This is a genomic window from Bacillus sp. CPT56D-587-MTF (assembly GCF_058792335.1).
In genome coordinates this window covers 1-230,686 of record NZ_JBYTEF010000002.1, presented here as the reverse complement: position 1 = coordinate 230,686, position 230,686 = coordinate 1, and the positions used below count along the sequence as shown (strand labels likewise).

Here is a 230,686-nt window from a genome sequence, read left to right as displayed (position 1 = left end):
ATAACTTTATGACATAGCTAAAAAGCTAGATTTTTTCATTTCAAAAATACAACTTAATCGTATTCTAAACACGTCAGCATAGTTGTATATGTTTTGAAACACATACTCTATGAGTAACGAAAAATCCTTATAAATAAGGGTTTTTCGCAATAATTTTTCTTATTCCCCCTTTTCGAGGGGATGGGCAAAGATACCCGACATGCATTCCTGCTTAAACTCTTCATCTTATTACTAGGTTGGACACACGGATATACAATTATGCAAAGTTTGGTGCTTGTTTGCATTGTGTTTACAATACTCACGATTTTTAGTTTTATTTGGTTACAAAAATTTCAACAAGGGCCTTTTGAAAAATTTGGCGTGTTTTAACATATGGAAAACTCAAATAAGGACGAGAGACACTCCCTTTATTACAAAGTCGTAACAAATTATTTGTCTGCTAGACCTAAAGTCAGCATCCATGAGTGGAAAAATAATTTGCAACGTTTTTCATAAGTTTTATGCCACTTTTTGAACTGTTAATACATGTTTTGAAAGGATAGGACATGGTCAAGTGTATGAGTTACATGATGTATATGTAGGGAGTAAAGACAAACTGCCTACTCGTATTGTGGTTTACAGATGTACGGAGGAACAAAAACAAAAATGCTTACGTGATCGAGCTATTCGTGAAAAGAAAAAAGGGATTACATATACAGAAGAGCGTAGGAAGCTTTTACAAGGAATTACGGTATAATATTCACTTCGTTGGCAAATTGAGCTGTTATTTAAAATATGGAAATCTTTATTTCGAATTCATCGTTGTTACTGGGCGTACATAAGAAATAATGTTCTTAAGAAAATGTAATGTATATGTAATTAGGTACAAAGGAGATAATGAAATATGAAAGTTATACATATTAGCTTTGGAGATTCTGCACATGAAAATTTAAAAAGCATTTTTCATAAAAGTAATGAATACCAAAACGAACAAATCATTTGTATTAATGAGGATTTTTTAGCAGGACCTATTTATAAATTAGAGTCTAATGAAGGAGTACAAGAAAGAAAACAATGGCTAAAAGAAGTACTAACAAAAACAGGATCAACCTTAGATAAAGATTGTTTAGATTGGATTGAAACAATCTTAAAAAAAACTCACAAATTGCACTAGAAGTTCCAACTGGTAGTAAAGTAATTTTATGGCATGGTAATAATACATCTGATGAAATTGGTTTGAGATTTGTAGCATTTTTACTTCAAAATAAAAATATTCAATTTGAAGAAGTGAATGTAACAGAGTACAGTCGCCATATCAAATACAAAGTGCGCGATTTACGGGATAAAGAAATTCCTAATGTGGTAAGAAGTTTAGGTGGAATACCTCAAGAAACAATTCTAGATGCTCTTCAAATGAAAAAAACATATCTCATTTAACAATTAACAGTCTAATAAATGATTGGGAAAAATGGTCTCAAACGAAAGATATATTAAGAATATTATTAAATGGAAAAATAGTAGCAGTATCTGAAGATTATTATGATACATTTATTTTAGAAAATACATCAAAGGAATATCAAAAGGCATCCCGGATTGTTGGGATAGTAATGGGAGAAAGTAATCATTGTATAGGGGATACTTATTTAGGTTTCGAGTAGCCCAATTAATTCGACAAGGAAAACTAATTTATCAAGGAGAATTGGGTTTTTTAGGGGATTTTGAGATTCGATTACCTTAAATAACGTATCAGGGGTAAAACCTCACATCCATTAACTTAAAGTATATATTTAGACAAAATACGGTCTTTCCACGTAGTTTTTTATTATTTATTATAGATTTTATAACAGTAGGCATATCAAATAAACCCTGACGGATTTCAATTTTTTTACTATGCTACCTGATGAGTAGAAGTGGTATACTCATAAACAACACCCAAAATATCAAAGTCTGTCTTTTTCTCATATCGATGAGATTTTCGTCCGTTGTGCTGTAGGAGGTTAAACAGTTGATAACTTTTGGGTGTTCTTCTGTAATGCTTGGTGAAAAAGTAAAAATAATCCTGAATTATGTACATCGCTTTATATTCACTTAGCTCTTTCTGTTTCTTACGTAATAGGAGTTCTCTCATTTTAAATATAGTAGAAGAACATAAATAGGATACTAATGAGTTGTCCATAAAGGCTTAATCACAGTGTTCTTGCTGTAGACCGGTTCTGTTGCAAAGTTTGAAAAAAACTAAGCCTATTTATAAACTACGGTTATCGTTTAAGAAATTCTGAATAATTGCTGTAATTCTTTGTACGTCGAAAAAGAGAAGTCTGGAATCTGACTTCTTTTTTGTTTGTATATAGCATGAATCGTTTCGATTCCTTTCAAGGTACGTGACGCATGACGAAGAGTTTGAAATCCTGCGGATTTAACAAAACGTCGTTTTACATGTCGGTGATCTTGTTCGAAAAGATTATTGAAATGCTTAACAGTACAATGTTTCGTATGCACATAAAACCCACTATGTTTCAGTTTTTTGAGTGCACAAAGTAGAGCAGGAGCCTTGTCTGTTGTGAGAGCCGTTGGTTCTCCAAAAGCTTTCACTAACCTTTTCATAAACATATAAGCGGCTTGATGGTCTCTTGTTTTACGAAGTTGGGTATCCAAGGTGTATCCTTCTTGATCAATCGCACGATAAAGATAACGCCACTCCCCCTTGACTTTAATATAAGTTTCATCCAAATGCCAAGCATGGTGTGCTGATTTGTTTTTCTTCTTTCAAATTTGATAGATTAGATTTCCATATTCATGTACCCAACGCATGATAGTTGTGGGATGAACGGATATGCCACGTTCTTTCAACAGTTCAGATACATCGCGATAACTTAAAGAAAAACGACAATAGTAGCCGACGGCTACCAAGATAATATCTTTCTTGAATTGTTTCCCTTTAAAATATCTCATTTTAGATGCTCCTCAATCTGTTTTGCAAAAGTTTAGCTTACTTTCAAAAGTTTTGCAACAGAACCCTTTTATACATCATTATGGCGGTCTGTCTTGGAAAGAAAATATACAAGAATATGCGCGGAATTTAACTGAAAATGCCCAAAAATTTTAAAAAAAGTGGGGTTTCTCAGCAACAGATTTAACTATATGTATGAGCTTAATCGATCAATTACAACATAATCTCCCTCTTAAAAATGAGTTAAAGATTTTGCATGTCGGATCAGGATGTGGTGCAACATTGTTAGAACTACAAAACCGATATCCACATATCAAAATTTTTGGTGTAGAAAATAACTATCAAGCATATTTATTTTCAAAACAAATCGCAACAACGTTATGTATGCCTTATGAAAATATATCTCAAGCATTCGGCGATACTAAATTTCATGCCATTTTCTTAACGATCCTTACTTCGAAAACACAATTTGAAATGGCATGTAACTCGCTCTCATCACTTTTAACAACAAAGGGCTTAATATATATACCAAATGAACAAACATAATATACATTTTGTTACGATTTCAAAATTTGAAAACATATCGATAAGATTTTATCATAAAATGTAAGAAATGCCCATTTTATGATAATTGACAAATGGATAACATCATACATGCACACGGTTTAATAAAATAAGTTCGTTATATTTTATTGTCCCATGGAAATAAAAGTAAGTCTATACCCTATTCTTACACGTATCTCGGCTGTACCCCTAATACATTTTATAGAAGAGTCAAAGAATACGAATATACTTTACAAGAAAGCAATCCTTCTTAAAAAAAGAGGTTGCTTCTTTGCAGTGACCCCTATCAAGTAGACAGTATTAAAAAAGCGCAACTAAGCAACCTGAGTTCTATATTTATATGGACTCAGGTTATTTAATTTCTTTTGAAATCTTTAATGATTATAAAAGTACATATATTTACGCACGGCAAGTTTGACCTCATTCTTTAGAATTATTTTTCATCTTATTCTCCCTTTAGTGAGGGACCTTGCATGAACCGGCTTACACATGTCTTTACGAACGAAAAAGAACAGATTATTGAAATAATCTGTTCTGAGAGAGATGATACAATTTGAGTTTTTTTGCACAAGAACCAATTGTTTAACCATAGTGCGAGTCCTTTTTTTATTTCCAGTTTTTTTGTCCTCCTTCAAAATAATCAATACATGAGGGCTGATTATTTTGACACTTCATATAAATCATATTTACATTACTTTTCTTTCGGAAGTACAATTCTTTTATATAATTGAACTGTAATGAGGTAGTAAATCAAGTAAATCACTACGAAAATCACAAGTGGTAACCAAATGCGGGCATACGGATTACTTAAAAGACCGCTGAACATATTCATACCAACTAATATGTGAACAATACCCACAATTGCTGGGAATAAGAATACAAAGAATAGCTCTTTATAAATCGATTTTGTTAATAATTCTCGGCGAACACCAATTTTACGAAGCATTTGATAACGTGTAATATCTTTTGATGCACCAGACAGAACTTTAAACATCAGGCAGCTTGCCATCATTGCTAAGAACGCAATTCCGACAAATATGCCCATAAACATCAATCCACTGAAAGCACTATAAAAAGAATTGTACGTTTGATACTTACTACCCCATAGTGCTTCAGATTTCACATTTGTATATTTAACTACTTGTAATTCGTCAAGTTTTTTCCATTCTTTTAAGTATGCTTCAAAATTATTTGTTTTCCCCATAAATACAGTATTTTCTCTATTCTCCATACTATTGTACATGTGTTGATCTACAATTTTTATGCCATGATTAGGATATATATAATCTGGCTGAATAGTGTTGAAAGCGTCGCTCCATTGTGTTGGTAATTTTTTCGTATTCGCATCTTTTTTACCCCATTTTGTTGAAAATGCACCCATGGGTAAGTCTTCTGAAACCCTTTTTTGTCCCGGTAACATGTTTGTCCAATCTTTTGCTAAGGGACGATTTTTTTCTAACTCTTCTTTTATATAGTAAACATACTTATCATCTACTTTGTAGTGATATTCAACTTTCTCTTTAAATGGGATACCACTCAAAACTTTATTTTCTTCCGCTGTTGGATTATGAACGACTGAATCGTAAATTCCCACTGTATCAACCATCGGCATAATGTTATTTTTAAATGCTAGACCCGACGAGATTCCACCAGCTCCAAGAGCCACTAACATCGCTACCGTAGCAAGCACATTTGTTAGACTGTTAATGCGGAAGTTTAATTGAGCAAACGTAAAAGCATTAAGCCTTTTTTCACTACGTTTTTTATTACTCTTTAACTTTTTGATCATAACGGGGAGAAGTGATCCAAATAACATGTAAGTACTAATTGTTGCTGTAATTAATCCAAGAGCCATGAATCCGAGAATCTCCGGCCCCTTTCCCTGTCTCATATAAATCAGTGATGCATAACTAATACCTAGCAAAATCAGACCAAGTAATGCAACGACAGATGTCAGTTTCCCTTTTACTGTGACAGGCTCTGTTTGTGTATCTGCATGTACAAGTTGTAATACAGAAATCCGTGCTAATTTAATACTATTCATACCTGCTGATAGTACAAATAATGCAAGGAAGAAGATACCAGTAACAGTCATAGATGGTATGTAAAATGCTTGATACCCATCGCCAGAGAATTCTAACTGTTTCATTAGTAACTGTCCGATACCAGATGCAAGTCCTACACCAATTGTAATTCCAATCACAAGAGACGCTGCGCCTAATAGGATTGTTTCAATAAACATAAGTAGTGTAACCGTATGCTTTTTTGCTCCTAACATCATATACATACCAAACTCTTTTTGGCGAAGAGAGATTAAAAAAGAGTTTGCATATAAAATGAAGAAAAATGTGATAATCGCTAGCAACGTGGAACCAATGTAGAATACAAATGCAATATCCTTAATAGAGGAGCTAGAGTTAAGAAACGCCTTATTGAGTGCTAACGTTTGAAACATATAAAAAGTTGAGATAGATATAATAAGACCAATGAGTAAGACAATATAATCTTGTAACTTACTTTTTAGCCCTGACATAGAAAGTTTAAATAACATGTCCTTAGGCCTCCTCTTATGCTTTTTGTGTGCCTAAGTCTGCCAGCACGTCTAAAATTTCTTTATAAAAACCTTCGCGTGTACCACCGCGATGAATTTCTTTATATAACTCACCATCTTGAATGAATAAAATACGCTGACAATAACTTGCACTATATGGATCATGTGTAACCATCATAATTGAAACGCCTTGTTCTGTATTTAAGTTTGTCATGGCATCCAGTAAACTCGTTGCGTTTTTAGAATCCAAGGCTCCCGTAGGTTCATCCCCTAAAATAATGGCCGGTTCATGAACTAATGCACGTGCGGCTGCTGAGCGTTGTTTCTGTCCACCAGATACTTCAGATGGATATTTTTGTAGAATTGCTGAAATTCCTAACATATCGGCTACTTTTTCTACCTTCGGTCCAATCCTATGTGATGAAACACCTTGAAGCGAAAGTGGAAGTGCAATATTTTTATAAATAGATAAGTTTTCTAATAAATTGAAGTCTTGGAAGATGAATCCTAACTTTTGTGAACGGAAATCTGAAAGCTCACCTTGCTTCATTTTTGTAATATCCGTACCTGCAATTTCAACAACGCCGCCTGTTGCTTTATCGAGGGTTGAAATAACATTTAATAGTGTTGTTTTTCCCGAACCAGATGGTCCCATAATGCCAACAAACTCACTTTCTTGAATGGAGAATGAGACACCTTTTAATGCATGTGATTCGTTATCCCCTTTTTTACCGTATACTTTTTGAACGTTTTTTACATCTACAACTGGCTTTATCATATATATCCTCCTATTTTCGTTTTTCATGCAAATCAAATTCTGAGAACGCCTCCTAGTTTATGATTCAAACTAAGAGAAGAACTTTAATAGCTTGTTTTTATAAGTCAGCTTTTTTACTATAAATAAAATAGCAAACATTTATAATATACGGAATAACAAGAATACCAACAATAATCGGATATGAGATTATGTTGTGCTCTAATATATATAAAAGACTGATAATCGTTATGAATGGGGCTAATATCCATAATATTGTATTTACATAAGATTTTTTTTTCATAAGTTTCACCTCTGTACTAATTATTTTGTAAGATAATTTGAATTATAAATGGAATTTCTTAATAAACCCTGCATATATTTCTTAAGTTTTCTTAACAAAAATAGAAAATTTAAGATCTATAGGTAAAACTTTAAATTTTTAGCTACGTTACAAGAACGGTAATTTTTCCCGTCTGAATGAAACTTATCTCATTTTTTGAGAGTCTGGAAAAGAACATCCCAGTATCGGTATAGAGTACGAATATCCTGTATGTCTAATAGGTCTTTCCTTTATAGAATAGGGTGAGGAGCGTCCTAAATGAGATATTTTTAAGGAGAGATATCTCCACTTTTTTCTAAACAGAGACCCTATTTTACACCAGACTTAAATTTTTAAATGTACAGTGAATTACGACATAAAAAGAGCATAGAATTCTAAATTCCATGCCCCTTTATATATTTCTAGGTTGCTCAATAACAAAGGTTATCCGTCCGTCTTTATATTTTGCATAAATGCTACCATTATGAAGATCAACAATTCTTTTCGAGATAGCCAGTCCAATACCAGTTCCTCGTTCATTTATTCTAGCTTGATCTCCCATAAAGAATCGCTCAAATAATTGATTTACATCATTTACGAGAGGCCTTTCGGCGGTGTTTGATATTTTTAAAATTGCTTTGTTGCCAACACATTCGAGATATATTGATAATTCAGATGGTTTTACACTGTATTTTATCGCATTTATAAACAGGTTTTCATAAACGCGGACCATTTTTTCTATATCCATGACAATAGGTATGTTTTCGTTCGTTATCGATTTTTTAACACTTAAACCTTCTTTCTCAAATATAGGAGTGTATTCTCCAACTAATTGCTCCAATAACACTGATAAATCAACTTTATTAAGGTGTAACTTAGTATCAGGACTTGATAAACGGGTATACTCAAACAGCTCATCAATTGAATATTTCAATCTCTGTGACTTTGAATAAATGGTTTCAATATATTCTTGAAGTTGCGTTTCAGTGTTATATTTTCCCTTTTTCAATAAATCTAAATAGCCTATAATAGATGTCAAAGGTGTACGTAAATCATGGGATATATTTGTAATCAATTCATTTTTTATCGTTTCTAATTTTCTTTCGTACTCAAATTTATTCGTTAGTTCTTTGGACATATAATTGATATTTTTTGCAAGGTGAGCCAATTCATCCCTACTCTCTATTCTAATTGTTAAACCCAGTTTTCCATTAGCAATATCATGAACACTTTTTGTAATGGATTTCAAATATAATAATTTTCTTCTTACTATTAACCATAATATACTAATAAAGGTGACTATCACCACTGAAAAAAGGGAGGTAATATTCAAAAAGAAACTTGGACTGTTAATAGATAATAAACTCAAGAAGCTTAGTATTGTCACACCAAATGTGATAACAATACTAATTGCTACCGCAATAATAAGTTTTACCATTAACTTAGTTTGAAAATCAAACATTCTCATATCTTATACCCTATCCCCCAGATGGTTTTAATATAGAGAGGGTTCTTGGCATCTTCGTCTAGTTTACCTCTAATCTTTGTAATGTGTACCATTACAGTATTATCCGATTTATAAAAATCCTCTTTCCAAACAGTTTCATATATTCTTTCTATGCTCAAGACAACCCCTTTGTTGCGAGCAAGAAGTTCCAGTATATCGAATTCTTTAGGAGTGAGTCTCACTTCTTTACCTTTTACCCATACTTGGCGTGTATCTGTGTGTAAAGTTAAATCATCTATTTCAATCCTATGTGTATGCTTGTTCGTTGTAATGTTGTATTTTGAATGCCTTCTTAATTGAGATTTTACTCTAGCAATTAATTCTAATGGGTTAAACGGTTTGGATAAATAGTCATCCGCACCAGAAGTAAGCCCCTGAATTTTATCCATGTCTTCTGATTTTGCAGAAAGCATGATAATTGGAATCGTTCGTTCTTCTCTAATTTTCATACATACTTCAATTCCATCCATGTTAGGCATCATAACATCTAAAATAATGAGATCAAATTCTTTTTCTTCCAATAATCTAAAAGCTTCAATAGCATCTTCAGCTTTTTGAATTTGCAAACCTTCATTTTTCAAATAAACAGAAATAAGGTTTCTGATTTCTTTATCATCATCAACAACAAGAATATTAGTTTCCATAATACACCTCCTTGTTTTTTTGTGTTGAGCAGCTAAAGACATAAGCTGGAGGTACATTTCTAAGCTCCCGTTTCACATCTATTTTAGAAAAAAACTGCTTAAGGAACTTCGTTTTAAATTTTGTATATTGAAAAGTAATAAATACCTCCTCTGTCTTTAACACTTTGGTGGTAGTGAATAAGATTTCATCTGAAATATGTTGAGGTAGACTAGCAAAAGGAATGCTTGAAACAATATAGGTAACTACTCAGCTTCTTCAAATAAAAAAACAGGCCAAATACATGTTTCCGATTCGAAAACATGAAAAGAAAATACTCCAATCAGAGAAAGAATCTATGCCAAATAGAGAAATTCTCTTATGAAGTCGTGTTATTCCAAGGAACCGTTCTAGTTTCTATGACTTGGTTTATCGCTTGTAAGACCGATTGTTTTTGTTTTTTCATGGTACTCATAAAGCTTCGTATCTGACAAAAAGATTCTGCGCCTTTCTTACTTCGGAAAGTCCCAGACACTTTCTGTTTTACTTTCGTCATCCGAATATCCCGTTCTGCTTGATTGTTATCAAATGGAATGGCTGGATGTTCTAAAAACCCTAGAATTCTGTCAGAATACTTGACGAAGCGATTCCATAAATTTTGAGAAGGCGTCTGCTTTCCTTTCTTCTTTTGTTTCGTGGAAAGAATCTGTTGTTCTTTCAATATGGATTGATACATAATAAACAGATTCTTTTGCGTCGCTTTTGGCATGGTACCTTCGGATTGCTTTTTCATCGTCAACGCTTGCGTTAGAAATTTCTGCATCTGTTGTGCCCATTGTTCTCCAGTACTATCTATAATTCCTTGTAAATCTCGTAAGAGATGGGCATTACATAAAACGTGACGACAATCTGTATACGCATCATACGATTTCCAACCATCATGCATCGCAATTCCAGAAAAAGATGGCAAGATTTCTCCAGCATCCATTGCTTCTTTTCCACGTTTTTGATGAATATGTTGCAATGTCACCTCCGGTGTACTGGCAGTATGTAACCATTGTGTTTTGTTTTCTACACGCATACCAGTTTCATCAAAATGGACAACAGGAGACTGCAGAATCTTTTCCTTTACTTCTTTTATGAATGGCTGCAATTGAGAAGCGAAAGCCTGTGTATGATTTACCAGGGTTCCTTCGCTTATAGAATGTCCAAAACAATCCTGAAAGAATTCTTTTGTTCGCTTCAAAGAAATGCATTGATAATGCGTTAAATAGGGAATCAGTCTTTTTATATTTGGACCATATTGAACAGGACGAGATACTGTCGAAGGAAATTGGGCTTCTTGGATAGAATGGCAATGTGGGCATTCTTTCTGTTCTACTTTATGTTCTGTCACTTCGATCTGAATAGGTGGTAAGTCATACACTTGGCGAATGCGATACCCTTTTACAGGCTCGTGGTTCAAGGAAGTATGACAACAAGTACAATATGTAGGAGAATGTGTAATCGTATGATCTGGAGTCGCTGTCAAACCAAGAGTATGTCCCTTGTGGCCCAACTGGCCACCCGTTTGACGATGAGACGGTTTGCGCAAACTTTTTGTAACGGGCTTACCCAAACCATCTGTAGAAGGTGGCTTATGACTATTTTTGGAGTTTTTTTTTGAAGCATTTTCTAGTTCTTGTATACGTTTTTCTAACTTAGAAAATGTTTCTTCAAATAAAGAAATAACAGCTTCAGGTCCTTTTTTATATGTATCTAAAATAATTTTTCGATCGACCATAAGATTCACCTCCCCTGTTTGATATACTCAGTATTTACAAATGGGAGGCATATGAAACTAGTAAAATTTAAAAAAGACACCGAAAGGTGGCTGAGTAGTTACCAATATAGTCTGCATAAGGAATAGTAAAGTCTTTTAAATACTCATCGGTATTTTTCGCAGACCCCCATACAATGAATACATTCTTCTTTGTTGCAAACTTTTCTTTCAATATTAAATAAAACTCTCTATTATTTTCCACTAATAAGAGAGTGATATTCAAATTTCGTTTTTCAAGTAATTTTTCAGTGAATACACCCGTACCTGGTCCATATTCAACAATAGACCTCTTCGAAAATTAATTATTCAGTATCAAAATTCAAAGTTATACATTCCATAAGTAAGATGTACTTGATAGCTAGTGCCTGATTTTGCTTGTTTTCTTCTCTGGTCAGCTCGCATTTTTCCAAGTGTTTTTTAGGATTTTTTTGCAATAAATTCCTATCCGGTTTTAATTTTCGAAGAGGTCTAATATATTTAGCTTTCTCAAATTTGATACTTTCCATCATTTTTTCTGCAAGAAACTTTGGACCGGGAAGTACAGCACCTACATTTCTTGGATTAGTTATATATTGAGATACAAAAGATATATACTTCATACTACATCATTCCAATAAATCATCTTTTTATCCATACCTTTACAAACAAAATAAGCATCCAGATGGACGCTTATTTTGTTTACTACTTTAAATACAATAGGACTATTACATTGATTTTAAAAATACAAAAACTGCATATTACGTTAATTGATACTATTTTGCTAGCGATGGTAAACTGTCTTCATATATAATGTCGGTAGAACGTTTATTTCGATAATTAGATTCGATATCTAAAATCTCAACATCGAGCATTACATATTCTTTATCTTTTTCGACTATGGGTGATATATTGATAACTTTATATGTTCTATTTCTCGGTAAAAGTAGTTCCATTTCTTCAGGGACCTGACTTACAGGGGCTACATAAATAGCTGGGACCCCTTTAGGAACATGAATTTTCAGTAAAATAGGTAATTCATCAAATCCTGCCGCTGCATCTTTCACAATACTAGTACTCATATACGCTGGATCTTTTTTATATTTTCCTTGAAATATATTTTTAAAAAAATTAAATCTTTCCATATCTATCTTTGAAGTACTGTTAACTGAATCGTCTTCTTTTACATCACGTTTCACTAATGAACTTTCCGGTAATCCAAATGCCCTCTCACCTACTCGACGATAGACTATGATATCATCATGTAGTCTATCCCTAGAAAACGCACGATCTATCTGTTTAATACTCTGCTCTACTTTTTCTTGATCTAGGATATCATAATAATCCGAACGAAGATATCCGTTAATCCTACCATAATCCAGCGCAGTATATCCTCGTATCGCATCTTTCTCTACTTGTGGAGTAAGTTTATTCCACAAGTTAAATCTTTCATTTCCCCATGCTATTGCTTCTGATTTACATGTTGAATGAAAATCCAATGGATTTGTAGAATGACACTGTTGATTAGAAGTCACCGTCTCTGCTGAAGTATGTATAGGTATTGTTAGTAATGACATCATACCTATACATACACTACATATATTTAGTATGTGTTTATTTTTCAAAATCATTGCTCCCCTCTTGTAGTTGTTACATTTCTTTCCTACAGTACTATGAATGAGGGCAGACTACTATTCATTTTCCTTACGTAAACCTTACAAATACGTAAGGTTATTTTTTATAAAAGTTCTATTGATATATGGTAACTACTCAACTTAATCGTATTTAAAACATATACAACTATGCTGACGTGTTTAGAATACGATTAAGTTGTATTTTTGAAATGAAAAAATCTAGCTTTTTAGCTATGTCATAAAGTGTACTTTTTGACATGATGTATAAATTTTTAATGAGTTAAGCTAATTCCCCAATTTCGAGGCGATGGGTAAAGAAACCCAAATTCGGAATGCTTATACCATATACAACTAAACTTACAGGAATAGTAATACATATATAAATTTCAATTATAAAAACAATTGTTACAAGAAATTGATTGGGAAATGAGCAGAATTGAATCGATTCTTCAGCAGGTTTCTATAGATGGTTTGATAGAAGAAGCATATGAGATTCACGAGATGCGTCTAAAAGTGTCCCAGTTATTGCTCATCTTACAACAAGACCGCAAGGTGACACCACTGGCAAAAGGACTACATTTACAACTCCAAAGTATACAGGAACAGTACAATCGATTGTTTAGTAAGGGAGAAATGAATCGTAAATATCCTGAATAATCAGACAATAACAGAGAGACATCCCACCGCTTGAGATGTCTCTCTGTTATTGTTCCAAAATATGGCGTACATCCGACAGGTCCATATTCGTAAATTTTGCAATATCTTCGATATCCATGCCGTTTTTATGCATGCCACGGATAAGTTGCTCTCTTTCGGCTAATTTACCTTCTTGAATGCCTACTTCTTTTCCTTTTTCAATTCCCTCTTGAAGCCCTTTTTCCATACCTTCTTCTATACCAACCTCACGAGCATGTGCTAATTTCGCTTGTTCATCAAATAATACTTTTTCCCGAGCTTCATATGCGAGGCGGAACGAACTGCTCTGACTCATATTTTCCCATTTGTGGATGGCCTTTTGTAACACCGGATCTTGTTTCATAGCGATGTCCTCCAATGTGTGGGTCAAATGTTCATCTGCATGCGCTGGTAATAAAAGTAACCAACGAGTAAATTCATTTTCCCACGGGTTAATTTTTTCTTCTCGCCATTGTTTTAGTAATTTTGGAATCTCAATAAAATGGATTTCTAAATCGTCGAGAAGTACATCATTCTGTTGCTTGCTCCAAAACTGTCCGACTGTATGCATATCATCATAATGAGGAAAGAGTTTAAAATCTAATAGATTGATGGTAATGGTTTTTCGCAAAGAACGGTAAGGCATACCTTGGTCTTATCTTGAAGGGTAGCTAATATATCTAGTATGGATAATTTATCTTCTTCATATTCTTTATGAATATGGGGATCTTCAAGTGTTAACGATATAATCGGTGTAGATAATGACTCATGCAAGATCGCATTTAAGAAAGAAATCAATAAGTCCTCTTGTCCTTGTACCCCAAATAATTGCTTGAAAGCATAATCGACTCGCAAATTCACTAAAGGTTGCGTCATAAAGTGAGTCACCTTTCTTATTTCATCTTCTATATGTTTTTTGTTATTCCCCTTTTTAGAGGGAATGGGCAAAGAAGGTATATATCTATTGTAGCTGAAAAAGGAGAGAAGAAGCAACCTTTGTTGTTTTTTTTGATGTGTGTTTTATTGGTTCTGTTGCAAAGTTTGAAAAAACATCAACCTGCTTACAAAATACGGTTGTAGTTTAAGCAGTTCTGAATAACTGCTGTAATTCCTTGTGCGTTGAAAAAGAGAAGTCTGGAATGTGACTTCTCTTTTGTTTGTATATGGCATGAACCGTTTCGATTCCTTTCAATGTACGTGAAGCATGGCGCAGATTTTGAAATCCTGCGGATTTAACAAAACGTCGTTTGATATGTCTATGGTCTTGTTCGATGAGATTATTGAAATGCTTAACAGTACAATGTTTCGTATGCACATAAAAGCCATTATGTTTTAGTTTTTTGAACGCACAAAGTAAAGCATGATCCTTGTCTGTTGTGAGAACCGTTGGTTCTCCAAAAGCTTTCACTAACCTTTTCATAAACATATAGGCTGCTTGATGATCTCGCTTTTTGCGAAGTTGAATATCCAATGTGTGACCTTCCTTATCAATCGTACGATAAAGATAACGCCACTTTCCCTTGACTTTGATATAGGTTTCATCTAAATGCCATACGGAATGTGCTGATTTATTTTTCTTCTTCCAAATTTGATAAATGATATTTCCATATTCATGGACCCAACGCATAATAGTTGTAGGATGAACTGAAACACCACGCTCTCCCAAAAGTTCAGATACGTCGCGATAGCTTAAAGAAAAACGACAATAGTAGCCGACAGCTACCAAGATAATGTCTCTCTCGAATTGTTTTCCTTTAAAATATCCCATATGTTATGCTCCTCATCTCATTTTTCTACGGTCTAGCTCAGCTCCAAAAACTTTGCAACGGAACCCTAACAGAGGAGAAACGATGAAGCTTTCCCAAACATTTGAATTTTCATCCTAAAGAAATACGCGTGAAAATTACATGTAGAATATATAAAAACATCTTTGTTATTTAATTGTCAAGGGATGAGATACTTCATATGATTTCCCATTATATTTCGCTGTAATCACAATTGTATAGGTGCCCTTCGGTACCTTCTTTTTATTTTTATCTTTTCCATCCCATTTAAATTGTTGATACCCTTTAGATGGATGTCGTGTGTCCATTAAAGTCGCAGAAAATGGTTGCTGCTCCACTGTATGTCCTGTAATAGAAATTGTTAACTGTTTTGGTGGGAATGGTGTATCATATTCTAACAAATAAGGGAATTGGTTACGCGAAACTGTCTCTTCGCCATGAACAATTGATAAAAATGGATAATCTTTTGGATCTACTGACACGATATACGGGATATGCATTTGTTCCTCACCTTGTCCAAGTGAAATCAACCCTATATGTTTATCTATTGTAAGAGAGGTATCTACCTGTAACTTGACAGGAATTTCAATCGTCTGATAGGCAGGAATGGTAATATACTCTGGTATATTTAGGTCTACTTTCCCATCTAATAATTGATTTTGAGTAGATAAAGTACAATTCTTATTTGATACATTCTCAATTCTTAATGTTTGAGTCACGGTTTGAACTCCTGTATTTGCATGTAAGAAACCGAAATTTAGATTATTCGTTAAGGGTAATATTTCTGCGCGTAAAGCTTTTTCAATATTAATTTGTCCTGATCCCTGTGCCAAAGGGGTTGTGACTTGACCAGATCGTTCTGTAAGTAATGTGGTCGTACTCGTAAGAGCTGCACGGATTTCATAAGGTGTCCAGTCAGGATGCTCTTGCTTGAGTAACGCCGCGGCGCCTGTCACATAAGGGGCTGCCATACTCGTCCCAGACATAATAGCGTACCCCGTCTTTTGTGAGGAGGGCATTTCCTCTAAATTCAGTGGGAATGTACTTTCTATATCCACTCCTGGTGCAGCTAAATCAGGTTTTATTCCCCAAGAACCTACCGTAGGTCCATGCGAGCTGCTAGAATCAACTCGTGCCTCTGTGTCATTTAAAATGGTTACTATTTTTTGTTCTTGAGCTGCCTTTATTACCATTCCCTTTTCCTCTTTCGAAATCCCTATCAGTACAGGAATTTTTTCTTGGATATTCAACATTGTCCTATATAAAGATGCATACTGTTTGACCGATTGGTTTTCATCATTCAGACTGTCCAAAATGGCTACTGCACCCCGTTTTTGAAGTTCTTGTAAAGTATTCATAGCTTGTTCACCATTGAAATCCGCATTTTCAATCACCACAATTTTATTTTTGAAGTCAGTTTCCTTTTGTATGTTATCAAGATTGAAATCATGTAAATACACAATACCATACTCTCCCGTATGCAATGTTTGATTTTTGTCCAGTAGATGAAGCCCAATTTCTTTTTGTATACCTGGAATTTGTAATATCGTTTCTTTTATCCCCTGCGCCTTTGCATTCCCTACCGTGATAGCCTCTGGTGTACTAGCTAAACTATGTATAGACCACTGTGTAGGTCCTGCATTTCCTGCGGCTACTACCACCGTAATATTACGATTGATCGCTTTTCGAATTGCTTGATTTAATGGTGTATCAGTACCATCAATGTTTTCTCCTAATGATAAATTAATAATTTGTGCTCCATCTTTAATCGCTTGCTCAATGGCTTTTATAATCGCTTGAGGACCTCCTCTGGAACCACCCCAAACACGGTATGCTAGAATGGATGCATCTGGCGCTATTCCTTTCATCGCTCCGTTTGCAGCAATAATGCCCGCTACATGTGTACCATGTCCATCCCTATCTTCAGGGACCGTATCATTATCGAGAAAATCATATCCTTTTACATAATTTTGTTTGAGATCTGGGTGTGTAACATCTATACCAGAATCTATTACAGCAACTTTTACACCCTTGCCTGTAAGGGATTTATTTGTAGGTATTGTGTCAGCGTAACAATAGGAATGCATACTGGATGCGATAATAATGGAACTCAAAGTTACTTGAATACTTTTTTTCATGTGGTGTCTCCTCCTTAGCAAGTATGTTTCTATCAAACAAAGCTGGTTATCTAACATACTTTATATAAAAAAAGAAGGAAGAGACATCGATTAAGCTTACAAATAGATGACAAGTTTGTAAGAAAGCAACGTATTTTTAGTACAAATACATGATAAATTTAACAAAAAAAGAGGATTTCTATTGGGTGTTTTTGTAAGAGGTTACTCTTTCTTATTTCTCCTTTTTGAGAGATAGTTAAAGATAAAAAATCTCGAATTATTTTTCATCTTATTCTTTCTCTAGTGAAAGATCTTGCTAAAGCTGTGTACGTATTTCTTTACAAACAAAGAACAGGTTATTGAAATAATCTGTTCTTAAATAAATAATACAATTGTGAACAATACCCCAAAAACAGAGTCAAAGGTTTCGTTGCAAAGTTTTTGGAGCTGAGCTAGACCGTAGAAAAATGAGATGAGGAGCATAACATATGGGATATTTTAAAGGGAAACAATTCGAGAGAGACATTATCTTGGTAGCTGTCGGCTACTATTGTCGTTTTTCTTTAAGCTATCGCGACGTATCTGAACTTTTGAGAGAGCGTGGTGTTTCAGTTCATCCTACAACTATTATGCGTTGGGTCCATGAATATGGAAATATCATTTATCAAATTTGGAAGAAGAAAAATAAATCAGCACATTCCGTATGGCATTTAGATGAAACCTATATCAAAGTCAAGGGAAAGTGGCGTTATCTTTATCGTACGATTGATAAGGAAGGTCACACATTGGATATTCAACTTCGCAAAAAGCGAGATCATCAAGCAGCCTATATGTTTATGAAAAGGTTAGTGAAAGCTTTTGGAGAACCAACGGTTCTCACAACAGACAAGGATCATGCTTTACTTTGTGCGTTCAAAAAACTAAAACATAATGGCTTTTATGTGCATACGAAACATTGTACTGTTAAGCATTTCAATAATCTCATCGAACAAGACCATAGACATATCAAACGACGTTTTGTTAAATCCGCAGGATTTCAAAATCTGCGCCATGCTTCACGTACATTGAAAGGAATCGAAACGGTTCATGCCATATACAAACAAAAGAGAAGTCACATTCCAGACTTCTCTTTTTCAACGCACAAGGAATTACAGCAGTTATTCAGAACTGCTTAAACTACAACCGTATTTTGTAAGCAGGTTGATGTTTTTTCAAACTTTGCAACAGAACCTTGAAAAACAAGGAACCCTTTTGATTTCAGGTATCCAGCATCAACCGAAAGACATATTCCATCAAACAGGGTTATACGATTGGAGAGCAACACTTTTTCACGCGTACAGGATTAGCGTTAAACTTTGCACTACAAGAATTAGAACTATCCACATGTAAGGGCTGTAAACAATTTGCGTTTCAAGAATGTACAACACTTTCTGAACAATCTGGAGAAACAGAATCAGATAAGAAACGTTCTCCAATGGAAATTAATATGTAAATCATGAAGTAACTCTATAAGTATATAGAGTTCTGTTGCCAAGTTTGAGAAAACATAGACCTGCATACAAAATCCTATTGTAGTTTAAGCAGATTTGAATAATTCCTGTAATGCGTTGTATGCCGAAAAGACGGAGTCTGATGAAAGACTTCGTCTCTGTTTATATAGGCTTATTGACAGGGTAGCTGCTATGGTCCGCAAGATAATTTCCAAATTATAGTTAAAAATAGCGGTTCATCATTAACATAAATGTTTGTTTTTTATAAAAAAGGTTCACAACTCTTAAGTTGATGGGCATGTATCGTGAGGCCTATTAGCAAATTGTTATCATGAAACGATGGATTATTTAGTGGATTCAATCTATCAATTTATAGAATCTATTGATAAAATCCTGATGCAATCCTCAGTCGTATTCAACGTGCAGATATGTCGATTTTTTAAAGAGGACTTATATAGTTTTGTAGGTTCTTGGAGAGCCGTATGCCGTGAAAGTGGCATGTGTACGGTTCGGGAAGGGGGAGTTGATGCGACCTGAGGGCGCTTGGCTTCCTACTTCACCTGTCACTAAGTCAACTTAATAGTACTGTGGCGACACCTCAATATTACCTTTATAAAAACCCATTATGAGGGAGGCAATATACAGTTTTCCCTTTATACTTAAGTAAGTAGGTTACTAGTATCCTACTTTATCCATACATAGAAACGGAGGAGTTTATATTGCGAAAACGTTATAAAAAGTTAGCTACTATTATACCGCTTACAAGTATGTTAAGTATGTCAGCGATTGCGGTTGCACCGGCTACATCTTTTGCAGCGGAAACACAAAAAAACGAAGTTTCACTACAAGAAGGAACGGCCCAGGGTTACCTAATGGAAAATGGTAAGATGACCCCTGTGTACAAAAATAAACTTACTAAGTTTGATACAGACGGCGATATCGATCCTGGCCTTCCACTACTCCCAGAGAATCCATATAATCCAATTCCTGATCATGGAACTGCATATGTTGAATCAACCGATATAGGAGATACTGTATATTTCAAACCATTTGACACCCCTCAAAATAATGTATTAGCGTTAGGTGACTCTGATGATAATACTTCTCAGTGGGCCGTAGTTGTAGATTCAAAGAAATATAAAAGTGTAGGATACTTTGTTCAAAAACAAGCCGATGGTCAAATTAGAGTTGGATATTATAATCCAGAAGATTTATCTCTGATTACAGATTCAAACTATGCTTTCGCAGGAGTACCAGGTTTCGGACTGTCAGCAGAAGCGAAAGCTAAGATGCAACAAGATTTAAATCGAGCATATGGCGATATATGGGATGGCACAAGTAAACTAAAACGAGAAACAAACTATAAACTTCTGCCAAATGCCTCAGGTCTACAGGATGACGCATCGGCATTTGGTTATAATCAAACGTTAACTTCGGGTGTATCAACTACAAATATGTTTGGAATAGCGACAACAGTTGGGTGGAAAATGGGGATAAAAGTATCGGTTGTTCCTCTTGTTGCAGACGTTACGTCAGAGATTAGTGCAAGTTTAACAGCTAGTTATCAGCATACTGTAAACGTTTCAAACCAAACGAGTTCGCAAGTAAAATTTGACATATCAAGAGTAGATAACCCTGACTATAAGTATAATGACTATGCGGCAGCTGTATACAAAATACAAACAGACTATACATTAGAACCGGGTAAAGGATTATCTCGTGTTGTAGCAAAGCAAGATCTTAAAGATCCTGTGCGTACAGCTGCATTAGCAAATACGAATTATGCATATGAAGGTTCAAAATACTACTTTACAGTAACACCTGGATCACACAAGAAAAGTGTGTAATTAAAAAGTGCAGCTACATAACCTGAGTTCTATATTTATATGGACTCAGGTTATTTAATTTCTTTTGAAATCTTTGATGATTATAAAAATGTATGTATTTGCATACGGCAAATTTAACCTCATCCGCTTTGCGAAAGGAATATAAATAAAAGCATTCTGCTTAAAGGGGGCACACGACCGAAAAAAGAAAATTGTACGCTAAGGAATATTTTTACATATTATTAAGGGGTAAAAACACAGAGAAAATAATTTTCCCTGTGTTTTTATTTTTGTTTTATTCTATTTTTCCGTAGTGGCCGTAAGTTTTCAAAATTCAATTCTTGATTTAAATTCCAAATATAATCTCCTGTAAGTGCGATATGTTCCCAACCTAATGGAGAGATGTGCTGAATATATTCCTCTGGAATATGAATACCATTATTCCGTAACGTTTCAATTGCACGAGAGATATAGATAGAATTCCAAGTTACAATCGCAGAAATAATGAGTTGAAGGGTCAACATGGCAATGGTGGCTGCTCACGGAGATACAGGGCATCATATTAACGAACCTGGTGTAGGTTGGAAATATGCAGATGGGTGTATGGGGCACCATTGTGAACCAGGAGGTAGCTGACGGACTAGAGCACGAATCGTCTTAACTACCCCTTTGAGAAGTATTTACACAACACACTCTATACGTATAGGCTTTTCTTTTGTATGGTAGAAGCTATTTTGATATGATATATATGTACGAATGCTTGCAAAATCACAAACACAACAAAGACAGTCTGGCATAACTGTCTTTGTTGTGTTTTTTCGTAAAAAAAGCGGTCCAAAGTCCGCCTCTTTTATGCTTGCTCTATGATTTTCTTTACTTCTTCAATCGTTAGTTCGCTTGCTTGTGCAATGGTTTCTATTGGGATTTGTAATCGATGCATACCCAGAATCATTTGACGTTTTCCCTGTTGAACCCCTTTATTTAATGCATGTGCAATACCGGCCGCTTCATCCATCAAAGTTTTTTCCCTTGCTTCATACTCTTTACGAAAAGAAGCATCTTGACTCATATGTTCCCATTTATCCATCGCTTTTTGTAAAATTGGATCCTGATTCATCGCAATCTCCTCCAGTGTATGTGTTAAATGTTCATCTTCATTGGCTGGTAACAATAATAACCAACGAACAAACGAATCCTCCCATGGGTTTACTTTTTCCTCACGCCACTGCTGTAGCAATTTTGGAATTTCAACGATATGAATTTCTATATCGTCACTTAGGAGTTGCTGCTGTTGTATATTCCACAGTTTCCCCGTCGTATGAAAATCTTCATATTCTTTAAACATGGCGAAGTTCAATAAATTAATGGTAATGGTTTTATGAAGGGAACTATATGGCTTCCCTTTTTTAATTGAGATGCATACAATCTACTCCAATAATAAAGGGAGCGTTTTAGTATGTCGTGGTGATTATTCAGCTGAATTTCTATGTTAATCCTAGTTCCTGTGTCTAACGTTGCGCATACATCTAGAATCGATAATTTATCTTCTTCATGTTCCCGATGTAGATGCGGATCTTCAAATTGAAGCGATTGAATCGGTGATTCTAGCGAATCTCTTAACATCGCGTTCAGAAATGTAATGAGAATTTCTTCGCTTCCCGATGTACCAAATAATTGTTTAAATGCAAAATCAATGCGTAAATTGACCAATTTTTGATTGGACATGGGCTTCCTCTCCCTGTCTGATAAGATCTCTTTTTTCTTATTGTACATAAAAACAAATTGAACATGCAAATAGGCTCTTATGATGAACATAAGAGCCCGACTGCAGATACATACAATAGATTAGATAACGACCATAAATTGACTTGAAAAACACCTAAAAAATTTACAAAAGAAACCATATGTAGTATACATCTAATTAGAAATATATATAAGGAATGGTGAAATATATCGCTTTTTCATCATTGATTTATGATATAATAAACTTGCGGATTCTGTTTGTGCAACAAGCTATGTAGGGATAATATACGTTTCTCAATTAGCACATTTTCTGAAAGTGGCATGTCTTACTACTCATAAGACATGCTATATGTATAATGTTCAAATAAAAAAACGTCTTTTACGTGCTGATAAAAGACGTTTTTTTATGCCTAAAACCGCATAATATAGTTCTTGCTTGAGCTTCTTTAGTATACAACAAATGAGCTATGAGAAGTTGTCGCGACCTTTTGACTCATCCATACATATAAAGCCACTAAATCTTGTGCTTGATATTTACTACTCCGCTTTACAAAACCAACATTTTTTGCAATAGACCGTAAGGTATTTTGAGATAGAACACTTTGAATCTCTCGAGCAAATAATTGTAATTCATCAGATACAGAAATAGACATATAAAAACGCCATCCTTTCCTATGATTCTACAGAAAGAATAGCGTATTTTTCATTTTAGGGGGAATTTTATTTTGTTAGCTTGATGGCGATGTGGGGTTCTACCCCTATAAGAGGTACAGCCGAGATACGTGTGAAAAACACCATTTGTCAATATATAAAATTACATTTAACAAATCTATTTTTCGTGAATCTAAAAATCTAAATTTAATGTTATTATACAAATTGTCAGAAATACAATTCATATGTGAATATTTCTGAAATTATATTTGGAGGAATTATACTATGGTAAAATCTAAAACAAAATTAAAGAAAATCATTCCAGCAACAATGCTATTAGCGGCTACACTAACATCTGCACCACTGTCTTCTTTTGCGGCTGAAAAAAACGATGTGCAAAACAATTATGTTTCTTCTCAAAAAGCTAATAAAGCATTTCAACCTACAGAAGAATCAATTACTTTTATGTCTAAAGTAGTAAGCAGTGGGGCAATTAAAGAATTTGATTTTAGTCCAGATTTAAAAACAATGACATACAAACATGATATGGCCACAATGAAAAATACTTACAACTTTAATGATGAAGAGATTGCTAAATTAGAGCAAATCGTAACCTTCTATAATGAAAGTGTGAAGAATAATTCTAGTTCAGGTTTAACTAATCCAAATATGAACGCAGTTAAAAAAGGTGGTCCACAATATGTAGTAACTGATTACGGTTGGACATGGATTAAAATGACGTTCACGAATGCAGAAACAAAATTACTTTTAGCAGGCGCTGCAGCTGAAGGAGCATATGCTATGTATGCTGCATTTGTTGGGTTATCAGCAATTACCGCTACACCAGTAGGAGGAGCGATTATTTCTGCTTTAGCTTTGATGGGTCTTCCTAAATTTGCTTCAATTTGCCAAACTGTTCTAAGAGCTCTTGCTGCAGGAAAAGGAGTTTTCATTGAAATTGGAATGGATGGTGTAATTCCATATATCTCTGCCAGTGTGGCGAGACATTAAAATGAATCAAGGATGTGGTACTATGACAAAGAAAAAGAGGGATACGTTTAAAATGGCGTGTGGTTTCGGAGTCTGGGGTTACACCTTTTTTTTAGGCGCTATGCTTACACATGTATATTATGCTGGTGATCTCCTCCTGGCAACATGTATCTATGGATTTATCGGCAGTGTAATGCTAACTGTACAATATCATATGTTACGGGATTTACCATTTAAGGAACGTTTACTTGAAGTAGTGATAGTATTATCAATACAAGCATACAGTATTTTTTCAGAACATCAAAATATGACTGTTGTAATGCTAATATTTGTTGCTGCTGTTGTAAGTTGTGTATTAATTAATCAAAAAAAGGTACGAAAAGTGTATAGGTAAATAACAATGTCATTATAAATTTCTTAAAAAAGAGAAGGGAGCATAACCGAAATGGTATGCTCCTTTTTTATTTAAAACTTTATCTTGGATGTTTTTGCCTAAATCCCCGAAATAGAGGAATTACTCATTGTCAGGCTTAGTGACAGGGTAGCTTCTCTAGTCCGCAGGACTTTTTCCATTAAAAGTAAATAGCGAGATAAATGCTATGATGTAACTGTAATTTCTGTAGCATTCTCTTTTTTTAATTGCCTCTTCGCTCTGATTAATGTACTTTTGGAAATACCCATTTTTTCTTCCACTTCTTTGTAAGAATGATTATGTAAAAGAAATAAAGCATGTTGGGTGTTTTTGCCCAAATTCCCGAAATGGGTGACTTAGCTTAACTCATTAGAAATTTATACATCATGTCAAAAAGTACAACTTTATGACATAGCTAAAAATCTTGTATTTTCCATTTCAAAAATACAACTTAATAATATTTGAAACATGTCAATTAAACTGTATATATTTTGACATATTTTATTTTAAAAAGAAATTAAAATCCTTTATTTATAAGCGTTTTGTCACTAAATTTCTTGCTATTCCCCCATTTCGAGGCGATGGGCAAAGACACCCTATTCAGAATATTCAAAAATGTATATTTCACTCGAAGATGCTGGTTCTACCCCATGCCCATCAACTTAAGAGAACAAATAAACTGAAATTCCCTTCAAAAGGGTTATAAACTGTTCAACAGATTGATTGTTCTTAAAAATCCGCATGCGAAATAAACTCTAACGAGTTTTGTTTTTTAAATTATGCAGCTTTCTTTTGTGCTCTAGCTATACTATACTCATAATGGACACCCATGATATCAAAGACAGTTTTCTTCTCATATCTGTGAGATTTCCGCCCGTTTTTCTCTAGAAGGTGGAACAGGTGAACCAGAAGCTTTGTTATCTCTTGGGTGTTTTGTATGGCTTGATAGAGGAGAAATAGGTGATCTTGAATCATTCCAATCGCTTTATATTCACTTAATTCTTTTTGCTTCTTCTGTAACAAAAGTTGGCGCATTTTAAACATGGTAGAAGAAAATAAGAAAATAGCAATCAGTTTCCCGTATAAATGGCACTCTATTCGTTCTTGTTTAACAGTGCGACAATGATCTATATGAAACAATGATTTCCACGTTTTAAAAACTATTTCTATCTGCCAACGTAAAGAGTATAGTTCATGGACTTGCTTCATCGAAACCCACTCCCACGGAGTGTTAGTTACATATACATTCAACCCAGATAATATTTTACTTTTTTTCGAATATGGTTTTCCTTTTTTCTTTTCACTTTCCATTTGTTTTTTTCGTCGTTCTCGTAATTGTTTTTCTGTTAGACGATACAGAACGAGTCGGGCAAACAAAACTTTTTGATCTCCTACATAAACATTACCTACTTCATAAGTTTCACCAGGTAACAAGCGCTCCATCATCATTTGCAAGTTGATTTTTACATATTCTGTCTGTTTTTTGAGTGCACCATTATGAAAAAATGTAGGATTAGGATTTTTGATATATACATTTGAATTTAACTTTAAGCGTGAAATAAAATATGTTCCCCGTTGATCCATTTGATCTAAATCCTCTAATGAAAAATACCCTAAATCACGAATACATAAATCGCCTGGTCGTAACGTATCTAAACATTCTGTGCCGAATGTTTTATCATTATTTTTTCCAGGCCCCACTTGAAAATTAAGAAATTGTCCACTATGTAAATCATATTCTAATTGAATTTTGATTCCAGCTGTTTGCGCACATCCACCTGAACCAGGGTATATATGCTCCAACGTATTAGGTACCTGAAACATGGTGGCATCCATGATGCGAATGCGTTGAAAATGAGCAAGAAGTTGATTAGAAATGTGAGTCTGTTCACAGATTTTTTGTTGTAATAACAAAGAAAAGATATGTTTTAAAAATAACACTGATTTTTCATTAAATCGTTTATTTAAGCCCTCCGGGCTAAGTACAGTACCTGTAACTGCATGAAGCCTACTACATAATCGGACTAAAGAATCACTGGCCACCCTTTGGCTAATCCAAATACAAATGGTAGCTAAATCTGCCCCTGAAAATTTGCGTTTTCTTTTTACAAATTTCATCTCTCTTGCTAGTTCTTCCAAAAAATCAGGTGTGATATAGCGCTGTAATTCTTCTGCAAATGGTTGTAACTCCTCTTGAAGCAAGAGATTCATAAAAAACGTCACCCCTTCTCATAGATTATTAAGAAAGAATAACGTTTTTTTGTACTTTTGGGTAGTAAAAAGCCTTAAGTTGATGGGCATGTGGTTCTACCCCACATCCATCAACTTAACGTATATTTTTATACAAAATGCGGTCTTTCCACGTAGTTTTTCATTATCTTTTATAGATATTATAAAAGTAGGCACATCAAATAAACCCTGACGGATTTCAAATTTTTCGCTATGCTACCTGATGGGCAGAAGTGGTATACTCATACACAACACCTAAAATATCAAAGACTGTTTTTTTCTCATATCTGTGAGATTTTCGTCCGTTTCGCTGTAGGAGGTTAAACAGACGAAGGAGAATCTTTGATAATTCTTGGGTGTTTTTATGTAGTGCTTGATGAAAAAGTAAGAAATAATCTTTAATTATGTACATCGCTTTATATTCACTTAGTTCTTTCTGTTTCTTACGTAACAGGAGTTCTCTCATTTTAAACATAGTAGAAGAACATAATAGGATACTAATGAGTTGTCCATAAAGGTGGCATTCTAATCGCTCTTGTTTAATAGATTTACAACGATGAATTCGAAACCAAGATTTCCATATTTTAAATAACAGCTCAATTTGCCAACGCAGTGAATATAAATCATAGATTTTCTCTTTCGGTACCCATTCCGTAGGAATGTTTGTCATATATACCGTAATTCCTTGTAAAAGTTTCGTACGCTCTGTATATGTAATCCCTTTTTTCTTTTCACGAATAGCTCGATCATGTAGACGTTTCTGTTTTTGCTCCTCTGTACATCTATAAACCACAATGCGAGTGGGTAGTTTGTCTTTGCTCCCTACATATACATCATGTAATTCATACACTTGGCCAGGTTGTAATTGGTTCATGATGTCTTCCAAATGAATTTGTATATATACCGGTCTCAATTGAGCAGGTTTTGTTTTAAATACCACTGTTTCGAATTCTTTTCTATATATTTTAGTTGGTAATTTAAGACGCGATAAATAATACCCTTCTTTATCTTGGATTGATTTAAAGTCTTGTAAACGAAAATACCCTAAGTCACGAATATATAGTTCATTCTTTTGTGTCATGTCCATTCGAGTCGCCCCATATGCCTGATCACTTCGTTTTCCTGGTTCAATTTTCACACCAGCTGTATGACTACAGCCTCCGGCACCAGGATAAGTAGCTGCGAATCGATCTGGAACTTGAAAGGTTGTAGAATCAAGGATGCGAATCCGCTCAAAGCAAGCAGAAAGAGAATGAGAAATTGTAGATGACCCTCCAATTTTAGCTTGTAGAAGTGTAGTAAATACATTTCGAAAGAAGGCTACAGAAGCTGAGTTAAATCGTCGATTCAGTCCCTCAGGACTTAATAAAATTCCTGTTGAAGTTTCTAATTGACTACAAAGTTGAGTAAGAGAGGTTGTAGCGCTTTGTTGATTTAACCATACACACAAAGATAAAAAATGGTGCCCATGGCACTTACGTTTTCGTTTCATTCCACCTGCTTCTATAGCTAATTGATTAAGTGTAGCGGGAGACATATATCGATATAACTCTTCGGCAAATAAAGACAGCTCTTGTTTTTGATGCATATTCATAAAAAGCACGTCACCCTTTCTCATTAACATAAGAGAATAGTAACGTGCTTTTAAGTTTAAGAATAGTCTAAATCCTTAAGTTGATGGATGTGTTGTCATACCCCATCGCCATCAAGCTAAGGAAAAGAGATACCCCCAAACCGAAAAAAATAGGGGTATCTCTTTTCATATATTTAATTCTATTTCTTTGTTCATGCAACAGAACTTATATTTCTTTCCACTGTTACAAGCGCATATATCATATATATCCATTGGACGTGTACGTCCTTTAATCGCTTTTTTCAAATCCGTTAGATCTTCATTTAATTCTAAACTAATGATGTAATAAAAATCATATTCATTACAAATTATTGCTATATTTTCTGCTTGTGCTCTTGTTCTTACTTTTATCATAATCGGATCCTTTTCTGGACACGCTTCTTTTTGATTTAAAAGAAGCGTTTTTTATTGTCTTATATGTAATAAAACTCTGTTCATTATTCTATGTTCAATAACCAATGTATTTATATCTTATGTTACAATGGTAATAGAGTAAAAATTAGAAAGAGTGATAATTGGTGTTAATTGGATATGCACGTGTATCTACAGGATTACAAAATTTAGATTTACAAACAGATGCACTAACTCAATATGGTTGTAAGAAAATTTTTCACGATAAAATGAGTGGAACAAAAAAACAACATCCTGGTTTAGAGGAAGCAATTCATTATGCACGTGAAGGCGATACAATTGTAGTTTGGCGATTGGATCGTCTAGGACGTAACATGCAAGATTTGATCCAAATTGTGAATAACTTAAATAAACGTGGTATTGGTTTTCATAGTCTTCAAGAAAACCTAACAATGGACAAAAGTAATGCAACAGGACAATTGATGTTTCACTTATTCGCAGCTTTTACTGAATTTGAACGTAATTTAATAGAAGAAAGATCGGCTGCCGGTCGAGCAGCAGCTAGAGCAAGAGGAAGGCTCGGTGGCAGACCAGAAAAGTTTGGATTGAAAGACATAGAAATGATGAAATCCCTAATTGAAAGTGGTACACCTATCAAAGATGTCGCAGAAAAATAGGGTGTATCTCGCACTACAATTTATCGCTATTTAGAAAAACAATAAATCGGAAAGGTGGGTATTAATGCAAAATGAACATCCTCCATTAACGGCTTATTCAGAAGAACAACGTCGAGAAGCAATGGTAAAGTATAAAACCATTGCGCCTTATCTTACTGATGAGAAAACATTAACTGTTATTATAGAAGAAACCGGTATTGCCAAAAGAACGCTGCAATACTGGATTCAGGACTATAAACAAAATGGATTAAAAGGTTTAATTCGAAAAACACGAAGTGATGCCGGCAAAACACATTTAGAGCCGGAAGTTGTCATATCGATCGAACAATTGATATTGAAGTACAAAAGGAATTCATTAATGTCTATTCATCGGATGATTTGTGAGCAATGTCAGAAAAAAGGCTGGGAAAAACCAAGTTATTATCAAGTGCATAAGGTATCACAGTCCCTTTCGCCAAGCTTGAAGAAGTTAGCGCATGATGGTCAAAAAGCATACAACAATCAATATGATTTAATTCATCGAAGAGAGGCAAGCTACCCTAATGAAATTTGGCAAGCAGACCATACCCCATTAGACATTATAGTTTTAAATGAAAAAGGAAAACCAGAAAGACCTTGGCTAACAATCATTTTAGATGATTATAGCCGAGCAGTCGCTGGATATTTCTTAACTTTCGAAAATCCCTCTGCTATACATACTTCTTTTGTCTTACACCAAGCAATATGGAAAAAAAGTAATCCCGATTGGCAAATATGTGGTATTCCTGAAATATTTTATACAGACCATGGGAGTGACTTTACATCCAACCATTTAGAGCAAGTAGCAGTTGATTTAAAAATTAATCTAGTTTTTTCTACAGTTGGTGTTCCAAGAGGGCGTGGGAAAATAGAGAGATTCTTTTTAACCATTAATCAATTGTTTCTGCAAGATTTACCCGGTTATTTGGGAAATCAGACTAGCACCTCACTTCTTACCATTAAAGAATTAGATGAAAAATTATCAAATTTCATTATAAGTAACTATCACCATAGGGTTCACAGTACAACAAAAAAAGAACCGATACAGGCGTGGAATAATTCTGGATTTCTTCCCAATATGCCTGAGAGTTTGGAAAGTCTTGATTTATTATTGCTAAATGTAGCGAAACCAAGGAAGGTTCATTCTGACGGGATTCACTTCCAAGGACTTAGATATATAAACACAAATCTAGCTGCATACGTTGGAGAAACAGTCATTATTCGTTATAATCCAAGAGACATTGCAGAGATTCGAGTGTTTTATCAAGATAAATACTTATGTACGGCTATTTCCCCTGAAATCTTATACAGTAGATTTAAAAGAGATTGTTTCAGCACGAATACGGAGAAGCCTAAAAAAGCAACTCGATTCTAGAAAAACTGTTGTAGAAGAAATTACCTTGTCAAAGCAAAAGGATCTAGAGAACAAAATAAATGAACCTACCAAAAAGTCAAAGTTAAAGAGGTATTTCAATGAATAAAGGTCAAAAATTTATTGAAACAAAAGAATATAAGCGATTTGCCGAGTTTTGTGATGCATGTATTAAATATATAGGCATTTGTTATGGATTACCGGGTGTAGGAAAAACATTGTCCTCAAGGTATTATGCAAATTGGGATTCCATTGAAAAACAAATAGCTTATAAAACAGCAAATGAAATTGGCCAAGATGCAGATGAAAAGATACTTGAAGCTAGGACAACTTTTTATACAGCTCCAGCTGCACGAGCCACTAAAATGCCTGACGAGATTCATACTATTGGAATTAGAATGAACATGGTAAGAACTATGTATAAAGTACTTACTAAAGGAGAAGAAGAAAAATACTCCACTGACGCTTATGAAGATATCGACTTGATTATTGTTGATGAAATAGATCGCCTAAAAGTACAAAATTTAGAACAGCTTAGGGATATCTACGATCGAAATGATATAGCGATGATATTAATTGGAATGCCTGGCATTGAAAAGCGATTAGCTCGATACCCTCAACTCTACTCTAGAATTGGATTTGCCCATGAATTTGATAAACTTAGTAAAGATGAAACCCATCATATTTTGGAATATAAATGGGGAGAGTTAGAACTTTCTATAAAGCTTGAGGCATTTTCCGATTATGAGGCAATAACCAGCATAATAAAGATTACTGGAGGGAACTTTAGGCTCATACAGAGACTGTTCACTCAAATTGAAAGAATACTCGAAATTAATAAGCTTGAAACAATAACGACAGAAGTTGTTGAAGCCGCACGAGATAGTTTAGTAATCGGAATCAAGTAAATATAAAACGCTATCGTTTTATATGATGATAGCGTTTTAATATTTACTTATAATGCAAAATATTACTTAAAACAATCGCAAAATAACTCCAAAAGTGACACTTTACTTGTCTAGAATATGGCGTATTTCCGACAGTTCCATATTCGTAAACTTCGCAATATCTTCGATATCCATGCCATTTTTATGCATGCCCTGAATCAGTTGGATTTTCCCTTCTTGAATGCCAACTTCTTTCCCTTTTTCCATACCCTCTTGAATCCCTTCTTCTTTTCCTTCTTTACGTCCCTTTTCTATGCCTTTCTTCTCTGCATACTTGAACTTAGAAGTCTCATCAATCAGAGCCTTTTGTCTTGCTTCATATAACATACGGAATCCAGGATCTTGACTCATCTGTTCCCACTTTTGCATCGCATCTTTTAAAATCGGGTCTCGGTTCATGGCGATCTCCTCCAGCGTATGCGTTAATTGTGTATCTTCATTGGCAGATAACAAAAGTAACCATCGTGCCACATCGTCTTCCCACAGATTTACTTGTTCTTGTTTCCATTGTGCCATTAATTTAGGGATTTCAATGACATGAAGTTCCAAATCGTCTACAAGTAATTTTTGTAACTCAATATCCCATAGTTTCCCCATCGTATGGAACGTTTCGTACTCTGGAAAGACAGGAGAGTTCAAAATATTAATCGTAATTGTCTTTCGTAATGTATCATAAGAATCACCTTTTTGCATTTGAGAAGCATATAAGCGACTCCAATAATACAAACTACGCTTGAGGAAATCATTTTGGTCAGAGAGTTGAATTTCAATGGAAATTTGGGTCTCATCGTCTAACGTTGCTAATACATCTAGAATGGACAATTTGTCTTTTTCATATTCGCGGTGCATATGTGGGTCTTCTATTTTCAGCGTTTGAATCGGTGAAGAGAGCGAAGAGGCCAACGTCACGTTCAAAGATTCATCATATGAGTTACCTTTCTTATTTCAATTTCTATCTTTTTTGTTAGGTCCCTTTTTCGGGGGAATGGGCAAAGAAAGTATATGTATCTATTGTATCGGAAAAAGGAGAGAAGAAGCAACCCTTGTGGAGTTTTTGGGAGGATTTTATTTTTAATACACGATACAGTACGTGAAATTTTATATTATCCTCTAAAATTCCCCTACTACTCTTTATACATACTCATTGTGTTGTATCTGCCGTTTTTATTAAATGCATTCACTATTCCTTTTTGTGTTGTTAGAAAGGAATCTGAGCGTTCATTTTTCACACTCTCCGCAAGCCAAATGGATATTATACCTATATTTTAACAGGAATAACCATCAGATGAAATATATGGACTAGAGGTGTATCGTCAAATGGACCGAACAGTAAGACACCGCTCGTTGCTTCAACTCTTCGTACGTGCATAATCTTTGTTTCTCAAATAATTTCGGATGTTTCTGTCTATAGTATTGGAACAATTCTTCTCCATTATTTCGTATACGATACCGACGCGTTTCTCTAATTGTACCTGGGATTTCTTCCGGATCAAATTGTCCTAGAATTTGTAATGCTTGTGAAGAGGGAATTTCTTTCCCTGTCACATAGGCATGGATAAAAATGATTTCTTTTATTGTGATATACGTGTCATATAAATTCCCACCCATAGAAGCCCCCTCTTCTCGTTTTATTTTTATATCCGTACATAACTAGGCAGATACACGAAACTAGCTGTTTAGCCCATCAGTACGTAAAGCGCTTGTTTCACTTGTTTATCGTCCACTCGATAAAATACTTCTGTTCCTTTGCGTTCATGTGATAACACTTTATGATTTCTCATTTTATGAAGATGTTGTGAAACCGTAGATTGCGGCAATTTCAAAATCTGTTGTAATTCGGTCACATTTAAAGTCTGTTTCCTGACTAATTGATGTACAATTTGTAGACGGACAGGATGTGCCAATACCCTCAGTATTTCCGCACTTCGTTCGAGTTCATGATCAAGATCATTGAGCTCCATGTAAAAAACATTTGTCATTTTCTTTCGCCTCATTCTCTTTTTAGGGTACTTTCTCATGTACACGTTTTCTCGTTCGCAAAGAATCTGATCTGTTACACTTACAAACTACCTTGCACCGTTTTCATTCTCCCCTTATACTAAGATAATAATCATGACAATAAGAGGTGTTTTATGAATAAAACAGAATTAATTCAAAAGGTAGCGATGGAAACAGGATTAAAAAGACCACCAGCAAGCCTAGCAGTAGATACCGTATTAGAATCCATTCAGCAAGCACTGCAAAAGGGGGACAATGTTCAGCTAATTGGATTCGGTACATTCGAAGTCCGAGAACGGGCTGCACGAGAAGGGCGAAATCCAATTACGGGAGAGTCTCTTATCATTCCTGCGAAAAAAGCACCTGCCTTTAAAGCCGGTAAACAATTAAAAGAAGCAGTCAACAACTAAATATGTATCTGTCTATCAGACTACAGAAGCATGAAATCATTAGGATTCATGCTTTTTTATAATCGAATCGTTGAAATCGCATGTTTATAAATCAGATGATTTTTATCATCGAATTCTACCAAAATAGAAAATGCATCATATTCTTTTACGATTCCTTTCATATGAAATCCGTTGATTAAAATCAGCGAAGTGATCTTCTTCTTTTGTATGACTTCTTGTAATAACCGTTCCTGCATCGATACGGTATTTCTAGCTCTTTCTTTTAAAACAGGTTGTGATTTTTTCTCCATCCTTCATTCCCCCTCGTATTCTCAAACTCTTTCCAGATACTGTTCTAATTCCTCCAGAAGCTGTTTCGCTCCTTCTGGACTCAACGTCAGCTGTCCGTCCGCTAGTTTGATGTTCTGGGAAGAAATTTCTCCTGTTACGAGACACGTACCATCCGATTTATATTTCTGTAAAATGACACTTTCCTCTTCTACAAATATTTCTATGGCATCTTTTTCGTGGATATCAAGCGTACGCCTTGTTTCCCTTGGTATCACAATCCGTCCTAACTGGTCTATTCTTCGTACAATCCCTGTTGATTTCATCCTTCTGTTTTTCTCCTTTTCAAATAGAATATTTTCTCTCTTGTTACCGTTTTTATTCGGGTGAAATGTATGTATACTTTATAACATATTGTTTACAACACGGGAGGCTTTTCATGTCTACATCCTATATTTCCTATTTACAAAAGAAAATTAAGAAGAAACAAAAAACACTTCGGAAATTAACAAAACTATATGGATTCACACATCCGTTAGTTGTCGCCTATAATCAAGAATTAGATCCATTAGTCGTTCTTGCCATGCGCTATCTTTCCTCTTGATGAAGAAGAGATTCGAATTCGGCAAAAGAACCGAATTCGAATTCTTTATACACACATCTCCTCTATTTTACCATACTTTTTCATAGAATGGTTTTTATAACCATTTTCGCATAAAATTTTTCTTTTTGCACATCCTAACATGACAATCCCATCCTACTACTGTTATTTGCACCAAAACTACATCTGTTTCGTTGGGTTGTCATTGCTTATTTTTCCTTAACTCCATTCAAAATGAGGACAAGACATGTCAAAATACATCGTCTTGTCCTCATTTTATGATTTCACTCAAAAATAAAATGAATCACCTAAAAAACGTATAAAAAAACGGCCTTCACATATAGTAAGAACAGCATTCCCACCATACAATTCATTCATTGCACATGAAGTCCCTACACCATACTACAAAGTGACATTTCGTTTTCTCCTGAAAGGCATAAGGGTACAGAAAGGCGTATTGTTCTTCCGTACGTCTTTTCGTAATGTATACATTGATACCTTGTAATTTTTTTGTTCTATCACTAAACGACATGTTTTTCTTTTTTCTTTGTATGCTCGATCTTTTCTACGTTGTGCCTCCTGATCTGGAGTAAGCCTATAAATCACAGCTCTTACAGGCAATAAATAATCCCGTCCAACATAGACTATAGGAATTTCATACAATTCACCTGGTTGTAGCTGTTCCATAATCGCTTCTAAATCAATCATCGTATATTGATATTTTTTCTTACTTGCTCCATTTTTAAAAGTAAGGGCCCCTTCATTTTTTTGAAACAGTTTGGTATTCATTTTGAGTCGAGATAGATAGTAAGCCCCGTTTTGCTGAATTGCATCTAAATCTCTCAAACTAAAATACCCTAAATCCCTTATACAGAGGTCTTGTAAATCCACGATAGGTTTCACTGTTTTTCCATAATTCACATCATTTTCTTTTGCAGGCCCTAATGCAACATGTAAAAACTGACCACTTAACAAATCATATTCTAATTGTATTTTCACTCCAGAAGCTTTTCCACTTCCGCCTGAACCAGGATAAACTGTTGCAAGTTGATCTGAAATTTGAAATGTAGTGGCATCTAAAATTCGAATGCGCCGAAAGTATTCTGAAAAAGAAGAAGGTAGCGATATAATGGCTAATAATTGTTTTTGCAAGAGTTGCGAGAAAAGCGAACGCAAAAATTCTACCGCTTTTTCGTTTAACCTTACATTTAGTCCTTCCGGACTCATAAGTACACCTGTTTCTGATTCTAAAACCCCACATAGCCGTGTCAGAGAATAACTGGCAATATCTTAGCCCATTCCTATGCATAAAACAGCTAAATCTTGTGCCCTAAATTTACTGGTACGTTGTACAAATTGTGTTTCTTTCGCTAGATGTGTTAAAAAATTAGCTGAAAATACACATTGTAATTCTTTTGCAAGTAAACGAAATTCTTTAAAATTTGATAATTTCTTCATAAATTCTCCTCCATTTTTCTTTACATTTTATACAATAGAGATAAAAAGAAAAGAGGAAAATAACTATGTATTCATTAGGTTCGAAAGAACGTCCAATCATTGTAAAGGTTTCATCTAAAGAAAAAGCAAATAAAGTAGCTGCCATTTGTGATGCACATAATTTCTACTATATCGTAGGATTAGAATTCAATGAAGATGTATCAGATTTAAAAAAAGCACTCAAAGATTGTAAACAGCCAGAAAATATATATGAGAATTGCTCTTGTAATAGCGGAAAAAAGTATAAATTTTGTTGCATGAACAAAGAAATAGAATTAAATATATGAAAAAAGATACCCCTATTATACCATATTCTACTTTCTTTTCGTTGTACTCCCCCAACCTATCCCAAAACGGAAAAACACGTCCCCACAGCGATGGGAACGTGTTTTAGGAAATGACCTGGTCAAGAAAAACTGGAACGCGAAATAGATTATGCAATTGATTTTGAATACTGATACGGAGTCATTCCATTTAATGATGAGTGCGGACGAATGGAATGATAATACATAAATAAATTCAGGCACTAACTGATTGATTTGAGTAAGAGAAATCAGTATTTCTCCATGTAAACATTCACGTTTAAAGATGCTAAAAAATGATTCGATCACAGCGTTATCCCAACAGTTTCCCTTACGGGACATACTTTGTTGAATCTTTTGTTGCTTACAAAAATCAGTAACTGTATGGCTGGTAAACTGCGATCCTTGATCACTATGAAATAAAATCTTTTTGTGATTTCCATAAACATTTTTGACTTGCTGAATTGTATCTTTTACTAGTCCAAAAATACATTACATATATTAATTCCTCTTCAAATTTACGAAAACATTTTGGATGAAAGGATAGCCCACCTATGTATGTTCCAAATAATACTGTTTTTTAAACGTCTTACACCTAATGACATGTATCACCTATCTGTTGTTAGATTAACGTGTTTCACGTGCTTTAAAGAATGTGAATGCTTTCCGTCAATGATACGATACTAAATAAAAAATGTAATAGATTAGAAAAAGTTACACATACGGTAAACAATACATTTTCTTATGCTAACATGTCTGTTTCAGTCTTAAATCTTGACGTTTGCTAAATTACTATTTAATTTTGACATGCTCTTTCTAAAGGTACTACTTACAACGATACAATAAAGATTTATTTACTCTTTTGCTGGTCAATCTGATTAACCTGCAGCTATCACATTAATAAATCCACCCTTTTCGATTATCATCATTCTTTCAAAAAAGGTGGATTTTTCATAAATTAATTTAGATATGTACAAATCGAGCAGCTTTCTCTATTTTTATCTTTGATTTATTTTAGAGGTAGCACGCGTTTTGCTGTTACACTTTATTGTATGGCTAATTTTGCTGGTTTTACTACAGGAGATCCTACTGGTTTATTAAAGTTAATATCTCCATTTGCATCTAATTCATAAGTTTGAACCTTAGATTCATATACAGAACCTGGTTCTTTTTTGTCTTTCATATCAATTACACCTTTAAAAATAACTTCTTTTGTTTGATCATCTAAATCAAAGCCTAACTCTTTTAATTTGTTCCAAATAGTTGGATTGTGTTGAGAGATGACTTTAAATTTATTATAAATACCTAATTGTACCCATGTTGGATACGTATTAACTTGATCTGTATAGTAACCTTTAATTTTAGAAGTTCCTAATAGTTTCGACGTATATACTGGTGTACTCAACTTAGCTGTTTTGACAACAGCTGTGCGAGGAGCTATTTCGAATTCCTCTGAAGGAACATTCACAACGTGTGAAACCGTATCAACTGATGTAGATGCGTTTGTGTACCCATAGTTTGCGGAAAACTCAAATGTAATTTCATTTTTCGCATCTAGAAGGCCAAGGAAATTCGTTCCTAATGTTAAATGCATCGATTCCTTCATTCCTATATTCATGCTATGTGTGACTGTTAATTGTTTGCTTGACGTCAATGTTTTTGTTATATTCTGAGTTTTACCAATAATTTTATTAGTATAATTTTGATTACTCGCTGATGAAATAATATTTTCATATTGGTCCGAATTAGGATCTGGTTTCGGTGCTTCTACATACTTATCTACATTTGGATTAGAAATTTGTAATGTGTCAATACCCGTAATTGTATTTGTTCCATTATGATAGCCATTTAAAGCTTTCAGAACTTCTTGAAGTTGTACGTTGTCTTTTGGAATCGTATTCAACCTATCTAGCACACCTTGCTCTTGACTCGGCAAAATAAGATAATTCAATCTGATAAAATTATAACTATCCTTTTTCCAATTGGTCTGTTCATTTAAATCATCAATTTCTACAAGGTGATTTATTGTTTCATACATAGCATGAATACGACTAGGATCACTAGAATCATTTTGTTCTACGCATGTTTGTTCATATCCTTTTCCTTGCTTTAAGCACATATCCAAATTAGTTGCTGCAAGTGAATTATTTGGGGCTATTAGTAATGACGTACTTAATACTCCAGCAAGTGGGATAACTTTTAATATTTTTTTATACTGGTTCATATTTTTCTCCTCTTCTCATACATATTTTTTATACAATTTAGATTCTATCAGAAATATATAAAGGGGTTCTCCTAGAAAAGGACATTTATTAAAAGTAAAAAATATAATTTATCTCCTTGTGATTTTCATAAGAAAAACTGAAAAAAACCGGTCCTTATAGGGGTCACACGACCAAAAAAAGAAAATTGTACGTTAAGGAATATTTTTACATAAAAAGACGATTCTTTTCTATATTAAAGAGTCGTCTTTTCATCTTTTTTCAATTCTCTTAATTTCCGATATAACGCAGCTTGACTTACACCTGTGATAGCACAAATTTCTTTAATCGTTTTCTTCGTTTGTTGGCGTAATTCCATCGCATGGTTCATTCCTGCATGTTGTTTTGTATATTTTTTTATTCTCCCCCGGTAAACTCCTTTTTGTTTTGCAAGTTTGATTCCAGCAATTTGTTTTTCCTTAATCATTTCTCGGTCTAACTCACTAAAGGCTGACATAACTGTTAAAAAGAATGTTCCTGTTGGAGTTCTTGTATCAATTCCTAAATTTAAAACAGCAAAGTGTACGCCTTTTTCCGAAGATGTTCAACAAATTGTAGTAATTGAATTGTATTCCGTCCTAGGGGTAAACCCACATGCCCATCAACTTAAGAATAGTTACCTAAATAATAAGGTTCTGAAAATACAGTTCGATCTGTGGGGGTTACATTTACCAATCCTTGTGCGGATCCTGTGTTAGCCATCATAAAAAAAGATATTGAAAACAGGGAAATCCATTTTATTATTTTTTTCATCGATAGTACTCCTCGTATATTCAGAATTGATGTGGAAAATTAGGTGCAATGGGATGTTCCTTTGCATAAGATTCAAACTCTATTTTAGTATCGAATCCCACTATGGTAGTTTTTCATTTCCATCCTCTGGTGTCACAACTTGATACGGCCATGAAGAAGTATTAGCATACGCTGATGTATGAGATACACTGAATATCATTGTTCCAGTTAATAAACCGTTAGAAACTACACCCATTATACGTTTTAAATTCATCACTCTTAGTAAAATAGAATATGTATTCACTTAGTGTATAATAATTTTTTTCCTATGGTAAGTTTTTCATTTATTTCTCAATAGGATTTTGATAAAAATATAATGGGTATACAATTCATTCGTATAATACTATAATCGTATGTGTTGCTATAAAAATGATATTGTTACAGTAAATAGAGGGGGTTTTTATCACTTTGCATGGAGCAGTCACAAAATTCATAATAATGAAGCGTGTGGATCGAAAATTAGGGAAGTATGACATTAAATTAGTTCATTTTATTCCAGGACGTATCCGCCTTCAATCTGCTGAATGGAAAGTAAATGATATTTTGTTGGAAAACATTATAAAACAATCACAAGCGCAACCGTTTTTATTTCCTGTTCAGTCAACCAAAGAAACAAGAAGTCTAATTATTACATATGATACAATTTTCTGTACACAAAAAGAAGCTAATTTTTTGAATATCCAAAAATTAACTTCTTTTTAAAATCTATATAAAGGAAACGACCATTTACTTATAATTCAATCACAATAGGCTAAACCTTTATTCACTTCTTGTATATCGAAGAAAGAAGGATCAAAATCTAATAGGTCCCATTCCGCATACATCGTATGTTGCGGATGTGAAGAATCTTTTATCGCTTCTAAAAATTCAAGATAACCTGGAATACCTCCAATATCCTCTAATGGAGCTGCATTTTCTCCTCCGATACATGTTATTTCATCAGAATTTCGATCAAGTATATCTTCAACTTGAATCTGTAGCAACCAATGATCTCCAAAATCGTATACATATTGAAAAGTTTGACCTTTCTTTTTAATTTGTTCAAGTAGCATGGTTCTATAAGTACGTAGCATGCGAGATGGTGTTGTGTATTCCAACATAGCAAAAGAAATGCTCGAATCAGGTGGATCCGATATAGTATATTTTCCTACAGTAAATTCAAATAGATGTTGGTGCTCCCACTGAAATAAGCATTGGATTACGTCATGTAAATCATCGAAAGTTAATTTCGCGGGTAAAATAACTTTTCTCCAAATGGGGAAAGGACATCCCACTAGTTCCAAATGTAATTGATAACATTTCATTTTTGTTTCCTCCCTCATTTAGATATCCCATGCTTCGTATGAAATATAAGGTACATATCTAATTTCTTAATTTTTAAATAAAAACAAAAAAATTAATGATACAGCATTCAGTACAGATTATTTAAATGAATCCACGTAGTGCCTATCATATCTTTTGGAAATAAACATCAAAATTACGTCCAAACTTCTCAAGCACCCCTAGTATAAATGTATCTCCTTTTTAACATAATACTTTTTGATTGTGACACTTTCATATTTTAATGTTAAATGGGTAATCATCACCACAATTTTAACAACAGCTAAATTAGTGTCTGATTGAGCCAAAATGTTTGTTATGTTTACAAAATCATTATTCCAAACGTTCTTGTAATCGTTTTGCTATTTCCGAAGAATACATTCTTAATGCTAGTTCATTATTTTTTTGTCTTGATTGATTCGGCACGAGCCAGACCAAGTTGCCATCAATGACTACAAAGGTTTGATGAATATTACACTTAAAAATAATTCGATACCCAATACTCATCAGTTGGTCTACATATTGTCGAGATTTTGAATCTACCATCATTGCTTCGGGTAAAAATAAAGTCCGCTCAATACCTCTTACAAAATGAACTGCGTTCAAAAATTCGATTATAGACTTACTAAGATACGGCATAATCAATAAAATTTTTTGCTGTGCATTTGCTAAATCTTTTTGTAAAATCGGTTCATATCCCTCACTAAATAAATTACTCTTACAAAGTTCTGTATATTCATCTTCAAACAAGTGATATCCTAGTTTTTTATATGTTCGAAGTCGCTTTTGATACATACGATACATCATCGGAATCGCATAGTCTATATAATCATAGACACGGAGGTCCTCTTTTTCATCTAGATTACGTAATAACCTACCTAAATACTGCTGCAAGTTTCCCTTACTTGAAATAGGCATTACCAATAATAATGTATCTAATGCTGGCAAATCAAATCCTTCTCCTGCATAACTTCCTGTAGTTAATAGTACAAATGGCTTTCCTTCTTGTTTCAGATTTGCTAATTCTTCACGTAGTTGTCTGTTTTTCATTTTGCTATTCAGAATATATATTGGAGCTGTTACATTTATTCGTTCCAATTCATCTTTTAACAAATCAATATGTTTGATACATCTTGAAAGTACGATTATATGTCTATTATCTTTTAAGTTGCTCAAAATATCAGAAATAATTTGCTGATTTCTATCTTTTGACTCTATCATCATCTCGTAATTTTCATGAATGGTTTGATTAATGATAGTTGCCATTTGCTCACCTAAAAAAGTAAAGCGAATAAACAATTTTTGTTTAATGTGCTTTGGGATTTCTTTTTCCGCAGTATAACTTATTTCTCCTACACGCATAAATATAATGTTTTCTAGACCATCCTCTCGCTGTGGTGTGGCAGTCAATCCGTAAACATATTTGCTCGCTACTTGTTTCATAACATCTTCAAAAGTTTTTGCTGCTACATGATGCGCTTCATCCACAATAATCATTCCATAATCCCGTAACAAATCTTGTGAATTTTCATATCTTGTTACTGTTTGAAATAAGCCAATATCTATTAAGCCTCTACGACTCTCTTTTCCACCATAAATTCTGCCTACTTTAGATTTCCTTTTTTTTTTCACCTTTCTCTGTTAGTTCTACAAAGGGCTCGTCATTAATCTTTAAAAAATGTTCTAATTGAGATTTCCACTGCCCAGCTAAATTTGTATTATGGGCTAAGATCAAAGTGCTTACCTTTTTATCAGTAATTAATTTGGCCGCTATAATTGTTTTTCCAAAACCTGTTCCTGCACATAAAATCCCCATATCTTTTTCTTCTACAGCATGAAGTGCTTGCTGTTGTTTGGGATAAAGATCACCCACAAATTGGACGTCAATGATTTTTCCTTCCACGCATTCATATGAAAATTCAACATTTGGAAATACCTGTTTCACTTTATCTTTCAATCCTCTCGGTAAACGGATTGTTTCTTTATCTATTTCTACCAAGCTGATAACTCGAGGAATATCTTTTGTCGACAGTCGTTTTCTTTGCGCTGTATAGAATGCTTTATTATGAAAAGTAGCTAAAAATTTCAATTGAACAATCTCTTCCCTCGTTAAAGCTGCTTTTTGAATGTTTAAATGACTAGTAATGACTATTCGAAGAGGCCTTTCAAAAATAATATTTTCTTGCTCGGAAAGTTTAAATAAACAAAGTTCTTCCTCTACATCTGAGGTGCTGGATTCATAATATTTTACAGGTAGTTTTTTTTCGATTATATCAGTCACCTTTTTCAAAATCCTCATTGATAATTTAGGAGTGGTTTCTAGAGCCCCCACACATCTTCAATTAAGTTGAATTGTTTATCAATAAAGCGACTACATCCCTTCTTAACTCGACTTCCTTGTAAAGGCAAAGCAATTAAATTTCCAAACCCACCAACAGAGAGTTCATTTTGATTCGGAAACATACGATCATAAGATTCAAAAGATAATTCAGGATTCTCTAACATCGAATACTTCAGTAAAGCATTCCCAAAATTTCGTGCTATCTTTGCCTCAATCGCTTCTTCAAAAAAGAACCATATATGACATCCATTTCCTGACTGAGAAATTTCTAAGAGTGGACTTACTTCAAAATATTCCGCAGAATGTACCATTGCTTTAACGGATTGCCGCCAATCCTTTTTGTCAAAATCGATAACCAAAACATACACTCGATTATCCTCCATCAGTGGATACATACCATAAAATGCTTCTCGTCCCTCCTGGTCTACGCCACGTAAATGATTCCAAATAATTTTATCTGTAATCGACTGGAATTTTTGAACTGTACAGTTCACACAAGGGAAAGTTGATTTTTTCACTTTAGGACAAGGATATTTTTTACGTGATAAGCACCACGGATAATAAACCCTTTTTCCTTCTGAATTTGTAAAACTTGTAGCAACCATCGCATCACGTCCGCGGAAGTAAGAACGATATAAATGAATTTTTTCTTGATTACTTCTTTTTACACGTTTACTTTCATCCGTAATATGTGATTCAAATTCAAATCTTCTTGCAATAAAGACTTGTTCTGCCTGCTTAATTACAACAAACTCTTCTTCAGAAAAGAAATCTTGATACATGCGTAACAAATAAACTTCGTTTCCATTTTTCATTGTGTAGTTTTTTCCTATTCGAAGCACCATATAAATAAAACTCCTTTATACATACATTCTCAAAGTAACTACTTTTTAAGAAAAAGTTAATTTAAGCTATAGTTCTTATTATAGATGAATGATGCGAACCCAAAACATAGAATTGTCCAATTTCTACTACACATTTAAAATGTATTTACACTGAATATTTTAGTAAACGTTGGCGATATGCAATACCTTGTCCTTGGGCTATAAGGGTTTAGTTGTTTAGAAACTTATAATTTAAAAGGTTATATGTCGTTTCGGATAGAGTTTATGTTACGGGGATACTACATCTTTTATCGCTAGCAAATGTAAGATGTAACGAAGAAATTTAAAATCTGGTGACTTTACGAGGAATGCGTTAATATGTGTCCAAATTGTGCCTAAACGTACAATTTTCCCGCAATGATACGGTGAGGCCAAATAGTATAATTAAGAGAGAGCATAACCTTCAAGAACACCCTGTTTTACTATTATTGGAAAAAGTCCTGCGGACTAGAGCAGCTACCCTGTCACTAAGCCTTTATGGGATGGCTACAAAATCCATATGGGAACAATAAAGTAGTATCTATTTCCATTTCGCCCCTACCAAGAAAGCCAAGAACAATTAATCCTGTTTTATATTAATACTTTAATCATCCAACAACTACTCAGCGAAAATGAATGGAAAAATCGTTTGGACGAAGAAGATTATCGGGCACTTACACCTATGATTTACTCTCACATTAACCCATATGGTGAATTTCATTTAGATATGGATAAAAGAATGGCTATTTAAAAGGAGAACCAGCATCATTAATTTTGTAGTTATTTCCATAAAATTACAAAATGCCGATTTACTCGGAGATGCTAGTTTTATCCCTATAATTGTATCAATATGTTACATTATAAAGAATACTTATAATAATTTTGAAGCATTTCCGGCCTTATCCTATTGTGGAATTAAAGAAACATCAACCTTCAGCGATTGTATACCATTATCGTTGATAATAGTGAATTTGTCGTATTTATACGTATACCCTTTCTGTACCAGCAATTCTATTTGCTCTGAATATTTACTTAAATCACCTATATAAGCGGCAGCTGTACCTTTTGGAAGTTTAATATGCAATAAAATAGCATAGCGCTGGGGGCCAAATGATTTATCTGGATCCTTCGATAGTGACGTACTCATAAACTTCAAAGGCTCAAATGTTTTCCCCTGAAAATCATTCTGTATTTGTTGCACTTTTGCTAAATCAAGACCACCATTTGGACCATTCGGACGTAAATCACCAGCATCCATATCAAATTGTTGTTCACTCACGCGTTTATAAACCGAAAGTGTTTCAGGTGTGCTAGCTTTTTCCAAAGCCCCTTCTAGTTTTGTTATTTTTTCATTTAATTTTTTTGCATCAGACAGTGTGTATCCTTCTGGTAAATCTTCTTGTTTCTCAACCAACTTACCCTCGGTGGCTTTTAAATACTCATTAATAGCATCCGCCCCACTACCCGTATAATATTGTACTACTTCTTTTTCTTCCTTCGTTATTTTTTTCTCTTCCCAGTCTTTATATTTTTCTTCTCCCCATTTTCTAGCTGCTTCTTTATCCGTATTAAAATCTCTATCTTCTGTATTTGCAGCATATGCTGTATTCACTGGTACATGATACGGTGCATGAGAAATAGGGATACTCCATGCGAAACTTGTTAACAAACTTACAATCATTAATTTTCTTATGTTCATTTGTAACATTTCCTTTCTATATTACGTATTTGTACTAAAATTCCAATACAAGAAAGCCTAGATTAAATTTCCCTAGCAGACACATATAAATATATAGGATGCCTATTGACCCATTCACTCCCATAATCAGTAAAGTGATACGTACTCTATAGACCATATGTATGTGCTATTATCTATATGTAACCACTCTCTTTTAGCGGAGCTAAAAGAGAGTGGTACAAACTTACTACCAGTTTTACTTTGGAATAATATTTGCATCTATCACTAATTTTGTAACCCCTTTATCTATAATAGAAGTAATCTTATTGATTTTATAGCTATATCCAGGATTCAATAAGACTTCGAGTTCATTTTGATAACCTTCTAATCCCGATACATAAGCACCTTGCGTTCCCTTTAATACATGTAAACGTAATATGAATTTTCTTGTTGCAAAAGCTCCTACTTTTTCACTGGATAAAGACGTACTCAGAAACCCTAAATTTTCTTTTATTTGTCCTTCCCATTTTTTTTGGAATGCTTTCACATTTTCAGGATTATTAAAATTATAAGCTGGGTCTGTTAAAGACATATCAAATTCAGCCGCACCCATTCTACGATACACTGTGATATCCTCCGGAATCGGTTCCGTTTTTAGCGCCCCTTCTATACTTGTAATTTTTTTATCTAAATCTGGATTAGGGTTTTTTTCCGGCCCTTGCTCCCACAGATATTTATTAATCTCTTTATACTCTTGCCCCAGCATATACCCATTCAAGTTGGTTTTTTGGTCTTCTGTTAAATTCTCTCCCCATGCTTTATACTGCTTCTCTCCCCATTCTTTCGCTTTTGATGCATCATCTTTAAAATCTAAAGGTTCTATTACTGTAGCATCCACTTTTACATATTGTTTCCCCTGTTTCGTTATCACTTTTACATTTTCAGGTTTTATACCATAACCATCTTTCAATAACATATTCATATCAGCAAGTTCTTCGGGTTTATACAACATCGCATGCGTACCGGCTGGTAAATGTAAACAAAGGATAATCGGATTCTTTGCATTTTTCCCACTAGTAAGATCTGTCTTAGTATACCCATCTAATCTATATGTTTGATTTACAATTTGCTCTTTAAATTTGTTTATATTTTCTAACGAAATTTCAGATGGGCTGTCATTTTTGTACAAATTTTCTGAAAAACCAAATGTTTCAGGTGTTTCCTCCTTATATACAGCCATCGGACGAGACAAAGAAGACTTTGTGAATATTTTCTCTACATCCTCAATGGACTTATTTAACGTCGTATCTTGGTCATACTCATACGTATAAATATGATCTTTTACATAGCGGTTCATTTCCTCTATGTTTTTCATATAGTCACGGAGTTTCGTTTTTTCTGTTGATGAGAGTGAACTTTCTACTTTTTTGTATTCGGTGTCTTCCCAACTTTTTACATCTTTTTCTGGTTTTTGATCTAAATCTATTTCATCCGCCGTTACACGCACCGTATTCCCGCCTGCGGATTCAAGGTTCATAGGAAGCGACTGTTGTTGCACTGTGGTTGGCTTCGTTTCAGGTAACACCTGTTCGGCATAGGCTGAAAGCGGCGCCAACAGTACTTGTCCAGCTATCGCGGTTGTTGCTAAAACCTTATATATCGTTCCTTGTTTCATTATTTATATAACTCCTTTCGTCTTACTACCTTCCTACATCGGATTGCTATGACTATCTATAAAGCATGGTTCCCGAATACAGGTCATCCGGCAGATCTTTAGGGAGCGATAGTATTATTATAAACAATTGCTACCTCATAATTTTCATCTGGCAGATCTTTAGGGAGCCAGTCAGCTAGTGATACTTCACCTAGGGCATTCTCACCAGGAGAATCATATACATGTTGTAATACCCCGCTTGAACGACTTGCCACCTGGATTAGAATCTGATGAGCAGATTCATCAGCTGGTAGGAGTGTAATTTTTTTATTTCTTAATTCACTCAATGGCATCTGTAGGCCTACATATTTTAATAGACCACTTAATAGACCAGTGGATTGAAATTGACAAATCATCCCATCAATGGATTGTACTCCTTTAGCTAATGTACCATCTTCAAGAAAATAATAATTATGATTAAATTGAACTGATGGATAGGTATTTTGATCTTTAGCTCTAAACCAGCCACTCGCTGCCGCACCACCATTTTTTTCATCAAAGTAATATTGTTTCCCCTTACTATCTGTAAACCAGCCAGTTTTTTTGGACCCATCATTATTGAAATAATAAGTTTTTCCATCTATATCTTTTTGAATACCCAGTAGTTGATAGAATAAAATATTCATACCTTGCTTTAATTTGGCATGATAGATATTTTCATCCCCTGTCTGGCTCATTTGATTGTGTATCTCATCATATGTTTGACGATCCATCCCAATCCTCATAACTTCTGGATTGACGTTTTGATATATAATCTTATCCCCATCGATTTTTGCTCCTGGAAACGCAGTTTCTACGGCTTCTCCTAAAGTTATTTCTGGTTGGCTTTGCTGGTCATAGTTTGCTGCCTTTCGAGCTGAAATGTACCTTTCTTTCGTATCATTGATCGTACTTATCGTAATAGCTGCTGTTTTATTTTCAATATCGTTCATAACATTTTCCCATTTTTGCGAATCATCCACAATTGCATCTCCATCTGAATTGTATGTTTTGTAGTTTCCAGATGTTTGTGTCGTTTGAATTTGTAAAGGATCACCCTGTTCTATTTGTTGTACCTGGTTATAACTCAACTTAATAGGCTGTGCATTGAAATCATCCATCGTATTCCAAGCAATTGGACCTTGTGTTGTGGACGGATAAAATGTACCAGGGTTTAACACGTTTGCTACTGTATTGGATTTTGCCATAACGGTTGCGATAGTCGGTGCAGAAGAGCCTTCTCCTACAACAAAATTAAGCGTAGGTTTTACATTGTAAATGGGCGCAGTTCCAATATTTACATATCGCACATTTCCATTTAAAAAGGCGGCTTCAGCTGTATTAATTCCTAATGTTTCGCTCCATGATTTTCCATCACTATGCCCACTTGTATTAGAATTCGACTGATCTACAGATACACTCGTCGTATAATCATGAGAATAAGTTGCTGATACAGAAACAGACCACGGATAGCCAGCAGATACAGAGGCCCCTATTGTATTTGACTCCGACGTACTATTTGTAGTGGAGATTCCAACGGTATGACTTGATTCATTTGTTTCCGTCCCCCCTTGATCATGAGACACGTTTTGATTCTTTGTTAGTATCATTTTTTCCATATTGACCCCTACTTTTGGAAAAGCAGCCACAATAGGATTTTTTGCTTCTGATAAAATACCACCATCCACATGATCTAACACTTTATCAGTATCTGTATAAGGGTCTCCCGTAGTATGTTTATTCAGTGGATCCGATTTGTATTTGGTATACCCTTGTGCTTTCAGCGCGTCATCCCATTTTACAATGAGACCGTTTTTCACCGTATATCCATTTATTTCCCAATCATCTGGAATGTTATCATCATCAGAATCGATTGTAACGTCCCCATCATCATCTGCCATGACATTGTTTTTGGATGATATTGTAAATTGTTTAACTTTATCCTTAGAAAAATTAGGTAAGACTAAATTATTTTCTGGCACAACTTCTTTTTCTTTTCCATTCACAGACCACAACATCTCAAATTGTGAAGCTACATTTTTATCTGTGTGATATTCTACCGTAATGGCATATGTTTTCCCTTTCTCTAGGGTCATCTTTTCTTTCATGGGAGCATCTTGTACAATTACCTTCCCATCGATTTGAATGGTTGCATGTGAATCATCTGATGTAGAAAATTCATATTCGCCACTTTCACTCGGTTGAATGTAGCCCATCCAACGTACAGATTGGAACTGTTGCTTATCTTTCGATAAGGCCTCCTGTAGCGTTTCTGTATTGAGTTGCGTTTTCCCTGTAGATTGAACTGTAAACATAGTCAAATTGTGAAATGCATCATCTGTATAATAATTTGCTAACAAACCATGTTTCACTTCTTTTGGGTCTTTGGTTTGTTCACTAGGATCCTGTGTAGCTGCATATGAAATCGCGGGACCCATGAGTTGGCTTACTAGCATGGTGGTCGCCAACACTTTGTATATATTTTTTATCTTCATCTTTTACTCTCCCTTCTGTTCGACATGTAAATGAAGAGAACATGTAGATAACATCCGTCTTCATTTTCAGTCCAATTATAACAAGAACAGGGAAGAACGAAATAAAAGAAAATAACCTTTATTAAACGTAGTTTACTGTAAAATAATACTTTTATATACAAATAAATCATATGGATTCCACTTATCCACGAGGCAAAACGATATGTTTATACAAAATGAATCTAATCTGGGGTTTCTTGCCCATCCTCCGAAAAGGAGGGGATACAAAATATTCCAAATTAATAGCAGTTAACGTTTTGGATTACCTGGACCATTTGATGCTGGTAAAACAACTATATGTATGACAACCATGAGTTTTCTTAATCCAACTGAAGGATTAACCTTACTAATCGATTTTGTCACATAAACGTCCATTTTTGTGACAAGTGAAATTTTAAATATTTGCTGTAAAAAAATAAAAATGAATCCCAAACATGTTTGGATTCATTTTTTAATAGTACATAACTAAATTAACTTATACAATACACCGGTTAATACACAATTGGTATATTTTGTCTTATTCCCCTTTTTCGGGGGATGGGCAAAGAAACCCAATTTCAAGATCCAAAAACATGAAAAATACCTGTAAATTACAAAAATATTGATTCGCTCGAAGATGCTGAGTTTACGCCATGCCCATCAACTTAAGAGAACAAATAAAATGAAATTACCTTGAAAAGAGCTACAAACTGTTCAACAGATTGATTATTCTTAAAAGTACGCATGCTAAATAAACTCTAACGAGTTTTATTTTTAAAACTATGCAGCTTTCTGTTGTTCCCTAGCTATACTATACTCATAATGAACACCCATGATATCAAAGACCGTTTTCTTCTCATATCGATGAGATTTTTGTCCGTTTTGTTGTAGAAGGTGGAACAGACGAATTAGAAGCTTTGTTATCTCTTGGGTGTTTTTCTGTACAGCTTGATATAGCAGCAATAGATAATCTTGTATCATTCCCATCGCTTTATATTCACTTAATTCTTTTTGTTCCTTCTGTAACAAAAGTTGGCGCATTTTAAATATAGTAGAAGAACATAAAAAAATAGCAATTAGTTTCCCATATAAATGGCACTCTATTCGTTCCTGTTTGACAGTGCGACAATGATCTATATCAAACAATGATTTCCATGTTTTAAAAACAATTTCTATCTGCCAGCGTAAAGAATGTAGCTCATGGACTTGCTTCGTCGAAACCCACTCCCACGGAGTGTTTGTTACATATACATTCATTCCAGATAATATTTTGCTTTTCTTAGAATACGCTTTTCCTTTTTTCTTTTCATTCTCCATTTGTTTTTTCTGTCGTTCCCATAATTGCTTTTCGGTTAGACGATACAAAGCGAGGCGTGCAAACAAAACCTTTTGACCTCCTACATAAACATTCCGGTTCTGGTGCAAAAAAGTTAGGTTAATTGCAAGTAATCTTCTAATTTGGGACATACGGATACGATTACTCTACAAAAGGGATGTGATCAGTATGAAAAAGGACAATTTGTTTAAATGGAAGCATTACCAACCAGATATAATTTTATTAACTGTACGTTGGTACCTACGGTACAATCTAAGTTTTCGAGATTTGGTGGAAATGATGGAAGAAAGAGGATTATCCTTAGCACATACAACGATTATGCGCTGGGTCCATCAATACGGACCGGAACTGGATAAACGTATCCGATGTCATCTGAAACAAACAAATGATTCATGGCGAGTGGATGAAACGTATATAAAAGTAAAAGGGCAATGGATGTATTTATACCGTGCGGTTGATTCTGAAGGAAATACGATTGACTTCAATCTTAGTAAAACTAGAAATCATAAGGCTGCAAAGCGATTCTTTAAGAAAGCTTTGCAATCTTTTCATGCCTCAAAACCTCGTACAATTACAATTGATAAAAATCCTGCTTATCCAGTTGCTATCACCAAATTAAAGAACGAGAAAAAAGTGCCGTTAGGCACTCAAATTCGGCAGATAAAATATCTAAATAACGTAGTGGAGCAAGACCATCGCTTCATTAAAAAACGTGTACGCTCTATGTTAGGTTTTAAATCTTTTGGCACAGCTACATGTATGCTTGCGGGAGTAGAAGCCATGCACATGATAAAAAAAGAACAGGTGGATTTACAGAATCAGTCTGTTCGCAATCAAAAAGAATTTATTCATCAATTATTTGGATTAACAGCGTAAAGAATGATTCCAGTAGGAATCCTCATTATTTTTTGGGAATGTATCCTTTATTTGCACCAGAACCCAGAATGGTATAAAACACCAAGTAAGTCACATACTAATTTATATCTAAACATATCATAAATGAATATACAAAAAAGGAAGCATGATTTTATGCAACATCCACCCACATTATCTTGTAATTTAAGTCTCAATTTGCAAAACTTACAATATCGATTATCATCTAATTTTGATACCACATACCGAGAATTTGATATTCCAGATTTTTCACGGCAAGCTGTTTTGATTTATTTAAAAACAATCACAGATGTACAAATGCTGCAAGATTATGTCTTGCGCCCATTATTACAACATTCAATCAAACCCCAATCTAAAAACGAAAATATCACTGTATCTACCGTTACAAACCGTATTGAATTATGCGATATCCAAATTGTTTCTGAATTAGATACTATCATTTCTCATCTTTTCGCTGGTTCCTGTGTATTATTATTAGAAAATATGGACATCGCTTTTATCTTAGGTACTTCTAAAATAATGAATCGAGCGATTTCTGAGCCAACAACTGAAAGTAACATACATGGCTCAAAAGAAAGCTTTGTAGAAATACTGTCTATTAATGTATCTATGTTAAGACGAAACTTTAAATCTTCCCATTTATCTATACAAAAATCATCAATAGGTGTGCAAACACAACGTGATGTGGCAGTAGTTTATTTAGATCATCTTACAAACAAAAAATTCGTAACCGCAATAACTGAAGGAATTTGTGCTATCGACATAGATGATATTTTAGACACTAGCTGTTTAGAACAACTTCTTAGTAATAACTCATATTCACCATTCCCTCAGATGATACAGACTGAAAGACCTGATCGGGTTATACAAGGTCTACTAAAAGGACAAGTTGCTATTATTTTAGATGGTTCACCATTTGTTTTACTCACTCCCATTACCTTGGCATTATTATTACATACTCCTGAAGATGATACGGAAAGATGGTGGATTGGAACGGCATTCCGCTTATTACGCTTATTTTGTTTTTTATTGGCACTACTATTACCAGGCTTATACATCACTTTTATTTCTTTTCATCCAGGTCTTATTCCATGGCAATTGATTATCTTTATTCAATCTAGTAGAGGCGGCGTTCCTTTCTCAACATTTATAGAAACATTTGTAATGGCCTGTACCATTGAATGTCTAAGGGAGGCTGGAATCAGGTTACCCAAAGCGGGAGGACAAGCAGTGGGCATTGTTGGAGGGCTTGTTATTGGACAATCTGCGGTAGAAGCCGGGCTAGTCAGTCCTGTAACGGTCGTGGTAGTTGCTTTAACCGCATTATGTTCTTTTGCTATTCCACAATATGGATTAGGTCTTTCTATTCGACTATTACGTTTTTTATTCATTATAAGTGCTGCCATTTTCGGGCTATATGGCATTATCTTTGCATTTCTTTTCTTATGTGCCCATCTTGTAAAATTGCAAAATTTTGGAGTGAATTATTTAGGGTATTTTGTTCATTATCAATCTCAAGACTGGAAAGATACTTTCATCCGTCTCCCAATACAAAAGAATATATTTCGAAATTCTATTTTTAAAACTCAAAATCGTAAGCGTATCAACTTAAAAAAAAGAAGGGTGAAAAATGAACCGAATGACTAACAAAAAAATTTCTACTTCTCAAGGGTTCTGTTGCAAAATTTGAAAAAATATAAACCGGCTTACAAAATACGGCTGTAGTTTAAGCAGTTCTGAATAATTTTTGTAATTCATTGTACGTCGAAAAAGAGAAGTCTGGAATGTGACTTCTCTTTTGTTTATATATAGCATGAATCGTTTCGATTCCTTTCAATGTAGAGGTATGGCAACCAAAAGCGAAATGTGGGGCCATATGCAAATAAATTCCAATTAAGTCCATGATCTTGTTAAAACGAATCTACAAATATAGTGGATTCATTTTTCTTTTTTCTGAATAAAACCAGATAATAGAAATTCCCGTTGTAACAAAAATGATCGTTTTTGTTACATATAGAACGAAAAAGACTAAGATTTAAATACATCCACAACTAATATGGAATCCTTTACATCAATACTTCTTTTCAAGGAGTGGAAAAAACATTTGTGAATTGCAACATTTTTAATGGCCTTTGCGAACCCATAACTTGTTTTGTTTTTTTTATTTTGTATTGCTATAATTCAAAATGTAGCAACGAATGTTCTACTACAAATACCCAAACATCTGGAAAGGACAACAGAAATTTGCATACTAAAAATAATATTTCTACTCGTATTATATCTCTTGATATTCTTCGTGGCTTTGCTTTGATTGGAATGTTAATTATACACGCCGCTGGTTTGTCAAAAAAACAAGAAATCCCGATGTATTCTATGGATTTTTACTTGGATATTTTTAATAACATGTTTATTCATTTTAAGTTCGTTTCTATTTTTTCATTTTTATTTGGCGTTGGATCTTATTTCTTTTTTTTACGCGCGCAACAACGTGGATTGCATAGTTATCATCTTTTTTCAAGGCGATTAATTACGCTGCTTCCTATAGGGATTATATCGATACTGATTTGCCCTCAGATAACTCCTATTTTAATCATCTATAGTTTATTCGGATTTAGCTTACTTCTTTTCTTTAGACTAATGTCTAGAATGATTCTACGCATTGCGGGATTAATCATAACATGTAATATACTATTAGTAATGGGAGCTATGGTATTGGGAGGCCCCTCCTCCAAAAGTTTTAATATTTCTGTTCAAATAATTTGTTACGCTGTCACTTATCTATCTGTAATTTTTAGTATGATGCTATTAGGACTATATGTAGGGAAAATTAATCTTTTTCAGCAATTATCACAACAAACGGTCATGATCAAAAAAATTCAGAAGATGTCATGTTTTCTCAGCTTACCTCTAATTTTAGGAGGTCTATGGACTATTTATATAAACCCAGATATAGAGCATAATATTTCTTTTCAAGGACTATGTTATATAACGGCTTACCCCTTATCAATATTTTATTTGTCTTCCATCATTCTTTTATATAATAAAGACCATTCTTTGTATATTTATAAACCGCTCAGTTATGTAGGACGGATTTCATTAACGACTTATATTGGGCATGCATTGCTTCTTAAACTTCTTCCTTTATTGTTAGGTTGGACATCTGGCTACACACTAGTACAAAGCTTGATACTCTCCTGCATTATATTTACTATGCTAATTATTTTTAGTTTTATTTGGTTGCAGAAATTTAAACAAGGTCCTATCGAGAAAATTTGGCATCTATTAACATTTGGAAACAAAGCAAGAGCATAACATGAGGGGATTTCACAATTTATCCATTTTTATATTTAAAAATGGATATACAAGATCAAATTCAATAGTTTTACCTAATGAAAATTTAACAAAAAGGGATGTAGAGACGTTTTTATTTTCCACATCCCTTTTTAATTGGAAAATATTCGTATATGGCCCCATATTTTCCTTTTGGTTGTCATACCCCACATTGCATTGCAAATTGTAAATGGGGGAAAGAAGTATACCAGTTAGGAAAGCATTTGTCTGGGGAGGAAAATGTGAGAGCAAAGAATGCAGAATGGAAATGGGATCAATTGTGTGAGGATACATGCTAATATGTATGGAAGGAAGTAAATTTGTTTCAATACGATGAACATAAGCCGTATGCTAGCCAAACGAAGCCAAAACCTGAGCTTAGGTTTTGGCTTCGCAACATATGATGCATGCAAACTTAGGTGTTATTTTTTTATATTAATTTTTCCAATGGTATTAAATTCATCATCAGATTGTAAGGAACGAGTTAGTTCATTACAACGTAAAATTTTCCCATCTTTTAATTCCAAAATCGCTATGATTTCTACGACACCACGATTCCCATTTTTCTTCGTAACTACTCAGCTTCTTCAAATAAAAAAACAGGCCAAATACATGTTTCCGATTCGAAAACATGAAAAGAAAATACTCCAATCAGAGAAAGAATCTATGCCAAATAGAGAAATTCTCTTATGAAGTCGTGTTATTCCAAGGAACCGTTCTAGTTTCTATGACTTGGTTTATCGCTTGTAAGACCGATTGTTTTTGTTTTTTCATGGTACTCATAAAGCTTCGTATCTGACAAAAAGATTCTGCGCCTTTCTTACTTCGGAAAGTCCCAGACACTTTCTGTTTTACTTTCGTCATCCGAATATCCCGTTCTGCTTGATTGTTATCAAATGGAATGGCTGGATGTTCTAAAAACCCTAGAATTCTGTCAGAATACTTGACGAAGCGATTCCATAAATTTTGAGAAGGCGTCTGCTTTCCTTTCTTCTTTTGTTTCGTGGAAAGAATCTGTTGTTCTTTCAATATGGATTGATACATAATAAACAGATTCTTTTGCGTCGCTTTTGGCATGGTACCTTCGGATTGCTTTTTCATCGTCAACGCTTGCGTTAGAAATTTCTGCATCTGTTGTGCCCATTGTTCTCCAGTACTATCTATAATTCCTTGTAAATCTCGTAAGAGATGGGCATTACATAAAACGTGACGACAATCTGTATACGCATCATACGATTTCCAACCATCATGCATCGCAATTCCAGAAAAAGATGGCAAGATTTCTCCAGCATCCATTGCTTCTTTTCCACGTTTTTGATGAATATGTTGCAATGTCACCTCCGGTGTACTGGCAGTATGTAACCATTGTGTTTTGTTTTCTACACGCATACCAGTTTCATCAAAATGGACAACAGGAGACTGCAGAATCTTTTCCTTTACTTCTTTTATGAATGGCTGCAATTGAGAAGCGAAAGCCTGTGTATGATTTACCAGGGTTCCTTCGCTTATAGAATGTCCAAAACAATCCTGAAAGAATTCTTTTGTTCGCTTCAAAGAAATGCATTGATAATGCGTTAAATAGGGAATCAGTCTTTTTATATTTGGACCATATTGAACAGGACGAGATACTGTCGAAGGAAATTGGGCTTCTTGGATAGAATGGCAATGTGGGCATTCTTTCTGTTCTACTTTATGTTCTGTCACTTCGATCTGAATAGGTGGTAAGTCATACACTTGGCGAATGCGATACCCTTTTACAGGCTCGTGGTTCAAGGAAGTATGACAACAAGTACAATATGTAGGAGAATGTGTAATCGTATGATCTGGAGTCGCTGTCAAACCAAGAGTATGTCCCTTGTGGCCCAACTGGCCACCCGTTTGACGATGAGACGGTTTGCGCAAACTTTTTGTAACGGGCTTACCCAAACCATCTGTAGAAGGTGGCTTATGACTATTTTTGGAGTTTTTTTTTGAAGCATTTTCTAGTTCTTGTATACGTTTTTCTAACTTAGAAAATGTTTCTTCAAATAAAGAAATAACAGCTTCAGGTCCTTTTTTATATGTATCTAAAATAATTTTTCGATCGACCATAAGATTCACCTCCCCTGTTTGATATACTCAGTATTTACAAATGGGAGGCATATGAAACTAGTAAAATTTAAAAAAGACACCGAAAGGTGGCTGAGTAGTTACTTTTCTTCTTTACATGAATCTCATATCTTAGCGTTGCTGTTTGCTTTTCTTCATCAAATAAAAAGTCATAAAAAGGGGACAACTCTAGTGTGTCTACTATACTTTTTAAAGTTTCCATGTGAGTATGAAACCCTTGTATATTCACCTCTGTACCATCCGTAACTTGCATATATTGGTCACTAAAATAATCTGATATTTTATCTAACTTCAAATCTAAGATAACATCTTGATACACTTGCTTTAAAAATGTATAAGCTTGTTCTTTATGCAACACGATCACTCCTTCCATATCTCGTTTGTCCATTCATTTCAAAAGGGAATAATAACATCTAATCTTACTTCATCAAATGTATTAAAAAAATGATGATGGTTCTCTGCTTTTTAATGAAGCTTTTCATAAATGGAGGCTCATTGGCTTTCAGAAATAGTTACAATAAAATACAGCGATTTCTATCACCTTCTTTTTATTACCATCTTAATTGCCTTTATAATCGCTAGTTTAGATGTTTTTATAAAAAACCTCCTTTATTTATAATTCGTATGAAATGAACCAAGTTTATTGTATAAGAAAAACCATGTTGTCCCTATAGCTAAATGATTGAAAAATAAATATGTCTTGTAGATCTGTATGGAGTAAATTTTTATTACATACAGAGTGGATGGCAGTTAAAATGAACGATTAAGATTGCGCATATTTCGTAGGTACAACCTCTTTAGGATTCCTATAATCCCCTACAAGTAGATATTCAAGGGTACTGATCAAGATTTTAAAATTCAGAATTTTAAAATTGTTTTTTATCAATATTTGAACTAAAATAAATCTATATTCTATCATTCACACAGAAGGGATTAAAAAGAGATGAAAATAGTTTTATGTTCATTGTTAGAAAAGTTGCTGCAAGACTATGAAAAACATCATTCACGTATGTATTTTATGTTCAAAAAAACGAAGGGGACTATGTTTTTACAGATGTGAATCAGGCATTATTACAAACTGTTCATCAACAAAGAACTGATTTTGTAGGGCAAACCATAGATACTGCACCGCATCTGGGAGATGAAGCAACAAGAGCAAAATTAAAAACCATTTATCCATTAGCTTGGTCCGGAAAAAAAGTAATTTTTTACTGTTTTCCAGATCGTAATGTAGATATATTTGTAATCACATATCTTGAACCTCAATATGAAAAGGGGAAAGTGGTACAAGTGAGGGGGCGCTGTGCATCCTTTGATAAAAATGAATTTCAGGATACGTTACAATATCTTGAAGAGTTCGTTACTTTTGAAATGCTACCTGAATAATTCACAGTAAGTTCCTTCTCCCATCACATATATCAGCTGTGTATATATGAAATCATAGTACGCGTGATTATTTTCTCAACAAAAATGTTGGGTACATATGATAGAATAAATCTAGATAAGGTTTTTATGTATATTTGTCAGTAGATTAAGAGATGTTATTAAAATTAAAGTGGTTATCAAGCTAAAGGAAGACACTCATGAGAGTGTTTTTCTTTTTCAAAAAAGGATGAGGGTTAAGAAAAAGATCATGTAATACATATATACTCCTTATCCATATGCTTTTCTAGGGACCTTTAGCTCAGTTGGTCAGAGCAGACGGCTCATAACCGTCCGGTCGTAGGTTCAAATCCTACAAGGTCCATCACTATTTGTATACCTTTCTTATTAGAACATGCATGGGTATGGACCATCCTAGTCCAGAAACAGTTACATGGATCATGATAAAATTGAAAATGAATACATGTAACAAACAGAAAAAGGTGCTCCTAGGGGCACCTTTTTCTGTTTATAGAATTTTAATATATATTACTTCTCAATATATATAGAACGTATAATCGTACGTGTGTATGGATGTCCGGCTTTATTTTTCCCTTTCACATCAATGGTAAAATTGTATACACCTGATTGCTCTATATGCTGTAACGTGGTAGATAACATATTTGCATCTCCTTGTTGAACGCCATCAGATTGTGAAATCAGTGTACCTGTCTGATCGACAATTCGAACCGTCATAGAAACATCCTCCGCTTCAACTGGGTTTTTATCAGCAGATTGGATTTGTAATTTTGCTTGATTTACTTTCAGCTTAGCCGGTATTTTCAAATGGAAAGGTGCTTCCTGTTGATACTGTACCATCGCTAAATAAGCATCTTTCCCTTCCGTATTCATACGTATCTTCCAGTCTCCCACTTCCATACTTTTTATTTGAAATGTATGAATAAAGGCCCCTTTAAAAAAGGTATCATCACCCGTTGTTACTACCGCATCCTGTTTGGTGTAAACCTTCCCTGATGGCGAAATAAGTTGTATCTCTACTTGTTTACTCGCAGTCAAAACCGATACAGTTCCTGCTGTCAATGTATCCACAGAAAACACAGCGCGATTTTCTTGATGTGGGATCAGCTCTCCGCCTAAAACCGTTTGGTTTTCTGTCGGTCCTAACTCTGTATAGGGCTCATTCCTAGAAGGCGCGGCAGACGGTGACCATGCTGGCCCCATTTTTTTCGTTCGTAAGTAAGGTTCTATGCGAGAAAAGACGGCACTTCCCGTTCGAATCGAATCATGATCTAATGTAACATCAGAAAAAAGGTGGGCACCGTACGGCAAAGTGGTACTCCATTCACTGACAAGGCCATCGTTATTTCCATATGGTGACAAATACAATCCTCCCATAGATAAAGCAGAAAAAGTAGGCCCCCAACTGGTTCCTGCTATCGTGTAATATTGATTGGATTTTGTGGCAGGATTACTATCAATAATCGAGCGAAATCGTGCCATTTCCCCAGTTTGTAACGCATACGTTCCTTCATCTTGTTGCCCTAGTAAAGAGGCAAGCCATCCCGCCCACCAACTATAGGATAAATCTGCTAGATGTGTCCCATAATGAGGAGATCCAAGTGTGATGACCTTATCAACAAAACGATGCGCCCCATATTGTACAAGAGCCGCTTGTGTATCAATGCCCCCTTTGCTATGCGCGATGATGTTGACTTTTTTTCCAAAATGTTGCGAAATGGCTTCTAATTTTGCAGCTAATAGTTTCCCATTTGTCCAAGGACTTACGGAACCTGTCCCAGCTGCATCATACAGTTGTACAAAAGCAGTTTGATAGCCAGCATCGTAAGCAAGGTCATACATCGTATTTTTTCCATGATAGTACGTATCTCCATACCAATCATTTGCCTTTCCGTTTTTTCCTTGCACAAATACAATCGGTGATTTGGTAGGGTCTACCTGTATAGGTGTTGCTCCCACAAACCAATCCCCTGGCCGGAATGTTTCTTTTGGTGGAAATACCTTTCCGTAATTTGGATGTGTTTCTGCAGATACAGAAGGTGCGTTATAAAAAATGAAAAATAAGAAAAGCAAAAGAAAGGATTGCAGTAGTCTTTTACAATGTTTCAAATGAATACCCCCTCATATTTTTATCTTTACATACACTTTCAAATGAAGATTACATCTTCTCGGCCCCCTTTTGTACATATAATTTCTCATGATATTCGGTCTCCAAAAGAGAAAAACCTTTTATTCTAGCCGTTTCGAGATATTTCTCAAAATACTTCCCTTATATCCGATATATAATGGGGAGACCTGGAAGGATTGTCTAGGAACATAGAAAAAGGAGGGGAAGAGGATGAAAAGTGGCATCCGAATATTGGTTACTTTCTCATTGGTTTTGCTCGGGCTGCCTATCATCTTTTTAGCTTTTATCACATGTAAGCATAAAAAGCCATCCGAATCTATAAATCTTATGATAGAAAACTCGCAAGAAAACAGATTACCATCCTATACGCCATTCCAAGTTACTACCTTTAACATTGGTTACGCAGGATTAGATGCAAAACAAGATTTCTTCATGGACGGAGGAACGGGCTCACGTTCTCGTAGTAAAGAACAAACCAAACAGAATTTACAACACATGTCGTCCTTTTTAAAAGAAGATCATGCAGATTTTTTCTTGTTACAAGAAGTCGATATCAAAGCATTCCGTTCTTTTGATCAAAATGAATATCAATTTTTTCAACAGGAGTTATCCTACCACGCTTCTACATTCGGTTATAATTATAGGAATCCATGGGTTCCGGTTCCCTTTTTGCGTCCCATAGGATATGTGGAATCGGGACTCGCTACGTTTTCGACCTACTTCATACAACAAGCAACTCGGCTTCAATTACCAGGGAGAGATCCTTGGCCAAAGCAACTCTTTGATTTAGATCGTGCGATGGTAGAACATATTATCCCGGTTGAAAATGAGAAGAACTTACGAATCGTAAATCTACATGTATCGGCATATGATGCAGGTGGGAATATCCGCAAACAACAACTGCAATACGTAAAACAGTATATGCATACACAGTATCAGAAGGGGGATTATGTGATTGTAGGTGGCGACTGGAATCAGCTACTGTCAGATATTCAGTTACAAGACCCCGCATTTCTAGCCGCCTGGCCCAAATGGTTAGTGCGTTTGCCCCAAGATTTTACAGAAGGAGGGTTTCAATGGGCTGTAGATTCTTCTGTGTATACGGTACGCGATAATCGTACGGCATACATCAAAGGAAAAAGTTTTGTGACCATTATTGATGGATTTTTCGTCTCACCTAATGTGGAAATCCTTCCAGTCAAGGGACACGATTTACAGTTTACACATAGTGATCATAATCCTGTGAGTGCTGTTTTTCAATTACAGTAGAGCGGAAAACATACGTTTGAATAAACGTTTAGGAGACGTGAATAAACATGAAACAAGCATATACAATTGTTGGTTCTGGTGCAAAAAAGTTAGGTTAATTGCAAGTAATCTTCTAATTTGGGATATACGGATACGATTACTCTACAAAAGGGATGTAATCAGTATGAAAAAGGACAATTTGTTTAAATGGAAGCATTACCCACCAGATATAATTTTATTAACTGTACGTTGGTACCTACGGTACAATCTAAGTTTTCGAGATTTGGTGGAAATAATGGAAGAAAGAGGATTATCCTTAGCACATACAACGATTATGCGCTGGGTCCATCAATACGGACCGGAACTGGATAAACGTATCCGATGTCATCTGAAACAAACAAATGATTCATGGCGAGTGGATGAAACGTATATAAAAGTAAAAGGGCAATGGATGTATTTATACCGTGCGGTTGATTCTGAAGGAAATACGATTGACTTCAATCTTAGTAAAACTAGAAATCATAAGGCTGCAAAGCGATTCTTTAAGAAAGCTTTGCAATCTTTTCATGCCTCAAAACCTCGTACAATTACAATTGATAAAAATCCTGCTTATCCAGTTGCTATCACCAAATTAAAGAACGAGAAAAAAGTGCCGTTAGGCACTCAAATTCGGCAGATAAAATATCTAAATAACGTAGTGGAGCAAGACCATCGCTTCATTAAAAAACGTGTACGCTCTATGTTAGGTTTTAAATCTTTTGGCACAGCTACATGTATGCTTGCGGGAGTAGAAGCCATGCACATGATAAAAAAAGAACAGGTGGATTTACAGAATCAGTCTGTTCGCAATCAAAAAGAATTTATTCATCAATTATTTGGATTCACAACGTAAAGAATGATTCCAGTAGGAATCCTCATTATTTTTTGGGAATGTATCCTTTATTTGCACCAGAACCCTCCCTTCTACTCCTCTTGATTTTGCAAAGCGAACAAGGTCAATTTTCGATCATTTCATTTTGTTGCTCACAACTGTAATATTTCCGTTCGTTCGTTTGCTTATTTGTGTAGAATTGAATCTTATTCTTTTTAGACTTGAACCGTGGCATATCATTTTGTGTCTTGAAAAACTGTGAAGAAGCATCTGTGAAGTTTTTAATGTGGATTAAAGAGCAATACTATCTGCTTCTTTTTTTATTGAGTGAGCTCGGCAGAGTAAGAAATATGAATTACTAAAGCGACTGCATCCAATCATTTTAGTAATTCATATTTTTTGTTTCTCATTTGGGTAGATACGAATTTTGTATGCTTTATTTACTGACATAGATCGTACCTCGCTTTTTTGTAGGATGATGCCTACAGTATACTTAAAGATGTAAGCTTACGCCCCTCACACGCTTGGGGAAGGAACATTCTATCAGAAAACGATAAAAAAGGTTACGTAAACCTCTCATGGATTTTTATCCACGGCAAAAAGACGAGAATTCTCTCGCCTCTTTCCATGAATTATGCTTTAAGAAGAAAAATCAAAGGTCAGGAGATAACCTTAACCATATTATAACCTATTTTTGGTATTATATACAAAAAATAAGGTATTGTTAGTTTCTTTAATTACTTTTTCTTTCTGTCGGCTTACCGATAAAAGTTAATTGAGCCGAAGAAAATTTTTGCAAAAACTCTAGAAAAAAGAATAGGCATTAGCCTCTAGGCGAGGATATACGAACCGACTTTCCCCCGCAAGACTCTTAGTCCTAAATATTAAGAGTGAGATAGGTGAAGTAAAAAAATCCAATTATGTTAGTATATCCCTATATCCTAGGTTTCAAAAATCGAATAGTCTGTGATTTTATTTTTAATGGTATTCCCATACTAATCGTCATACATTTATTTACTTAATCGTAACATATATGCCTCTCCTTCTGTATTATTACGCCAAGCTTGAAGCTCTTTTTTAGATACACTTTCAGGCGTAAATTTCAATATACCCGATGTCAGTTCTTTTATATTTAAAATTTCATACACTTTATCATCGACTATAATTAACTTAGATTGCTTTTTTCGGATAGGACCAGCTCCAATGACTGCATCCCCATTTAACTTCACAATAAGTGTATGACCTCCGACTTCAACTTTATCTACATGTTTTTCATCCTTATTTTGATATACGATCCCTTGTTCTGTTGTAATCTCTGGTAAAGATTCAATTGGTCTAGTTGTAGACTGATCTTGTACCATTTGTAACGCATGCATCTTCAGCAAAGCTTCCGCAGCTGTTTTACTAATTACTCTAATTTTCCCATCAAACTTTTCCTTGTATATAACTTTAACTGACTGTACATATTCATTGTCCCCGGTTACGAGCATGCTATCAGCACCTCGAAAAAACTCCATGATCTTGTCAAAAAATACACATGTTCCTCCTAACAATACTACTACAACAATCCCTGTTACTATCAGTAATTTTTTCATAAAGATATCGCTCCATTTAGTTTATAAAATACATAATTTGAATGATAAATCTAATTTCTGAATAAATACTGATGAAATTACTTAATGTTTTCTTAACAAAATAAAAAATACGAGCCTTTTAGATAGGCTTCGCTATTATTGCTTGCATATTCACTAGATAAGCAGAAAGAATCGATACAGCATTGTACACTACAAATTAAAAAACCATAAAGAATTAACCTGATCTCGCCTACAGCCCAAGAATTTTAGATTTTACATGTATGTAAATGAGGTAATGACCAAACCGACAGGTATTGTCGATTACCTAGATATTGTTACCGCCCCATTGTATCAAACAAACACCTATTTTCTGTCCCCATCCTCTCACTTATATACATCTTCTTTGATAGTCTCATTGTTTACACATAAGTTGGTCCCTTTTTAATCACACATATACCTATCCAACTGAGAGGCCTCTAACCAATTCTTAATCCAGTGACTATGTAACACGCCTTCTGATTAAGGCGTGAAAAAATCTTATAAGCTTGGCAAATTAATCTTTCCACCGCTGGTAATCATCGCACCTTTGGAAACATTCGTTCTCATCCAAACTTGATTATTCTCCGTATCCTAAGACGCTATACCTACGTCGATGGATTAACACGTACATTCCCAAACAGCGCCAATGATCCGCCCGTTGCGCCTTTAGGTCCCGTAGGCCCAGTCGGTCCTGTCGCACCTGCATCTCCCTGAGGTCCCTTCATCCCTTGAGGTCCTTGTATACCGCCTATCCCCGGAGGACCTGGGTCCCCTTGAGGTCCCTCTGGTCCTTGAGGCCCTGGATTTCCTTGTAATCCTTGTGGTCCTTGAGGCCCTGGCAATCCCTGCGGCCCCTGTAATCCTGAAAGTCCTGTTGGGCCTATGGGCCCTGTAGGTCCTGGTATACCAAATGATGTAATTGCTGTAATAGAAACTAAGGATAGAAGTATATTAAAAAGTTGATTTTTAACGGCAAGGCTAGAGGGTATTAATTCTGCTATAAAGATAGAAAGTGAATTATATAGAGCTTGTAATAAATTCGCAATTTGACTAACCTCAGGTGCTCCAGCTAACTGATTCACTGTTGTTAAAAGAAGAAACATACTGTATCTAGTCGCATTACGTCCATCTACCGTTGGAAATTGATCTCGTAAAAAGATGTATAATTGGTTTAATGATCCCTGTAATTCTTGACGATTAATAACGTCTGGATTTGCAAAATAAGCTGTGGCAGTCGTTTGTAGAATAGAAAATAAGTTGATGAGCTCCGTTTCTTGTATAGGTGTAATAGGAACAGTTGGTGTAATCATAGGTATTATATTTCCACTCATTTATTTTCCCCCCTTTTATACTGTTTTGTGAATCTGGCAAACAAGAAATATACCCTCCATTGTAAAATGACGTTTCTTGAAATATAGTGGATATATTGTAAATCAAACTATATTCCCCTCCTAATCAGCTTTCGATTCATGTATTCTGTATCCATTTTTGCAAACTAGTGAAACTATCTTTTTGTGTTTGTCAGAGGGAAATATAGTCTGTTTCTAACACCATTCTACATACCTAACATAATTAGTTTTATATGATGTGCAAATAGATCTAGACCGTGTTTATTGTAGGGAATATTAGTGGTTAGGGGTTGGATGTACTTCATTCGAATGAATGAGAGCTACTAGAAAGTGAATCTAGGTTAATAAGGGGTTTTAGTAAAATCATTTGACACTCCCACGGCTAAAGCCGCAAGTCCTACACCTTACGGTGTAACGGATGGGATTCCTGAATGACGAAACGTTCGCAGTCCATTTCTGTTTTGAACAGCCTTCAAGATGAGGGTGTGTCATCATCCCTCCTAAGACAGACCATATAGGTTCTTAGGCTGATTGACTATTACCGCCAACCACAGTTGCGTAGCGAATATTCATCGCTCCAACGATATCGCGGTGTTTCTCAAATCCGCATGGACACTTATATTTTCTATCTTTCGCCTTGTTTTTCTCCATGCATTTTGGACACGTTTGACTTGTATAAGCAGGATTCACATATTCAACCTGTATACCAACTACTTTCGCTTTGTACGCGATGAATTGCGCTAGGCGAAAGAATGACCAAGTGTGTAGATTTTTCTCGTTTTTACGGCTTGTTCGTGCCGTCTTTCTGATGTTCGTTAATTGCTCTAATCGAATGACAGAGATCGTATGATTCGTTGCGAAATCGACGATTTCACGACTTACTTTGTGGTCTTGCATCCACCTTTCTTCCTTATCATCAAGTTGTCGAAGGGCATTCAGTTTCTTCGTTTCTCCTAACTTCTTACGAACACTACGAAACTTACGTTTCATGTATTTGTTTTTCCTACCGTTTCCAAAGAAACGAACTGTATCATCGTCTGTGATGGCTACCGCAGGAACTTTGAGGCCTAAGTCTACTCCTAGAATTTTCGTTCCTGTTTTTTCTATTGTAGGGACCGTGACAGATATCTGAGCGATCCATTTACCAGATTTCTTTGTGATACGAAGGGTACCTAACTTGTGTTTCAACAAGTCGAAGTTGTGATTATGTTTGTCGATTCATAAAGTACGAACCTGTAAACGTGTTGACTTGCCTTTTATCATGAACGGGATGGAAAAGTGCGTATAGTCAAAGGAATCGTTTTGGTTATTCCACACACAAACTGGTCTTTTTAAAATCGGAACGATTTTGTATGCACTCTTTTTCACCGCACTTGGGAGATTGGCCTCCATATCCTTTGTACTTTTCTTTGCTTCAACAATTTCAGATACAAGGGCATTCATGACTTTTATATACTCGTGGCTACTTGGTTCCAATAGCATGATTGTTCTTTTGTCGGAAGCAATTTAACTTTGACCGTGATGGTTTGTGTCACTCGTTTCACCCCCTCTTTTTTTGACTTCCTACATACTGTTGTATTGTCTTTCCAGCAGTAGAAACAAAATTGGAACGAGTCCACAGACTTGGCAAGTGCGCGAGATGAGGGAACTCTTCTCTTAAACGCTTTGATGTCACTCCTTTGATTTTCGCCATTGTATCAGCAGGACTGCGTGTTGGAAGTGTATGCAAGAACAAATGAACGTGGTCTTTGTCACATTCCATTGCGACAATAACAATATCCAGTTCGTTACATACCTCTTGGACCAATTCTTTGAAACGTTCTTCTACTTTTGTGTGAAGAAAAATCTTTCTTCTGTATCGTGGGCAATACACAAAATGGTATTGAATGAAACAGTTGTTTTGGTTTTTCTATACTTATATATCATGTTCATTTTGTATCAGTTAGATTAAAAAACTGATACAAAAAGATAAAAAAATGATACCAGTATTTTGGATACTTAAAGTGCCACAAACCTTACGGTTTTTTGGTAGCATTCCGTATCCAACCTCACTTTCATCCCATGCCGAAAGACGATGAGCTTTCTCGTTCAGGAAGGGCTGTAATTATCACATGGCTTTCAGTGGACCTGACTTCTATGAGGATATATACACACTTTACCAATGGGCAAATTACACCTAAAATAAACAGAGAGCTTTTCTCAAAGAATCTCTCTGCATAACGGCTGAGAAAGAAACAAGGTCCTTATTGTCGTTCTCATATATAAAATTGTGATGGAAGCGCACCTTTTTAGGTGATCAGATAAACGGAGGTTTTATTCTTCCCCTTGTTTCTCTACAAGCTTTCGCAATTTACGCTGTATTTCTTCATCTGGTAGATACGTCAGTACCTGCTCATAATGCGAAATCGCTTTTTCCTCCTGTTTGAGATGTTCATAACACTCACCCAATTGTTTATGTGGAAACCACGTGCGAAAGGCAATTTTATCTTGAGACCAGGAATATGTTACTGGTACTTGGAGAGCCAGCTCATACCAAAACATAGCGGTATGGACATCTCCTTTTCGTAAGAACGATTCTCCTAAACGGCAACAAAATACAGGTTGCGGCATTGCATATGCCAGGGATTGAAATGCCACCTCTTCTTCTTTTTCTATATTTTGTATAAAAAAATAACACGAAGCAAGTTCATTTAGAATAAAGAGCCGGATATCTGGTGCAATCCCTGGTGTCTTTAAGTAAGTATTAAATATGTCAATCGCATCCTCGTAACGTTCGTGCATTGACAATTCTCTGCCGTAATGAAATAAATCGTGTGGTGTTAATGTGCCGCCTCGTTTCAGGTAACGTTCATATAAGTCCAGATTCCGTATGGAACGCTCATTATTTGGTGGTTGGTGCGTCACGACAATATCACTGGCCCAAATGGTATCTGTCGAGGGCACTTCAATATGCTCATGCACCACACCCGTCCATCGATATTGTTTTTCTCGCTTGAATAAGCGATGGCGGATGACACTCCCCGTCACATTACCTTGTACATCAAAATCAGCATGGTATTTCATCGATACGGCATCCACACTTTGGTCTAACACATTTTTTAACATCCTCAGCCTGTTCGCCTCTTCTCGCATCAGCACATCGTCTGCATCGAGCCAAAAGATATAATCCATGGTAGCATGTTGAAATGCTTCATTCCGTGCAGCTGAAAAATCATACACCCATTTGAAATCATAGACGCGCTTCGTCCATCTGTTTGCTATTTGTTTCGTCTGATCTGTAGAACCGGTATCCACAATAATAATTTCATCGGGTATTCCTTTTACAGATTCTAGACAACGTTCCAATACATGTTCCTCATCTTTTACAATCATACATAAACTAATAGTAACCATATTTCTCCCCCTCATGGCTTGAGATACTTATCGGGTGTAAAGCGTTTTGTTTCATATATATATGCACAAGAGATCACACCATACATGAAAAGATATACCTTCTTACGTTATGTAATACACTTTCCCTTCCTACGTACATCAAAACAAACGCTCACTACCTTTCCATCGCCACATGCAAAGATGGTTTCACGATGTTTCTCAAACCCACAGAGGCACTTATATTTTCTGTCTTACGCCTTTTTCTTTTCAGTGCATTTGGGGCTTGTTTGGCTTGTATAAAAAAGACTTACATATTCAACCTTTATACCAACTACTTTCGCATTGTACTCAATGAATTGCACGCGGCGATAGAATGAACAAGTATGTGAATTTTTTCTTTTTTAAAGCGTATTCTTGTATACACTACCGACACACAGCCCTGCTGATACAATGGCGAAATTCAAAGGAATGACTTCTAAAAAGTAAGAGAGGCATTTCCCCATCTTCAGCACTTGCTAAGCCTGTGGACACGTTCTAATTTTGTTTCTACTGCTGGAAATGTATCAAGTGAGACTATACAACCGTATGTAGACAGTCAAAAAACGAGGAGTGAAACTGTCTTCCCTATCGTACACATATGCTAAGCAAATTTCAGTTCCCTGTATCGTCTAACCTACACTCTATACTCACTTAGATTACCTTTAAGTATCTTACCGATACCTAATTTTTTTCAAATCATTTCATTTTTTTCATATTCATCTACAAACTTTTTTGTCTTTTTTCTAACTTTCTAATCCGTTTCTCCATCTTTTTCGCCAAAAGAAATTTCAAATATATGAAAATTATTATCCTTACTACAGAACCTCCCCTCTTTTTTGAAATTGCTCAATCTTATAATCTAAAAACTGTTCGTATTCTGCAATTCTTTTTGAAAGCTTCTCAGCAAGTTCGACACCCCTTATAGCCCCTGGCAATTAATCCCGAAACATTTTTTGAATATCTTCCTCATATACTGTGTGATCTTTCTTAGATGGCTTTTAAAAAATTCCTTGAGGGATAAGGATGGTGTGGTGGGAATCCTTCATACCTAAATAATCATTGTAATTTTTAGGTATGATTATTTGTGTTTTCCCTGTAATTTTTTTACTTTCAATGAACTCAAATTCTTTTTCAAAAAAGATAGCGCTTGTGTCAGGCGCCTTATTTAATTGATTGAATACAATCATTAAATCTGAATCCGATTAAGATCTTTATTGTTCTAAAATTTCACATAATATGTTCCTATCATTAGCGATTTAAAGAGATTAGAAGAATTTCCAGGAAACATCATTTTTAAGACTTCACCATTTGCATTTTCAATGGTAGCTACATTATTTATAATTATTTCCAAATGTTTTTTTACGCCATTTTATACTATTACAAAGATGTAAGAATAGTGTAATAGAATTCGATAGAAATAAACGCAGTGTATGGATAGACTAGAAAAAAGTTGGTAGCCCTACTGGTTAAAAGGGATATCAACTATACATTTTATTTTTTGGAGGAAAATGAACTTGGGAACGTACCTACTATCCATTAAAACTGCTTTTCTTATATTTCTAATTGTTGTCGCTATCGTCTCCATTCCATTTTTATTGTGGCAATATAAAAAATATGGTTATATTCATTATTTTCATACGTTTATTGTGTATTCTTTGTTACTATATGGCATATCCGCATATTGTTTAGTTATCTTCCCTTTACCAGATACGTTCAATACTTGTAGTATACAAAAAGCATGGATGCAACATTACTCTTTAGTTCCCTTTACATTTGTTACAGATTTTTGTAACTACTCAGCCACCTTTCGGTGTCTTTTTTAAATTTTACTAGTTTCATATGCCTCCCATTTGTAAATACTGAGTATATCAAACAGGGGAGGTGAATCTTATGGTCGATCGAAAAATTATTTTAGATACATATAAAAAAGGACCTGAAGCTGTTATTTCTTTATTTGAAGAAACATTTTCTAAGTTAGAAAAACGTATACAAGAACTAGAAAATGCTTCAAAAAAAAACTCCAAAAATAGTCATAAGCCACCTTCTACAGATGGTTTGGGTAAGCCCGTTACAAAAAGTTTGCGCAAACCGTCTCATCGTCAAACGGGTGGCCAGTTGGGCCACAAGGGACATACTCTTGGTTTGACAGCGACTCCAGATCATACGATTACACATTCTCCTACATATTGTACTTGTTGTCATACTTCCTTGAACCACGAGCCTGTAAAAGGGTATCGCATTCGCCAAGTGTATGACTTACCACCTATTCAGATCGAAGTGACAGAACATAAAGTAGAACAGAAAGAATGCCCACATTGCCATTCTATCCAAGAAGCCCAATTTCCTTCGACAGTATCTCGTCCTGTTCAATATGGTCCAAATATAAAAAGACTGATTCCCTATTTAACGCATTATCAATGCATTTCTTTGAAGCGAACAAAAGAATTCTTTCAGGATTGTTTTGGACATTCTATAAGCGAAGGAACCCTGGTAAATCATACACAGGCTTTCGCTTCTCAATTGCAGCCATTCATAAAAGAAGTAAAGGAAAAGATTCTGCAGTCTCCTGTTGTCCATTTTGATGAAACTGGTATGCGTGTAGAAAACAAAACACAATGGTTACATACTGCCAGTACACCGGAGGTGACATTGCAACATATTCATCAAAAACGTGGAAAAGAAGCAATGGATGCTGGAGAAATCTTGCCATCTTTTTCTGGAATTGCGATGCATGATGGTTGGAAATCGTATGATGCGTATACAGATTGTCGTCACGTTTTATGTAATGCCCATCTCTTACGAGATTTACAAGGAATTATAGATAGTACTGGAGAACAATGGGCACAACAGATGCAGAAATTTCTAACGCAAGCGTTGACGATGAAAAAGCAATCCGAAGGTACCATGCCAAAAGCGACGCAAAAGAATCTGTTTATTATGTATCAATCCATATTGAAAGAACAACAGATTCTTTCCACGAAACAAAAGAAGAAAGGAAAGCAGACGCCTTCTCAAAATTTATGGAATCGCTTCGTCAAGTATTCTGACAGAATTCTAGGGTTTTTAGAACATCCAGCCATTCCATTTGATAACAATCAAGCAGAACGGGATATTCGGATGACGAAAGTAAAACAGAAAGTGTCTGGGACTTTCCGAAGTAAGAAAGGCGCAGAATCTTTTTGTCAGATACGAAGCTTTATGAGTACCATGAAAAAACAAAAACAATCGGTCTTACAAGCGATAAACCAAGTCATAGAAACTAGAACGGTTCCTTGGAATAACACGACTTCATAAGAGAATTTCTCTATTTGGCATAGATTCTTTCTCTGATTGGAGTATTTTCTTTTCATGTTTTCGAATCGGAAACATGTATTTGGCCTGTTTTTTTATTTGAAGAAGCTGAGTAGTTACAGATTTTTTAAGGGAAACGAATATTGTTTGGAATTCTCCCATTACATATAGTAATATATTTAAAGAACGTGGGTTCATACAAGTGACATGTAATATGCTATTATTATTTCCATTAGGAATATATTTACGTTATTATTTCTGTTACAAAATTCTGCAAACATTACTTATTATCAGTTCAATTTCTCTTTTCTTTGAAATAACACAATTAACAGGGGTCTATGGTCTATATAATTGTCCCTATCGTTTATTTGATATTGATGATATCATTCTAAACACTGGTGGAGGCATACTTGGCTTTTACGTCGTTTCGATAATTTTCTATAACAAAAAAATAATATATAAAAATAGTTATATAAAAAACTCTAAAGCCTAAAACCAGCATTTTTTATTAAAATTTAATTTTTTTTATTTAAGAAGCATGCAGACAACTCTAATACTACAAACTATGTTTTAGAAAATTATGTTAGTCCTTGAACTGGATTTCAAATAGAATCCTTATTTCATCGTCTAACGTCACGTTCGAAAATTGTATTAAATCTGTTCATTTCCTCTTGATTCAGATAATTGCTTACATGCAAAATCAACTCATAAATTCACGAACGGTTGATTCATAGAGCCAGTCACCTTTCTTATTTTATATCATTTTTTATTAATTCCCTTTTCGAAGAAAGTGGCAAAAAATCTATATATCTATTGCAGCGGAAAAGATAAACTAAAAGTAACCCTAATATTTGATTTTGAGATTTTTTCTTTCATTACGGTACATGAAGTTATAATTTTTCCATCTTAACATACCTCTCTTTTTGCTTGTATTACTTATCTCCACAGAGATATAGGTAGTTTTAACCTGTAGTTTAGCTGCGGTTTCCCTACTTGTATTTTCGGTATCATGTTTAAAACGTACAATAAATTATTCTGTTGCAAAATTTGTAACTACTCAGCCACCTTTCGGTGTCTTTTTTAAATTTTACTAGTTTCATATGCCTCCCATTTGTAAATACTGAGTATATCAAACAGGGGAGGTGAATCTTATGGTCGATCGAAAAATTATTTTAGATACATATAAAAAAGGACCTGAAGCTGTTATTTCTTTATTTGAAGAAACATTTTCTAAGTTAGAAAAACGTATACAAGAACTAGAAAATGCTTCAAAAAAAAACTCCAAAAATAGTCATAAGCCACCTTCTACAGATGGTTTGGGTAAGCCCGTTACAAAAAGTTTGCGCAAACCGTCTCATCGTCAAACGGGTGGCCAGTTGGGCCACAAGGGACATACTCTTGGTTTGACAGCGACTCCAGATCATACGATTACACATTCTCCTACATATTGTACTTGTTGTCATACTTCCTTGAACCACGAGCCTGTAAAAGGGTATCGCATTCGCCAAGTGTATGACTTACCACCTATTCAGATCGAAGTGACAGAACATAAAGTAGAACAGAAAGAATGCCCACATTGCCATTCTATCCAAGAAGCCCAATTTCCTTCGACAGTATCTCGTCCTGTTCAATATGGTCCAAATATAAAAAGACTGATTCCCTATTTAACGCATTATCAATGCATTTCTTTGAAGCGAACAAAAGAATTCTTTCAGGATTGTTTTGGACATTCTATAAGCGAAGGAACCCTGGTAAATCATACACAGGCTTTCGCTTCTCAATTGCAGCCATTCATAAAAGAAGTAAAGGAAAAGATTCTGCAGTCTCCTGTTGTCCATTTTGATGAAACTGGTATGCGTGTAGAAAACAAAACACAATGGTTACATACTGCCAGTACACCGGAGGTGACATTGCAACATATTCATCAAAAACGTGGAAAAGAAGCAATGGATGCTGGAGAAATCTTGCCATCTTTTTCTGGAATTGCGATGCATGATGGTTGGAAATCGTATGATGCGTATACAGATTGTCGTCACGTTTTATGTAATGCCCATCTCTTACGAGATTTACAAGGAATTATAGATAGTACTGGAGAACAATGGGCACAACAGATGCAGAAATTTCTAACGCAAGCGTTGACGATGAAAAAGCAATCCGAAGGTACCATGCCAAAAGCGACGCAAAAGAATCTGTTTATTATGTATCAATCCATATTGAAAGAACAACAGATTCTTTCCACGAAACAAAAGAAGAAAGGAAAGCAGACGCCTTCTCAAAATTTATGGAATCGCTTCGTCAAGTATTCTGACAGAATTCTAGGGTTTTTAGAACATCCAGCCATTCCATTTGATAACAATCAAGCAGAACGGGATATTCGGATGACGAAAGTAAAACAGAAAGTGTCTGGGACTTTCCGAAGTAAGAAAGGCGCAGAATCTTTTTGTCAGATACGAAGCTTTATGAGTACCATGAAAAAACAAAAACAATCGGTCTTACAAGCGATAAACCAAGTCATAGAAACTAGAACGGTTCCTTGGAATAACACGACTTCATAAGAGAATTTCTCTATTTGGCATAGATTCTTTCTCTGATTGGAGTATTTTCTTTTCATGTTTTCGAATCGGAAACATGTATTTGGCCTGTTTTTTTATTTGAAGAAGCTGAGTAGTTACCAAAATTTTTAAAAAAACACAAATAGTTTCAGCGGTTCGGCATAACTTTTGTAATACTTTGTTTGTATATAGCATGAATGGTTTTAATTCCTTTAATGGTACGTGAAGCATGACGAAAAGTTTGAAAGCCTGTGGAATTCAAACAAACAACCTTTAATATGTCTATAATCTTGTTCAATGAGATTTTTGAGATACTTAATGGTACAATGATTCGTATCCGCATAAAAAGAATGTGCAAAGTATAGCGGGATCCTTGCCTGTTGTGAGAATCTTTGGTTCTTCAAAAACTTTCACTAACTTTTTCATAAACATATACTCAGCCTGATACTCTCTGTTTTACAAAGTTGGATATCCTTCATACATACAGCTACATCCGTTGTCTTTTTATAATTATTTACCCTTGTAAAAAGTTATTTTTATCATTCTCTGTACCTTCATTCCCTTCTATAGTAAAAAAATAGAGCTAACACCTCTTGCCATCCAGGCCAAAACATATTTGGATTTACCCTTTATTTATCTTTAGCCAAGTTGCATTGTCAGCCACAAATGACAATGCAACTTGGCTTTTTTATTACCACTCCTTCAACAATTTATCTATTGTTTTTTTCCAGTAAACGAACCATCGTACTTCTGCGTTCACACGTCGTTACGTGACCATGATACCTCACTACTTGCTTTTATTAACCTATGATTCTGTCATCACATATACGATACTTGCAAATCCTCTATACCCATCACATCATGGCTTTTCATGATTTCAGTTGCGACTTTGTCCAAATCATCTTTTCTAGCATTTGTCATGTATTTCATAAATGCATGCTGCACTTTTGCTAACAAATAACTAAATTACAATGCGATTCTCTGCCTTTAACCAGACAAACTCTTTCTTCCTGTTTTTTTGTATGTATCGATAGGAAAAGATTGCATACAAAACGATCCCAGTCAATCGTTTTATTGACTGGGATCGCTTGTGCTTGATGTGGATAGATACGAAACGTAGAGGCTGTATTCATCGTCATTCATTATAAGGTTCCTTTTGAGTTTCGTTTCCTACAATTAGCTCCTATAGGTATTTGTCTATGTGAACTATCTGACAACTGTCCCATCAAATACAATCCGACGTTTCTCCTATACAAAAAAAGAGAGCCACCAAAATAAAATGGCTACTCTTAAAATAAACACTATTAGAGAAAGGGATGCGTATAAACAAATAGGTACCAATGAAGTGGTTATCCTATATTTTAATGTATGCTCTTTTTGCAAAAAGGTTCTAGTCCAAATAATGATACAAAACACAAAAAGAGCATGTAACCAGCATGCTCTCAGAAAATGTTTTTATATTACCCTACACTCTAATATATACATTCGTAACCCAAAACGTGATAATTTCATTATAAATTTACAAACATTTATATGAATATAACATAAAACGTTTCTATTTATCCATTTTTTAATTTAACCTTTAGAAAACATCATTTTCTACATCTACCACGATGCCCAGCACATTAAAATGAATGTATCATTTAATTTCTGTGAAGGCACAACCCTATTTGTCTTCACATCTGACCACATGACTTTAATAAATATGCAAACAAAGTGATTTTTTCATCAAATCCTTATGTTATTACCATAATTCATGTTTTTACGAATTTCAATTGACTTTGACAGTGACTCTAAATAGTACCTTTTTATTCCATGAATGCGATAAAACGAATGCTTTCCGCTTGCTTTTGTTTTTTTCGCTATTCATTCTAACATCATTCCCTGCACATCCCTCATTTTAAATATTTAATTACTATTTCATCCGCTAATGTATTGGATAAACAAATATAGCGCCTTAATTTCTATTTCATTCAATCTACGCTGTATGTTAAATACGTAGTCCCATCTTCTAATCTTTGATATTCTTTCCCATCAATTGAACGTTCACAATCCACCTATTCTTTTTTCTATTATTTCCATCTTAACATATATATACTTTTATCATTTTGTTGTTTTATAGGCATACCTGTTTTACGTTTACTTTAATCCTCTTTTTTCGAGTTGTTGATACAAACCGCTCCTACTACACCCTAATTGCTGACATATTGCTTTATAAGTAAGCCCTATTTCACGTAACATGATAGCTTGTTCACATCGTTCATCCCATCTTTTGCCCGCATTTTCTTGTATTTGTTTTCTACTTGTCGGATGCCATAATCCCATTTTTTTAAGTCGCTTCCGTAACGTGTTTGCTTCGCATCCTATCTCTCCAGCGATTGCACTCATCGAAATTTTTTTTTGTAACATTTCTAAAATTTTAGGCATCAATGTTTCCCAATTTCTCCGTCTAGAACTTTCTCTAACTTGCTCTGCACGCGGAGCTAATTGTTTCCCCAGTCTATACAAATCTGCTCCTACCTTACAATTCACCATACAATACTTAGGTGCATCGTTTGTCCGATGTTCACATGCTGCGCAATGCTGATCTTGCAAATCCAATATGTAAATTCTGGTTTCTTTCGCATTCATGATATGGGCCCCTTACGTTAAGCTGCTTTTCATACTATCCAGATAGCCTGTACAACAGCCATCCCGAAAACACCTTATATTCTTAATCCTTCTTTTGCATACTTAACCCCACTTACAGATACTTTACCTCGGAAATACGTATGATATGCATAAAAATCATCAGGGTCATTTTTCAGGTTTGTGAAAACACGTATCTGATTCTCTTAACTCTTTGAGATACTTACACTGATTTTTTCAATTCATACTACTTGTTCAACTGTCGTTTCTAAATCAGTTGTTTTGTTTACTAGTTCTGTAAACTCGACAGATATTTCAAATTAAAAAATATTGTTATTTTTTCTCTCCTCGTGTATAAAAATTTTGATTTAATCCATACTATTCATAAGCTGTATTTCCTGCAGCAACGAAACACCGAAACCTTTTTCTGTTCTTACAAGTTTCAACAAAGCAACTTGCTTATGTAAGTTGCTTTGTTGCCTTGTGTGCATTTTTATAACTTTGACATATTACTCTTGTATTAAAATATTGTTGTATTTAGAATTCACTTATTTTCCTCTCAGAACTCTATTTAGAGTCCTTCTTTTAGCTGAAAAATACCCTGTAAGTAACCGTTCTTTTGCAACGACTACTTGTATCTTCGTACCAAACTCCATCAGCGTACGAATATGTTTATCTAAATTTTACAGACGTTATTTATTGATATATACCATATCCTGTAAAAAAGCAGATGGAATATTAGGAAGTTTCATAAGTTGGTTGGGTTAATTACGATATTACTTGTAACATTGTTGCTCGTAGAGTCACTAACAATAACGGTTTTAATGAAACGCGTTACGTTAATAGAAGCAACATTTTGTATATTTGCATTCCGCACCAACACCTGATTATTCCCTGTGTCTATTGCTATACCGGCAGGATTCGTACTAACACTAATGAGGGTCGGCGTTACAAACGTAGACTCATTTATTAATGAGACCTTGAAGCTAGACCGATTTGTTATCCAGACCTAATTATTTCCCTGCCCACTATCGCTCGGGATACCCGTACCATTCCGAAGTATCACTTCATAGACTCAATTAAGATAGTCATATGAGTCGTTCGAACATATAAAGTGTACTACCATGAAAACAACACCTATTTCTCCCCAAAAATAGTAAAGATAAAAACAGACGTAATCGTAAGGAATGATATAGCTACCAGTTGAGAAAAATATGAAACAAGGTGATTTCGTTGCTCACTGAGTACCCGAATTTTTTATTTCTTTCAGTCTTTTTATCACAAATCAACAACAATTCAAGAACTATAGAAGGCCCGTAAGATAGTATAATTGAATTATAAACTATACAATAGATTCTACTGTATTCAATACAGACCAAGTTCTCACCGTCGATGAAAGAGTTAACCATCGAGTGTACTAATGAAAAAAGGATATTTATATATTTGGTTCTGGTGCAAAAAAGTTAGGTTAATTGCAAGTAATCTTCTAATTTGGGACATACTGATACGATTACTCTACAAAAGGGATGTGATCAGTATGAAAAAGGACAATTTGTTTAAATGGAAGCATTACCAACCAGATATAATTTTATTAACTGTACGTTGGTACCTACGGTACAATCTAAGTTTTCGAGATTTGGTGAAAATGATGGAAGAAAGAGGATTATCCTTAGCACATACAACGATTATGCGCTGGGTCCATCAATACGGACCGGAACTGGATAAACGTATCCGATGCATCTGAAACAAACAAATGATTCATGGCGAGTGGATGAAACGTATATAAAAGTAAAAGGGCAATGGATGTATTTATACCGTGCGGTTGATTCTGAAGGAAATACGATTGACTTCAATCTTAGTAAAACTAGAAATCATAAGGCTGCAAAGCGATTCTTTAAGAAAGCTTTGCAATCTTTTCATGCCTCAAAACCTCGTACAATTACAATTGATAAAAATCCTGCTTATCCAGTTGCTATCACCAAATTAAAGAACGAGAAAAAAGTGCCGTTAGGCACTCAAATTCGGCAGATAAAATATCTAAATAACGTAGTGGAGCAAGACCATCGCTTCATTAAAAAACGTGTACGCTCTATGTTAGGTTTTAAATCTTTTGGCACAGCTACATGTATGCTTGCGGGAGTAGAAGCCATGCACATGATAAAAAAAGAACAGGTGGATTTACAGAATCAGTCTGTTCGCAATCAAAAAGAATTTATTCATCAATTATTTGGATTCACAGCGTAAAGAATGATTCCAGTAGGAATCCTCATTATTTTTTGGGAATGTATCCTTTATTTGCACCAGAACCCAAAAAACAGACGTAAAAATAAAAATACAAAAAATACCAATTGTGTGGTGTATATAATACAAAAGTGTATGATAGCTTTCTATTTTTCCAAACACCTATACCTTCCATTCGCTTTCTATGCATCCACACCGGCTACTTCCCTTATGCCCAAAACAAGATGCTCTCACCCTAAAGGCTTCGCTTTCCCTTCCGCCGGTTTCTATATCTGCGTTTTTCACCGTTTTTATTTTCTCATAAACGGTGTGTCTACCCATTCTCTCCACTACACCCAAGTCGCCTCTAGCCACAGAAACATCTTTTGATATTTCCGCATACTTTGTATCTCACTCACATATAGTAAAATGACTCCTGTTGTGTCGTACCAAAAACCGTTTCCACGGAACAGCATGCCCACCCAGCACATTGGAATGCTGTTCTCCCTTTAGTCATGCGCTCTGACTTTTTACCTATATATATAAGATTCCATAACACCAAAATAAAACATATCTTTTTTTCCATCATACACATCCTTTCATTACAGCCCCTTTTATAATCATAGGATACAAAGGAGGCTTTGGTTTGGATATTCATGATTTACACCTACAACTAGAGGAACTGCAGCAAAATGATTACCTGTACTTACATACATGTAATGTAAAAGAAATTACCTTCACCATGATGCAACATATCGGTACAATCGATGCCTACACACGAGAAATGCTCATTTATCCATGTTTTCAATATTTTATACAGCATAGCCTTTTAGAAAGTTCACAATTAGAAATATTACTAGCTTCCTGTCTTAATGCAAATTATTTATATTTTGAAATATCTCCTTCACAAAATGATGGCATTTTCACTCGTTCCTATACACTTGCACTTCTAGCTTTAATCATACAGTACGACACAGAACACCCTTTTTTACCAGAAAATCAACTCGTAGACGCTCTAGAAAAAATCCTTCAATACTTTAAATTAGAAAAAGACTACCGTGTGTATATACCTGACAAAGGATATACACGCCACATACTACATGGCTCATCTGCCCTACATGCCTTGATTAAAAATCCGAACATTTCAAATATTCACTACGAAAAAGTAATTCATTGCTTACTAAATACAACATTTCACCATCAGGATGTACTTTATAATAACGAGGATGAATATCTCATTACACCACTCCTAGCGATTTTACAACATGAATTTCCACAAAAACAGTTTCTATCGATTCTTACGAAGAAAATACAACGTCTTTCTCAAGTGAAAGAAAGGCTTACACCAACACAATTCGCTGTTTTATATGGAAATATCAAAACCTTTTTACGAACTCTATTTTTCCGAACGAAGAAAGATATAAGCTTAACAAACATTCCAAATCAAATTGAAAAGATCCTCTATCAATTTCCCCAATATTTTTAAACTAGTACCAACATACAATTCGGTATATAAAAGAACCTGTCTCTGGAGTAGAGTATCGAAAAGGAGATATGTGCAGCATTGTTTCATTTTTAGAACAAGGAGGTGAAATCCTCCTTGTTTTTTCTTGCCTACTTCACATACACATAGGCTTTGTTTTCCGTTAGATAGAATGTGTATCTCTAATATAAAAAATCCACTTGTTGTGCCTATCATTTAGCAGTGTATCGGTAATAAACAATCGTTTATTTAGGGGATTTTGATACTGTAAGTTTCACAGGTTGATGAGTTTGCACATATGGTATACCAAACCCAAAATACTATCATAAAAATCACTACATTTATATTTTGAATGGTGAAACATATGAAAGAGAGGTTATAAACATGTATCCTAATCCTTATCAAGTAGGCTCTGGAGCTCAGCCCTACCACCCGTATCATATAGGTTCTGGAGCTCAACCATATCACCCGTATCATATCGGCTCTGGGGTTCAGCCATATCACCCGTATCATATCGGCTCTGGAGTTCAACCATATCACCCGTATCATATCGGCTCTGGGGTTCAGCCATATCACCCGTATCATATCGGCTCTGGAGTTCAACCATATCACCCGTATCATATCGGCTCTGGAGTTCAACCATACCCTATGGGTTCTGGGTGTTCTGAATCTAAAGCATCTATGTATAATCCGTATTATAAATAATATGTATAGTTTAGTTAAAGTTAATTCAATCCAATAAATTTGTGAGTATAAAGTAAAAAACGTCCAATTTTGATGGACACCTTCAATTGTTAGACACCATCAACAATTGAAGGTGTCCTTTTTATGGCTAAATTCTCACCAGAAGAAATAGTAAAAATCGGAAAACTACAAGGGGATTAGCTCCTAACATGTTAAAATACCAATTCCACTCATCTAAACGTAATAGAAATGAATTTCATTTACATGATAAACAGTTGTATGTATCACCTGTTTTAGACTTATTATAGCTCGTAGATAGAGACGATACACCTGCACATTCTCTTTTTCTAAAATGATAAATAATGCGGTCATAATGACCTTCTTTGGCTTATTCAAGTCTGAATTACATTATCTTAAAGAATCCGAGAGTATAAACCATTTCAATCTAAAATTAGATAATTATATTCATTACAATCACAAAAGAAAAAACAAAATTAAAAGAGATGAGCCCGATACAATACCGGACTCATATTCAAACAGCCACTTAATTCTTCTGTCTAACTTTCCAGTTCAATTAAGGGCTGTTTTCCTACTTCACATACACATAGGCTTCATTTACTGTATAGTATGTTGTTCCGCTACTAATGTGCAATTCCCACTTCAAACCTTATATACTTCGCATAAATTCATTGATTTCCGACAACCATGTATCAATCATTTTGAATGCCCCATCCCTCACGATACATATTCTTCACAATCCCATTATTCATTCCTAATTTTGTACGAATACGTAATTATGACAACCCTATAAAATATTATTAGCAAATGGTACTTGTAAAACCGCCTCTACTATATACATTTTAACGAATTTCCCGAAAGAATTCTCCTTCCTCAAGCGTGTGAAGGGCGTAGCCCAACGGTAGGTGGGAGATGAATGTCGGTTTGGCGTAGCCAAAAGGTTTTCCTTTTTATTTCGCCTCTGATATAAGCCGTCTTATAAATTATAAAGGTTGGTATATAAATGAAATGAGATAGTAATAACCATTCAGTATTCTAGTTGTATTATCACCTTGTGTTGGTCGTAAAATACAGAAGAAATGTGTTTGATGATGATATGTCAGACTATGCAAAAGATATGTTTGTTCGACTATCTGAAAACTATAACATCACATGAGTTGAATGGAATCATGATGTAGACCACGTTCATATTTTGTTCAAGGCACACCCTAATACAGAAATGACAAAATTTATCAATGCTTATAAAAGTGCAAGTTCTCGACTTATGAAAAGAGACTTTCCACAAGTGAAAAGAAACTTTGGAAAGAGATGTTTTGGTCAAGAAGTTTTTGCTTGCGAACTACTGGTAGTTCGCCAATAGACGTAGTAAAAACATATATTGAAAATCAAAGTGAAAAGTGAGGTGAAATGATAGGACAAAGCAGAATAAAGCATATACATTCCGTTTGTATCCAACAGAAGAGCAAGCACATCTTATGCGTAAAACCTTCGGTTGTGTACGTTTCGTGTATAACAGAATGTTAGCTGAACGGAAAGAAGCGTATGAAAAACATAAAGATGATACGGATCAACTAAAGAAACAAAGGCTTCCCACTCCTGCAAAATACAAAGCAGAATTTGAATAGCTAAAAGAAGTTGATTCATTAGCTTTGGCAAATGCGCAACTCAACTTGCAAACTGCCTATAAAAATTTCTTTCGTGGTCAAAATGACTTCCCAACATTCAAAAGCAAAAAAGCCAGAAAGCCTTATATAACGAATGTAGTGAACGGAAATAGTATGTTGCTTAACGGTCCTATCAAATTGCCAAAACTGAAAATGGTACGTATCAAACAGCATAGAGAAATACCACAAGGCCATATCATCAAGTCATGTACGATTTCTATGACACCTACTGGTAGATACTATGTGTCCATTTTGACTGAATACGAAAAAGAGATCGTACAAAAAGAAGTAGAAACAGTTGTTGGATTAGACTTTGCGATGGATCAATTATACGTCAGTTCTGAGGATGAGAGAGCCAATTATCCTAAGTTCTATCGTGAAATGTTTGACCGTTTAGCAAAGGCTCAACGAGTAGTATCAAGACGTACAAAAGATTCAGGGCGTTGGAATAAACAACGTATCCGTGTAGCTAAGCTGCATGAAAAAGTAGCAAACCAACGTAAGAACTTCCTTCATCATAAGTCTAAAGAGTTAGCGACTCATTTTGGAAAAAGTGTCGCTGACAATGGTTGGGGTATGTTCACTTCTTTTTTAGCTTATAAACTACATGAACAAGGCAAACAACTTGTGAAAATAGACGAATGGTTTCCTTCCACAAAAACATGTAGCAGTTGTGGAAATGTGAAACATATGTCATTGTCTGAGCGAGTCTATTCTTGTATATGCGGTGTAAATCTCGATAGAGATGATAACGCAGCTATCAATATCAAAAATGAAGCAATACACCTATTGGCATTAGCATAGATAGCAATAAAATAACCCTTGGAACAAGGGCGTTAGCTCGGCTGTCTTAGGACGAATTCGTTAGCTACCAAAAGTAACGACTAACCGAGAAGCCCCCACTTCAAACAATCCGTTAGGACGTTAAGTGGCGGGTAGTTCACATTCTTTCTACAATGGTTTTACATCGTCCAACATACGATATGGGCAGTGCTTCCCACTCCATGATTGATGTATGCCCACTCTGTTAGAATGTTACATCGTTTCATTAATTGAGCGATATGGCGGCAGTTTCTTTTTCTTTGCCGTAGTATTTATCTGCAACAAATTTCCATACTAATCAATTTTCTGTTCCTACTCGTCTCGTTTTACATTTAACATAATTATCCATATCCTCTACATCTTAAAAATTCTTTTAAAATAAGATACTTGTCCTATCACTAACATCATTAAATTTTTATATAATATTTTAAAGTAATTTTATTAGGAGGATAAAAATTTGAATATCAAAATGTTTTTTACATCTTTAGCGTTTAGTACACTCTTACTACTACCTTTCACATCTAATCCTACACATGTACATGCACAAGAACTGAATAGACACTCCATATCTAGCAAACTACCGATTGTAAGTGATCCTTTACCGAAGATTAATCCCGATAAAAATTCAATTCACCTCGACTCCTTCTCCCCTACAGACGTCGAAAATCTTAATTCTCTGCCCCATACTTTAGCTCCCACTCGAACCGTTACCATTTTAATCGCAGCTGATGAAGAATATCGAGCTGCTCATCCTGACTGGAAAACAATTACTACGCAAATGATAGAAAAAGCAGATAATAGCTTTTGGGCAGAACATGACATTAACTTCATTGTAACAGGTTACGCAAATTGGAAATCCGATGGTGCAAATAGTAGTGCACTGTTAGCTGATTTAAATACCGAATGGAAAAACAATACACAATACGATTTTGTAATTGGATTTACTAAAGACAACAAATTTACAGCTGGCGGCATTGCTTATGTCTATTCTGCCGCACCTCAAAGCGGTATTAGCGTTGTGCTTGATCAAGGAACAACCTTTACTCCTTATGCAATCCAACATGAATGGTCTCACAATTACGGACTATCGCATGATGCTTCTGGTAGTGGTATCATATGCATGATGAACTATGACTACGTGTATTCCGTGAATTATTGGGATGCTGCGCACGATGCTTTAATTGAAAGCCACCGTAATTGGTATGGTTATTAATTCAAAAATGAGTAAAAAGTATGTACAATAGTTATATACTCTTTCTTCTATAAAAACAAAAGGGCATCCTTTACGGATGCTCCTTTGTTTTCAACGGCTACATTCAATCTTGCACCATCGATATCTGGTTTCGGATTTTAGATGCCATCATTATAGATCGTTTAGACAAAATTAAAAAAATCTATATGAGGCGTGTTTTCCGCCACTACTCATACCTCAACTATAACACATTTATTCCAAAACAAGCGGCAGTTTTTATAATTCAAAGGTTTCAATATCATTTGTAAATATAGCTTTTACACCAAATAAACTTTTCTTCTGCTCCATCTCTTTCTTTTGAATAAGCCATTCTGGATAATTTAGTTCTTTCAGTACATTGTTATAATATGTCGGATGTACTTTGATTATATCTGGATTTTTTCCTTCACGCCTCTGATAACGATTTAATGCTTCCAATAATTTTTCATTGAACATATAGTTCCTCCCTTACCTTTTCTTTATATAGGTATACGTCAAGTATTTAATTTATGCTTCTCTATTCCCCTACCTTAGTAGGTCATTCACGGAATTCCTAGACTCCTTATTATCTATGATTTCATCAATTTTTCACCTTTCCATACGGCAGTTCGTAATACTACAATATCAAAGTTCGTAGTTAATTTTTTAAACTTATAGATGAAGCAAATTTTTACATTGATTGGCAACCTTTTCATAAAGCTTTACTACACACATACAATTCAACCATTGCAACGTCTAATCCAACTACACTCTCCACTACATGAGTATTATATATTTTTATCATTATACCAAATTTCACCTTTTATAAGACTGATTATATCAAAGGCAAAATAAATAGAAGTTCATCTCCCGCCTATCTCTAGACTATCATCTTTCACACGCTTGGGGAAGGAGACTTCTTTCGAAGAACACGTTAAATTTTGAATCGTGCCTACTATACCATTCCAAAAATAATTCAATGCCTGACTAATTCAATTAGGCACTGTCTCCATCCATTTTCCATGTTTATTTTGTTTTAAATCCACAAAATTACGACAATTTATATAACTTTCCCCAATTGCATGCTCTTTCCCTTCTTTACACATCATTCTAAACTGCTTATAGAATGAAAATGTGTCCCTTTATTTTCTCAATAGATTTCCTGTATTTCTAAACAAGAAATTATATCATGATGATAACGTTATCATTATAATAGACAGCGTGGAAAGAACTTCTGAGAATGTCTTGCAAGTCTGTATTCTACAATTAAAAATGGTAACTACTCAGCCACCTTTCGGTGTCTTTTTTAAATTTTACTAGTTTCATATGCCTCCCATTTGTAAATACTGAGTATATCAAACAGGGGAGGTGAATCTTATGGTCGATCGAAAAATTATTTTAGATACATATAAAAAAGGACCTGAAGCTGTTATTTCTTTATTTGAAGAAACATTTTCTAAGTTAGAAAAACGTATACAAGAACTAGAAAATGCTTCAAAAAAAAACTCCAAAAATAGTCATAAGCCACCTTCTACAGATGGTTTGGGTAAGCCCGTTACAAAAAGTTTGCGCAAACCGTCTCATCGTCAAACGGGTGGCCAGTTGGGCCACAAGGGACATACTCTTGGTTTGACAGCGACTCCAGATCATACGATTACACATTCTCCTACATATTGTACTTGTTGTCATACTTCCTTGAACCACGAGCCTGTAAAAGGGTATCGCATTCGCCAAGTGTATGACTTACCACCTATTCAGATCGAAGTGACAGAACATAAAGTAGAACAGAAAGAATGCCCACATTGCCATTCTATCCAAGAAGCCCAATTTCCTTCGACAGTATCTCGTCCTGTTCAATATGGTCCAAATATAAAAAGACTGATTCCCTATTTAACGCATTATCAATGCATTTCTTTGAAGCGAACAAAAGAATTCTTTCAGGATTGTTTTGGACATTCTATAAGCGAAGGAACCCTGGTAAATCATACACAGGCTTTCGCTTCTCAATTGCAGCCATTCATAAAAGAAGTAAAGGAAAAGATTCTGCAGTCTCCTGTTGTCCATTTTGATGAAACTGGTATGCGTGTAGAAAACAAAACACAATGGTTACATACTGCCAGTACACCGGAGGTGACATTGCAACATATTCATCAAAAACGTGGAAAAGAAGCAATGGATGCTGGAGAAATCTTGCCATCTTTTTCTGGAATTGCGATGCATGATGGTTGGAAATCGTATGATGCGTATACAGATTGTCGTCACGTTTTATGTAATGCCCATCTCTTACGAGATTTACAAGGAATTATAGATAGTACTGGAGAACAATGGGCACAACAGATGCAGAAATTTCTAACGCAAGCGTTGACGATGAAAAAGCAATCCGAAGGTACCATGCCAAAAGCGACGCAAAAGAATCTGTTTATTATGTATCAATCCATATTGAAAGAACAACAGATTCTTTCCACGAAACAAAAGAAGAAAGGAAAGCAGACGCCTTCTCAAAATTTATGGAATCGCTTCGTCAAGTATTCTGACAGAATTCTAGCGTTTTTAGAACATCCAGCCATTCCATTTGATAACAATCAAGCAGAACGGGATATTCGGATGACGAAAGTAAAACAGAAAGTGTCTGGGACTTTCCGAAGTAAGAAAGGCGCAGAATCTTTTTGTCAGATACGAAGCTTTATGAGTACCATGAAAAAACAAAAACAATCGGTCTTACAAGCGATAAACCAAGTCATAGAAACTAGAACGGTTCCTTGGAATAACACGACTTCATAAGAGAATTTCTCTATTTGGCATAGATTCTTTCTCTGATTGGAGTATTTTCTTTTCATGTTTTCGAATCGGAAACATGTATTTGGCCTGTTTTTTTATTTGAAGAAGCTGAGTAGTTACTAAAAATGAAAGGTGTGAAAAGATAGTGAAAAGGTTATCCCGTCTTACATTAGCTGCTTTAATCGGCTGCAATGGGTGGAGTATACTGACTACACCGCAAGCCCATGCAGCCGGTCAAGAAAAAGTTACTACTTTGAACCGAGAATTTCTACAAAATGACCAATATGCTTATAATGGATATCGTGTAAAGGAAGGAGGGAAACCAGACATATATTTAGTGGATAGAGGCATGAAGCGTTACATTACGGATCGAGATACGTATAATCGTATTTTTAAAAATTGGGATGGAGTATTAGAGTTTCAAAGCCTTCACACGATTCCAAACGGAAGGAATATTGATCAGGATATGGGGTTAATACAGTTTGAAAATGATTCGTTTATCTATTTTCTTGATAAAGATGCGACCGGAAAACCAATGAAACGCTGGATTACGAGTCCATCTCTCTTAAACAAGTATGCTTTTCATTCAGAGGCATCTGTGCTTCCCCAGTGGATGAAAAATGCTATACCTAATGGTGCAGCTATTCGTTAAAAACAAAGTTTCCTAACGTAAGCATTAAACTACCCCCACTTCTAAACGACGTGAACGTGGGGGATTTCTAATGAATTAGACTAACTCCAGAGTCCCTGCGGTTAGAAGTATTATTGCTTCATTTCTAAGATTTTGTCCTGCGTTAATATCCCTGTCATGATGTGTGCTACAAGAAGGACAATCCCATTCACAAAAATTTAGATTCTTAACATCTTTATTTTGACACCCACAGTATGAATACAATTGAGAACTTGCAAACCCTCTATACCCATCACATCGTGGTTTTTGATGATTTCAGTTGAGAATTTGGCCAAGTAACCTTTTCTAGTATTCATCATGCATTCATGAATGCTAGCTGCTTTTACTCACTGTTCTTTCGCCAACTTCTCTTCTCATGACCGAAAAAATTTCGGATTTTTATAGATTGTCTCCTCTGACAAAATGGCCAAAGCTTTTTCTCCCACACCCATTCCGATGTAAGGTTGTGTTTTCAAAAGTTCTTGCACTTCTGTTTCAACTCACAATGACACAAAGTATCTGCCAGCAAGGCACCGTCGATCTGTAGTATATACAATACGTCCCTTTATTTCACGACCGTTGCCAAAACCTTATATAAGTCTATAAAGTTTGTTTATTTCCCTGTTCTACGAGTCCGGTTTTGTCCAAAGCAACTATCGTTTGATAGAACTCTCCGAGGGCGTACATTCGGATACAGCCCATCCTACATATTAACATAACGTGACAAGTTGATGGCAGCATTCAAATTCTGATCTATGACATGACTACAAGCACATTTGTATATGCGATCAGATAGCTTTAAATCTTAAAGAAAATTCAATTTATATATGTTGAGAAAATACAAAAACGTTAAATGTATTAAAAAGAGGGCTCTCTCATCAAAAAATAGAAGAAATTAAAAATATCCTCCAAAACGAAATAACAAATTGAACAGTGACTTCCCACGATATATAATGAACATATACCATTCTTTTATTTAGTTCAGGGATTGGGAGAATAGTACGACCGTATATTCTCCTATTTCCTACTATATCTTCACACATAACATGTAAAGGGCGTGCTGTGTATATGATTTTCTTATATCGATTTGATGCAAAAGAGAATGGCATTCATTTTATTTTAAATGAACAAATTGCTGCGGATATGCTTCCACAATATGATGTATTATTGAAACCATTAGTGACATCTTTGGCTAAAACGTTGCAATTGTATTATTTACAGAGTCAACATGCCACCTTGTTAATGAGTAACATACGAGACAACGGTGAAATTGAAGTGATGTTAAGTCAAGAATTGGGTCAATATATAGATGGATATACCAAAGACCATATGATTTTGAAAAATGGAAAACGAATTGCAGATATTTTAATAGAGATTAAGAATACTCATACTGTATATCACTAAACTTATTATCCAAGTAAGATATATAAGTATTTTTAATCAAGGCGCTAACTTGAAAATGGGCATGAATGCAATGGAACAATCCAAATTCCAATTAAAAAGAAGAATTTGACAGATGTCCTTTTTCCTTATTAAAATAAAAAATACCCGTAAGATTGATACGCATAATGGTATAAGACAGGAGAGGAATCATAGTGAACAAATCATATGTTAGCGATTCTACACACTTATTACAGGAAATTGATCGAAAAATGAGTATAATCGGATCTACGCTTCAACAAATTTCTGAACCTTTGATTACAAAAGAAGTATATACGATTCATTATATGCTTTTAGAAGTGTCCAAATCATTGCTCACCTTACAACAAGACCCTAAGATGACAACACTCGCAAAAGAACTAAGTTTACAACTTCAAGACATACAAGAACAGTACAAGCAATTGTTTGCCAAGAAAGAAAAATACCCTTAATTTTCTGAATATTTAAAATATATACATATCCGTACTGGTTTTCCTTTCTTTTATTGTTCCAAAATATAGCGGATACCCAAAAATTACGTAATTAGGTGATTTTCTTTTGGATATTTATATTATTTTTATGCATACCATGGATAAATAGCTCTCTTTCGGTTAATTCCTCCCCTCCCACGAAGACCTTCTTCTCGTCCTTTTACCTCGTCTCATGTATCTCAAAGTACAAGATTACCACCTCCCATTTTATTACTTGATCACATGGAGTAAATTCATCCCTTTCTCCATTGAATATAGGACAAGCAATCTCACAAATTGTATATTACCAACATAACTATATGTCTCGACAATTTTAATTAAACTCTGCTCTTAGAATTAAGAAGAAAATTCCCACCCATTCTTCTGATTAAAGCACCTCAGATAGTGTACCTCCCTTTAGTAAAAAAACGAGTATATATTAGTAGTCTTTAATACATGAGAATAAGCACCTGTTTATTCTCATACTCACCCCAATAAAAATATAGTCTGACGTAAGAAAAGCACCCAAATGGATGCTAAATTAAATGTTACTCTAGCATTCGACTCGATCTACGAATCCGAGCAGAAGACACTTGTTGCACAGAAACGATGTGTTCTGGATTAATTACAATATCATTAAAACGTATCAAACCTTCCTTAAAACATCCATCTGGAGCAACTACTTTATCTAAAAATCTTTCCAGACTCATTTGAAAAATATGTACTTTTCCATCCATAAGACCAACATGGGTCGTAACTATTTTATCCATTTCAACTTCTCCCCATCCTCAGTTATTTTCCCTGTATTAAATAGCATCTTTCAAATCCTCCTGTAACGCCCTTCATGTTATGATAAAAACCAGTCAACATAATCCTTCCCTCGAAGAAGCTCATTATGTTTTTCAATATCTATTCACTCTCTACACAGCCAGGTTATGTATTAATTTGGCTGTGCTTTTTCTGGCGAATAAGAAAAACATTCTATCTCTTTTCTTCCTTTGAATGTTTCCGGACCCATTTTGCCACTCCCCCTAACGATTTCAACTTTCCCTTCCATATCCATACATCCACCTTTCTTTTTAACCGATCAAAAAAAGAGGGACTGAATTGTATATACTTTTCTTTATCCTTTTTCCACAACTCTTCCAAATTTGAGCACATGATATATTCTTTTGAATAGGGCGCCAAACGTTCCCCATATATCTTGTAATATTCAAAACGTTGTATATCAATTCCTAATTCCTTATAAGCTTTCAAATGTTCATGATACACACAATTATCCATAGGACATAGCTGTAACATATCAATTTTCATTTGTAAATCTGTGGATATAGTTTCCATATTCCAACACCCTTCTCGCTGTTTTCCACTAAAACAACATCCTAGTGGTACTTATCACATTTATATGTTCTTATTTGGTATATAAAACCAAAAAACAGTAAATAGTAAGAGTGGATGAAGAACTGACAATCAGATTTGTACATTGCAGGCCCCCAATTAGCTAATCTACTGCAATGTTTGAATACTTTCCATCACTCCATGAAGGGTGAGGAACATGTTGTATACTTCCTATTAAACCTAAACCATTATTTTCCTTTGTGGTAATAATACAACTGTTCCTTATTCCTTCACTTCTATAGGTATTCTCTATGCGTTGCAGATTGTACTCTATATCCCCTAACAATACATACATCTCTCACCACCTGAACACTTATCTTTACATTTGCAAAAGGTTATCTTTATCATTTTATATTTGCATACTGCCTGTTATAGTAAAAGTATCCTAACATTCCAAATGCCAATTGTGGTTACAACGGATTTTTTTCTTACCCTTTCTTAGCACAGCTACTCGTCTCCCGCGGATGATGTAGCTGTGTATTTTTTTCCCTACTTATTTTCTGTTCTACTTGCCCTTGGAAAAGGTTATTTTTATCATTATCTATACTTTCGTTTCCTGCTATAGTAAACATAGGTTAAACCTCTCTTGCTAATCAGGCTAAGATATATTTACCCTTTATGTCTCACCCTAAGCACAGTTGCTTGTCGTCCACAGATGATAATTGCAGCTGTGCTTTTCATTTCTTTTTACTCCTACGATTATCATCGATTCCCTCCATTGCTTGAGCGCTATGTTATCCTGCAACCTATTGAGAATATACAGGAGTATATGTAAGAGTGGAATAAGGTAACGTAACAAGCATTAGCGAACATTATCTGTACATAAAAAAGGAAGCCTCTTCAATTTAGAAGATCTTCCTAATTAAAAGTACATATTTGCATTATTTATAGATGTCACCACGATTTCCACCAATAGCTTGTATATATGGCTTTCTCATCAAAATGTATTTCCATTGAACTATCCCCACTTTCACTTCGTTTGGAAAAGGAAAATCCCCAAGTAAAGCGTTCTAATGAACTCTAATTTATTAGGTTATCTCCGCTGTCCTTGCGGTTAAAAACCCTATCGCTTTATTTTATTGATTAGAGTCGTTTGTGTTTGACTTGGATAGACACGAAATGTATATGTCTAATAATTCAGAGGGCTTCTTACCATTCCTTGCTGGAAGCCAATTCATCTCCCTCCGACCCAATTCGTCTTCACTAAGGAATGAGAATTCTTTCCGGCAATACGTTAAATACAGTACTGCCTAAAAAAAACATTCATATATATTTATGGGATATATTTTGAAATCTATAGAGTATCAACGACTATTAGAAGCTAGTTGTTCCACTTTTATTAGCTTTTTACAAAGTTATTAAAAATATAATAAGAATACAAAAAATCTACATTTTAATGAATCTGCAATATTAAGATATACAAAGGAGGTAACTATCTGTGAACCACCAAGATAATAGTAACTCAAAAATTCACAAGCCCTGTTCTTGTCCATCACCCACGGCTAACAGTTTAAATGTTGTTCAAACTACCCCAACGATAGTGGCTGTAAATTCTGCGATTCCACTCGATACAGTCGTACATTCTAACGGTACAGCGATTTCATTTACACCACCAACAACAGTATTGCTTGAAGGAGGGAGAAATTACTTAGCAATATATGAAGTAGCAGTTTATATTGAAGCAGGAGGGCATTATGCAGGTATCACTATGCGACTTAATGATAATGTAATCGTTGGCTCAGCTACTTCTCTAGGGTATACTGCAGGGTTTACTTCTGTATCAGCACCCGCAATTTTCACTACACCTTCAGGTGTAACAAGTACCCTTACTGTTAATGTAGGACCGTACTCTGATCCATTAAATACTTGGGGATTAACCCTTACAATTGTAGCACTAACATAATCAAATCTTATTCTTTCTCAAGTTATTCCCCTTGTATTTTGTGGTTAACCTATAAATTTGATATTTCATCATCAAACACTTGCCTGCGGTATATTTTATTACAGCCCTTCCCGAACGAGAAAGCCCATCGTCTTTCGGCATGGGATGAAAGTGAGGTTGGATACGGAGTGCTACCAAAAAAAAACGTAAGGTTTGTGGCACTTTAAGTATCCAAAATGTTGGTATTATTTTTTATCTTTTTGCATCAGTTCTATATTCTAACTGATACAACATGAACGTGATATATAATTATAGAAAAACCAAAACAACTGTTTCATTCACTACCATTTTGTGTTTTGCCCACGATACAGAAGAAAGCTTTTTCTTCACACAAAAGTAGAAGAACGTTTCAAAGAGTTGGTCCAAGAGGTATGTAACGAACTGGATATTGTTATTGTCGCAATGGCATGTGACAAAGACTACGTTCATTTGTTCTTGCATACACTTCCAACACGCAGTCCTGCTGATACAATGGCGAAAATCGAAGGAGTGACATCAAAGCGTTTCAGAGAAGAGTTCCCTCATCTCGCGCACTTGCCAAGTCTGTGGACTCGTTCCTAGTTTGTTTCTACTGCTGGGTATGTACCAAGTGAGACAATACAACAGTATGTTGAAAATCAAAAAAAGAGGGGGTGAAACTTGTGCCACAAACCATCACAGTGAAAGTTAAATTGCTTCCAACAAAACAACAAATCAAGCTATTGAAACAAAGTAGTTCTGATTCTATTCAACTCATCCATACACTGGTATCTGAAATGGTTGAAGCACAGAAAAGCACGAAGAAAAGTACAAAGGATATGGAGGCCAATCTCCCAAGTGCGGTGAAAAAGAGTGCATACAAAATCGTTCCGATTTTAAAAAGACCAGTTTGTGTGTGGAATAACCAAAACGATTCCTTTGACTATACGCACTTTTCCATCCCGTTCATGATAAAAGGCAAGTCAACACGTTTACAGGTTCGTACTTTATGAATCGACAAACATAATCACAACTTCGACTTGTTGAAACACAAGTTAGGTACCCTTCGTATCACAAAGAAATCTGGTAAATGGATCGCTCAGATATCTGTCACGGTCCCTACAATAGAAAAAACAGGAACGAAAATTCTAGGAGTAGACTTAGGCCTCAAAGTTCCTGCGGTAGCCATCACAGACGATGATACAGTTCGTTTCTTTGGAAACGGTAGGAAAAACAAATACATGAAACGTAAGTTTCGTAGTGTTCGTAAGAAGTTAGGAGAAACGAAGAAACTGAATGCCCTTCGACAACTTGATGATAAGGAAGAAAGGTGGATGCAAGACCACAAAGTAAGTCGTGAAATCGTCGATTTCGCAACGAATCATACGATCTCTGTCATTCGATTAGAGCAATTAACGAACATCAGAAAGACGGCACGAACAAGCCGTAAAAACGAGAAAAATCTACACACTTGGTCATTCTTTCGCCTAGCGCAATTCATCGCGTACAAAGCGAAAGTAGTTGGTATACAGGTTGAATATGTGAATCCTGCTTATACAAGTCAAACGTGTCCAAAATGCATGGAGAAAAACAAGGCGAAAGATAGAAAATATAAGTGTCCATGCGGATTTGAGAAACACCGCGATATCGTTGGAGCGATGAATATTCGCTACGCAACTGTGGTTGGCGGTAATAGTCAATCAGCCTAAGAACCTATATGGTCTGTCTTAGGAGGGATGATGACACACCCTCATCTTGAAGGCTGTTCAAAACAGAAATGGACTGCGAACGTTTCGTCATTCAGGAATCCCATCCGTTACACCGTAAGGTGTAGGACTTGCGGCTTTAGCCATGGGAGTGTCAACAGTACAAAGTGTTACTGTAAAAGAAACACTGAATATTTATTACTATCTAATTTCACTGCACTATAACCTATCTGTATGCACAGACAGGTTATAGTGCAGTGATCAGATAACTACAAATACTTTGGCTAATACCAACCAAGATGCATCTCCCACCAATTATTGGGCTACGCCCTTCACACGCTTGAGGAAGGAAAAGGCTTTTAGGGAAGAGTAAAAAACTCAAAAATAAGATTGCATCTCCATTTGTAAATGGGTTCATCTTAATTATTTTTATACTTCAAAGGAACACGGACTTTGCCGACCAAATATTTCCCCCACCAATATTTATGGCACAAAAGTACAATACATACTGGGATTCCGATTCCTAATATCTGCATACTCACTATATACCATAAAGTAGATAGTTGAAACCTATATATGTATATCGCAACATACTTTTGAACAAGCGGATGCAACAAATATATCCCGTAAGAACAAGAACATACCAACTTTATAGAATATGGCGTATCAATCCAATATCGAGAAAAAAGAAATAATCCAATAAATATAAAAACAGTATAGAGAACTACATCATACCTTGCAGAACTAACCATATGAATTATACCGTTATAAAAAAGGATATGTACCACACAAAAAGTAATAAATAAATTTAAATACATATATTTTCTATATCGATAAATGAAACTGCGAAATTGATCGATATTTTTTCCTGCATAAAAGGCCATTGTAAAATAAAATAACCATCCTAAAAAAGGAATTCTAAGCAAAATCTCCCAGCTATACTTAGAAGAAGGTACATTAGGTACGTATAAATCAAACATCAACCAATACCCCATGCTTAATAAACCTGTATACGTAAGTAAAATGGCGGGATTGCTATCATAAAAATATTTAACAAAAAAGATATGAAGAAGGTACATTTGGCAAATGATTAAAACAAAATAACCATGCCATTGACCAATTAAATATAATCTCCATATTTCAAAAAATCCCTGATTAATATTTGATGTAGAAAAAGTCTTATCTATTGCATAAATAATGCTCATAATGAAATACGGAACAATAATAAACTTTATTTTCCTCCATAAAAACCCCTTAGGGATACAATTTTTAGTGGAATGAGCTGTTATCATTTCCGACACCAGGACAAATAAAGGGGTTGCGAACATCAAAGATAACTGTATAACCATTAACATATGATTGAGTTCTTGGTTCCATACCTCTCGTCCATATATTGTTCGGTGAAGAGTATGAATCATTACAACACTAAAACAAGCAATGAAACGTATAAAATCTAATTCTTTAATTTGATTGCTAGATATATAAACACCTCCTAGGAAACGTTTCCCCTCTATCCTTTCCTTTTTCAATTAGCTTTTTTCTTATCAGTTAGCGCCAATAAACAGTTTATACACTTGAAATCTTACCCTTGATAGGATAAAGATGCGTCATCACCCCTCCTAAGACAGACCATATAGGTTCTTAGGCTGATTGACTGTTACCTCCAACCACAGTTGCGTAGCGAATATTCATCGCTCCAACGATATCGCGATGTTTCTCAAATCCACATTGGCACTTGTATTTTCTATCTTGTGCCTTGTTCTTCTTCGTTCATTTGGGACATGTTTGACTTGTATAGGCAGGATTCACATATTCAACCTATATACCGACTACTTTCGTTTTGTACTCGATAAATTGTGCTAGGCGAAAGAATGACCAAGTGTGTAGATTCTTTTCATTTTTATGGCTTGTTCTTGTCGTCTGTCTGATGTTCGTTAGTTGTTCTAACCGAATGACAGAAATCGTATGATTCGTTGCGAAATCGACAATTTCATGACTTATTTTGTGGTCTTGTATCCACCTTTGTTCCTTATCATCCAGTTGTCGAAGGGCTGTAAACTAATAATGACGAATTCTTCAAAATAGACATTTTATTTACATACATTATATGTAATTTGTAATTCCTAAGTTTTAGGATCGAAAACACTATTAGCAAACTCATAGTCACTATACCCTAGTAATAACCTTGAACTATCCCCCTTTTCACTTCCTTTAGAAGTGGAGATTCCTAAATAAAAAGTTCTAATGCACTCTAATTTATTGAGCTAACGCCGCAAGACTTGCGGTGAGAAGACTTATCGATTCATTCTTTAGATTACTATTTGTTTTCCTATCTCTATCAGTCACATCGTGGTTTTGATGACTTCGTAATCTTTTTCCAGCACTTGTTATGTATTCATGAATGCTAACTACTTTTATTCGCTGTGTATGCCAGCCAGTATATCCTTTTATTTTTCCAGAAATAACACGCTGTACTTTCGCTAACTTCTCTTCTCATGACCGAAAAAACTTCGAGTTTTGATAGGTTGATCCATCTGATAAAATGGTGGGATTTTTCCGTCCCACATCCACCTCTATGTAAAAATGTGACTTCAGAAGTTTAGTTTTTATCTTCCTAAACTCTCCTTTTATTTTTCCTCAACATAAGTTGGTGTAGACAATAGTACCCTGTGCATTATTTTATTTAATTTCATAAAATGATTCCTCCCAAAGTTATTTTTAATTGACTAGCTAAAGATAACGAATCTAAAAGATCTTAACAAATATAAAAATAACCTTAGTAAAAGGTCACTTTTAATGATAGTGCAAAAATCTAACACTTGTACAACGAGTTTTTAACGCACGATCCGAAAGAATTCTCCTTCCTCAATCGTGTGAAGGGCGCGAGACCAACGGTAAGGGAGATGAATTTCGGTTTGGCGTAGCCAAAAAGAACTTGACTTGGCTTTTTATTTTTTTGTTTTGATATAATTAGTCTTATCAAGATAAAAGGTTGATATATCAATGAAATGAGATCGTAATCATCATGCAGTATTCTGATTGCATGATCATCTTGTATTAATTGTAAAATATAAAAGAAATGTATTTGATGATACTATATCAAACTATGTAACAGACATGTTTGTACGACTGTCTGAAACATACAATGTAACTTTAGTCGAATGGCATCATGGTGTAGACCATGTTCCTATTCTGTTCAAGGCACATCTCAATACAGAAATGACAAAGTTTATTCAGGCTTATAAAAGTGCAAGGTCTCGACTCATTAAGAGAGATTTTCCGCAAGTAAAAAAGAAACGGTGGAAAGAAATATTTTGGTCAAGAAGTTTCTGTTTAGTGACTACTGGTGACGCAACACTAGATGTAGTTAAAAAGGAGATTGAAAATCAAGGTGAAAAGTGCGGTGGAGGTCATGTTGAAAGCATATAAGTATCATATCTATCCGAATGATGAACAACGATTATTTTTCGCAAAAACATTTGGTTGCGTTCGTTTTGTATATAACAAAATGCTTGCAGATAGAATGAGTTCGTATCAAGAATCCCAAACATGCATAGATACATCCATCAAATATCCTACACCTGCACAATATAAAACTGATTTTCTTTTTCTAAGGGAAGTTGATAGCTTGGTAAATATAGATAACTAACAAAAGTATCTAGTTCCCAAGAAGCCCCCACTTCAAACAGTTTGTTAGGACGTTAAGTGGCGGATAATTCACATCTTAATCATACTGATACTATTACTCTATACAAAGTCTGGCTATTAGTATGAATCGGGAATATTTGTTTACATAGTGATAATACCTGTCAGATTTTATATGTCTAACAATGAAGCGAAACCATTCATGTTATATAAAAAAAGAGAAGCGAACTTCCAAACTTCTCTTTTCGACACGTAAAGATTTACAGCAGTTACTCAGAACCTCTTAAACGCTAACTAAAGTTTGAAAACGAGCCTATATTTTTTCAAACTTTATAACAGAACTTTTTCACACGAAATATATAGGATAGAGAAACATAGAAAGCAACACAGATATTCCGAATGTTTGCCGTATTTCAGGACAAATATACGGTTTAATAACAATCAAATGCATTATAGCGTTTTTTAAATTTATTAAAAGAGTTTATTTATATGAATCCTATACTTGCGTTACTTTTAGAAGTTGGGGGTACTTGCGGTCCCGTCCACTACCGCTGCTGAGTTAGATGCTTTGGTTCTTTTATTATCTTAATTTCAAACTACTTTTGTATAAAAATTATTTTTATAAACATTAACAATGCATATTTTTTGTATACATTTTAACATCATTTGAAGTATACCCCAGAACCGTCAGCCAGGTTGTCAAAAACAACTATTAACACTTTGTATAGAAAGGACACACATCATGAAACAACATCTTCAAGAGAGTTCGAACAACGCGCCATTGAATTAACAAACACTGAGCGTGCAAAACAATAACTACTTTAATCATAACAGCCCTACATATGCATCTCCATTTGATATGATGAATAAATTTGGTTTTCTTTGCAAGGGAAAACATTACTCAAGGCCCAACGTATACCTCAAGAAGTAGGGCACGCCTGGATGAATAGTGCTGGACACCGTACAAACATCCTACATAACGGCTTCACTCACATTGGTCTTGGCTATGGGATGCAAGTGAGATTCGATACAGAACGCTGCTAAAAGATCGTAAGGTGTAAGACTTGCGGATTTAGCCATGAGAGCGTCAAAAAAAACAAAATAAACATGTAATTTTACGAATAAAAAATCAAACGAACATGTAACAACGATACCGCATCACACACTACATATTAGCGGATATTATTATTTGTATACAAAAATAGAAAATTATTCAATTTATGGTGCCCAACATACCATCAGCACAATCTTTTTTATTTTCATTGTCATTATTTTTCTTGCCAAGTTATTAACTTGTATCTTTAAACAAAGATTCCCCAAATAAATTAGCTTACAAATTTATTTGGGGAACCTTATATAATAATTTGGTTTGGTTTTATTTCTATACACAATCTTTTTTCATTATTTTAATAATTGAGCACGTTTTTCAGGGTTTTGGTAATCTGTTAAAGACATTTGAACTTTCGGTTTATTTGGATCACTTGGTATAAATTCAATTTTTGCGTCAGCTTTAAATCCTAATTTTCCTGTAAAGGTAGATGTAATTGGTTGCTTTAAAATGACTCTTTTATTTACATTATCTAATTCTATATAATTTGGTAATCCACTATAAGCTTGATTTGTAAGCGCTTTTTTAAATACATCATAAATATCCAATTTTTCTTTTACATTTCTAGGATCATCCGCTCGGCCGTTCCAATGCCCCTCTTCTCCAGGATACGTAAAGTACTGCTCGGTATCTATTGTGCCAGTCAGATAACCGCTTCCTTCCGTTTTCCCAGAAAATTCAACCCGTTGTACTTTTCCTAGATAGTGTGTCGTTCCATGCGGTGCCGCTACAATCGTTTGAGAAGGTAGGGTAATTTCTTCTGTATGAATGGTTGTATTCGAACTTGTATGACTATAAGAGAATTCAGTAGTAGATTGACCTGCCCCTCCTATATCTGGAATCGCCACGTTTGCAGTGAATGTATGATCCAATTCTATGCCTAATTTTGCTCCTTCTATATTAGAATAAGTAAAGGAATCTGTATTAGTAATCGTTTTAGACGGTGTTACGTGTGTTTGGTTTAAATCTGTCGTATTTTCATAAGTAGCCTCTTGTGTCTCGTCCGCTGTTGTTATATCTTTTGTTTCTGTAGCAGTTACGTCTTTAAAATTTTCCAAAGAAGGTGTAACATCAATCGTTGCTGGATTTGTAAGATGGCCTGGAAGATAACTTTTTCTACTGCCATCAGATTGTGGTTCTGGTGGCATGTATTCATTTGCTGTTATAAGATCTCTTTTAAATTGTTCCATATCAATAGCCGGTACCGAATCTGTGTTAGTACTTGTATCCGTTCCTGCTTTTATATCCGCACTCGCACCTGTATCCGTCCCTGCTTTTATATCCGTACTCGTACTTGTATCCGTCCCTGCTTTTATATCCGTACTCGCACTTGTATCCGTCCCTACTTTTATATCCGTACTCGTACTTGTATCCGTCCCTGCTTTTATATCCGTACTCGCACTTGTATCCGTCCCTGCTTTTATATCCGTGCTAGCACTTGTATCTGTTCCCGCTTTTGTATCTGTACTCGCACTTATGCCAGCTGCTGCTTTGTTTTTTGATTTTTTTGGAGAATGTGTTTTACTATCAGCACCTATTTTAGAGTGCATACGATGTGTTAGGTTGGTTTTGGCATGGGGAAGTCCGTTCGTTTCAGCTGCAAAAGAAGTAATTGGCAGAATGCTACCTATCGTTAACACACTAACTACTGGAATAACGACTGAAAATTTGTTAGGTTTTTTCATTCATAACGCCTCCTCGGCTACTTTTTTGTGGCTGTTTTACTTTGATAATTTAAATATACCAGCGTCTTCAGTAAAAAATATACCATGTAACAAGTCGGCTTAGAGGCCCGTATACATCGCTTGTGTTACTACTCTCAAATTTCAAATGTATTGGTACATCATTTTGTTGCATCCTTTGTCTCTTGTTATACATAGAAAAGTAGGATAAATCATTGTACTATTCCAGAGTAATTAACATATGAGTACCTATTCAGTACTATATTTGGCAACATCGTATGTATTTATGGTTTTAATTTTTTGCAGTGATTCCTTTCCTATTTTCTGTCTGTATTTTGAGAAATTTCCGTAAACAGATCAGAGTATTTTTAATTCCTGTAACACTACTTGCAACAAGCAGATTACCTAAACGTTCTAGATACGTTCTCTTTATTTTTTGGTCTACCTAAAAAAGTTTTTCTAATTTTTTTCTGAGCGTTATCTAAAAGACAACAGCACTTTCTCCATATATTTCTATATGCATGATCACGTACCGTCGATATTAACCTTGTTAGTATCGATACATTCGTTTGTACAAGACCTTTTTGCTTCGCCCCGTCAAAATGCCGTTTAATAGAATTCATGCGCCGGTTAATGCTAGCAGGTTTAATAATCTTGTCATTTGCATATGTTCTTGATATCGGGCAATAGTACGGGCGGTACTTGTATGTGGATAAAAAAGAGTATCCTCAGATTGTTTTCTACACACCTTTTCAAACCAGAATACAAAATCTTTTAAATCACTCATAATGAGAACATCATATACATACCATTGGAAATCGTGGTGACATCTATAAATGGAACTTACATGTATTTGTAAAAAGGAAGATTCTTCAATTCAGAAGATCTTCCTTTTTTATAGCGCATAATATCCGCTAATAATTGTTACTCAATATATAGTATCGACATGGGATACCTTACCTATGTGCTAGGGGATTTAAACATTATCCTGGAAACAATCTAGCAGGGGCTAGTATTTACAATCTATAGTAATTGATCTTTTATTTAGGGACAGCTGGATAAATATAGAACACTAATAAACGTATCTAGTTCCCAAAAAGCCACCACTTCAAACAGCCCGTTAGGACGTTAAGTTGTGGGTAAGTTCACTATCTGTCAACTTTCACCTAATAAATCTTGAATAATTTTGTGAATTCCACTTCTTCCCGCCTCTATCATTTGTGCGAGTGTTATATCCTCATTTAATATCTCTTCAAGTTCTATCTCTAATTGTTCAAATGTAAATTCATTTATCAACGTCTCAAGTTCTACTTTCCCCAATGATGCCATAAATGTAGTAACAATCATTGCCCTCTCAAGCTGAGTTAATTCCATTCTCTCTCCTCCTTAATTATACGCACCTTTTTGGTATCGAAAACCAAAATATGTACATACTACAAGTGGATGAAAAAATATACACTGTAATCTATACATGAAATGATCCCAATTAGCTATTCTATTTCTTTAAAATGTATAAACATGTATATGCTTCATCCGTTCAATCATTTCTCGAAGGATAAGGAGCGCGTTTGTTATTCAGAATAACGATCAAACCATTACTTTCTTTTGTTGCAGTCATACAGCCGCCCGTTTTCCTTTGCTTGTAGGTTCTTTCTCTATCCAAAATACAATATAACCCTTCTCATACTAATTCTTTTATTTTACTCCAGTAGAAATTCGTAACAAATAAATTTAATTTTATTGGTATAAAAAACCAAAATATGTTGCATATTAATAATGAGCGAAGAACATACGTAAAGATTTATACTTAAATAAATCTCTTTTTTTGTATCCTACACCTATACTCTATGTACAAAGATCATATGTTCTCGTTCAACTTTTCCATTTAAACGGATGATGAGCGCTTATATCTCATTCATAAAGTTCCTCTTTATCGTATATAGTCGCTCTTCATCCGCTTTTATTATAACCTTTCCCCATATATCATGGGGGCATTTTATTAGGTTAGTTTCTCCTTACTAATATAAATAAAAGCATCCAAATGGATACTTTTAGCCCTAATCTTGATTTATTTTTTCACTTCTAAATATTAATGGAATATTGGGTTGCATTTTTACATTGAATTCCTCAATTATTACTATGTATAAGGAATTTAAAGCCACTTGCAGTTCCTTTCCTGTTTCTACATCTATATGAGGAACTAAAATCCATGTATTAAACAATTCTCTTTCTCCATTAACTAGCTTTTTTCCAATTAGTTCATTAAAACGAAGCGGTACCATATATTCTTTCCCATTTGATAAAATAATTTTGGAATAGCAATCCATACATATCCCCACCCCATATTTTGTAAAGTTAACCAATGCATCGGTCTTTTGTATATTGGTCTTCTAGATTTTGAATCGATAAGATAAAATCGTCAATCATAAGAAGAGAGCAATCTCTAAAGAATAGTTGCTCTTAAAGTAAATTCTATGCTTGAAAGGCGTTCTTATGAGCAAATAGATGACCATAAATGGAAACCTATACTTAAATATATGCTTGCACCATTAAAAGAGTGTCATTTCTACGATTATGTTGGTGTACAAAATTAACCATATGCGGAAGCATTTTGTTCTCCAAAGAAGTTTTTATATTCCCTCAACACTATAGCTAAAGAATTCGTCCTAAGACAGCCAAACTAACTCCCTTGTTACAAAGGTTATTTTATCGCTATTTATGCTACGCTAATAGGCATATTACTTCCTTTTTGACAGTGTTAGCTGTATTTATAATCTCTATGCGATTTATAGAACAGATTCGTTCAAACAATCCCACATGTATTACACATTCCCATAACTACTACATGCTTTTATGGCTAGAAACCATCTCTATTTTCACAAGTTGTTTTTGGGTTTAAACAACATAAAAAACCTATACTAAAAATGACTGAACAAGAAATACGATAACTTCTTATTTTCAGCCCCATAACTTAACCCGTAATAACAATATATCCGTTTCTCTCCACAACATCGCCATCTCTAGGATGCTGATATATTGTAGTGTCTATCCATTGCATATGAATTACCTATGTGATTTATAATAACCGTTACGCTTTATGCATCTGATCTTCCAATTCAGAAATTTGTTTATCATGCTGTTGATATTTCTTTTCCAAGTATCTTGTATCTTTTCTCATCCTTACCACTTGTTGCTTCACAATTGTAGTGTCTTCACGTAATGAGGCAACCTCAGTCTTTACTACATTTAAATGATTCTCTAATCCATCTAAACGTTTGTTCAAGCCATCAAATCCTTCTTGCATTACCTTCATTAACATATCTAATTTCTCATCCACCACAATTCCCTCCTTATGCAATCATCTTGATTACCCCTCATTGTAGCATGTTTCATTCCAAAATAACTAGGAGGAAATATTCTATTCAAGATTCCTTTTCAAATGAAAGAGCGCTCCTCAAAATAAGTGCTCGTTCGCAAACAATATCGATATTCCTATTTACAGCGACTCTACAGCAGTCTATACTTTTTCCATTCACGTTATATCAAAATTTTTTCTATTTAAACATCATAAATATCCGCCACTCTATTAAATGGTATACAAGTAATGCATATGGTCAAAAAGTACAAATGACTTTCCGTTTTTTCAACTGAACCATTCAACATCTATTAGTACTTTTTATAGAAAATAAAATAGCCGGTAAGATAATATAACCGGTTACCATCGCTAAAATAACAAATGAAAAAACACAAAAATAACAGATACAAAAAATTATTATGTGGATAGACGGTATTATTCAACCTCAGAGCATTTCTAAAAGCCTAATGGCATATACGACTTCACCAATAGAAAAATTTGTCGTATCAATAATTTGTATTTTTTCAATATGTAATATCTCGTCATTTACATGCAGCCATTTTTTTCGTTGAATTGGATTTTGACCTTTATTATCATTATTAATTCTATTAATAATAGTTTCTTCGTTCGCTTGAAGACCATATATCTTATACTCAAACTTTGTTTTATCGCTAACAAAATCTATGATATGTTTGTACATGCCCTCTGGTATTAATACACCAGTAATTATCAATAATTGATATTTATGATTATGAAAATTATTAATACACGCCTTAAGATTCTTACCCACTAATTCATAAAAATCATCATCTATCTTAAATGGTTGAATGCTGCCAAGTTTATCTGTGTCTATTAAGGCGGAGTTATTAGGACAAAAATGAATTAATTTTTGTCCTGTTTCAGTTTTTCCAACACCAGGAGCACCAGTGATAAAGACTAGTTTAGTTTTCATGTTTCCCCTCAACCTACTTATATTATATTCTTCTGGATAGCACAGCTGTATATTTTGTTTTCCTACCAGTCAATATACAAATTCCAGCATCTTCGTTTGCTAAAAATCCTAAAATTTTACCCTTACACATTTTTTTGTCAAACAGCTGAGGTAATCCCGTCGCCAAAACCTTATAAAAGTCTATAAAGTTTGTTTATTTCCCTGTTCTACGAGTCCAGTTTTGCCAAAGCTACTTTCTCCGAGGGCGTAAATTCGTATACAACGAATCCTACATATCAGCAGTAACTTTTTAGGTGTTAGCTTGCTAATTCATATCGCGACAAATTCATAGAAGCGTTTAAATCCCTATCGATTTCATGACTACAATTGCATTTATATATTCGGTCAGAAAGTTTTAGTTCTTTTTTGATGTTTCCGCAATTTGAACACATTTTTGAAGAGGGGTACCATGTATCAGCTTCTACAAATTCAATACCATATTTTTCACATTTATATTGTATTTGTCTTTTGAACTCATATAAACATTGCTTCGCAATAGCTTTAGACAAGTGTTTATTCTTCATCCTACCTTTGATATTCAAAGTTTCCATCACAATACGAAATGGCTTGGTTTTCACCATTTCGCTCGTTGATTGATGAAGATGATTATTTCTGATATTTGATAATCTTCTATGTAGTTGTCGTATCTCTTGCTCGTTTTGACAAAACGGTTTCCCTCCTTATTCCTTTCATATTTGCGAGAAACTTGACGTTGCAACCTACGAAGGCGTTTCTCTGCCTGTCTTACTACCTTTGTTCTGTTGATATTTTTCTTTTTCTGACCATCAGAACAATATGCTAATTCTTTGATTCCAATATCTATTCCTAATAAAACATCCGTTAGCTTCTCTTTTTCAAACTCCTGTTCCATACCTACAGACAAATACCAATATTTACGATCAAAGCTAACTCTTGGATTCGAGTATGTAACATCTAAAGGTAGCTTTTCGGATATTTTCATCCAACCAACTTTCTCAATCAAGACTTGTTTTTTCTTTATTTTCAACTTGATATTGTCGTTATAGAAAGATGGTTTTGATTTCCTTCTGCTTTTGAATCGTGGTTTATCAGCCAGTCCCTTGAAGAATCGCTTATATGCTTCACAAGCATCTTTAATCGCTTGCTTTGTCATGTTATTGGATACTTCGTATAGCCATGCATATTCTTCTACTTGTTTCAGAACTGTTCATTCTTTACGAAGGATGCCGTCAGATAGAAATTTACCACCGTGCTTGTGATTTTCTTCTTGTTTACCTCATGTCCAATTATAAGCCCATCGGGCTGTTCCAGCGGATTTCCAAAATTGATGTTCTTGTTCTTTATTCGGCTTGATTCTCACTTTATTCGCAAGTATCATTTTCCATCAACTCCTTACTCATCTTCTTAGCTTTATTCGCCCTTTTCCCTTGCAGACGGCAACTACATACTGTGATAATCTGAATGAAATCTTCAACTCATTCTTGCTCCTCAGTTTTCTCTGTGTGATCTATGATTTCAATAGTTGTACCCTACTTATCGCATAGATTTTCGATTCGTTCATATCCAAATCTAATCAATCTATCTTTGTATAGAATGACTATCTTTTCAACTTCTGAGTTTGTAATCATATCGACTAGTTGATTTAATCCTTTTTTATTGTAGTTAATCCCACTACCTATATCTGTGATGATTTCAAATGGATAACCTTTGGCAAACATATAGGTTTTCACATTTTCAATTTGTCTTTCTAAATCATCTTTCTGCTTATGGGAACTAACTCTACAATAGCCTATCACCTTTTTAGTTATTTCTTCTTTATTGCGAATCCCTAGAAAATGATTAAGTTGTTCCTGCGAATAATAGCGAGTGCCACCAACAGAAACATGATGTGGCTTGAATTTATTATTTTTATCCCCATTCCTAAGAGTTTGTTCCGTCCTACCTATCTTTTCTGCAAAATCACCAATTGAATATAGTTTCATGTTTCTCACCTCACGAAACTATCTTACTATATCAATATTTTTTATCTATAAATATTTTATCGTTACTTATAGATTTTTATAAATATAAACTGACTGTTGTTACTCTCCTTTTAAGAGTATTATGAAGAGTAAAATAGATTTTTTGTAACTACTCAGCTTCTTCAAATAAAAAAACAGGCCAAATACATGTTTCCGATTCGAAAACATGAAAAGAAAATACTCCAATCAGAGAAAGAATCTATGCCAAATAGAGAAATTCTCTTATGAAGTCGTGTTATTCCAAGGAACCGTTCTAGTTTCTATGACTTGGTTTATCGCTTGTAAGACCGATTGTTTTTGTTTTTTCATGGTACTCATAAAGCTTCGTATCTGACAAAAAGATTCTGCGCCTTTCTTACTTCGGAAAGTCCCAGACACTTTCTGTTTTACTTTCGTCATCCGAATATCCCGTTCTGCTTGATTGTTATCAAATGGAATGGCTGGATGTTCTAAAAACGCTAGAATTCTGTCAGAATACTTGACGAAGCGATTCCATAAATTTTGAGAAGGCGTCTGCTTTCCTTTCTTCTTTTGTTTCGTGGAAAGAATCTGTTGTTCTTTCAATATGGATTGATACATAATAAACAGATTCTTTTGCGTCGCTTTTGGCATGGTACCTTCGGATTGCTTTTTCATCGTCAACGCTTGCGTTAGAAATTTCTGCATCTGTTGTGCCCATTGTTCTCCAGTACTATCTATAATTCCTTGTAAATCTCGTAAGAGATGGGCATTACATAAAACGTGACGACAATCTGTATACGCATCATACGATTTCCAACCATCATGCATCGCAATTCCAGAAAAAGATGGCAAGATTTCTCCAGCATCCATTGCTTCTTTTCCACGTTTTTGATGAATATGTTGCAATGTCACCTCCGGTGTACTGGCAGTATGTAACCATTGTGTTTTGTTTTCTACACGCATACCAGTTTCATCAAAATGGACAACAGGAGACTGCAGAATCTTTTCCTTTACTTCTTTTATGAATGGCTGCAATTGAGAAGCGAAAGCCTGTGTATGATTTACCAGGGTTCCTTCGCTTATAGAATGTCCAAAACAATCCTGAAAGAATTCTTTTGTTCGCTTCAAAGAAATGCATTGATAATGCGTTAAATAGGGAATCAGTCTTTTTATATTTGGACCATATTGAACAGGACGAGATACTGTCGAAGGAAATTGGGCTTCTTGGATAGAATGGCAATGTGGGCATTCTTTCTGTTCTACTTTATGTTCTGTCACTTCGATCTGAATAGGTGGTAAGTCATACACTTGGCGAATGCGATACCCTTTTACAGGCTCGTGGTTCAAGGAAGTATGACAACAAGTACAATATGTAGGAGAATGTGTAATCGTATGATCTGGAGTCGCTGTCAAACCAAGAGTATGTCCCTTGTGGCCCAACTGGCCACCCGTTTGACGATGAGACGGTTTGCGCAAACTTTTTGTAACGGGCTTACCCAAACCATCTGTAGAAGGTGGCTTATGACTATTTTTGGAGTTTTTTTTTGAAGCATTTTCTAGTTCTTGTATACGTTTTTCTAACTTAGAAAATGTTTCTTCAAATAAAGAAATAACAGCTTCAGGTCCTTTTTTATATGTATCTAAAATAATTTTTCGATCGACCATAAGATTCACCTCCCCTGTTTGATATACTCAGTATTTACAAATGGGAGGCATATGAAACTAGTAAAATTTAAAAAAGACACCGAAAGGTGGCTGAGTAGTTACGATTTTTTCTTTAAGATGTTAGGTAGCTATTAAACAATACATGTTTGAAATGTAATTTAACATACAGAAATAGTAATGATAACTTTAAATTAGGGATTTGTTAAGAGTCACATTCCATTGAAAATCAAAATGATATATGTATACTAGGATTCCTTGTAACTTAAAATGGCGAAAAATAGTCCTAACGTTCTTGCTCAACTGCACAATAAAATCTCTCAAAGTAAAGCTTATTTCCCTTTGAACTTCCCCAGTATACGAGCCGAATCGTTTCACTTTTGCGCTCTCCTCGCCTTTCGGCATGGGATGAAAGTGAGGTTGGATACGAAGTGCTACTAAAAACCGTAAGGTTTGTGGCACTCTAAGTATCCAAAATATTGGTATCTTTTATGTTTTTATCTTTTTTGTTGTAGTTTTGTAATCTAACAGATACAATGTAAACATGATGAATGATTATAGAAAAACCAAAACAACCGTGTCATTACTTAACTATCATTTTGTATTTTGCCCAAGATACAGAAGAAAGATTTTTCTTCATACAAAAGTAGAAGAACGTTTCAAAGAGTTGGTTCAAGAAATATGCGGAGAATTGGATATTTCTATTGTTGCAATGGAATGCGACAAAGACCACGTTCACTTGTTCTTACATACACCTCCAACACGTAGTCCTGCTGATACAATGGCAAAAATCAAAGGAGTGACATCAAAACGTTTGAGAGAAGAGTTTCCTCATCTTCAACACTTGTCGAGCCTATGGACGCGTTCTTATTTTGTTTCTACTGCTGGAAATGTATCAAGTGAGATAATACAACAGTATGTTGAAAATCAAAAAACGAGGGGGTGAAACTTGTACCACAAACCATCACAGTTAAAGTTACATTGCTTCCAACAAAACAACAAATCATGCTATTGGAACAAAAAGTAGCCACGAGTATATAAAAGTCATGAATGCCCTTGTATCTGAAATGGTTGAAGCAAAGAAAAAAGATGGATGCAAGACCAAGACCGCAAAGTAAGTCGTGAAATCGTCGATTTTGCAACGGATCATACTATTTCTGTCATTCGATTAGAGTAATTAACAAACATCAGACAGACGGCACGAACAAGCCGTAAAAACGAAAAAAATCTACATACTTGGTCATTCCATCGTTTCGCACAATTTATCGCGTACAAAGCGACATTAGTTGGCATAAAGGTCGAATATGTGAACCCTTCTTATACAAGTCAAACATGTCCGAAATGTTCTGAAAAGAACAAGGCACAAGATAGAAAATATAAGTGTCCATGCGGATTTGAGAAATACCGCGATATCGTTGGGGCGATGAATATTCGCTACGCAACTGTGGTTGGCGGTAATAGTCAATCAGCCTAAGAATCTATATGGTCTGTCTTAGGAGGGGTGATGACACACCCTCATCTTGAAGGCTGTTCAAAACAGAAATGGACTGCGAACGTTTCGTCATTCAGGAATCCCATCCGTTACACCGTAAGGTGTAGGACTTGAGGCTTTAACCGTGGGAGTGTCAAAATGTAAAGTTTCTCTTAAATATAAAAGAAATAAGAAGAATCATCGTTTCGTCAAAACAAGCAACATGATACCACTTGAAAAGCAGATACAACACTTACAATCGCGAAAATCAGACCTTGTGGAATTGTACTGGGAATGATGAGTAAATATTTATCCAAAACCATTGCACAACAAAAATTATATAAATTCAAAATAAAAATACAGTATACGTGTGCAAAATGTAGAATCAAATATATCAAAGTTGATACGTGGTTTCCTTAGTATAAGATATGTTCAAATTACGGTGCAGTCAGAAAAATTTGCTTTTATCCGAACGGATATATACTGGAAGGGTCGCCATGAAATAGCCAGAGAAATCCACACACCTTTCAATTGGTTGAATTATCGCTAACCTAGAATGCGCGTTCTAAATTTATGCCCCAGGAGTGTGATATCAAACGAAAGTAGCTTTAACAAACGAGGGTCCAGCTCGGAAAATACGGAAACAATACATAATAATCTATAATTTAAGCTGCAAAGTTCGCAGTCATCTCAAAAAGAATTATCTTACTTTAGACCATAATAGAGAATTGAATTCTGTACGGAACAGAATTCAATTCTTTTCATATTGATTGTCACATTTATTATTTCAAATATAGTAGCTTTAAGTAGTAATTTTTATGCCTTACGTATTTCTTTGGGAATACCAAAAAAATAAGTTAGGATGAAACCAGCTAGATACCCGGTAAATAATCCAGTGATATATTTTAACCATTCTCCGTTTGCGATTAAAGGAATTAAAGCTATACCAGATGGTCCAATTGCAATGGCTCCCACGGGTTGTAATAGACCTATGACTGCCCCGCCAATACCACCACCAATACAAGCCGTAATAAAAGGCCGGCCTAATGGCAATGTGACACCATAAATAAGTGGCTCGCCAATCCCAAGGATACCGACAGGAAGCGCGCTTTTTATTACAGTTGTCAATTCTGAATTCTTATTACAACGGACCCATAAAGCAATGGCTGCTCCAATTTGTCCTGCTCCTGCCATTGCAAGCATAGGAAGTAATTGTGTTGTACCTGATGAATGAATCATTTCAATATGAATTGGTATTAACACCTGATGTAAACCCAACATAACAAGTGGTAAAAATGACATTCCGAGTACCATTCCTGAAAGGATACTACCATGTTTTAATATCCAGTCGATACCCCACATTAATTTATCTGATAAAAAACCAGCGAATGGCATAATCAAAAAAATTGTAATTAATCCCACCATTAACAATACAATTGTGGGCGTAACAATAATATCTAGTGCATCTGGAATCCATTTGTGTAACTGTTTTTCAAAAACTGATAATATCCAAACAGCCAATAAAACACCTAAAACCCCACCTTGCCCCGGTAATAATGGCTCACCATTAAATATATTGTTTATTGGAGAATTGGATGGCATTCCTGTTAAAAGAGTTACGCCCCCCATAATTCCACCGAAAGCTGGTGTTGCTCCGAATTCTTTAGCTGCGTTAATTCCAACATAAATAACCAAATAACTAAATAAGGCATTTGTAATAATATTCATAATAGTGATATACGGTTGCCATGTAGCGTAGTTTAATGTCCCGATAGTAATATTATTTTGTACAATAGATGTAATACCAGAAACTAAACCCGCTCCGACAAAGGCCGGTATTAAAGTAATAAATATATTTCCAATTTTTTTGAGTAACGATTTAAAAGGTGTATTATTTTTTTTCGCTTGTTCCGCTTTGATATGAGCACCTTTTATTTGTAAATCTTCCGTAAAAGACGAGGATGGATTAAGAGACACGTTTGCTTCTTGTGTATTCATAATATGGAATTGTTTTGCCACTTTTGTAACTACACCTGGCCCCAAAATAATTTGATATGTGTCATCATCCACAACTCCAAGGACTCCCTCTATTTGTTGGATAGCATCTTCATTTATTTGATTGCGATTTACTGCCGTTATTCGGAGGCGAGTCATACAATGTGTATAAGATAATATATTATCTTTTCCACCCATCGCCTCTAATATTTTCGAAGCTATATTTTGGTATTTATCCATATTAAATTCCTCACTATTTTGCAGGTTTAATTGCTTGACGAATAAATCCTTGTGTTTCTTGTAGGCGTTGCATAGCCTTTTCTTTTGAAAAACCTGTTAGAATCATTACAATTGCTGTTTTTGGTTTATTATCAGCTTGTGTTAAATATAATGCTGCTGTTTTATAATCACAATCCGTAGCGTCCATTATTATATGTTTTGCGCGTTCTGCTAGTTTCTCGTTTGTTAACTGTACATCCACCATTAAATTTCCGTATGTTTTTCCTAACCCGACCATAGATGCTGTTGAAAGCATATTACAAATTAACTTTTGAGCTGTCCCCGCTTTTAATCGAGTAGATCCAGTTAGTACTTCAGGTCCATTATTAATTTCAATTGCAATATTTGCTTTTTCTCCAATTATAGATCCTTTATTACAGCTTATCGCTACTGTTTGAGCACCAATAGAGTTTGCATATTCTAAAGCACCAATTACATAAGGGGTCCGCCCACTCGCAGCAATTCCAACTACAACATCTATATTTTTCAGATAAATGTCTTTCAAATCTTGTATTCCTAATTCTTTACGGTCTTCTGCACCTTCTACTGCTTGGATAAAAGCTTTTTCACCACCAGCAATTAACCCCACTATTTCTTTTAGATTTGTTCCAAACGTTGGTGGACATTCTACAGCATCTAATAAACCAATCCGTCCGCTTGTTCCAGCCCCAATATAAACTAAGCGCCCGCCCTGTTTTTTTGCTGATATAATCGCTTCAACAGCTTTTGCAATTTGTGGAATCTCCAATTTTACGCTGTTAGCTACTTTTGCATCTTCTTCATTCATTGTAGTTAAAATTTCCATGATTGACATCTCGTCTAAATTCATAGTTTTATTATTACGAATTTCTGTCGTTAAATTTTCTAACATCTATATCACCTTTTCATATAATTAATTGACACTCCCACGGCTAAAGCCGCAAGTCCTATACCTTGCGGTGTAACGGATGGGATTCCTGAATGACGAAACGTTCGCAGTCCATTTCTGTTTTGAACAGCCTTCAAGATGAAGGTGTGTCATCACCCCTCCTAAGACAGACCATATAGGTTCTTAGGTTGATTGACTGTTACCGCCAACCACAGTTGCGTAGCGAATATTCATCGCTCCAACGATATCGCGGTATTTCTCAAATCCGCATGGACACTTATATTTTCTATCTTGTGCCTTGTTCTTCTTCGTGCATTTGGGACATGTTTGACTTGTATAGGCAGGATTCACATATTCAACCTATATACCAACTACTTTCACTTTGTACTCGATAAATTGTACTAGGCAAAAGAATGACCAAGTGTGTAGATTCTTTTCGTTTTTACGGCTTGGTCTTGCCGTCTGTCTGATGTTCGTTAGTTGTTCTAACTGAATGACAGAAATTGTATGATTCGTTGCGAAATCGACGACTTCATGACTTACTTTATAGTCTTGGTCTTGCATCCACCTGTATTCTTTATCATCAAATTGTCGAAGGGCCTTTCGTTTCTTAGCTTTTTCTACCTTCTTACGAACACTACGAAACTTACGTTTCCTGTATGTGCTTCAATAAGTCGCAATTGGTCGGTTAATACGGCACGAACTTTTAAACGTGTTGACTTCTTATGGTTTTTAGTAGCACCCTGTATCCAACCTCTCTTTCATCCCATGCCTAAAGGGCATCGGCTTTCTCGTTCGGGAGGGCTGTAATAAAAAAGTCCTCATAAAGAAACCAATTCAGTCTACATTTACAGAATAAGCTGGATTTCAAACAGATACAAAAATTGAATTTACATCAAGCACCCCAAATAACAGAAAATTCAAAGGTCTTTAGCATATTACCAAAATTCGTGAGACACATGCTCAATTATTAAAATAACCGAAAAAAGGTTTTATTATGTATAAAAATGAAGACGAAGTAGATAATGGAGTATTTATCGGTTAAAGATAGTATTTTAACGATCCAAAAGAAACAAAGGAATTTCAGTTGACAGGCTATATTCGATATATACGACGCGAACAACGGATAGGAATATTGTGATGGAACCATCAAAAGGGGCATTTACTTTATGTGAATTTTAAAAAGAAGCTGTTTTTTGATATGTAATAGAGTTAGGTGCTTTTTTATGCACAGAAAAGTTGATATTTCTGTACATTTTATTTTTAAGTAATGAAATAGATATTTTTTAGTAACTATCTATATTTACCAAGCTATAAAGTAGTCTCTATCTTATTTCTGTCCTCAAACATTTTAGCTACGATAGTAAGAGATCTATTTTTTTCTTCGGTTAAATCTCGATAATAACGATTAGGATATTTTTGAAAGGCCTGTAATCGTATATCTCAATACGCTTTGACATCTGCTGACGTCAGGTATCTGAACGTTAATTCGTTAAATGGGCCTATTTGTTTTTTATGGGTCTGAATGAAACATACTTATAACCGTTGCCATAAACTTATAAAAATCTATAAATCATGTTTATTTCCCTGTTCTATGTGTCCAATTTTGACGAAGCTACTTTTGTTTGATATGACACTCCGAGGGCGTAAATTCGTATACAACGAATCCTACATATCAGCAGTAACTTTTTAGGTGTTAGCTTGCTAATTCATATCGCGACAAATTCATAGAAGCGTTTAAATCCCTATCGATTTCATGACTACAATTGCATTTATATATTCGGTCAGAAAGTTTTAGTTCTTTTTTGATGTTTCCGCAATTTGAACACATTTTTGAAGAGGGGTACCATGTATCAGCTTCTACAAATTCAATACCATATTTTTCACATTTATATTGTATTTGTCTTTTGAACTCATATAAACATTGCTTCGCAATAGCTTTAGACAAGTGTTTATTCTTCATCCTACCTTTGATATTCAAAGTTTCCATCACAATACGAAATGGCTTGGTTTTCACCATTTCGCTCGTTGATTGATGAAGATGATTATTTCTGATATTTGATAATCTTCTATGTAGTTGTCGTATCTCTTGCTCGTTTTGACAAAACGGTTTCCCTCCTTATTCCTTTCATATTTGCGAGAAACTTGACGTTGCAACCTACGAAGGCGTTTCTCTGCCTGTCTTACTACCTTTGTTCTGTTGATATTTTTCTTTTTCTGACCATCAGAACAATATGCTAATTCTTTGATTCCAATATCTATTCCTAATAAAACATCCGTTAGCTTCTCTTTTTCAAACTCCTGTTCCATACCTACAGACAAATACCAATATTTACGATCAAAGCTAACTCTTGGATTCGAGTATGTAACATCTAAAGGTAGCTTTTCGGATATTTTCATCCAACCAACTTTCTCAATCAAGACTTGTTTTTTCTTTATTTTCAACTTGATATTGTCGTTATAGAAAGATGGTTTTGATTTCCTTCTGCTTTTGAATCGTGGTTTATCAGCCAGTCCCTTGAAGAATCGCTTATATGCTTCACAAGCATCTTTAATCGCTTGCTTTGTCATGTTATTGGATACTTCGTATAGCCATGCATATCCTTCTGTTTGTTTCAGAACTGTTCATTCTTTACGAAGAATGCCGTCAGATAGAAATTTACCACCGTGCTTGTGATTTTCTTCTTGTTTACCTACTGTCCAATTATAAGCCCATCGGGCTGTTCCAGCGGATTTCCAAAGTTGATGTTCTTGTTCTTTATTCGGCTTGATTCTCACTTTATTCGCAAGTATCATTTTCCATCAACTCCTTACTCATCTTCTTAGCTTTATTCGCCCTTTTCCCTTGCAGACGGCAACTACATACTGTGATGATCTGAATGAAATCTTCAACTCATTCTTGCTCCTCAGTTTTCTCTGTATTATCTATGATTTCAATAGTTGTACCATACTTATCGCATAGATTTTCGATTCGTTCATATGAATATAGTTTCATGTTTCTCACCTCACGAAACTATTTTATCACATCAATATTTTTTATCTATAAATATTCTATCGTTACTTATAGATTTTTATAAATATAAACTAACTGTTGTTACCCTCCTAAATTAATGATTGTGTGGCGTTGTAAATAAGTAATACAAAAAATGCAATGAAGAACATGTTGTCTAAAAACAACATTTAAACATAATATAAAAATATTACGTTAAAATGTTAAAGCATTGGCAAGAAAAATACTCCTCCCAAGCTTGTAAAATTCATCTCCCAGCGGTAAGTGGGAAATGAATTGTGTAATTTAGTATTCTCGCCAAAGTTTTGATAAACAAGCTACATGAGATTCTTAAGTAACTTGATATAAGAAGGCGACAGAAAGAAATAACGTCCGAAAACCTAGCCATTCGGTTCTTGCCTAAAATAGCAACCGTACTAAGAGAGACAGACAAAAAGTTCCTTGCATCGCGGAACTGAAAATTAGTTTGTACAAAACATTCTATTCTTTTATATGATTTTCTTCTATTCTTTCCGTTTTCAACCAGTCTTTTTTTCTTATCAATTGACGCCAACAAGCTAACCACACACTTGGAATTACTAGTAAATTATACAGTGGCATACTTACTCCTGCTAAAGCACATTGCCCAAAAGTACAGCTGTTCGCTACTTCCTTCTTAGTGACTTGATAATAACGAATCCCCCAAAATAACCCAGGTCCGAAAACTAAAAACCCCCAAAGACAAAGAGCTGATACATTCCATATCCATTGTTTGGATTCAATAAAAAATTGAAAATCATATGAATACAGAAACACCCCTATCAATCCCCATGATAAGACCATAATCAAACTACCTATTAAACTTGTCCACGGCTGTAATAAAAAATACAAAATATCAATTTTTGCGAGAAAAGGTATTTTTGCTTGTGAAACTTCTCTTAATCGACGAAGACATTGCATATTCCCTTGTGCCCAGCGGCTTCGTTGTCTAATGTAGCGAGTGATTGATGTAACACCTTGCTGATACATTATACTATTAGATAGATGACGGATTTTCCATCCACAAATTAATAAGGATAGACCAAAATCAAAATCCTCTAACAAACAACTTGACCAAGGATTTTCCCCTAATTCTTGCATGGCGCTCAATCGAGAAAACTGTCCATTTCCCCCTAACCCAACACTCTGTAAATATTCACGACTATTTTGAATCGCTGCCACACTAGAATAAAACTCCACATCTTGCATAAAAGATAACCAACTTTTTCGGTTAGTCATACGAATATTCGTTTGTGCAGCCCCAACCGTTAAATCTGCAAAAGCATGTTGTGCCTCTTGTAAAATATTATTACTTGGCCGACCATCTCCATCTACAATCGTCAAGATAACTTGGTGAGGATCAATAGATAGACGATTTACCGCTTTGCAAATTTTTTGAAATGCATCATTTAACGCATCTCCTTTACCAAGGCGTGCTTGTGGATACTTTCTCTGATACACTCGGACTCTACTATCATTCATCTGTCGGACGACCTGTACCGTATCATCATCTGAAGCATCATCAATTACAACGACCAGCAAACGATGATAATCTAATTGTAATAAAGATTCTACTGTTTTCTGAATTACTTTCGCTTCATTTAAACAGGGTATACAAAAAATAAAGTACGGTTTTTCTTTCTCTAAAGGAATCTTCCTATCTCTGGAATTATATCTAGGTAGAAGTGAAATAAATGTGATATACATGTAATACAAAAATACAAGTGGAACAGATATTATTCCACAAACCCATAAAGCATTTCCCACTCTTAGCCCCCCCTTTTTACTCAATTATCTATATGAAAAAATCTTATACCAATTGCAATATAACAATTACACGACTCTGATATCCTCCCTTCTCTCGAATAAATTCACCTGTACAGGTAATAAGAGTAACACGTGATTCCCCTTGTATATTCATAACCGCTTCAGGGACCTCATTCATCGGATATACATTTTTTTCCACAACCTGAAATGCGCGAATTTCTTTATCGTCATATTGAATAAGAACTGTTTCGTTTTTTTGAATTGTTTCTAAATATTGAAAATCCCCTAATTCACCTTTCCAATCTCGATGCCCCGCAATTAAAGAATTTCCTGAATTGCCAGGAATCGCACTGTTCCGATACCACGAGGCCGTTTCTAAACCATCCTTCACAACCATTCTCCCATCTTTGTCTAATCCTACTGGAAGAATATTAACCGTGCCTTGTGTTCGTTGAAAAGTGAGTTTCACAGGTACGGAACTAATATTCATTGATGATTCTTGCTCTTTTACATTTTGTGCATTTGGTACAATAGGCTTAACCAAAATCGTCTGTTGAACCGTTGCATCAGCTATACCAAGTAAACTCTTTTGTTGCACGTAATATCCTCCCCCCAATATCAGCAAACAAGTAAGGACAAACACTATTCGTTTTTTCATATCCGTTCTTTTTCTTTGCGCATATTTGAGCAAATTAATCCAGTATACAAAACAAACATCGCTGATTTATCATAAGAATTTACATACTCTCCCCTTATTAATTTAGTTAGGACTTGACGAATAGAAATACGACTTATCTCAAATTGAGTTGTTAAACGATACTGATGAAATACCTTCCATTTTTTATATAAATTATTCATAATACTTAATTTCATAGATTTGTATACTTGTTGCTTTCGAGACTGTTGTTGCATATCTATTCTCCTTTCACGCTATTTTCATTCCTACTATTAAACAATAATTTAGATCGATTATTGCATTCCTAATTAAGCAGCTCATAGGTTATGTGAACTACCCGCCACTTAACGTCCTAACGGATGGTTTGAAGTGGGGGCTTCTCAGTTAGTCGTTACTTTTGATAGCTAACGAATTCGTCCTAAGACAGCCGAGCTAACTCCCTTGTTCCAAGGGTTATTTTATTGCTATCTATCGCTAATAGGCGTATTGCTTCATTTTTGATATTGCTAGCTGCGCGTTAATTTCTATTGAGATTTACACCGCATATACAAGAATAGACTCGCTCAGACAATAACATATGTTTCACATTTCCACAACTGCTATATGTTTTGGTGGAAGGAAACCATTCGTCTATTTTCACAAACTGTTTGCCTTGTTCATTTCGTTTATAAGCTAGGTAAGAAGTGAACATACCCCAAGCATGATCAGCGACGCTTTTTCCAAAATGAAATGCTTGCGGAAGGAGAATTCTTTCGGGAAATTCGTTAAAATTTCCCCATTAAAATTTAAGGACATCTCATTACTTCCTTCAATTCGAACATAGTTTCGTAGTGAATATTCATCATCCCAACGACGTCAATCTAATGCCGGAACAAGCCTCTTGATAAATACACAAAAAAACGATTCAAAATCCAAATACAGGACTTTCAGCAAAAATACATCTAATATAAGCAAACCATTTTACAAAAGTAAATTATACAAGACGGTCGTCAATTACTATAGATAAAAAAAGGGATTTGCATAAAGACTATTTCACTCCATCCCATTCATTCCCTTTTACATAGCGGGTCTTTTACAAATTCTATAAAATTTACTTTTTCGAAAGGTAATTATATGTATATTCATTAATAAGTCATATTCATTACAATGTATATGTTCTAACAGCACTCTTTAAAATTAATTTAGAGAATTTCTGTTATATCATAATTTTCGAAAAAAATACTTGCAATTTCATTGTACGTACAAAAGGAGGGGAGTAAGAAATGAGCAGCAATTTAGGAATAAATCCACTGGTCCCAGCAACAGGATTCGGCCCTGTTATTGGTTTTGCATTAATAGATGGATACCCTATTTTAGCCATTATTTGTGGAATATGTTGTGCCACGATATTCGCAAGCATGATGTATCGATATACAAAAAAAAACACCCATATGGACGTGGAAAGCAACTTTCCTGTAAAGAATGATAGATAATCTCCTCTTTGTGAAAAGTTAATTTGTTATAAAGTTGATGTACACATGCCCATCAACTTAAAGCGAGAACAACCTGAATTTCCCGTTCATCGAATTAAACCATTTCTAAACTAAGCCAAACCTGTATGGGTTTCATTTTTCACATTATGCAGCTCTCTTTTATTTTTTTCAATTCGTTATCTTCATAGAAAACACCCATGATATCAAAGACAGTCTTCTTCTCATATCTGTGCGATTTGGCGTCCATTCTTTTATAAGAGGGATGGCTCAAGCAGATTAAGATTTTTGTTCTTTCGTGGGTGTTTTCCTGTGTAGATTGATACAAAAGAGATGGATAATACCTAGATATAAAAGAATCTACTGCTTTTTTGAAATTAATAGCTTGATACATAATCGAAACACCAGATACTTGGTGTATGCTACTAAATATCAAGTATACTTTTTTTCTAAAAACCCGACCGCTAGCTTTAGAACTGTCAGATTTGCTAAGTCAAAGATAGTCACATTAAGTAATTCATCGATAAAAATATGTATAGAGTATTAGTTTTTGTAATTAAACTGATACACAAAAACACAATACATCATTATAAAAAAAGCGTTTTCTTAGCCCGCAAGTTGGAGAACGTTTCAAAACGTTGGTTCCAGAGGTATGTGACGCACTAAATATTGTTATGTTTGCAATATCAAACTGTTTAGAAATAAAAAAGCGCTCTTATGAGCGCTTTTTTATTCAGAGTGTTGGGAAACCCTTTAGGGTTCCCAACACTCTGGAATCTTTTTTGATTTTAGCGAATAAAAACAACATAAAATAATAGAATTTTAAAAAATAGCCCTCCACCTGACCCTTTTTGGTCAGGTGGAGGGCTATTTTTTTCATGTTTTGACAAGCTGCGGTGAGATAAGCTTGCATTTGGACAGACTTCAGCCCTCGAAACCGGGCATAGCGGTAGCCATGTAGTTCTTTGGCGTCTGCAAAGCTTCGCTCTATAGTGGAACAGCGTACTTTATACAACCTTTTCCCTGTAGCTGTTAGCTTGTTTTTTCTAGCAATATCCTTATATTTCTCCCACACATGATGAGTGATAACTTTTTGTTTTTGTTTCTTTGAAAAGCACACCTCACGTAACGGACAAACAGCGCAGTCTTCTGGATTCGATTTGTATTGACGGTATCCTTCACGATCAGTTGTTACATATTCTAGAATACATCCCATCGGACAAGCGAAAACATTCATTTCTTCTACATATTTAAATTGGCTTTTCGGTACTTCTTTATTCCGTTTTCCAAATCGGCGATACCCCATCACCATAAATATATTCCGTTCTGATAGTTTCTTACAGATATATCCTGTAAAATAGCCAGCATCAAGGGCAACAGCTTCTACTTTGAAGTCGAATTTATCAATCTGAGCTTGGAGGCGTGCTAAATACGGCTCGGAATCTGCCATATTTCCAGCCGTTACATAGGTATCTGTAATAATATTGTACTTCGCATCAGTCGTACGATGATCCAAGAAATGAAAACCATTTGGTTTTCCATCTCTCATTAAAAATCCACTATCTGGATCCGTTGTACTTATACGAGTTTTTTTGGTAGGGGTATCACTTTCCTTTCTAGGTTTTAATTCTTTTTTCCATGTACCTCACGATCTTCGATTACCGCAGCTTCTAGCTCGTCTATATAAAACTTTGCTTTTTCTTTTTTATATTTATGTACAAATTTATTTTTATTGGCATTGGCCTTAATATGTGTAGAATCTGTCATCAGTGCACGTCCTCCTACCATCCGGTGCTCCGTCGCTTGTCTCACAATCTCATCAAAAATTTCTTCGAAAATATTTGTATGAATAAAACGAGTACGACGATTCCAACTGATTGTAGAGTGATCCGGAATAGTATCCGATAGAGAAAACCCTAAAAACCAACGGTAGGCAATATTCGTTTTAATTTCCTTTTCCAATTGACGCTCAGAACGAATACCGTAAAAATATCCAATAAACATCATCTTAAATAAAACAATAGGATGAATGGACGGGCGTCCATTGTTTTCACAGTAATAAGGGCGTAACTTCTCTTCAATAAAATCAAAACTAATTGTCGCTTCAATTGCACGAAGGAAATGATCTTGTGGAACCAACTCTTCTACAGAAACAGATACACGCTCATCACGATGATTTTTTAAAGCACCCATCATAAAAAATCTCTCCTTTTCCTCTTTTTTATCAGTGTTGACACATAAAAAGAGGTTCAGACACAAAAACAGGCTGTGGAGAAGACTTTCTCCACAGCCTGAATAAAAAAGCGCTCTTATGAGCGCTTTTTTATTTGAACCATATCATGACATAACACATGCTGTATTATTTCTACTGAAAATCTATACATACATTTTAATGGACCTTGTAGGACTTGAACCTACGACCGGACGGTTATGAGCCGTCTGCTCTTACCAACTGAGCTAAAGGTCCCTGAGGCAATAGAATATACATATCTTATCATATTAGCGTAAGCCTGACAATCAGAACTAGTCAAAGAAAAAGTACTCTTGCGAGTGTTTTTCTTTGACATGATAACCACATTAACTTTAATCACATCTTGTTTCACAGAAACAACTATATGAATCATTTCCATTTATTTAAAAAAGGCGCTTTGTTACCAAATCCTTTTAATACTTTTCATCACGTTCCCATTTATTCTGCTTCTTATTGAATACTCTATCCTATTCTTTACTATAGAAAATCCACACAGACTGTTTCTAAATTATCTATCACTACTGCAAATCCTAGATAATGTTCTAGTTCTATTCCATGATGAACAGCGAATTACGTCTTCTTACACTTAGCACTATCATTGTATCCATCACTATCTGTTTGAACACGATCACTATGTTTATTAGATTAACATTCATAGTTATCACACTTCTTTACTATTTCCTTTCACCATTCTTTTCCCCTGTTATTTTACATTTGTAAAAGGTCATCTTTAGAATGCTCAGTTTGTCTTTTTCGGTTATATTAAAAGTACCCTAATCTTGTTCCTTATAGCAATAAAGTTATAATGGACCTTTTTCTACTCTTTATATCCACAGCTACTTGTCTACTACAGATGATGTAGCTGTGCTTTTTGTCTACTGCTTTAAAAGTATCTCCACCATTTTAGCTCGAAAAGACATCCACACCTCTCTTAACCTTATATTATCATTCACCTTATTCTGAATAACACTTACTCTCTCTAAATTCCGTGAATCCAGTCACTATCTATTTTCTCCTCCAATATGGATATGCATGTACCGATAATTACGGTTTGTTCTCAGTTGGTTGGTCTCCTGTATTCATTCCTCCTCAACTAAAAAACAATCCTTGTTTCCTGTTACATGTAAATATAGATAATACGTAAATATTCTCTTGTAACCTCGCTGGATTAATGCCAGGATTTCCGCATATTTTCTCTGTTGTTATGATTCAATGCATTTTGGTGTGATTGATTAAACGAGATAGAACTCAACATAAAGTATCACCATTTCCCCTAGATTAATTGATATCATCAATCTAGCAAGGCAACTAAATGATATCAATTAAGATAAAAATTATATATATTTTAATAACATAGGGCTCTGCGAGATCCACGTCGGCTTTATCACAGCATAGCAAATACCAACCCTTGGGCATTGCCCAAATCCACTGAGGAATCCCCCCTCGGCTCCTCACTCTTTAAATGCTCCCTAACCGGTAAGCATCTCCAAAATCCGTCATTTTGAAGAACTATTAAGAGGAGTTGCATCGGCTGCACGTGTCCATTCCGTTATGCATTCCCTTTCTTATGGAAGAAGATCTACTTTATCCATCGAAAATTGAAAAAATGATGAATTATTTTTTATTAAACCATAGTTTTAAAATCGGTTGTACACGTTTCTTAATAAAACAATGATCTTGTTCCACTAGGTTTTGAGATATCTAACTTTCCTTAGCTGCATACCGGCATATGCTTTTCTTCATTCAACGCTCGAATTGCTACAGGATATGCGTGGTTCTTATCTACTATTATCACGCGAGGTTTAGAAACGTACGAAAAAGCAATTGGCTGCTTGTATATTTCTTGACTTACTTAGATAACACCAAATGGTATTCCCTTCTAAATCAACAACATGATATAGATACGTACAGTCTATATCCCTTTTACTTTAATATAAATTTCACCAACTCTCTACGAATCATTTATTGATTTAAGGTGATGTTGTACTTTCTCTTTTCTCTTCTAGTTGAGGTCTATATTGATGAACCCAGAACATAATGGTTGTGTAAGTAATAGGTATCGCTCTTTGCCCAATCATTTTCACCTGGTTACAAAAGCTCAAGTTAGACCGCAGATATCATCTTACTGTTAGTATAATCAGTTCCGGTTAATACTATTTCCACTTGAATCGGTTTTGCTTTTTCATACAAGTCACGCCCTATTTAGATTAGTATGGAAAAGATTTAAAAATTCATCGTAATTTCCGTGGCTTCTTTGCACCAAAACCTACTTATCTAACTCAAATCACGAACGTTTACAAATAAAAATTATATAATAAAATGTATAAACATATTATTTCATGTCGAAAGGAGAAATTCATATTCGTACAACTTTAATCTCACATTTTTATAATGAAGAATATTTGCTTCCTTGGTGGTTAATGCATCATACCAAATTATTCGATCATGGCATTTTAATAAATAGAGGTTCAACGGATCGGTCCGTTGAACTATGTCGTCAATTCGCTCCTAACTGGGAGGTGCTTGATTCGAAGGTTCCAGAATTTGATGCAATATTAGTCGATCAAGAAGTAATGGATATTGAAAAAGAAGTTACAGGTTGGAAAATGACATTAAATACGACTGAATTTTTGTGTTGTCAGGATAAAAATAACTTTTTTTCTTCCCTTGATAACCTAGGAGAAAACATGTATTCCATTCGGTGTATTCCTCTAATCGATGATCCAAATTACAATTATAAAGATCCCATTTATACGAAACCCTTAGTAACACAACGTTATCATGGCCTATTTCCATATGATACTACTAATGAATACATCGGTAGATTTATTCATAATTATGAACATGGCAACTATACAGCTGGAAGGCATTGGTCTCGAAATAAATTTCAGATTTATTTATTTTCTGCCTTCATAATAAAATTTTTTTACAGTCCTTGGACTGAGCCTATGCGAAAAAGAAAATTACAAATAGGACCCACTCTTTCAAAACACAGTATCCAACATGATTTGGGAACCTACCATATAACCTCATCAGAAGAATTAGAAAAAACATACATGCAATGGGCCAAACATACTCAAGACCTACGCTTAATTGACGAATATCAACAACTATTTTCAATCTAAAATTATTAGAATAGTTCTGCTAAAAAGCACTCCATGAGAATAGAAGCTTTTATTTCTTTAGTTGATCCGTATCATCTTTATGTTTTTCATACGCTTCTTTCCGTTCAGCTAACATTCTGTTATACACGAAACGTACACAACCGAAGGTTTTACGCATAAGATGTGCTTGCTCTTCTGTTGGATACAAACGGAATGTATATGCTTTATTCTGCTTTGTCCTATCATTTCACCTCACTTTTCACTTTGATTTTCAATATATGTTTTTACTACGTCTATTGGCGAACTACCAGTAGTTCGCAAGCAAAAACTTCTTGACCAAAACATCTCTTTCCAAAGTTTCTTTTTCACTTGTGGAAAGTCTCTTTTCATAAGTCGAGAACTTGCACTTTTATAAGCATTGATAAATTTTGTCATTTCTGTATTAGGGTGTGCCTTGAACAAAATATGAACGTGGTCTACATCATGATTCCATTCAACTCATGTGATGTTATAGTTTTCAGATAGTCGAACAAACATATCTTTTGCATAGTCTGACATATCATCATCAAACACATTTCTTCTGTATTTTACGACCAACACAAGGTGATAATACAACTAGAATACTGAATGGTTATTACTATCTCATTTCATTTATATACCAACCTTTATAATTTATAAGACGGCTTATATCAGAGGCAAAATAAAAAGGAAAACCTTTTGGTTACGCCAAACCGAAATTCATCTCCCACCTATCGTTGGATTACACCCTTCACACGCTTGAGGAAGGAGAATTCTTTCGGGAAATTCGTTAAGTTTATTTTTATAAGTTTTTTTAAATCCCTTGTATGATAAAGTTAGGTTTTTTAGGAAAGGGATTTACCTATAAACCCGTGGGTATCTAGTTATATGAGATACTTATATTTGTAGATAGAGTGGTACCGGTCAACCCCTTGAATTTTGTATTCGGTTAAAAGATTGATACCTCTGTCCAATAAGTAATTTACAAATGAGTGGGATGTCGATGGCTTTCTTAGCCATTCTTCGTATCTTTTACGAGGTAGTAACACTTATTAGTTCAGAGGAACACAAACACTATCTACTACTTATCAAAATAAGAGTGTAGACGATGTTGTATTTAGGTATTGATATTGTCTAACATAAGCATTATGCATCTATTATGGATTCCAACGGGATTCCTGTAGAAAAACCCTTCCCAGTCTATAATCATAGAAAAGGAGATCGAGCATTATTAACAAAAATATATCAATACATTGACTCCCAAAATGAAATTAAGATTGGAATGGAAGCGACTGGACATTACTGGCTAGCGTTATATTCCTTTTTGTTAGACCATGATTTCTCCGTGATTGTACTGAATCCAATTCAAACGAATGCATGGCGAAAAGGAACAGAGAACAGAGATTAGAAAAAGAAAAACAGATGCCATTGATGCGACAATGATTGCTGATATCATTAGATTTGGTAATATGTCAGCGGCCAGTTGACGTACTTCTAACATCCTTATACTTCATTACAATACCCGTTTAGAATACATGAAAAAAGGATGCAGGTTCATAAGGAATGAACATTTTTAGTTACATAATCGTTAACGTAGGCATATAATGTTATCGTTGATTATTATCCTAGTATGCTATATATACTCTCCTTTTCCTGTAACTAAAATTGACTACTTTTTATTTAGGTTATTCATAAATCTATGATTACCGAATTTATTAATTACTACTATAAAGATTAGAGTAAAAGCATATAAAATTTTTCTTTTTAAACTGGGGGATATTAGATATGAAATCTGTCATTCTTGCCGGTGGGTACGGTACCAGAATTGGGGAAGAAACACATTTAAAACCGAAACCTATGATTGAAATTGGAACAAAACCCATTCTATGGCACATTATGAGTTTGTATAGTCATTACGGGATTACTGAGTTTATTATTTGCTTAGGCTATAAAGGATATGCAATTAAAGAGTTCTTTCTAAATTACAACTTACACATGTCTGATTTCACAATACATTTAAGCGATAATACAATTACTAGCCATTCATACCCTATCGAACCATGGAAAGTTACACTAATCGATACTGGTGTAAATACCGAAACGGGTGGCCGAGTGAAAAAGATTCAAAATTATGTCGGAGACGAACCTTTCTGCCTCACTTATGGTGATGGATTAAGTAATGTAAATATAAAAGAACTTATTACATTCCATAAAAAACATGGAAAATTGGCTACTGTTACTGCCGTACAACCTCCTGGTAGATTTGGTTCTCTCATATTAGATAAACAGTCTGTAACATCTTTTCAAGAAAAACCATTAGGTGATGGCGGATGGGTTAACGGTGGATTTTTCGTTTTAAATCCTGAAGTTTTCAATTACATTAGTGGAGATAAGTCTGTTTTTGAAACAGACACTTTAGTTCAGTTAGTAAACAAAAATGAATTGGCCGCATATCAACATTCTGGTTTTTGGCATCCGATGGATACATTGCGCGATAAAAATAAATTAGTCGAGCTATGGGAAAGTAATAACGCTCCATGGAAGGTTTGGTAATATGCCTTCATCATCTTTTTGGAATAAGAAAAAAGTATTTATTACGGGACATACTGGATTTAAAGGCTCATGGCTCACCCTTTTCTTAACTTCTTTAGGTGCAGAAGTAGTAGGCTTTTCTTCTCATCCCCCATCCATTCCTAACATTTTTGAACAAAGTAACGTAGCAAAAGAGTGCACGACAATGAAAGGCGATATTACAGATTACCATTCTTTATTTCATGCCATGAAGCAGCATAAACCTGACATAATATTCCATTTAGCAGCTCAGCCAATCGTAACCGCTTCATACAAAAATCCTATCGATACATTCAAAACGAATGTTTTAGGTACTGTCCACGTGCTAGAAGCAGCAAAGTCCGTCGAAAGCGTACGTGCCATTATTAATGTGACAAGCGATAAATGTTATGAGAATGACGGTAGTGGCGACCGAGCGTTCGTGGAACATGACCGACTAGGAGGTTTCGACCCTTATAGCGCTAGTAAAGCTTGCGCTGAATTAGTCGCAACATCTTATCACAAATCTTTTTTTCACACGAATACTACTTCGCTTGCTTCTGTAAGAGCAGGTAACGTTATTGGTGGTGGTGATTGGGCAGAAGATCGATTATTCCCTGATATCATTCGGGCATATTTGCACAATCATACTTTGTATATTCGAAACAAATATGCCGTCCGTCCGTGGCAACATGTTTTAGATCCTCTACATGGCTATATCCTTTTAGCTGAGAAACTTTGGAATGATGATAAATATGCAGAAGCGTGGAATTTCGGCCCAATGAATGAACCTAACAGAACCGTTCATGATGTCATTGAATCTGTAATAAAATTATGGAATAACCCACTAACAATCATTTCCTCCTCTACAAATACTCCTTATGAATCACCTGTTTTAACACTCGACAGTACAAAAGCAGTAAATAAACTCGGCTGGACTCCTAAGTTATCAACAGATGATGCTATCGCTTGGACTGTTGATTGGTACAAAAAATATGCATCTGGTGAAAATATAGAATCTTTCACACGACAACAAATCGATGCATTCAAAAATTTATAAGGAGGCTATAAAATGGAACCGAACAAATGCCGTTTTTGCCACTCATTACTAACCAACACTTTTTTAGATTTGGGCGTTTCCCCTCTTGCTAATTCATTTGTAGCTCCTGAAAGCTCATATAAAATGGAACCTTTTTATCCGCTGCACACATTTGTTTGTAACTCTTGTTTACTCGTACAGCTAGATGAATTTGAATCCCCACAAAATATTTTTCATAACTATTTATACTTCAGCTCTTACTCCTCAAGTTGGCTACTACACGCTAAACAATATGTAGAAATGGCGATTAAGCGTTTCAACTTAACGAAACATTCAAAAGTGATTGAAATCGCAAGTAACGATGGGTACTTATTACAATACTTTAAAAAAGAAAATATCGAGACATTGGGAATTGAACCCGCGAAAAACGTAGCAGAAATTGCTATCAAAAAAGGAATTCCTACTCATGTGAATTTTTTCAGTAATGACTTAGCAAAAAAATTGCCACAAGCTGATTTAATCGTCGCAAATAACGTATTAGCACATGTTCCAAACTTGCATGATTTTGTTGCCGGTTTAAAAACGTTATTAAAACAAGATGGCACGATAACAATTGAATTCCCACACTTATTAAACCTCATATCCTTTAAACAGTTCGATACTATCTACCATGAGCACTTTTCCTACTTCTCACTTATAAGCCTTCAAAAAGTTTTAAGTTATCATCATTTACAAATTGTTGATGTAGAAGAACTTTCAACGCATGGTGGTTCCTTACGGATTTTTGTAAACCATCTAAGTGCCCAATCAACTATCCATTCCAATGTTACAAAATTAATTCAAAAAGAAGTCGACCACGGGTTAGATACTTTAGATTGCTATCTCCTTTTTTCTAAACGCATCGAACAATTGAAAATAAATATTTTAAAGTTTTTTATTGAAGCGAAAGCTTTAAACAAACAAATTATCGGTTACGGTGCTCCAGCTAAAGGAAACACCCTTTTGAATTATTGCGGGATAGGTAAAGAATTTCTAGCTTATACAGTAGATAAAAATCCTCACAAACAACATCTCCTTTTACCAGGAACTCGTATTCCAATAAAATCTCCAGCAGAAATTAAACGTACAAAACCGGATTACATTCTTATACTTCCTTGGAATTTGAAAGACGAAATTATGAAAGAATGCTCTTTCATTCGTGAATGGGGCGGTAAATTTTTAGTGACGGTTCCAGAAATTGAGGTGATCGAGCCATGAAGAAAGTTGTTGTAACAGGTGGTAGTGGCTGGATAGGTAAATATGTTGTACATTCACTTATACAAGAGGGATATGAAGTGCACGCCACGTATAATAAAAATAAACCCTCTCACCTCCCTTGCCATTGGCATAAAGTAAACTTGCTTCGCGATGACGAAGTAAAACAATTCATTTACGACGTTCAGCCTAGCCATCTCATTCACCTTGCTTGGGAAGCAGTGCCACCAGCATGCTATATATCTATTAATAATTACTATTGGCTAAAGTCTAGTATTTCATTGATTCAACACTTCACAATATGCGGTGGAAAGCGTGTTGTCGTTGCAGGTACTGGCGCAGAGTACGAATGGTTTAACGGCGTATTATTTGAAGATTCACCGCTCCTTTCCTATAAAACCCCGTATTCTTTATGTAAAAATGCACTGCACTCCTGGCTAGAAACGTATGCACAACAAACAGGACTCAGCATGTGTTGGGGCCGCATTTTTCATATGTATGGACCTCACGAACAAGGTAATCGGCTCGTTTCTAACATTATCACTTCCTTATTAAAAAACGAGGAAGCACTATGTACACATGGAAAACAATCGAGAGATTTCCTCCATGTGAGTGACGTCGCTGACGCTCTCGTAACAATATTAGAACACAGCGTTACAGGCACCATCAATATCGCTTCTGGTCAATCTGTACAAATTAAAAAGTTAGCTTCTATCATCTCTAAAAAAATAGGGAAAGAACATTTAATTAAACTAGGCGCGATTCCCTTCTCTAAGGATGAACCTTTATTCGTCGGCGTTAGTGTAGAACGTTTAAAGACTGAAGTAAACTGGAAACCACAATACGATTTAAATACTGGCATTGAAGATACAATCTTGTGGTGGGAATCATTTATACAAAAGCATAACGATACGCAGCATTAAACCGTAAATCCTTCGTTTCTCTCGCTAATTCCTTATACCATTCTTCTAATCTTTCCGGCGTAACAATATGATGCGTACCCATTCCTCCATGCTTACTAGCTTCAGAAAGAGTCGGACCAATTTGTAACTTTCTCTTTCTCATCGCATCGTTCCACGGACTAAATCCAAACCATAATATACAAGCAAGAGGTGGATAGCCCATAGATTCATGCGCGGATAAATGTCTTCCAACCGTATAACTTCCGTGTTCATGGTTATGAATAAATCTACCTCTTCTCCATAACGCCCAACTGACATTCATCTCCCACCTACCGTTGGGCTAGCGCCCTTCACACACGCTTGATGAAGGGATATTCTGTAAGAAGACGATAAAAAAAGCATACCACTAAAATATAAGTGATGCGCTAATTTTCATATAGTATGTGACATTAAAGATACGTTGCTGTTCTCAGAATAAAAACATACATTCATTTATCTTTAATTTTACAATATTGGTCCCCAATCATTTAGAAAATGATTGCGTCTGGCTTATAGATACTTGTAATTATGATGATTTTCTAAAGAAGTCTTATATATTATTCTCGCTTTTTATCTAGTAATATCAAAGCCTATCGTTACATTATCCTTCATTCTTCAATCACTAATTTTACCTTATCTAAGTATTTTTGTATGCATTGTTTATAAAATAACAATAATTTTCTTTTACTTGTAGATATTTGATTTGAATATAGTACTTCTAACTCATTTACAACCTGGAGGCTTAATTTTAGCCGTTGAAATAAATGATCAGGATGTTCTAAAAATTTATAAAGAGGACCATGAAATGTCATATGCATCCAATCATAAAGGGCATTTATTCTCATATCTCTATCTTTTCCAACATTAAATGGATGCATTCGTACATAGCTTAGTGTATCAGAAATATAGACAAGGTTTCCGTTCAATAAGAGACTTAACCACGATGCCATATCTACAGCTGAAAAATATTGTGCACCACAAAATTGACCAAAAGGTTCAACTAAATCCTTTTTTCGAAATAGTACTGTAGTAGGTTCCCCAATCCAATTTCCATCTAATAACATGGAATTACCTGCCTTATTTCCATTTATTACCGTATCGCAGTCAAATCTTTTTTTTGTAAAAGAAAAATCCGGGAGATTTTTCCCTTCTGCATCAATGGGTTGTCGATATGATGTAACCAATTTAATACTATTTATATGATTTGATAAAAAGTATTTCATCATTCTTTCAATCTTATGATGATGAAATAAATCGTCATCCATTAGATAATTTATATATTCACCCGTTGCCCTTTGAAAAGCTAGTTGGAAATTCGACCTAAGACCGATATTTGTTTGATTCTGATAATATTTTATTTTACATGGGAACTTTTCAATATATTGCAATGCTATTTGTTTCGTGTCATCGTTCGTACTATCATCACATATAACAATTTCGATATTAGGATATGTTTGTAAAGCTGCACTTAATAATGCTTGTTTAAAATATGTTGGGCGATTATATGTGGGAATTAATATACTAACTAGCGGCATTTCCATATAATTATCCCCTTCTTGTTTAAATGTATATATAACATAGCGAACTACTTGCTATATAAATCCTCTTTAGACATTCACCATTACTAAATTCATTTGAGTGTACGAACCTGTCTAAAATCTATGGTACAGTCTATGTAAAAAAGGACGCGCCAGCTCACAACAGGCTGTCAATGGCACAATTTACCAAGTGATTTGTTAGTTTTCTTGAAAAAAATTTTATAAAACATAGTATTATAAAGCTACCTTCCGAAAAATATATCTTTTTTATATACCTAGTTTATTAAAATATAAACAATATTAGACCTCTTCGAAAATTAAAAATTTCATGATAATACATTGTACAAAAACAAAACATACCCAAAAAGTTCCCAAAATAATGCCGCTGACTAGAGAGGCAAACGGAAAAAATCGGGCACTGTCCATCGAGCGTATTTTGTTTATGGGATATATAACTTTGAATTTTGATAATGAGCGATTAATTATTGAAGAGGTCTATTGTGACCGGTTCTGTTGCAAAATTTGAAAAATATAAACCCGTTTATACACTATGGTTATCGTATAAGAAATTCTGAATAATTACCGTAATTCCTTATACGTCGAAAAAGAGAAGTCTGGAATGTAACTTCTCTTTCGTTTGTATCTTGCCCGCGATACAGAAGAAAAATTTTTCTTAATACAAAAGTAGAAGAACATTTCAAAGAGTTGATTCCAGGAATATATAGAAATTTGGATATCCCTATTGTCGCAATGGAATGTGACAAAAACCACGTTCACTTGTTCTTACATACACCTCCAACACGTAGTCCTGCTGATAAGATGGCGAAAATCAAAGGAGTGACATCAAAGTGTTTAAGAGAAGAATTCCCTCATCTCGCGCACTTGTCAATTCTGTGGACTCGTTCCTATTTTGTTTCTACTGCTGGGAATGTACCAAGTGAGACAATACAACATTATGTAGAAAGTCAAAAAAAGAGGGGTGAAACTAGTGACACAAACCATCGCGGTCAAAATGAAATGATTGCCAACAAAAGAACAAATCAGGCTATTGGAACAAAGTAGCTACGAGTAGATAAAAGTCATTAATGCCCTTGTACCTGAAATGGCTGAAGTAAAGAAAAGCACTGGGGATATTGCGGCCAATATCCCCAGTGCGGTGAAAAAGAGTACATACAAAATCGTTCCGATTCTAAAAAGACCTGTTTGTGTATGGAATAACCAAAATTATTCATTTGACTTCACACACATTTCAATTCCATTTATGGTAATAGGAAAGTCAACTCGTTTAAAAGTTCGCGCTTTATTAATCGACAAATATAATCGCAATTTCGAATTGTTAAAGTACATTTCAACAGCCTCTCCCGACAACCCTTCCGTATCTATTTCATATTCGACTACTTTCTCGGATTCATGTCACAGTATATAAATCCTACTATATTTTCCCTTTATAACATCCTTAGTTAAGAATTTTTTAATGTTCTATCTTCATACAGATTAGCATAGTAGATAAAAAGGTGACATTGTAATAACTAATATAAATAAAATGCGCCGGCATCTTTTAAAAATAATTTATAATATCTTTCCACTCTACCCAATGACTTTTGTCTATGGAAACAAACGTTAGAGGATTAATATATTCTAGAAAATATTATTACGTTAAATATTATTAAATACGTCCAAGAAATTCATATCAAATTTAAAATCCTGTTCTAAAATAAATAAGTAAGTAAGTGAGGAAAGATCATATGTCAAATAATAAAATGCCATTAGTGAGTGTCCTAATTCCAACGTATAATCGCCCCACATATTTCCAAATCGCTTTAAAAAGTGCAATTAAACAAACATATAAAAATATTGAAATTATCATTACAGATGATAGTACAAATGATGAAACTTATAACTGTATACAACCTTATTTAAAAAAGTATAACAATATTTTTTATTATAAAAACCCTACTACATTAGGCGGTCCACGTAACTTTATTAATGCATATAAGAGAAGCAATGGAGAATATATAAACTTTTTAATGGACGATGATATATTTGCTCCAAATAAAATTGAAAAAATGTTATCATATTTTTTAGATGATCCTACACATAAAATTACATTAATCACTTCATACAGGTCATATATTGATGAAGATGGGAATAGTATTCCGGATTCAATCCATAACCAAAGAAAATTCCAACAAGCTACAGTATTAGATGGAATTCAAGCTGGAAATAGCATTATTGCGGAATTTAATTGGATTGGCGAGCCTACTACACCTTTATTCCGAAAAAAAGACTTAACGGAACCTTTTGGTTTTTTTTCTAAAAGATTGTATCGATGCGGTGTTGATATTGCAGCATGGCTTAATTTATTATCAAAAGGAAACCTTTTATACATTCCTGACCCTTTAAGTAAACTACGTTTACACACAAAAAATGCCGGGAAATCCTACCAAATGATTGTAAATGCTTTACAGGATTTAACGCATCTTTTATTTCATGCAAATAAATGTTCTTTTTTAAAAGAAAAAGATACATATCAACTCGCGATTAAGAATGTTTATAAGCTTTTGTGGCTAAGAAAAAACCAAATAAAATTTAATAAGGAACAAAATCAAGAAATAAATTATTATTTTCTCCTTCTGCAAAAACTTTTATATTATCAAATACAAAGGTAGGAAATAATGTTCTGGCGCAAAAAAGCTAAAGCTTGTGCAATGAATCTGTAAATCTTAAATATACTGATAGTACTATTCTATAAATGATGCGTAATCAGTATGGAAACAGAAAATGTATTTAAGTGGAAACATTATCAGCCAGATATCATTCTATTAACTGTACATTGGTACGCGGTACAACCTCAGCTTTCGCGATTTGGTGAAAATGATGGAATAAAGAGATGTATTCTTAGCACATACAGCCATTATACTTTGGGTTCATTAATATGGGTCTGAGTTAGAAAGGCTTATCCGGCGTCATCTGAAGGAAACACAATTGATTTTTGCTTAAGTAAATCTAGAAATCCTAAGGCTGCAAAACGATTCTTTAAGAAAGCTTTGCGGTCTTTTCATGTTTCCAAACCTCATGTAATCACAGTTGATAAAAATCACACTTATCCGATTGATATCATATGATTAAAGAAAAAAATGCCGTTAGGCATTCAAATCAGGCAAATAAAATATCTAAATAACATCGTAAATCAAGACCATCAGTTCATTAAAAACGTATTCGCCCTATGTTAGGACTTATGTTTTTTCGTACACCTGATTTATTGGCATAATAACATTTTGACTTTTCATACAACAAAATATTATTTGAACAACACCATGATTTGATTAGGTGTTATCCGTTTTATTACGCGATAACCTTTCTTACTGCTTGTAGCAATACCCTCCATATTCGGGAGGCAATACGAACCAATCACACAATTCCCATCATCTCTAACCCGCATTTGTCCTAACAATCCCACTGCTATCCATTCAGATCTTTCAATTCGAGATATATATTTTTTCTCCGGGTTCCATTGAGGATTCAATATGGGAGGGGGTTCAATTTCCCTTGAATCATTCATTTTCTCAAATTGTAATCTTCCCCATTCATCTACAAGATACTTTTCTTTCCATCTCATTTCAGCACTATTTCCTAAAACACTAGGTGAATCACTTGTTATTCCTAAAATATACTCATCTTGTGCGGTGGCTTTGCGTATAAACTCTCCATCAAATGTCACAAAAAAGCCAATATCAATAGTTCCGTTCTTTACTTCAAACATTTCAGCATAACTAATTCCACTAGCTATATATGTGGTTCCATCAATGTACATATTTCTCGTACTAGCCAACCATTTTGCACCCAACTCCTTATTATTAGGGTCTATACCATTACCGATAAACCATGAATACGATTCTTGAGCATCCCCATATTTCCCCATGATATGAGCTCCCTTAAACCCTGAAAAATTCCCAACTCCTTCTGCATGTGAAAAATCTCCTTTAGCAACTGTATGAGTTCCTTCCGCATGCGAAGCTTTCCCTTGAGCTATTGTGTAAAATCCCTCCGCATGTGCACTTTCCCCTTTAGCAACTGAAAAATGTCCTTCTGCATGTGCACTTTCTCCATAAGCGCATGTGAAATGTCCTTCCGCGTGTGAAGAAATCCCCTCTGCTGTTGTATTGATTCCTTCTGTATGCGCAGCCATTCCCTCTGCTATTGTATAAATGCCTTCCGCATGTGAAGAATCCCCATTAGCTACAGTGTTTGTTCCTTCTACATGTGAAAAATCTGCGTTTGCTATTGCATAAGCTCCTTCTGCATGTGAAGCAATTCCTTTTGCCTTAGTATGAGTTCCTTCTGCATGTGAATAATTTGCGCTGGCTATTGTATGAATCCCTTCCGCATGTGCACCATTTCCTTGTAAAACATCGTCAGCATTCCCAGCAACAGTATAACTTCCCTCTGCATGTGAATTTTCCCCATAAGTTATTGTACCATTTCCTTCCGCATGTGAAGAATCCCCATTAGCTACAGTGTTTGCTCCTTCTACATGTGAAAAATCTGCGTTCGCTGTTGCATGAGCTCCTTCTGCATGTGAAGCAATTCCTTTTGCCTTAGTATGAGCTCCCTCTGCATGTGAATAATTTGCGCTGGCTATTGTATGAATCCCTTCCGTATGTGCATCATTTCCTCTTGCTACAATATTAGCCCCTTCTCCTATTTCATTAATTTTTCTCTCTTCACTACTTTTTTGTTTTAAAATCCTATTCGTATCTTCTAATCTTATATTTCTATTTTCATCACACGAATAAAATCTAAAGTTCATGTGGGCTAATAAACGAGTATACATTCCCATTTCAACGCCTTCTTTCTTTAAAATTAATGTAACTGCTTAGTTTATTGAAAAAGATAAGATAAAAAATAATTGACTGTTATACATTCCCCATCCAATTAATTGATAAAAACAAGGTCTATCGTCCCTTTACAAATCAATCGTTCTATTATGTGGAATACAGGTTTACCTTGTTTTTGTGAGGTTTGGATGCAGCTTCTCATTAAACAAAATATTCGTACTCCTTCTTCAGTACGGAACGTACCTGATACTTTTTGTTTTACTTTTTCCATTCGAATATCTCGCTCAGCTTCATTATTATGCAATGGAATATCAGCATGTGTGAGAAAACCTAAAATGGCATCTTTGTTTCGTACAAATCGGTTCCGTAAATTTTTTAAAGGAGATTGTTTAGAACTCTTTTTGGACGGCCTCTTTTCTGAATGAGAGCGGTGGCATGCAGCTCCATCTTACCGGATGACTTCATATGCTTGCTCAATTTCTAGAAAACCCCATAATGTAAGCTTTCCCTCTTGTTGTTCTTTGCGTTATTTGGCATTGCATAATAATTTTTTCATATTTTCTACCCATTTTTCACCGGCTTGCTCAAAAATACCTTGTAAATCCTACAAAAGATGAGCATTACATAAAACATGTTTGGACTAATTATATCCAAAATAAGAAGCCCATCCATCCTGAATAGCGATTCCTGAACAGTGGGATAGCACACCCATTTCGTTCATCACCTCTTTTCCACGCTTTATAATGTACAACTTGAAAATTTATGCCTTTTATACTCATTGTATGGAGCCACTGACGTGCTCGATTTACATGAATCCCGCTCTCATCAAAATGGACAATATAAGACTGTAGCAAATGAAATTTTTCCTTTTCTCCAAATATATCCAAGCGCTCTCCGAATACACAATTCATATGTACAAGTGTTCCTTAACTAATGATATGGACGAATCGACTATACCACACGATACGTGGCTCTTTAGCTATTGTATCCAAGCATGATTCTCCAAACAAACCACGTTTAATCAATTGTTTGTAATCTATACAAATATTCTTTATAATTTTGAATCGTTTCTCTTTCTATCACTGTAAGTACATTTGTTTTTTTCAATAACAAATAATCTATCCATCCCAATATTTTTTGAATAAGCAATTTTTCAGTAACCTTAGTAATTATCCCGCCATTTTGTTTGGTCAATGTAACTATATGAATCCAATCTGTTATAAGATCCACTTCCACTTGAATATTTTGATGATTCTGGTTTTTACGTTCAGAAATTAATTTTTCTGCAACTAACACAAAAGAACCCTGTTTTATTAAAGTAAGCCATGATGCCATTGCAATTTCTTTTGTAAATTGATGTCCGGAAAAACATCCAATTGGCTGAATTAAATCTTGTTTCCGAAATAAAGGAACTGATAATCCACCAATATAATCTTTATTTTTCAACAGAAAATTACTACCCATGATGCTATCCCACTGCATATCTATTTCATATTTTTTTTCTATTCCATTATGAAGGTTAATTATATCTCCATGTATATCTATAAAATCTGTGTATGATGTGACTAATTTCACAGAATTTGTACCGTCTGTTAAAAAACAATCCATCATTTTCTCAATTTTTGTTGGATAAAACCAGTCGTCCTCCATCAAAAAATTAATATAGGTACCGTTTGAAATCCTTAATAGTTCCTGCAATATATTTAATTTAGACATATATTTATTATCCCTGATATACGTTATCTTGTCAGAGTATGGTAAAAAATCTTTTTCTAATAGTATTTGTATCGTATCAGTGGAAGAAGGATCTCTAATTATAATTTCAATATTAGTATATGTTTGTAGTAATACACTGGTTAAAGCAACTTCCAAATTAATATAGTTTCCCATAGATGGTATTAAAACACTCACAAGTGGTTTTTCCATATATATACTCCTTATAAACTATAGTTTAGCTTGTAGATAACTTCTACTATGAAATTATCTGGCAACTTATCATCCTTATCATATGGTGCAAAGGCTTTTAGGAAATAAACGTTTTTAAATATTTTTCTATTACTAAGCTAGTTTTTGGCGTTAAAAGAAATTACCCTTACAAATTCGAAAAGATTTAAAAACCTCACGAAAACGGACACATCCACGCAAAGTTGATTTATATGAAGTATTCTGCGATTCGCTATACATGCTTTCCACAGGATTCCAATGGCATAATCTACCCATTCATTGGTTTTCTAAACTGACAAACAGCTTATTTCTACTATCAGATTGGGCAGAAAGTAGATGAGAATGGCATCAGTCTTCTCGAAAAAGTGCATAAAAAAATCGGTTTAAACCTATCGCGAGTACGATGGGGCAGGCACAAAAAAGCTTTGAAAAAAGTGACAGATATACAGGGCCATCTTTTGCACAATCCATAAAAAAACGATTAATTGTTAAGTTGAAATCATCAAACGCTCTGAACTTCATAAGTTTGTCATGCTACGGAAACGTTGGATTGTGGAACGAACTTTTCTTGGTTAGAAAATTACCGCAGACTGTGGAAAAATTGTGAACGAACACTTAAAAATAGCAGAAAAAGTTACTTATTGGCAGGAGTGGCCATTTTATTAAAAAAATTTTAAACAAGCTCTAAGTTAGCTTTACCATTCAAGTGGAGGGATAAAAAGACTAGGTAATCCTAATCATTCAAACGCTTATAATCCATTATTATCAAGATGGACGTGTCTCTACTTTTCATTAATGATGTACAGTAAAAATAGCACTTTATACTTTTGAAATATATTCATTGTAAATAATAAATATTCTCTGTAAACATCAAATTACAGAACTAATGAGCGGGAAAACCCACGTGTTTCAGCCGTGGGCTGAAAGCGAATAAGAAACTTCTCATTTTTATTTTTCTGTTATAGAAAAAATACGATAAGAAAGGAGAATACAAAATGCTTGTCTCTCCTTCATTTCAGATCCCATACAAAAAAATTGTACGATTCTCTTCGTTCTATGCAAAAGGAAACAGCGTCTGTTTGGAATGATATTGTTCGAAAAGCGACAAGTTATTATTTCATGTGGAAAAAATGGCTAATTAAAACAGATATACCATCTGTTCGTAAACAAACATACAATTTGCATTCCCAAAAGGTGCAAGCAATCGCAGATAAAGACGAAATCAACCGCGAAACGATTCGCAAATTGAGAAAAACAGATAAAAAAGCAAAATATCCGTGGCGGAAAATGATTCATCCGGACAGAAACCAAAAGTAGCTGGCCGGGATTTAGGCGAAATCCATGCAGTGACAGTCGCAACAGAAGATAAAGCGTTATTGGTTTCTGGAAGAGCGATACGTAGTATTTCACAATTTCATGCCAAAATCATTGGCAGATCTCAACAAAAATGTAAGACGTTTTATAATTGGAAATGTTTTAGGGATTGAAAAAACACCAAGCGAATGGATGGAATTTCAAATGTTCTGTTCACAAAACAGAAATCCATCGTGATGTAAATGCTGCTCAAAATATTGCACGTAAATTATATGAGATGGACATAAAATCAATCCTATTGATTGTATATAAACAACCCGTTTGACATAGGCGTTTTTTATCTGAAGAAGTCAGACAAGAAACCAAACATCAAAATGACAAACCAAAGAAAAGTATCGCCTGTTGAAAGGCGTAGTTGGCACGGACCTTTCCTTTTTTTAGTGTATGTAGAGTTGTTCGCCCAAGTTTTTCCTCTGCGGTTTCCTATGGAAACATGTAAGTAAGATGTTCGCGAACAAGAATCCCATGGCTTTAGCCGTGGGATTGGTCAAAACTGTAAGAACCCATTTCTTAAAAATTTTAAGATAAGAGCTTTCCTGCATCGTAAATTCTGGATTTTGTTGTAAAGGTTGAAAACACAAAGACTCGTGTACAAAAAACGATTATTTAAATACCTTTCGAAAATGACTGTAATTTCATTGCACACCAAAAAGACGTAATTTGTTTGAAGACTTCGCCTCTGTTTATATATGGACCGAATTCTTTCGATTCCGTAAATACTCAGCTACTATATGTTGATAAATATGAGTTATCAAACCTTAACATTGTGTTTTATAGATGTATACCAGATTAATAGATTCTATTTTTTCACCATCTTTATAAATATGACGCCCAAAAAATCAATATTCAGGTGAAAAAATTGAATTATTACACTAAATACGGACTTTAGTAGGCTGAGTAGTTACACGATTCCTTTAAGTTTTGACTCTGTTTTTAAAGTGCAGTAATATCAGTATGTATACCGGTGTCATAACTTAAGATCTAAAGTCATGTGTAAAAGGAGCAATTTTTATGAAATATGGCTATGCAGGCGTAAGTAGTGCGAAACGTTCCTCTGAAAAGGTTAGGCACTAAATGTAAATTTAGGAGAACTAATCATTTGTGAAGGAAAGTTTTATGAACACAGTTATGGATTTAGACCAAACCGCAGTACACATCATACACTTGCTCGATTTAATCATCCTATCAACAAAGGAAATTTGTATTATTCAGTAGATATTGATATTAAAAGTTTCTTTGACAAAGTTAATCATGGTAAATTATTAAAACAAATATGGAGCTTAGGAATCCAAGATAAACCTTTATTATCTATTCTTAGTAAAATGTTGAAAGCAAAGAGACTGGGCATTGTGACTCTTACAAGAAAAGATTATGGAGAATACAGGACTAATCCGAAAACTGGTAAGAAAACGATACATCGTTCCCATATTTACAGGATTAGTCTGTTCACAATCAAAATGAATTCATTCATCAATTTTTTGAATTAACAGCGTAAAAAAGATTCAGGGAAGAATCCTCATTATTCTTTAGATTGTACCTTTTAGTTGCACCAGAACCCTATTTTTTAAGTGTATTTCATTTAAGTAAAAGGCGAAAATTCATGGAGTTCTTTTTGCTTATTTATATTTAATGCATCAATTTTTTGTTTTAATAACTGCTTTGTAAACAAATATAATTTTAAATCTAATTTATTATCGAGATAAATTAAGTTTATAAGTTCATTTGGAATATCTTTTATTAAATCTGGATTTACAAAATGATTCAACTTTTGGTATTTAATATTATTCCAATTGAACCTTTCTTTCATTAAAAATATAGATTCATTGTACATATCGGTAATTCCAACTATAGAAAAATCATTAACAATATTATATTTTGCAATATTCAAATCAGGAATATCTGTACCAGATACACATAACGTTTGATAATTAGGATAATATAATTTTTGTTTGATAAAGGTTTCAAAATTCATATCAAGAGTTTGTATATTAAAATAACCATTCCGTTTGTAATGATTATATAAAGAAAATATATTTTCTACAGGGTTTCTTAACATAGTAATATAGGTGATATTTCGTGGGATATTTATTAATGATAGTAAAGATTCCCGTGCTATATGATCATCATATTTCATTCCATAGCTAAAGTGCCCACTAATACTTTTAGCTGTATGAATATGTTGTAAAACCTTATTTATGATTTTTTCTTTAGTATTCAACATTGATGCATCTGCATACATACTTAATGACTTAGCACCATATTGTTTATCAAGGATATCCCTTAAGGTAGTACCACCGTTTTTGGCAATATGAACAAAAATAATTAATTCATTAGTAGCATCCAATTTTTATCCCTCCTCAGAGGTAGATTTTTTAATACTTCAAAACAGACCAATAGAATTTATATATTACGTAATTCATCGAGACTCGATATTCAATCGGCGCTTGATAAATTAAGCCTTTTTTGGAATCGTTTGTAGTTTTAATAATAGATATATGTTTCAATAGCTTGAATTAGTTCCTCCTTTGTTTGAAAATAAGTCAGATAAAACATTTCCGAAAAGGAGGATAATACAAAATATACCAATTTCATATTAACTTATGTGTTTTTATTATTGTATTATTTTTATATTAGTTATTATCATTTACCTCCCTATCAATGAAAATCTTCATAGAACTGTTCATTGCATAGACATATATTTCAAAACATTATTCTTAAGAATTCAAGATAAACAATATAATTCCTTTTCACATAACTATTATTACTTTTATGCTGAAAAATATATCTCGATTTTAGTATATTAACCATCAGACTTTCCGCCTATGTTCTTAAATTCACCTACGATTAAGCTCTCGACTAACAAATGATTAAACAGATCAAATTCTTTCAAAAAAGATATCGAAAATGAATTCTATTTATTTAAATGTAGATAATATGTAATTCTTATCTACAACCTTATCCTCATTTAAGACATAGTAATAAAGGATACCCTAGCAACATCTTTTTCTTCTTTAATCCGTTGATAGAAATTAGATAAGTGAAATTCTCATCAACTGTGATTACACGCGATTTAGAAACATGAAGAGATTGCAAAGTCTTTTTGAAATCGCTTAATTGCCTTAAAATTTCTCGTTTCACTTAAATAAAAATCAATTGTGTTTCCTTCAGAATCAACAATCCGATATAGACATATCCATCGTCCTCTTACTTCTATGTTCCTCTACTCTTCATGAACCATTTGTTTACTTGAGATGAATAATACACACCTTTAAGGTTCTATCTTTATATAATTCCGCATATTAGATAAAAAGCTAATATTTCTCCTTTTCACAGCTAAAATCACATGTTAACTCATTTCAGTGCAATTCTTGCTACTAAAGGTGCACCAAAATTGTGCATATTACTAAAATACTTGATTACAAAATATATAACGAATAGATATGTTTTTTTGTAAATATCATAAAATGTGTTCATTGAAAACTACTTATCAACTTAGCAAAGCTTTCATCTCCCCCAGTATTATTTTAATACGGTTAATAGTTTACACAAAAATCAATTAACTCGTTTATAAAAATATTTATTATTATAAAAACGCTATTATAATGGAGGGCTAATGCAACTTTATTAATGCCTATGAAAAAAGTAATGGGGAATATATAAACTTTTTAATGGACGATGACCTATTTTCTCCAAATAAAGTCAAAAAAATGTTAGCATACTTTTTTGAAGATGTGCACATAAAATTACATTGGTTACATCATATAGATCCTATATTGATGAAAATGGACATAGTCTACCAAATACCATTCACAATCAAAAAAATTTTCAACAAACTACATTAATAAATGAAATTGAGGCTGGAAATGGTATTATTGCTGAATTTATTATCAAAAGGACGTATTATATATATTCCAAAATCCTTAAGTAGATTACGTTTACACACCAAAAACATTAGTAAATCCCCCAAAATAATTCTAAATGCCCTACAAGATTTAATGCATCTTTTATTTCATACAAAAAAATTTTGTTTTTTTACACGAAACAGATATATACCAACTTGCTATCAAAAATATTTATAAACTTTTATGGCTACGAAAACAAAAACAGGAAATCAATTATTATATCCTGTTTTTCTGAAAACTATTAAATTATTATATACAGAAAGGGCGTTAAAAAAATGTCTTTACCGCTAGTAAGTGTTTTAATTCCCACATACAATCGGCCTAATTACTTTAAAATAGCTCTAGATAGCGTTCTGGCACAAGACTATCCAAATATTGAAATCATTATTACTGACGATAGTACCAACAATAAAACATACTCAATAGTTGCTCCACTAATAACTTCTTTTTCAAACATACGTTATTACAAAAATAATGTAAGATTAGGAGGAGTTAAAAATTTCCAAAAAGCTTTTCTACAATCAAAAGGTGAATATATAAATTTTTTAATGGATGACGATTTTTTTCATCCACAGAAAATTAGTACTATGATGAAACACTATCTAAATGACCCAGAGCAAAAAATAAAGTTAATCACCTCTCACCGACAACCTGTGGATAGTGAAGGAAATCTAATTCAGAACTTTCCTTTCACACAAAAAAGGCATACCACTTTAACTCTTATAAACGGATTAGAAGCAGGTGGTTCTATAATATTAGACACTAATTGGATTGGTGAACCAACTACACCCCTATTTAGAAAAAAAAATCTACAAGAACCATTTGGATCATTTTACGGGCATCAATATCAGTCCGCAGTAGATATGGCTACTTGGCTAACATTATTAATCGAAGGCGATATATTATATATTCCGGATACCCTTAGTTATTTACGTATGCACGCCACTAACATCGGAAATAACCTGACTATGAAATTTTATTCGGCTCATGACTGGTTTCACATGGTATATTTTGCACCAATTCAAGGATTTATCTCTGAAAACAAACTCATCCTAAAAAATGCGAAATCGTGTCTGCGCTATATTGTATATATTAACACTATATATTTTAATGAATACGATAATTCAACAAAACAAACTTTACAATTTTATATAACCTGCTTAATGAAAAAAATTAGGGAGTTAGCTACATTTATTTAGGGGGACATAAAAATGATTACATCGTTACCATTAGTAAGTATTTTAATGCCATTAACTCAAGATACGATTTATTTCAAAGCGGCATTAACCAGTGCATTATTTCAAACATATGACAATACAGAAATTATTATTAGAGATAACACTTCAACCAACGACATGCAAACTATGATAGAAAAAGAATTTTTACCCTACTATAACAAAATACATTATATAAAAAACGATATACTGATGAACACAATAGAATTATCACAAAAATTAACAGAAGATTCCAAGGGTACTTATATAAATTTTTTATTCGAAAAAGACTTGTTTTATCCTCTTAAAATCGAAAGAATGATGCAATATTTTTTGTCTGACAAATCTAATACAATTCAATTCGTTACATCATCACAAGTACAAATAAATGAACAAGGACAGTCCATTCAAAACGGGGATACAAACAGATTGTTTACTAATGATACAAGATTAAATGGAATAGAATACGGAAATTATATATTACAAAAACAAAACGAGATATGTGAATTAACAGCACCTTTATTAAGAAAAGAAAAATTGCATGAACCATTTGGATATTTAAGAGGACTACCATTTGTTCATGAGTATATCACAGCAACTTGGTTATCCCTTTTAGCAAAAGGAGAAGCTATATATATTGCAGATGATTTAAGTTTTAAGCGCAATCTTCCAGAACAAAAAACAAAAAATATAATACAGAACAACGAATGGATTCAGTTAATTTCAGTTGCCACTCAATTAGGATATTTAACATAAATCAAATCCTATTACGAAACTTGAAAAAAAAGCGAAACCTTTCCGTCCCACATCCATTCCTAAAAAAATGTTGTCAAAATAGATACTGACATATATTTTCTTATAGAAAAAACCGTCTTTTTTTGTGAAAACACTCCTTAACTTACCATTTTTTGGTTAGTGTAACCCCTAGTATCATAAAATCGCTTCTCTTTTGGATATAAAAATAAACACCACAAGTAGGGGCCTGTGGTGTTTAGGAGAAAGTTATAAAAAGCTATTATAAATGTTAGCATATTTTATTTTACAAGAAATTATAAACATTGGTATTGAGAAAATTACTCTCTAAATCCAAAATAATCCCATAGAATGCTTCAATAAAAGTACTGCAGTAGAAGAAATATAAAGAGTAATACATTTTATAGAAGCGTAACGGGATTCCAAGAAATTACTTTAGTAAATGGGATGAAAGCTGGTAGTTCTATAATTTCTGAATTTAATTGGATTGGATTGGATTAGTGAACCCACAACTCCACTTTTTCGAAAAAAACTTACTCGATCCCTTTGGTGTCTTTTCTGGAAGATTATATCGATCTGGTGTAGCTATTGCTGCGTGGTTACATATACTATCTAAAGGAAAGCTAGTATATATACCACTACCTCTTTGTAATCTACGTATGCATTCAAAAAATATAAGTAAAGAGAAAAATATGCTATTGTATGTAGACAACATAAATATCTTTTAAAGCAAAGTGAATATCAAAAAAGATTAAAAACCACATATCATTTTCATGCCGTTCTTTCAACCTAATTATCTAACCATCAATCAAAAAATGAAACTAAATTATTATTCTTTACTCTTACTTAAATTAAGCAAGGAATCTAATCAAGACTTCAATTCAGTACATATAAAACAACATTAACGGATAGTGAATCCCCCCACTTAGTATCTCTTACGAGCTTACTTGAAGTGAGAGCTTTTCCGTTCATCGCTGCGTTGTAGTCACGACGGATTTTGAGTCCCCACGAACACGAATACACACGTTCGTATAATGACATTTCTTTTTTATTTTCACAACGTCTACACATCTTTGTAGAAGGAAACCATTTATCTATCTTTATAAATTGGTTTCCTTGTTTCTTGTAGCTTATATGCTAAAAATATCGTCGAAATGAAGTGCTCGTGATATTCCTTTCCTATGCAAGTCTTCAATTGCTACAACGTCCAAAGTTCCTAGCTCATTCTTTAGACCTGTGATAAAGGATGTTTTTACGTTGATTGGCGACCTATTCATGCAACTTCTTTTTGTACAATTTCTTTTTCATATGCAGTCAAGATGGATACACAATATTTACTAGCAGATATCATCAAATCGTACATGATTTGATGATATCTTTTGGCGAAATTTCTCCTCTATGTTGCTTCCGTTTCACCATTTTTAATTTTGGTAATTTGATTAACCATGAAATAACATACTATTTCCGTTTACTCCATTCATTGTATAAGATCTTCTACTCTTTCTACTTTTGAATGTAGGAAAGTCACTTTGACCACTAAAAAAATTCTTATGCGTAGTTTGCAAGTTGAATTGCGCCTTAGCCCATGCTAAGGAATCGACTTCTTTCAACCATTCATACTCTACTTTGTATTTCGCAGGAGTAGCGCATTTTTGTTTCTTCAGCTCTTTCTTGTGCTCTTTGTACGTTTCATATCATTTTTTCCGCTCAAGCCAGCATTTTATTATACACAAGGCGTACACATCCGAACGTTTTATGTATGAGATAAGCTTGTTCCCTCTGTTGGATACAGACAAAATTTGTACATCTTATTCTACTTTGTCATATCCATTCATCTCACTTTTCGCTTCATTTTCCATAAGCTATGACAGTGATTCCACAACCTGAACACTACATGATCATTATCTATTTTCCTTTTCACACCAAACTTTACCTCTTATAAGTATCCCGTACTTACAATCTATACACCAAATAACCCTTTCATTTAAACGGACGAGAAGCGTACTTATATCTCATTCATAAAGTTTGCCTTTACCATATACTGTCGATTTTCATCCTTCTTTATTTTCCCTTTACTATCTATCATTTTTCAATTCATCATATTAGCTTCGTTATGCTATTATGAAAATGTAGTCAACATATCCCCTTCCCTATGAGAGGATATACGCTTTCTTTATCTATTCACACTTGGCACAACCAAATTATGTATCACAACATGATTTGGTTGTGCTTTTTAATGGTACTAAGAAAAATGTTCAATATCTTTTAAATCTCTATAGATCCACGCTGCGCCCCTTTAATGATTCCATCTTTAAACGCATTACATATTTCTTTGCATAGATATGCCTAATCGAACACACCACACTGTTTTCTCCTATCAAAAAGAGAGTACCCAAAATACAATTTGGGTACTCTTAAAATAAACTTTTTATAGAAAGGATTTCATGCGCGGATAAATACCAATTAAATGGTTGTCCTATACTTCAATGTATGCTTACCCTTAAAAAAGGTTCTTGGCACCTCTTTAAAATGGTTCAAAAAACCAAAAAAGCACATAACCATCGTGCTCTTTTGGTTTTATTCCCTACAGCATATCATACACAATTAATTTAAAATGGGGATTATTTGGTTTAAAAAACCATTTTTCAGTTCATAATAGAGATGGAGGAAGAACTTATTATCAAATTGGTACACTACATGTGCTTATCTGCCCGTATACCGTACCAATAGTACCTGTCTTCCTCCTCCTACTATTCAGAAGGTCGAAGAATGCATAGGATACCTTATATGACATCTAAGATTACCCCACACACTTGTATATCCTTGCATTCTTCATTCCTTCGCCTGTCTATACTTTCACAATCCAATATCCGGTCGTTAGACTTATTTTCCCCTTTGCTTCCATACCCTGTTCTTTTTATAATACATAGCATCTTTATTCATAAAGTCCGCAATGTGACCCGGAATATTAAATTTTTTATTCTTTTTCTTTTCCCTTTTTTTTCGCCTTTTTTCCTCTTGAATAGCTTGAACATCCTCTTTCCATTGCTTTAACATATCCTTCGTCGTTCGCATCAGATTTTATTTCTCCTATGCACATGTATAGAATTACTTTAACTGAAAAAAGAACAAAGAAGAAGCATATATACTACCTATATCAAGAGACTAATTTAGAGGTGTAAAAAGGATAACTCTACACCCGATGCTCTTCCGTCAAAAACTTATATTATTATAAATTATCTTTTCAATAAACTTGTTGGTTTCCATGATTCTATTTTTAGAGGTGCTTCCGTAACAGGTTTGCTTTGCACCATATCTCTCCAGCGATTACATACAGCGGGATTTCTTTTTGTAACATCTCTAGAATTTCAGACATCAATTCCTCACACTTTTTCACAAGATACGTATGGAGCCGATTTATCCTATGCTAGCGGTGGATTGCGAATAAACCGTCCCGAAAATATCTCTCGAGGCGTTCAACAAGAGTATAACGGAACGAATTCCCTAAATTTCTAATCTCCCTGTGCCCTTCTGAAAACATTCGCTAGATTCACTTAATCAACTCTTTGAAATACTTACAATAATTTTTTCAATTAACTCTTCTAGTTCAGCAGCTGTTTCCAAATCTGCAGTATTATCCGCAATTTCTTGTAATTTTGCAGATAATGCAATTAAAAAGTCTGTGGGTACTTTCATTTTTGTCTCCTCCTCGTATAAAATTATTACTTTAATCCATACTAGCTATAGGCTAGTGAATAGCCTATAGCTTCTTGTTTTTTCTCTTCTTCTACTGAGCAGTTAGCGTTTGCTAGCTGCTTTGTTGTATAAATTTTTATATTTTGAACGTGCTCTTCGTAAGCTAATTTTTTGGTATTTACGATTGACCTAATTTCCTTAAATCAATTCATGTTATAATGAACTCGACATATGTTTTTATTAAACTGTCAGCCCCAACTGGCACTTTCTCCTTTAATATATTTCTCAACATAACCTTTTGATAAAATTCTCCATAATGACTAATAAATACATTCCCAGTATCTCGAATCCTTATATCTAGATGCCAAATACCCTTGAAAAGATCTTAAATCATAGGTACCCTAAATAGAAAGACGAATCACTGATGTAATTTGATATCGTAGTCATCTATTTTTTTCAAATTAATTGCTATATTCCCTGTTTCCATAGATTCTTCAGAACTATAGCCCTCATTAGCATATGCCGTGAACTACCCGCCACTTAAGGTCCTAACGGACTGTTTGAAGTGGGGGCTTCTCGGTTAGTCGTTACTTTTGGTAGCTAACGAATTCGTCCTAAGACAGCCGAGCTAACTCCCTTGTTCCAAGGGTTATTTTATTGCTATCTATGCTAATGCCAATAGGTGTATTGCTTCATTTTTGATATTGATAGCTGCGTTATCATCTCTATCGAGATTTACACCGCATATACAAGAATAGACTCGCTCAGACAATGACATATGTTTCACATTTCCACAACTGCTACATGTTTTTGTGGAAGGAAACCATTTGTCTATTTTCACAAGTTGTTTGCCTTGTTCATGTAGTTTATAAGGTTCTGTTGCAAAGTTTGAAAAAACATCAACCTGCTTACAAAATACGGTTGTAGTTTAAGCAGTTCTAAATAACTGCTGTAATTCCTTGTACGTTGAAAAAGAGAAGTCTGGAATGTGACTTCTCTTTTGTTTATATATGGCATGAACCGTTTCGATTCCTTTCAATGTACGTGAAGCATGGCGCAGATTTTGAAATCCTGCGGATTTAACAAAACGTCGTTTGATATGTCTATGGTCTTGTTCGATGAGATTATTGAAATGCTTAACAGTACAATGTTTCGTATGCACATAAAAGCCATTATGTTTTAGTTTTTTGAACGCACAAAGTAAAGCATGATCCTTGTCTGTTGTGAGAACCGTTGGTTCTCCAAAAGCTTTCACTAACCTTTTCATAAACATATAGGCTGCTTGATGATCTCGCTTTTTGCGAAGTTGAATATCCAATGTGTGACCTTCCTTATCAATCGTACGATAAAGATAACGCCACTTTCCCTTGACTTTGATATAGGTTTCATCTAAATGCCATACGGAATGTGCTGATTTATTTTTCTTCTTCCAAATTTGATAAATGATATTTCCATATTCATGGACCCAACGCATAATAGTTGTAGGATGAACTGAAACACCACGCTCTCCCAAAAGTTCAGATACGTCGCGATAGCTTAAAGAAAAACGACAATAGTAGCCGACAGCTACCAAGATAATGTCTCTCTCGAATTGTTTTCCTTTAAAATATCCCCTATGTTATGCTCCTCATCTCATTTTTCTACGGTCTAGCTCAGCTCCAAAAACTTTGCAACGGAACCATTCTCATGCATAATAAAATCTTTTTTTCGTTATTTTAATAATTGAGCACGTTTCTCAGGGTTTTGATAGTCGGTTAAAGACATTTGAACTTTTGGTTTATTTGGATCACTTGGTATAAATTCAATTTTCGCATCGGATTTAAATCCTAATTTTCCTGTGAAGGTAGAAGTAATTGGTTGCTTTAAAATGACTCTTTTATTTACATTATCTAATTCTATATAATTTGGTAAGCCCCTATAAGCTGGATTTGTAAGCGCTTGTTTAAATACATCATAGATATCTACTTTTTCTTTTCCATTTTGCGTATAATCATAAGGACCGGTCCCTGGACCATATTCGGTAGCTTTACGGAAATTTGTCTCAGCTTCTATAGTACCTGTAATATAGCCTGTATTCTCCGTTGTTCCAGAAAATTCAACCCGTTGTACTTTCCCTATATAGTGTGTCGTTCCATGTGGTGCCGCTACGATAGTCTGAGAAGGTATTGTAATTTGTTCTGTATGGCTGGTTGTATTCGAGCTTGTATGATTATAAGAGAATTCAGTAGACACTTTTTCCGTTGTAGAGCCACCGGCCCCTCCTACACCTGGGATACTTACGTTTGCATTGAATGTATGATCTAATTCTACACCTAATTTTGCTCCTTCTGAATTGGAATACGTAAAGGAATCTGTATTGGTAATCGTTTTAGACGGTGTGATATGTGTTTGGTTTAAATCTGTGACATTTTCATACGTTGCTTCTTGCATATCGTCCGCTGTTGTTATATCTTTTGTTTCTGTAGCAGTGACATCTTTAAAGTTTTCTAAAGAAAATACCATATTAATTATAGCTGGATTGGTGGTGTGAAATGGATTGTATATTTTTCCAGTACCATTAGGTTGAATAATCGCGGGTATACTTGTCATTGCATACTTCAAATCCTGTTCAAATGTTGCCCTATCAATAGCTTTTGTTCCTTGTTCGTTTTGTGTTTCTGCCGCAAAGGTAGAAACGGGTGCTGCTAGCATGGGTGTACTTAACATACATGCTAATGGAAAGATAGCCAATACTTTATAATATTTTTTCTTCATACATATAAGCCCCCTTTGTGAAATGTTTTTTCTGAATCTACCTTGATTATAACAAGGTAAGGGGACGGCGAAGAATACGAAAATAACCTTTGAGAAAGTTTGTTTAAACGCTTTCATTTTTACAAGGATTCGACTTACATATATAGGATACAGGATTCTGTTGCAAAGTTTGGTTCTGCATAACTTCTGTAATTTTTTGTATGTCAAAAAAGAGAAATCTGAAATATCTTCTCTTTTGTTTGTATATAGCATAGATGGTTTGGTTCTGTTGCAAAGTTTTTTAAATGAGGCTACACTCTAGAAAAAAGAAGCAAGAAGGATCACACATGAAATATTTTAAAAGAAAACCATTCGAAAAAGATATTCTTTTGATAACCATCGGCTACTACTGTTGTTTTTCTTTCAGCTATCGTGATGTTTCTGAAGTTTTAAAAGAACGTGGAATCTCAGTTCACCCGACTACCATCGTGCGCTGAGTTCATGAATAGGGTAACCCTATTTATCAAATCTGGAAATAGAAAAATAATATGGCACGGTTATTTGGGCATTTGGATGAGACTTATATAAGGGTCAAGGGGAATGGTGTTACTTATATCGTGAGATTGATAAAGACGGATATTCAACTTCGTACACAGCGAGACAACAAGGCTGCATATGTCTTTATGAAACGATTAGTAAAAACGGTTCTCACAACAGACAAATCTCCAGCGTTACTTTGCGCGTTCAACAAATGAAAAGAACAAAGCTTTTATAAACGTACAATCCATTGTATAATCAAACATTTAAATAATCTTATTAAACAAGACCATAGGCATATAAAGCGACGTTTTGCTAAATCTGCAGGATTTCAAAGTATTCGTCATGTCTCACGTACAATAAAAGGGATTGAGGCTCTTCATGCCCTTTACAAACGAAGACGAAGTCTTTTCAGCATACCAAAAATTACAACAGTTAATGATGATTGCTTAAATTCTATCTTTACTATATCGACCTAGTTATACTTTTTTAACTTTGCAATAGAACCATTTGAAGTGTATAAATAACAAATACGCATGAATTTTATTGCTCCTCAACATACAAAAGGAAATTAAGTATAAATATTTAAAGTACTGCGCATTCTCTATAATCTTTGATTATAAACTTGATTTGGAATCAGTCCATTTCCTTACGATTTAGCTCTACAACTTTATTTGAATTCCTTGCATAACACTGGATTTTATTAGGTAATCTAGTAAAGTATCCAATCACGCCAGGATTGTGATATAAGTAACGCGCATATTTCTGAATAGCAAGGATCTTATATTGTACCTCACGCTATAAGATCCTTGTCATAAGCACATATGTAGCTATAATGTGAACAAAGATACTTTTCCTCACATTATTGTTTTTTTAGATGACAAAACAGTATGAATTATACAGCAAAAGAAAGGATAGTTCTTACATGAAAAAATTTGGCCGTTGGTTTGGCATTTTAATAGTAGCTTTTATTTTTACTGTGGTTATCAATATGTTTATTTTTCAAACGTATAGAGTGGAAGGACATTCTATGGACCCAACGCTTTCCAATCAAGAATTACTATTTGTGTCAAAGATCGTACATACTTTTTCAGCAGAACCTGATTATAACGACATCGTTATAATTGATAGTCAATTAGGAAAAGCAGAAACCCTTCAAAATCAAATTCTTGATATTGGCTTAATCGCTATGTTTACAGGGGATACAAATAAAAGCATATATGTAAAACGTGTCATAGGAAAACCCGGCGACAGCATTGAAATTAAAGATGGCTATGTGTATCGAAATCACAAAAAAATAAAGGAACCTTATATAAAAGAACCGATGAATGCTCTTATAAAGGACCAATGGGTCGTTTCTCCAAATCATATTTTTGTAATGGGAGATAATCGTAACAATAGTAAAGATAGCAGAGAAATTGGACCAATTCCAATAGATCATATTTTAGGGAAAGTCATATGGTAAATATTCTTGATATAGTGTAGTTGAATATAGGTTGTTTTTTGCCCAAATCCTTGACACCCGGACCCGGGGTTAGCTAAAAATTGAACGTTTTTCATTATGTCAATTTCATTGTATATATTTTGAAAGATTTTTTTAAAGTAACTTTCTCATTCCCCTGTTTTGAACCAATTTAAAAAATTTGCTTTAACATCTTGATTCGTTGCTTGTTGTTTACTTAAGAATTTGTTGGCGCTAGAGTAAAAGCAATAACTGACGATCTAAGCATACCTGCTCATGGTACAACAGCTAATAACTTTTTAGATTTAGTACTCATCATGGCACTCTATTTTTAACCGTGTCATAAAACTACACTTTTTGAAATTGAGTATAACCTCTAAATTGCATACGCTTACTCCCAAAATTCTAGGATTTAGACAACGCTATCCTGATATGAAATCTTACATCAAAAGAAAAGTACATTTTGAAAAGTATCTTTTATATCTGTTAATATAAAATCCCACCCTATATAATTAGTGTATGAAAGATTTTTTTCACTACACTTGTTCAGGAGGAATATACATGAAAATTGGTTCTGGTGCAAATAAAGGATACATTCCCAAAAAATAATGAGGATTCCTACTGGAATCATTCTTTACCCTGTGAATCCAAATAATTGATGAATAAATTCTTTTTGATTGCGAACAGACTGATTCTGTAAATCCACCTGTTCTTTTTTTATCATGTGCATGGCTTCTACTCCCGCAAGCATACATGTAGCTGTGCCAAAAGATTTAAAACCTAACATAGAGCGTACACGTTTTTTAATGAAGCGATGGTCTTGCTCCACTACGTTATTTAGATATTTTATCTGCCGAATTTGAGTGCCTAACGGCACTTTTTTCTCGTTCTTTAATTTGGTGATAGCAACTGGATAAGCAGGATTTTTATCAATTGTAATTGTACGAGGTTTTGAGGCATGAAAAGATTGCAAAGCTTTCTTAAAGAATCGCTTTGCAGCCTTATGATTTCTAGTTTTACTAAGATTGAAGTCAATCGTATTTCCTTCAGAATCAACCGCACGGTATAAATACATCCATTGCCCTTTTACTTTTATATACGTTTCATCCACTCGCCATGAATCATTTGTTTGTTTCAGATGACATCGGATACGTTTATCCAGTTCCGGTCCGTATTGATGGACCCAGCGCATAATCGTTGTATGTGCTAAGGATAATCCCCTTTCTTCCATCATTTCCACCAAATCTCGAAAACTTAGATTGTACCGTAGGTACCAACGTACAGTTAATAAAATTATATCTGGTTGGTAATGCTTCCATTTAAACAAATTGTCCTTTTTCATACTGATTACATCCCTTTTGTAGAGTAATCGTATCCGTATGTCCCAAATTAGAAGATTACTTGCAATTAACCTAACTTTTTTGCACCAGAACCGTTCATTCTTTTGTGTCATGTCCATTCGAGTCGCCCCATATGCCTGATCACTTCGTTTTCCTGGTTCAATTTTCACACCAGCTGTATGACTACAGCCTCCGGCACCAGGATAAGTAGTTGCGAATCGATCTGGAACTTGAAAGGTTGTAGAATCAAGGATGCGAATCCGCTCAAAGTAAGCAGAAAGAGAATGAGAAATTGTAGAAGTGTAGTAAATACATTTCGAAAGAAGGCTACAGAAGCTGAGTTAAATCGTCGATTCAGTCCCTCAGGACTTAATAAAATTCCTGTTGAAGTTTCTAATTGACTACAAAGTTGAGTAAGAGAGGTTGTAGCGATTTGTTGATTTAACCATACACACAAAGATAAAAAATGGTGCCCATGGCACTTACGTTTTCGTTTCATTCCACCTGCTTCTATAGCTAATTGATTAAGTGTAGTGGGAGACATATATCGATATAACTCTTCGGCGAATAAAGACAGCTCTTGTTTTTGATGCATATTCATAAAAAGCACGTCACCCTTTCTCATTAACATAAGAGAATAGTAACGTGCTTTTAAGTTTAAGAATAGTCTAAATCCTTAAGTTGATGGATGTGTTGTCATACCCCATCGCCATCAAGCTAAGGAAACTGAATTAACAAAAATACATACAAATTCTTTTTCGATTATGGAATATTAGGAATCTTTATAAAAAAGGGCATATGAAATAACCCTAGCGGGCTACAATTTTAAAAAGTGTATGTATTCATTTTATTGTTCTATATGCTGCTCATATGCAGTACCTAAAATATCAAATACAGTTTTCTTCCGATACCGATGTGATTTTCGTCCATTTTTATCAAGTAGGTGGAATAAACGAAGAAAACTTGTTAGTAATTGCTTCGATTGTTCTTGTATTTGTCGATATAATACGCGGAAATAATCATGAATCATATACATAGCCTTCCATTCACTTAATTCTTTTTGTTTTTTTATCAACAATATTTGTCTCATTTGGAACATCACAGTAGAAGAGAGTAAAAGCGCAATTAATTTCCCATAGATATGACATTCTAATCGTTCTTTCTTCACATTTGTATTGGAATGAATACGAAAAATAGATTTCCAGGTTTTAAAGATAATTTCTATTTGCCAACGAAGAGAGTAGAATTCATGGATAGCTTCTTTAGAAACATATTCCGATGGAATATTTGTAATGTATACATTGATGCCTTGTAATTTTTTTGTCCGGTCACTAAACGTTATGTTTTTCTTTTTCTCTTTGTATGCTCGATCTTTTCTACGTTGTGTTTCCTGATCAGAAGTAAGCCTATAAATTACAGCTCTTACGGGAAGTAAATAATCACGCCCAACATAGACAACAGGAATTTCATATAATTCCCCTGGTTGTAACTGTTCCATAATCGCTTCTAAATCAATCATGGTATATTGATATTTTTTCTTACTAGCTCCATTTTTAAATGTAGGGACCTCTTCATTTTTTTGAAACAGTTTGGTATTCATTTTGAGCCGAGATAAATAGTAGGCTCCTTTTTGTTGGATGCCATCTAAATCAATCAAACTAAAATAACCTAAATCCCGTATACAAAGATCTTGCAAATCAACGGTAGGTTGAACTTCTTTACCGTAGTTCACATCATTTTCTTTCGCAGGTCCCAAGGCAACATGTAAAAACTGACCACTCAGTAAATCGTATTCTAATTGTATTTTCACTCCAGAAGCTTTTCCACTTCCGCCTGAACCAGGATGGTTCCGTTGCAAAGTTTTTGGAGCTGAGCTAGACCGTAGAAAAATGAGATGAGGAGCATAACATATGGGATATTTTAAAGGAAAACAATTCGAGAGAGACATTATCTTGGTAGCTGTCGGCTACTATTGTCGTTTTTCTTTAAGCTATCGCGACGTATCTGAACTTTTGAGAGAGCGTAGTGTTTCAGTTCATCCTACAACTATTATGCGTTGGGTCCATGAATATGGAAATATCATTTATCAAATTTGGAAGAAGAAAAATAAATCAGCACATTCCGTACGGCATTTAGATGAAACCTATATCAAAGTCAAGGGAAAGTGGCGTTATCTTTATCGTACGATTGATAAGGAAGGTCACACATTGGATATTCAACTTCGCAAAAAGCGAGATCATCAAGCAGCCTATATGTTTATGAAAAGGTTAGTGAAAGCTTTTGGAGAACCAACGGTTCTCACAACAGACAAGGATCATGCTTTACTTTGTGCGTTCAAAAAACTAAAACATAATGGCTTTTATGTGCATACGAAACATTGTACTGTTAAGCATTTCAATAATCTCATCGAACAAGACCATAGACATATCAAACGACGTTTTGTTAAATCCGCAGGATTTCAAAATCTGCGCCATGCTTCACGTACATTGAAAGGAATCGAAACGGTTCATGCCATATATAAACAAAAGAGAAGTCACATTCCAGACTTCTCTTTTTCAACGTACAAGGAATTACAGCAGTTATTTAGAACTGCTTAAACTACAACCGTATTTTGTAAGCAGGTTGATGTTTTTTCAAACTTTGCAACAGAACCTTCAGATGGTTTTTTATATTTCCATGAGATAAAAGTAAAAAAAACGATAGGCAGTCCGAGCAAAAACAGTGAGAAAGCAACTAATATTTGGCTTCCCTTTTTCATCCTCTTCCCCTCCTTTTTCCATACCCCTAGAAAATGACGCTAGGTAATCTCTATTATATATCGTATATAAGCGAAACATTTTGAGAAATATAGCGAAACTGCTAGAATGAAAGGTTTTTCTCTTTTGGAGACCGAATATCATGAAGAATTATATGTACAAGAGATGTAATCTTCAATTGAAAATACATGTAAGGATAAAAACATGAGGGGTATTCCTTTGACACATTGTAGTTTCCTGTTTTGGACATGGTTATAGAAGTAACTTATATTAGAATTTCAGCTGCGCCAGAAGAGGGGGTGTCATAAGCCAGACCTGTAATTCACTATCTCTGAAGCTCATCTATGCCATCAATTGATACCTTCGGTCTCTAACTATGAATCAATCAACTTCATATCCTTTCTTCTTTTATTTTCAGTGAATTTTACCTGTTTCTAATCCACAGATAAAACACCCAAGTTCTCTTGCAATAGCTGTAATGGCCACATTTCGAGGTTTCCCTTGATACATCATTCGATGATATTTTCGTTGTAACCGTTCTACTGCCCGATCCGCATAGGAAATTACGTCGCTTTGTTGGCCTTTTTGTCTTGCTTTCACTCGTTTTGATTTTAATCCAACTGTTCCTTTTACCAAGGAATTTGCACATTCTACAAGTGTAGACCTGACGGTCGAATTACCTTGCTTTGTAATCGAACTTCGACTGATTCTCTCCCCACTTGAGCTTTCACTTGGCGTCAACCCTACATAAGCCATAAATGCTTTAACCGTTGGGAACCGAGTAAAGTCAGCAATTTCCACATGAACAGTCATTGCTGATGTTGTGTCTATCCCTTTTAAGCATCTTAACTTTGCGATTGATTCTTCGTATCTTTCACTATGAGATAATTCGTCTAACCTCAGACTAAACCGCTCAATTTTGTCAACTAAAACATCGTACTGTAATAGGTATTCGTCTAACGTTTCTTTTAATAATCCTTGCACATCAAGATTCTTTAACCATTTCATATAAGCGATTGTCCAGCTTGTTTTTCCTTCATACACATAGCCATGTCTTAAAAGGAATGCTTTTATCTGTTGTTTTATTTTCTTCAATGATGTTTTAAAATCACCTAACATTCGGACATACTCTTTTACGGCAACATCCTCTTCTTCTGGAACATATACTTCTTTATAGGTGCCATTAGCTAAATTCAGAACAATCATTTTAGCATCGAATCTGTCGTTTTTCACCATCTTATTTTTAGATGAACTGTACATGGTTGTTGGAGCTAAAATATCACAATCAATCCCATTTTGTTCAAGAAGATTATGGAGTGAATACCCTAAACAACCAGCCTCATAGCCAGCTTTAATTTTTATATCTTCACCATATTTTGTTTTCAGTTTCTCAACGAATTTTTGTAACTACTCAGCTACCTTTTGGTGTTTTTTTAAATTTTACTAGTTTCATATGCCTCCTATTTGTAAATACTGAGTATATCAAACAGGGAGGTGAATAGGATGGTCGATCGAAAAATCATTTTAGATGCATATAAAAAAGGACCTGAAGCTGTTATTTCTTTATTTGAAGAAACATTTTCTAAGTTAGAAAAACGGATACTCGAACTAGAAAATGCTTCAAAAAAAAACTCTACAAATAGTCATAAACCACCTTCTACAGATGGTTTGCGTAAGCCTGTTACAAAAAGTTTACGCAAATCGTCTCATCGTCAAACGGGTGGCCAGTTGGGCCACAAAGGACATACTCTTGGTTTGACAGCGACTCCAGACCATACAATTACGTATTCTCCTACATATTGTACTTGTTGTAACACGTCCTTACACCAAGAACCTGTAAAAGGATACCGCATTCGCCAAGTGTATGATTTACCACCTATCCAGATAGAAGTGACGGAACATAAAGTGTCACAAAAAGAATGCCCACATTGCCATGCCATCCAAGGAGCCCTGTTTCCTTCTACCGTCTCTCGTCCTGTCCAATATGGTCCAAATATAAAAAGACTGGTTCCTTATTTAACACATTATCAGTGTCTTTCTTTGAAACGCACAAAAGAATTCTTTCAAGATTGTTTTGGACATTCGATTAGTGAAGGAACTTTGATAAATCATACAAACAGTTTTTCGGCTCAATTACAGCCCTTTCTCCAAGAAGTAAAAGACAAGATTCTTCAGTCTCCTGTTGTCCATTTTGATGAAACCGGTATGCGAGTAGAAAATAAAACACAATGGTTACATACTGCTAGTACACCGGAGGTGACATTGCAACATATTCATCAAAAACGCGGAAAGGAAGCAATGAATGCGGGAGAAATTTTACCGTCTTTTTCTGGAATTGCAATGCATGATGGTTGGAAATCGTATGATGCGTATACAGATTGTCGTCATGTATTATGTAATGCCCATCTCTTGCGAGATTTGCAAGGAATTATAGATAGTACCGGACAAAAATGGGCACAACAGATGCAGAAATTTCTAACGCAGGCTTTCACGCTGAAAAAGCAATACAAAGGAAGTCTGCCAAAATCGGAGCAACAGAATCTATTTATCGTTTATCAATCCATATTGAAAGAACAACCAGTCTTTTCTGCAGAATTAAAAAAGAAAAGAAAGCAGACGCCTGCTCAAAATTTATGGAATCGCTTCGTCAAATATGCTGACAGAATTTTAGCATTCTTAGAACATCCAGACATTCCATTTGATAACAATCAAGCGGAACGGGATATCCGAATGACGAAAGTAAAACAGAAAGTGTCTGGAACTTTCCGAAGTAAAAAAGGCGCAGAATCTTTTTGTCAGATACGAAGCTTTATGAGTACCATGAAAAAACAAAAACAATCTGTCTTACAAGCGATAGGCCAGGTTATAGAAACCGGAACGATTCCTTGGAATCGCATGACTTTATAAGAGAATTTCTCTATTTGATCTAGATTCTTTTTCTTATTGAAGTATTTTCTTTTTCATGTTTTCGAATGGAAAACATGTATTTGGTATGCCCTTTTTCCTAACTAAGCTGAGTAGTTACGTCTATTTTATTGACTTAATATCAAAGACAGTAAATATTCCATCATAGGAGTCACCTCCTTTCTCTCTAATATATAAGAGAAAGGACAGCAACCAACCACCCCACGCTATACAGTTGTACTCATTCTATCATAATTTCCATGGACTTACTAATATAAACAAAGAGACAGCACTGCCTAGCTTTCTATATTGTGCATTTAAAGTATAACAGTTCTTCTAAAATCTGTGAACTTTCTATACATAAAATAAAAGGACACTCCAACGAGTGCCTTTTTTCACTTAATAACTACTTTACTTTTATGTTGGATTTTCACCCAAATATAATTATACCATATTTATCTATTTTATTAACTGAGAAATAATAAGTTCTTTCGTTAAGTGAGACGGACTCTCTTGTATCGGAGAATGGAGCGAAGAAGCAACACTTGTTGGTTTGTGTTTGGGTAGTTATTTTTATATACAATATGGTATGTGAAATTATCTATAAATGGTGGATAATTTCACGTACATTCTTCATTAATAGGGATTTCCGAATAGCGATGTTTTATTTTTTCAATCACTTGTTATACATGCATGTCTATCTACTCATTGCTACAAAATACACAACTCTATTTAAAAGAGATTCCGCTGTACACAAAGCTTTTTTGTTGTTTATTATATAAAACCATTAGCTATAGTCATAATATCTCATATAGAAGAAACTGAGAGGTCGTTTTTTCAGGGATTTCAAAATGTACGCTGAATTCCTCTATTTTCACTCCCAGTATGCCTTTTTCAATCCCCATTTTACTTTCCAACCTTTGTAACTACTCCGCTTAGTTACAAAAAATCTCTATTGGGTCTTTTTCTGCTATTCCTAAAGTTCGTCTTAATTCAATTGGTAGTACAACCCGACCCAATTCATCTACTTTTCTTTTCATTCCTGTAGATTTCATAACTTCCCACCTTTTTTCTCATTTTATTTAATAATATTATTTTAATAGAAAGTCACTACAAATTAAAAACATAAACACCCAAAACACCATTACCATAATAAAAGCATTTTTTACATCCCACAAAAAAGGAAAGTGATTTCTATTCATCTTTCATAAAAATACTCCTCATACATTAATGTACTTGTCAGAATGGTAAATTGTCGTCGCTTATATCAATTGGTTGCCCTACTTTTAAAAATGGATTGTCATTCTTGGTTGAGCCTGTATTATTTGCATCAACATGGGCATATCCGCTATTAAGGGTCACAAGACCCAAAAAAGAAAATCGTACATTTAGACATAATTTTTAAAAAAACCAATCCCTTAACTCATAGGGAATCGGTTAATCATTTTAACAAACTTATCGGCTATATTTGCGTTGATATCACCCCAAAACCCTATTTAGCTTTGTCTTTCAAATATTCAAGAGGAAGCGGGTAATAATCATCTTTAAAATGTACACCCTCTCTTTCTTCGTCCACATATGGGACTTTATGTTTTTCAAATATTGGAGATAAATCAACGAAATCTACTTTTTCAGTATTTGCTAAATCTTTAAATGCCGCATTTAAATTACCTATCTCTTTATATTCGGGACCTATCTTCAAAGCCTGTTCGGAGACTGGGGTAACAGATAAAACGTGTATTTTTGAATTTGGAAGTTTTTCTTTTAGTTTTTTTAATAAGTTAGCATAACTTGATGTTACAAATTCGACTGGCCCTTCAGCAGGTTTATTTTCTTTTTCTGCGAAACGTTTTAAATCATTACCTCCCAAAGAGATAAAAATATGTTCAGGTTTTCTTGTCGCTATCTCATTAACTAGATTTAAAGCTTTTATTGTATCGGATCCATTTTCAGCAACAACATTATTACCATCTAAAAAATCACCAGATTTGAGCCTTTCTGTCATGGAATCTCCCACAAACACACTATCTTTAAAAATAGTTTTATACGAAGTATCTTGAGTTTCTGTAGTCGATTTTTTCTCATGTGAAGTATCTTGAGCTACTTTAGTTGATTTTTGTTCAGCTCCATTATTTGCATAGGCTGCAGAAGACAAAGCAACACTTCCCATAAGTAGAGAAACACATACTTTTTTTAACATTTCAATCTTCCTTTCAGTATTTAATTTACAAGTGATCGTATAACTAGTAATGTAGAATTTCTTGTGATTATTCAAATGTAAATTTTTATTTATAAAATATATATTAATCCTTGTACATAAAGATAAAATGCAGATTTGGTCAATTTATAATGAAAAATTAACACTTCTAGTGCAAAGTATCTTAACATACAAATAGAGATTTCTTTTTGACATGTACAGAAAACCGTAACTTTTTGACAATGAGTAATTCCTCCATTTCAGGGATTTGGGCAAAAACATCCCTATTTAAAAGGAGAACCAGCATCAGTAATTAAATAATTCATTCTGAATATTCAAAAACATGATTTATAGATTTTTATAAGTTTATGGCAACGGAATACTATATCTTAATTGGTATTTATGTTCTGTACAGCAAGGTATCTGCTGATATAAGTAAGGAGCCTCTATGGAAAAGAAAAATACGTATTAAAAACATCTTTTGAATTATAACTTATTCAGAAGCCTTCCTATCAGATTTCTGTTCGTCAATCCAAAATTTTATTCTACTCTCCCTTAGTCGTTGGTCAATGTATACCTCCACAGTAGAGTTTCACCACTTAAATAATTTCTATACCTGACACACTGAAAAAAGGTTGAGCGCATTCGCTCAACCTTATAAATGACAGACAATAGAATATCATAGCAAACATTTATTATTCTTTAGTCTTCCATTATTTTCCACCTTCAAATATACGCAATGCATCTTTACGGATTTTGTCTTTTTCAGCATCTGATTTTTTGAAATCATATTGATATAAAGCTGATTCCCAATCCCCATACATCGGATTTGGGAACACAATAAACTTTTCTCCAAATACTTCATGTATCTCTTCGACCGCTTTATTTCTATCTTGTACCGATTTCTCATCAAATCCCGTAAAATCAGATAAATTATCTCCAAAAAATAGAACAATATCATGTTCTATCGCAACTTTTTTTCTTCTCTCTTCCTTCCCCTTTTCTTCATTTCCTTGCAATAAAACATGCTCCTTATCAGCTTGTGGGATATTCAATTTCTGTAAATTTTGCAAAGTGGCGTCTAACTGATTTTGTTTGCGATTGGAAATGTAATAGATTGATACACCTTTTTCATTTGCATATTGTAAAAAAGAAACAGCTCCAGGGAGGGCTTCTGCTGTCGCTTGTTGAATCCATTCTTCCCATTTATAGGGAAATCCTTTCTTCTCTTTCACAGTCATAGCTTGATACGGACTATTATCCACGACTGTTTCATCTAAATCTAAAACAATAGCAGCAGGCTTTTTTTCGGTACCTTTGGCAAGCGCCGCGTCTAATTTCATTTTTCCTAGATTATATCCTTGATGATAGAGCGCTTTGGCTTCTCCAGCCGTTTGATACCAAGCATCTGCCATGACTTGTTGTTCTGTTAGTGAAGATGTTTGTTTCGGCTGTGTTGATGGCGACTGACACCCCATGAGAGAAAGAGAGACTAGCATTAGAGCTATACTTGTTTTTAAAATTGGTTTCATTGTGTATCACACTCCCGATATATGTTTTATATGGTATGCGCTTACCTTATAGAATTTATACCCAAAATACAATCTTCTTTTATCCTTTTATAAGGACGAAATGGTACATTTTAAATTTTTTAGATACAAAAATTCCCTTTTAATATTTTAAAGAAGATTATGAATTCCTGGGTGAACAATGAAACTGAAAACCATTTACAAATTAACTTGTAGGATGTGATAAAGTTGACGATACATACATTGTTCAATCTATAAAATATAAAACTATAATCTTATTACAGATTGGTCTTACAGACATATTTTAAACCGTTATATGCAATCGTTAACATTAAAAATCCTTAATGATTGTTATTGTTACTTATATTCTGATAGTATTTTTAAAAAATTTATTTCACATAGTTTTTAACCTCATCAAAAACGTGATTTTTTGATAACACGATTAGACCATTGCGTTCTAATTCTATCACTACATAAACTCCATTTTGTACTTTTTATACACACAAAAACATTTTATTTCTAATCTATATATTATGTGGTGTATAGTCATGTGTCATCCCCATCTTATAGAAAAAAGTACTTTCTAAAAACGTATCAATAATCTTACTTTGTCCTATTACAGGACAAAGTATCTCTTTAACAACATTTTAATGCATTATAAACTTATAAAGTTGTTTAAATATATTTAAGGAGTTGATTTATATGGGTCCTATACTTGCATTACTTCTAGCAGGCGGGTTACTCGCATCCCCACCTACTATCGCTGCTGGATTAGATACTTTGATTGATTTATTATCTTAATTCAAAAATACTTTTTTATACACAGGTAATTTCATAAAAACCCTACACTACATAGGAGTGAAAAAATAATTATGATTTTTGAAGTTCCAATTGATCATTTTCCTACCCATCATAACAGCTCTGTAAAAGAACAATATAATCTATCTGTTGAAGATGTAGAAACGCTTTCGATAGGGATTAAATGCTTTGTTCAAAATCATCTACAATCTGTAAAAGAGTTTATACCTCAAACAATTGAAAATGTTGAAGGTACTGCAGGTACAGTTAACAACGTTACAAGTTTGAAAAATCGTGCGTAAATCAATATAATTACAGAAAAAATGTAAAAACTCATTATGAATTAGTGTGATTTCTGGTATGTTAAGAAAACGAAGTCCTACGACAGACTTCGTTTTCTTTTGTACAGAGAGCAGCCACATCTATTCGTTATTTCTCTCATGTTCTCTCACTATTTTATAAAAAAATTATACCCTTGAACGAATTGATTAGCATAACCCACTCTTTAGAAAAAAACCAAAGCAGGGTTTATCGTATTTTTTAAGTAAATCTATATAACTAGGGTTTAACTAACTCTCGAAAAACAAACATTTTTCACATAAAAAAATAATGTTTTTTGTTACACAGTCTGTACGTACACGATTTGATAGACTAGGGTCGATACACTGACCCAAATAGAAAATAAACATCTCTTTCATATAATAATAATATTCCTTAATGTATAATTTTCTTTTTTCGATTGTGCGCCACCTAAAACACCCTTGTGAATGTTGCTACTTTGTTCTTGTGTGATCCAGGTGTTACTGTGAAGTAATATTTTGAACCTTCATATGCGTAATTTGTATTTGCTAATGCAGCTGCATCATTCTGTAGACCCGAAGCATCTGGAAGCAGTTGATAATTTGTTTCTCGTTTTAGTTTGCTTGTTCCATCCCATATCACGCTGTATGTTTGATTTAAATCTTTTTGAATCGCATCAATTACGGACGGTGTATAGCCGTAATCTGCTACATGATTTGAATCTGCAATCAAAGATAAATCTGCTGAATTATAATAGCCATCTCTGATTTGTCCATTCGCTTGTTTTTGAATAAAATACCCTATTGTCGGATATTTTTTCCCATCAATGAGTGCAAGCGACTTAATCCTTACGCCTAGCAATCCTCCATTGGTTTATCAAATGGCGGGAAATAAACAGTATCTCCTATATCTGTCGATTCAACGTATGCCGTTCCATGATCAGGAATTGGATTATATGGATTTTCTGGGAGTAGTGGAAGACCCGGGTGATATCACCATCCGTATCCAACCTCACTTTCATCCCATGCCGAAAGACGATGGGTTTTCTCGTTCGGGAAGGGCTGTAATCTTACCATTTTCCATTTGGTAACCTTGAATCAATCCTTCCTGGGATGATGAAATATCAGCTTTTTGTGTTTCCGCTGCAAAGGATGTAACAGGTGCAATCGCTGACATACTTGTAAGCGGTATAACGACTGCTAATTTTTTATAGTGTTTTTGCAAGCTAAGCTCCTCCATTTCTATATGCTATATGTATAAAGTAAGTTACGAGTAACTCACTAAGTTCAATATACTAGAGTATAAAATATATCAAGGCTATAATAATAACCTTTTAAAAAGGACATTACCAAGGTGTATTGACCTTCTGTTCTAAAATTTTCGAAAGTAAACTATATTTCCAAAAACAGAATGAGTAAAATTTCAAATGATGTATTCTCCCCACCCTTAATTATTTGTTAACAGATGACAAGTGACAGACTTTATGCAGTAACTAGTACACTTCCTAGTCCAGGAGGTTAAATATACCGCTTACTACAAAAGCAGTATTATTTTTAATTCAAATCTTTTTGCTATTGTCAAAACCAAAATTGTTGAGCAAACTCACATTGCTAATTTACTTTTTATTTAGTTTAAATATGAGTAAAAATACCATGGTCCAAAGCAGAAAACAACAACAAATAGACTGCTTCAAATCCAAAGCATCTATGTGTGCTCCCTATATCTCTAAAAGAACCATCCACCCGTCCATATTATTTAAGAATAATATACTTATGTTGTATGTAGTTATTAAAAACATACGGACTGTCTCACAATTTTTTTAGTTTAAACATAGTATACATATATAGGAGGTTTGTATAATGACATTAAAATATAAGCAATATAAATACGAGGCTTTAATAATAAAGACTACAGCTCCAGATTGGAATTCACCCTTTACACACAATATAGATATATCTTTATCAACAGATAAAAAATTGTTAAAAAGAATTATCTATAGTCATCTACAGTGATATGCAATGGTATATGGAGAAATGATTTCATGGAGAGAATACCAAGATTTAATAATATTTGAAATTTTTTATAAAGACACTTACATCGAGTTAATAAGCTATAAGGATGGGGTTTTTAATTTAGAGCACATTAATGGCGGGAAATATATATTATTTGATAGTTTAAAAAAAGAAATATTCATTATTTAGAGAATCTAGAATTTCTAAAATATAATTTATAATAGATGAATGTAGCCAATTTCATTAATAGTGACTAAAACAAAATTTGCAAACATCAATTGAAAGAGCATAATGCTCTTTCAATTGATGGAGAGGATACCCTTCTTTACCTATCTGTTGTATATCTGTAGTTATGCTTTTTGTGAATTGAGTGCAGTTAATTGAATTTCAATAGGAGCGTTGTTTAATAATTTTTGATTTGCTTCTCTTATAGGTTTAATGGCCTTTAACTTTACAATCATTTCTATATTTGTAGACATCATCCAAAATTTCTTTAGCATATTTATTTTTATAAGTTTCACCATCTACAATTAGAGTTATTTTTTCAATCGACCAGTCTCCTTTATAACCATAATCCGCTCGCCAATAACTAGGTTGTGAACAATAAGAAAAAGAGTTTAAGAAAAATTGCCGGATATGTGTAGGATCTTCAAATGCATCATCACTAGATCCATAAGGAACATGGCAAATCATCGTTGCATTTGCTTTCGCAATACGATGCAATTCCTCCATTAAGTCTAACAAATTATGAATATGTTCTAGTACATGCGAAGCAAAAAATTCGTCTACACTATTATCTTCGAACGGTAAAGGCTCCACTTTGCATTGATTTAAATCTGCTATTACATCTACTCCTTCCATAGGCATCATATCTAAATTAATCCACCCTTTCAAAATAGTTCGTCCACAACCCAAATGTAATTTTTTAGTCACGATAATTCCTCCCATCTATCTCACTTTCCCCCTTTATATATATATGCTTTTTTCAAGTATAGATGAGAACATTCTTACACTACATATTCTTATAAATCAAAGAACAATAAGGGTTATATTAGTGATGAGGGGCCTTTGGCATTGAAAAATGACTTAGATACCTAAGTGTTTTCCTATGATAACAGCAAAGTGCGAAACACAATTTTTTACGATATACAAAGTTTTACATCTTCTTTATATGGCTTACTTTCGTATAACTTCTTTCGCATTGAAGATATGTGACCTATCTTAGAATTTTTCAATAGACATATTATAATTATGGTAAACATATAATAAGTTTATAGCTGTTAATGCAGTTCTTTTGTTTGCATTAACAAAGCATGATTTTTCCCTATTGATTCGAATCATGCGGCTGCTTTTTCAAAAATTGTAGGATAAGCATCATCTCCAAATACTGAAGATTTAGGACGGTCTATTGTAGATTCTAAAAGCCCCAACTCTTTTACACCTACGGATTCACTTGGTGTTATGCTCTTAATGACAATTTCATTAAGAAGGATTACTTCGGTTGTTGTTATATATTTTACTACTCCTTCCTCTCTAACGGTTCGCCAAACCCTTTAGAGCTTCATCATATCTTTCGAATACATTAGAAACAATATCTCAAAACACAGGATCAACATCCTTAGGTAGCGATACCTTCTTTTGTTTTTTGATAATAATTTCATCATTAATTTCTAAGCTAATGATGTCACTCAAATTAAGACCCAACAAATTAATTCTTTCTTGTGAAACAGTTATCCCTAAAAAACTCCCTATTTATGTTACCTTTCTACGGGTTTCATCGTTAGTGTTCCTCTCACTTTTAACGTCTTTTTATATCACCCCTCTCATTTTACGCCTATTTTGAAAAACGAAATGCTCCTTCAGGTAAAATCATATTTTCAAAAAAAATTATGTCCTATTGAAATATAAAAGAAGCACGTCTGAGTCAACCTTCGCACATATTTATATTATATTTTTTACCTTTATAAAAGTACAAACACACATATATTTTATCTTAATTTATATGATATAGTTAATTTAAAGTTGTTACTTGTTTTATGTATGCATTAGATTGGAAAGCAAAACTTTTTATCAAATCCAACCAAGAAAAACACTCTTCCGAGTGTTTTTTCTTGGTCAGAGTGTTGGGAAACCCTTTAGGGTTCCCAACACTCTGGAATCTTTTTTGATTTTAGCGAATAAAAACAACATAAAATAATAGAATTTTAAAAAATAGCCCTCCACCTGACCCTTTTTGGTCAGGTGGAGGGCTATTTTTTTCATGTTTTGACAAGCTGCGGTGAGATAAGCTTGCATTTGGACAGACTTCAGCCCTCGAAACCGGGCATAGCGGTAGCCATGTAGTTCTTTGGCGTCTGCAAAGCTTCGCTCTATAGTGGAACAGCGTACTTTATACAACCTTTTCCCTGTAGCTGTTAGCTTGTTTTTTCTAGCAATATCCTTATATTTCTCCCACACATGATGAGTGATAACTTTTTGTTTTTGTTTCTTTGAAAAGCACACCTCACGTAACGGACAAACAGCGCAGTCTTCTGGATTCGATTTGTATTGACGGTATCCTTCACGATCAGTTGTTACATATTCTAGAATACATCCCATCGGACAAGCGAAAACATTCATTTCTTCTACATATTTAAATTGGCTTTTCGGTACTTCTTTATTCCGTTTTCCAAATCGGCGATACCCCATCACCATAAATATATTCCGTTCTGATAGTTTCTTACAGATATATCCTGTAAAATAGCCAGCATCAAGGGCAACAGCTTCTACTTTGAAGTCGAATTTATCAATCTGAGCTTGGAGGCGTGCTAAATACGGCTCGGAATCTGCCATATTTCCAGCCGTTACATAGGTATCTGTAATAATATTGTACTTCGCATCAGTCGTACGATGATCCAAGAAATGAAAACCATTTGGTTTTCCATCTCTCATTAAAAATCCACTATCTGGATCCGTTGTACTTATACGAGTTTTTTTGGTAGGGGTATCACTTTCCTTTCTAGGTTTTAATTCTTTTTTCCATGTACCTCACGATCTTCGATTACCGCAGCTTCTAGCTCGTCTATATAAAACTTTGCTTTTTCTTTTTTATATTTATGTACAAATTTATTTTTATTGGCATTGGCCTTAATATGTGTAGAATCTGTCATCAGTGCACGTCCTCCTACCATCCGGTGCTCCGTCGCTTGTCTCACAATCTCATCAAAAATTTCTTCGAAAATATTTGTATGAATAAAACGAGTACGACGATTCCAACTGATTGTAGAGTGATCCGGAATAGTATCCGATAGAGAAAACCCTAAAAACCAACGGTAGGCAATATTCGTTTTAATTTCCTTTTCCAATTGACGCTCAGAACGAATACCGTAAAAATATCCAATAAACATCATCTTAAATAAAACAATAGGATGAATGGACGGGCGTCCATTGTTTTCACAGTAATAAGGGCGTAACTTCTCTTCAATAAAATCAAAACTAATTGTCGCTTCAATTGCACGAAGGAAATGATCTTGTGGAACCAACTCTTCTACAGAAACAGATACACGCTCATCACGATGATTTTTTAAAGCACCCATCATAAAAAATCTCTCCTTTTCCTCTTTTTTATCAGTGTTGACACATAAAAAGAGGTTCAGACACAAAAACAGGCTGTGGAGAAGACTTTCTCCACAGCCTGACCAAGAAAAACACTCTTCCGAGTGTTTTTTCTTGGTTGGACCTTTCAATTGACTCATAACCATCGTTTTTAGGCTTATATAAAACATCTATTAAACTAATAAGGGCTACATGTTTTATTGTAACTACTCAGCCACCTTTCGGTGTCTTTTTTAAATTTTACTAGTTTCATATGCCTCCCATTTGTAAATACTGAGTATATCAAACAGGGGAGGTGAATCTTATGGTCGATCGAAAAATTATTTTAGATACATATAAAAAAGGACCTGAAGCTGTTATTTCTTTATTTGAAGAAACATTTTCTAAGTTAGAAAAACGTATACAAGAACTAGAAAATGCTTCAAAAAAAACTCCAAAAATAGTCATAAGCCACCTTCTACAGATGGTTTGGGTAAGCCCGTTACAAAAAGTTTGCGCAAACCGTCTCATCGTCAAACGGGTGGCCAGTTGGGCCACAAGGGACATACTCTTGGTTTGACAGCGACTCCAGATCATACGATTACACATTCTCCTACATATTGTACTTGTTGTCATACTTCCTTGAACCACGAGCCTGTAAAAGGGTATCGCATTCGCCAAGTGTATGACTTACCACCTATTCAGATCGAAGTGACAGAACATAAAGTAGAACAGAAAGAATGCCCACATTGCCATTCTATCCAAGAAGCCCAATTTCCTTCGACAGTATCTCGTCCTGTTCAATATGGTCCAAATATAAAAAGACTGATTCCCTATTTAACGCATTATCAATGCATTTCTTTGAAGCGAACAAAAGAATTCTTTCAGGATTGTTTTGGACATTCTATAAGCGAAGGAACCCTGGTAAATCATACACAGGCTTTCGCTTCTCAATTGCAGCCATTCATAAAAGAAGTAAAGGAAAAGATTCTGCAGTCTCCTGTTGTCCATTTTGATGAAACTGGTATGCGTGTAGAAAACAAAACACAATGGTTACATACTGCCAGTACACCGGAGGTGACATTGCAACATATTCATCAAAAACGTGGAAAAGAAGCAATGGATGCTGGAGAAATCTTGCCATCTTTTTCTGGAATTGCGATGCATGATGGTTGGAAATCGTATGATGCGTATACAGATTGTCGTCACGTTTTATGTAATGCCCATCTCTTACGAGATTTACAAGGAATTATAGATAGTACTGGAGAACAATGGGCACAACAGATGCAGAAATTTCTAACGCAAGCGTTGACGATGAAAAAGCAATCCGAAGGTACCATGCCAAAAGCGACGCAAAAGAATCTGTTTATTATGTATCAATCCATATTGAAAGAACAACAGATTCTTTCCACGAAACAAAAGAAGAAAGGAAAGCAGACGCCTTCTCAAAATTTATGGAATCGCTTCGTCAAGTATTCTGACAGAATTCTAGGGTTTTTAGAACATCCAGCCATTCCATTTGATAACAATCAAGCAGAACGGGATATTCGGATGACGAAAGTAAAACAGAAAGTGTCTGGGACTTTCCGAAGTAAGAAAGGCGCAGAATCTTTTTGTCAGATACGAAGCTTTATGAGTACCATGAAAAAACAAAAACAATCGGTCTTACAAGCGATAAACCAAGTCATAGAAACTAGAACGGTTCCTTGGAATAACACGACTTCATAAGAGAATTTCTCTATTTGGCATAGATTCTTTCTCTGATTGGAGTATTTTCTTTTCATGTTTTCGAATCGGAAACATGTATTTGGCCTGTTTTTTTATTTGAAGAAGCTGAGTAGTTACGTTTTATTTTTCACCTTTTTAAAAGTTAAAAATTGCAGGTCATTTTCATTCAAAAATGCGGTATAATGATATTGCCATCGAACAAACCGTCTTAGTTGTTTTTCGACTTCTAAGATAAGAAATCCCCCATCGTCTCACCAGACAATGGGGGATTTCTTTTGATAAATAGTTTCTTCTCATACCACATTCGTACAGCTATAGTAAATTTTGATATTCGTTTATTATTGTTCTATTGATGCCGTTTCCTCTTAATAACTCTCAATTTCATAGCTGATATTATTTTTAATAAACTCATATCTATATTCCTCCTTTTAATAAAAATGTGAAAATTGCTCCAATAATACCACCTACAACTAGACGTAATATCCAAGTTGTATTTGCACTGATTTTATCCAAGTGTTTGTTAATATTAATAATATCTTTTTCATTTCCTGTTGTTCTCATTTCTAAGCTCTTCATTTCAAGTTTTATTTCCTTAATATCTTGTTTAATTTCTTGTACTGCCCTTTTTACATCTTGTAATTCTTCCACGTTGACCACTCCTCTTTTAAATAAAGAAAAGCCTTTTTACCCTCCTTTTTCTTTAGGTCACATATACTTGCTCATTTTGTGAAAAATCTATTATAGTGCTCACCATTATACTATGAGACAAGCTCTTTCACTGTGAATATATATGAGAAATACATTTATACAATGCATCTGGCGCTTTTTTGCTCACCCTAAAAAAGGGAGATAATACAAAGTGTGTCAATTTAATCTTATTCCTCAATGATTTTCCCACACTTTAACCAGTTTAACATTTCCTCTTCATTGATCCTTTCCAAGATTGTGTCCAAATTGATTATATAGGGCAGTTATTAAGTTCATACCAGCCTTGAACTACCTCACTTTTACTTCGTTTAGAAGTAGGGTGTTTTTGCCCATCCCCTCGAAAAGGGGGAATAAGAAAAAAGCAAGCTTTTCTTTTAAGCGAGCTTGCTTTTTTCTAAGCTATATTCGTATTCTTTGACTCTTCTATAAAATGTATTACTCTTCATCCCTACTCTTTGCATGGCTTCTACTGCGGTAATTTTATGATTTTTCCATTCTTGATAAGTTTCTTTAAAAGTATCATCAATTTCAACTTTTTTGCGGCCAAATTTAACTCCTTTTTGAAGTGCAATTGTAATTCCCTCTTTTTGTCTTTCACGGATTCTTTTTCTTTCATCCTCAGCCATATAACTTAATAACTGCAAAATTAAATCTGAAATTAGGGTTTCAATTCCATTTAAATCTTTATAGTTCATGGTGTTAAGAAGGTAGGGTAAGAATCCAGCGCCTTTCCATATTACTATGATAGGTTTCCAAAAACTCCCCCCCGAACCGTACGTACACCTTTCAATGTATACGGCTCTCCATTTATCAATCTAATCTGCCTACATGTAAATCTATGTGACACCGAGAACAGAGAGCGATAGTTTTTCTACGTCTGGCTATCATAATTTGCTCCCATCTTCTTTTTCCCTTTAAATCTTTTAGTTTTCTAACGTGGTGTATTTCTAGTGGTGTTTTTATTGTGCCACATATTTCACATTCTTCAGCTAACAATCTGTCTACTAAGCTCGTTCTTCCCAAATTTTTCATGATGTTGGGAAGAGTATCGTAGTCAATTTTATTATTAGTATTTTTCTGTCTTCGAAATCCTTTATCGTAAAAGTATCTTATCTTTGTTCCTTTTTTTGTTTGGTACTTAACCCCGAATTTCCCGTTAATGTTGTACTTATTAATAATACTTCGTACGCTCGTATTGTATTTACCAGCAAAGGTTTTATACATACTGTACTCCATAATGTACTTATACTTATTTATAACTGATACGTTTCGCGCCAGTTTGTAGTATTCGTATAGCCCCTTTATCTCTGTATTGTATATAGATAGTATCGCTACGTCTTCGAGATTACGTAGGAAGGAGCGAGACTTCGGTTTCCATTTACCTGTCTTATTATTAATTTCGAGTACATTTTTCTGGAGAAGATTTCGTATCCATCTTTCTTTGGGAACATATAAAACTGGGGCGAATGAAAATATTCTTTTTACTCCCCAATCTTCTGTTTTCATCGATGATTCTGTTCGGGAAATCATTATGTCGGATCCAAGAAATCGAGCTAATTTCTTGCTGCTTGTGATTAAAGTCTTGTCTTGAGATAACTCCAATTTTAGTTTTTCCCGTAAGAAGACCGTTAGGTCTTCTTTAATTTTTAATGCATCTTCTTTGCTCCCAATGACACCTATCAGAAAGTGAGTAGACCTAAGGAACTTCCCCCTAAGTCTCTCTCAGAACCGTACGTGAACCGCTCAGCTCATACGGCTCCCATTATTCGTTGCCGGTAGTATCCCATATTTCCAATGTGCAAATAGTTTACGGTCTCGTTGCGCAATAGTACCTAGCCAATATTCTGCTTTCCTTTCATTTATCAAAAAATATAATTATCAAAAACCATCGTTTTTGCGACGAATAAATGATTAAAAAGCTCATTTCCCTGAAGTGAACCCTGAAAACGGGACACCTATCAAAACACCTAAACCACTTGTTCCCTAAATTCTTTAGGGGATAGGTGGTTTAATTTTTCTTGAATTCGCACACAATTGTAGTAATGAATGTATTCTAGCACAATCTTTCGCACAGTTGTGTTGGATACTTTTGTGGTTCTGGTGCAAAAAAGTTAGGTTAATTGCAAGTAATCTTCTAATTTGGGACATACTGATACGATTACTCTACAAAAGGGATGTGATCAGTATGAAAAAGGACAATTTGTTTAAATGGAAGCATTACCAACCAGATATAATTTTATTAACTGTACGTTGGTACCTACGGTACAATCTAAGTTTTCGAGATTTGGTGGAAATGATGGAAGAAAGAGGATTATCCTTAGCACATACAACGATTATGCGCTGGGTCCATCAATACGGACCGGAACTGGATAAACGTATCCGATGTCATCTGAAACAAACAAATGATTCATGGCGAGTGGATGAAACGTATATAAAAGTAAAAGGGCAATGGATGTATTTATACCGTGCGGTTGATTCTGAAGGAAATACGATTGACTTCAATCTTAGTAAAACTAGAAATCATAAGGCTGCAAAGCGATTCTTTAAGAAAGCTTTGCAATCTTTTCATGCCTCAAAACCTCGTACAATTACAATTGATAAAAATCCTGCTTATCCAGTTGCTATCACCAAATTAAAGAACGAGAAAAAAGTGCCGTTAGGCACTCAAATTCGGCAGATAAAATATCTAAATAACGTAGTGGAGCAAGACCATCGCTTCATTAAAAAACGTGTACGCTCTATGTTAGGTTTTAAATCTTTTGGCACAGCTACATGTATGCTTGCGGGAGTAGAAGCCATGCACATGATAAAAAAAGAACAGGTGGATTTACAGAATCAGTCTGTTCGCAATCAAAAAGAATTTATTCATCAATTATTTGGATTCACAGCGTAAAGAATGATTCCAGTAGGAATCCTCATTATTTTTTGGGAATGTATCCTTTATTTGCACCAGAACCTTCTGACGACAATTCATCTCCACCTGAATTGTTGAGTCTCACCTGTAACACAAATCAGATGGAGTCTTCTTGCCGAAAAGGATAAATAGCAAAACAGTTTTTACTTTTAATGAAAGAGCTCTGTGTACTAGAGCAATCTCTCTGTTGTTAAGTTTTAATGTAACTACTCAGCCACCTTTCGGTGTCTTTTTTAAATTTTACTAGTTTCATATGCCTCCCATTTGTAAATACTGAGTATATCAAACAGGGGAGGTGAATCTTATGGTCGATCGAAAAATTATTTTAGATACATATAAAAAAGGACCTGAAGCTGTTATTTCTTTATTTGAAGAAACATTTTCTAAGTTAGAAAAACGTATACAAGAACTAGAAAATGCTTCAAAAAAAACTCCAAAAATAGTCATAAGCCACCTTCTACAGATGGTTTGGGTAAGCCCGTTACAAAAAGTTTGCGCAAACCGTCTCATCGTCAAACGGGTGGCCAGTTGGGCCACAAGGGACATACTCTTGGTTTGACAGCGACTCCAGATCATACGATTACACATTCTCCTACATATTGTACTTGTTGTCATACTTCCTTGAACCACGAGCCTGTAAAAGGGTATCGCATTCGCCAAGTGTATGACTTACCACCTATTCAGATCGAAGTGACAGAACATAAAGTAGAACAGAAAGAATGCCCACATTGCCATTCTATCCAAGAAGCCCAATTTCCTTCGACAGTATCTCGTCCTGTTCAATATGGTCCAAATATAAAAAGACTGATTCCCTATTTAACGCATTATCAATGCATTTCTTTGAAGCGAACAAAAGAATTCTTTCAGGATTGTTTTGGACATTCTATAAGCGAAGGAACCCTGGTAAATCATACACAGGCTTTCGCTTCTCAATTGCAGCCATTCATAAAAGAAGTAAAGGAAAAGATTCTGCAGTCTCCTGTTGTCCATTTTGATGAAACTGGTATGCGTGTAGAAAACAAAACACAATGGTTACATACTGCCAGTACACCGGAGGTGACATTGCAACATATTCATCAAAAACGTGGAAAAGAAGCAATGGATGCTGGAGAAATCTTGCCATCTTTTTCTGGAATTGCGATGCATGATGGTTGGAAATCGTATGATGCGTATACAGATTGTCGTCACGTTTTATGTAATGCCCATCTCTTACGAGATTTACAAGGAATTATAGATAGTACTGGAGAACAATGGGCACAACAGATGCAGAAATTTCTAACGCAAGCGTTGACGATGAAAAAGCAATCCGAAGGTACCATGCCAAAAGCGACGCAAAAGAATCTGTTTATTATGTATCAATCCATATTGAAAGAACAACAGATTCTTTCCACGAAACAAAAGAAGAAAGGAAAGCAGACGCCTTCTCAAAATTTATGGAATCGCTTCGTCAAGTATTCTGACAGAATTCTAGCGTTTTTAGAACATCCAGCCATTCCATTTGATAACAATCAAGCAGAACGGGATATTCGGATGACGAAAGTAAAACAGAAAGTGTCTGGGACTTTCCGAAGTAAGAAAGGCGCAGAATCTTTTTGTCAGATACGAAGCTTTATGAGTACCATGAAAAAACAAAAACAATCGGTCTTACAAGCGATAAACCAAGTCATAGAAACTAGAACGGTTCCTTGGAATAACACGACTTCATAAGAGAATTTCTCTATTTGGCATAGATTCTTTCTCTGATTGGAGTATTTTCTTTTCATGTTTTCGAATCGGAAACATGTATTTGGCCTGTTTTTTTATTTGAAGAAGCTGAGTAGTTACGTTTTAATTCTGAATTTCCCTTAAATATGCGCATTGCAATAACTAAGATACTAGCTTTTTTCATTATTTTTCTTTAAAAAACCCACCTATCATACGATTCTTCTTACTGTCCTATAGATTAGCTCAAAAAACTTTACAACAGAACTAAAAAATATGCTATCCCAATTAAAAAATAAGGATAGCATATTTTTCTTCATTTACTGATAAAGTGATCAAATTTCTTTCTGTATAGCCATATTCTATTGTAACTACATTTCACTTAGATTCCCAATAATCCCGTGACAATAGCTGGTAATCCCAAAGCTGCATACACTGTAATCATACCTAAAAAACCTGCCATGCATGTTCCCTCCCCTAATAAATTAAATATAAAACATAAATTAATTCTACATTTTATATAGTACACTTTAATAATATTATATTTTTGAAATGTATAAAGTTTAAGTTTGTCCGTAATTAAGACGAACTTAAATACTTAGTCACAAGATCCTGGTTGTAGGGGCATCGCTACCCAGCTACATTCCTAAAGAATCAATTATATTAGAGGATATTTCTTCTTTTTCAAAGGCTACATGCAGAGAATTTAAAAATATGACCTTTGCTAAATATAGAAATTCTCTTCTTGATATTAACTAATTTTCTATTTTAAAGCGTCCTTTATAACGGGGTACCGTTTATAGATTCAAACTTATTTTTCTTTCAAAATCGAACAATAGAAATCTCATATTTATAGATCCATTGACTAAAATCAGGGTAATCTCTATTTTTTTCTGCATTGCCTCTTGGAATAATTAATCCTATATTCCCACTTTCACTTCGTTTAGAAGAAGCAGAATTCCCCAGTAAAGGCTTCTATCGAATTCTAATTTATTATGTTAGTTCCACAGTACTTGCGATTAGAGATCTTATCACTTCATTCTTCAGCTTGATACTCGCGTTCCTATCGCTATCGTGGTGTATAAAACAAGAAGTTCAGCTTCATTTACCTAGGTTTACATTTTTAACGTCTTTGTTTTGATATCCACAACAAGAGCATATTTGGCTGGAAGCAAATGTTTTCAATACGACAATGACTTGTTTACCGTGCCATTTTGCTTTGTATTCGAGCATAGTTCTCAAAATGCATCCATGATACCCCATTATTTGATTTTGCTAGCTTATAATTCTGTAACCTATTCAATACTTGCAAATCCGCTACACTAATCACATCGTAGTTTTTGATGAACTTCAGTTGAGGCTTTGTCCAAATAATTTTTTCTAGTATTCGTCATGTATTCATAAATACTAGCTACTTTTACTCGCTGCTTATGTTAACGAGAAGATCTTTTTATTCTTCCAGCAAGAACACGCTACACTTTCGCCAACTCTTCTTCTCATGACCGAAAAAACTTCAGATTTTTAAAGATTGGGTTTTCGGAAGTTCTTGCGTTTCTGTTTTAACTCACAATGACACAAAGTATCTGCCAGAAAGGACCTTAATAAATACTGACGATTCATGAAATACATTGACCACTCTGTGTTCTTCTCTTTTTCACATATAAAAAGAGCCCTTTCAACCCACTATTTTTTATGGATTTCAAATTTGGCTCTTATAATTGTTCATCTATATTGTTTTGTAAATCAATCAGAATCCTGGTTTTTAATTCTGATAATGTTGCATTTAAACTTTCTTTTGCACTCCCTTGGTTTACTCCTTATTTCCTTCCTAAAACCATCCTTGACTTTCTGTGGAAGCATATTAGCCGTCACACTTAAAAATTCCCTGTTAATAACTGAATTTATCATAACCATAATTCCCTCCACAAAATGATGCAATCACGCTCGTTTGGGACTCATTCCAGTTGTTTTCAGTCACCATTTACAATCGCTGACTCTGCCGTTTTACAACACCTCAGCCACCTTCAATAAACTCAATGTCCTTTACCCTGTATTGTACTATTCTCTCTATTTACATTATCATCGAAATGGTAATATAGATTTCATTTGATCTGTTTTTGAATCTATAATAGATACAAGTCCTGTATTTGCATTTGTAATATATATTTTATCTTGATTTACAGTCGTTTGCACACCATTTATTGACGGATTGGATATCCCCATTGGTATAGGATAATTGTTTACATCCTTTCTTGTAATAAAAAATAATACAAAAGCAATAATCAAAACTATCCATACAAATAACCATGTACCTGTTAAATAATTCTCTTCAAAATCTCTCTCTTCAGGTTGTGGATTCGTTATGGATATATTCACATTATTCTCCACATACTCACCTCTGTATACATAGTATATATTAACAAACTATGCAAAAAAATTTTATTGGTTATACCAACCAATAAAATTCCGCCAATCCAAACCCCAAAAGTCTCCTCGCTAAGAACCATCTTCAAAAATGCAGACGGGTGCTTCCTCTTTGAAAAAGGTTATTTGTATAGTTCGTTGTTTTCATCTCCCTGTTATAGTAACAGTAACCTAATCATGTTTCCTATAGCAATAACGTTATAAGGAAAATTTTCACATGTACAGTTGCACCTCTTTCATAGATGGTGATGCGGCTGTTTTTATTTATTTCTATGAGAAAGTCGTTATTATTTTATTCAGCAAACCAATCATATACTCCTTCACCAACTTTAACATTATGATATTTTCCATCTCATTAAAAATTAGAATAGTACATTCTAATTTCGTTTAATAGATACACTCACTTACGAAATCTTGTCCTCATTTTGACCTAGATGATCCATTGTAAGCAAATACTGTATACTAGCAATAAAATTCATAATCCATAAATTAGATTTAATAAACATCATGAACAAGCATTACTATATACTCCTCATTTCCATATTTAAAATCAAAATGACGATTAAATACGAATAATAAGTATCCCCATAGCTAAAATTCTTTTATACCCTAAACCCCCATTATCATCTCTTTAACAAAGGTAATTTTTCAAATTATATTATTAAACCATCTATGGTATAGTAAAGACAATCCAACATTCTCCTTCCCCCTACAGAAGGTAAATTGGGTTTTCTACCTATACTGCACACCCATGACAAAGCCGATTCAGAACAACATCCATTCGGCTTTGTCTTTATTTTTATGTAGTGAGAAGAATACAGAGAGTTTCATGGTTATTCTAGAAACATAAATTAGAACCCTTCTAGGACAAAATCGAGTTTTTACAATTTATTCTTTTTATTTCTAAACACGGATTGAGTTTAAACCCTCTCTAAAATCGGACAAAACCGGATTCTTTATGTAAACAGCACATGGCAGCGTTTTCTCCCTAAATAATATGTCCATTATCATCCCCATGCTTTGAGCATATTCGTTTATATCTAAAACGCGAAGCCACTATTTTATTTTTTGAAAAAGCATGTATACATATCCGTAAAGTGGCGAACAAACGACTACATCACAATACATTTTACTTCCTTTAGCCAAACAAACTCTTTCTTCCGAGCAAGAAGTTTGGCCGAATTCTTTGTGATACGAAAGGTACCTAACTTGTGTTTCAATAAGTCGAAGTTGCGATTGTATCTGTCGATTAATAAAGCACGAACCTGTAAACATGTTGACTTGCCCTTTACCAGAAACGGGATGGAAATGTGTGTATAGCCAAAGGAATCGTTTTGGTTATTCTACACACATACTGGTCTTTTTAAAATCAGAACGATTTTGTATGTACTCTTTTCACTTTTGTAGAAAGTACATTTTTCGCATCTGTAATCGCTTGATTTTTAAGGGTTCTGGTGCAACAATAGTGGAATGTGAAAAAAGAATAGAAGATTCCTAACGGAATGGAACTTTATGCTGTTAAACCAAAGAGTTCATTGATAAGATATATCTGCTTTTGGACAGACTTCTCCCCTTGGAGAGTTTGTCCTTTTTTGATCATATGCATAGCTTCTATTCCAGTAATCATTTTTATAGCTGTAGGGAATGATTTCAATCCTAGCATATTCCGAATCCGTTTTTTGATAAACCGATGATCTTGCTCAATGATATTGTTTAAGTATTTTTTTACACGAAGTGGTATACCGTGTGGTATACACTTTTCTTCCTTTAGTTCACGTACTGCAACAGGATAGGCTTTATCGCCATCAGCAGTTATCGAACGAGGTTTTGTGGCATGAACAGAAGCCAAGGCTTTCTTTAGAAAACGTTTGGCAGCCTTCGCATCTCTTTTACGACTTAAATAAAAATCAATCGTGTTTCCTTCAGAATCAATCGCGCGATATAAGTACATTTTCTCTCCTTTGATTTTGATGTATGTTTCATCCACACGCCAAGAATCATTGGTTGGTTTCAAATGTTTTCGAATACGCTCATTTAATTCTGGTCCATATTGATGCACCCATCGCATAATTGTTGTATGTACTAAGAATAATCCTCTTTCCTCCATCATTTCCACTAAATCACGAAGACTTAAGTTGTACCGCAGGTACCAACGTACGGTTAATACAATGATATCAGGCTGATACTGTTTCCATTTGAATATATTTTCTTTTTCCATACTGATCACACACCTTTTTTTAGTAATAGCACCAGTATTGCCAAGTTTGAAAGAGCATTTTCAAATCATTTCGCTTTTTTGCACCAGAACCAATGATTGCCAACAAAAAAAACAAATCATGCTATTGGAACAAAGTAGCCACGAGTATATAAAAGTCATGAATGCCCTTGTATCTGAAATGGTTGAAGCAAAGAAAAGCACGAAGAAAAGTACAAAAGATATGGAAGCCAATCTCCCAAGTGCGGTGAAAAATCAAGCAATGAAAGATGCGAAAAGTGTGTTTTCTACAAAGGTGAAAAAGAGTGCATACAAAATCGTTCCGATTCTAAAAAGACCTGTTTGTGTATGGAATAACCAAAACGATTCATTTGATTTCACGCACATTTCAATTTCGTTTATGGTAAACGGAAAGTCAACTCGTTTACAGGTTCGCGCTTTATGAATTGACAAATATAATCGCAATTTCGAATTGTCGAAGCACAAGTTAGGTACACTTCGTATCACGAAGAAATCTGCTAAATGGATTGCTCAAATATCTGTCACAATTCCTACAAACGAAAAAACGGGAACAAAGATTTTAGGAGTAAACTTAGGTCTTAAAGTTCCTGCGGTAGCCATCACAGATGATGATACAGTTCGTTTCTTCGGGAACGGTAGGCAAAATAAATGTATGAAACGTAAGTTTCACAGTGTTCGCAAGAAGTTAGGAGAAGCTAAGAAACGGAATGCCCTTCGTCAACTTGATGATAAAGAACAAAGATGGGTGCAAGACCACAAAGTAAGTCGTGAAATCGTCGATTTTGCAACGGATCATACTATTTCTGTCATTCGATTAGAGCAACTCACGAACATGAGACAGACGGTACGAACAAGCCGTAAAAACGAAAAAAATCTACACACTTGGTCATTCCATCGTTTCGCACAATTCATCGCGTACAAAGCGACATTAGTTGGCATAAAGGTCGAATATGTGAACCCTTCTTATACAAGTCAAACATGTCCGAAATGTTCTGAAAAGAACAAGGCGCAAGACAGAACATACAAGTGCCCATGTGGATTTGAGAAACATCGTGATATCGTTGGGGCGATGACTATTCCTGTGGTTGGCGGGAATAGTCAATCAGCCTAAGAACCTATATGGTCTGTCTTAGGAGGGGTGATGACACACCCTCATCTTGAAGGCTGTTCAAAACAGAAATGGACTGCGAACGCTTAGTCATTCAAGAATCCCATCCGTTACACCGTAAGGTAAGACTTGCGGCTTTAGCCGTGGGAGTGTCAAATTACTCTTCTTTTAGAAGTACAATTTTTTTATATAATTGAACCGTAATGAAGTAATAGATCAAGTAAATCAATACAAAAATAACAAGTGGTAACCATATACGGAAATACGGATCAATTAAAAGAGGGCTGAACATATTCATACCAACTAATACGTGAACAATACCCACCATTGCTGGGACTAAGAATACAAAGAATAACTCTTTATAAATCGATTGTGTTAATAACTCTCGGCGAACACCGATTTTACAAAGCATTTGATAACGTGTACAATCTTTGGATGCACCAGACAGAACTTTAAACATCAGGCAGCTTGCCATCATTGCTAAGAACGCAATTCCAACGAAGAATCCCATAAACATGAGTCCGCTAGAAAAACTTTGATTCCCTTTATAGGTTTGATATTTACTACCCAGTTCTTCTGCTTTCACATTTTTATATTTAACTAGCTGTAATTCATCAAGTTTTTTCCATTCTTTTACGTATGCACCAAAATTATCTGTTTTCCCAATAAACACGGTATTTTCTGTACCTTTCATACTATCGTATATGTTTTGATTGACAATTTTCACTTCATGATTCGGATACATATACTCTGGTTGAATTGTTTGGAAAACATCACTCCATTGTCTTGGTTTTCCATCATCTTTCCCCCATTGTCTTGACAACACAAACGCATTCATGGGTATTTTCTCTGAAACTTTCATTGTCTTCTCATTTTTTCTATCTATGACTAAAGGACGATTATTCTCTAGCTCTTCTTTTGTATAATAAATATACGTATCATCCACCTTATAGTGATATTCAAGTTTCTCTTTAAATGGAATGCTGTCTAACAATTTCTTTTCTTCCACTGTTGGATTATGAACTATCGAATCATAAATCGTTCCTTTATCAGTCTGTTTTATAACATCGTTTTTAAATGCCATACCACACGCAATTCCACCCGCTCCAAGAGCCACTAACAATGCTACCGTGGCGAGTACATTTGCTAGGCTATTCATACGGAAGCTTAATTGTGCAAAAGTAAAAGCATTCAGCCCTTTGTCCCTACGTTTTTTATTACTTTGTACCTTTTTCATCATAACGGGGAGAAGAGATCCAAATAGCGTGTACGTACCAATTGTAGCTGTGATTAATCCAATAGCCATGAACGTAGGAACGCTTAGTATATCTTTTCCTTGTAGCTGTGATATATAGATCAGTGATGTATACCCAATGCCTAGTAAAAGCAAACCAAGGAATGCAACTACAGCTGTCATTTTCCCTTTTACCGCGACACGCTCTGTTTGTGCATCTGCATGTACAAGTTGCAAAACAGAAATACGTGACAATTTCATACTATTCAGGATGGCTGATAGTACAAATAAGACAAAAAAGAAGAGGCAAGTAACAGTCATAGATGGAATATAAAATGCTTGATACCCTTCTCCAGAAAAATCCAACTGTTTCATTAATAACTGACCGATACCTTCTGCAAGTCCTACACCAACTGCAATTCCGATTGCAAGAGATGCGGTACCTACTATGATTGTTTCGATAAACATAAGTAAGGTAACTTTATGTTTTTTTGCTCCTAACATCATGTACATGCCAAACTCTTTTTGGCGAAGAGATAATAAGAACGAGTTTGCATATAAAATGTAGAAAAACGTTACAATCGCTAATAAAACAGAACCGATTTGGAATGCTATTGCAACTATCTCAGCATGTGGATTTGATTCAAGGAACGTTTTATTTAATGATAACGTTTGAAATAGATAAAAAGTTGAAATAGATACGATAAGACCAGCAAGTAAGACAATATAATCTTGTAATTTACTTTTTAGCCCAGACATGGAAAGTTTAAATAACATGCTCCTAGACCTCCTTTCTTACGCTTTTTGTGTACCTAAGTCCGCAAGCACATCTAAAATTTCTTTATAAAACTCTTCACGTGTACCGCCGCGGTGAATTTCTTTATATAGCTCACCATCTTGAATGAATAAAATTCGCTGACAGTAACTTGCACTATACGGATCATGTGTAACCATCATGATAGAAACGCCTTGCTCTTTATTTAAGTTTGTCATCGCATCAAGTAAACTCGTTGCATTTTTAGAATCAAGCGCTCCTGTTGGCTCGTCCCCTAAAATAATGGCAGGTTCATGCACTAACGCACGTGCTGCGGCTGAACGTTGTTTCTGTCCACCAGATACTTCAGATGGATACTTTTGAAGTATTTCTGTAATCCCTAACATATCCGCTACTTTTTCTACTTTCGATCCAATATTACGTGACGCGACACCTTGAAGAGATAATGGAAGTGCGATGTTTGCATAAATAGATAAGTTCTCTAATAGGTTAAAGTCTTGGAAAATGAATCCTAATTTTTGTGAACGAAAATCAGAAAGTTCACCTTGCTTCATTTTCGTAATATCTGTACCCGCGATTTCAACAACACCGCCCGTTGCTTTATCAAGTGTTGAAATTACGTTTAATAATGTCGTTTTACCAGAACCAGATGGCCCCATAATTCCGACAAACTCCCCCTCTTGAATGGAGAATGAGACACCTTTTAACGCATATGATTGATTCTCTCCTTTTTTACCGTACACTTTTTGGACGTTTTTCACGTCTACAACTGGCTTCGTCATATATATCCTCCTACAATTGTTATTCTCTTACTTATTTTGCTCTTTTGGAAGATGAATCGCTATTGATTGATATGACAGTAACCTTACATTTTTGTAAGGGGATGTTTCTTCCATTTTAAAACAGCTACTTTAGTATAGGAATAACACAAAAAATACCAAATGATGATTGGATTGTTACAATGAAAGGTGTATGGTTTAAATAACATCAAATATAGACTTTTACAAACGATATAACTTACTTAGTTTTAATATAATAATTTTATAATGCAAGGAGTATACAATATTCATTTGCTTATTCCTCCATTTCGAGGGGATGGGCAAAAACACCCTATTATATATATCAGCTATATTTGTCAGTTTACCAAGGAATGTTATTAAATTAATTATCAAATCAAAAAATCCATTAACGTGTTTTTCTTTTTCAAAGTATGGCAATACCCTATTATCTTATCCAGTATACATTTCTATAAGCCATTGGCTCAATTAGTCAGAATAGAGGCCACTCATACATATCTGGTCATAGATTCAAACCCTAAAAATCCAGCATATTCTATTTTTTCATCACTCCATAGACTGTATGTATGATATATATAAGCAACAAGCACATTCATAAATATCTTTTTCTTTCCACAATCGTTAATAATTATTTTACAATATTGTAATTCACTAAATGCTGAAAGATGTGCGAAGTAAGAAACATAAATAAATATATCCAGCGTACAAATACTATTTTTAAAAATATGAACACCTCTATTTACTTGAGAAACATATAACTCGTAATCTGCAGTACTTATTGCCATTTCGAACGTTTATCAAATAGAAAAAGTTCCGAAAGGTTGAAATACTCGCCTAATAACATTGGTACTTTTTCACTCTGACTATCTTCACCTATTTACCATAAAAACCTCGTTTACGCATTTCATTACGTAAATTCGATGCAGGGATTTTAAGATGTTGTGCTATTTTTGGATAACTCCATCCCTGCTCTCTTAAGTTTTTTGCTTGTCGACACCAATGCTCCCATTTATTTCGACTTTGTTCCTGTATTTCTGTTTTATTTTTTCCTTGCCACAAACCTCTTCTTTTCAATTGGTCATATAACGTACTACGCGAACAATCCAGCTTCTTTGAAATGCTCCCTGCTCCAAACCCTTGCTCTTTTAACGCCACAGCTTGCCTACAAACCTCATCCCATTCTTCTTTTGTCTTTTGTCCTTTACTCTCTATAAAAAGATCCTTTGTTAAAAATTGAAATTCCTTTCCCACCATACAGTTGTGAATTTGAATACATTCTGTCAAAGAGCGCATTTGATATTCGCATGTTTGACAATACTGATCCTGTAAATCTAAAATACGAATTCTCTTTTCTTTTGGATTCATACTGTACACCTCACTAACTTTTAACCTTTTATTCCATAATATCTACATTGGATCTCTCATCAATAGTTTCAACATTTTTTGTAATTATAACCAATTTTTATTAGTTTTTGGTCTTTGAATTCTTCCTTATTTCTCAATCCGTTTTCACGGTATAATAAATCAATTAGATGCAGAATAATAAATAATATTCAAAAAATAAAAATGATTATTTTATCTAAATAATTGTTCTTTCCCATATTATTTGAACTCTAGCTATAGAATCCTTTTACAAGATAAGCAACTGGGTTTTTGCCCCACATAATAGATTTTATAAGCTATATTTCATTTATACAACAAAAACTATATATAATAATATAATAAGATGAAGTTCTAATCGCTTCTTAATATAAAATATGGTAGCTTGAAAATAACAAGTTTTTTTCTATTTTATATACCCATACAAACTATTTTTCATATTCAATCAGAATAGGAGGGTTAGTTGATATTTTGATATATTTTTGAAAAATATGGATGTTCACTTCCAATTTTTTAATAATCATAGAAAAGGGCTTTCTGTAATAATTTGCAATTATAATCTTTTTCTTTCTAAGTAAACAAAGAGTAAATTAGATTTGTTTCACTCACTAAATCTATAGTAATTCATACGACAGTAATCAAAAAAGGACAAAGCCTTCAAACAGAGCTAATCGAACTTATCTTAAAAGAAAAGGATAAAAATTCTGTTACTATCTCTTATTATGATACGCGAACCATAGGGACAATCTCATTTACGAAGATTTAGATGTGTAACGTCGTTATTTGGGTAATCACAATTTGAATATAGCTTTGAATAAAATTGAATGTTTTTGAAACAACTATAACTTTCTTCCTGTACCATTCACCTTTTACGCCACTACTTTTCAAAATCATGACACAGATACTTCACATTACATCTCATTTTTGAGGAAAGAACCTTCTTACACAAAATCACCAATGTATGTGTTCGAGAATCTAAATGGAGAATGTAGCTAATAAGTCGGATAAATAAAGACTTACATTATCGTTACAACGGCCCTTACATCATAAAATATAATCAGCAAACGTAAACCCCTCTTCCACTTAACAGTCCACCGACTGTCTGAAGGGGGGGTTTACCGCCACTAATACATTCCAGCATTTTTTTAACTACACTAGAAGAAATATTAGGCTTTTATCTATAACTGTCATTTCTCTCTCCTATTCATTACATATTGCTCTGTCTATTTCTTGAGGTGGAAGTTTTCTATCAAGAAATAATGCATGAAATATCATTAACATAACAAACCATCTTAATCCATTTCTAAGAAGGTTTTAATATCGTCTAATTCTCTTCGAGTCGGAATAACTGATATGTGTAGCACAGGTACTTTCATTTTTTCTAGTGGAACCGTCGTCAAAATACCATCTAGCCCCATTTTTTCGAAATCGTACTCTTGAATATCTAATGCTTCCTCCGATACAATTGATAGTGTATTCCCAAACTCATGATAAAGTACACCTTGTATATATCGTTTCCATAAAATAGCATCTCCTAAATACAAACATACATTTTTTCGAAATGCTTGAGATAATTGAAATACAGCCTCTAATTGTAACGTGATGGCTAGAATATCTTCTTCGTTCACCCGAGAAAAAAATGGGTATTGTTGTATCCATGATGTATAAACTTTTTGAACTTTTTCAAATGTTACAGGATGTATTTGTTTCACTTTTTCATGCCATTCAGATGTAGGTGATGTAATTGTCGGAATAAACTGATATCTATATGAAATTTGTCTAATGTATTGTAACAAATAAAACAAAAACTCTTCATCTCGATGAAAAAGCATATTAAATTCATTTTCTAATTGTACTACTAAATCTTTGACGTATTGATATAACATAGATGTCCCATTATAATAATATTGAAGAAGCTCTTCTTTATAACGACTTCTGTTAGAATAAACAAACATACAACAATTTACAGCAATTGTCATTACCACTTTATCTGTTTTTGTAAGTGAAACACCACATAAAACAGAAGGCAGCGCTTTAATTTTATGATAAAAGGGTGTTTCAATTATAAGCGCCTCATGAATAGGTAACACACTTATATTATCCCCCTTTTTTTTACGTTGCACAGCAATCGCTAGTAAATAAGCCAACCGTTGTTTATAAATCGGATAAAATTGAATATCTAGTTTTTGTTCGATGTTTTTTACGTAAGAAAAAATTTCAAATTCGTCAGAAAATGGCCATTTATCCCATCCATAGGTTGTAAAATACAATTCATAGAACATATATACAATATGCGCTTCTATTCCAACAATACGCAGAGGTTTTTTATGCAACTCTAAATCAAAATGATTTAGATATTCCTGAACCTCACGGAGTACTGAAGAAATAGTTGCTACTTGTACATATAGTACATCAGCTAGTTCCGTCACTGTACGAATATTCCCTTGTAACAATTGTTCTAAAACTCGAAATCGCATGTCTTCTTGCTTAAAAAAAGAATACACACTGGTTTGAGATGAATGAGGAGGTTTATATAATTTTACACCTCTTCCTTTAATGACGTGTATCTGCCAATCTAAAGGTAACTGATTTTTCAAATAATGCAAATCTCGCCGAACAGTCTTTACTGCACATTGAATTTGTTCAGCAATTTCTTCTAAAGTATGCCATTTTTGATCTTGCAATAGCATATTAATAAGTTCTTGTTGTCGTTGCTGAGTAGACATAATTTATACCATCCCTGTCTCAAAACATGACTGGATGTACTCCTTTCTTTTTTTGTTTAGTATAATCAAATAAGCGAGGAATACAAGTAGTATTTTTTGCCTAAATAGCTGTTTTAAATAAAAAATATATTATTGATTTTCTTGAAATTAAAAACATTCCTTCCACTACTATAAAGCAAGTATTTTTAATATATTAAAGCGTTGTTGACTGGAAACATACATTTTCACGTAAGGTCTTTTCCAAAATGAAAAGCTTACCACCAAAAATCCCAGTACAAATATACCTATCTTTGGCGGCAAACTTTCACCTCAATTTCCTATTCACATATAGGGTTATCAAAAATCGTGTGCAACACCTAGTATATGATCCAGCGGAATATACCCTATCATGCGACTATCTTTACTATTATTCCTATTATCTCCTAACACAAATAAGTGTCCCGCCGGTACTCGCCATGTTTGATTTTCCTGTTCGGACATTTTCTCATACAAATACGGTTCTTGTATCTTGTTTCCATTTCGATACAAAACTCCATTTTTATACGAAATCGTATCTCCTGGTTTTCCAATTACCCTTTTAATATAATTAACTGAAGAATTTTCAACAAACAACTGACCAATATTGGTTTCCAACAAATCATTCCACATATTATGTTGTTCATCTAATTGACTGTCTAACACCACAATGGAACCATATGCAGGAACGTTTCCTAATACATGAGACCACTTTGATACAAAAACCCATTGTTCATCGTGTAGAGTTGGATTCATGGACTCCCCTTTCACACGAAATGGTTGTACTACAAAGATTTCTAAAACGATAGTGATAATCAAACTTATTACTATATATTTCGCCCAATTTTTTATCACAGCATATCCCCGCATAACTCTCTCCCCATGGCCTCTGGTAGTATCTACTTATTCCTTTTTCTGCGGCTTAAAAACATCCTTAAATTCAGCATCTTTCACCTTAATATCTGCTTTTTCAAGCAACTTTTGAATAAACTGCTGCTGCCATACTTGATCTTGTAAACGTTTTTGCTCTAATGTTTTACGGATATTTTCTTTTTCTTGTTCAAATGGTTTCAATTCTTTCTTCTCTGTTAATTTAATGATATGATATCCAAATGTTGTTTTAACTGGTTCACTTACCTCGCCCACTTGCAACTTATATGCAGCATCTTCAAATTCTTTTTGCATTATACCTGGACCAAATACTCCAAGATCCCCACCTTTCTCTTTGGAACCTGTATCTGTAGAATATTGTTTTGCTAAAGCCGCAAAATCTTCTCCTTGCTTAATTTTTTCTTCCACTTCTTTAGCTGTATTTTCATCCGCCACTAAAATATGACTAGCTCTGATTTCCGGCTTATAATTTTCTTTCAATTCCTTTTCAGTAATAGACTTTTTAACAGCTTTTTCTAACGCCGCTTGGGCTTTTAATTGTTCCTTTAGAGCTTCCTCATTGGGTACACCAAATTGTTTAATTAAATCTGTTACATTTTTTTGGTTTGTTTGTTTTTTTAATTCTTCTAATTTCTGATTTACTTCTTTCTCTGAAACTGGATAATCATGAATTAGTACTTTTTTCACCATCATCTGATACACTGCTACTTTTCCAAATTGTTCTTGCAAATTTGTCCCAAGTTCCTTTTCGGTAATCGCTCCAACTTTTGATGTAACTACTTCTCCTGTGTTCCCACAGGCAGCGAATAATATAGCACTTCCTAATAAAACGCTTGCTAATTTTACTTTTTTATTCATTTATAATCCCTCTTTTCAATTTCTACAGTTCCTACAGTTTATTTGACTTTATCCTTCAAATAAACTGTACTTCACGTTTTTTTAATTGTTTTCGTAAAGTATTCTCATCACAACCTAAAAATTTTGCGATAGCTCGATAGGTAACCTGCGTTTCTTGTAATTTAACCGCTTCTCCGCATAAATAATCCCATTTTTTCTCACTCTCTCCATATATTTTTTCTAAAGAATCTACTTCAGAAATTAATAACAATGCTTTACCAGCTTGTTCGATCCACGATCCGATTAAACACTGCTTATAACAATACGTATAAGAAGCACTTTGAAACGAACAAGTTTGGCAATGTAAATCTTGTACGTCCAAAATCTGTATACGTAGTTGCTTTGCATTCATATAGTATTTCCGCCTCTCTAAACATATTTAAATTTCCAATGATTTATTAGCCATATATTTAAAATAAAAAATAGCTTCTCTTGAACGATACTACAAATTAAGCATCTTTCTTAAAGCAATTAAACTTTTGTCAAAAGTATTTTTTCATAACATAACTCTACATCAAAACTCTTTTTTCTGTGATAAACTAAATGTATTATCTTATAACGCCGATATAGGATATAACATAGTGCGTATAAAAGGACATTCCAAACCATCTTCACAAAATCATATAAAGACACTCTTTTTTCTGGAAGTAGAACAGAAAAAAGAGTGTCTTTATATACTCGTTATTATTTTTCTTGTTCACATCAGTCACATCCAAGTTTCCTTAATATATTGCATTTTTAGAAATACTAACCATTCGAGACTCCCACGATGTATCTTCAACTCACATAGACACTTATATTTTCTATCTCGAGCATTATTCGTTTTAGTACATTTCAGATAACTTTGATTTCTATAAGCTGGCGTCACATATTCAATCTGAATACCAGCTATTCTTTATTGATAATAAATTGTGATAAACAATAAAATGACCAAGTGTGTAGTTTTTTTCGTTTTTATACCTTGTCCTTATCATTTTTATATTTGTTAGTTGTTCTAATTGCACAACTTATTTTATGATTTTTATCTTGCATCGGTCTTTACTCTTTATCGTCCATTCGCCAAATGGATTTCATTTCTACTTATTACGTACACTACGCAAGGTACGCTTCTTATATTTATTATACCTACCGCGGGGACCTTGAGACCTAAGTCTATACCTGAAATTTTCGTTCCTGTCCTTTTATTACTAGGAAGTGTGACTGCTATTTAGGCTATCCACTTATTCGCTTTTTTTTGTGATACGCAGTGTACCTTCAGATTACGTTTGTTTGTAGCGCTTAATAAAGCTTGGATTCTTATACGAATCAACTTTTCATTTACCTGAAATGAGATTGAAATATAAGTAGGATTAAATAAATAATTTTGATTGTTCCATACACAAACACGCCTCTTTAGAATTAGGATAATTTTATACTGGTTTTTCTTTACTTTTATAGTAAACAAATTTTTTGCGTCTTTAATCACTTGATTTTTTCATTGCACTTGGAGTATGAAATAATTGCATACAAAAGCCAATTTTTTATTAATTAGAGTCGCTTGTGCTTGATTTGGATAGATACGAAACGTATCATCATTCGTTCGTTTCACCCCATTTCGATTGTGAGAGAAGAAAAATTTTGAGACTAAACATACAAAGGGTAGGGCACACTGGTATGAACAGCAATTGGAATTCTTGTATTCATGAACAAATCCAACATATAAAATCAGAATACTTTCAGGAGCCCTTTACTCAAATCATCAAAAATCACGAGGTGATGGAAATAGAAGATTTGCTAGTAATCACTCTATAAAAGAGCGTACAGTAGCGCAAGTGCTATAAGAAGTTCAATACTAACAAATGATTAATTATTTATGATAATCTATCCCCTTTCCATCTGGCTGTGCAATCAAATTATTTCATTTCCCCAGAATACTTTGTAAATATTTTATGTTAATGTGTAATTCTTTTATCTACTGTTCGCTTTGCCAAAAACCGCTGGTAAATTTACATTACTAGCATAGTTTGAAAAACCTTATTCTTCCAATAATTCTTCATAGGTATTTTTATAAAAATCAAAGACTTCCTTCTTACGTAAATCTTCGAGTAAAAATTTTATGTCGTTGGACCTTAGCCTAGGCGAATAACCCGCTACAAGAGCTGGTAATGCCACTTTTTCTGAGTAGTAACAAATATAAGCTAAGTCATATTCAGTAAGTTTTATCATAACGACTCCTTTCTCCTCTATTTTATATTATGATTTGAGATTTAAGATGTATGTATTTTCCTCTTGACAAGCGCCTTATTATAATTTAAATCCATATTTATAAATAAAAGGGACAGGATCAAGTAAGAGCTTCACCCCTCTGTTACATAATTATATAAAATTTTACAAAAACAATAGATTTACACCTACTGACACCAATTTCTCCTCTTCAGATTTTTTAGTGAGAAATTCTCTGTGAGAAGCTAATAAGTTTTCATTTTAATTAAAAATAACAGTCAGATTATTTTCTCAATAATAATCTGACTGTTATTTTTGTGAATAGATAGGACAACTACATGATTTCCCAGTGCCGGGAAGGGTTTTGTTGGCTTGTTTTTATAATAACATGCGGGAAGCCATATATTCAGTTCAAAAAGGCTGTTTGATAAAAGGAAAATAACTAAACATGAAGAATAGCGCAAATCTGTTAACCCGACGTCCACTCCAATATGAGGGTGTATGTTCGGCAGGTCTTGCACTTCTGTGTTAACTAACCGTAATACATAATACAAATTAAATAAAATTTAGTTTTGACCACTTTAGTTTATTTCCCACAACAGCAATGTTTTCATTCTTTTGTATTGTCAAGGAAGATTGTATGTTCTCCTCTAGAGTGTAGGAGGGACGTGTAGTATGTAAAATCAAAGACGCCTTCTTTAATGACTTGAAGGCGTTCGATTTATATAATTTTTTTCAACAGCCTTCAAGATGAGGATGTATCATCGCCCCCAACGATACCGCGGTGTTTCTCAGATTCGCATGGACACTTATATTTTCTATCTCGTGGTTTGTTCTTTTTCGTGCATGTTTGACTTATATAAAAAGGGTTCACGTATTCCCAACTACTTTCGTTTTGTACGCAATAAATTGCGCAAGAAGATAGAATATAACCAAACTTGTAGTTTTTTTTCGTTTTACGGCTTGTTTGTTAGTTGTTCTAATCAAATGACATAAATAGTATGATTCGTTGCAAAATCAACGATTGCACGACTCACTCTCATCCCATGCCTAAAGGCGATGGGCTTTCTCATTCGGGAAAGGCTGCAGTGGAACGTAAATAATTTTACATTTATAAAGAGTAAATTATAATCTACACAAATACAAAGTGCATATTATAATCATTCATATGCTAGTATTATTTTCATTTGATTTGTTTAGAATGAGAATCAACACCTTATCAATTTGAACAAATAATCCTGATACAATTTACGAAAAAATAATACTGCACACCTAACATGTACTATACTAGCCGAGACATCTAATAAAGGACAACATTCATCATTATTGAGTGTTGTCCCTTATTATGTCTTTTTTTATTTTCAAACAATAGGTTTTTTCATGATTTGAACTACCCCACTTTCACTTCGTGTAAACGAGGAGAATCCCTAAGTAAAGAGCTCTAGTTTATTAAGCTAGCTCCGTAGCTCTTGCTGTTAGAATCCTTATCGATTCATCTTTTAGATTGATACTTGTAAATCCTCTATACCGATCACATCGTGGATTTTGATGATCTCAGTTGAGACTAGTAATTTTTTCTAGCATAGGTCATGTATTCATGAATGCTAGCTCTAGCTACTTTTATTCGCTGTTTATGCCAGCTAGAAGATCTTTTTATTCTTCTAGAAAGAACACGCTGCGCTTTCGCTAACTTCTTTTCGGATTTTTTATAGGTTGTTCAATCTGACAAAATGGTGAAATCTTTTCATCAAACATCCATTCCAATGTAAGATTATGTCTTCGGAAGTTTTGCATTTCTGTTTCAAATCACAATGATACACAGTATCTTCCTGAAGGTTTCTATCTAACTGTGGCATGTATAATACATCCTTTTTTCGCGGGTTTTGGCAAATCAAACAAGACCTTTTTTGATAATTTCATTTTGTTTCCTACAACGACAATGTTTTCATTTGTTTGTTTTATGGTATAAAATTGTACCTTGTTCTTCTTAATTTTGAAACGTGGGGCACAATTTTATTTGTAACTACTCAGCTTCTTTTATGAATGGCTGCAATTGAGAAGCGAAAGCCTGTGTATGATTTACCAGGGTTCCTTCGCTTATAGAATGTCCAAAACAATCCTGAAAGAATTCTTTTGTTCGCTTCAAAGAAATGCATTGATAATGCGTTAAATAGGGAATCAGTCTTTTTATATTTGGACCATATTGAACAGGACGAGATACTGTCGAAGGAAATTGGGCTTCTTGGATAGAATGGCAATGTGGGCATTCTTTCTGTTCTACTTTATGTTCTGTCACTTCGATCTGAATAGGTGGTAAGTCATACACTTGGCGAATGCGATACCCTTTTACAGGCTCGTGGTTCAAGGAAGTATGACAACAAGTACAATATGTAGGAGAATGTGTAATCGTATGATCTGGAGTCGCTGTCAAACCAAGAGTATGTCCCTTGTGGCCCAACTGGCCACCCGTTTGACGATGAGACGGTTTGCGCAAACTTTTTGTAACGGGCTTACCCAAACCATCTGTAGAAGGTGGCTTATGACTATTTTTGGAGTTTTTTTTTGAAGCATTTTCTAGTTCTTGTATACGTTTTTCTAACTTAGAAAATGTTTCTTCAAATAAAGAAATAACAGCTTCAGGTCCTTTTTTATATGTATCTAAAATAATTTTTCGATCGACCATAAGATTCACCTCCCCTGTTTGATATACTCAGTATTTACAAATGGGAGGCATATGAAACTAGTAAAATTTAAAAAAGACACCGAAAGGTGGCTGAGTAGTTACTTTTATTTTTTTATAAGCGTGTATACGCAAGGTTGCGAACAGACGACTACATCGTAATACAATCCACTTCTTTTAGCCAAACACTTTCTTCCTGGTTCTTTGTATGCATGATTCCATATGGATAGGAAATGATTGCATACAAAATGAGAACAGCCAATCATTTTATTGATTAGAGGCGTTCGCATTTGATTTGGATAGATACAAAACGTATAGGTTTTATTCATCATCATTCGTTTCACCCCAAATATGATTCTATTACAAACCAAACATACATGCGATAGGTTCATAAATACATCATTTCAATGTCTGAGCAATCATATTAAGTTCTAAATTCTTTTATTTTTATAAATAAATATTATTTCGACATGGAATCAGACAAATAATCCAACTCAATTTATACATCATATCTCACCATTATAAATGCAAGTCCCCCTGCAACCTGCAGCATAATTTATACAGTGATGCACACAGGTTGCAATATATATGTATGCTATATTCTGAAAAATTATGTTTATTTTTATCTTATATGATATATATACCAAAATACAAAAAGTTTTTTTGGTTATATATACCAAATATAATGTAAAAAAAGACATAATGAATCTATCTCAATATTAGATAGATATCTATTCGCATTTTTTATTATTAATTATTTTATCTATATATGGCAAATAATCCAATGGAATTTCCTTTTGATTGTGTACTTGATATCCGTATAAATTACAATCATCTAACGGAATTGATTTCCGGCCACCTTGGTAAGCATTTTTTATATATTCATTCACCAGATGAAAAGACATTAAATACACTATATTTAATGTCCGAAATTCTAATAAAAAAAACACACTGCTCCCATTTTTTCCGCTTGTTCTAAATATAAAACTTGATGCTCGCGAATATTTTTCAATGGAAAACTACTAGAATTCATTGTTGATTTCGCCTCAAAAGCCACAGCATATCCATTGTATACACCCTCATAGTCTACAGTGCTTTTTTTCACGTACAGACCTGATACAATATGCCTCCCTTTGCTTTTTAACACTTGTATAGGTGTAGGTCTTTTGGTAATTAATGCACGACTTTTTTGTTGATAAATTTCATTAGATTGATTAATATTACTTTCTAATGATAGTCCTTTATTTTTTTCCCCCATAACATTCTCCTTTCTTTTTACATAGAACTTACTAAATTCAGGCCCTATGTATTCTAAGGTATGTGGTGGTGCTTTATTTATACCATCAATTTTAATTTTAAATGGCAGTAATGAGACAAACTTTTTCTATCATATTTGTAAGAATGTGCTATGTATTAATTTTTTACATAAGGGGGGATATTCATGGCTATTCAATTATTCGTTCCAAAATTCGAAATTTCTGAATGTTTACAAGAAATTCAACACTGTTTAGAAAAGGGATGGACCGGTTTAGGTTATAAAACCGTAGAATTTGAACAAGAGTGGAATAAATACACAGGATTTCCTAATTCTCATTTTGTTAATTCAGCTACCGCGGGACTTCATCTAGCTGTCAAAGTTTTAAAAATGTACCACAAATGGGACGATGATGATGAAATTATTTCTACACCACTAACATTTATATCTACAAACCATGCCATTAAATATGAAAATTTAAAAGTCATTTTTGCAGATGTAGATCAATACCTTTGTCTAAATCCACAAGATGTTGAAAATAAGATTACAAAAAAAACACGAGCAATTATGTATGTTGGAATTGGAGGAAACACCGGCCAATATCAACAGATTGTAGAAATATGTAAAAAGTATAATTTACGTCTCATTGTTGATGCAGCTCATATGGCTGGAACGCGTTTAATGGGAGAAATCCCCGGGAAAGAAGCCGATGTCGTTGTATATTCATTTCAAGCCGTAAAAAACCTGCCCACAGCTGATTCTGGAATGATTTGTTTTCAAAACAATGATCATGATAAATTATGTAGAAAATTAACATGGATGGGTATTGACAAGACCACTTATGAACGAGTTGAAAAAAAAGGTGCTTATAAATGGATGTATGATGTAGAGCATGTTGGCTATAAATATCATGGAAATTCTATTGTTGCAGCTATCGGATTAGTACAGTTAAAATATTTAGATCGTGATAACGCTTATCGTAGACAACTGGCAAAGTGGTACGATGAACGATTAAGTCCTTACACTTCTAAAATAATGATTATTCCACAGCCTAATGGGTGTGAATCTTCTTATCATACCTATATAATTCAAGCTAAAAATAGAAATGAATTATTATTAGCATTAAATCAGGCCGATATATATCCTGGTGTACATTATAGAGATAATACCCAATACCCAATGTATGCTTATGGAAAAGATACTTGTCCACGTGCTCATGAAATGTCTGAACACGTAATTTCTTTACCTTTACATCTTCATTTGTCGAAAAATGATGTAGATTATGTGTGTGAGCAAGTTATTAAATACGTGGAGTAGCAGGTGATAATATGACATATTATTCTAATAATAGAAAATTATCAATTCGAGACATTATAGAAGCTGATATAGAAATGATACGAACGTGGAGAAATCAAACCAATATTAAACAGTATTTTATTAATACGGATACGATAAATAAACAACAACAGAAAAAATGGTTTATTGATTATTTAAAAAAAGCAGCCGATCAAATGTTTATGGTACAAGAACATGAACATTTTAAATCAGTCATCGGAACGACCGCCCTATATAATATTGATACAAAAAAAAATTCTGCAGAATTTGGAAGGTTAATGATTGGACATATCCCTGCTCAAAGAAAAGGATTTGGCACACAAGCTACTATCTTAACTTGTAAATACGCTTTTGAAAGATTAAATATGTCTGAAGTTTATTTGTACGTTTTACCTCATAACACCCCTGCTATAACACTGTATAAAAAAATTGGGTTTCTATCTATTAGTATGCAAGATAATAAAATGTATATGGTACTAAATAAAAAAAATTTTTTAATGAATCATACTGATTGAGAATATTTTAGTTATTTGAACTCCCCCACTTTCACTTCGTTTAGAAGCGGGGGATTCCTAAGTAAGGAGTTCTAACAAACTCTAATTTATTAGGCTAGTTTCGCAGTCCCATTTAACTATGTTTACATTTTTAACCTCCTTGTTTTGATATCGATATCCTCAACAAGAACATCATTGGCTGGCAGTAAATGTTTTCGATACGACAATAACTTGTTTGCCGTACCACTATGCTCTGTATTCGAGCATAGTTCTGAATCGTGACCACAATACCTACCTACTTGCTTTTGCTAACGTATGCTTCTGCAATATATTCAATACTTGCAACCCTCTATACCAATCACATCGTGATTTTTAATAATTTCAGCTAAGACTTTGTCCCATTAATCTTTTCTAATGTTCGTCATGTATTCGTGAATGCCAGCGAGTAGATCCTTTTATTCTTCTAGAAAGAATATAGCATTTTCACCAAATTCTCTTCTCATGACCGAAAAAACTTCGGATTTTTATAGGTTGTTCTATCTGACAAAATGGCAAAATCTTTTCATCTCACATCCATTCCGATGTAAGATTGTATCTTCGGAAGTTCTTGTACTTCTGTTTCAATTCATAATGACACAAAGCACCTACCAAAAGAATTCCGTCTACCTGTAGCATGTAAGTCCCTTTACTTCACGACTTTTGGCAAAGCGAATAAGCCTCGTTTCGGCAACTTTATTTTGTTTCCTACAACAGCAATGTTTTCATTTGTTTGCTTTATGGTATCAGATGATACCTTGTTCTTCTTAGAGTTGTTTTGTTGTTTTGCAAAGTCTTGTATAAAAATCCGAAAAGTTGCGAACAGACAATTACATCGCAATGCTATCCACTACTTTCAGTTAAAGCTTTTCCTTTTTTTTCATTCTAGGGACCGTATAGATATTTAAACGATCCATTTAGCAGATTTCTTCGTGATATGAAGTGTGCCTAACTTGTGCTTCAACAAATCAAAATTACGATTATATATGTCGGTTACTACGGTATGAACCTTGAAACGATTTAACTTTCCATTTACCATGAATGAGATTGAAATGCGGGTGTAGTCAAATGAATCGTTTTGGCTATTCCACACACAAACGTGTCCACAGACTTGGTAAATGCTGAAGATGAGGAAATGCCTCTCTGACTTTTTTAGAAATCACTCCTTTGCTTTTCACCATTGTACCAGCAGGGCTGCGTATCGGTAGTGTATGCAAAAAAACAAGTGAACATGGTGTGTCATATTTCATTGCGACTATTACAACATCCAGCTCGTTACATACCTCTTGAACCGATTCTATAAAACGTTCTTCTATAATCATGCATCATGAGTATATTGTATCCGTTTAATAAAAACTACAACAAAAAATACCCAGATTTCGGATATTTAAAGTGCTACAAACCTTCCAGTTTTTAGTAGCACTCTATATCCAACCTCCCTTTCATCCCGTGTCTAAAAGCGATAGGCTTTCTCGTTCGGAAAGGACTATAATCAAAGATTAAAACCGCTAAGGTACATATGATATTTTTCAATGAATTGGTTTTTAACAACCATTACAACTCACAAAAAATGGTATACAACTCCAAATAAATCACATACTAATTTACATCTAAACATATTGTAAATTAATTTACAAAAAAAGGAAGAATGATTTTATGGAACGACCATCCACATTATCTTGTAATTTAAGTCTCAATTTTGAAAACCTACAATATCGATTATCATCTAACTTTGATATTATATATCGGGAATTTGATATTCCAGATTTCTCACGGCACGCTGTTTTGATTTACTTAAAAACAATAACAGATGTACAAATGCTGCAAGATTATATCTTGCGTCCATTATTACAACGTTCAATAAAACAAAAATCTAAAAACGCTAATATCACTGTATCGACTGTTACAAACCGTATTGAATTATGCGATATCCAAATTGTTTCTGAATTAGATACTATCATTTCTCATCTTTTCGCTGGTTCCTGTGTATTATTATTAGAAAATATGGACATCGCTTTTATCTTAGGTACTTCTAAAATAATGAATCGAGCGATTTCTGAGCCAACAACTGAAAGTAACATACATGGCTCAAAAGAAAGCTTTGTAGAAATACTGTCTATTAATGTATCTATGTTAAGACGAAACTTTAAATCTTCCCATTTATCTATACAAAAATCATCAATAGGTGTGCAAACACAACGCGATGTAGCAGTAGTTTATTTAGATCATCTTACAAACAAAAAATTCGTAACTGCAATAACTGAAAGAATTTGTGCTATCGACATAGATGATATTTTAGACAATAGTTGTTTAGAACAACTTCTTAGCAATAACTCATATTCACCATTCCCTCAAATGATACAGACTGAGAGACCTGATCGAGTTATACAGGGTCTACTAAAAGGACAAGTTGCTATTATTTTAGATGGGTCACCATTTGTTTTACTCACTCCCATTACCTTAGCATTATTATTACATACTCCTGAAGACGATACAGAAAGATGGTGGATTGGAACAACCTTCCGCCTATTACGCTTATTTTGTTGTTTATTGGCACTACTACTACCAGGCTTATACATCACTTTTATTTCTTTTCATCCAGGGCTTATTCCATGGCAATTGATTATCTTTATTCAATCTAGTAGAGGTGGTGTTCCTTTCTCAACATTTATAGAAACATTTTTAATGGCGTGTACGATTGAATGTCTAGGAGAGGCCGGAATTAGGTTACCTAGATCCAGCGGGCAATCAGTAGGCATTGTTGGTGGACTTGTTATTGGACAATCCGCTGTAGAAGCTGGGCTTGTCAGTCCGGTTACAGTGGTTATAATTGCCCTAACGACATTATGTTCCTTTGCTATTCCTCAATATGGATTAGGGCTTTCTATTCGACTATTACGGTTTTTATTCATTATAAGTGCTGCCATTTTCGGGCTATATGGCATTATCTTTGCATTTCTTTTCTTATGTGCCCATCTTGTAAAATTGCAAAATTTTGGAGTGAATTATTTAGGGTATTTTGTTCATTATCAATCTCAAGACTGGAAAGATACTTTCATTCGTCTCCCAATACAATGGAATATATTTCGAAATTCTATTTTTAAAACCAAAAATCGTAAGCGTATCAACTTAAAAAAAAGAAAGAAAGGTGTAACATGAATCAAATGACCAAAAAAAAAATTTCTACATCTCAAGTAACAATTGCCATCTCAACAGCTTTAATTGCAGATGGTTTTATTGTCAATTCCCGTAGCATTGCTCAAAATATGCAAACACCTGATGTATGGATATCATTTTTTCTAGGTGGACTCGTCAGTTTAGTTTGTGGACAGTGTTGTGCCAAATTAGCTCAACACTATCCTCGACAAACCTTTTTTCAATTTGTACAACTCTTACTTGGAAAACCGATAGGTATATGTATAGGAATTATATACATAATATGGTATACTATGGTAGCCGCTTATCAAATTCGAATATTAGGCGAGTTCGCTCAACAATTCTTATTAAATCGTACCCCTCTATTCATTGTCATGTGCCTTCCTATTCTTGTTGGCTCCTATTTACTGCACAGCGGGATACAACCTATGGTAAGATTCTTTCAATTATTTTTCCCTCTCACAATTTTCGTAATTCTTATCATTTTAGCTAGTGGGTTTATTAGTTTTCAATGGCAGTATTTACATCCTATACTAGGCGATGGTATTTCACCAGTTATTCATAGTGTACCTTTAACTTTCTTCTCTTATTTCGGCTATGAAACCATTCTGATTTTTGCATCTTTTATGGATAAACCCAAGCAAAGTGGAAAAGCTGTTTTTCTAGGAGTTGGTATTACTTTATTATTATACACACTTCATAGCTTTGTTCTCGTGGGAACTTTATCTATCGAGGAATTAAAAGTACTAACATGGCCTACCATGGAGTTTGCCCAACGAATCCAGGCTTGGCACTTAGAACTTATATTTTTCATTATTTGGATTATTCAATTATTTACTACCTATGTTATAGGGCACTTTATTGCTCATTTAGGTTGTTGTTACTTAATTAAAAATCAAAAAAATATTTCTTTATATGTCCTAATGGTGATTGCATACATTCTGGCTTGTATTCCTAAAAATTTAAATGAAACTCTATTACTAGGAAATTGGATTAGTAAAATGGGCATTATATGTAGTGTAGTATTACCTTGTATATTACTCTTAATTTCATTTGTACGGAGACGATATTTATGTCATTAAAATTAAAACAATTATGGTGTGTATGTAGCATTTGTTTTCTTTTTACGGGCTGCTGGGACAGCCACGAAATTTTGTCTTTGGGATTCGTTGATGGAGTAGCTATTGAATATAGAGAGGCCAAAAATATCCGACTTATTTTACAAGTAGCTCAACCATCTTCAGATAAAACCAGCGCTAAGTATTTAAATGTTTCTCAAATCGGCCCAACAATAGTAGCCGCACTGCATAGAGCAACTTATTATTCCAATAAATTATTGAATTTCACACATGTCCATACAATCCTTATGAATGAAGAATTAGGAAAATCCAAAGATTTCACAAAAATATTAGATGCCTTTTTAAAAAATAATGAATTTAACCGAACTGCATATATGGTATTTACGCAGTCTTCTTCCGAAAAAATATTAGAAAATAGAAATTCTGATATATCTACTCCAGCAGTTTCTCTCGCTACATTAATCCAACAAGCGCATGATTCTCTAAATACTCCAGCTATAATTACACTAGGTGAATTTTCTAAAAGAATGCTGAATCACTCCAGTTTTTTAATCCCAAGAATCAATGTATCAAATCGTAAAAACACTTTAATCGGAAGTTCTGTTATTTCTGGTGAAAAACAACAATTAATAGGTTGGCTTACTCCGACTGAAACACAGACGGTTACTTTATTAACAGGTGCTAAGTATAAAAGTGGGTTGCCCCTTTATATCAATTATCATGGATCACCTATCATATATCAAGTGGATAACGTCAACGTCAATATTTCTTCTCAACTACATCATAATCAATTATCATTTTATTTAGATTTAAAATTACGAGGAAAGTTAGTAGAGAATTGGACAACTTACCAACAATTCGACTTAAAATTTTTAAAGTCGCTGGAAAAGAAAATAAACACTCACGTAAAAAATAAAGTCCAGGCCCTCATTTTTAAGATGCAAAAAGAATTACACACAGATATCGGAGATTTTTCTCGTGTAGCAAGAACCCAACAATATCCGATATGGGAGAAACACAAGCAGAACTGGGACGAATATTTCACACAGGTTCCTATCAAAGTTAAAGTTACTTCGAAAGTTCAAAAATTCAGTGTGCAGGATAAACAATAACAAGACCTCTCCCATTCTATAATCTTACACCTATTTGAAGTGGAACCTACAAACACCAATTTAATCGTTCGCTTTTTTTCACAGAATCTCCCCATAATTCTACGGTAATAAAGGATAGGAGGACCTTGACTATAGTTCTAGTGAAAAGTTCAACAATGCATAAATACGTTTTTGACACTCCCGCGGCTAAAGCCGCAAGTCCTACACCTTCCGGTGTAACAGATGGAGTTCTTAAATGACCAAACGTGCGCAGTCCATTTCTGTTTCGAACAATTTTCAAAATGAGGGAGTATCATCCCCCAAACGATATCGCGGTGTTTCTCAAATCCATATGGACACGTGTATTTTCTATCTCGTTCCTTGTTCTTTTTCCTGCATTTTGGACATGTTTGACTTGTATAAGAAGGATCCACATATTCAGCCTTTATACCAACTACTTTCGCTTTGTATGCAATAAATTGCGCAAGACAATAGAATGAACAAGTATGTAGATTATTTTCGTTTTTACGGCTTGTTCATACTGTCTGATGCTCGTTAGTTGTTCTAATTGAATGACAGAAGTAGTATGATTCGTTGCAAAATCAACGATTTCACGAATCACTTTATGGTCTTACACCCACTTTTGTGCCGTATCTCGTATCATCAAGTTGTCGCAGATCATTCAGCTTCTTCGCTTCTTACGAACACTACAAAACTTACGTTTCATGTATTTGTTTTTCCGTTTCCAAACAAACGAACTGTACCATCATTTGTAATAGCTACTACAGGCGCTTTGAGGCCTAATTCTACTCCTAAAATGTTTGTTCCTGTTTTTCTATTAAAGGAATCGTGGCAGAAATTTGAGCGATTCCTTTACCAAATTCCTTTGTGATACGACATGTACTTAACTTGTGCTTCAACAAGTCGAAATTGCGATTATATGTATTGGTTATCAGGCACATACTTTTAAACGTGTGGACTTTCCATTTACAATAAATGAGATTGAAATGTGTGTAGTCAAATAAATCGTTTTGGTTATTCCACACACAAAACGATCTTTTTACGTTGGCAGAGCACGTACCGTAGTCAAACCTTTTTCTGTTTCTTCATATGCAGAATCCCATAGGGATAAGAAATACTTGCATACACAAGCGATTCTAATCATTTTATTGATTAGAATCGCTTGTGTATGATTTAGATAGATACGAAACGTATAGGCTTTATTCATCATCATTCGTTTCCCCCCCATTTCGATATGGTTCCATTACAAACTAAATATACATGTAGTGAAGTAACGAATTATGTCTGCCGAACAAGTAAGATAGCTTCCGCTATCCGATGGAGTGACCAAAATGATAGCCAACGAGGGATACGGCTATTTTCATTCTTCTATGATTACTTATCCTACTTACAATGTATCAGTTTTTTCCAAAATATTAAAACAAAACACCTCAAAAAAACTACAAACCATTAAATCATTATAGATTCTATAGTTTTAGTAGTACTGGGTAACCAGCCGTACTTTCAGACCCTGCTCTAAAGACGACTTCAAAAAATCCTATAAAGAGGTACACAGAATTATTTATAGCTTAAAAATATTGCTTTATACCATCCCTCTTTTTAATAAACCAATTAAATTTTCTCAAGGTAATTGGTTTATTAAACCTTTTCAATTCCAAAAGTATTCATTTATTATCTAGTTATCATTCACAAGTACGAATCATTTTTTGTATATTAAACCAATTCATTTTGTATACTACTATTTTTTTCCAACACTTATTTATGCGAATATACTATTTATTTTATTTACATTCATATATCCTCCTTCTATACTAGTACATAAGATACTTTTAATCTCACTAATATAGTTAAAAACCGGCCTTTAAAATAGTAAATTATATTTGATTATTAATACCTGTTTCCACCTTAATAAACCATACATTACAGATTAAACTCTGCAAAGATTTTAGCTCAAATCGAAGACTCCTAAAATATTATAATATAAGATTATGATGAAAATTATATATTGCCCTATATAATACTTCCATGGTAATCTTTTTTAATGATGCGTTATATTTACATATGTATTAAGGCAAATCGACCCTAATATGCAACACCCTATTAAAAATCAAGAGTTCCATTCTTCACAGCGTTAACTAGTTTTAAATTAATCACGTAGTCGACAATAATTTATTGCACTTACATCTTAATTATAAACATTTTTAAGGAGGGTTTTTAATTGCGTACTCGAATTAAAGAGGTTCGAAATCAATTCGGCGATACTTTACAAAGTTTATCACAAAAAATAGATTACGATTATAGTAACTTATCTAAGATTGAACGTGGCATATATAAACCATCATTGGAATTATTAGATAAGATAGCGACGGTTTACAATATTAATATTAATACTTTATTAGTTTCCGATGATACAACTCATCCATTGCATCTAACCGAGACCCCCCAACCACTTTTTTTGGATGGTCAACAACTTTCTAAAGAAGAATTAGATTTATTAATTCAAAGTATCCGTCTCTTTAGAAAAACGCTTAACGCCTATAAACCTAAATAAACTATTTATATTTTTTTGTACAAACATCAAGTACACTATCCCCACTGTAGCTATTACGAGCTAGCTTGAAATAAGGGCTTTCTCGGTTAGTCGTTACTTTTGTTAGTAAACGAATTCGTCCAAGGACAGCCGAGCTAACCCCTTTATTCCAAAGAGTCTTTTGTTCCTATTTCATGTACATACTAATAAATGTATAATTTATTTTTTTACTATTGGTAGCTACCGTTATAACTTCCTATATATCTACAAAAGCAATCTTTAGATAATGACCTATCTTTTCTGTCTCCATAATAACTATGCCTGTTGATAGAAAAAACACTTATCTTTTTGTTAATTTTTCCAAGAATCTTATAGCTTATATACTAATCCCCTCAACTGTCGTCCACAACACCTTTCCCAAGAATAAACTACTAGTGTTTGATGCACGCCTTCTATTGTTAAACGTCAATAAGAATAAGCACCCCTTTAGGCTTATGCATAAAAACATTCTTATCCTACTTTACAAGTTGTTCCATTCTTTCGAGACAAACAGAATACTCAGGCTTTATCTGCAGCAAACGATGAAAGATTATAATACAGTATGAAAACACCTAAAATCAAAGGCGAAATAAACCAAAGATACTTTTTATTATATCCGATCAAAATCCCTCTCCCACCTATCGTTGATATGGTGTCCCATACATTTGAGGAAGGAGAAGTCTTTCGGTAAATTTATAATACACTATTCTCTATTTATTTTTTTCAGAATTATATTAATATTCTTCATGTGAATTAATAATTGCATCATTAATTCTGCATATATATTACTTTCCAATAAAAATATTAACATTGTTTCGATTTGTTTTAATTCTACTTGAACCCCTTTAATCCTTTCTTTGTTTAGCTCATCTAAATTTCTCAACAGAAACGATTCTATTTTATACATTTTTTGAGAAATTTCTAATAAAATTTTTTGGTGATGTAAATACGAATCTGTCATAGATACTCTCCTCTATATTTGTTAATACATAGCATTAGATGCTTTTAATATTTTTTCGTTCTATTTTTTTGAATACTTCGATAAATCATTTGCATCACTGATTCCTCCTTACTCTTCCAAACGTCCTCCGCTTTTTCTAAAGAAATATATTCCAATGCTATATGAATAAAAGCCTCTTTAACTAAAAATGTTGCTACTGTACCTGTTGTATTAGAATATTTTTCTACTACTTGAAGTACTATTGATTCAATAACATCCGATTTATTAAGTTCTTCTACTTTTTCTGAATTTTCAAAAATATCTTTTTGCTTTTTCTCCAATAAATTATTCAATCCGCTTTCCACATAAGCAATTGGCATTTTTATATCTGTACGGAAGCGTATGCATTCAATTATATCTAGAACCTCTTTCGGATACTTTCTCCATTTATCGAAAACTGCTGGATATACTTTTTGCTTGCACCTTTCTTCAAAGCTTTTAATTTCTCTTTCAAAAGTATCTACGTATTTAATCTCTTCCCAATTATCTCCTAATGTTCCATTTTTATTTTTTTTACTCTTAATTATAAATTTAATTTTTTGTACCTTTCTTCCTGATTTAATTTCTTCAAACTCAAAAAATATATCTGTTTTTCGTTTTAATTCTTGCTGAGATACATTTAAAACTCGTTGCTTAAAATTTGCATACTTTGGATATATATTAAGTGCGTCTAAATAGTATCTTAAATCTTCTAAATAAATAATTCGTTCCTTTAAATCTTCATATTGTTTTAATAATTCATAAATCCGTATAGAATACGTACTTTTTAAATTCATAACATTTCCTAAACGATAGCTAGTGAACTGACTACTTAGTTCTAACAAAAATGGTTTTAACAATGGATCAAAGCGAATATCAATCGTACCTCTATTTTTATTATAAATTACTGAAGAAACCCATGAGAGCTGCATCAAGCCCTCTTTTGTACGAATTTCAATAACTTTAGATAATAAATCTTTTGTAATTCCACTCAATTCAGTATACTTCGTAGCACCATTTAAACCTAATAATTCATGAAATTGTTTTATAGGAAAAGTATATATTTTAAAATCTCGATCTGTGGGTTCAATATTACTTGCTAAACAAAGCAATATTTTCTGCTCTATTAAATTCAAACGAGAACTTGCTTCAATTAATACATTTGATTTTGACACAATATTATGTTCTTTTATTTGCACCCTTTGCTTTTGTAACATATCCACACTCTCCTCCCTATTGAACACATCCTTCACGCTATAAATTTGGTTTAAACGTCAAAAAATATAAATGTATACACAAATTATAAAGCATATAAAAGAATTTTTTAACTCCTTCCTATAAACTAAAGATACTATTTTTGTCTTTTTCAGGGACATTTTTGTTATCTTTAGAACCATTTTTGTTATCTTTAGAACCATTTTTGTTATCTTTAGAACCATTTTTGTTATCTTTAGAACCATTTTTGTTATCTTTAGAACCATTTTTGTTATCTTTAGAACCATTTTTGTTATCTTTGGAACCATTTTTGTTATCTTTAAGGAACCATTTTTGTTATCTTTGGAACCATTTTTGTTATCTTTGGAACCATTTTTGTTATCTTTGGAACCATTTTTGTTATCTTTAATGTCTTAAAACCTTGTTATACCAAGTGTTCCCTCCCCCCTTAAAACATATAAAACATATAAAACATATAAAACAAAAATATATATAAACATATCAAACATATTATCAATTTGGTTATTGACACAAAAAAAAAAAAAAGATAAAATATAGAGTAAGGAATTAATTTTATTATTCATAGAATAAACAAATATTAAAAAACCAATAAAACCATCACAAAATTTCACATCCAAATATATTGAGATAAAACTAACCAATATCCCAATGTATACTGTATTGAATAATTATTCTTACAATTCACAATATATAGAATTTGTAGCAACATATATCAAACAATTGTTTCCTGGCTCTATTCTCAAAATCCCTCTTTACATACACATAATCTTTAATACATTAAATACATTAAATTACTCATGTATTAATCCCATACAATATAGCGTAAAAACTTTACGTATTACATAAAAACCTTTGGTTTCCATTTTTCAACAACTATAAATTCTACTATTGACATTCATCTAACTTTCAAAACAAAAAATATTCCGACTGAAAATTAAATACACTTTAATAAAAAACTGTTCAAATAAAAGTATGTTATAAACTCCCCCCCTCTTACAATCTAACTGTATTAAAAATTCACAACAGAAATATCAAACTATAGTTAAATACAACAATAATTTTTTCAAAAAAACAAGATACAGATATCCGTACTGATGATTTACATAAGTTTGCTACAAAAATCGTCAAAAATAGAAAGCCAGCCGCAACGATTAATGACATGTTTTAATCACAATTTTAGATCAAGTTAGAATATAAGGCAAAGCTATTCCTCTTAATCATAGAAATCTCCCACTTCAAATTATCTATAAAAATGTTAAATAATAACTAATTCGACGTATTATACACACTTAATAGTTCACCTTACTATCTTGATTATAACCAAGAAATATCAATAAAACATTTTCATTTATAGCATACAATAATGCCCATAACAAATACCTTTTTTAATCTACTCAATTTTATTTCTTTTTTGTATACTAAAACAATATAAAATTTAAGTCATTACATTAGTAATTTAAAAGCTAGCAATAAATTTATACCCTTTTTACATATTATTAAGTATTCAATCTATAAAACTTTTTTATACTCCTCTAATAAGTATTATGAAATAGGCTATAAAAAGATATTCAGAATTAAAAGCTCTATTACTTTTAAACTCATATATATTCCCTATACAATTACATTTAACAGTAATAACCAGTTAGCTTACATTGTCACATAACGCCTTAAACAAGGAAATAAACAATCCTTAGCTTAAAGATTAATTTAAATAGAACTAGCGTCCAACTTTAATCATAAAATATGAAAGGAGGAAATCCATTATTAACAATGGATTTATCACATGTTTATACATAATCGACAACAAGAACTCATTACTTTGTTATTACAAGACAAAGAATGGCGCACTCTTGAAGAAATATCCAGCCATTTAAATTGTTCGGTAAAAACCGTTCGAAGAGATTTGATATATTTACAAGACTACTTACCTTTGGAATGGAAAATCCAAATTGAAAAAGGAAAAGGTGTACTTTTATATAAACCACCTCATTCTTCTAGCACCGACATCTATTTGTTCTTTAAACAAAACGATTTAACTTTTCAAATCTTAGATTATTTATTACAAGGAAAAATCCATACCGTTGCCAACTTAGCAGAAGTATTATATATGCAGGCTTCTTCTTTATCTATACATCTTCAAAATGTAGAAAAATATCTAAATCAATTTGAATTACAATTACATAAAAAACCCTTACGTATTGTAGGAAATGAAATTCATATTATATATATGTTTTACGAATTATATTATACAACTTATAAATTAGAAGATTATCCATTGCTCTATAAAAACGAAATTATACAATTTCTTCTAAATTTAGAAGAGAAGTTAAACATTCAATTTTATCCTACATATAAACAAAAATTAGTTTATTTATTAGCAATTACTTTACAAAGAAAAAAACAAGGTCATAAAATAAATATATCATCAAATCATATAACACATGTAATCGATTCCCCCTTTTATAGAAAAATTAAAACAATTTCTCATACCCTATGCGGTATTAAATTAACTGAAATGGATCAGATATTCATCACTGTTGCAATTAATTGTTGCTTATTTTCCTACTCAAATATAAAAACTAATAAAAAACATATTCTACAACATTTTTATAATAAAAATATTGCTCATTATCAACATATACATAATTTAATATCCAATTTAGAATATGAATTTAAAATTACATTAAAACATGATCAAGAATTTGTATTTCAACTATTACAATATATAAGACAAATTTCATACAAATATCAGTTTGTTACTACAAGTGTTTTCCAAACATCTACATTTCATAAAAAAGTAAAAAATAATCACTATGTAACATTTTGTAAAGTGAAAAACATTTATACAAAGTGGATACAACAATATAAGCTAATACCGTATGCTCATGAGGCAGATATAATTGCTATGACACTACAACTAGAAGCAATGTTTCAATTAACAAAATTATCTCCCAAAAAAGCATTACTCTACTTAGGAGATAGCATTTTATGGAAAAGATATATACAAGGAATATTACATCATTCATTTGGAAACACATTATCAATTGTTCAAGAAGAAATATTGGATATCCAAACATTAGATATTCAAAAACTCAATATAGACTTTATTATCACTACTATACCATTTGAAAAAATAAAAATACCGGTAATTCAAATATCACCTGTTCCTACAAAAAGAGAATTAAATGATATTAGAACATTTTTATATAGTGAATTAGATGAGTATCCGGCCAAACTTTTTTAATGTAAATAAATCTTCTAACCATATTTCATAATAAAAATATTGAAATAAATATAAAAGGCCTTATTTTTATGAAAATGTACACTTCAGTACTTTTCTTTAAAATTTAGGCCCTGTTTTTTTTCTCACTAATAAATAGTCAATCCCAGACAATTCAACAGCAGCACGATGTCCACCTCGATTTTTAAATAATTTTCTAATTTCTTCATATAAGTTATTATAATTTTTTTTCAAGTTCGATGATGATATATCTACCTCAAGTTTATATAGTACTTGTAAACTTTGGATAATAAATTCCTCATCCCAATTTCTACATGCTACTTTTTTACGTATATGTTTGTAAGGAAGATTAGCTTCTAATATTGCTTTTCGATGCCCACCTTTTCCGAAAATTCTAAAAATCGCACTATATAAATCCGTATGTTTTTTCTGTAAAGCACTATCTGAAATGTCTGCTCTCTGTTTATATAACATCTGTAATTTTTTTATAATCTTGTCACGATTCCACTTATTACGTTGATATATACATTGGTTTGATAAGAATGATAAAGGAATAGATTCCATTTTTTTTCTCATAAAAATCCCCCTAATATTCGAGCAAAAAAGTCTTTACTTATATATATTATGTTGTTTCAATCAATAGGGAAATTATTTATTATAATAAATAGACGGGCAAATTGTAATAAAGGAAAACGCAAGTGAGCTTTTGTGGTAGAACTAATCAGTAGATAACTTTAGTATCTTTTGGGGTCACTTTCTCATCTAATTTCCATGTTTGATTTTGGCCGCGTACTGTTTGAATTATCATATAATAAAGGGTCTTTAATCATGCATACGTGCTTGTTGTATTTCTATATTTAATTATGGATTAGATGAATAAAACAACGTGTATCTCAGACTTTATCTTTGAAAAAGGCTATCTTTATTATTTTGTATTACGCTATTTGCTGTTATAGTAAAAGTATTCTTAACCTTCTTGATATCTAGGCATAGTTATCATGTTGTCTGTGGATGGTGATAACGTTTTAATTTTCATCATCCACTATTATTTTATTTAAATTCATTAATCCCCACAAAAACCTTATAAAAACATGCCCTTAGGACAAACTGTAAGTTCTTTAATATTCATATTCCCCATGAAAACTAACAAGTCGTATAAGTTCAGATGCTCTAGACCAATAGAACGAAAATCAAGATAGTGAACAAATCTCATATGTTACAACAATATGAGACTAGGGCTTAATTTCCCCTTTCGTATGGTATCTTATGCAAAAACATATAGATAGTTACTATCTAGCTGTAAAATTTGATAATTTATTGTATGAACAGTTCTAAATGTATGTATAACGTTATTAAGATTTTTCTTGTCTTTTGAATAATAAGTACTGGAATATATTTGATTTATCGTGTGAATGGTGTTGTAATCGAAAGTATTTTATTTAGTTTTTAATATGAATTAGCCCCAAAAATATATGTTAATTTCTGATCGTTGTTATAAGCGCCTAGAACCTTCTATAATGGTTTTTATTAATTAATAGTCCAAAAGGATTCAGATGTATTTAATCACTCAATTTACTAAGCTGAAAACAATTATTTTGAGTTATATTGTCTTTGGGTTCTTTTTACACATAATATATCTAGTTCATTTTAATTATGTTGTTAATTGAATCATTGAATTAATTTCAACTTAATAAGTTAACGAATTGGCAAATTCAAACTATTTAGTAGTTTGAATTTTTTACATTGGAAAGATTTGTTTTAACTCATTTATTATAAACAGATTTCTCTTTTATCTAAAAATGAAATTGTTTATATACAGATTTATTTTCTAGAATAAATAATAAAATCTAATATATTATATATCTTTAAAATATAAATAAAAGATAAAACTACTATACAGAGGAAAAATAATCTTTAAATATTGTAGTAATAAAGATCCATAATTACTCTAGTCATAAAAAATCATAAAAGGTAATTACTAGAAATGTGTTTACTGAATTTGATACAGATTTAAAACCACAAAATATCATCAAATGGGGATCAGAAACCTACATATAATCAGCATTAATTTGATGCAACTAACTGAATAGATAATAAGTGAAAATTCCGGTGACTTATTAACATATTTTCCACATTTTTAAATAATTACACACAAACTATTCACAAAGTGATCAATATTAGGAACAGAATTCACTTTTTAAACAAAATTCACATAAATTTTGTTGATTTTTAGTAGGTTTAGAGATAGAACATGATAATAACGGTATTTAAAGCTCTTTATTATACACATATGGTCATAATTATTAAGATATCAACAAAATTTATAAATATGTTTATGTTTTTTTGTTGATAAAACCAGAAAAAAAGACAGAATATTCTTGGTTTTATGTCGATAATATGTGAATAACTGATTTTCTTTCATGCCAAATGTATAAAAGTGTATAAAAATAGAGAGTTGTAATCACTAAAATTGAAAACTTTCTCTCTGATTTGTTGGTAGTGATATATTCCGCTGGCTATTTCTATCACGAATAGCCCTCTATTTATGTTTTTTCAAAAATAGAGGGCTGTATATTTATATTGCTGGAAGCAGCTGATCAACAGTATATGGTATGTCACTTGTTGAACGGTAGTATGATTCTAAGGATTGTAGAAACAGAGTTAAATTAAAGTCTTCAGGGACTGCAATTACACGAATCTTTTCCTTCGGCAATTTATCAATTTTTTCAATAAATAGTTCACGAATATCACTAGGCATGTTATTTCCGGTATGACCGTTAGATTTTAATAGTTCGCGAATGTGAATCTCTAATGCTGTATATGCGTTAATATTTACTCCTTGCTCATAAGCATATTTTCTAAATAGCGATTCCTCTTGATATTGCATGTAATTACGCTGGTAAGCATCTATGGTTACAGGTACAGCATATTTAGCATGAAGAAGATCATGAGCTTTATGGAATAACTTTTGAACATTCCGTAACGAGTATATAGCAAAATGCGTACCAAATTTGAAGATGGATTCTTCTTGTTTATGTTTTGGTACGTTATTTGTAATTAAAGGATAAATACCAGTTTTAGCAGCTGTGTCTAATACACGATATTGAGAAGATTGTTTTAATAATTTACTTAGTGTATAAACAAGATTTTTAGGATATTCTTCTTGTCGATCAATTATTTCTCGTAAGCCGCGAATTACCTGGCGGATTTGACGATGACAAGAGTACTTTAAGACATTAATAAATTGATTCATATCTTTTGTAAATTCGGCAATATTCATTTCAATTAACAAGTTCTCTATGAATTGAACTTTACGTTTATATGTATCTCTTGCTGTAAATGGATCACGGTAGTCTGTCCCCTCTTCTCTCATACATAAGAAATCCGGATGTACAGATAAATACAATGTTGTATATTGCTTTTTATTCTTTTTCCCTTTTTCTAACTTGCCAATTTTGAATAAAGGAGATCCAGTAGCAGGTAGCTTCGTTGTTAATTCCTCAAGTACAGTGTGAATCTGATGTGGGTATTTTTTATGTAAGTAACGATACATACCGCCAAAATGAGTTGAATTTCCTTGTTCATCAACTTTAAATAGAGAGCGTTTCAAGGTAGTTTCGCGTTTTTGTTGCATTGCTATATCTATGAATAGTTTCTTAGCTGCAATAGATAATTCAAAGAATGCCTTTGTAAATACTATTGGACTAATAAATGTATATGCATTTGCTTTATTTGTTTCTTTATTTATGAAATCATTTAGGGTTATTTTGTATTTACCACTGTATTCATTTTCGATTGAAATGATGTTGTGGAAACTTAATTTCTTCAAAGCCACATAAAATTGTGAGTGGTGAATATGTGCAAATACTTCTTTATAGTTTTTATAATCTTCCCAAAGCATATGAATAGATACATGTGAAATTTCACCATAGGTATTACATTTTTTATGGAGAAATAGAAATACTTCTAAATCAGCATTTGTAATACCATATAGCTTATGTTTTCTACCTTCATTTTTATCAAAGATATTTCCTTTATTTAACGTTTTTTTTATTTTTAGTGAAAAAGAAGGCCTTGTTTGTTGAACAAATCCGTCTTCATCGGCAATTTTTTCTTCAGAAGACATTGATTTCACAATGTCTTCTAAATAAGTATCTTTAAAACTGTAATATTTATCTTCTAATGCTGCCACTAATTTTTTCCAAGATTTTATAGTTACAATTACTGGTGTTGTTGTTTTACCATTTAAACTACGGTTGTTCTTTAGAACGAAAGGTTTTGCCATCTTTTTCACCTCCTTTTATGTAACGTACAGTTTTTCTATAATTAGATATAGAATTTCATTTTTGATTATATCAAATCAAAGGTTAGTACAATCTGTCCCTTTAAGAAAAACAAATAAAAAATGAAACGCACCTTGAACGCTTGTACAGTAGGGGATTTGGCGTTTTATGAAAAAAAAAATGTTGCCACTATAGGTCTGTGGAGATGATAAAAAATGAAACGTGAAACAAATTGCATTAAACCTTTACGAATCAGTAAATTTATAGGGTTTCATGCAAAGTTCTTTTGAAAAAAAGTTGCCATCATACAGCTATAACGTTTCATGTTTTTATTGAATGAAATTATTTGATAGAAAGTAGATAATAGTTGTTATATAAGGGATTAAAATAACTTGTACTTCAAAAGTTATTGCCGTCATATAACTATAACCGTTTCATTTGATTTCAAAAATACTGCCGTCATATAGCTATAACGTTTCATGTTATAAAAATAACTTAAATTATATTGAAAACTACTATAACCCTAGATATATATGGACTTTTGAGTGTTTTGTGATAAAAAAAGTTGCCACCATATAGCTATAATGATTTAATTTCATTTTTCTTTCTTTTTTATGAAAAGGCTATATATCAACGTTTATTCCTAAATTACATAAAATAAATTTTTTTTGAGAAGAATGCTTCTTGGGGAATTCTTCTTTCTTTTTTAAGCGTTGTTGCCACCATATGGCTATAACGTTTCAAGAATTGATAAATTATTGCCAAAATAGAGCTATATGGGATTAAAAATACAAAGTTGATATCAGTGTAGGGTTACATGATTTCAAGTAAGGTGTTATTTGTATAGTAGGCCAATAGTTTTCAATTTTGTCTGACATACGCTAAAAATGAGAAGGTGTAGGACAAAAAGTACAGTGTTCATGAAGGTTCATTTTTCATATCTAAATTTAATTAAGCTTTGTAATGCTTTCACGGTAAATTTTGTGTTTTTTGTAAGTTGAATTAGTGATATGTTCTATTGCTTCTAAGTTTGGGCTAATTTTTTCTTAGTTCAACAGCTATAAAAGAAAAGTAATCGCTTTTAAATTTTATCAGGTATTTCAATACAGTCTATTAATGCAATAAACAAAGAATATAGGGTTTAATCACAGTAATAAATTACTTCTACATGTTGCTAAAATTTACGACTTTATTTACAATCAACAATTGAACCGGTATTGTAGAGTAGTAATTTTCTAAATAAGAATGGTTTTATCAGTTTCTGATAGAAGTATTTCTTTCCTCAAAATTATGTATGAAGGTGTAAGTTTACGTTTGTAGGTATGCGGTAAAGAGGTAAGATGTATATGTATTTCATATCTCTTTATGTAACTAGATCGGAATGAAATATTCCAGAAATGCCTTAACTTTATGATATGTAGCCATCATATGGCTATGACGTTTCACTTTTCTAAAATGTAAACGAGAATCTGCCACTGCAGGTAAGTTTGTAAGAAATACTAAGTGTAAGGTCATTCACTTTGTTAGGAGGTATTAAAATATGGAGAAAGTATTAGTATTGTTCAGTGACGCCCTCCTACTTGCTGCCCCAATTTATGAAGAAAACGAACCATTATGGGCCAAATGGAAAAAATATTATAACGAAGTACAAGAGAATCATGAAAAATTAGTAACGTCAGCTAATATATCGCCTTCGTTTTCAGCACTTGTCTCTTGGTTAGGTCAAAAACAAGAGCAAGGGATATCGGTGCTAAGTATTTATGCCAACCTGAATAAATATAAAATTGAGATTCAGAATGTACTAGGAAAGGTCATTGAACAAGAATTAGGAGGGAAATTTGAAGTGCTTGAATCAGCCCAAATTTCACACTCTAAAGGCAGTAAGATTCAAGACCATATAGTAGATATATCCGGAGAATATTATCCTGTAAGTAATGATGCCATGTATTATCAATTACGTGATGGCATAGCAAAGAATCAATTTGAAGAAGATGAAATCGTAGCTAAACCGGTATTACCATTAGAAACGAAAAATTCAAGTGGAGTTGCGCAACTATCTTCACATAAGGACGAGGATTTGAGACTAGTTAACACAAACGAAGCAGAACGATGGTCTATATTAGTTGACGGAGTAATTAGTAATATGGATGATCTTACAGCAGATTGTTTGGATACAATTACAATCCAGTGGTTAAATCAAGCTAAATCTCCAGATGAATTTATAGATTTTAGTTATGAAAATGTATTAGAATTGTGTAATATGCCAAAAGCCTCTGCCAATGGTGTAGAGTACTATCGTGCAGAAGATAAGATAAAGGTAGCGCAACGTATTGCAGCTTTGGCAAGTATTTTTATTTATTTGAATGATGAGAATGAAATTGTGGTACTAAACGACCAGGCAGAAACTGGCCAACAATTTGAAATGAAACGTGAAGTGATTAAAAGGCTGTTCGTACTGGATTCCGTAGTGTTATGGAGAGACAAGAATACCAATGAGTATATGGGAATAGAATCTTGTAAAATTAAACCAGGTAGTTTTTTATCAGGCTATTTGTATGGTTCAAATAGTACAACGGCGTTATTATCAAAAAAAGCACTAGAATATAACAGCTATAGACACAAGTTTCATAAACGTTTAATACGTTATTTATCATGGCAGTGGAGAATCCGCCAACAATACCGTACTCTAAAAAGACCATATTCGATTGGTGGAGAAAAAGGTTTGTTATCTGTAATGGGTATCAAAATAACGAATGGACGTCCACATCGAATTAGAGAACAACTAGAAAATGTTTTAATGGACTTAGAAAAAGAAAAGGTAATCTCACATTGGGCATATGCGGAAGAATTGGATGAGACAAAAATAGGAGGGCGTAATTGGTTTAAGAATTATTATGCGAAATTAGGAATCATTATTCTGCCTCCAAAAGAATTGATCAATAATATAGATAATATAGTGAAGAAAAGAACAATAGATTTACAAGAGAAACAAGAAAGTCATTATATTACAAATACAGTAAAACAACATACTATAGGATTAGAAGATATGATTCTAAAAAAAATTATGTATCAGCATGTGCATCAAAATAAAACAATGCGTGAGATGGCAGATGAAATAGGGTTATCACCTGCTACGCTATCGAGATTTTGTAATAAAAAAATGAAACGTATTTCAAAAAGTGTCAATGAAAAACTCAACAAATGGTATGAAAGACAAATAATTATAGAGTCTATGTAAAAAGAAGCAAATGCCTTATTCAAAGGTACTAGCTTCTTTTTGTTCATGTAATGGGGAACGTGTATACAAAGTTGTTTTAATTTTGTGCTCTCTAAAAGAGTACAAGAAGAACTATAGTTAACAGGATGCTATGCCATTTTAACGGTCCGTGTGAATTATCCGCCACTTAACGTCCTAACGAAAAAACCAATTACATAGCTAGTTTGAGCAAGTTGATGCTTGGTTTATATCCTTATCGTAATGTGTGCCACAACATGGACAGTCCCACTCAAGGAGGTTTAGTTTTTTGACATCTTTGTTTTTGTAACCACAGCAAGAATATAGTTGGCTACTTGCATAATTCTTAGGTGCGATAATCAAATCACGACCTTTCCATACGGCTTGTAGTCCAGATATTTTCTTCATTTAGCCCAAGATATTTCACGACTTGTTTTTGCTAACGTATGGTTTTTTATATGTTCTTCACTTTCAAGTCTTCTATCACAATTACTTGGTTTTCGTTTGTGATTTCGCTACTTATTTTGTGAAGAAAATCATTACGTTGATTCGCAATCTTTTCATGAAGTCTTGCGACTTTTAACCTAGCTTTATTTCGATTGGCCGAACCCTTCTTTTTACGTGACAAAGAACGTTGTAGAAACGCTACTCTTTTTTCAGCTTTTCTCAACCATGTAGGGTTACTATATTTCGTACCATTAGACAATATTGCAAGGTCTTTTAAGCCAACATCAATCCCCACTTGTGTATCCATTTTAGGGAATAGCTATCCCTCTTCTGCTACCAATACGGATATAAAATATTTACCAGTAGGTGTTTGAGAAATTGTAACAGATTTTATCCATTCAAAGAATTGTCTGTGTAGCTTCGGTGGTTATCTTTCTTACTTTTGAACTTTGGAAATCCAACGGATTTATCACGTAAGAAATTAGCGTATACCTTATTTAGATTTTACTAACACCAAGCTATCAACTTCCCTTAGAAAAGGAAAATCAGTTTTATATTGTGCAGGTGTAGGATATTTGATGGATGTATCTATGCATGTTTGGGATGCTTGATACGAACGCAACCAAATGTTTTTGCGAAAAATAATCGTTGTTCATCATTCGGATAGATACGATACTTATATGCTTTCAACATGACCTCCACCGCACTTTTCACCTTGATTGTCAATATTCTTTTAACTACATCTAGTGTTGCGTCACCAGTAGTCACTAAACAGAAACTTCTTGACCAAAACATTTCTTTCCACCGTTTCTTTTTTACTTGCGGAAAATCTCTCTTAATGAGTCGAGACCTTGCACTTGTATAAGCCTGAATAAACTTTGTCGGTAACTACTCAGCCACCTTTCGGTGTCTTTTTTAAATTTTACTAGTTTCATATGCCTCCCATTTGTAAATACTGAGTATATCAAACAGGGGAGGTGAATCTTATGGTCGATCGAAAAATTATTTTAGATACATATAAAAAAGGACCTGAAGCTGTTATTTCTTTATTTGAAGAAACATTTTCTAAGTTAGAAAAACGTATACAAGAACTAGAAAATGCTTCAAAAAAAAACTCCAAAAATAGTCATAAGCCACCTTCTACAGATGGTTTGGGTAAGCCCGTTACAAAAAGTTTGCGCAAACCGTCTCATCGTCAAACGGGTGGCCAGTTGGGCCACAAGGGACATACTCTTGGTTTGACAGCGACTCCAGATCATACGATTACACATTCTCCTACATATTGTACTTGTTGTCATACTTCCTTGAACCACGAGCCTGTAAAAGGGTATCGCATTCGCCAAGTGTATGACTTACCACCTATTCAGATCGAAGTGACAGAACATAAAGTAGAACAGAAAGAATGCCCACATTGCCATTCTATCCAAGAAGCCCAATTTCCTTCGACAGTATCTCGTCCTGTTCAATATGGTCCAAATATAAAAAGACTGATTCCCTATTTAACGCATTATCAATGCATTTCTTTGAAGCGAACAAAAGAATTCTTTCAGGATTGTTTTGGACATTCTATAAGCGAAGGAACCCTGGTAAATCATACACAGGCTTTCGCTTCTCAATTGCAGCCATTCATAAAAGAAGTAAAGGAAAAGATTCTGCAGTCTCCTGTTGTCCATTTTGATGAAACTGGTATGCGTGTAGAAAACAAAACACAATGGTTACATACTGCCAGTACACCGGAGGTGACATTGCAACATATTCATCAAAAACGTGGAAAAGAAGCAATGGATGCTGGAGAAATCTTGCCATCTTTTTCTGGAATTGCGATGCATGATGGTTGGAAATCGTATGATGCGTATACAGATTGTCGTCACGTTTTATGTAATGCCCATCTCTTACGAGATTTACAAGGAATTATAGATAGTACTGGAGAACAATGGGCACAACAGATGCAGAAATTTCTAACGCAAGCGTTGACGATGAAAAAGCAATCCGAAGGTACCATGCCAAAAGCGACGCAAAAGAATCTGTTTATTATGTATCAATCCATATTGAAAGAACAACAGATTCTTTCCACGAAACAAAAGAAGAAAGGAAAGCAGACGCCTTCTCAAAATTTATGGAATCGCTTCGTCAAGTATTCTGACAGAATTCTAGGGTTTTTAGAACATCCAGCCATTCCATTTGATAACAATCAAGCAGAACGGGATATTCGGATGACGAAAGTAAAACAGAAAGTGTCTGGGACTTTCCGAAGTAAGAAAGGCGCAGAATCTTTTTGTCAGATACGAAGCTTTATGAGTACCATGAAAAAACAAAAACAATCGGTCTTACAAGCGATAAACCAAGTCATAGAAACTAGAACGGTTCCTTGGAATAACACGACTTCATAAGAGAATTTCTCTATTTGGCATAGATTCTTTCTCTGATTGGAGTATTTTCTTTTCATGTTTTCGAATCGGAAACATGTATTTGGCCTGTTTTTTTATTTGAAGAAGCTGAGTAGTTACACGGATTGTTTGAAGTGGGGGCTTCTCGGTTAGTCGTTACTTTTGGTAGCTAACGAATTCGTCCTAAGACAGCCGAGCTAACGCCCTTGTTCCAAGGGTTATTTTATTGCTATCTATGCTAATGCCAATAGGTGTATTGCTTCATTTTTGATATTGATAGCTGCGTTATCATCTCTATCGAGATTTACACCGCATATACAAGAATAGACTCGCTCAGACAATGACATATGTTTCACATTTCCACAACTGCTACATGTTTTTGTGGAAGGAAACCATTCGTCTATTTTCACAAGTTGTTTGCCTTGTTCATGTAGTTTATAAGCTAAAAAAGAAGTGAACATACCCCAACCATTGTCAGCGACACTTTTTCCAAAATGAGTCGCTAACTCTTTAGACTTATGATGAAGGAAGTTCTTACGTTGGTTTGCTACTTTTTCATGCAGCTTAGCTACACGGATACGTTGTTTATTCCAACGCCCTGAATCTTTTGTACGTCTTGATACTACTCGTTGAGCCTTTGCTAAACGGTCAAACATTTCACGATAGAACTTAGGATAATTGGCTCTCTCATCCTCAGAACTGACGTATAATTGATCCATCGCAAAGTCTAATCCAACAACTGTTTCTACTTCTTTTTGTACGATCTCTTTTTCGTATTCAGTCAAAATGGACACATAGTATCTACCAGTAGGTGTCATAGAAATCGTACATGACTTGATGATATGGCCTTGTGGTATTTCTCTATGCTGTTTGATACGTACCATTTTCAGTTTTGGCAATTTGATAGGACCGTTAAGCAACATACTATTTCCGTTCACTACATTCGTTATATAAGGCTTTCTGGCTTTTTTGCTTTTGAATGTTGGGAAGTCATTTTGACCACGAAAGAAATTTTTATAGGCAGTTTGCAAGTTGAGTTGCGCATTTGCCAAAGCTAATGAATCAACTTCTTTTAGCTATTCAAATTCTGCTTTGTATTTTGCAGGAGTGGGAAGCCTTTGTTTCTTTAGTTGATCCGTATCATCTTTATGTTTTTCATACGCTTCTTTCCGTTCAGCTAACATTCTGTTATACACGAAACGTACACAACCGAAGGTTTTACGCATAAGATGTGCTTGCTCTTCTGTTGGATACAAACGGAATGTATATGCTTTATTCTGCTTTGTCCTATCATTTCACCTCACTTTTCACTTTGATTTTCAATATATGTTTTTACTACGTCTATTGGCGAACTACCAGTAGTTCGCAAGCAAAAACTTCTTGACCAAAACATCTCTTTCCAAAGTTTCTTTTCACTTGTGGAAAGTCTCTTTTCATAAGTCGAGAACTTGCACTTTTATAAGCATTGATAAATTTTGTCATTTCTGTATTAGGGTGTGCCTTGAACAAAATATGAACGTGGTCTACATCATGATTCCATTCAACTCATGTGATGTTATAGTTTTCAGATAGTCGAACAAACATATCTTTTGCATAGTCTGACATATCATCATCAAACACATTTCTTCTGTATTTTACGACCAACACAAGGTGATAATACAACTAGAATACTGAATGGTTATTACTATCTCATTTCATTTATATACCAACCTTTATAATTTATAAGACGGCTTATATCAGAGGCGAAATAAAAAGGAAAACCTTTTGGCTACGCCAAACCGACATTCATCTCCCACCTACCGTTGGGCTACGCCCTTCACACGCTTGAGGAAGGAGAATTCTTTCGGGAAATTCGTTAAAGTTGTAAAAATACCAATATTAAAAGACTTACCTAATAAATTGTTTTTAGAATTAAGTCGTAGTTATTAAATTTAATAACTACGACTTTTTTATCTATATCTGTTGTTTGTGTGTTATTTTGAACACACAAACATTCCAAGAAATCTTGATATAAAACGTTATTTATTTGCGAGAGTACATTCCTTCTCACTCTGTCTATACTATCTAAAAGTTCCGGAAGAAAAGAAACAAAGACTATTTTTAATTACAAATAGAATTTTTCATAGTTTTTCACTAATTGATAAAAATATTGATTATTAATGTTACAAATTCTCATAG

Annotated in this window: 148 protein-coding genes, 2 tRNA genes and 81 pseudogenes; 82 read left to right on the top strand and 149 right to left on the bottom strand. The window is 34.1% G+C overall.

The annotated features are described in order from the left end of the window. Positions 1-180: 180 nt before the first annotated feature. The 5 genes and pseudogenes from AC3WVZ_RS30465 (at position 181) to AC3WVZ_RS30445 (ending at position 1,637) form a co-directional block, all read left to right on the top strand. Complete coding sequence (locus AC3WVZ_RS30465; RefSeq protein WP_425594314.1) at positions 181-369, top strand: DUF418 domain-containing protein; 189 nt, start codon at positions 181-183, stop codon at positions 367-369. 178 nt (positions 370-547) lie between these two features. Beyond that, positions 548-847, top strand: a pseudogene (locus tag AC3WVZ_RS30460) (transposase); the annotation flags it as partial. A 36-nt stretch (positions 848-883) separates the two neighbouring features. Continuing rightward, complete coding sequence (locus AC3WVZ_RS30455; RefSeq protein ID WP_282082061.1) at positions 884-1,153, top strand: DUF1835 domain-containing protein; 270 nt, start codon at positions 884-886, stop codon at positions 1,151-1,153. Next, complete coding sequence (locus tag AC3WVZ_RS30450; protein WP_425594322.1) at positions 1,144-1,416, top strand: DUF1835 domain-containing protein; 273 nt, start codon at positions 1,144-1,146, stop codon at positions 1,414-1,416. Before AC3WVZ_RS30455 ends, AC3WVZ_RS30450 begins: the two co-directional genes overlap by 10 nt. Next, a complete protein-coding gene (locus tag AC3WVZ_RS30445) occupies positions 1,404-1,637 on the top strand; it encodes a DUF3658 domain-containing protein (protein WP_345743027.1) in 234 nt (77 codons plus the stop codon). Before AC3WVZ_RS30450 ends, AC3WVZ_RS30445 begins: the two co-directional genes overlap by 13 nt. A gap of 230 nt (positions 1,638-1,867) precedes the next feature. Here the strand turns inward: AC3WVZ_RS30445 and AC3WVZ_RS30440 are convergent. Further along, positions 1,868-2,159: pseudogene (locus tag AC3WVZ_RS30440) on the bottom strand (IS4 family transposase); the annotation flags it as partial. Positions 2,160-2,244: 85 nt separating this feature from the next. Further along, a pseudogene (locus AC3WVZ_RS30435) lies at positions 2,245-2,931 on the bottom strand (IS6 family transposase). Positions 2,932-3,181: 250 nt separating this feature from the next. Here AC3WVZ_RS30435 and AC3WVZ_RS30430 point away from each other — a divergent pair. Next, entirely contained in the window at positions 3,182-3,475 is a 294-nt protein-coding gene (locus tag AC3WVZ_RS30430) for a hypothetical protein (RefSeq protein ID WP_233936636.1), read from the top strand. Between the two features lie 709 nt (positions 3,476-4,184). Here the strand turns inward: AC3WVZ_RS30430 and AC3WVZ_RS30425 are convergent. From AC3WVZ_RS30425 to AC3WVZ_RS30385, 9 genes and pseudogenes are all read right to left on the bottom strand, one after another. After that, positions 4,185-6,044, bottom strand: coding sequence for an FtsX-like permease family protein (locus AC3WVZ_RS30425; protein WP_233936634.1), 1,860 nt, complete (start codon positions 6,042-6,044; stop codon positions 4,185-4,187). A gap of 16 nt (positions 6,045-6,060) precedes the next feature. Then, complete coding sequence (locus AC3WVZ_RS30420; RefSeq protein WP_233936895.1) at positions 6,061-6,822, bottom strand: ABC transporter ATP-binding protein; 762 nt, start codon at positions 6,820-6,822, stop codon at positions 6,061-6,063. 710 nt (positions 6,823-7,532) lie between these two features. Then, positions 7,533-8,588: a HAMP domain-containing sensor histidine kinase gene (locus AC3WVZ_RS30415; protein ID WP_233936894.1), complete on the bottom strand. Its 1,056-nt coding sequence runs from the start codon at positions 8,586-8,588 to the stop codon at positions 7,533-7,535. Then, positions 8,585-9,271, bottom strand: coding sequence for a response regulator transcription factor (locus AC3WVZ_RS30410; RefSeq protein ID WP_233936893.1), 687 nt, complete (start codon positions 9,269-9,271; stop codon positions 8,585-8,587). The genes AC3WVZ_RS30415 and AC3WVZ_RS30410 overlap by 4 nt, the downstream gene beginning before the upstream one ends. Next, positions 9,261-9,509, bottom strand: a pseudogene (locus AC3WVZ_RS30405) (SAM-dependent methyltransferase); the annotation flags it as partial. The gene AC3WVZ_RS30410 and the pseudogene AC3WVZ_RS30405, both read right to left, overlap by 11 nt. Positions 9,510-9,627: 118 nt before the next feature. After that, the gene (tnpC, locus tag AC3WVZ_RS30400) at positions 9,628-11,031 is read right to left on the bottom strand and encodes an IS66 family transposase (RefSeq protein WP_233935200.1); all 1,404 of its coding nucleotides are present in this window, start codon (positions 11,029-11,031) and stop codon (positions 9,628-9,630) included. Between the two features lie 103 nt (positions 11,032-11,134). Then, positions 11,135-11,353 (bottom strand): annotated as a pseudogene (locus AC3WVZ_RS30395) (SAM-dependent methyltransferase); the annotation flags it as partial. Between the two features lie 19 nt (positions 11,354-11,372). Beyond that, entirely contained in the window at positions 11,373-11,669 is a 297-nt protein-coding gene (locus AC3WVZ_RS30390) for a hypothetical protein (protein ID WP_233936892.1), read from the bottom strand. Between the two features lie 153 nt (positions 11,670-11,822). Beyond that, entirely contained in the window at positions 11,823-12,677 is an 855-nt protein-coding gene (locus tag AC3WVZ_RS30385; RefSeq protein ID WP_233936891.1) for an ADP-ribosyltransferase, read from the bottom strand. 429 nt (positions 12,678-13,106) lie between these two features. On the opposite strand from AC3WVZ_RS30385, the gene AC3WVZ_RS30380 reads away from it, so the two are divergent. Further along, complete coding sequence (locus tag AC3WVZ_RS30380) at positions 13,107-13,337, top strand: hypothetical protein (protein ID WP_233936889.1); 231 nt, start codon at positions 13,107-13,109, stop codon at positions 13,335-13,337. Between the two features lie 46 nt (positions 13,338-13,383). Here the strand turns inward: AC3WVZ_RS30380 and AC3WVZ_RS30375 are convergent. The 3 genes and pseudogenes from AC3WVZ_RS30375 to AC3WVZ_RS30365 all read right to left on the bottom strand — a co-directional run bounded on the left by AC3WVZ_RS30375 (position 13,384) and on the right by AC3WVZ_RS30365 (position 17,277). Then, positions 13,384-14,231, bottom strand: a pseudogene (locus tag AC3WVZ_RS30375) (Rpn family recombination-promoting nuclease/putative transposase). A 205-nt stretch (positions 14,232-14,436) separates the two neighbouring features. Continuing rightward, complete coding sequence (locus tag AC3WVZ_RS30370) at positions 14,437-15,123, bottom strand: IS6 family transposase (RefSeq protein WP_233936887.1); 687 nt, start codon at positions 15,121-15,123, stop codon at positions 14,437-14,439. A gap of 165 nt (positions 15,124-15,288) precedes the next feature. Continuing rightward, positions 15,289-17,277: a S8 family serine peptidase gene (locus tag AC3WVZ_RS30365; protein ID WP_282082069.1), complete on the bottom strand. Its 1,989-nt coding sequence runs from the start codon at positions 17,275-17,277 to the stop codon at positions 15,289-15,291. A gap of 467 nt (positions 17,278-17,744) precedes the next feature. Here AC3WVZ_RS30365 and AC3WVZ_RS30360 point away from each other — a divergent pair, with 467 nt between their 5' ends. Beyond that, positions 17,745-18,431, top strand: a complete 687-nt coding sequence (locus AC3WVZ_RS30360; RefSeq protein WP_233936886.1) for an IS6 family transposase — start codon at positions 17,745-17,747, stop codon at positions 18,429-18,431. Between the two features lie 1,034 nt (positions 18,432-19,465). Beyond that, complete coding sequence (locus tag AC3WVZ_RS30355) at positions 19,466-20,593, top strand: hypothetical protein (protein ID WP_100910637.1); 1,128 nt, start codon at positions 19,466-19,468, stop codon at positions 20,591-20,593. A gap of 13 nt (positions 20,594-20,606) precedes the next feature. Here AC3WVZ_RS30355 and AC3WVZ_RS30350 read toward each other — a convergent pair. From AC3WVZ_RS30350 to AC3WVZ_RS30335, 4 pseudogenes are all read right to left on the bottom strand, one after another. Beyond that, positions 20,607-20,738: pseudogene (locus AC3WVZ_RS30350) on the bottom strand (IS3 family transposase); the annotation flags it as partial. A gap of 118 nt (positions 20,739-20,856) precedes the next feature. Beyond that, positions 20,857-21,087: pseudogene (locus AC3WVZ_RS30345) on the bottom strand (Tn3 family transposase); the annotation flags it as partial. A 335-nt stretch (positions 21,088-21,422) separates the two neighbouring features. Beyond that, positions 21,423-22,297: pseudogene (locus tag AC3WVZ_RS30340) on the bottom strand (Rpn family recombination-promoting nuclease/putative transposase). A gap of 488 nt (positions 22,298-22,785) precedes the next feature. Next, a pseudogene (locus AC3WVZ_RS30335) lies at positions 22,786-22,968 on the bottom strand (IS4 family transposase); the annotation flags it as partial. 283 nt (positions 22,969-23,251) lie between these two features. Here AC3WVZ_RS30335 and AC3WVZ_RS30330 point away from each other — a divergent pair. Both AC3WVZ_RS30330 and AC3WVZ_RS30325 read left to right on the top strand, forming a co-directional pair. Further along, positions 23,252-23,977, top strand: a complete 726-nt coding sequence (locus tag AC3WVZ_RS30330; protein ID WP_075718591.1) for a hypothetical protein — start codon at positions 23,252-23,254, stop codon at positions 23,975-23,977. A gap of 22 nt (positions 23,978-23,999) precedes the next feature. Next, positions 24,000-24,350, top strand: coding sequence for a hypothetical protein (locus tag AC3WVZ_RS30325; RefSeq protein ID WP_233936884.1), 351 nt, complete (start codon positions 24,000-24,002; stop codon positions 24,348-24,350). Positions 24,351-24,553: 203 nt separating this feature from the next. On the opposite strand, the pseudogene AC3WVZ_RS30320 reads toward AC3WVZ_RS30325, so the two are convergent. From AC3WVZ_RS30320 to AC3WVZ_RS30305, 4 genes and pseudogenes are all read right to left on the bottom strand, one after another. Beyond that, positions 24,554-24,700, bottom strand: a pseudogene (locus AC3WVZ_RS30320) (hypothetical protein); the annotation flags it as partial. Between the two features lie 445 nt (positions 24,701-25,145). After that, positions 25,146-26,579, bottom strand: coding sequence for an IS4 family transposase (locus AC3WVZ_RS30315; RefSeq protein WP_233936883.1), 1,434 nt, complete (start codon positions 26,577-26,579; stop codon positions 25,146-25,148). A 229-nt stretch (positions 26,580-26,808) separates the two neighbouring features. Next, positions 26,809-28,191 carry an IS4 family transposase gene (locus tag AC3WVZ_RS30310; RefSeq protein WP_233936882.1) on the bottom strand — a complete coding sequence of 461 codons (1,383 nt, stop codon included), beginning with the start codon at positions 28,189-28,191 and terminating at the stop codon, positions 26,809-26,811. Between the two features lie 165 nt (positions 28,192-28,356). Beyond that, a complete protein-coding gene (locus tag AC3WVZ_RS30305) occupies positions 28,357-28,584 on the bottom strand; it encodes an SEC-C metal-binding domain-containing protein (RefSeq protein WP_233936881.1) in 228 nt (75 codons plus the stop codon). 164 nt (positions 28,585-28,748) lie between these two features. Between AC3WVZ_RS30305 and AC3WVZ_RS30300 the strand changes: the two genes are divergently transcribed. The 3 genes and pseudogenes from AC3WVZ_RS30300 (at position 28,749) to AC3WVZ_RS30290 (ending at position 31,556) form a co-directional block, all read left to right on the top strand. Beyond that, positions 28,749-29,258, top strand: a complete 510-nt coding sequence (locus tag AC3WVZ_RS30300) for a recombinase family protein (RefSeq protein WP_233936880.1) — start codon at positions 28,749-28,751, stop codon at positions 29,256-29,258. 64 nt (positions 29,259-29,322) lie between these two features. After that, positions 29,323-30,757 (top strand): annotated as a pseudogene (locus AC3WVZ_RS30295) (transposase). Beyond that, complete coding sequence (locus tag AC3WVZ_RS30290; protein WP_233936878.1) at positions 30,750-31,556, top strand: AAA family ATPase; 807 nt, start codon at positions 30,750-30,752, stop codon at positions 31,554-31,556. The pseudogene AC3WVZ_RS30295 and the gene AC3WVZ_RS30290 overlap by 8 nt, the downstream one beginning before the upstream one ends. 102 nt (positions 31,557-31,658) lie before the next feature. On the opposite strand, the gene AC3WVZ_RS30285 is transcribed toward AC3WVZ_RS30290, so the two are convergent. The 3 genes from AC3WVZ_RS30285 to AC3WVZ_RS30275 form a co-directional block, all read right to left on the bottom strand. Next, positions 31,659-32,510: an Rpn family recombination-promoting nuclease/putative transposase gene (locus tag AC3WVZ_RS30285; protein WP_425594320.1), complete on the bottom strand. Its 852-nt coding sequence runs from the start codon at positions 32,508-32,510 to the stop codon at positions 31,659-31,661. 384 nt (positions 32,511-32,894) lie between these two features. Next, positions 32,895-33,203, bottom strand: a complete 309-nt coding sequence (locus AC3WVZ_RS30280; RefSeq protein ID WP_100910730.1) for a hypothetical protein — start codon at positions 33,201-33,203, stop codon at positions 32,895-32,897. 68 nt (positions 33,204-33,271) lie between these two features. Continuing rightward, positions 33,272-33,574 carry an ArsR/SmtB family transcription factor gene (locus AC3WVZ_RS30275; RefSeq protein ID WP_197389653.1) on the bottom strand — a complete coding sequence of 101 codons (303 nt, stop codon included), beginning with the start codon at positions 33,572-33,574 and terminating at the stop codon, positions 33,272-33,274. Between the two features lie 153 nt (positions 33,575-33,727). Between AC3WVZ_RS30275 and AC3WVZ_RS30270 the strand changes: the two genes are divergently transcribed. Continuing rightward, the gene (locus tag AC3WVZ_RS30270) at positions 33,728-34,003 is read left to right on the top strand and encodes an HU family DNA-binding protein (RefSeq protein WP_233936877.1); all 276 of its coding nucleotides are present in this window, start codon (positions 33,728-33,730) and stop codon (positions 34,001-34,003) included. Between the two features lie 56 nt (positions 34,004-34,059). Here AC3WVZ_RS30270 and hfq read toward each other — a convergent pair whose 3' ends face one another. Together hfq and AC3WVZ_RS30260 are read right to left on the bottom strand one after the other, a co-directional pair. After that, complete coding sequence (gene hfq, locus AC3WVZ_RS30265) at positions 34,060-34,293, bottom strand: RNA chaperone Hfq (RefSeq protein ID WP_233936875.1); 234 nt, start codon at positions 34,291-34,293, stop codon at positions 34,060-34,062. 21 nt (positions 34,294-34,314) lie between these two features. Next, positions 34,315-34,596 carry an AbrB/MazE/SpoVT family DNA-binding domain-containing protein gene (locus AC3WVZ_RS30260; protein ID WP_078188152.1) on the bottom strand — a complete coding sequence of 94 codons (282 nt, stop codon included), beginning with the start codon at positions 34,594-34,596 and terminating at the stop codon, positions 34,315-34,317. A gap of 113 nt (positions 34,597-34,709) precedes the next feature. On the opposite strand from AC3WVZ_RS30260, the gene AC3WVZ_RS30255 reads away from it, so the two are divergent. Further along, entirely contained in the window at positions 34,710-34,874 is a 165-nt protein-coding gene (locus AC3WVZ_RS30255; RefSeq protein ID WP_098138892.1) for a Spo0E family sporulation regulatory protein-aspartic acid phosphatase, read from the top strand. Positions 34,875-35,334: 460 nt separating this feature from the next. On the opposite strand, the pseudogene AC3WVZ_RS30250 reads toward AC3WVZ_RS30255, so the two are convergent. Then, positions 35,335-36,329 (bottom strand): annotated as a pseudogene (locus tag AC3WVZ_RS30250) (IS4 family transposase); the annotation flags it as partial. Positions 36,330-36,394: 65 nt separating this feature from the next. On the opposite strand from AC3WVZ_RS30250, the gene AC3WVZ_RS30245 reads away from it, so the two are divergent. After that, positions 36,395-36,655, top strand: a complete 261-nt coding sequence (locus AC3WVZ_RS30245) for a DNA-binding protein (RefSeq protein ID WP_233936872.1) — start codon at positions 36,395-36,397, stop codon at positions 36,653-36,655. Positions 36,656-36,682: 27 nt separating this feature from the next. Here AC3WVZ_RS30245 and AC3WVZ_RS30240 read toward each other — a convergent pair whose 3' ends face one another. The 5 genes and pseudogenes from AC3WVZ_RS30240 to AC3WVZ_RS30220 all read right to left on the bottom strand — a co-directional run bounded on the left by AC3WVZ_RS30240 (position 36,683) and on the right by AC3WVZ_RS30220 (position 39,937). Next, complete coding sequence (locus AC3WVZ_RS30240; protein WP_425594321.1) at positions 36,683-37,096, bottom strand: DDE-type integrase/transposase/recombinase; 414 nt, start codon at positions 37,094-37,096, stop codon at positions 36,683-36,685. 619 nt (positions 37,097-37,715) lie between these two features. Next, entirely contained in the window at positions 37,716-38,894 is a 1,179-nt protein-coding gene (locus AC3WVZ_RS30235) for an ETX/MTX2 family pore-forming toxin (RefSeq protein WP_233936871.1), read from the bottom strand. A 233-nt stretch (positions 38,895-39,127) separates the two neighbouring features. After that, a pseudogene (locus tag AC3WVZ_RS30230) lies at positions 39,128-39,513 on the bottom strand (recombinase family protein); the annotation flags it as partial. A 24-nt stretch (positions 39,514-39,537) separates the two neighbouring features. Next, complete coding sequence (locus tag AC3WVZ_RS30225; RefSeq protein ID WP_233936870.1) at positions 39,538-39,684, bottom strand: hypothetical protein; 147 nt, start codon at positions 39,682-39,684, stop codon at positions 39,538-39,540. Between the two features lie 100 nt (positions 39,685-39,784). Continuing rightward, positions 39,785-39,937 carry a hypothetical protein gene (locus tag AC3WVZ_RS30220; RefSeq protein ID WP_233936869.1) on the bottom strand — a complete coding sequence of 51 codons (153 nt, stop codon included), beginning with the start codon at positions 39,935-39,937 and terminating at the stop codon, positions 39,785-39,787. A 194-nt stretch (positions 39,938-40,131) separates the two neighbouring features. On the opposite strand from AC3WVZ_RS30220, the gene AC3WVZ_RS30215 reads away from it, so the two are divergent. Next, entirely contained in the window at positions 40,132-40,425 is a 294-nt protein-coding gene (locus tag AC3WVZ_RS30215) for a metal ABC transporter ATPase (protein WP_233936867.1), read from the top strand. Positions 40,426-40,460: 35 nt separating this feature from the next. Here AC3WVZ_RS30215 and AC3WVZ_RS30210 read toward each other — a convergent pair whose 3' ends face one another. The 4 genes from AC3WVZ_RS30210 to AC3WVZ_RS30195 all read right to left on the bottom strand — a co-directional run bounded on the left by AC3WVZ_RS30210 (position 40,461) and on the right by AC3WVZ_RS30195 (position 44,229). Further along, on the bottom strand, positions 40,461-41,027 hold the full coding sequence (locus AC3WVZ_RS30210) for a plasmid pRiA4b ORF-3 family protein (protein ID WP_233936866.1): 567 nt from the start codon (positions 41,025-41,027) through the stop codon (positions 40,461-40,463). Between the two features lie 349 nt (positions 41,028-41,376). After that, positions 41,377-42,675 (bottom strand): DEAD/DEAH box helicase family protein, encoded by a 1,299-nt coding sequence (locus tag AC3WVZ_RS30205; RefSeq protein WP_282082068.1) that lies wholly within the window; start codon positions 42,673-42,675, stop codon positions 41,377-41,379. Further along, on the bottom strand, positions 42,653-43,324 hold the full coding sequence (locus AC3WVZ_RS30200; protein WP_282082067.1) for a DEAD/DEAH box helicase family protein: 672 nt from the start codon (positions 43,322-43,324) through the stop codon (positions 42,653-42,655). The genes AC3WVZ_RS30205 and AC3WVZ_RS30200 overlap by 23 nt, the downstream gene beginning before the upstream one ends. A gap of 38 nt (positions 43,325-43,362) precedes the next feature. Next, positions 43,363-44,229 (bottom strand): TOTE conflict system archaeo-eukaryotic primase domain-containing protein, encoded by an 867-nt coding sequence (locus tag AC3WVZ_RS30195; protein ID WP_233936865.1) that lies wholly within the window; start codon positions 44,227-44,229, stop codon positions 43,363-43,365. A gap of 595 nt (positions 44,230-44,824) precedes the next feature. Here AC3WVZ_RS30195 and AC3WVZ_RS30190 point away from each other — a divergent pair. Beyond that, positions 44,825-44,998 (top strand): annotated as a pseudogene (locus AC3WVZ_RS30190) (Tn3 family transposase); the annotation flags it as partial. A gap of 153 nt (positions 44,999-45,151) precedes the next feature. Here the strand turns inward: AC3WVZ_RS30190 and AC3WVZ_RS30185 are convergent. From AC3WVZ_RS30185 to AC3WVZ_RS30170, 4 genes and pseudogenes are all read right to left on the bottom strand, one after another. After that, positions 45,152-45,946 (bottom strand): ADP-ribosyltransferase, encoded by a 795-nt coding sequence (locus AC3WVZ_RS30185; RefSeq protein ID WP_233936864.1) that lies wholly within the window; start codon positions 45,944-45,946, stop codon positions 45,152-45,154. Between the two features lie 235 nt (positions 45,947-46,181). Continuing rightward, positions 46,182-47,600, bottom strand: a complete 1,419-nt coding sequence (locus AC3WVZ_RS30180) for an ADP-ribosyltransferase (protein WP_078187774.1) — start codon at positions 47,598-47,600, stop codon at positions 46,182-46,184. Between the two features lie 98 nt (positions 47,601-47,698). Further along, positions 47,699-50,113: a binary toxin-like calcium binding domain-containing protein gene (locus tag AC3WVZ_RS30175; RefSeq protein ID WP_233936863.1), complete on the bottom strand. Its 2,415-nt coding sequence runs from the start codon at positions 50,111-50,113 to the stop codon at positions 47,699-47,701. 798 nt (positions 50,114-50,911) lie between these two features. Then, positions 50,912-51,541 (bottom strand): annotated as a pseudogene (locus AC3WVZ_RS30170) (transposase); the annotation flags it as partial. Between the two features lie 94 nt (positions 51,542-51,635). Between AC3WVZ_RS30170 and AC3WVZ_RS30165 the strand changes: the two are divergent. Both AC3WVZ_RS30165 and AC3WVZ_RS30160 read left to right on the top strand, forming a co-directional pair. Next, positions 51,636-52,343: an IS6 family transposase gene (locus AC3WVZ_RS30165; protein WP_233936862.1), complete on the top strand. Its 708-nt coding sequence runs from the start codon at positions 51,636-51,638 to the stop codon at positions 52,341-52,343. A gap of 153 nt (positions 52,344-52,496) precedes the next feature. Further along, positions 52,497-54,008, top strand: coding sequence for a spore germination protein (locus AC3WVZ_RS30160; protein WP_176116733.1), 1,512 nt, complete (start codon positions 52,497-52,499; stop codon positions 54,006-54,008). 79 nt (positions 54,009-54,087) lie between these two features. Here AC3WVZ_RS30160 and AC3WVZ_RS30155 read toward each other — a convergent pair. Next, a pseudogene (locus tag AC3WVZ_RS30155) lies at positions 54,088-54,201 on the bottom strand (IS6 family transposase); the annotation flags it as partial. 404 nt (positions 54,202-54,605) lie between these two features. Here AC3WVZ_RS30155 and AC3WVZ_RS30150 point away from each other — a divergent pair. Continuing rightward, complete coding sequence (locus tag AC3WVZ_RS30150) at positions 54,606-55,673, top strand: DUF418 domain-containing protein (protein WP_078187961.1); 1,068 nt, start codon at positions 54,606-54,608, stop codon at positions 55,671-55,673. 705 nt (positions 55,674-56,378) lie between these two features. On the opposite strand, the gene tnpC (AC3WVZ_RS30145) is transcribed toward AC3WVZ_RS30150, so the two are convergent. Both tnpC (AC3WVZ_RS30145) and AC3WVZ_RS30140 read right to left on the bottom strand, forming a co-directional pair. Further along, a complete protein-coding gene (gene tnpC / locus AC3WVZ_RS30145; RefSeq protein WP_233935200.1) occupies positions 56,379-57,782 on the bottom strand; it encodes an IS66 family transposase in 1,404 nt (467 codons plus the stop codon). Positions 57,783-57,849: 67 nt separating this feature from the next. Beyond that, on the bottom strand, positions 57,850-58,155 hold the full coding sequence (locus AC3WVZ_RS30140) for a hypothetical protein (protein ID WP_233936861.1): 306 nt from the start codon (positions 58,153-58,155) through the stop codon (positions 57,850-57,852). 701 nt (positions 58,156-58,856) lie between these two features. Between AC3WVZ_RS30140 and AC3WVZ_RS30135 the strand changes: the two genes are divergently transcribed. Both AC3WVZ_RS30135 and AC3WVZ_RS30130 read left to right on the top strand, forming a co-directional pair. Continuing rightward, positions 58,857-59,186: a hypothetical protein gene (locus AC3WVZ_RS30135; protein ID WP_233936860.1), complete on the top strand. Its 330-nt coding sequence runs from the start codon at positions 58,857-58,859 to the stop codon at positions 59,184-59,186. 287 nt (positions 59,187-59,473) lie between these two features. Beyond that, a tRNA-Ile gene (locus tag AC3WVZ_RS30130) sits at positions 59,474-59,547 on the top strand. Between the two features lie 164 nt (positions 59,548-59,711). Here AC3WVZ_RS30130 and AC3WVZ_RS30125 read toward each other — a convergent pair. Continuing rightward, positions 59,712-61,310, bottom strand: coding sequence for an esterase/lipase family protein (locus AC3WVZ_RS30125; protein WP_233936859.1), 1,599 nt, complete (start codon positions 61,308-61,310; stop codon positions 59,712-59,714). A 229-nt stretch (positions 61,311-61,539) separates the two neighbouring features. Here AC3WVZ_RS30125 and AC3WVZ_RS30120 point away from each other — a divergent pair, with 229 nt between their 5' ends. Together AC3WVZ_RS30120 and AC3WVZ_RS30115 are read left to right on the top strand one after the other, a co-directional pair. Continuing rightward, on the top strand, positions 61,540-62,598 hold the full coding sequence (locus AC3WVZ_RS30120; protein WP_233936858.1) for an endonuclease/exonuclease/phosphatase family protein: 1,059 nt from the start codon (positions 61,540-61,542) through the stop codon (positions 62,596-62,598). A gap of 163 nt (positions 62,599-62,761) precedes the next feature. Further along, positions 62,762-63,469 carry an IS6 family transposase gene (locus AC3WVZ_RS30115; RefSeq protein WP_233936857.1) on the top strand — a complete coding sequence of 236 codons (708 nt, stop codon included), beginning with the start codon at positions 62,762-62,764 and terminating at the stop codon, positions 63,467-63,469. A gap of 117 nt (positions 63,470-63,586) precedes the next feature. On the opposite strand, the pseudogene AC3WVZ_RS30110 reads toward AC3WVZ_RS30115, so the two are convergent. The 7 genes and pseudogenes from AC3WVZ_RS30110 to AC3WVZ_RS30080 all read right to left on the bottom strand — a co-directional run. Continuing rightward, positions 63,587-63,898: pseudogene (locus tag AC3WVZ_RS30110) on the bottom strand (helix-turn-helix domain-containing protein); the annotation flags it as partial. A gap of 560 nt (positions 63,899-64,458) precedes the next feature. After that, positions 64,459-65,043: a lipoprotein BA_5634 family protein gene (locus AC3WVZ_RS30105; protein WP_233936855.1), complete on the bottom strand. Its 585-nt coding sequence runs from the start codon at positions 65,041-65,043 to the stop codon at positions 64,459-64,461. Between the two features lie 623 nt (positions 65,044-65,666). Continuing rightward, positions 65,667-66,392 (bottom strand): collagen-like repeat preface domain-containing protein, encoded by a 726-nt coding sequence (locus AC3WVZ_RS30100; protein ID WP_233936854.1) that lies wholly within the window; start codon positions 66,390-66,392, stop codon positions 65,667-65,669. 540 nt (positions 66,393-66,932) lie between these two features. Continuing rightward, positions 66,933-67,945 (bottom strand): annotated as a pseudogene (locus AC3WVZ_RS30095) (RNA-guided endonuclease InsQ/TnpB family protein). Positions 67,946-67,950: 5 nt separating this feature from the next. Continuing rightward, positions 67,951-68,336 (bottom strand): annotated as a pseudogene (gene tnpA, locus AC3WVZ_RS30090) (IS200/IS605 family transposase). Positions 68,337-68,723: 387 nt separating this feature from the next. Beyond that, positions 68,724-69,803 (bottom strand): tetratricopeptide repeat-containing glycosyltransferase family 2 protein, encoded by a 1,080-nt coding sequence (locus AC3WVZ_RS30085; RefSeq protein WP_233936853.1) that lies wholly within the window; start codon positions 69,801-69,803, stop codon positions 68,724-68,726. A 233-nt stretch (positions 69,804-70,036) separates the two neighbouring features. Further along, positions 70,037-70,177: pseudogene (locus AC3WVZ_RS30080) on the bottom strand (zinc ribbon domain-containing protein); the annotation flags it as partial. Between the two features lie 13 nt (positions 70,178-70,190). Between AC3WVZ_RS30080 and AC3WVZ_RS30075 the strand changes: the two are divergent. The 4 genes and pseudogenes from AC3WVZ_RS30075 to tnpC (AC3WVZ_RS30060) all read left to right on the top strand — a co-directional run. Continuing rightward, a pseudogene (locus AC3WVZ_RS30075) lies at positions 70,191-70,426 on the top strand (transposase); the annotation flags it as partial. Between the two features lie 1,285 nt (positions 70,427-71,711). After that, positions 71,712-73,115 carry an IS66 family transposase gene (tnpC, locus tag AC3WVZ_RS30070; protein WP_233935200.1) on the top strand — a complete coding sequence of 468 codons (1,404 nt, stop codon included), beginning with the start codon at positions 71,712-71,714 and terminating at the stop codon, positions 73,113-73,115. A 139-nt stretch (positions 73,116-73,254) separates the two neighbouring features. After that, positions 73,255-73,605, top strand: coding sequence for a VanZ family protein (locus tag AC3WVZ_RS30065; protein WP_345743025.1), 351 nt, complete (start codon positions 73,255-73,257; stop codon positions 73,603-73,605). Positions 73,606-74,263: 658 nt separating this feature from the next. Next, on the top strand, positions 74,264-75,667 hold the full coding sequence (tnpC, locus tag AC3WVZ_RS30060; protein ID WP_233935200.1) for an IS66 family transposase: 1,404 nt from the start codon (positions 74,264-74,266) through the stop codon (positions 75,665-75,667). 145 nt (positions 75,668-75,812) lie between these two features. Here the strand turns inward: tnpC (AC3WVZ_RS30060) and AC3WVZ_RS30055 are convergent. From AC3WVZ_RS30055 to AC3WVZ_RS30040, 4 genes and pseudogenes are all read right to left on the bottom strand, one after another. Then, positions 75,813-76,117, bottom strand: a pseudogene (locus AC3WVZ_RS30055) (DDE-type integrase/transposase/recombinase); the annotation flags it as partial. A 315-nt stretch (positions 76,118-76,432) separates the two neighbouring features. Next, positions 76,433-76,591: pseudogene (locus tag AC3WVZ_RS30050) on the bottom strand (IS200/IS605 family element RNA-guided endonuclease TnpB); the annotation flags it as partial. 23 nt (positions 76,592-76,614) lie between these two features. Continuing rightward, positions 76,615-76,797 (bottom strand): helix-turn-helix domain-containing protein, encoded by a 183-nt coding sequence (locus AC3WVZ_RS30045; protein WP_233936902.1) that lies wholly within the window; start codon positions 76,795-76,797, stop codon positions 76,615-76,617. Between the two features lie 1,006 nt (positions 76,798-77,803). Continuing rightward, entirely contained in the window at positions 77,804-78,295 is a 492-nt protein-coding gene (locus tag AC3WVZ_RS30040; RefSeq protein ID WP_233936850.1) for a zinc-finger domain-containing protein, read from the bottom strand. A 1,534-nt stretch (positions 78,296-79,829) separates the two neighbouring features. Here AC3WVZ_RS30040 and AC3WVZ_RS30035 point away from each other — a divergent pair. The 6 genes and pseudogenes from AC3WVZ_RS30035 (at position 79,830) to AC3WVZ_RS30010 (ending at position 86,396) form a co-directional block, all read left to right on the top strand. Beyond that, a pseudogene (locus AC3WVZ_RS30035) lies at positions 79,830-80,536 on the top strand (IS6 family transposase). A gap of 622 nt (positions 80,537-81,158) precedes the next feature. Further along, positions 81,159-81,998 (top strand): DUF2785 domain-containing protein, encoded by an 840-nt coding sequence (locus tag AC3WVZ_RS30030; protein ID WP_078187246.1) that lies wholly within the window; start codon positions 81,159-81,161, stop codon positions 81,996-81,998. A gap of 1,033 nt (positions 81,999-83,031) precedes the next feature. After that, entirely contained in the window at positions 83,032-83,490 is a 459-nt protein-coding gene (locus AC3WVZ_RS30025) for an IS3 family transposase (protein ID WP_492310911.1), read from the top strand. A 246-nt stretch (positions 83,491-83,736) separates the two neighbouring features. Beyond that, a pseudogene (tnpA, locus tag AC3WVZ_RS30020) lies at positions 83,737-84,098 on the top strand (IS200/IS605 family transposase). A 44-nt stretch (positions 84,099-84,142) separates the two neighbouring features. Further along, positions 84,143-85,165, top strand: a pseudogene (locus tag AC3WVZ_RS30015) (RNA-guided endonuclease TnpB family protein). 475 nt (positions 85,166-85,640) lie between these two features. Then, entirely contained in the window at positions 85,641-86,396 is a 756-nt protein-coding gene (locus AC3WVZ_RS30010) for a M12 family metallo-peptidase (RefSeq protein WP_233936848.1), read from the top strand. Positions 86,397-86,651: 255 nt separating this feature from the next. Here the strand turns inward: AC3WVZ_RS30010 and AC3WVZ_RS30005 are convergent, their stop codons facing one another. After that, a complete protein-coding gene (locus AC3WVZ_RS30005) occupies positions 86,652-86,870 on the bottom strand; it encodes a hypothetical protein (protein ID WP_078187242.1) in 219 nt (72 codons plus the stop codon). A gap of 900 nt (positions 86,871-87,770) precedes the next feature. Here AC3WVZ_RS30005 and tnpC (AC3WVZ_RS30000) point away from each other — a divergent pair. After that, a complete protein-coding gene (tnpC, locus tag AC3WVZ_RS30000) occupies positions 87,771-89,174 on the top strand; it encodes an IS66 family transposase (protein ID WP_100910632.1) in 1,404 nt (467 codons plus the stop codon). 142 nt (positions 89,175-89,316) lie between these two features. Continuing rightward, complete coding sequence (locus AC3WVZ_RS29995) at positions 89,317-89,823, top strand: hypothetical protein (RefSeq protein WP_233936845.1); 507 nt, start codon at positions 89,317-89,319, stop codon at positions 89,821-89,823. Between the two features lie 75 nt (positions 89,824-89,898). Here AC3WVZ_RS29995 and AC3WVZ_RS29990 read toward each other — a convergent pair. Next, positions 89,899-90,428, bottom strand: a pseudogene (locus AC3WVZ_RS29990) (zinc ribbon domain-containing protein); the annotation flags it as partial. A 116-nt stretch (positions 90,429-90,544) separates the two neighbouring features. Beyond that, positions 90,545-90,646 (bottom strand): annotated as a pseudogene (locus AC3WVZ_RS29985) (RNA-guided endonuclease TnpB family protein); the annotation flags it as partial. A 263-nt stretch (positions 90,647-90,909) separates the two neighbouring features. On the opposite strand from AC3WVZ_RS29985, the gene AC3WVZ_RS29980 reads away from it, so the two are divergent. Then, positions 90,910-91,245, top strand: a complete 336-nt coding sequence (locus AC3WVZ_RS29980) for a hypothetical protein (RefSeq protein WP_233936844.1) — start codon at positions 90,910-90,912, stop codon at positions 91,243-91,245. A 191-nt stretch (positions 91,246-91,436) separates the two neighbouring features. Then, positions 91,437-91,712 carry a hypothetical protein gene (locus AC3WVZ_RS29975; RefSeq protein WP_233936843.1) on the top strand — a complete coding sequence of 92 codons (276 nt, stop codon included), beginning with the start codon at positions 91,437-91,439 and terminating at the stop codon, positions 91,710-91,712. 566 nt (positions 91,713-92,278) lie between these two features. On the opposite strand, the gene AC3WVZ_RS29970 is transcribed toward AC3WVZ_RS29975, so the two are convergent. The 4 genes from AC3WVZ_RS29970 to AC3WVZ_RS29955 all read right to left on the bottom strand — a co-directional run bounded on the left by AC3WVZ_RS29970 (position 92,279) and on the right by AC3WVZ_RS29955 (position 93,700). After that, positions 92,279-92,500: a hypothetical protein gene (locus AC3WVZ_RS29970; RefSeq protein ID WP_233936842.1), complete on the bottom strand. Its 222-nt coding sequence runs from the start codon at positions 92,498-92,500 to the stop codon at positions 92,279-92,281. A 170-nt stretch (positions 92,501-92,670) separates the two neighbouring features. After that, a complete protein-coding gene (locus AC3WVZ_RS29965; protein ID WP_492310910.1) occupies positions 92,671-92,793 on the bottom strand; it encodes a hypothetical protein in 123 nt (40 codons plus the stop codon). A gap of 438 nt (positions 92,794-93,231) precedes the next feature. Continuing rightward, on the bottom strand, positions 93,232-93,423 hold the full coding sequence (locus AC3WVZ_RS29960; RefSeq protein WP_233936841.1) for a hypothetical protein: 192 nt from the start codon (positions 93,421-93,423) through the stop codon (positions 93,232-93,234). 133 nt (positions 93,424-93,556) lie between these two features. Next, positions 93,557-93,700: a hypothetical protein gene (locus AC3WVZ_RS29955; RefSeq protein WP_233936840.1), complete on the bottom strand. Its 144-nt coding sequence runs from the start codon at positions 93,698-93,700 to the stop codon at positions 93,557-93,559. 866 nt (positions 93,701-94,566) lie between these two features. Between AC3WVZ_RS29955 and AC3WVZ_RS29950 the strand changes: the two genes are divergently transcribed. The 3 genes and pseudogenes from AC3WVZ_RS29950 to AC3WVZ_RS29940 all read left to right on the top strand — a co-directional run bounded on the left by AC3WVZ_RS29950 (position 94,567) and on the right by AC3WVZ_RS29940 (position 96,737). After that, entirely contained in the window at positions 94,567-95,031 is a 465-nt protein-coding gene (locus AC3WVZ_RS29950; RefSeq protein WP_078187235.1) for a hypothetical protein, read from the top strand. Positions 95,032-95,308: 277 nt separating this feature from the next. Next, positions 95,309-95,706 (top strand): annotated as a pseudogene (gene tnpA, locus AC3WVZ_RS29945) (IS200/IS605 family transposase). Between the two features lie 5 nt (positions 95,707-95,711). After that, a pseudogene (locus AC3WVZ_RS29940) lies at positions 95,712-96,737 on the top strand (RNA-guided endonuclease InsQ/TnpB family protein). 416 nt (positions 96,738-97,153) lie between these two features. Here AC3WVZ_RS29940 and AC3WVZ_RS29935 read toward each other — a convergent pair. Then, positions 97,154-98,263, bottom strand: coding sequence for an acyltransferase family protein (locus AC3WVZ_RS29935; RefSeq protein ID WP_233936839.1), 1,110 nt, complete (start codon positions 98,261-98,263; stop codon positions 97,154-97,156). Positions 98,264-98,375: 112 nt separating this feature from the next. Next, positions 98,376-98,786 (bottom strand): annotated as a pseudogene (locus tag AC3WVZ_RS29930) (RNA-guided endonuclease TnpB family protein); the annotation flags it as partial. Positions 98,787-99,773: 987 nt separating this feature from the next. On the opposite strand from AC3WVZ_RS29930, the gene tnpA (AC3WVZ_RS29925) reads away from it, so the two are divergent. The 3 genes and pseudogenes from tnpA (AC3WVZ_RS29925) to AC3WVZ_RS29915 all read left to right on the top strand — a co-directional run. Beyond that, a complete protein-coding gene (gene tnpA, locus AC3WVZ_RS29925; RefSeq protein WP_233936838.1) occupies positions 99,774-100,163 on the top strand; it encodes an IS200/IS605 family transposase in 390 nt (129 codons plus the stop codon). After that, positions 100,147-100,383, top strand: a complete 237-nt coding sequence (locus AC3WVZ_RS29920) for a helix-turn-helix domain-containing protein (protein WP_492310909.1) — start codon at positions 100,147-100,149, stop codon at positions 100,381-100,383. Before tnpA (AC3WVZ_RS29925) ends, AC3WVZ_RS29920 begins: the two co-directional genes overlap by 17 nt. Before the next feature lie 740 nt (positions 100,384-101,123). After that, positions 101,124-101,423 (top strand): annotated as a pseudogene (locus tag AC3WVZ_RS29915) (CAP domain-containing protein); the annotation flags it as partial. A 357-nt stretch (positions 101,424-101,780) separates the two neighbouring features. Here AC3WVZ_RS29915 and AC3WVZ_RS29910 read toward each other — a convergent pair. The 8 genes and pseudogenes from AC3WVZ_RS29910 to tnpC (AC3WVZ_RS29875) all read right to left on the bottom strand — a co-directional run bounded on the left by AC3WVZ_RS29910 (position 101,781) and on the right by tnpC (AC3WVZ_RS29875) (position 111,141). Next, positions 101,781-103,172 (bottom strand): ETX/MTX2 family pore-forming toxin, encoded by a 1,392-nt coding sequence (locus AC3WVZ_RS29910; protein ID WP_233936837.1) that lies wholly within the window; start codon positions 103,170-103,172, stop codon positions 101,781-101,783. A 1,152-nt stretch (positions 103,173-104,324) separates the two neighbouring features. Next, positions 104,325-104,543 carry a hypothetical protein gene (locus AC3WVZ_RS29905; RefSeq protein WP_078187180.1) on the bottom strand — a complete coding sequence of 73 codons (219 nt, stop codon included), beginning with the start codon at positions 104,541-104,543 and terminating at the stop codon, positions 104,325-104,327. A 683-nt stretch (positions 104,544-105,226) separates the two neighbouring features. After that, on the bottom strand, positions 105,227-105,496 hold the full coding sequence (locus AC3WVZ_RS29900; RefSeq protein WP_233936835.1) for a hypothetical protein: 270 nt from the start codon (positions 105,494-105,496) through the stop codon (positions 105,227-105,229). Positions 105,497-106,257: 761 nt separating this feature from the next. Then, entirely contained in the window at positions 106,258-106,506 is a 249-nt protein-coding gene (locus tag AC3WVZ_RS29895; RefSeq protein ID WP_078187182.1) for a hypothetical protein, read from the bottom strand. A gap of 463 nt (positions 106,507-106,969) precedes the next feature. Beyond that, entirely contained in the window at positions 106,970-107,476 is a 507-nt protein-coding gene (locus AC3WVZ_RS29890; protein WP_078187183.1) for an ATP-binding protein, read from the bottom strand. A gap of 296 nt (positions 107,477-107,772) precedes the next feature. Next, a pseudogene (locus tag AC3WVZ_RS29885) lies at positions 107,773-108,872 on the bottom strand (RNA-guided endonuclease InsQ/TnpB family protein). After that, a pseudogene (locus tag AC3WVZ_RS29880) lies at positions 108,856-109,476 on the bottom strand (IS607 family transposase). The pseudogenes AC3WVZ_RS29885 and AC3WVZ_RS29880 overlap by 17 nt, the downstream one beginning before the upstream one ends. A 261-nt stretch (positions 109,477-109,737) precedes the next feature. Continuing rightward, a complete protein-coding gene (gene tnpC, locus AC3WVZ_RS29875; RefSeq protein WP_100910632.1) occupies positions 109,738-111,141 on the bottom strand; it encodes an IS66 family transposase in 1,404 nt (467 codons plus the stop codon). Positions 111,142-111,682: 541 nt separating this feature from the next. Here tnpC (AC3WVZ_RS29875) and tnpA (AC3WVZ_RS29870) point away from each other — a divergent pair. After that, positions 111,683-112,084 (top strand): IS200/IS605 family transposase, encoded by a 402-nt coding sequence (tnpA, locus tag AC3WVZ_RS29870; protein ID WP_233936834.1) that lies wholly within the window; start codon positions 111,683-111,685, stop codon positions 112,082-112,084. Positions 112,085-112,216: 132 nt separating this feature from the next. Further along, a pseudogene (locus tag AC3WVZ_RS29865) lies at positions 112,217-112,612 on the top strand (RNA-guided endonuclease TnpB family protein); the annotation flags it as partial. An 813-nt stretch (positions 112,613-113,425) separates the two neighbouring features. Here AC3WVZ_RS29865 and AC3WVZ_RS29860 read toward each other — a convergent pair. From AC3WVZ_RS29860 to AC3WVZ_RS29820, 9 genes and pseudogenes are all read right to left on the bottom strand, one after another. Beyond that, positions 113,426-114,844, bottom strand: a complete 1,419-nt coding sequence (locus tag AC3WVZ_RS29860) for a PTS transporter subunit EIIC (RefSeq protein ID WP_233936832.1) — start codon at positions 114,842-114,844, stop codon at positions 113,426-113,428. A gap of 13 nt (positions 114,845-114,857) precedes the next feature. Further along, positions 114,858-115,754 carry an N-acetylmuramic acid 6-phosphate etherase gene (gene murQ / locus AC3WVZ_RS29855; protein ID WP_233936830.1) on the bottom strand — a complete coding sequence of 299 codons (897 nt, stop codon included), beginning with the start codon at positions 115,752-115,754 and terminating at the stop codon, positions 114,858-114,860. Positions 115,755-115,934: 180 nt separating this feature from the next. Then, positions 115,935-116,411 (bottom strand): annotated as a pseudogene (locus AC3WVZ_RS29850) (RNA-guided endonuclease TnpB family protein); the annotation flags it as partial. A gap of 1,036 nt (positions 116,412-117,447) precedes the next feature. After that, positions 117,448-118,547 (bottom strand): annotated as a pseudogene (locus tag AC3WVZ_RS29845) (RNA-guided endonuclease InsQ/TnpB family protein). Next, positions 118,531-118,737: pseudogene (locus tag AC3WVZ_RS29840) on the bottom strand (IS607 family transposase); the annotation flags it as partial. The pseudogenes AC3WVZ_RS29845 and AC3WVZ_RS29840, both read right to left, overlap by 17 nt. A 504-nt stretch (positions 118,738-119,241) precedes the next feature. Further along, positions 119,242-120,546 carry a glycosyltransferase family 2 protein gene (locus AC3WVZ_RS29835; RefSeq protein ID WP_233936829.1) on the bottom strand — a complete coding sequence of 435 codons (1,305 nt, stop codon included), beginning with the start codon at positions 120,544-120,546 and terminating at the stop codon, positions 119,242-119,244. Positions 120,547-120,589: 43 nt separating this feature from the next. After that, the gene (locus AC3WVZ_RS29830) at positions 120,590-121,144 is read right to left on the bottom strand and encodes a class F sortase (protein WP_233936828.1); all 555 of its coding nucleotides are present in this window, start codon (positions 121,142-121,144) and stop codon (positions 120,590-120,592) included. A gap of 56 nt (positions 121,145-121,200) precedes the next feature. Continuing rightward, positions 121,201-121,458 carry a hypothetical protein gene (locus tag AC3WVZ_RS29825; RefSeq protein WP_233936827.1) on the bottom strand — a complete coding sequence of 86 codons (258 nt, stop codon included), beginning with the start codon at positions 121,456-121,458 and terminating at the stop codon, positions 121,201-121,203. Between the two features lie 238 nt (positions 121,459-121,696). Further along, positions 121,697-121,964, bottom strand: a pseudogene (locus AC3WVZ_RS29820) (zinc ribbon domain-containing protein); the annotation flags it as partial. A gap of 520 nt (positions 121,965-122,484) precedes the next feature. Between AC3WVZ_RS29820 and AC3WVZ_RS29815 the strand changes: the two are divergent. Continuing rightward, complete coding sequence (locus AC3WVZ_RS29815) at positions 122,485-122,694, top strand: hypothetical protein (protein WP_233936826.1); 210 nt, start codon at positions 122,485-122,487, stop codon at positions 122,692-122,694. Between the two features lie 139 nt (positions 122,695-122,833). Here the strand turns inward: AC3WVZ_RS29815 and AC3WVZ_RS29810 are convergent. The 4 genes and pseudogenes from AC3WVZ_RS29810 to AC3WVZ_RS29795 all read right to left on the bottom strand — a co-directional run. Next, positions 122,834-123,022: pseudogene (locus AC3WVZ_RS29810) on the bottom strand (IS4 family transposase); the annotation flags it as partial. Between the two features lie 495 nt (positions 123,023-123,517). Continuing rightward, positions 123,518-124,887 (bottom strand): annotated as a pseudogene (locus tag AC3WVZ_RS29805) (IS1182-like element ISBth7 family transposase); the annotation flags it as partial. 197 nt (positions 124,888-125,084) lie between these two features. Then, positions 125,085-125,158 (bottom strand) — tRNA-Ile (locus AC3WVZ_RS29800). Positions 125,159-126,580: 1,422 nt separating this feature from the next. Then, positions 126,581-127,083 (bottom strand): annotated as a pseudogene (locus AC3WVZ_RS29795) (IS6 family transposase); the annotation flags it as partial. A 198-nt stretch (positions 127,084-127,281) separates the two neighbouring features. On the opposite strand from AC3WVZ_RS29795, the gene AC3WVZ_RS29790 reads away from it, so the two are divergent. Further along, a complete protein-coding gene (locus AC3WVZ_RS29790; protein WP_233936825.1) occupies positions 127,282-128,067 on the top strand; it encodes a glycosyltransferase family 2 protein in 786 nt (261 codons plus the stop codon). A 52-nt stretch (positions 128,068-128,119) separates the two neighbouring features. Here the strand turns inward: AC3WVZ_RS29790 and AC3WVZ_RS29785 are convergent. Together AC3WVZ_RS29785 and tnpA (AC3WVZ_RS29780) are read right to left on the bottom strand one after the other, a co-directional pair. Further along, a pseudogene (locus AC3WVZ_RS29785) lies at positions 128,120-128,284 on the bottom strand (helix-turn-helix domain-containing protein); the annotation flags it as partial. A 14-nt stretch (positions 128,285-128,298) separates the two neighbouring features. Continuing rightward, positions 128,299-128,661: pseudogene (gene tnpA, locus AC3WVZ_RS29780) on the bottom strand (IS200/IS605 family transposase). A 562-nt stretch (positions 128,662-129,223) separates the two neighbouring features. Between tnpA (AC3WVZ_RS29780) and AC3WVZ_RS29775 the strand changes: the two are divergent. The 5 genes and pseudogenes from AC3WVZ_RS29775 to AC3WVZ_RS29755 form a co-directional block, all read left to right on the top strand. Continuing rightward, positions 129,224-129,530 (top strand): annotated as a pseudogene (locus AC3WVZ_RS29775) (IS110 family transposase); the annotation flags it as partial. 319 nt (positions 129,531-129,849) lie between these two features. Further along, on the top strand, positions 129,850-130,617 hold the full coding sequence (rfbF, locus tag AC3WVZ_RS29770) for a glucose-1-phosphate cytidylyltransferase (protein ID WP_233936824.1): 768 nt from the start codon (positions 129,850-129,852) through the stop codon (positions 130,615-130,617). Between the two features lies 1 nt (position 130,618). Further along, positions 130,619-131,674 carry a CDP-glucose 4,6-dehydratase gene (rfbG, locus tag AC3WVZ_RS29765; RefSeq protein ID WP_233936822.1) on the top strand — a complete coding sequence of 352 codons (1,056 nt, stop codon included), beginning with the start codon at positions 130,619-130,621 and terminating at the stop codon, positions 131,672-131,674. A 12-nt stretch (positions 131,675-131,686) separates the two neighbouring features. Further along, the gene (locus AC3WVZ_RS29760; protein ID WP_233936821.1) at positions 131,687-132,910 is read left to right on the top strand and encodes a class I SAM-dependent methyltransferase; all 1,224 of its coding nucleotides are present in this window, start codon (positions 131,687-131,689) and stop codon (positions 132,908-132,910) included. Beyond that, positions 132,907-133,830 carry an NAD-dependent epimerase/dehydratase family protein gene (locus AC3WVZ_RS29755; protein ID WP_233936819.1) on the top strand — a complete coding sequence of 308 codons (924 nt, stop codon included), beginning with the start codon at positions 132,907-132,909 and terminating at the stop codon, positions 133,828-133,830. Before AC3WVZ_RS29760 ends, AC3WVZ_RS29755 begins: the two co-directional genes overlap by 4 nt. Here the strand turns inward: AC3WVZ_RS29755 and AC3WVZ_RS29750 are convergent. Then, positions 133,799-134,119: pseudogene (locus AC3WVZ_RS29750) on the bottom strand (hypothetical protein); the annotation flags it as partial. The gene AC3WVZ_RS29755 and the pseudogene AC3WVZ_RS29750 overlap by 32 nt on opposite strands. Before the next feature lie 337 nt (positions 134,120-134,456). Then, positions 134,457-135,389, bottom strand: a complete 933-nt coding sequence (locus AC3WVZ_RS29745; protein WP_233936818.1) for a glycosyltransferase family 2 protein — start codon at positions 135,387-135,389, stop codon at positions 134,457-134,459. Positions 135,390-135,980: 591 nt separating this feature from the next. On the opposite strand from AC3WVZ_RS29745, the pseudogene tnpA (AC3WVZ_RS29740) reads away from it, so the two are divergent. From tnpA (AC3WVZ_RS29740) to AC3WVZ_RS29725, 4 genes and pseudogenes are all read left to right on the top strand, one after another. After that, positions 135,981-136,367, top strand: a pseudogene (gene tnpA, locus AC3WVZ_RS29740) (IS200/IS605 family transposase); the annotation flags it as partial. Between the two features lie 40 nt (positions 136,368-136,407). Beyond that, a pseudogene (locus AC3WVZ_RS29735) lies at positions 136,408-136,731 on the top strand (RNA-guided endonuclease TnpB family protein); the annotation flags it as partial. Between the two features lie 400 nt (positions 136,732-137,131). Continuing rightward, entirely contained in the window at positions 137,132-138,055 is a 924-nt protein-coding gene (locus tag AC3WVZ_RS29730) for a glycosyltransferase (RefSeq protein WP_233936816.1), read from the top strand. Between the two features lie 99 nt (positions 138,056-138,154). Next, a pseudogene (locus AC3WVZ_RS29725) lies at positions 138,155-138,639 on the top strand (IS6 family transposase); the annotation flags it as partial. Positions 138,640-138,687: 48 nt separating this feature from the next. On the opposite strand, the gene AC3WVZ_RS29720 reads toward AC3WVZ_RS29725, so the two are convergent. From AC3WVZ_RS29720 to AC3WVZ_RS29710, 3 genes and pseudogenes are all read right to left on the bottom strand, one after another. Next, positions 138,688-140,226, bottom strand: coding sequence for a peptidase G2 autoproteolytic cleavage domain-containing protein (locus tag AC3WVZ_RS29720; protein WP_233936814.1), 1,539 nt, complete (start codon positions 140,224-140,226; stop codon positions 138,688-138,690). A gap of 95 nt (positions 140,227-140,321) precedes the next feature. Further along, a pseudogene (locus AC3WVZ_RS29715) lies at positions 140,322-140,627 on the bottom strand (IS66 family transposase); the annotation flags it as partial. Between the two features lie 614 nt (positions 140,628-141,241). Further along, positions 141,242-142,150, bottom strand: coding sequence for a glycosyltransferase family 2 protein (locus AC3WVZ_RS29710; RefSeq protein ID WP_233936812.1), 909 nt, complete (start codon positions 142,148-142,150; stop codon positions 141,242-141,244). Positions 142,151-142,660: 510 nt separating this feature from the next. Here AC3WVZ_RS29710 and AC3WVZ_RS29705 point away from each other — a divergent pair. The 3 genes and pseudogenes from AC3WVZ_RS29705 to AC3WVZ_RS29695 all read left to right on the top strand — a co-directional run. Continuing rightward, positions 142,661-142,845: pseudogene (locus tag AC3WVZ_RS29705) on the top strand (transposase); the annotation flags it as partial. A 379-nt stretch (positions 142,846-143,224) separates the two neighbouring features. After that, entirely contained in the window at positions 143,225-143,485 is a 261-nt protein-coding gene (locus tag AC3WVZ_RS29700; RefSeq protein WP_233936811.1) for a hypothetical protein, read from the top strand. A 1,154-nt stretch (positions 143,486-144,639) separates the two neighbouring features. Beyond that, positions 144,640-144,879 (top strand): annotated as a pseudogene (locus tag AC3WVZ_RS29695) (reverse transcriptase domain-containing protein); the annotation flags it as partial. Between the two features lie 242 nt (positions 144,880-145,121). Here the strand turns inward: AC3WVZ_RS29695 and AC3WVZ_RS29690 are convergent. Continuing rightward, positions 145,122-145,886 (bottom strand): hypothetical protein, encoded by a 765-nt coding sequence (locus tag AC3WVZ_RS29690; protein WP_233936809.1) that lies wholly within the window; start codon positions 145,884-145,886, stop codon positions 145,122-145,124. A 644-nt stretch (positions 145,887-146,530) separates the two neighbouring features. Beyond that, positions 146,531-146,756 (bottom strand): annotated as a pseudogene (locus AC3WVZ_RS29685) (DDE-type integrase/transposase/recombinase); the annotation flags it as partial. A 963-nt stretch (positions 146,757-147,719) separates the two neighbouring features. Between AC3WVZ_RS29685 and AC3WVZ_RS29680 the strand changes: the two are divergent. Together AC3WVZ_RS29680 and AC3WVZ_RS29675 are read left to right on the top strand one after the other, a co-directional pair. Then, the gene (locus tag AC3WVZ_RS29680; protein ID WP_233936808.1) at positions 147,720-148,643 is read left to right on the top strand and encodes a glycosyltransferase family 2 protein; all 924 of its coding nucleotides are present in this window, start codon (positions 147,720-147,722) and stop codon (positions 148,641-148,643) included. A gap of 12 nt (positions 148,644-148,655) precedes the next feature. After that, a complete protein-coding gene (locus AC3WVZ_RS29675) occupies positions 148,656-149,414 on the top strand; it encodes a glycosyltransferase (RefSeq protein ID WP_233936807.1) in 759 nt (252 codons plus the stop codon). Positions 149,415-150,287: 873 nt separating this feature from the next. Here the strand turns inward: AC3WVZ_RS29675 and AC3WVZ_RS29670 are convergent. From AC3WVZ_RS29670 to AC3WVZ_RS29645, 6 genes and pseudogenes are all read right to left on the bottom strand, one after another. Continuing rightward, positions 150,288-151,218: pseudogene (locus AC3WVZ_RS29670) on the bottom strand (helix-turn-helix domain-containing protein). A gap of 1,076 nt (positions 151,219-152,294) precedes the next feature. Beyond that, positions 152,295-152,468, bottom strand: a complete 174-nt coding sequence (locus tag AC3WVZ_RS29665; protein ID WP_425594319.1) for a hypothetical protein — start codon at positions 152,466-152,468, stop codon at positions 152,295-152,297. A 501-nt stretch (positions 152,469-152,969) separates the two neighbouring features. Then, on the bottom strand, positions 152,970-153,107 hold the full coding sequence (locus AC3WVZ_RS29660; RefSeq protein ID WP_176116623.1) for a hypothetical protein: 138 nt from the start codon (positions 153,105-153,107) through the stop codon (positions 152,970-152,972). A gap of 664 nt (positions 153,108-153,771) precedes the next feature. Next, a pseudogene (locus AC3WVZ_RS29655) lies at positions 153,772-153,978 on the bottom strand (zinc ribbon domain-containing protein); the annotation flags it as partial. Between the two features lie 57 nt (positions 153,979-154,035). Further along, the gene (locus AC3WVZ_RS29650; RefSeq protein ID WP_233936901.1) at positions 154,036-154,686 is read right to left on the bottom strand and encodes an IS6 family transposase; all 651 of its coding nucleotides are present in this window, start codon (positions 154,684-154,686) and stop codon (positions 154,036-154,038) included. Between the two features lie 131 nt (positions 154,687-154,817). Beyond that, positions 154,818-155,861, bottom strand: a complete 1,044-nt coding sequence (locus AC3WVZ_RS29645) for an ETX/MTX2 family pore-forming toxin (RefSeq protein WP_176116697.1) — start codon at positions 155,859-155,861, stop codon at positions 154,818-154,820. A gap of 326 nt (positions 155,862-156,187) precedes the next feature. On the opposite strand from AC3WVZ_RS29645, the pseudogene AC3WVZ_RS29640 reads away from it, so the two are divergent. Both AC3WVZ_RS29640 and lepB (AC3WVZ_RS29635) read left to right on the top strand, forming a co-directional pair. Continuing rightward, positions 156,188-156,830: pseudogene (locus AC3WVZ_RS29640) on the top strand (IS6 family transposase). 472 nt (positions 156,831-157,302) lie between these two features. After that, on the top strand, positions 157,303-157,842 hold the full coding sequence (lepB, locus tag AC3WVZ_RS29635) for a signal peptidase I (RefSeq protein ID WP_233936650.1): 540 nt from the start codon (positions 157,303-157,305) through the stop codon (positions 157,840-157,842). A gap of 631 nt (positions 157,843-158,473) precedes the next feature. Here lepB (AC3WVZ_RS29635) and AC3WVZ_RS29630 read toward each other — a convergent pair. The 3 genes and pseudogenes from AC3WVZ_RS29630 to AC3WVZ_RS29620 all read right to left on the bottom strand — a co-directional run bounded on the left by AC3WVZ_RS29630 (position 158,474) and on the right by AC3WVZ_RS29620 (position 161,127). Next, positions 158,474-159,181, bottom strand: coding sequence for an IS6 family transposase (locus tag AC3WVZ_RS29630; protein ID WP_233936899.1), 708 nt, complete (start codon positions 159,179-159,181; stop codon positions 158,474-158,476). Between the two features lie 87 nt (positions 159,182-159,268). Next, positions 159,269-159,780: pseudogene (locus tag AC3WVZ_RS29625) on the bottom strand (transposase); the annotation flags it as partial. Positions 159,781-160,026: 246 nt separating this feature from the next. Then, positions 160,027-161,127 carry an IS4 family transposase gene (locus tag AC3WVZ_RS29620; RefSeq protein ID WP_282082065.1) on the bottom strand — a complete coding sequence of 367 codons (1,101 nt, stop codon included), beginning with the start codon at positions 161,125-161,127 and terminating at the stop codon, positions 160,027-160,029. Between AC3WVZ_RS29620 and AC3WVZ_RS29615 the strand changes: the two genes are divergently transcribed. Continuing rightward, positions 161,090-161,776 (top strand): IS6 family transposase, encoded by a 687-nt coding sequence (locus tag AC3WVZ_RS29615; RefSeq protein ID WP_233936804.1) that lies wholly within the window; start codon positions 161,090-161,092, stop codon positions 161,774-161,776. The two genes, AC3WVZ_RS29620 and AC3WVZ_RS29615, sit on opposite strands and share 38 nt — an antisense overlap. Here AC3WVZ_RS29615 and AC3WVZ_RS29610 read toward each other — a convergent pair. Together AC3WVZ_RS29610 and AC3WVZ_RS29605 are read right to left on the bottom strand one after the other, a co-directional pair. Then, positions 161,773-161,937 carry a hypothetical protein gene (locus AC3WVZ_RS29610; RefSeq protein ID WP_233936803.1) on the bottom strand — a complete coding sequence of 55 codons (165 nt, stop codon included), beginning with the start codon at positions 161,935-161,937 and terminating at the stop codon, positions 161,773-161,775. The two genes, AC3WVZ_RS29615 and AC3WVZ_RS29610, sit on opposite strands and share 4 nt — an antisense overlap. Positions 161,938-162,349: 412 nt before the next feature. Beyond that, a pseudogene (locus AC3WVZ_RS29605) lies at positions 162,350-163,342 on the bottom strand (IS110 family RNA-guided transposase); the annotation flags it as partial. Positions 163,343-163,438: 96 nt separating this feature from the next. Here AC3WVZ_RS29605 and tnpC (AC3WVZ_RS29600) point away from each other — a divergent pair. Further along, positions 163,439-164,842: an IS66 family transposase gene (gene tnpC, locus AC3WVZ_RS29600; protein WP_233935410.1), complete on the top strand. Its 1,404-nt coding sequence runs from the start codon at positions 163,439-163,441 to the stop codon at positions 164,840-164,842. Between the two features lie 941 nt (positions 164,843-165,783). On the opposite strand, the pseudogene abrB reads toward tnpC (AC3WVZ_RS29600), so the two are convergent. The 4 genes and pseudogenes from abrB to AC3WVZ_RS29580 all read right to left on the bottom strand — a co-directional run. Then, a pseudogene (abrB, locus tag AC3WVZ_RS29595) lies at positions 165,784-165,894 on the bottom strand (transition state genes transcriptional regulator AbrB); the annotation flags it as partial. A gap of 184 nt (positions 165,895-166,078) precedes the next feature. Then, positions 166,079-166,162 (bottom strand): annotated as a pseudogene (locus AC3WVZ_RS29590) (single-stranded DNA-binding protein); the annotation flags it as partial. 169 nt (positions 166,163-166,331) lie between these two features. After that, a complete protein-coding gene (locus AC3WVZ_RS29585) occupies positions 166,332-167,039 on the bottom strand; it encodes a GDSL-type esterase/lipase family protein (protein WP_233936801.1) in 708 nt (235 codons plus the stop codon). Between the two features lie 710 nt (positions 167,040-167,749). After that, positions 167,750-168,568 carry a 5'-nucleotidase, lipoprotein e(P4) family gene (locus tag AC3WVZ_RS29580; protein ID WP_233936800.1) on the bottom strand — a complete coding sequence of 273 codons (819 nt, stop codon included), beginning with the start codon at positions 168,566-168,568 and terminating at the stop codon, positions 167,750-167,752. Between the two features lie 869 nt (positions 168,569-169,437). On the opposite strand from AC3WVZ_RS29580, the gene AC3WVZ_RS29575 reads away from it, so the two are divergent. Continuing rightward, positions 169,438-169,665: a hypothetical protein gene (locus tag AC3WVZ_RS29575; protein WP_233936798.1), complete on the top strand. Its 228-nt coding sequence runs from the start codon at positions 169,438-169,440 to the stop codon at positions 169,663-169,665. A 448-nt stretch (positions 169,666-170,113) separates the two neighbouring features. Here AC3WVZ_RS29575 and AC3WVZ_RS29570 read toward each other — a convergent pair whose 3' ends face one another. The 4 genes and pseudogenes from AC3WVZ_RS29570 to AC3WVZ_RS29555 all read right to left on the bottom strand — a co-directional run. Continuing rightward, on the bottom strand, positions 170,114-170,524 hold the full coding sequence (locus AC3WVZ_RS29570) for a hypothetical protein (protein ID WP_233936797.1): 411 nt from the start codon (positions 170,522-170,524) through the stop codon (positions 170,114-170,116). 156 nt (positions 170,525-170,680) lie between these two features. Then, positions 170,681-170,887: a hypothetical protein gene (locus tag AC3WVZ_RS29565; RefSeq protein WP_233936796.1), complete on the bottom strand. Its 207-nt coding sequence runs from the start codon at positions 170,885-170,887 to the stop codon at positions 170,681-170,683. Between the two features lie 1,223 nt (positions 170,888-172,110). Beyond that, entirely contained in the window at positions 172,111-172,608 is a 498-nt protein-coding gene (locus AC3WVZ_RS29560) for a class I SAM-dependent methyltransferase (RefSeq protein WP_425594318.1), read from the bottom strand. A 1,275-nt stretch (positions 172,609-173,883) separates the two neighbouring features. Next, positions 173,884-175,253, bottom strand: a pseudogene (locus AC3WVZ_RS29555) (IS1182-like element ISBth7 family transposase); the annotation flags it as partial. A gap of 320 nt (positions 175,254-175,573) precedes the next feature. Here AC3WVZ_RS29555 and tnpC (AC3WVZ_RS29550) point away from each other — a divergent pair. Continuing rightward, a pseudogene (tnpC, locus tag AC3WVZ_RS29550) lies at positions 175,574-176,976 on the top strand (IS66 family transposase). 414 nt (positions 176,977-177,390) lie between these two features. Here tnpC (AC3WVZ_RS29550) and AC3WVZ_RS29545 read toward each other — a convergent pair. The 4 genes and pseudogenes from AC3WVZ_RS29545 to AC3WVZ_RS29530 form a co-directional block, all read right to left on the bottom strand. Beyond that, the gene (locus tag AC3WVZ_RS29545) at positions 177,391-177,624 is read right to left on the bottom strand and encodes a hemolysin XhlA family protein (RefSeq protein ID WP_233936794.1); all 234 of its coding nucleotides are present in this window, start codon (positions 177,622-177,624) and stop codon (positions 177,391-177,393) included. Between the two features lie 434 nt (positions 177,625-178,058). Further along, positions 178,059-178,391 (bottom strand): annotated as a pseudogene (locus AC3WVZ_RS29540) (recombinase family protein); the annotation flags it as partial. Between the two features lie 103 nt (positions 178,392-178,494). Continuing rightward, complete coding sequence (locus tag AC3WVZ_RS29535; protein WP_233936791.1) at positions 178,495-179,190, bottom strand: HNH endonuclease; 696 nt, start codon at positions 179,188-179,190, stop codon at positions 178,495-178,497. Positions 179,191-179,651: 461 nt separating this feature from the next. Continuing rightward, positions 179,652-179,780, bottom strand: a pseudogene (locus AC3WVZ_RS29530) (IS3 family transposase); the annotation flags it as partial. Between the two features lie 89 nt (positions 179,781-179,869). Here AC3WVZ_RS29530 and AC3WVZ_RS29525 point away from each other — a divergent pair. Both AC3WVZ_RS29525 and tnpC (AC3WVZ_RS29520) read left to right on the top strand, forming a co-directional pair. Further along, positions 179,870-180,577: an IS6 family transposase gene (locus AC3WVZ_RS29525; RefSeq protein ID WP_233936647.1), complete on the top strand. Its 708-nt coding sequence runs from the start codon at positions 179,870-179,872 to the stop codon at positions 180,575-180,577. A 325-nt stretch (positions 180,578-180,902) separates the two neighbouring features. Beyond that, positions 180,903-182,305 (top strand): annotated as a pseudogene (gene tnpC, locus AC3WVZ_RS29520) (IS66 family transposase). A gap of 987 nt (positions 182,306-183,292) precedes the next feature. Here the strand turns inward: tnpC (AC3WVZ_RS29520) and AC3WVZ_RS29515 are convergent. From AC3WVZ_RS29515 to AC3WVZ_RS29500, 4 genes and pseudogenes are all read right to left on the bottom strand, one after another. After that, a pseudogene (locus tag AC3WVZ_RS29515) lies at positions 183,293-183,890 on the bottom strand (RNA-guided endonuclease TnpB family protein); the annotation flags it as partial. A gap of 488 nt (positions 183,891-184,378) precedes the next feature. Next, positions 184,379-184,675, bottom strand: a complete 297-nt coding sequence (locus tag AC3WVZ_RS29510) for a hypothetical protein (RefSeq protein ID WP_233936789.1) — start codon at positions 184,673-184,675, stop codon at positions 184,379-184,381. A gap of 1,208 nt (positions 184,676-185,883) precedes the next feature. Beyond that, positions 185,884-186,170, bottom strand: a pseudogene (locus tag AC3WVZ_RS29505) (RNA-guided endonuclease TnpB family protein); the annotation flags it as partial. Positions 186,171-186,233: 63 nt separating this feature from the next. Beyond that, complete coding sequence (locus AC3WVZ_RS29500) at positions 186,234-186,941, bottom strand: IS6 family transposase (protein WP_100910607.1); 708 nt, start codon at positions 186,939-186,941, stop codon at positions 186,234-186,236. A 118-nt stretch (positions 186,942-187,059) separates the two neighbouring features. Between AC3WVZ_RS29500 and AC3WVZ_RS29495 the strand changes: the two are divergent. Next, positions 187,060-188,070 (top strand): annotated as a pseudogene (locus AC3WVZ_RS29495) (RNA-guided endonuclease InsQ/TnpB family protein). 154 nt (positions 188,071-188,224) lie between these two features. On the opposite strand, the gene AC3WVZ_RS29490 reads toward AC3WVZ_RS29495, so the two are convergent. The 13 genes and pseudogenes from AC3WVZ_RS29490 to AC3WVZ_RS29430 all read right to left on the bottom strand — a co-directional run bounded on the left by AC3WVZ_RS29490 (position 188,225) and on the right by AC3WVZ_RS29430 (position 202,922). Continuing rightward, on the bottom strand, positions 188,225-190,078 hold the full coding sequence (locus AC3WVZ_RS29490; RefSeq protein ID WP_233936788.1) for an FtsX-like permease family protein: 1,854 nt from the start codon (positions 190,076-190,078) through the stop codon (positions 188,225-188,227). Positions 190,079-190,096: 18 nt separating this feature from the next. Then, the gene (locus AC3WVZ_RS29485; RefSeq protein ID WP_100910635.1) at positions 190,097-190,858 is read right to left on the bottom strand and encodes an ABC transporter ATP-binding protein; all 762 of its coding nucleotides are present in this window, start codon (positions 190,856-190,858) and stop codon (positions 190,097-190,099) included. A gap of 888 nt (positions 190,859-191,746) precedes the next feature. Beyond that, a complete protein-coding gene (locus tag AC3WVZ_RS29480) occupies positions 191,747-192,238 on the bottom strand; it encodes a COG3415 family protein (protein ID WP_233936787.1) in 492 nt (163 codons plus the stop codon). Between the two features lie 1,307 nt (positions 192,239-193,545). Beyond that, the gene (locus AC3WVZ_RS29475) at positions 193,546-194,979 is read right to left on the bottom strand and encodes a BglG family transcription antiterminator (RefSeq protein WP_233936786.1); all 1,434 of its coding nucleotides are present in this window, start codon (positions 194,977-194,979) and stop codon (positions 193,546-193,548) included. A gap of 336 nt (positions 194,980-195,315) precedes the next feature. Then, positions 195,316-195,849, bottom strand: a complete 534-nt coding sequence (gene lepB / locus AC3WVZ_RS29470) for a signal peptidase I (protein ID WP_233936785.1) — start codon at positions 195,847-195,849, stop codon at positions 195,316-195,318. A gap of 48 nt (positions 195,850-195,897) precedes the next feature. After that, the gene (locus tag AC3WVZ_RS29465) at positions 195,898-196,743 is read right to left on the bottom strand and encodes a peptidylprolyl isomerase (protein WP_233936784.1); all 846 of its coding nucleotides are present in this window, start codon (positions 196,741-196,743) and stop codon (positions 195,898-195,900) included. 55 nt (positions 196,744-196,798) lie between these two features. Beyond that, positions 196,799-197,134, bottom strand: a complete 336-nt coding sequence (locus AC3WVZ_RS29460; RefSeq protein WP_233936783.1) for a hypothetical protein — start codon at positions 197,132-197,134, stop codon at positions 196,799-196,801. Between the two features lie 414 nt (positions 197,135-197,548). Beyond that, a pseudogene (locus AC3WVZ_RS29455) lies at positions 197,549-198,256 on the bottom strand (nuclease/transposase family protein); the annotation flags it as partial. A 539-nt stretch (positions 198,257-198,795) separates the two neighbouring features. Then, complete coding sequence (locus AC3WVZ_RS29450) at positions 198,796-198,987, bottom strand: hypothetical protein (protein WP_078188096.1); 192 nt, start codon at positions 198,985-198,987, stop codon at positions 198,796-198,798. Positions 198,988-199,448: 461 nt separating this feature from the next. Next, positions 199,449-199,635, bottom strand: a pseudogene (locus tag AC3WVZ_RS29445) (hypothetical protein); the annotation flags it as partial. Positions 199,636-200,489: 854 nt separating this feature from the next. Next, positions 200,490-200,997 (bottom strand): annotated as a pseudogene (locus tag AC3WVZ_RS29440) (transposase); the annotation flags it as partial. A 13-nt stretch (positions 200,998-201,010) separates the two neighbouring features. After that, positions 201,011-201,667 (bottom strand): annotated as a pseudogene (locus tag AC3WVZ_RS29435) (DUF6444 domain-containing protein); the annotation flags it as partial. A 728-nt stretch (positions 201,668-202,395) separates the two neighbouring features. Continuing rightward, positions 202,396-202,922 (bottom strand): annotated as a pseudogene (locus tag AC3WVZ_RS29430) (Holliday junction resolvase RecU). A 183-nt stretch (positions 202,923-203,105) separates the two neighbouring features. Between AC3WVZ_RS29430 and AC3WVZ_RS29425 the strand changes: the two are divergent. Both AC3WVZ_RS29425 and AC3WVZ_RS29420 read left to right on the top strand, forming a co-directional pair. Next, positions 203,106-204,236 carry a DegT/DnrJ/EryC1/StrS family aminotransferase gene (locus tag AC3WVZ_RS29425; protein WP_233936780.1) on the top strand — a complete coding sequence of 377 codons (1,131 nt, stop codon included), beginning with the start codon at positions 203,106-203,108 and terminating at the stop codon, positions 204,234-204,236. 11 nt (positions 204,237-204,247) lie between these two features. After that, complete coding sequence (locus AC3WVZ_RS29420; protein ID WP_233936779.1) at positions 204,248-204,769, top strand: GNAT family N-acetyltransferase; 522 nt, start codon at positions 204,248-204,250, stop codon at positions 204,767-204,769. A 162-nt stretch (positions 204,770-204,931) separates the two neighbouring features. Here AC3WVZ_RS29420 and AC3WVZ_RS29415 read toward each other — a convergent pair. The 3 pseudogenes from AC3WVZ_RS29415 to AC3WVZ_RS29405 all read right to left on the bottom strand — a co-directional run. Beyond that, a pseudogene (locus AC3WVZ_RS29415) lies at positions 204,932-205,644 on the bottom strand (RNA-guided endonuclease TnpB family protein); the annotation flags it as partial. A 50-nt stretch (positions 205,645-205,694) separates the two neighbouring features. Further along, positions 205,695-205,883 (bottom strand): annotated as a pseudogene (locus AC3WVZ_RS29410) (RNA-guided endonuclease TnpB family protein); the annotation flags it as partial. Beyond that, positions 205,882-206,100, bottom strand: a pseudogene (locus AC3WVZ_RS29405) (transposase); the annotation flags it as partial. The pseudogenes AC3WVZ_RS29405 and AC3WVZ_RS29410, both read right to left, overlap by 2 nt. Before the next feature lie 340 nt (positions 206,101-206,440). Here AC3WVZ_RS29405 and AC3WVZ_RS29400 point away from each other — a divergent pair. From AC3WVZ_RS29400 to AC3WVZ_RS29390, 3 genes are read left to right on the top strand one after another with little or no spacing between them, the layout of a single operon-like run. Further along, positions 206,441-207,943 carry a spore germination protein gene (locus tag AC3WVZ_RS29400; protein ID WP_233936777.1) on the top strand — a complete coding sequence of 501 codons (1,503 nt, stop codon included), beginning with the start codon at positions 206,441-206,443 and terminating at the stop codon, positions 207,941-207,943. After that, a complete protein-coding gene (locus AC3WVZ_RS29395; protein ID WP_233936775.1) occupies positions 207,940-209,022 on the top strand; it encodes a GerAB/ArcD/ProY family transporter in 1,083 nt (360 codons plus the stop codon). Before AC3WVZ_RS29400 ends, AC3WVZ_RS29395 begins: the two co-directional genes overlap by 4 nt. Continuing rightward, positions 209,013-210,131 (top strand): Ger(x)C family spore germination protein, encoded by a 1,119-nt coding sequence (locus AC3WVZ_RS29390; RefSeq protein WP_233936773.1) that lies wholly within the window; start codon positions 209,013-209,015, stop codon positions 210,129-210,131. The genes AC3WVZ_RS29395 and AC3WVZ_RS29390 overlap by 10 nt, the downstream gene beginning before the upstream one ends. A 149-nt stretch (positions 210,132-210,280) precedes the next feature. Here the strand turns inward: AC3WVZ_RS29390 and AC3WVZ_RS29385 are convergent. Continuing rightward, positions 210,281-211,341: pseudogene (locus tag AC3WVZ_RS29385) on the bottom strand (zinc ribbon domain-containing protein). 1,008 nt (positions 211,342-212,349) lie between these two features. Between AC3WVZ_RS29385 and AC3WVZ_RS29380 the strand changes: the two are divergent. Then, positions 212,350-212,682, top strand: a complete 333-nt coding sequence (locus tag AC3WVZ_RS29380; protein WP_233936772.1) for a helix-turn-helix domain-containing protein — start codon at positions 212,350-212,352, stop codon at positions 212,680-212,682. Between the two features lie 721 nt (positions 212,683-213,403). Here AC3WVZ_RS29380 and AC3WVZ_RS29375 read toward each other — a convergent pair. Next, on the bottom strand, positions 213,404-213,661 hold the full coding sequence (locus AC3WVZ_RS29375) for a hypothetical protein (RefSeq protein ID WP_233936771.1): 258 nt from the start codon (positions 213,659-213,661) through the stop codon (positions 213,404-213,406). Positions 213,662-213,705: 44 nt separating this feature from the next. Next, a complete protein-coding gene (locus tag AC3WVZ_RS29370; RefSeq protein WP_233936770.1) occupies positions 213,706-214,896 on the bottom strand; it encodes a replication initiation protein in 1,191 nt (396 codons plus the stop codon). A gap of 1,802 nt (positions 214,897-216,698) precedes the next feature. Between AC3WVZ_RS29370 and AC3WVZ_RS29365 the strand changes: the two genes are divergently transcribed. Continuing rightward, positions 216,699-218,159, top strand: a complete 1,461-nt coding sequence (locus AC3WVZ_RS29365) for a BglG family transcription antiterminator (protein ID WP_233936769.1) — start codon at positions 216,699-216,701, stop codon at positions 218,157-218,159. A gap of 96 nt (positions 218,160-218,255) precedes the next feature. On the opposite strand, the gene AC3WVZ_RS29360 is transcribed toward AC3WVZ_RS29365, so the two are convergent. Both AC3WVZ_RS29360 and AC3WVZ_RS29355 read right to left on the bottom strand, forming a co-directional pair. Next, the gene (locus AC3WVZ_RS29360) at positions 218,256-218,732 is read right to left on the bottom strand and encodes a hypothetical protein (RefSeq protein ID WP_078187981.1); all 477 of its coding nucleotides are present in this window, start codon (positions 218,730-218,732) and stop codon (positions 218,256-218,258) included. A 1,999-nt stretch (positions 218,733-220,731) separates the two neighbouring features. Further along, entirely contained in the window at positions 220,732-222,441 is a 1,710-nt protein-coding gene (locus AC3WVZ_RS29355) for a hypothetical protein (protein WP_233936768.1), read from the bottom strand. Between the two features lie 1,538 nt (positions 222,442-223,979). Here AC3WVZ_RS29355 and AC3WVZ_RS29350 point away from each other — a divergent pair. Continuing rightward, entirely contained in the window at positions 223,980-225,677 is a 1,698-nt protein-coding gene (locus AC3WVZ_RS29350) for a helix-turn-helix domain-containing protein (RefSeq protein ID WP_233936767.1), read from the top strand. Positions 225,678-225,875: 198 nt separating this feature from the next. Here the strand turns inward: AC3WVZ_RS29350 and AC3WVZ_RS29345 are convergent, their stop codons facing one another. From AC3WVZ_RS29345 to AC3WVZ_RS29330, 4 genes and pseudogenes are all read right to left on the bottom strand, one after another. Then, a complete protein-coding gene (locus AC3WVZ_RS29345; RefSeq protein WP_425594317.1) occupies positions 225,876-226,082 on the bottom strand; it encodes a zinc ribbon domain-containing protein in 207 nt (68 codons plus the stop codon). A 46-nt stretch (positions 226,083-226,128) separates the two neighbouring features. After that, positions 226,129-226,428, bottom strand: coding sequence for an RNA-guided endonuclease TnpB family protein (locus tag AC3WVZ_RS29340; protein ID WP_425594316.1), 300 nt, complete (start codon positions 226,426-226,428; stop codon positions 226,129-226,131). A 281-nt stretch (positions 226,429-226,709) separates the two neighbouring features. Next, positions 226,710-226,814: a helix-turn-helix domain-containing protein gene (locus AC3WVZ_RS29335; RefSeq protein ID WP_254849772.1), complete on the bottom strand. Its 105-nt coding sequence runs from the start codon at positions 226,812-226,814 to the stop codon at positions 226,710-226,712. Continuing rightward, positions 226,798-227,003 (bottom strand): annotated as a pseudogene (locus AC3WVZ_RS29330) (transposase); the annotation flags it as partial. The gene AC3WVZ_RS29335 and the pseudogene AC3WVZ_RS29330, both read right to left, overlap by 17 nt. Before the next feature lie 104 nt (positions 227,004-227,107). Between AC3WVZ_RS29330 and tnpC (AC3WVZ_RS29325) the strand changes: the two are divergent. Beyond that, positions 227,108-228,511, top strand: coding sequence for an IS66 family transposase (tnpC, locus tag AC3WVZ_RS29325; protein WP_233935200.1), 1,404 nt, complete (start codon positions 227,108-227,110; stop codon positions 228,509-228,511). Between the two features lie 230 nt (positions 228,512-228,741). Here tnpC (AC3WVZ_RS29325) and AC3WVZ_RS29320 read toward each other — a convergent pair. Both AC3WVZ_RS29320 and tnpA (AC3WVZ_RS29315) read right to left on the bottom strand, forming a co-directional pair. Continuing rightward, positions 228,742-229,764, bottom strand: a pseudogene (locus tag AC3WVZ_RS29320) (RNA-guided endonuclease TnpB family protein). 44 nt (positions 229,765-229,808) lie between these two features. Beyond that, positions 229,809-230,170, bottom strand: a pseudogene (gene tnpA / locus AC3WVZ_RS29315) (IS200/IS605 family transposase). Positions 230,171-230,686: the final 516 nt, after the last annotated feature.

Bases quoted from the DNA above. Each gene is read 5' to 3' on its own strand.
- AC3WVZ_RS30465 (WP_425594314.1), top strand. From the start codon at position 181: ATGGGCAAAGATACCCGACATGCATTCCTGCTTAAACTCTTCATCTTA.
- AC3WVZ_RS30455 (WP_282082061.1), top strand. From the start codon at position 884: ATGAAAGTTATACATATTAGCTTTGGAGATTCTGCACATGAAAATTTA.
- AC3WVZ_RS30425 (WP_233936634.1), bottom strand. From the start codon at position 6,044: ATGTTATTTAAACTTTCTATGTCAGGGCTAAAAAGTAAGTTACAAGAT.
- AC3WVZ_RS30420 (WP_233936895.1), bottom strand. From the start codon at position 6,822: ATGATAAAGCCAGTTGTAGATGTAAAAAACGTTCAAAAAGTATACGGT.
- AC3WVZ_RS30415 (WP_233936894.1), bottom strand. From the start codon at position 8,588: ATGAGAATGTTTGATTTTCAAACTAAGTTAATGGTAAAACTTATTATT.
- AC3WVZ_RS30410 (WP_233936893.1), bottom strand. From the start codon at position 9,271: ATGGAAACTAATATTCTTGTTGTTGATGATGATAAAGAAATCAGAAAC.
- tnpC (WP_233935200.1), bottom strand. From the start codon at position 11,031: ATGGTCGATCGAAAAATTATTTTAGATACATATAAAAAAGGACCTGAA.
- AC3WVZ_RS30390 (WP_233936892.1), bottom strand. From the start codon at position 11,669: ATGAAGTATATATCTTTTGTATCTCAATATATAACTAATCCAAGAAAT.
- AC3WVZ_RS30385 (WP_233936891.1), bottom strand. From the start codon at position 12,677: ATGATTTTGAAAAATAAACACATACTAAATATATGTAGTGTATGTATA.
- AC3WVZ_RS30380 (WP_233936889.1), top strand. From the start codon at position 13,107: ATGAGCAGAATTGAATCGATTCTTCAGCAGGTTTCTATAGATGGTTTG.
- AC3WVZ_RS30370 (WP_233936887.1), bottom strand. From the start codon at position 15,123: ATGGGATATTTTAAAGGAAAACAATTCGAGAGAGACATTATCTTGGTA.
- AC3WVZ_RS30365 (WP_282082069.1), bottom strand. From the start codon at position 17,277: ATGAAAAAAAGTATTCAAGTAACTTTGAGTTCCATTATTATCGCATCC.
- AC3WVZ_RS30360 (WP_233936886.1), top strand. From the start codon at position 17,745: ATGGGATATTTTAAAGGGAAACAATTCGAGAGAGACATTATCTTGGTA.
- AC3WVZ_RS30330 (WP_075718591.1), top strand. From the start codon at position 23,252: ATGGTAAAATCTAAAACAAAATTAAAGAAAATCATTCCAGCAACAATG.
- AC3WVZ_RS30325 (WP_233936884.1), top strand. From the start codon at position 24,000: ATGACAAAGAAAAAGAGGGATACGTTTAAAATGGCGTGTGGTTTCGGA.
- AC3WVZ_RS30315 (WP_233936883.1), bottom strand. From the start codon at position 26,579: ATGAATCTCTTGCTTCAAGAGGAGTTACAACCATTTGCAGAAGAATTA.
- AC3WVZ_RS30310 (WP_233936882.1), bottom strand. From the start codon at position 28,191: ATGAATATGCATCAAAAACAAGAGCTGTCTTTATTTGCCGAAGAGTTA.
- AC3WVZ_RS30305 (WP_233936881.1), bottom strand. From the start codon at position 28,584: ATGATAAAAGTAAGAACAAGAGCACAAGCAGAAAATATAGCAATAATT.
- AC3WVZ_RS30290 (WP_233936878.1), top strand. From the start codon at position 30,750: ATGAATAAAGGTCAAAAATTTATTGAAACAAAAGAATATAAGCGATTT.
- AC3WVZ_RS30280 (WP_100910730.1), bottom strand. From the start codon at position 33,203: ATGGGTGGGAATTTATATGACACGTATATCACAATAAAAGAAATCATT.
- AC3WVZ_RS30275 (WP_197389653.1), bottom strand. From the start codon at position 33,574: ATGACAAATGTTTTTTACATGGAGCTCAATGATCTTGATCATGAACTC.
- AC3WVZ_RS30270 (WP_233936877.1), top strand. From the start codon at position 33,728: ATGAATAAAACAGAATTAATTCAAAAGGTAGCGATGGAAACAGGATTA.
- hfq (WP_233936875.1), bottom strand. From the start codon at position 34,293: ATGGAGAAAAAATCACAACCTGTTTTAAAAGAAAGAGCTAGAAATACC.
- AC3WVZ_RS30260 (WP_078188152.1), bottom strand. From the start codon at position 34,596: ATGAAATCAACAGGGATTGTACGAAGAATAGACCAGTTAGGACGGATT.
- AC3WVZ_RS30255 (WP_098138892.1), top strand. From the start codon at position 34,710: ATGTCTACATCCTATATTTCCTATTTACAAAAGAAAATTAAGAAGAAA.
- AC3WVZ_RS30245 (WP_233936872.1), top strand. From the start codon at position 36,395: ATGTATTCATTAGGTTCGAAAGAACGTCCAATCATTGTAAAGGTTTCA.
- AC3WVZ_RS30235 (WP_233936871.1), bottom strand. From the start codon at position 38,894: ATGAACCAGTATAAAAAAATATTAAAAGTTATCCCACTTGCTGGAGTA.
- AC3WVZ_RS30225 (WP_233936870.1), bottom strand. From the start codon at position 39,684: ATGAAAAAAATAATAAAATGGATTTCCCTGTTTTCAATATCTTTTTTT.
- AC3WVZ_RS30220 (WP_233936869.1), bottom strand. From the start codon at position 39,937: ATGAATTTAAAACGTATAATGGGTGTAGTTTCTAACGGTTTATTAACT.
- AC3WVZ_RS30210 (WP_233936866.1), bottom strand. From the start codon at position 41,027: ATGAAATGTTATCAATTACATTTGGAACTAGTGGGATGTCCTTTCCCC.
- AC3WVZ_RS30195 (WP_233936865.1), bottom strand. From the start codon at position 44,229: ATGGTGCTTCGAATAGGAAAAAACTACACAATGAAAAATGGAAACGAA.
- AC3WVZ_RS30185 (WP_233936864.1), bottom strand. From the start codon at position 45,946: ATGAACATAAGAAAATTAATGATTGTAAGTTTGTTAACAAGTTTCGCA.
- AC3WVZ_RS30180 (WP_078187774.1), bottom strand. From the start codon at position 47,600: ATGAAACAAGGAACGATATATAAGGTTTTAGCAACAACCGCGATAGCT.
- AC3WVZ_RS30175 (WP_233936863.1), bottom strand. From the start codon at position 50,113: ATGAAGATAAAAAATATATACAAAGTGTTGGCGACCACCATGCTAGTA.
- AC3WVZ_RS30165 (WP_233936862.1), top strand. From the start codon at position 51,636: ATGAAAAAGGACAATTTGTTTAAATGGAAGCATTACCAACCAGATATA.
- AC3WVZ_RS30160 (WP_176116733.1), top strand. From the start codon at position 52,497: ATGCAACATCCACCCACATTATCTTGTAATTTAAGTCTCAATTTGCAA.
- tnpC (WP_233935200.1), bottom strand. From the start codon at position 57,782: ATGGTCGATCGAAAAATTATTTTAGATACATATAAAAAAGGACCTGAA.
- AC3WVZ_RS30120 (WP_233936858.1), top strand. From the start codon at position 61,540: ATGAAAAGTGGCATCCGAATATTGGTTACTTTCTCATTGGTTTTGCTC.
- AC3WVZ_RS30115 (WP_233936857.1), top strand. From the start codon at position 62,762: ATGAAAAAGGACAATTTGTTTAAATGGAAGCATTACCCACCAGATATA.
- AC3WVZ_RS30105 (WP_233936855.1), bottom strand. From the start codon at position 65,043: ATGAAAAAATTACTGATAGTAACAGGGATTGTTGTAGTAGTATTGTTA.
- AC3WVZ_RS30100 (WP_233936854.1), bottom strand. From the start codon at position 66,392: ATGAGTGGAAATATAATACCTATGATTACACCAACTGTTCCTATTACA.
- AC3WVZ_RS30085 (WP_233936853.1), bottom strand. From the start codon at position 69,803: ATGGTTACTATTAGTTTATGTATGATTGTAAAAGATGAGGAACATGTA.
- tnpC (WP_233935200.1), top strand. From the start codon at position 71,712: ATGGTCGATCGAAAAATTATTTTAGATACATATAAAAAAGGACCTGAA.
- tnpC (WP_233935200.1), top strand. From the start codon at position 74,264: ATGGTCGATCGAAAAATTATTTTAGATACATATAAAAAAGGACCTGAA.
- AC3WVZ_RS30045 (WP_233936902.1), bottom strand. From the start codon at position 76,797: ATGAATACAGCCTCTACGTTTCGTATCTATCCACATCAAGCACAAGCG.
- AC3WVZ_RS30040 (WP_233936850.1), bottom strand. From the start codon at position 78,295: ATGAATGCGAAAGAAACCAGAATTTACATATTGGATTTGCAAGATCAG.
- AC3WVZ_RS30025 (WP_492310911.1), top strand. From the start codon at position 83,032: ATGATAAATAATGCGGTCATAATGACCTTCTTTGGCTTATTCAAGTCT.
- AC3WVZ_RS30005 (WP_078187242.1), bottom strand. From the start codon at position 86,870: ATGTTCAATGAAAAATTATTGGAAGCATTAAATCGTTATCAGAGGCGT.
- tnpC (WP_100910632.1), top strand. From the start codon at position 87,771: ATGGTCGATCGAAAAATTATTTTAGATACATATAAAAAAGGACCTGAA.
- AC3WVZ_RS29980 (WP_233936844.1), top strand. From the start codon at position 90,910: ATGATTTTCTTATATCGATTTGATGCAAAAGAGAATGGCATTCATTTT.
- AC3WVZ_RS29970 (WP_233936842.1), bottom strand. From the start codon at position 92,500: ATGGATAAAATAGTTACGACCCATGTTGGTCTTATGGATGGAAAAGTA.
- AC3WVZ_RS29965 (WP_492310910.1), bottom strand. From the start codon at position 92,793: ATGGATATGGAAGGGAAAGTTGAAATCGTTAGGGGGAGTGGCAAAATG.
- AC3WVZ_RS29960 (WP_233936841.1), bottom strand. From the start codon at position 93,423: ATGTATGTATTGTTAGGGGATATAGAGTACAATCTGCAACGCATAGAG.
- AC3WVZ_RS29955 (WP_233936840.1), bottom strand. From the start codon at position 93,700: ATGTTTACTATAGCAGGAAACGAAAGTATAGATAATGATAAAAATAAC.
- AC3WVZ_RS29920 (WP_492310909.1), top strand. From the start codon at position 100,147: ATGTTGAAAGCATATAAGTATCATATCTATCCGAATGATGAACAACGA.
- AC3WVZ_RS29910 (WP_233936837.1), bottom strand. From the start codon at position 103,172: ATGAAAAAACCTAACAAATTTTCAGTCGTTATTCCAGTAGTTAGTGTG.
- AC3WVZ_RS29905 (WP_078187180.1), bottom strand. From the start codon at position 104,543: ATGGAATTAACTCAGCTTGAGAGGGCAATGATTGTTACTACATTTATG.
- AC3WVZ_RS29900 (WP_233936835.1), bottom strand. From the start codon at position 105,496: ATGGATTGCTATTCCAAAATTATTTTATCAAATGGGAAAGAATATATG.
- AC3WVZ_RS29890 (WP_078187183.1), bottom strand. From the start codon at position 107,476: ATGAAAACTAAACTAGTCTTTATCACTGGTGCTCCTGGTGTTGGAAAA.
- tnpC (WP_100910632.1), bottom strand. From the start codon at position 111,141: ATGGTCGATCGAAAAATTATTTTAGATACATATAAAAAAGGACCTGAA.
- tnpA (WP_233936834.1), top strand. From the start codon at position 111,683: ATGATGAATGATTATAGAAAAACCAAAACAACCGTGTCATTACTTAAC.
- AC3WVZ_RS29860 (WP_233936832.1), bottom strand. From the start codon at position 114,844: ATGGATAAATACCAAAATATAGCTTCGAAAATATTAGAGGCGATGGGT.
- murQ (WP_233936830.1), bottom strand. From the start codon at position 115,754: ATGTTAGAAAATTTAACGACAGAAATTCGTAATAATAAAACTATGAAT.
- AC3WVZ_RS29825 (WP_233936827.1), bottom strand. From the start codon at position 121,458: ATGCAACAACAGTCTCGAAAGCAACAAGTATACAAATCTATGAAATTA.
- AC3WVZ_RS29815 (WP_233936826.1), top strand. From the start codon at position 122,485: ATGAGCAGCAATTTAGGAATAAATCCACTGGTCCCAGCAACAGGATTC.
- AC3WVZ_RS29790 (WP_233936825.1), top strand. From the start codon at position 127,282: ATGTCGAAAGGAGAAATTCATATTCGTACAACTTTAATCTCACATTTT.
- rfbF (WP_233936824.1), top strand. From the start codon at position 129,850: ATGAAATCTGTCATTCTTGCCGGTGGGTACGGTACCAGAATTGGGGAA.
- rfbG (WP_233936822.1), top strand. From the start codon at position 130,619: ATGCCTTCATCATCTTTTTGGAATAAGAAAAAAGTATTTATTACGGGA.
- AC3WVZ_RS29760 (WP_233936821.1), top strand. From the start codon at position 131,687: ATGGAACCGAACAAATGCCGTTTTTGCCACTCATTACTAACCAACACT.
- AC3WVZ_RS29755 (WP_233936819.1), top strand. From the start codon at position 132,907: ATGAAGAAAGTTGTTGTAACAGGTGGTAGTGGCTGGATAGGTAAATAT.
- AC3WVZ_RS29745 (WP_233936818.1), bottom strand. From the start codon at position 135,389: ATGGAAATGCCGCTAGTTAGTATATTAATTCCCACATATAATCGCCCA.
- AC3WVZ_RS29730 (WP_233936816.1), top strand. From the start codon at position 137,132: ATGTCAAATAATAAAATGCCATTAGTGAGTGTCCTAATTCCAACGTAT.
- AC3WVZ_RS29720 (WP_233936814.1), bottom strand. From the start codon at position 140,226: ATGGGAATGTATACTCGTTTATTAGCCCACATGAACTTTAGATTTTAT.
- AC3WVZ_RS29710 (WP_233936812.1), bottom strand. From the start codon at position 142,150: ATGGAAAAACCACTTGTGAGTGTTTTAATACCATCTATGGGAAACTAT.
- AC3WVZ_RS29700 (WP_233936811.1), top strand. From the start codon at position 143,225: ATGCAAAAGGAAACAGCGTCTGTTTGGAATGATATTGTTCGAAAAGCG.
- AC3WVZ_RS29680 (WP_233936808.1), top strand. From the start codon at position 147,720: ATGTCTTTACCGCTAGTAAGTGTTTTAATTCCCACATACAATCGGCCT.
- AC3WVZ_RS29675 (WP_233936807.1), top strand. From the start codon at position 148,656: ATGATTACATCGTTACCATTAGTAAGTATTTTAATGCCATTAACTCAA.
- AC3WVZ_RS29665 (WP_425594319.1), bottom strand. From the start codon at position 152,468: ATGTTAAAGCAATGGAAAGAGGATGTTCAAGCTATTCAAGAGGAAAAA.
- AC3WVZ_RS29660 (WP_176116623.1), bottom strand. From the start codon at position 153,107: ATGAAAGTACCCACAGACTTTTTAATTGCATTATCTGCAAAATTACAA.
- AC3WVZ_RS29645 (WP_176116697.1), bottom strand. From the start codon at position 155,861: ATGAAGAAAAAATATTATAAAGTATTGGCTATCTTTCCATTAGCATGT.
- lepB (WP_233936650.1), top strand. From the start codon at position 157,303: ATGAAAAAATTTGGCCGTTGGTTTGGCATTTTAATAGTAGCTTTTATT.
- AC3WVZ_RS29630 (WP_233936899.1), bottom strand. From the start codon at position 159,181: ATGAAAAAGGACAATTTGTTTAAATGGAAGCATTACCAACCAGATATA.
- AC3WVZ_RS29615 (WP_233936804.1), top strand. From the start codon at position 161,090: ATGGGATATTTTAAAGGAAAACAATTCGAGAGAGACATTATCTTGGTA.
- AC3WVZ_RS29620 (WP_282082065.1), bottom strand. From the start codon at position 161,127: ATGTCTCTCTCGAATTGTTTTCCTTTAAAATATCCCATATGTTATGCT.
- AC3WVZ_RS29610 (WP_233936803.1), bottom strand. From the start codon at position 161,937: ATGAAAAAGGGAAGCCAAATATTAGTTGCTTTCTCACTGTTTTTGCTC.
- tnpC (WP_233935410.1), top strand. From the start codon at position 163,439: ATGGTCGATCGAAAAATCATTTTAGATGCATATAAAAAAGGACCTGAA.
- AC3WVZ_RS29585 (WP_233936801.1), bottom strand. From the start codon at position 167,039: ATGTTAAAAAAAGTATGTGTTTCTCTACTTATGGGAAGTGTTGCTTTG.
- AC3WVZ_RS29580 (WP_233936800.1), bottom strand. From the start codon at position 168,568: ATGAAACCAATTTTAAAAACAAGTATAGCTCTAATGCTAGTCTCTCTT.
- AC3WVZ_RS29575 (WP_233936798.1), top strand. From the start codon at position 169,438: ATGATTTTTGAAGTTCCAATTGATCATTTTCCTACCCATCATAACAGC.
- AC3WVZ_RS29535 (WP_233936791.1), bottom strand. From the start codon at position 179,190: ATGAAAACAGAAGATTGGGGAGTAAAAAGAATATTTTCATTCGCCCCA.
- AC3WVZ_RS29525 (WP_233936647.1), top strand. From the start codon at position 179,870: ATGAAAAAGGACAATTTGTTTAAATGGAAGCATTACCAACCAGATATA.
- AC3WVZ_RS29500 (WP_100910607.1), bottom strand. From the start codon at position 186,941: ATGGAAAAAGAAAATATATTCAAATGGAAACAGTATCAGCCTGATATC.
- AC3WVZ_RS29490 (WP_233936788.1), bottom strand. From the start codon at position 190,078: ATGTTATTTAAACTTTCCATGTCTGGGCTAAAAAGTAAATTACAAGAT.
- AC3WVZ_RS29485 (WP_100910635.1), bottom strand. From the start codon at position 190,858: ATGACGAAGCCAGTTGTAGACGTGAAAAACGTCCAAAAAGTGTACGGT.
- AC3WVZ_RS29480 (WP_233936787.1), bottom strand. From the start codon at position 192,238: ATGAATCCAAAAGAAAAGAGAATTCGTATTTTAGATTTACAGGATCAG.
- AC3WVZ_RS29475 (WP_233936786.1), bottom strand. From the start codon at position 194,979: ATGTCTACTCAGCAACGACAACAAGAACTTATTAATATGCTATTGCAA.
- AC3WVZ_RS29465 (WP_233936784.1), bottom strand. From the start codon at position 196,743: ATGAATAAAAAAGTAAAATTAGCAAGCGTTTTATTAGGAAGTGCTATA.
- AC3WVZ_RS29460 (WP_233936783.1), bottom strand. From the start codon at position 197,134: ATGAATGCAAAGCAACTACGTATACAGATTTTGGACGTACAAGATTTA.
- AC3WVZ_RS29450 (WP_078188096.1), bottom strand. From the start codon at position 198,987: ATGATAAAACTTACTGAATATGACTTAGCTTATATTTGTTACTACTCA.
- AC3WVZ_RS29425 (WP_233936780.1), top strand. From the start codon at position 203,106: ATGGCTATTCAATTATTCGTTCCAAAATTCGAAATTTCTGAATGTTTA.
- AC3WVZ_RS29420 (WP_233936779.1), top strand. From the start codon at position 204,248: ATGACATATTATTCTAATAATAGAAAATTATCAATTCGAGACATTATA.
- AC3WVZ_RS29400 (WP_233936777.1), top strand. From the start codon at position 206,441: ATGGAACGACCATCCACATTATCTTGTAATTTAAGTCTCAATTTTGAA.
- AC3WVZ_RS29395 (WP_233936775.1), top strand. From the start codon at position 207,940: ATGAATCAAATGACCAAAAAAAAAATTTCTACATCTCAAGTAACAATT.
- AC3WVZ_RS29390 (WP_233936773.1), top strand. From the start codon at position 209,013: ATGTCATTAAAATTAAAACAATTATGGTGTGTATGTAGCATTTGTTTT.
- AC3WVZ_RS29375 (WP_233936771.1), bottom strand. From the start codon at position 213,661: ATGACAGATTCGTATTTACATCACCAAAAAATTTTATTAGAAATTTCT.
- AC3WVZ_RS29370 (WP_233936770.1), bottom strand. From the start codon at position 214,896: ATGTTACAAAAGCAAAGGGTGCAAATAAAAGAACATAATATTGTGTCA.
- AC3WVZ_RS29365 (WP_233936769.1), top strand. From the start codon at position 216,699: ATGTTTATACATAATCGACAACAAGAACTCATTACTTTGTTATTACAA.
- AC3WVZ_RS29360 (WP_078187981.1), bottom strand. From the start codon at position 218,732: ATGAGAAAAAAAATGGAATCTATTCCTTTATCATTCTTATCAAACCAA.
- AC3WVZ_RS29355 (WP_233936768.1), bottom strand. From the start codon at position 222,441: ATGGCAAAACCTTTCGTTCTAAAGAACAACCGTAGTTTAAATGGTAAA.
- AC3WVZ_RS29350 (WP_233936767.1), top strand. From the start codon at position 223,980: ATGGAGAAAGTATTAGTATTGTTCAGTGACGCCCTCCTACTTGCTGCC.
- AC3WVZ_RS29345 (WP_425594317.1), bottom strand. From the start codon at position 226,082: ATGAAGAAAATATCTGGACTACAAGCCGTATGGAAAGGTCGTGATTTG.
- AC3WVZ_RS29340 (WP_425594316.1), bottom strand. From the start codon at position 226,428: ATGGATACACAAGTGGGGATTGATGTTGGCTTAAAAGACCTTGCAATA.
- AC3WVZ_RS29335 (WP_254849772.1), bottom strand. From the start codon at position 226,814: ATGTTGAAAGCATATAAGTATCGTATCTATCCGAATGATGAACAACGA.
- tnpC (WP_233935200.1), top strand. From the start codon at position 227,108: ATGGTCGATCGAAAAATTATTTTAGATACATATAAAAAAGGACCTGAA.